This window comes from Microbispora siamensis (assembly GCF_016863095.1).
In the GTDB taxonomy this organism is placed as follows: Bacteria; Actinomycetota; Actinomycetes; order Streptosporangiales; family Streptosporangiaceae; genus Microbispora; species Microbispora siamensis.
In genome coordinates this window covers 1-230686 of sequence record NZ_BOOF01000005.1, presented here as the reverse complement: position 1 = coordinate 230686, position 230686 = coordinate 1, and the positions used below count along the sequence as shown (strand labels likewise).

At 72.0% G+C, this 230686-nt stretch carries 200 protein-coding genes, 2 pseudogenes and 1 riboswitch; of the genes and pseudogenes, 110 read left to right on the top strand and 92 right to left on the bottom strand.

The genetic code is table 11. The features are described 5' to 3' along the window. Positions 1-218 precede the first annotated feature (218 nt). The 5 genes from Msi02_RS07535 (at position 219) to Msi02_RS07515 (ending at position 5359) form a co-directional block, all read left to right on the top strand. Complete coding sequence (locus Msi02_RS07535; protein ID WP_079319347.1) at positions 219-872, top strand: response regulator transcription factor; 654 nt, start codon at positions 219-221, stop codon at positions 870-872. A gap of 36 nt (positions 873-908) precedes the next feature. After that, positions 909-2363, top strand: coding sequence for a sensor histidine kinase (locus Msi02_RS07530; RefSeq protein WP_239108203.1), 1455 nt, complete (start codon positions 909-911; stop codon positions 2361-2363). 259 nt (positions 2364-2622) lie between these two features. Further along, on the top strand, positions 2623-2922 hold the full coding sequence (locus Msi02_RS07525; RefSeq protein WP_030454398.1) for a DUF4193 domain-containing protein: 300 nt from the start codon (positions 2623-2625) through the stop codon (positions 2920-2922). A 19-nt stretch (positions 2923-2941) separates the two neighbouring features. Continuing rightward, positions 2942-3694: a hypothetical protein gene (locus Msi02_RS07520; protein WP_239108202.1), complete on the top strand. Its 753-nt coding sequence runs from the start codon at positions 2942-2944 to the stop codon at positions 3692-3694. Positions 3695-3961: 267 nt separating this feature from the next. Continuing rightward, positions 3962-5359 carry an alpha,alpha-trehalose-phosphate synthase (UDP-forming) gene (locus Msi02_RS07515; RefSeq protein WP_204047667.1) on the top strand — a complete coding sequence of 466 codons (1398 nt, stop codon included), beginning with the start codon at positions 3962-3964 and terminating at the stop codon, positions 5357-5359. Here Msi02_RS07515 and Msi02_RS07510 read toward each other — a convergent pair. Then, the gene (locus tag Msi02_RS07510; protein ID WP_079319350.1) at positions 5349-5666 is read right to left on the bottom strand and encodes a DUF4235 domain-containing protein; all 318 of its coding nucleotides are present in this window, start codon (positions 5664-5666) and stop codon (positions 5349-5351) included. The two genes, Msi02_RS07515 and Msi02_RS07510, sit on opposite strands and share 11 nt — an antisense overlap. Before the next feature lie 69 nt (positions 5667-5735). Here Msi02_RS07510 and valS point away from each other — a divergent pair, with 69 nt between their 5' ends. From valS to Msi02_RS07480, 6 genes are all read left to right on the top strand, one after another. Further along, the gene (valS, locus tag Msi02_RS07505) at positions 5736-8267 is read left to right on the top strand and encodes a valine--tRNA ligase (RefSeq protein ID WP_204047666.1); all 2532 of its coding nucleotides are present in this window, start codon (positions 5736-5738) and stop codon (positions 8265-8267) included. 398 nt (positions 8268-8665) lie between these two features. Continuing rightward, a complete protein-coding gene (locus Msi02_RS07500) occupies positions 8666-9913 on the top strand; it encodes an AI-2E family transporter (RefSeq protein ID WP_204047665.1) in 1248 nt (415 codons plus the stop codon). Positions 9914-9962: 49 nt separating this feature from the next. Then, positions 9963-10400 (top strand): dUTP diphosphatase, encoded by a 438-nt coding sequence (gene dut, locus Msi02_RS07495; protein WP_204047664.1) that lies wholly within the window; start codon positions 9963-9965, stop codon positions 10398-10400. A gap of 48 nt (positions 10401-10448) precedes the next feature. Then, positions 10449-11129 carry a DUF3710 domain-containing protein gene (locus Msi02_RS07490; RefSeq protein ID WP_204047663.1) on the top strand — a complete coding sequence of 227 codons (681 nt, stop codon included), beginning with the start codon at positions 10449-10451 and terminating at the stop codon, positions 11127-11129. A 177-nt stretch (positions 11130-11306) separates the two neighbouring features. Next, on the top strand, positions 11307-11699 hold the full coding sequence (locus tag Msi02_RS07485; RefSeq protein ID WP_030505482.1) for an OB-fold nucleic acid binding domain-containing protein: 393 nt from the start codon (positions 11307-11309) through the stop codon (positions 11697-11699). Between the two features lie 16 nt (positions 11700-11715). Further along, the gene (locus Msi02_RS07480; RefSeq protein WP_204047662.1) at positions 11716-12396 is read left to right on the top strand and encodes a DUF3159 domain-containing protein; all 681 of its coding nucleotides are present in this window, start codon (positions 11716-11718) and stop codon (positions 12394-12396) included. Between the two features lie 61 nt (positions 12397-12457). On the opposite strand, the gene Msi02_RS07475 is transcribed toward Msi02_RS07480, so the two are convergent. Next, positions 12458-13126, bottom strand: coding sequence for a potassium channel family protein (locus Msi02_RS07475; RefSeq protein WP_079319352.1), 669 nt, complete (start codon positions 13124-13126; stop codon positions 12458-12460). Further along, on the bottom strand, positions 13126-13794 hold the full coding sequence (locus tag Msi02_RS07470) for a potassium channel family protein (RefSeq protein WP_079319353.1): 669 nt from the start codon (positions 13792-13794) through the stop codon (positions 13126-13128). Before Msi02_RS07470 ends, Msi02_RS07475 begins: the two co-directional genes overlap by 1 nt. A 106-nt stretch (positions 13795-13900) precedes the next feature. Between Msi02_RS07470 and Msi02_RS07465 the strand changes: the two genes are divergently transcribed. Then, on the top strand, positions 13901-15943 hold the full coding sequence (locus tag Msi02_RS07465) for an APC family permease (RefSeq protein ID WP_079319354.1): 2043 nt from the start codon (positions 13901-13903) through the stop codon (positions 15941-15943). Continuing rightward, positions 15940-17208 carry a class I SAM-dependent RNA methyltransferase gene (locus tag Msi02_RS07460; RefSeq protein WP_239108201.1) on the top strand — a complete coding sequence of 423 codons (1269 nt, stop codon included), beginning with the start codon at positions 15940-15942 and terminating at the stop codon, positions 17206-17208. The genes Msi02_RS07465 and Msi02_RS07460 overlap by 4 nt, the downstream gene beginning before the upstream one ends. Before the next feature lie 12 nt (positions 17209-17220). On the opposite strand, the gene Msi02_RS07455 is transcribed toward Msi02_RS07460, so the two are convergent. Next, entirely contained in the window at positions 17221-17787 is a 567-nt protein-coding gene (locus tag Msi02_RS07455; protein WP_204047661.1) for a TetR/AcrR family transcriptional regulator, read from the bottom strand. 120 nt (positions 17788-17907) lie between these two features. Here Msi02_RS07455 and Msi02_RS07450 point away from each other — a divergent pair, with 120 nt between their 5' ends. Next, positions 17908-18858: an NADP-dependent oxidoreductase gene (locus Msi02_RS07450; protein ID WP_239108200.1), complete on the top strand. Its 951-nt coding sequence runs from the start codon at positions 17908-17910 to the stop codon at positions 18856-18858. Between the two features lie 41 nt (positions 18859-18899). Here Msi02_RS07450 and Msi02_RS07445 read toward each other — a convergent pair whose 3' ends face one another. Beyond that, entirely contained in the window at positions 18900-20120 is a 1221-nt protein-coding gene (locus Msi02_RS07445; protein ID WP_204047660.1) for a glycoside hydrolase family 18 protein, read from the bottom strand. Positions 20121-20212: 92 nt separating this feature from the next. Here Msi02_RS07445 and Msi02_RS07440 point away from each other — a divergent pair, with 92 nt between their 5' ends. From Msi02_RS07440 to Msi02_RS07430, 3 genes are all read left to right on the top strand, one after another. Then, positions 20213-21130 carry an LLM class F420-dependent oxidoreductase gene (locus Msi02_RS07440; protein ID WP_204047659.1) on the top strand — a complete coding sequence of 306 codons (918 nt, stop codon included), beginning with the start codon at positions 20213-20215 and terminating at the stop codon, positions 21128-21130. Positions 21131-21210: 80 nt separating this feature from the next. Then, on the top strand, positions 21211-22704 hold the full coding sequence (locus tag Msi02_RS07435) for a 3' terminal RNA ribose 2'-O-methyltransferase Hen1 (RefSeq protein ID WP_204047658.1): 1494 nt from the start codon (positions 21211-21213) through the stop codon (positions 22702-22704). Further along, positions 22701-25199: a polynucleotide kinase-phosphatase gene (locus Msi02_RS07430; protein ID WP_204047657.1), complete on the top strand. Its 2499-nt coding sequence runs from the start codon at positions 22701-22703 to the stop codon at positions 25197-25199. The genes Msi02_RS07435 and Msi02_RS07430 overlap by 4 nt, the downstream gene beginning before the upstream one ends. Positions 25200-25290: 91 nt before the next feature. Here the strand turns inward: Msi02_RS07430 and Msi02_RS07425 are convergent, their stop codons facing one another. Beyond that, complete coding sequence (locus tag Msi02_RS07425) at positions 25291-26784, bottom strand: MDR family MFS transporter (protein WP_143737930.1); 1494 nt, start codon at positions 26782-26784, stop codon at positions 25291-25293. A 198-nt stretch (positions 26785-26982) separates the two neighbouring features. Here Msi02_RS07425 and Msi02_RS07420 point away from each other — a divergent pair, with 198 nt between their 5' ends. Then, positions 26983-27579 (top strand): TetR/AcrR family transcriptional regulator, encoded by a 597-nt coding sequence (locus Msi02_RS07420; RefSeq protein ID WP_204047656.1) that lies wholly within the window; start codon positions 26983-26985, stop codon positions 27577-27579. A 60-nt stretch (positions 27580-27639) separates the two neighbouring features. Here Msi02_RS07420 and Msi02_RS07415 read toward each other — a convergent pair whose 3' ends face one another. Next, positions 27640-28212, bottom strand: a complete 573-nt coding sequence (locus Msi02_RS07415; RefSeq protein WP_204047655.1) for a TetR/AcrR family transcriptional regulator — start codon at positions 28210-28212, stop codon at positions 27640-27642. Between the two features lie 88 nt (positions 28213-28300). Here Msi02_RS07415 and Msi02_RS07410 point away from each other — a divergent pair, with 88 nt between their 5' ends. Next, complete coding sequence (locus tag Msi02_RS07410; protein ID WP_030505467.1) at positions 28301-28672, top strand: DUF4267 domain-containing protein; 372 nt, start codon at positions 28301-28303, stop codon at positions 28670-28672. A gap of 91 nt (positions 28673-28763) precedes the next feature. Beyond that, a complete protein-coding gene (gene mug / locus Msi02_RS07405) occupies positions 28764-29303 on the top strand; it encodes a G/U mismatch-specific DNA glycosylase (RefSeq protein WP_204047654.1) in 540 nt (179 codons plus the stop codon). 18 nt (positions 29304-29321) lie between these two features. Here mug and Msi02_RS07400 read toward each other — a convergent pair whose 3' ends face one another. Further along, positions 29322-30284, bottom strand: a complete 963-nt coding sequence (locus Msi02_RS07400; RefSeq protein WP_239108199.1) for an alpha/beta hydrolase — start codon at positions 30282-30284, stop codon at positions 29322-29324. Positions 30285-30353: 69 nt separating this feature from the next. On the opposite strand from Msi02_RS07400, the gene Msi02_RS07395 reads away from it, so the two are divergent. Next, a complete protein-coding gene (locus Msi02_RS07395; RefSeq protein WP_204047653.1) occupies positions 30354-30803 on the top strand; it encodes a MarR family winged helix-turn-helix transcriptional regulator in 450 nt (149 codons plus the stop codon). 29 nt (positions 30804-30832) lie between these two features. On the opposite strand, the gene Msi02_RS07390 is transcribed toward Msi02_RS07395, so the two are convergent. The 8 genes from Msi02_RS07390 to Msi02_RS07365 all read right to left on the bottom strand — a co-directional run bounded on the left by Msi02_RS07390 (position 30833) and on the right by Msi02_RS07365 (position 36828). Continuing rightward, the gene (locus Msi02_RS07390) at positions 30833-31462 is read right to left on the bottom strand and encodes a DUF6879 family protein (protein WP_079320693.1); all 630 of its coding nucleotides are present in this window, start codon (positions 31460-31462) and stop codon (positions 30833-30835) included. Positions 31463-31566: 104 nt separating this feature from the next. Next, positions 31567-31695: a hypothetical protein gene (locus Msi02_RS43870; RefSeq protein WP_256863344.1), complete on the bottom strand. Its 129-nt coding sequence runs from the start codon at positions 31693-31695 to the stop codon at positions 31567-31569. A gap of 80 nt (positions 31696-31775) precedes the next feature. Beyond that, positions 31776-32414 carry a DUF6879 family protein gene (locus tag Msi02_RS07385; RefSeq protein WP_204047652.1) on the bottom strand — a complete coding sequence of 213 codons (639 nt, stop codon included), beginning with the start codon at positions 32412-32414 and terminating at the stop codon, positions 31776-31778. Further along, entirely contained in the window at positions 32389-33603 is a 1215-nt protein-coding gene (locus Msi02_RS07380; RefSeq protein ID WP_204047651.1) for a hypothetical protein, read from the bottom strand. The genes Msi02_RS07385 and Msi02_RS07380 overlap by 26 nt, the downstream gene beginning before the upstream one ends. Before the next feature lie 368 nt (positions 33604-33971). Further along, positions 33972-34097, bottom strand: coding sequence for a hypothetical protein (locus tag Msi02_RS43865; RefSeq protein ID WP_275414092.1), 126 nt, complete (start codon positions 34095-34097; stop codon positions 33972-33974). A gap of 88 nt (positions 34098-34185) precedes the next feature. Then, the gene (locus Msi02_RS07375; protein WP_204047650.1) at positions 34186-35289 is read right to left on the bottom strand and encodes a HesA/MoeB/ThiF family protein; all 1104 of its coding nucleotides are present in this window, start codon (positions 35287-35289) and stop codon (positions 34186-34188) included. A gap of 52 nt (positions 35290-35341) precedes the next feature. After that, positions 35342-36079: a DUF1707 SHOCT-like domain-containing protein gene (locus Msi02_RS07370; RefSeq protein ID WP_239108198.1), complete on the bottom strand. Its 738-nt coding sequence runs from the start codon at positions 36077-36079 to the stop codon at positions 35342-35344. Positions 36080-36081: 2 nt separating this feature from the next. Beyond that, positions 36082-36828: a PadR family transcriptional regulator gene (locus Msi02_RS07365; protein WP_079316448.1), complete on the bottom strand. Its 747-nt coding sequence runs from the start codon at positions 36826-36828 to the stop codon at positions 36082-36084. Positions 36829-37212: 384 nt separating this feature from the next. Between Msi02_RS07365 and Msi02_RS07360 the strand changes: the two genes are divergently transcribed. Then, the gene (locus Msi02_RS07360) at positions 37213-37935 is read left to right on the top strand and encodes a metal-dependent hydrolase (protein ID WP_204047649.1); all 723 of its coding nucleotides are present in this window, start codon (positions 37213-37215) and stop codon (positions 37933-37935) included. A gap of 256 nt (positions 37936-38191) precedes the next feature. Continuing rightward, a complete protein-coding gene (locus tag Msi02_RS07355) occupies positions 38192-40966 on the top strand; it encodes an aconitate hydratase (protein WP_204047648.1) in 2775 nt (924 codons plus the stop codon). A 63-nt stretch (positions 40967-41029) separates the two neighbouring features. Here Msi02_RS07355 and Msi02_RS07350 read toward each other — a convergent pair whose 3' ends face one another. After that, positions 41030-41362 (bottom strand): type II toxin-antitoxin system PemK/MazF family toxin, encoded by a 333-nt coding sequence (locus Msi02_RS07350; protein ID WP_204047647.1) that lies wholly within the window; start codon positions 41360-41362, stop codon positions 41030-41032. Beyond that, complete coding sequence (locus Msi02_RS07345) at positions 41352-41678, bottom strand: type II toxin-antitoxin system TacA family antitoxin (protein WP_204047646.1); 327 nt, start codon at positions 41676-41678, stop codon at positions 41352-41354. The genes Msi02_RS07350 and Msi02_RS07345 overlap by 11 nt, the downstream gene beginning before the upstream one ends. Before the next feature lie 176 nt (positions 41679-41854). On the opposite strand from Msi02_RS07345, the gene Msi02_RS07340 reads away from it, so the two are divergent. Then, positions 41855-42580 carry a sulfite exporter TauE/SafE family protein gene (locus tag Msi02_RS07340; protein ID WP_204047645.1) on the top strand — a complete coding sequence of 242 codons (726 nt, stop codon included), beginning with the start codon at positions 41855-41857 and terminating at the stop codon, positions 42578-42580. Positions 42581-42677: 97 nt separating this feature from the next. On the opposite strand, the gene Msi02_RS07335 is transcribed toward Msi02_RS07340, so the two are convergent. From Msi02_RS07335 to Msi02_RS07325, 3 genes are read right to left on the bottom strand one after another with little or no spacing between them, the layout of a single operon-like run. After that, a complete protein-coding gene (locus tag Msi02_RS07335) occupies positions 42678-45683 on the bottom strand; it encodes an FtsX-like permease family protein (RefSeq protein WP_204047644.1) in 3006 nt (1001 codons plus the stop codon). Then, the gene (locus Msi02_RS07330; RefSeq protein WP_239108197.1) at positions 45680-46498 is read right to left on the bottom strand and encodes an ABC transporter ATP-binding protein; all 819 of its coding nucleotides are present in this window, start codon (positions 46496-46498) and stop codon (positions 45680-45682) included. Before Msi02_RS07330 ends, Msi02_RS07335 begins: the two co-directional genes overlap by 4 nt. Then, on the bottom strand, positions 46495-47130 hold the full coding sequence (locus Msi02_RS07325) for an ABC transporter ATP-binding protein (RefSeq protein ID WP_079316457.1): 636 nt from the start codon (positions 47128-47130) through the stop codon (positions 46495-46497). The genes Msi02_RS07330 and Msi02_RS07325 overlap by 4 nt, the downstream gene beginning before the upstream one ends. A 380-nt stretch (positions 47131-47510) precedes the next feature. On the opposite strand from Msi02_RS07325, the gene Msi02_RS07320 reads away from it, so the two are divergent. The 4 genes from Msi02_RS07320 (at position 47511) to Msi02_RS43060 (ending at position 52150) form a co-directional block, all read left to right on the top strand. Beyond that, positions 47511-48635: a sugar ABC transporter substrate-binding protein gene (locus Msi02_RS07320; protein WP_079316458.1), complete on the top strand. Its 1125-nt coding sequence runs from the start codon at positions 47511-47513 to the stop codon at positions 48633-48635. Positions 48636-48841: 206 nt separating this feature from the next. Beyond that, complete coding sequence (locus tag Msi02_RS07315; protein ID WP_079316459.1) at positions 48842-49618, top strand: ATP-binding cassette domain-containing protein; 777 nt, start codon at positions 48842-48844, stop codon at positions 49616-49618. Next, complete coding sequence (locus tag Msi02_RS07310; RefSeq protein ID WP_079316460.1) at positions 49615-50862, top strand: sugar ABC transporter permease; 1248 nt, start codon at positions 49615-49617, stop codon at positions 50860-50862. Before Msi02_RS07315 ends, Msi02_RS07310 begins: the two co-directional genes overlap by 4 nt. Before the next feature lie 82 nt (positions 50863-50944). Beyond that, entirely contained in the window at positions 50945-52150 is a 1206-nt protein-coding gene (locus Msi02_RS43060) for an ROK family transcriptional regulator (protein WP_079316461.1), read from the top strand. Positions 52151-52165: 15 nt separating this feature from the next. Here Msi02_RS43060 and Msi02_RS43055 read toward each other — a convergent pair whose 3' ends face one another. The 3 genes and pseudogenes from Msi02_RS43055 to Msi02_RS07300 form a co-directional block, all read right to left on the bottom strand. Further along, positions 52166-52642, bottom strand: a complete 477-nt coding sequence (locus Msi02_RS43055) for an SDR family NAD(P)-dependent oxidoreductase (protein ID WP_239108232.1) — start codon at positions 52640-52642, stop codon at positions 52166-52168. Between the two features lie 388 nt (positions 52643-53030). Then, positions 53031-53837, bottom strand: a pseudogene (locus tag Msi02_RS44455) (SDR family oxidoreductase); the annotation flags it as partial. 218 nt (positions 53838-54055) lie between these two features. Then, positions 54056-54844 (bottom strand): neutral zinc metallopeptidase, encoded by a 789-nt coding sequence (locus tag Msi02_RS07300; protein ID WP_179155286.1) that lies wholly within the window; start codon positions 54842-54844, stop codon positions 54056-54058. Between the two features lie 264 nt (positions 54845-55108). Between Msi02_RS07300 and dxs the strand changes: the two genes are divergently transcribed. Both dxs and Msi02_RS07285 read left to right on the top strand, forming a co-directional pair. After that, positions 55109-57025, top strand: a complete 1917-nt coding sequence (gene dxs / locus Msi02_RS07290; protein ID WP_079316464.1) for a 1-deoxy-D-xylulose-5-phosphate synthase — start codon at positions 55109-55111, stop codon at positions 57023-57025. A gap of 63 nt (positions 57026-57088) precedes the next feature. After that, positions 57089-58573, top strand: a complete 1485-nt coding sequence (locus Msi02_RS07285) for an amino acid permease (RefSeq protein WP_275414091.1) — start codon at positions 57089-57091, stop codon at positions 58571-58573. On the opposite strand, the gene Msi02_RS07280 is transcribed toward Msi02_RS07285, so the two are convergent. The 5 genes from Msi02_RS07280 to Msi02_RS07260 form a co-directional block, all read right to left on the bottom strand. Next, entirely contained in the window at positions 58539-59159 is a 621-nt protein-coding gene (locus Msi02_RS07280; RefSeq protein ID WP_204047642.1) for a LysE family translocator, read from the bottom strand. The genes Msi02_RS07285 and Msi02_RS07280 overlap by 35 nt on opposite strands. Before the next feature lie 239 nt (positions 59160-59398). Then, positions 59399-59608, bottom strand: a complete 210-nt coding sequence (locus tag Msi02_RS07275; RefSeq protein ID WP_204047641.1) for an MmcQ/YjbR family DNA-binding protein — start codon at positions 59606-59608, stop codon at positions 59399-59401. A 7-nt stretch (positions 59609-59615) separates the two neighbouring features. Continuing rightward, positions 59616-60533: an NADP-dependent oxidoreductase gene (locus tag Msi02_RS07270; RefSeq protein ID WP_204047640.1), complete on the bottom strand. Its 918-nt coding sequence runs from the start codon at positions 60531-60533 to the stop codon at positions 59616-59618. Between the two features lie 54 nt (positions 60534-60587). Then, the gene (locus Msi02_RS07265) at positions 60588-61235 is read right to left on the bottom strand and encodes a nitroreductase family protein (RefSeq protein ID WP_204047639.1); all 648 of its coding nucleotides are present in this window, start codon (positions 61233-61235) and stop codon (positions 60588-60590) included. 138 nt (positions 61236-61373) lie between these two features. Further along, positions 61374-61586 (bottom strand): carboxymuconolactone decarboxylase family protein, encoded by a 213-nt coding sequence (locus tag Msi02_RS07260; protein WP_204047638.1) that lies wholly within the window; start codon positions 61584-61586, stop codon positions 61374-61376. 129 nt (positions 61587-61715) lie between these two features. On the opposite strand from Msi02_RS07260, the gene Msi02_RS07255 reads away from it, so the two are divergent. From Msi02_RS07255 to Msi02_RS07235, 6 genes are all read left to right on the top strand, one after another. Further along, positions 61716-62369 (top strand): TetR/AcrR family transcriptional regulator, encoded by a 654-nt coding sequence (locus tag Msi02_RS07255; RefSeq protein ID WP_204047637.1) that lies wholly within the window; start codon positions 61716-61718, stop codon positions 62367-62369. Positions 62370-62962: 593 nt separating this feature from the next. Continuing rightward, complete coding sequence (locus Msi02_RS07250; protein WP_204047636.1) at positions 62963-66433, top strand: LamG-like jellyroll fold domain-containing protein; 3471 nt, start codon at positions 62963-62965, stop codon at positions 66431-66433. Positions 66434-66477: 44 nt separating this feature from the next. After that, positions 66478-73488, top strand: a complete 7011-nt coding sequence (locus Msi02_RS07245; RefSeq protein WP_204047635.1) for a polymorphic toxin-type HINT domain-containing protein — start codon at positions 66478-66480, stop codon at positions 73486-73488. Between the two features lie 483 nt (positions 73489-73971). Beyond that, a complete protein-coding gene (locus Msi02_RS07240; protein ID WP_204047634.1) occupies positions 73972-76830 on the top strand; it encodes an AfsR/SARP family transcriptional regulator in 2859 nt (952 codons plus the stop codon). A 143-nt stretch (positions 76831-76973) separates the two neighbouring features. After that, positions 76974-77102, top strand: coding sequence for a hypothetical protein (locus tag Msi02_RS43860; RefSeq protein ID WP_275414090.1), 129 nt, complete (start codon positions 76974-76976; stop codon positions 77100-77102). Between the two features lie 251 nt (positions 77103-77353). Beyond that, positions 77354-79534, top strand: a complete 2181-nt coding sequence (locus Msi02_RS07235) for an alpha/beta hydrolase-fold protein (RefSeq protein ID WP_204047633.1) — start codon at positions 77354-77356, stop codon at positions 79532-79534. Between the two features lie 97 nt (positions 79535-79631). Here Msi02_RS07235 and Msi02_RS07230 read toward each other — a convergent pair whose 3' ends face one another. Continuing rightward, entirely contained in the window at positions 79632-80000 is a 369-nt protein-coding gene (locus tag Msi02_RS07230) for a MerR family transcriptional regulator (RefSeq protein ID WP_204047632.1), read from the bottom strand. 127 nt (positions 80001-80127) lie between these two features. Between Msi02_RS07230 and Msi02_RS07225 the strand changes: the two genes are divergently transcribed. Both Msi02_RS07225 and Msi02_RS07220 read left to right on the top strand, forming a co-directional pair. Then, a complete protein-coding gene (locus Msi02_RS07225) occupies positions 80128-81201 on the top strand; it encodes an alkene reductase (RefSeq protein WP_204047631.1) in 1074 nt (357 codons plus the stop codon). A gap of 552 nt (positions 81202-81753) precedes the next feature. Then, positions 81754-82386: a permease-like cell division protein FtsX gene (locus Msi02_RS07220; RefSeq protein ID WP_204047630.1), complete on the top strand. Its 633-nt coding sequence runs from the start codon at positions 81754-81756 to the stop codon at positions 82384-82386. 61 nt (positions 82387-82447) lie between these two features. On the opposite strand, the gene Msi02_RS07215 is transcribed toward Msi02_RS07220, so the two are convergent. After that, positions 82448-82666 (bottom strand): DUF6247 family protein, encoded by a 219-nt coding sequence (locus tag Msi02_RS07215; protein WP_239108195.1) that lies wholly within the window; start codon positions 82664-82666, stop codon positions 82448-82450. A 294-nt stretch (positions 82667-82960) separates the two neighbouring features. Beyond that, positions 82961-85066 carry a 3-hydroxyacyl-CoA dehydrogenase NAD-binding domain-containing protein gene (locus Msi02_RS07210; protein WP_204047629.1) on the bottom strand — a complete coding sequence of 702 codons (2106 nt, stop codon included), beginning with the start codon at positions 85064-85066 and terminating at the stop codon, positions 82961-82963. 146 nt (positions 85067-85212) lie between these two features. Between Msi02_RS07210 and Msi02_RS07205 the strand changes: the two are divergent. Then, positions 85213-86462, top strand: a pseudogene (locus tag Msi02_RS07205) (RNA-guided endonuclease InsQ/TnpB family protein). On the opposite strand, the gene Msi02_RS07200 reads toward Msi02_RS07205, so the two are convergent. Then, entirely contained in the window at positions 86440-87624 is a 1185-nt protein-coding gene (locus tag Msi02_RS07200) for a thiolase family protein (RefSeq protein WP_204047627.1), read from the bottom strand. The pseudogene Msi02_RS07205 and the gene Msi02_RS07200 overlap by 23 nt on opposite strands. A gap of 238 nt (positions 87625-87862) precedes the next feature. Between Msi02_RS07200 and Msi02_RS07195 the strand changes: the two genes are divergently transcribed. Next, on the top strand, positions 87863-90277 hold the full coding sequence (locus tag Msi02_RS07195) for an alpha/beta hydrolase (RefSeq protein ID WP_204047626.1): 2415 nt from the start codon (positions 87863-87865) through the stop codon (positions 90275-90277). 54 nt (positions 90278-90331) lie between these two features. On the opposite strand, the gene Msi02_RS07190 is transcribed toward Msi02_RS07195, so the two are convergent. From Msi02_RS07190 to Msi02_RS07180, 3 genes are read right to left on the bottom strand one after another with little or no spacing between them, the layout of a single operon-like run. Beyond that, positions 90332-90724, bottom strand: coding sequence for a VOC family protein (locus Msi02_RS07190; RefSeq protein ID WP_204047625.1), 393 nt, complete (start codon positions 90722-90724; stop codon positions 90332-90334). Between the two features lies 1 nt (position 90725). Further along, entirely contained in the window at positions 90726-91949 is a 1224-nt protein-coding gene (locus Msi02_RS07185) for a ribonuclease D (protein ID WP_079316486.1), read from the bottom strand. A gap of 3 nt (positions 91950-91952) precedes the next feature. Further along, on the bottom strand, positions 91953-92549 hold the full coding sequence (locus tag Msi02_RS07180; RefSeq protein ID WP_142563873.1) for a DUF3000 domain-containing protein: 597 nt from the start codon (positions 92547-92549) through the stop codon (positions 91953-91955). 567 nt (positions 92550-93116) lie between these two features. On the opposite strand from Msi02_RS07180, the gene hemE reads away from it, so the two are divergent. Then, positions 93117-94154 carry a uroporphyrinogen decarboxylase gene (hemE, locus tag Msi02_RS07175; protein WP_204047624.1) on the top strand — a complete coding sequence of 346 codons (1038 nt, stop codon included), beginning with the start codon at positions 93117-93119 and terminating at the stop codon, positions 94152-94154. A gap of 2 nt (positions 94155-94156) precedes the next feature. Here the strand turns inward: hemE and Msi02_RS43855 are convergent, their stop codons facing one another. The 3 genes from Msi02_RS43855 to Msi02_RS07160 all read right to left on the bottom strand — a co-directional run bounded on the left by Msi02_RS43855 (position 94157) and on the right by Msi02_RS07160 (position 100040). After that, positions 94157-95296 (bottom strand): DUF4349 domain-containing protein, encoded by a 1140-nt coding sequence (locus tag Msi02_RS43855; protein WP_204047623.1) that lies wholly within the window; start codon positions 95294-95296, stop codon positions 94157-94159. Positions 95297-95453: 157 nt separating this feature from the next. Then, a complete protein-coding gene (locus tag Msi02_RS07165) occupies positions 95454-98765 on the bottom strand; it encodes a PQQ-dependent sugar dehydrogenase (RefSeq protein ID WP_204047622.1) in 3312 nt (1103 codons plus the stop codon). A 132-nt stretch (positions 98766-98897) separates the two neighbouring features. Next, positions 98898-100040, bottom strand: coding sequence for a sugar phosphate isomerase/epimerase family protein (locus Msi02_RS07160; RefSeq protein ID WP_204047621.1), 1143 nt, complete (start codon positions 100038-100040; stop codon positions 98898-98900). A 499-nt stretch (positions 100041-100539) separates the two neighbouring features. Here Msi02_RS07160 and Msi02_RS07155 point away from each other — a divergent pair, with 499 nt between their 5' ends. Genes Msi02_RS07155 through Msi02_RS07125 form a run of 7 tightly spaced genes read left to right on the top strand, consistent with a single transcriptional unit; the run spans position 100540 to position 107129 of the window. Beyond that, the gene (locus Msi02_RS07155; protein WP_204047620.1) at positions 100540-101682 is read left to right on the top strand and encodes an inositol-3-phosphate synthase; all 1143 of its coding nucleotides are present in this window, start codon (positions 100540-100542) and stop codon (positions 101680-101682) included. Beyond that, positions 101679-102524: an SCO3242 family prenyltransferase gene (locus Msi02_RS07150; protein WP_204047619.1), complete on the top strand. Its 846-nt coding sequence runs from the start codon at positions 101679-101681 to the stop codon at positions 102522-102524. The genes Msi02_RS07155 and Msi02_RS07150 overlap by 4 nt, the downstream gene beginning before the upstream one ends. Then, positions 102521-103372, top strand: coding sequence for a sugar phosphate isomerase/epimerase family protein (locus tag Msi02_RS07145; protein ID WP_239108194.1), 852 nt, complete (start codon positions 102521-102523; stop codon positions 103370-103372). Before Msi02_RS07150 ends, Msi02_RS07145 begins: the two co-directional genes overlap by 4 nt. Continuing rightward, the gene (locus Msi02_RS07140; RefSeq protein WP_204047618.1) at positions 103338-103841 is read left to right on the top strand and encodes an EboA domain-containing protein; all 504 of its coding nucleotides are present in this window, start codon (positions 103338-103340) and stop codon (positions 103839-103841) included. The genes Msi02_RS07145 and Msi02_RS07140 overlap by 35 nt, the downstream gene beginning before the upstream one ends. A gap of 5 nt (positions 103842-103846) precedes the next feature. Further along, positions 103847-104689, top strand: a complete 843-nt coding sequence (locus tag Msi02_RS07135; protein WP_204047617.1) for a TatD family hydrolase — start codon at positions 103847-103849, stop codon at positions 104687-104689. Between the two features lie 2 nt (positions 104690-104691). Beyond that, the gene (eboE, locus tag Msi02_RS07130) at positions 104692-105804 is read left to right on the top strand and encodes a metabolite traffic protein EboE (RefSeq protein ID WP_204047616.1); all 1113 of its coding nucleotides are present in this window, start codon (positions 104692-104694) and stop codon (positions 105802-105804) included. Next, positions 105804-107129, top strand: coding sequence for an alkaline phosphatase family protein (locus Msi02_RS07125; RefSeq protein WP_204047615.1), 1326 nt, complete (start codon positions 105804-105806; stop codon positions 107127-107129). Before eboE ends, Msi02_RS07125 begins: the two co-directional genes overlap by 1 nt. Before the next feature lie 82 nt (positions 107130-107211). On the opposite strand, the gene Msi02_RS07120 is transcribed toward Msi02_RS07125, so the two are convergent. After that, positions 107212-108390, bottom strand: a complete 1179-nt coding sequence (locus tag Msi02_RS07120) for an ROK family transcriptional regulator (protein WP_204047818.1) — start codon at positions 108388-108390, stop codon at positions 107212-107214. Between the two features lie 276 nt (positions 108391-108666). On the opposite strand from Msi02_RS07120, the gene hemG reads away from it, so the two are divergent. Together hemG and hemQ are read left to right on the top strand one after the other, a co-directional pair. Further along, entirely contained in the window at positions 108667-110097 is a 1431-nt protein-coding gene (gene hemG, locus Msi02_RS07115) for a protoporphyrinogen oxidase (RefSeq protein WP_204047614.1), read from the top strand. 86 nt (positions 110098-110183) lie between these two features. After that, positions 110184-110885, top strand: a complete 702-nt coding sequence (gene hemQ / locus Msi02_RS07110) for a hydrogen peroxide-dependent heme synthase (protein ID WP_204047613.1) — start codon at positions 110184-110186, stop codon at positions 110883-110885. Here the strand turns inward: hemQ and Msi02_RS07105 are convergent. The 3 genes from Msi02_RS07105 to Msi02_RS07095 all read right to left on the bottom strand — a co-directional run bounded on the left by Msi02_RS07105 (position 110857) and on the right by Msi02_RS07095 (position 113263). Continuing rightward, positions 110857-111474 (bottom strand): hypothetical protein, encoded by a 618-nt coding sequence (locus Msi02_RS07105; RefSeq protein WP_204047612.1) that lies wholly within the window; start codon positions 111472-111474, stop codon positions 110857-110859. The two genes, hemQ and Msi02_RS07105, sit on opposite strands and share 29 nt — an antisense overlap. Positions 111475-111602: 128 nt before the next feature. Continuing rightward, positions 111603-112256, bottom strand: coding sequence for a response regulator (locus Msi02_RS07100; protein ID WP_204047611.1), 654 nt, complete (start codon positions 112254-112256; stop codon positions 111603-111605). After that, entirely contained in the window at positions 112241-113263 is a 1023-nt protein-coding gene (locus Msi02_RS07095) for a sensor histidine kinase (RefSeq protein WP_204047610.1), read from the bottom strand. The genes Msi02_RS07100 and Msi02_RS07095 overlap by 16 nt, the downstream gene beginning before the upstream one ends. 280 nt (positions 113264-113543) lie before the next feature. Here Msi02_RS07095 and Msi02_RS07090 point away from each other — a divergent pair, with 280 nt between their 5' ends. Next, positions 113544-114071: a hypothetical protein gene (locus Msi02_RS07090; RefSeq protein WP_204047609.1), complete on the top strand. Its 528-nt coding sequence runs from the start codon at positions 113544-113546 to the stop codon at positions 114069-114071. A 3-nt stretch (positions 114072-114074) separates the two neighbouring features. Here the strand turns inward: Msi02_RS07090 and msrB are convergent, their stop codons facing one another. Continuing rightward, on the bottom strand, positions 114075-114476 hold the full coding sequence (gene msrB / locus Msi02_RS07085; RefSeq protein WP_204047608.1) for a peptide-methionine (R)-S-oxide reductase MsrB: 402 nt from the start codon (positions 114474-114476) through the stop codon (positions 114075-114077). A 412-nt stretch (positions 114477-114888) separates the two neighbouring features. Here msrB and ligD point away from each other — a divergent pair, with 412 nt between their 5' ends. The 3 genes from ligD (at position 114889) to Msi02_RS07070 (ending at position 116660) form a co-directional block, all read left to right on the top strand. Beyond that, on the top strand, positions 114889-115884 hold the full coding sequence (ligD, locus tag Msi02_RS07080; RefSeq protein ID WP_204047607.1) for a non-homologous end-joining DNA ligase: 996 nt from the start codon (positions 114889-114891) through the stop codon (positions 115882-115884). Positions 115885-116132: 248 nt separating this feature from the next. Then, positions 116133-116300 carry a hypothetical protein gene (locus tag Msi02_RS07075; RefSeq protein WP_179155052.1) on the top strand — a complete coding sequence of 56 codons (168 nt, stop codon included), beginning with the start codon at positions 116133-116135 and terminating at the stop codon, positions 116298-116300. Between the two features lie 72 nt (positions 116301-116372). Beyond that, positions 116373-116660: a hypothetical protein gene (locus tag Msi02_RS07070; RefSeq protein WP_204047606.1), complete on the top strand. Its 288-nt coding sequence runs from the start codon at positions 116373-116375 to the stop codon at positions 116658-116660. A 159-nt stretch (positions 116661-116819) separates the two neighbouring features. On the opposite strand, the gene Msi02_RS07065 is transcribed toward Msi02_RS07070, so the two are convergent. Continuing rightward, positions 116820-117656 (bottom strand): class II glutamine amidotransferase, encoded by an 837-nt coding sequence (locus tag Msi02_RS07065; protein ID WP_204047605.1) that lies wholly within the window; start codon positions 117654-117656, stop codon positions 116820-116822. A gap of 132 nt (positions 117657-117788) precedes the next feature. After that, positions 117789-118685 carry a tyrosinase family protein gene (locus Msi02_RS07060; protein ID WP_204047604.1) on the bottom strand — a complete coding sequence of 299 codons (897 nt, stop codon included), beginning with the start codon at positions 118683-118685 and terminating at the stop codon, positions 117789-117791. Positions 118686-118971: 286 nt separating this feature from the next. Here Msi02_RS07060 and Msi02_RS07055 point away from each other — a divergent pair, with 286 nt between their 5' ends. After that, positions 118972-119709, top strand: a complete 738-nt coding sequence (locus Msi02_RS07055) for a pyrimidine reductase family protein (protein WP_204047603.1) — start codon at positions 118972-118974, stop codon at positions 119707-119709. Next, the gene (locus tag Msi02_RS07050) at positions 119693-120802 is read left to right on the top strand and encodes an ATP-dependent DNA ligase (RefSeq protein WP_239108193.1); all 1110 of its coding nucleotides are present in this window, start codon (positions 119693-119695) and stop codon (positions 120800-120802) included. The genes Msi02_RS07055 and Msi02_RS07050 overlap by 17 nt, the downstream gene beginning before the upstream one ends. A gap of 28 nt (positions 120803-120830) precedes the next feature. Here Msi02_RS07050 and Msi02_RS07045 read toward each other — a convergent pair whose 3' ends face one another. The 6 genes from Msi02_RS07045 to Msi02_RS07020 form a co-directional block, all read right to left on the bottom strand. Continuing rightward, on the bottom strand, positions 120831-121139 hold the full coding sequence (locus Msi02_RS07045) for an AzlD domain-containing protein (protein ID WP_204047816.1): 309 nt from the start codon (positions 121137-121139) through the stop codon (positions 120831-120833). Then, positions 121136-121897, bottom strand: coding sequence for an AzlC family ABC transporter permease (locus tag Msi02_RS44255; protein ID WP_308441784.1), 762 nt, complete (start codon positions 121895-121897; stop codon positions 121136-121138). The genes Msi02_RS07045 and Msi02_RS44255 overlap by 4 nt, the downstream gene beginning before the upstream one ends. A gap of 314 nt (positions 121898-122211) precedes the next feature. Next, the gene (glgX, locus tag Msi02_RS07035) at positions 122212-124332 is read right to left on the bottom strand and encodes a glycogen debranching protein GlgX (protein ID WP_204047602.1); all 2121 of its coding nucleotides are present in this window, start codon (positions 124330-124332) and stop codon (positions 122212-122214) included. 113 nt (positions 124333-124445) lie between these two features. Then, on the bottom strand, positions 124446-124874 hold the full coding sequence (locus tag Msi02_RS07030) for an OsmC family protein (protein WP_079314144.1): 429 nt from the start codon (positions 124872-124874) through the stop codon (positions 124446-124448). A gap of 92 nt (positions 124875-124966) precedes the next feature. Further along, on the bottom strand, positions 124967-126613 hold the full coding sequence (locus tag Msi02_RS07025) for an isovaleryl-CoA dehydrogenase (RefSeq protein ID WP_204047601.1): 1647 nt from the start codon (positions 126611-126613) through the stop codon (positions 124967-124969). A gap of 75 nt (positions 126614-126688) precedes the next feature. After that, positions 126689-128212: an ankyrin repeat domain-containing protein gene (locus Msi02_RS07020; RefSeq protein WP_239108192.1), complete on the bottom strand. Its 1524-nt coding sequence runs from the start codon at positions 128210-128212 to the stop codon at positions 126689-126691. Positions 128213-128333: 121 nt separating this feature from the next. Here Msi02_RS07020 and Msi02_RS07015 point away from each other — a divergent pair, with 121 nt between their 5' ends. The 3 genes from Msi02_RS07015 (at position 128334) to Msi02_RS07005 (ending at position 130440) form a co-directional block, all read left to right on the top strand. Continuing rightward, positions 128334-129023 (top strand): DUF1707 SHOCT-like domain-containing protein, encoded by a 690-nt coding sequence (locus Msi02_RS07015; protein ID WP_204047600.1) that lies wholly within the window; start codon positions 128334-128336, stop codon positions 129021-129023. 135 nt (positions 129024-129158) lie between these two features. Beyond that, positions 129159-129656 (top strand): SigE family RNA polymerase sigma factor, encoded by a 498-nt coding sequence (locus Msi02_RS07010; RefSeq protein WP_204047599.1) that lies wholly within the window; start codon positions 129159-129161, stop codon positions 129654-129656. 1 nt (position 129657) lies between these two features. Next, entirely contained in the window at positions 129658-130440 is a 783-nt protein-coding gene (locus Msi02_RS07005; protein ID WP_204047598.1) for a hypothetical protein, read from the top strand. 1 nt (position 130441) lies between these two features. Here the strand turns inward: Msi02_RS07005 and Msi02_RS07000 are convergent, their stop codons facing one another. The 5 genes from Msi02_RS07000 to Msi02_RS44445 form a co-directional block, all read right to left on the bottom strand. Further along, positions 130442-131188, bottom strand: coding sequence for a sirohydrochlorin chelatase (locus Msi02_RS07000; RefSeq protein ID WP_204047597.1), 747 nt, complete (start codon positions 131186-131188; stop codon positions 130442-130444). Next, positions 131185-131913: a phosphoadenylyl-sulfate reductase gene (locus Msi02_RS06995; protein ID WP_204047596.1), complete on the bottom strand. Its 729-nt coding sequence runs from the start codon at positions 131911-131913 to the stop codon at positions 131185-131187. Before Msi02_RS06995 ends, Msi02_RS07000 begins: the two co-directional genes overlap by 4 nt. A gap of 61 nt (positions 131914-131974) precedes the next feature. Further along, complete coding sequence (locus tag Msi02_RS06990; protein WP_142563833.1) at positions 131975-132130, bottom strand: Insertion element protein; 156 nt, start codon at positions 132128-132130, stop codon at positions 131975-131977. A 115-nt stretch (positions 132131-132245) separates the two neighbouring features. After that, positions 132246-133928, bottom strand: coding sequence for a nitrite/sulfite reductase (locus Msi02_RS06985; protein WP_204047595.1), 1683 nt, complete (start codon positions 133926-133928; stop codon positions 132246-132248). Between the two features lie 147 nt (positions 133929-134075). After that, positions 134076-134159, bottom strand: a complete 84-nt coding sequence (locus Msi02_RS44445) for a putative leader peptide (RefSeq protein WP_357054749.1) — start codon at positions 134157-134159, stop codon at positions 134076-134078. Positions 134160-134561: 402 nt separating this feature from the next. Here Msi02_RS44445 and Msi02_RS06980 point away from each other — a divergent pair, with 402 nt between their 5' ends. From Msi02_RS06980 to Msi02_RS06960, 5 genes are all read left to right on the top strand, one after another. Next, positions 134562-135530 carry a YihY/virulence factor BrkB family protein gene (locus tag Msi02_RS06980; RefSeq protein WP_239108191.1) on the top strand — a complete coding sequence of 323 codons (969 nt, stop codon included), beginning with the start codon at positions 134562-134564 and terminating at the stop codon, positions 135528-135530. Between the two features lie 32 nt (positions 135531-135562). Beyond that, on the top strand, positions 135563-137020 hold the full coding sequence (locus tag Msi02_RS06975) for a serine/threonine-protein kinase (protein ID WP_204047594.1): 1458 nt from the start codon (positions 135563-135565) through the stop codon (positions 137018-137020). Between the two features lie 24 nt (positions 137021-137044). Further along, a riboswitch (ZMP/ZTP riboswitch) is annotated at positions 137045-137146 on the top strand. Between the two features lie 9 nt (positions 137147-137155). After that, positions 137156-138433, top strand: a complete 1278-nt coding sequence (gene glyA / locus Msi02_RS06970; protein ID WP_444543483.1) for a serine hydroxymethyltransferase — start codon at positions 137156-137158, stop codon at positions 138431-138433. A 283-nt stretch (positions 138434-138716) separates the two neighbouring features. Beyond that, entirely contained in the window at positions 138717-139817 is a 1101-nt protein-coding gene (rsgA, locus tag Msi02_RS06965) for a ribosome small subunit-dependent GTPase A (RefSeq protein WP_204047592.1), read from the top strand. 48 nt (positions 139818-139865) lie between these two features. Further along, complete coding sequence (locus tag Msi02_RS06960; RefSeq protein WP_239108231.1) at positions 139866-140537, top strand: phosphoribosyltransferase; 672 nt, start codon at positions 139866-139868, stop codon at positions 140535-140537. Between the two features lie 87 nt (positions 140538-140624). On the opposite strand, the gene Msi02_RS06955 is transcribed toward Msi02_RS06960, so the two are convergent. The 3 genes from Msi02_RS06955 to Msi02_RS06945 form a co-directional block, all read right to left on the bottom strand. After that, positions 140625-140939, bottom strand: coding sequence for a WhiB family transcriptional regulator (locus Msi02_RS06955; RefSeq protein ID WP_076434697.1), 315 nt, complete (start codon positions 140937-140939; stop codon positions 140625-140627). A gap of 116 nt (positions 140940-141055) precedes the next feature. Then, entirely contained in the window at positions 141056-141979 is a 924-nt protein-coding gene (locus Msi02_RS06950; protein ID WP_239108190.1) for a ferredoxin family protein, read from the bottom strand. Between the two features lie 153 nt (positions 141980-142132). Continuing rightward, a complete protein-coding gene (locus Msi02_RS06945) occupies positions 142133-143659 on the bottom strand; it encodes a glycerol-3-phosphate dehydrogenase/oxidase (RefSeq protein WP_204047591.1) in 1527 nt (508 codons plus the stop codon). Between the two features lie 57 nt (positions 143660-143716). Here Msi02_RS06945 and Msi02_RS06940 point away from each other — a divergent pair, with 57 nt between their 5' ends. Genes Msi02_RS06940 through Msi02_RS06930 form a run of 3 tightly spaced genes read left to right on the top strand, consistent with a single transcriptional unit; the run spans position 143717 to position 148527 of the window. After that, positions 143717-145330 (top strand): FAD-binding oxidoreductase, encoded by a 1614-nt coding sequence (locus tag Msi02_RS06940; RefSeq protein WP_239108189.1) that lies wholly within the window; start codon positions 143717-143719, stop codon positions 145328-145330. A 19-nt stretch (positions 145331-145349) separates the two neighbouring features. Then, the gene (locus Msi02_RS06935) at positions 145350-146849 is read left to right on the top strand and encodes a metallophosphoesterase family protein (RefSeq protein ID WP_204047590.1); all 1500 of its coding nucleotides are present in this window, start codon (positions 145350-145352) and stop codon (positions 146847-146849) included. Between the two features lie 52 nt (positions 146850-146901). Further along, complete coding sequence (locus Msi02_RS06930; protein WP_204047589.1) at positions 146902-148527, top strand: bifunctional 3'-5' exonuclease/DNA polymerase; 1626 nt, start codon at positions 146902-146904, stop codon at positions 148525-148527. A gap of 23 nt (positions 148528-148550) precedes the next feature. Here Msi02_RS06930 and Msi02_RS06925 read toward each other — a convergent pair whose 3' ends face one another. The 4 genes from Msi02_RS06925 to Msi02_RS06910 form a co-directional block, all read right to left on the bottom strand. Then, positions 148551-150698 (bottom strand): serine/threonine-protein kinase, encoded by a 2148-nt coding sequence (locus Msi02_RS06925; RefSeq protein ID WP_204047588.1) that lies wholly within the window; start codon positions 150696-150698, stop codon positions 148551-148553. A gap of 152 nt (positions 150699-150850) precedes the next feature. Next, positions 150851-152236 carry a YlbE family protein gene (locus Msi02_RS06920; RefSeq protein WP_204047587.1) on the bottom strand — a complete coding sequence of 462 codons (1386 nt, stop codon included), beginning with the start codon at positions 152234-152236 and terminating at the stop codon, positions 150851-150853. Between the two features lie 34 nt (positions 152237-152270). Next, positions 152271-153644 (bottom strand): AllF/FdrA family protein, encoded by a 1374-nt coding sequence (locus Msi02_RS06915; protein WP_239108188.1) that lies wholly within the window; start codon positions 153642-153644, stop codon positions 152271-152273. Beyond that, positions 153641-154546, bottom strand: a complete 906-nt coding sequence (locus tag Msi02_RS06910) for an oxamate carbamoyltransferase subunit AllH family protein (protein WP_204047586.1) — start codon at positions 154544-154546, stop codon at positions 153641-153643. Before Msi02_RS06910 ends, Msi02_RS06915 begins: the two co-directional genes overlap by 4 nt. Before the next feature lie 246 nt (positions 154547-154792). Here Msi02_RS06910 and Msi02_RS06905 point away from each other — a divergent pair, with 246 nt between their 5' ends. The 6 genes from Msi02_RS06905 to cutA all read left to right on the top strand — a co-directional run bounded on the left by Msi02_RS06905 (position 154793) and on the right by cutA (position 161910). Then, positions 154793-156370: a PucR family transcriptional regulator gene (locus Msi02_RS06905; protein WP_204047810.1), complete on the top strand. Its 1578-nt coding sequence runs from the start codon at positions 154793-154795 to the stop codon at positions 156368-156370. A 9-nt stretch (positions 156371-156379) separates the two neighbouring features. Beyond that, positions 156380-156607, top strand: a complete 228-nt coding sequence (locus tag Msi02_RS06900; RefSeq protein WP_239108187.1) for an RNA-binding S4 domain-containing protein — start codon at positions 156380-156382, stop codon at positions 156605-156607. A gap of 148 nt (positions 156608-156755) precedes the next feature. Next, positions 156756-158141 carry a uracil-xanthine permease family protein gene (locus Msi02_RS06895; RefSeq protein ID WP_204047585.1) on the top strand — a complete coding sequence of 462 codons (1386 nt, stop codon included), beginning with the start codon at positions 156756-156758 and terminating at the stop codon, positions 158139-158141. A 27-nt stretch (positions 158142-158168) separates the two neighbouring features. After that, complete coding sequence (locus Msi02_RS06890) at positions 158169-159044, top strand: FAD binding domain-containing protein (RefSeq protein ID WP_204047584.1); 876 nt, start codon at positions 158169-158171, stop codon at positions 159042-159044. Further along, a complete protein-coding gene (locus tag Msi02_RS06885) occupies positions 159041-159529 on the top strand; it encodes a (2Fe-2S)-binding protein (protein ID WP_204047583.1) in 489 nt (162 codons plus the stop codon). Before Msi02_RS06890 ends, Msi02_RS06885 begins: the two co-directional genes overlap by 4 nt. After that, a complete protein-coding gene (gene cutA / locus Msi02_RS06880; RefSeq protein ID WP_204047582.1) occupies positions 159526-161910 on the top strand; it encodes an aerobic carbon-monoxide dehydrogenase large subunit in 2385 nt (794 codons plus the stop codon). The genes Msi02_RS06885 and cutA overlap by 4 nt, the downstream gene beginning before the upstream one ends. A 6-nt stretch (positions 161911-161916) precedes the next feature. On the opposite strand, the gene Msi02_RS06875 is transcribed toward cutA, so the two are convergent. The 5 genes from Msi02_RS06875 to Msi02_RS06855 form a co-directional block, all read right to left on the bottom strand. Next, positions 161917-162309, bottom strand: a complete 393-nt coding sequence (locus tag Msi02_RS06875) for a type II toxin-antitoxin system VapC family toxin (protein ID WP_079314128.1) — start codon at positions 162307-162309, stop codon at positions 161917-161919. Then, entirely contained in the window at positions 162306-162566 is a 261-nt protein-coding gene (locus tag Msi02_RS06870; protein ID WP_204047581.1) for a type II toxin-antitoxin system VapB family antitoxin, read from the bottom strand. The genes Msi02_RS06875 and Msi02_RS06870 overlap by 4 nt, the downstream gene beginning before the upstream one ends. A gap of 57 nt (positions 162567-162623) precedes the next feature. Then, on the bottom strand, positions 162624-163535 hold the full coding sequence (gene cydB / locus Msi02_RS06865; protein WP_204047580.1) for a cytochrome d ubiquinol oxidase subunit II: 912 nt from the start codon (positions 163533-163535) through the stop codon (positions 162624-162626). 11 nt (positions 163536-163546) lie between these two features. Next, on the bottom strand, positions 163547-165016 hold the full coding sequence (locus Msi02_RS06860) for a cytochrome ubiquinol oxidase subunit I (RefSeq protein ID WP_204047579.1): 1470 nt from the start codon (positions 165014-165016) through the stop codon (positions 163547-163549). A gap of 354 nt (positions 165017-165370) precedes the next feature. Beyond that, complete coding sequence (locus Msi02_RS06855) at positions 165371-166321, bottom strand: oxidoreductase (protein ID WP_204047578.1); 951 nt, start codon at positions 166319-166321, stop codon at positions 165371-165373. A gap of 128 nt (positions 166322-166449) precedes the next feature. Between Msi02_RS06855 and Msi02_RS06850 the strand changes: the two genes are divergently transcribed. After that, entirely contained in the window at positions 166450-167148 is a 699-nt protein-coding gene (locus Msi02_RS06850) for an SRPBCC family protein (protein ID WP_204047577.1), read from the top strand. A gap of 117 nt (positions 167149-167265) precedes the next feature. Here the strand turns inward: Msi02_RS06850 and Msi02_RS06845 are convergent, their stop codons facing one another. Further along, entirely contained in the window at positions 167266-168279 is a 1014-nt protein-coding gene (locus tag Msi02_RS06845) for an AraC family transcriptional regulator (protein WP_204047576.1), read from the bottom strand. A gap of 130 nt (positions 168280-168409) precedes the next feature. Here Msi02_RS06845 and Msi02_RS06840 point away from each other — a divergent pair, with 130 nt between their 5' ends. Continuing rightward, positions 168410-169321 carry an MBL fold metallo-hydrolase gene (locus Msi02_RS06840; RefSeq protein ID WP_239108184.1) on the top strand — a complete coding sequence of 304 codons (912 nt, stop codon included), beginning with the start codon at positions 168410-168412 and terminating at the stop codon, positions 169319-169321. A 181-nt stretch (positions 169322-169502) separates the two neighbouring features. Beyond that, positions 169503-171068 (top strand): MFS transporter, encoded by a 1566-nt coding sequence (locus Msi02_RS06835; RefSeq protein ID WP_204047574.1) that lies wholly within the window; start codon positions 169503-169505, stop codon positions 171066-171068. Here the strand turns inward: Msi02_RS06835 and Msi02_RS06830 are convergent. After that, entirely contained in the window at positions 170989-172167 is a 1179-nt protein-coding gene (locus tag Msi02_RS06830; protein WP_204047573.1) for an FAD-dependent oxidoreductase, read from the bottom strand. The genes Msi02_RS06835 and Msi02_RS06830 overlap by 80 nt on opposite strands. A gap of 138 nt (positions 172168-172305) precedes the next feature. Then, positions 172306-172953, bottom strand: coding sequence for a PadR family transcriptional regulator (locus tag Msi02_RS06825; RefSeq protein ID WP_204047572.1), 648 nt, complete (start codon positions 172951-172953; stop codon positions 172306-172308). 113 nt (positions 172954-173066) lie between these two features. Here Msi02_RS06825 and Msi02_RS06820 point away from each other — a divergent pair, with 113 nt between their 5' ends. The 3 genes from Msi02_RS06820 to Msi02_RS06810 all read left to right on the top strand — a co-directional run bounded on the left by Msi02_RS06820 (position 173067) and on the right by Msi02_RS06810 (position 177691). After that, positions 173067-173729 (top strand): DsbA family oxidoreductase, encoded by a 663-nt coding sequence (locus Msi02_RS06820; RefSeq protein WP_204047571.1) that lies wholly within the window; start codon positions 173067-173069, stop codon positions 173727-173729. 94 nt (positions 173730-173823) lie between these two features. Continuing rightward, on the top strand, positions 173824-175869 hold the full coding sequence (locus Msi02_RS06815) for a hydantoinase/oxoprolinase family protein (protein WP_204047570.1): 2046 nt from the start codon (positions 173824-173826) through the stop codon (positions 175867-175869). Beyond that, complete coding sequence (locus Msi02_RS06810; protein ID WP_204047569.1) at positions 175859-177691, top strand: hydantoinase B/oxoprolinase family protein; 1833 nt, start codon at positions 175859-175861, stop codon at positions 177689-177691. Before Msi02_RS06815 ends, Msi02_RS06810 begins: the two co-directional genes overlap by 11 nt. Positions 177692-177794: 103 nt before the next feature. Here the strand turns inward: Msi02_RS06810 and Msi02_RS06805 are convergent, their stop codons facing one another. Then, positions 177795-178130, bottom strand: coding sequence for a hypothetical protein (locus Msi02_RS06805; RefSeq protein WP_204047568.1), 336 nt, complete (start codon positions 178128-178130; stop codon positions 177795-177797). A 385-nt stretch (positions 178131-178515) separates the two neighbouring features. Between Msi02_RS06805 and Msi02_RS06800 the strand changes: the two genes are divergently transcribed. The 3 genes from Msi02_RS06800 to Msi02_RS06790 all read left to right on the top strand — a co-directional run bounded on the left by Msi02_RS06800 (position 178516) and on the right by Msi02_RS06790 (position 181531). Then, on the top strand, positions 178516-178671 hold the full coding sequence (locus tag Msi02_RS06800; RefSeq protein ID WP_204047567.1) for a hypothetical protein: 156 nt from the start codon (positions 178516-178518) through the stop codon (positions 178669-178671). A 182-nt stretch (positions 178672-178853) separates the two neighbouring features. After that, positions 178854-180020, top strand: coding sequence for a CaiB/BaiF CoA transferase family protein (locus Msi02_RS06795; protein WP_079314112.1), 1167 nt, complete (start codon positions 178854-178856; stop codon positions 180018-180020). Then, the gene (locus Msi02_RS06790; RefSeq protein ID WP_204047566.1) at positions 180017-181531 is read left to right on the top strand and encodes a carboxyl transferase domain-containing protein; all 1515 of its coding nucleotides are present in this window, start codon (positions 180017-180019) and stop codon (positions 181529-181531) included. Before Msi02_RS06795 ends, Msi02_RS06790 begins: the two co-directional genes overlap by 4 nt. Before the next feature lie 61 nt (positions 181532-181592). Here the strand turns inward: Msi02_RS06790 and Msi02_RS06785 are convergent, their stop codons facing one another. The 5 genes from Msi02_RS06785 to Msi02_RS06765 all read right to left on the bottom strand — a co-directional run bounded on the left by Msi02_RS06785 (position 181593) and on the right by Msi02_RS06765 (position 186597). Then, a complete protein-coding gene (locus tag Msi02_RS06785) occupies positions 181593-182039 on the bottom strand; it encodes a hypothetical protein (protein WP_079314110.1) in 447 nt (148 codons plus the stop codon). Then, a complete protein-coding gene (locus Msi02_RS06780; protein WP_226872717.1) occupies positions 182036-182494 on the bottom strand; it encodes a hypothetical protein in 459 nt (152 codons plus the stop codon). The genes Msi02_RS06785 and Msi02_RS06780 overlap by 4 nt, the downstream gene beginning before the upstream one ends. Before the next feature lie 10 nt (positions 182495-182504). Further along, a complete protein-coding gene (locus Msi02_RS06775; protein WP_239108183.1) occupies positions 182505-183233 on the bottom strand; it encodes a carbon-nitrogen hydrolase family protein in 729 nt (242 codons plus the stop codon). Continuing rightward, positions 183226-184287: a DUF418 domain-containing protein gene (locus Msi02_RS06770; RefSeq protein ID WP_204047564.1), complete on the bottom strand. Its 1062-nt coding sequence runs from the start codon at positions 184285-184287 to the stop codon at positions 183226-183228. Before Msi02_RS06770 ends, Msi02_RS06775 begins: the two co-directional genes overlap by 8 nt. 135 nt (positions 184288-184422) lie before the next feature. Further along, positions 184423-186597 carry an FxsB family cyclophane-forming radical SAM/SPASM peptide maturase gene (locus Msi02_RS06765; RefSeq protein WP_239108182.1) on the bottom strand — a complete coding sequence of 725 codons (2175 nt, stop codon included), beginning with the start codon at positions 186595-186597 and terminating at the stop codon, positions 184423-184425. Positions 186598-187044: 447 nt separating this feature from the next. On the opposite strand from Msi02_RS06765, the gene Msi02_RS06760 reads away from it, so the two are divergent. Both Msi02_RS06760 and Msi02_RS06755 read left to right on the top strand, forming a co-directional pair. Next, entirely contained in the window at positions 187045-188208 is a 1164-nt protein-coding gene (locus tag Msi02_RS06760) for a pyridoxal phosphate-dependent aminotransferase (RefSeq protein ID WP_204047562.1), read from the top strand. 115 nt (positions 188209-188323) lie between these two features. Further along, a complete protein-coding gene (locus Msi02_RS06755) occupies positions 188324-188626 on the top strand; it encodes a hypothetical protein (RefSeq protein ID WP_204047561.1) in 303 nt (100 codons plus the stop codon). Here Msi02_RS06755 and Msi02_RS06750 read toward each other — a convergent pair. Continuing rightward, positions 188610-189251, bottom strand: a complete 642-nt coding sequence (locus tag Msi02_RS06750) for a TMEM175 family protein (RefSeq protein ID WP_204047560.1) — start codon at positions 189249-189251, stop codon at positions 188610-188612. The two genes, Msi02_RS06755 and Msi02_RS06750, sit on opposite strands and share 17 nt — an antisense overlap. Positions 189252-189465: 214 nt before the next feature. On the opposite strand from Msi02_RS06750, the gene Msi02_RS06745 reads away from it, so the two are divergent. The 9 genes from Msi02_RS06745 to Msi02_RS06705 all read left to right on the top strand — a co-directional run bounded on the left by Msi02_RS06745 (position 189466) and on the right by Msi02_RS06705 (position 197122). After that, positions 189466-190401: a carbamate kinase gene (locus Msi02_RS06745; protein WP_239108181.1), complete on the top strand. Its 936-nt coding sequence runs from the start codon at positions 189466-189468 to the stop codon at positions 190399-190401. Next, positions 190401-191507, top strand: coding sequence for a barbiturase (bar, locus tag Msi02_RS06740; protein WP_079314102.1), 1107 nt, complete (start codon positions 190401-190403; stop codon positions 191505-191507). The genes Msi02_RS06745 and bar overlap by 1 nt, the downstream gene beginning before the upstream one ends. Before the next feature lie 101 nt (positions 191508-191608). Beyond that, positions 191609-192178, top strand: a complete 570-nt coding sequence (locus tag Msi02_RS06735) for an SseB family protein (protein ID WP_079314101.1) — start codon at positions 191609-191611, stop codon at positions 192176-192178. A gap of 133 nt (positions 192179-192311) precedes the next feature. After that, complete coding sequence (locus Msi02_RS06730) at positions 192312-193010, top strand: prepilin peptidase (RefSeq protein ID WP_204047559.1); 699 nt, start codon at positions 192312-192314, stop codon at positions 193008-193010. 93 nt (positions 193011-193103) lie between these two features. After that, entirely contained in the window at positions 193104-194282 is a 1179-nt protein-coding gene (aroC, locus tag Msi02_RS06725; protein ID WP_204047558.1) for a chorismate synthase, read from the top strand. A gap of 14 nt (positions 194283-194296) precedes the next feature. Next, complete coding sequence (locus tag Msi02_RS06720) at positions 194297-194809, top strand: shikimate kinase (protein WP_204047557.1); 513 nt, start codon at positions 194297-194299, stop codon at positions 194807-194809. Further along, complete coding sequence (gene aroB, locus Msi02_RS06715) at positions 194806-195882, top strand: 3-dehydroquinate synthase (protein WP_204047556.1); 1077 nt, start codon at positions 194806-194808, stop codon at positions 195880-195882. The genes Msi02_RS06720 and aroB overlap by 4 nt, the downstream gene beginning before the upstream one ends. Next, positions 195879-196313 carry a type II 3-dehydroquinate dehydratase gene (aroQ, locus tag Msi02_RS06710; RefSeq protein ID WP_079314096.1) on the top strand — a complete coding sequence of 145 codons (435 nt, stop codon included), beginning with the start codon at positions 195879-195881 and terminating at the stop codon, positions 196311-196313. The genes aroB and aroQ overlap by 4 nt, the downstream gene beginning before the upstream one ends. A gap of 14 nt (positions 196314-196327) precedes the next feature. Next, positions 196328-197122, top strand: coding sequence for an SGNH/GDSL hydrolase family protein (locus tag Msi02_RS06705; RefSeq protein WP_079314095.1), 795 nt, complete (start codon positions 196328-196330; stop codon positions 197120-197122). On the opposite strand, the gene Msi02_RS06700 is transcribed toward Msi02_RS06705, so the two are convergent. Further along, a complete protein-coding gene (locus Msi02_RS06700; RefSeq protein ID WP_204047555.1) occupies positions 197119-197421 on the bottom strand; it encodes an NUDIX hydrolase in 303 nt (100 codons plus the stop codon). The two genes, Msi02_RS06705 and Msi02_RS06700, sit on opposite strands and share 4 nt — an antisense overlap. Before the next feature lie 207 nt (positions 197422-197628). Between Msi02_RS06700 and Msi02_RS06695 the strand changes: the two genes are divergently transcribed. Further along, a complete protein-coding gene (locus tag Msi02_RS06695; RefSeq protein ID WP_204047554.1) occupies positions 197629-198366 on the top strand; it encodes a hypothetical protein in 738 nt (245 codons plus the stop codon). A gap of 159 nt (positions 198367-198525) precedes the next feature. Next, positions 198526-199347 (top strand): MOSC domain-containing protein, encoded by an 822-nt coding sequence (locus tag Msi02_RS06690; protein ID WP_204047553.1) that lies wholly within the window; start codon positions 198526-198528, stop codon positions 199345-199347. 22 nt (positions 199348-199369) lie between these two features. Here the strand turns inward: Msi02_RS06690 and Msi02_RS06685 are convergent, their stop codons facing one another. Continuing rightward, positions 199370-201457, bottom strand: a complete 2088-nt coding sequence (locus Msi02_RS06685) for an ATP-dependent DNA helicase (protein ID WP_204047552.1) — start codon at positions 201455-201457, stop codon at positions 199370-199372. A gap of 224 nt (positions 201458-201681) precedes the next feature. Between Msi02_RS06685 and Msi02_RS06680 the strand changes: the two genes are divergently transcribed. After that, positions 201682-202935 carry a hypothetical protein gene (locus tag Msi02_RS06680; RefSeq protein WP_204047551.1) on the top strand — a complete coding sequence of 418 codons (1254 nt, stop codon included), beginning with the start codon at positions 201682-201684 and terminating at the stop codon, positions 202933-202935. Between the two features lie 47 nt (positions 202936-202982). After that, positions 202983-204572, top strand: coding sequence for a Na+/H+ antiporter (locus Msi02_RS06675; RefSeq protein WP_204047550.1), 1590 nt, complete (start codon positions 202983-202985; stop codon positions 204570-204572). Positions 204573-204592: 20 nt separating this feature from the next. Here the strand turns inward: Msi02_RS06675 and Msi02_RS06670 are convergent, their stop codons facing one another. Continuing rightward, complete coding sequence (locus Msi02_RS06670; RefSeq protein WP_079314090.1) at positions 204593-204850, bottom strand: ubiquitin carboxyl-terminal hydrolase 14; 258 nt, start codon at positions 204848-204850, stop codon at positions 204593-204595. Between the two features lie 122 nt (positions 204851-204972). Between Msi02_RS06670 and Msi02_RS06665 the strand changes: the two genes are divergently transcribed. Together Msi02_RS06665 and Msi02_RS06660 are read left to right on the top strand one after the other, a co-directional pair. Then, positions 204973-205692, top strand: a complete 720-nt coding sequence (locus Msi02_RS06665) for a ferritin-like domain-containing protein (RefSeq protein WP_204047549.1) — start codon at positions 204973-204975, stop codon at positions 205690-205692. An 88-nt stretch (positions 205693-205780) separates the two neighbouring features. Next, positions 205781-206146 (top strand): DUF8711 family protein, encoded by a 366-nt coding sequence (locus Msi02_RS06660; protein ID WP_204047548.1) that lies wholly within the window; start codon positions 205781-205783, stop codon positions 206144-206146. A 36-nt stretch (positions 206147-206182) separates the two neighbouring features. On the opposite strand, the gene Msi02_RS06655 is transcribed toward Msi02_RS06660, so the two are convergent. Beyond that, positions 206183-207583: an MFS transporter gene (locus Msi02_RS06655; RefSeq protein WP_204047547.1), complete on the bottom strand. Its 1401-nt coding sequence runs from the start codon at positions 207581-207583 to the stop codon at positions 206183-206185. Positions 207584-207662: 79 nt separating this feature from the next. On the opposite strand from Msi02_RS06655, the gene Msi02_RS06650 reads away from it, so the two are divergent. Genes Msi02_RS06650 through Msi02_RS06640 form a run of 3 tightly spaced genes read left to right on the top strand, consistent with a single transcriptional unit; the run spans position 207663 to position 209259 of the window. Then, complete coding sequence (locus tag Msi02_RS06650) at positions 207663-208547, top strand: helix-turn-helix domain-containing protein (protein ID WP_204047546.1); 885 nt, start codon at positions 207663-207665, stop codon at positions 208545-208547. A gap of 29 nt (positions 208548-208576) precedes the next feature. Continuing rightward, the gene (locus tag Msi02_RS06645) at positions 208577-208912 is read left to right on the top strand and encodes a YidH family protein (protein ID WP_204047545.1); all 336 of its coding nucleotides are present in this window, start codon (positions 208577-208579) and stop codon (positions 208910-208912) included. Between the two features lie 8 nt (positions 208913-208920). Then, on the top strand, positions 208921-209259 hold the full coding sequence (locus Msi02_RS06640) for a DUF202 domain-containing protein (protein WP_204047544.1): 339 nt from the start codon (positions 208921-208923) through the stop codon (positions 209257-209259). A 65-nt stretch (positions 209260-209324) separates the two neighbouring features. Here Msi02_RS06640 and Msi02_RS06635 read toward each other — a convergent pair whose 3' ends face one another. After that, a complete protein-coding gene (locus Msi02_RS06635; protein ID WP_204047543.1) occupies positions 209325-210437 on the bottom strand; it encodes a ferritin-like domain-containing protein in 1113 nt (370 codons plus the stop codon). A 106-nt stretch (positions 210438-210543) separates the two neighbouring features. On the opposite strand from Msi02_RS06635, the gene Msi02_RS06630 reads away from it, so the two are divergent. Beyond that, positions 210544-211224, top strand: coding sequence for a TetR/AcrR family transcriptional regulator (locus Msi02_RS06630; protein ID WP_204047542.1), 681 nt, complete (start codon positions 210544-210546; stop codon positions 211222-211224). Positions 211225-211247: 23 nt separating this feature from the next. Here Msi02_RS06630 and Msi02_RS06625 read toward each other — a convergent pair whose 3' ends face one another. Continuing rightward, positions 211248-211751, bottom strand: coding sequence for an aggregation-promoting factor C-terminal-like domain-containing protein (locus Msi02_RS06625; protein WP_204047541.1), 504 nt, complete (start codon positions 211749-211751; stop codon positions 211248-211250). A gap of 319 nt (positions 211752-212070) precedes the next feature. Here Msi02_RS06625 and Msi02_RS06620 point away from each other — a divergent pair, with 319 nt between their 5' ends. After that, positions 212071-212559 carry a glutathione peroxidase gene (locus Msi02_RS06620; RefSeq protein ID WP_204047540.1) on the top strand — a complete coding sequence of 163 codons (489 nt, stop codon included), beginning with the start codon at positions 212071-212073 and terminating at the stop codon, positions 212557-212559. Here the strand turns inward: Msi02_RS06620 and Msi02_RS06615 are convergent. Then, positions 212549-213553: a LacI family DNA-binding transcriptional regulator gene (locus Msi02_RS06615; RefSeq protein ID WP_204047539.1), complete on the bottom strand. Its 1005-nt coding sequence runs from the start codon at positions 213551-213553 to the stop codon at positions 212549-212551. The genes Msi02_RS06620 and Msi02_RS06615 overlap by 11 nt on opposite strands. A gap of 123 nt (positions 213554-213676) precedes the next feature. Between Msi02_RS06615 and Msi02_RS06610 the strand changes: the two genes are divergently transcribed. Further along, the gene (locus tag Msi02_RS06610) at positions 213677-214897 is read left to right on the top strand and encodes an ABC transporter ATP-binding protein (protein WP_193203297.1); all 1221 of its coding nucleotides are present in this window, start codon (positions 213677-213679) and stop codon (positions 214895-214897) included. Positions 214898-214903: 6 nt separating this feature from the next. On the opposite strand, the gene Msi02_RS06605 is transcribed toward Msi02_RS06610, so the two are convergent. Together Msi02_RS06605 and Msi02_RS06600 are read right to left on the bottom strand one after the other, a co-directional pair. Next, positions 214904-216070 (bottom strand): MraY family glycosyltransferase, encoded by a 1167-nt coding sequence (locus tag Msi02_RS06605; RefSeq protein ID WP_204047538.1) that lies wholly within the window; start codon positions 216068-216070, stop codon positions 214904-214906. After that, positions 216067-217236 carry a glycosyltransferase gene (locus Msi02_RS06600; RefSeq protein WP_204047537.1) on the bottom strand — a complete coding sequence of 390 codons (1170 nt, stop codon included), beginning with the start codon at positions 217234-217236 and terminating at the stop codon, positions 216067-216069. Before Msi02_RS06600 ends, Msi02_RS06605 begins: the two co-directional genes overlap by 4 nt. Before the next feature lie 167 nt (positions 217237-217403). On the opposite strand from Msi02_RS06600, the gene Msi02_RS06595 reads away from it, so the two are divergent. After that, complete coding sequence (locus Msi02_RS06595; RefSeq protein WP_204047536.1) at positions 217404-218627, top strand: nucleotide sugar dehydrogenase; 1224 nt, start codon at positions 217404-217406, stop codon at positions 218625-218627. A gap of 1 nt (position 218628) precedes the next feature. On the opposite strand, the gene Msi02_RS06590 is transcribed toward Msi02_RS06595, so the two are convergent. Then, entirely contained in the window at positions 218629-219378 is a 750-nt protein-coding gene (locus tag Msi02_RS06590) for an SDR family NAD(P)-dependent oxidoreductase (protein ID WP_204047535.1), read from the bottom strand. 52 nt (positions 219379-219430) lie between these two features. Further along, a complete protein-coding gene (locus Msi02_RS06585) occupies positions 219431-219757 on the bottom strand; it encodes a carboxymuconolactone decarboxylase family protein (RefSeq protein WP_226872807.1) in 327 nt (108 codons plus the stop codon). Positions 219758-220133: 376 nt separating this feature from the next. Between Msi02_RS06585 and Msi02_RS06580 the strand changes: the two genes are divergently transcribed. The 4 genes from Msi02_RS06580 (at position 220134) to Msi02_RS06565 (ending at position 225641) form a co-directional block, all read left to right on the top strand. Next, on the top strand, positions 220134-220805 hold the full coding sequence (locus tag Msi02_RS06580; protein ID WP_204047533.1) for a hypothetical protein: 672 nt from the start codon (positions 220134-220136) through the stop codon (positions 220803-220805). A gap of 13 nt (positions 220806-220818) precedes the next feature. Continuing rightward, a complete protein-coding gene (locus Msi02_RS06575) occupies positions 220819-223788 on the top strand; it encodes an AAA family ATPase (RefSeq protein ID WP_204047532.1) in 2970 nt (989 codons plus the stop codon). 105 nt (positions 223789-223893) lie between these two features. Continuing rightward, positions 223894-224388 carry a MarR family winged helix-turn-helix transcriptional regulator gene (locus tag Msi02_RS06570; RefSeq protein WP_239108179.1) on the top strand — a complete coding sequence of 165 codons (495 nt, stop codon included), beginning with the start codon at positions 223894-223896 and terminating at the stop codon, positions 224386-224388. A gap of 2 nt (positions 224389-224390) precedes the next feature. Next, the gene (locus Msi02_RS06565; protein WP_204047531.1) at positions 224391-225641 is read left to right on the top strand and encodes an epoxide hydrolase family protein; all 1251 of its coding nucleotides are present in this window, start codon (positions 224391-224393) and stop codon (positions 225639-225641) included. A gap of 75 nt (positions 225642-225716) precedes the next feature. On the opposite strand, the gene Msi02_RS06560 is transcribed toward Msi02_RS06565, so the two are convergent. Next, positions 225717-227222, bottom strand: coding sequence for an aldehyde dehydrogenase family protein (locus Msi02_RS06560; RefSeq protein ID WP_204047530.1), 1506 nt, complete (start codon positions 227220-227222; stop codon positions 225717-225719). Positions 227223-227260: 38 nt separating this feature from the next. After that, positions 227261-230239, bottom strand: a complete 2979-nt coding sequence (locus Msi02_RS43850) for a helix-turn-helix transcriptional regulator (RefSeq protein WP_275414089.1) — start codon at positions 230237-230239, stop codon at positions 227261-227263. Between the last annotated feature and the right edge of the window lie 447 nt (positions 230240-230686).

Genomic DNA, 230686 nt, shown 5'->3' with positions numbered 1-230686 from the left:
AAACGTGTCACGGGGGCTCCGGCACGGATCCTGCGGAGAGGCGCGCCCTTCCCCGGCACACGACAATGGAGGGTGTCCGGGGCCTTACCCATGTCCGGACCGACCGCAAACCTGTGAATTTCTGTGCTCTACGTCACGTAGAGCGCCGGAACCGCTTACCGGCGGCTTACGTCGAATATGGCCACAATGAGGGGCGTCGTACCAGCTAGGAGGACTTGATGCGCGTGCTTGTGGTGGAGGACGAGCGGGTGCTCGCGGACGCGATCGCCACCGGACTCCGCCGGGAGGCGATGGCCGTGGACGTCGCCTACGACGGCGCCGCCGCCTTGGAGAAGACCGGTTACATCGACTACGACGTGATCGTGCTCGACCGCGACCTGCCCAAGGTGCACGGCGACGAGGTGGCCCGCCGCCTGGTCGCCCAGCGGTCGGCCTCGCGGATCATCATGCTCACGGCCGCGGGCGACGTGGACGACAAGGTCGAGGGCCTGGAGCTGGGCGCCGACGACTACCTGGCCAAGCCGTTCGTGTTCATGGAACTCGTGGCCCGGGTGCGCGCGCTCGGCCGCAGGTCCGCGCCGCCGCTGCCGCCCGTGCTCGAACGCGCCGGCGTCCGGCTCGACCCCGGCAGGCGCCAGGTGACGAGGGACGGGGTCGAGGTCCACCTCACCAAGAAGGAGTTCGCGGTGCTGGAGGAGCTGATGCGGGCCGAGGGCGCCGTCGTCAGCCAGGAGGACCTGCTCGACAAGGCGTGGGACGAGAACATCGACCCGTTCACCAACGTGGTCAGGGTGACCATGATGACCTTGCGCAAGAAGCTGGGCGATCCGCCGGTCATCGAGACCGTGCCCGGTGTCGGGTACCGGCTGTGACGATCCGCGCCGCCACGTCCCGGGGGAGGGGGCCCTGTGACCGAACCGCGTGACGTCTCCGAGGGGGGGACGCCCCGGATCCTCCCGCCGCCCGGCGGATCGGACGCCGCCACGACCTCGCCGGACGTGGCGGCTCCGACCGGCGGCCAGGCTCCGGCGGCTCCCACCCGCCGGATGTCGAACCCGATGGGCACCGGTCCCTACCGCAGCCAGGTGCCGCCGCCGCCCAGCGGGCCGCCCGCCTGGGACGGCCCGCCGCCCCTGGTCGCCCACCCCGTGCAGCGGGGCAACCTGCTCAACGAGATCAGGTCGCTGCAGAACCGCGTCAGCATCCGCTGGCGCCTGACCCTCACGTATGCCGCGTTGGTCTTCGTCGCCGGCGCGCTGCTGGTGATGGTCATGTACGTGCTGATCGGCCAGGCGATCGACATCGGCTGGCAGAGCGCGCCGCAGATCATCTTCCCGCGCGGGAGCGTGCCGCAGGAGTGGATCGACGAGGTCAACCACCAGTTCGCCCAGTCGCAGGCGGAGGTCACCGCGGTGGCGCGGGCCGAGCTGTTGAAGCGGGCGCTGCTGGCGCTGGCGGGCGTCGGGATCCTGGCGCTGATGCTGGGATACGTCGTGGCGGACCGAGCGCTGCGGCCCGTGATCAAGATGACGGCGACCGCGCGGAAGCTGTCGGAGACCTCGCTCGCCCACGAGCGCATCGACCTCCAGGGCCCGGCCGACGAGCTGAAGGAGCTGGCCGACACCTTCGACGCGATGCTCACCCGGCTCAACACCGCCTTCGACGCGCAGCGGAGGTTCGTGGACAACGCCTCCCACGAGCTGCGGACGCCGCTGGCGATCAACCGCACGGTGCTGGAGGTGGCCCTGTCCGATCCCGAGGCGTCGGACGACCTCAAGGTGCTCGGGCGCACGCTCCTGGGCACCACCGCACGCAACGAGCGGCTGATCGAGGGCCTGCTGCTGCTCGCCCGCAGCGAGCGCGAGCTGTCGGTGCGCAAGCCCGTGGACGTCCAGGAGGTCGCCAGGACGGCCGTGGAGCAACTGGCCCCCTTCGCCGAGGAAGAGGGTGTCACCGTCGAGCACGACCTCCACCCGGCGGCCACGACGGGCGACCCCGTGCTCATAGAACGCTGTGTCTCCAACCTCGTCGAGAACGGCATCAAGCACAATCTCGGCGAGTCCGGAAAAGTATGGGTCCGGACGGGAATTGTGGACGGGGGTGCGGTTGTTCAGGTCGCGAACACGGGACCGCACGTTCCCGCGTACGAGGTGGAGAGCCTGTTCGAGCCGTTCCGGCGCCTGAATGCCGACCGGGTCCAGTCCGCCAAGGGCGCGGGTCTCGGCCTGTCCATCGTGCGCGCGATCGTCCGCGCGCACGGCGGAACGGTCGCCGCCGTCCCCCGCGACGGGGGCGGTCTCGTGGTGACGGTGCGTCTGTCCGGAGCCGGGGCATCTCCGGGGACGCCGCAGTCGGCGCGCTGATGGAGCGTGCGCGCCGCACATGTGGTTGGATGTGCCGTCGAACGCGGTGGGGGATACCGCCGATACTGTGGTTTTCGCCATATTTGGCTAACCGCAGCCCCCGGCGGGACGCCCCTCGCGTGTCGGAAGGTTCAGTGTTCGTTCAAGCGGGTACCGAATGCACAATTTACCGGCCCCCGCGGGCACAACACCGGCCTTCCGAGCGTTATCCACGCGCGACACAGGCGCAGGCAGATAGATGAGGGGGATGGAGTAGCAGATGGCTACCGACTACGACAGCCCGCGTAAGACCGACGACGACCTCAGCGAGGACAGCCTTCAGGAACTCCAGGCGCGTAGGAGTGACAAGTCGTCGGGCAGCATCGACATCGACGAGACCGATCTGGCCGAGTCGCTGGAGTTGCCGGGGGCGGATCTGTCGAACGAGGAGCTCTCGCTGCGGGTGATTCCTCGGCAGGCCGACGAATTCACCTGCTCGCGGTGCTTCCTGGTGCACCACCGCAGCCAGCTGGCCTCGGAGAAGAACGGCCAGCAGGTCTGCCGCGAGTGCGCCGCCTAGGAGACCCTTGGGAGGGTCCGTGACTTCAGCAGCGGATGAATCAAACAACGAGGTGGCCGACCTTGTCGGCAAACTCGTCGCCCCTGAGGAGACGGACGGGGCCGAGCGGCGTCGGCTGCTCGGCCGCCTCAGCGGGGCCTTGGCAAGGTCCGCCAGGAAGGCACGAGAACGGGGAGTCGGCCGGGGGCGATGGCTGGCCGACGTCTTCATGAACATCGCCCCGCGGTTACCGATCAGGGACTACGAGACGCTGCGGGAACACCACTACGGGCTCACCGGCGAGCAGCTCGCCGACGATCTCGTCCGCACCGCCGCGAAGGCGACGATGGCGGTCGGCGCGGTCGGCGGAGCGCTCGCCGCGGCCGAGTTCGCCGCTCCGCCGCTCCTGCTGTCCGCACCCGCCCAGATCGTGGCCGAGACGCTGGTCGTCGCGGCCATCGAAGTGAAGCTCCTCGCCGAACTGCACGAGGTGTACGGCGTGGAGGTCCCCGGCACCGGCGCCCAGAGGGCGACCGCGTTCGCGCTCGCCTGGTCGAAGCAGCGGGGCGTCAACCCCCTCGCCCCCGGTTCGGCCACGATCGCACTCGGGACCGCCGCCAAGACCGCGCTGCGCAACCGCCTGATGCGCACGCTCGGCCGCCACCTCACCACGCTCGGCCCGTTCCTCACCGGCGCCGTGGCCGGCGGTGCGCTGAACCGGGCCGCCACCAGGAAACTCGCCGCCGCCGTACGCGCGGATCTGCGCCGTCAGCGCGCACTGCCCCCCGGCTGACGCCCCTGCCCCCCGGCTGATCCCCCGTCTCGGTCCCCGGGTGAAGCGCCGCGATCCTGGCGCCCGTCCCAATCGGCACTCTCCGGCCGTCCTGATCTTCCAGATAGGGAAGTGTCACCGATTGGTCTAAACCTCTTGCCGACCCCGTATGAGCTGCATGAGATCATTCTCACAGCCTTAGGCGTGGATTGTGCACGTTCTTACGGGTATGGGGGTCACTGGTGACTTTCCGTATGGTGGTCACAGGCGACCACCTGGAGGGGATTCATGCGTGGCACCAGCTCTTTTCTGATCGTCGCGAACCGGCTGCCGGTCGATCGCGTGGGCGAGAACGAATGGCGGCGCAGCCCGGGCGGGCTCGTGACCGCCATCGCGCCCGTCATGCAACGCCGTGACGGGGCCTGGCTCGGCTGGACCGGGGCGGCGGGAGAGGAGCTGAAGCCCTTCGACCACGACGGGATGCACCTGATCCCCATCCCGCTGTCCCAGCTCGAGGTCGAGCTGTACTACGAGGGCTTCTCCAACGCCACCCTGTGGCCGCTCTATCACGACGTGGTCGCCACGCCCGTCTACTCCCGCGTGCTCTGGGACGCGTACCGGGCGGTCAACGACCGCTTCGCCCGCGCGGCCGCGGACGCCGCCGCGCCCGGCGCGGTCGTCTGGGTGCAGGACTACCAGCTCCAGCTCGTGCCCGCGATGCTGCGCAAGCTGCGGCCCGACCTGAAGATCGGGTTCTTCCTGCACATCCCGTTCCCGCCGGGCGAGCTGTTCTACCAGCTGCCCTGGCGCAACGAGATCCTCGAAGGGCTGCTCGGGGCCGATCTCGTCGGCTTCCAGCGGCCGGGCGGCGCCGCCAACTTCCTGCGCCTGTGCCGCCGCCTGCTCGGCGTGCAGTACCTCCGCAACGAGATCCAGCTCGAAGACAGGACGGTCCGCGCCGAGTCGTTCCCGATCTCCGTCGACGTCGGCGAGCTGGACCAGCTCGTCCGCGAGCCGCGCGTCCAGCAGCGGGCCAAGGAGATCCGCGCCGAGCTGGGCGACCCCGAGCACGTGCTGCTCGGCGTCGACCGCCTCGACTACACCAAGGGCATCGGCCAGCGGCTCAAGGCGTTCGGCGAGCTGCTCGACGACGGCGCGATCAAGCCGGACGAGGCGGTCTTCGTGCAGGTCGCCACGCCCACCCGCGAGCGGGTCGCCGAGTACATCCGGCTGCGCAACGACATCGAGCTGCGGGTGGGCCGCATCAACGGCGAGCACGGCGTGCTCGGCCGCATGCCGATCTCCTACCTCCACCAGTCGTACAACAAGGAGGAGCTGGCGGCGCTCTACTGCGCGGCCGACGTCATGGTCGTCACGCCGCTGCGCGACGGCATGAACCTCGTCGCCAAGGAGTACGTCGCCTGCCGCCACGACCTGCGCGGGGCGCTCGTGCTGAGCGAGTTCGCCGGGGCGGCCGACGAGCTGCGCCAGGCCTACATGGTCAACCCGTACGACATCGACGGCATGAAGCGGACGATGCTGGCGGCGATGCGGGCGACCCCGCACGAGCTGGCGCGCCGGATGCGCTCGCTCAGGCGCAGGGTCGCGACGTACGACGTGGACAGGTGGGCCAGCGACTTCCTCACGGCCCTGGAGTCCGGGGAACCCGTCGCTCCTACGGAGTAAGGTCCCGGGCGGCGTCCTTCCAGGAGCGCCACTTCTTCGCCGCCGACCGCGTGATCACGATCCGCGTGATCTCCATGCCCAGGCCCATCACCACGGCGTACGCGATCGCCTCGCCGAGCCCGATGTCGGGGGAGTCGGCGCTCGCCGGCGGCTTCTTGCCGGTCGCCTTCTCCCACGCGAACGACAGCACCTTGCGCGAGCAGAAGCCCACCGCCAGGCCGAGCAGGCCGCCGACGATCCGCCACTGCATGTCGGGCTTGTCCGTCGCGCCGAGTTCGCGCTTGGCCTCCCGAGCCATGTCCGCCATGATTCCTCCTCGATAACGACCTTAGTGTCTCCCCGCGGGGTGACGGTCCACGCCATACCATGTGGTGGCATGACCGAACAGCGACTCCCCGCAGCCATGCCCGAGAAACCCACACTCGACGGCTTGGAGGCGGTATGGGTAGCGCGCTGGGAGGCCGAGGGCACCTATCGGTTCGACCGGTCCCGGGGGAGGGACGAGGTCTACTCCATCGACACCCCGCCGCCCACCGTGTCCGGGTCCCTTCACGTGGGGCACGTCTTCTCCTACACGCACACGGACACGATCGCCCGCTACCAGCGGATGCGGGGGCGCGAGGTCTTCTACCCGATGGGGTGGGACGATAACGGCCTGCCCACCGAGCGCCGCGTGCAGAACCACTTCGGCGTGCGCTGCGACCCCTCCATGCCGTACGACCCGGCTTTCACGCCGCCGGAGAAGCCGGACGCCAAGCGGCAGGTGCCGATCTCGCGCCGCAACTTCATCGAGCTGTGCGAACGGCTGACCGCCGAGGACGAGAAGGCGTTCGAGGAGCTGTGGCGGCGCCTCGGCCTGTCGGTGGACTGGTCGATGACCTACGCGACCATCGACGCCAATGCCCGGGCGGCATCCCAGCGCGCGTTCCTGCGCAACCTCGCGCGCGGCGAGGCGTACGTCGCCGAGGCCCCGACCCTGTGGGACGTGACGTTCCGCACCGCCGTGGCCCAGGCCGAGCTGGAGGACCGGGAGTGGCCCGGCGCCTTCCACCGCATCGGCTTCGAGCGTGCGCCGGACGACGGCATGGTGTGGATCGAGACGACCCGGCCCGAGCTGATCCCGGCCTGCGTGGCGCTGGTCGCCCACCCCGACGACGAGCGTTACCGGCCGTTGTTCGGCACCACCGTCCGCACCCCGGTCTTCGGGGTCGAGGTGCCGGTCGTGGCCCACCACCTCGCCGAGCCCGACAAGGGCTCCGGCATCGCGATGATCTGCACCTTCGGCGACGTCACCGACGTCACCTGGTGGCGCGAGCTCGACCTGCCCACCCGGCCGGTGATCGGCTGGGACGGCCGCCTGCTCCCCGAGCCGCCCCACGGCGTGCCCGCCGAGCCGTACGCCGAGCTGGCCGGGAAGACGGTGCACAGCGCGCGCGAGCGCATCGTGGAGATGCTGCGCGAGTCCGGCCGCCTGGACGGCGAGCCGCGCAAGATCCAGCGGCCGGTCAAGTTCTACGAGAAGGGCGACCGGCCCCTCGAGATCGTCACCACCCGGCAGTGGTACATCCGCAACGGCGGCAGGGACGCCGCGCTGCGCGCCGAGCTGCTGGAGCGCGGCCGGGAGCTGGAATGGCACCCGCCGCACATGCGGGTCAGGTACGACAACTGGGTGGAGGGCCTGGCGGGCGACTGGCTGATCTCCCGCCAGCGGTTCTTCGGCGTGCCGATCCCGGTCTGGTATCCCCTCGACGCCGACGGCGAGCCGATCTACGAGGCGCCGATCGTCCCGCCGGAGTCGGCGCTGCCGGTCGACCCGTCCAGCGACGTGCCGCCCGGCTTCTCCGAGGACCAGCGGGGCAAGCCGCTCGGCTTCACCGCCGACCCCGACGTCATGGACACCTGGGCGACCTCCTCGCTGAGCCCGCAGATCGCCGCCGGGTGGGAGCGCGACGACGACCTGTTCCGCCGCGTGTTCCCGATGGACCTGCGGCCCCAGGCCCACGAGATCATCCGTACGTGGCTGTTCTCCACGGTCGTGCGGGCACACCTGGAGCACGGCGGGCTGCCCTGGCGGCACGCGGCGATCTCCGGGTGGATCCTCGACCCCGACCGCAAGAAGATGTCGAAGTCCAAGGGCAACGTGGTCACGCCCATGGGCCTGCTGGAGGAGTACGGCTCCGACGCGGTCCGCTACTGGGCGGCGAGCGGGCGTCCCGGCACCGACACGGCGTTCGACACCGGGCAGATCAAGATCGGCCGCCGGCTGGCCATCAAGATCCTCAACGCGTCGAAGTTCGTGCTCGGCTTCCGGTCCGAGGGCGGCGGCGAGGTCACAGAACCAGTCGACCTGTCCATGCTGGCCGCGCTGGGGGCGGTCGTCGCCGAGGCCACCGAGGCGTTCGAGGCGTACGACTACACCCGGGCGCTGGAACGGACCGAACGCTTCTTCTGGTCGTTCTGCGACGACTACGTGGAGCTGGTCAAGGCCCGCGCGTACGACGGGGACGCCTCGGCCGTCGCCGCGCTGCGGCGGGCGCTCGACGTGCTGCTGCGGCTGTTCGCGCCGTTCCTGCCGTTCGTTGCCGAAGAGGTCTGGTCGTGGTGGCGGGAGGGCTCGGTGCACCGTGCCGCCTGGCCGTCCCCCGACGAGCTGCCCGAGGCGCGGCGCGGCGACCCCGCGGTGCTGGACGCCGTGGCGGAGGTGCTCCGCCGGGTGCGGCGGGCCAAGTCCGAGGCGCGGCTGTCGATGCGGGCCGAGGTCGCCCGGCTGACCGTGTCGGGGGACCGGGCGGATCTCGTCCGGCCGGCCCAGGACGACCTGTGCGCGGCCGGCAACGTCGAGGAGTTCGTCCTCGAACCCGGTGACGGCCCGCTCGACGCGGTCGCGGAACTAGGTCGTGTCCCGTGACCTTTCTCGCCTACTGCGGTCGCCCAGATGGCGCCTCACTGCGTTCTCGTCGTCGCCCATAGCTCCGCTATGGGCTCCTCCTCGGCCTTGTGATGCATCCATCTGGCCGATCCTCGCTACGGCAAAAGATCACGGGACGCTCCCTGACCGCGTGAGGCCATTGCCGGCCACCGCCGCGCCTGCGTGGTGACGACGGTGGCCGGCGACGGCTTGGGACGTTCCATGGCATTTCGGCACGGCGACGCTCTGCGGAGGGGGACCTGCGGCGGGGGCGCGGCGAGACGACCACCACACCCGGGTAAAACGACTGCGCGTCCCGCCCGCCGACATGCCAGGCTGGATCCGTGATCCCGTCTAACCGCAGTACCACGGAAAGGGTTCCGCCGACGCTGGCCACGATGGCCGCGTGGAGCTGGCGGCTGTTGCTGCTCGGCGGGATGATCTACGTCCTGTGGCTGATCATCCAAAGGATCAGCTTCGTCGTCATGCCGGTGGTGGTCGCGCTGCTGCTCGCGGCCCTGCTCCACCCGCTGACCCGGCGGCTGCGCTCCGCCGGGCTCCGGCCGATCTACGCGACGTGGATCACGATGCTGCTCGGCCTCGCGCTGATCGTCGGCATCGGCTTCCTTATCGGCGTGCGGGCGAACGAGGAGTTCCCCCGGCTGGTCCTGCAGATCCAGGTGACCGTGCGCAACGTCCAGGACTGGCTGCTGCACGGCCCCCTCCATCTGAAGGAGGCGCAGATCGCCGACTTCGTGGACCAGCTCAGCAGCCAGGTGACCCAATACCGCAGCCAGATCACCAGCACGCTGCTGAGCGGCGCCACCGCGGTCGTCGAGGTGCTCACCTCCATCGTGCTGATCCTCTTCGTGACCTTCTTCCTCCTGAAGGACGGCGACCGGATCTGGGCCTGGTTCCTGCGGGCCTTCGGCGGCGCCGCGACGCGCGTCGACAACGCGGGCCGCGCCGCCTGGGCGACGATCTCCCACTACGTGCACGGCACGGTGGCGGTCGCCGCCATCCACGGGCTCGTGATCGGAGTGGTGCTCGCGGGGATGCAGGTGCCGCTGTGGGCGCCCCTCGCGGTGCTGGTCTTCGTGGCCAGCTTCATCCCGATCGTCGGCATCCTGTTCGCGGGCACCATCGCGACGCTGGTGACCTTCGGCTCACGCGGCTGGTTCCTGGCGCTGATCTTCGTTGGCATCCTCGTGGTCGAGCAGCAGTTGGAAAACCACGTGCTCCAGCCGCTCATCGTGGGCCGGGCCCTGGAGTTCCACCCTCTGGCGATCATCCTCGTCCTCGCGGTGGGCGGCGTGCTCGGCGGCATCGCGGGCGCCGTGGTGGCCGTGCCGCTCACGGCGGTCATCTACCGCGCGCTGCCCGAGCTGCGCCGCGGCCGGCCGGCCATCGAGCCACCGGCCGAAGGCGGCCCGCCCGGCGCCGCGGAGCCCGGAGCCGGGGACGGGGACGCGCCCGCGCACCCGGAACCCGGCGCCGCGGAGCCCGAGCCCTCTCACGCGTCCCAGCCCGCCGCCTCAGCGCACAGCGAGCAGAGTGAGCAGAGCGGACAGGGCGGGCAGGAGCCGGAGACGGCGCGCCCGTCCTCCGGAGCGGGAGAGGCGGTGTCCCCCCAGCGCAACGGGTAGGGTCTTGCCTCATGAGCGACCGAATCAGGGAACACGTCGAGGCCGCCCGATGAGCGTCGAGATCCTGATCCACCGGCTCGACCCGGACCTTCCGCTCCCGTCGTACGCCCATCCGGGCGACGCCGGGGCCGACCTGTACGCGGCGGAGGACGTGGAGTTGCTGCCCGGCGAGCGGGCGGTCGTGCGGACCGGTGTCGCCGTCGCGCTGCCGGACGGGTACGCCGCCTTCGTCCATCCGCGTTCGGGCCTGGCGGCCCGGCACGGTGTCACGCTGGTCAACGCGCCGGGAACGATCGACGCCGGCTACCGGGGCGAGATCAAGGTGACGATGATCAACACGGACGCCAAGGACGCGGTGCGGTTCCGGCGCGGCGACCGGATCGCCCAGCTCGTCGTCCAGCGGGTGGAACGGGCGGCGTTCTACGAGGTCGACCGGTTGCCAGGCTCCGTACGGGGCACGAACGGGTTCGGCTCGACGGGGAGCTGACACCGCGGGGCCCGGGTACCGGGCCACAATGCGAGGAGAGTGAGAGAAGTGTTGCGACGCCGGCGACGCGCGGAGGAGGAGACCGCACCAGCCGTCGTGCGGGAGGAGAGCCCCGCCCCGGCGCGGACGGCGGGCCCCTGGGACGCCGATGACGACTATCCGGAGGCCGAGCGGGTGGACCTGGGAGGCCTGCGCCTGCCCGTCGGTCCCGGATTCGAGATCCAGCTCAGCATGGCGGGCGACCAGGTCGACGGTGTGATCGTCCTGGTCGAGGAGAGCGCCCTGCAGGTGAACGCCTTCGCCGCGCCCAAGCGCAGCGGGATCTGGGACGAGGTGCGGACCGAGCTCGCCCGTGAGGTGGTGGCCGCCGGAGGCTCGGCCGAGGACCGCGACGGGCCGTTCGGCCCCGAGATCGCGGCAGAGGTGCCCGTGCAGGGCCAGACGCAGGCGCGGCAGCCGGTGCGCTACCTCGGCGTCGACGGGCCGCGCTGGTTCCTCCGCGCCGTGATCAGCGGCAGGGCGGCGGTCGACCCGGAGGCGGCGCGGATCCTGGAGGACGTCGTGCGCGGCATCGTCGTCGTGCGCGGCGACGAGCCGATGCCGCCCAGGGAGGCGATCCAGCTCCGGCTGCCCGCCGAGGCCCGGCAGGCCGTGGAGGAGCAGCAGGGACCCCGGCGGGAGGAGCTCCGGCCCTTCGAACGCGGTCCGGAGATCAGCGAGATCCGCTGACGCCCGTCCGGTGCGCGCCGGGTTGACCGAATCGGGAGGCAAGCCCTGCCCTGACCGTCCTTCTGGCCCGTGGGCGGCTCACGTATGCTGCGGTGGGAAACGACCGGCCTAGGCTGGAGCCAGGACGACGAATCCCCTCGAAGGGGATCGCGAGCGAGGAAGCTGGGTGAGTGACCGATGGGCACGCCGGAGCCTGCCAGACGCGGCGGACTGCGGGGCTTCTTCCGAAGGCTGACCACCAGCCAGGCCGAGCTGGAGGCCGCCGAGCTCCAGGAGGACCTGGAGCAGCAGGGGGCCACTCCCATCGCCCGGTGCGGTGAGCGTCAGCGTACGTGCGTGGCGGGCACGCTGCGCACCGTGACCCTCCGCCCGCGCGGCGGCGCCCCCGCCCTCGAGGCGGAGCTGTACGACGGGTCGGACGTGATCGACCTGGTCTGGCTCGGCCGCCGGAAGATCGCCGGCATCGAGCCGGGCCGGGTGGTGCGGGCCGAAGGGCTGGTCAGCGTCCAGGACGGCCGCAAGGTGATGTTCAACCCGCGCTACGAGCTACGCCCGGCCGGTGGCCCTTGATCTCTCAGGAGACCGTATGAGCACAGCGGACATGACGGCCCCCGGGGCACACGCCACCGTCGAGGCGGCGGTTCGCGCCCAGATGAGCAAGGCGCTGGGCGGCAGGCGCGGGATCGTCGAGGCGGCGGTGCCCACACTCGCCTTCACCGGCACGTGGATGGGCACCAACGAGCTGAAGACCTCGCTGATCGTCGGCATCGCCTCGGCGGTGGTGCTCCTGCTGGTGCGGCTCGCGCAGCGCACGACGCCGCAGTTCGTGCTCAACAGTCTCGTCGGCATCGGGATCGGCGCGTTCTTCGCGGCCCGCACCGGCGACGCCAAGGACGTGTTCCTGCCGGGAATCCTCTACAACGCGGCCTACGCCGCCGGCATGCTGCTGTCGATCGTGGTCCGCTGGCCGATCGTGGGCTTCCTGATCGGCTCGGTGACCGGCGACCCGACGGCCTGGCACAACGACTCCGCGCTGGTCCGGCTGTGCTCGCGGCTCACGTGGCTGCTCATGCTGCCCTGCCTGCTGCGGGTGGTGGTCCAGCTGCCGCTCTACTGGGCGGACCAGGTGACCGCCCTCGGCGTGGCCAAGATCGGCCTGGGCTGGCCGTTGCAGGTCGCGGGGCTGGCCGCGATGGTGTGGGTGCTCGCCCGGGGCCGCACCCCGATCGAGCCCGGTGTCCAGCCGCCCGCGCAGCCGTCCGTCTGACGATCACGTGAGAACGACTCAGGCCCCGAGCCGCGTGCCCGGGGCCTGAGTCGTGTGCGGGTCAGGGACGTTCGTGGGCCGACAGCAGTTCGGTGAGCTCGTGCTCGACCTCCTGGCTGGCCACGAACAGCAGCTCGTCGCCGGCCTCCAGCGGGTCGTCGGCCGAGGGGACCAGCACCCGGCCCTCGCGCAGGATCGCCACGAGGGCGGCGTCCACCGGCCACGGCACCGAGCCCGCCCGCTGGCCGACCACCGGGGCGTCCTCGGCCAGCGTGAGCTCCACCAGGTTGGCCTGGCCCTGCCGGAAGGTCATCAGCCGCACCAGGTCGCCGACGCTGACCGCCTCCTCGACCAGGGCCGACAGCAGGCGCGGGGTGGAGACGGCGACGTCCACGCCCCACGACTCGTTGAACAGCCACTCGTTCTTGGGGTGGTTGACCCGGGCGACCACCCGCGGCACGCCGTACTCGGTCTTGGCGAGCAGCGAGACCACGAGGTTGACCTTGTCGTCGCCGGAGGCGGCGATCACGACCTGGCAGCTGTTCAGCCCGGCCTCGTCCAGCGAGGAGATCTCGCAGGCGTCGGCCAGCAGCCACTCGGCGCGCGGCACGCTGTCGATCTTTATCGCGCGGGGGTCGATGTCGATGAGCAGGACCTCGTGGCCGTTCTCCAGGAGCTCCGCCGCGATGGAGCGGCCGACGGCTCCGGCGCCGGCGATGGTGACGCGCATCAGTGCTCCTCGTCGGACGGCGGGGCGGACAGCACCTTGTTGATGCGGTCCATGTCGTTCTCGGCGGCGACCAGGTGGAGGAGGTCGCCCTCCTGGAGGACGGTCGCGTCCTTCGGCACGAGCGCCTCGCCCATGCGGTTGACGAAGGCCACGCGCGCGCCCGTGACGTCCTCGATCACCCTGGCCCGGGTGCCGATCCAGCCCTGGTGGAAGGCCACCTCGGCGAGGACGACCGTACCGGTCGGGTCCCGCCAGAGGGGTTCGGCGCCCTCGGGCAGCACCCGGCGCAGGATCTGGTCGGCGGTCCAGCGGACCGTCGCCACGGTGGGGATGCCGAGCCGCTGGTAGACCTCGGCCCGGCGGGGGTCGTAGATGCGGGCGACCACGTTGTCCACGCCGAACATCTCCCGCGCGACCCTGGCGGAGATGATGTTGGAGTTGTCTCCGCTGCTCACGGCGACGAAGGCGGCGGCCGAGGCGATGCCGGCCTCTTCGAGCACGTCGCGGTCGAAGCCGATGCCGGTGACCCTGCGGCCCCGGAAGCCGGCCCGCAGCCGCCGGAAGGCCTGCGGGTCACGGTCGATCACGGCGACCGAGTGCCCGTTGTCCTCAAGGATGTGCGCCAGGGTCGAGCCGACCCGTCCGCATCCCATGATCACAATATGCATGCTCCCCCGCCGTGGGTTGTGGCGGTCTCCTAATGCAGACAGTATGTCGCCAGTGCCGGACACCGCATGACCCGGGCACGGCGCCGGGGGACTAGGCTCAACAGACGTGTCGAAGGTGCCAGATCTTGTCAAGCGGCTCCTCGTGGGGCGGGCTCTGCGGAGCACCCAGCTCCACCACCAGCTGCTGCCCAAGCGCGTGGCACTGCCGGTCTTCGCCAGTGACGCGCTGTCCTCGGTGGCGTACGCGCCGCAGGAGATCCTGGTCATCCTGTCTATCGGCGGGGTCGCCCTCTACAGCGTCAGCCCGTGGGTCGCGGCGGGGGTCGTCCTCGTCATGCTCACGGTGGTCGCCTCATATCGGCAGAACGTGCACGCCTATCCCAGCGGCGGCGGCGACTACGAGGTGGCCACGACAAACCTGGGACCGACCGCGGGACTGACCGTCGCGAGCGCCCTGCTGGTCGACTACGTGCTGACCGTGGCGGTGTCGGTCGCCAACGGCGCCGACTACGTGGGCGCGACGATTCCCTTCGTCGCCGAACACCGTCCCCTGGTGGCGATAGCCATCGTCGTACTCTTGACGATCATGAACCTGCGTGGCATCCGGGAATCGGGTGTCGCGTTCGCCGTTCCCACCTACGCCTTCATGATCGCGGTCATCGGCATGGTCGCGTGGGGCCTGTTCCGGCTGATCGTGCTCGGCGACGACCTGCGCGCCCCGACCGCCGACTACCGGATCATCGGGGAGCAGGCCAATCTCGCCGGGTTCGCGATGGCGTTCCTGGTGCTGCGCGCCTTCTCCTCCGGCTGCGCGGCGCTCACCGGCGTCGAGGCGATCAGCAACGGCGTGCCGGCCTTCCGCAAGCCCAAGAGCAAGAACGCCGCGACCACGCTGCTGATGATGGGCCTCATCGCGGTCACCATGTTCAGCGGGATCATCTTCCTCGGCCTCAAGTCCGGGGTGAAGCTGACCGACCCGGCGATCGTGGCCAGCAACGTCATCATCGACGGGCACCCGGCCGGGCCCGGCTACTACCAGCAGCCGATCATCGCGCAGGTCGCCTCGGCCGTCTTCGGCCACGGCTCGTTCCTGTTCGTCGTGATCGCCGCGGTGACCGCCCTCATCCTGTTCCTGGCCGCCAACACCGCGTTCAACGGCTTCCCGGTCCTCGGCTCGATCCTCGCCCAGGACCGCTACCTGCCGCGTCAGCTCCACACCCGGGGCGACCGCCTCGCGTTCAGCAACGGCATCGTCATCCTCGCGGCCGGTGCCTGCCTGCTGATCTGGGCGTTCAACGCGGACGTGAGCAAGCTGCTCAACCTCTACATCGTCGGCGTGTTCGTCTCGTTCACCCTCAGCCAGATCGGCATGGTCCGGCACTGGACCCGTCACCTGAGGACCGAGACCGACGCGAGGGCGCGCTTCCGCATGATGCGCGCGCGGGTGATCAACGGCTTCGGCGCGGTCATGACCGGGCTCGTGCTCGTCGTCGTCCTGGCGACCAAGTTCACCCACGGCGCGTACATCGTCTGCATCGCGATGCCGGTGCTCTTCCTCATGATGAAGGGCATCAGGCGGCACTACGACCGGGTCGCCGAGGAGCTCGCCGCGCCGGAGGGGCACGAGGTCGACGAGTCGCTGCTGCCCGCCCGCAACCACGCGATCGTGCTCGTCTCGAAGATCCACAAGCCCACGCTCCGCGCGCTCGCGTACGCCAGGGCCACCCGCCCGTCGAGCCTGGAGGCCGTGACCGTCAGCGTGGACGCCGACGAGGCGAACAGGCTCAGGGAGGAGTGGGACCGGCGCGGCATCGAGGTGCCGCTGAAGATCCTCGACTCGCCGTACCGGGAGATCACCGGCCCGGTGCTCGACTACGTGAAGTCGTTGCGGCGGCGCTCGCCGCGCGACGTGGTGACGGTCTACATCCCCGAGTACGTGGTCGGCCGCTGGTGGGAGCACCTCCTGCACAACCAGAGCGCGCTGCGGCTCAAGGGCCGGCTGCTGTTCAAGCCCGGGGTCATGGTCACGAGCGTGCCGTTCCAGCTCGCCTCCTCCGACCGTCTCAAGGGCCGCAGGGAGCCGGCCGCTCCCGGCGCCTCCCGCCGCTCCTACCAGCCCCCATCGAAGGACACGCAGGTCAAGGCATGACCGACACGAAAGAGGCCGACATGGGCGGCGCACGGCTTGAACTGACGGTTGACGCCGTCGCCAACGGCGGCTGGTGCGTCGCCAGGCACGAGGGCCGGGTGGTCTTCGTCCGGCACGCCCTGCCCGGCGAGCGGGTCGTCGCCGAGGTCACCGAGGAGACCGCGCGGTTCCTGCGGGCCGACGCGGTCGAGATCCTGGAGCCCTCACCCGACCGGGTCACGCCGCCCTGCCCGTTCGCCGGCCCCGGCCGCTGCGGGGGCTGCGACTGGCAGCACGCGACGCTGGAGGCGCAGCGCCGGCTCAAGGCCGACGTGGTCGCCGAGCAGTTCCGGCGCCTGGCGGGCCTCGACCGCAAGGTCGTGGTCGAGGAGGTTCCGGGGGCGGAGGACGGCCTCGGGTGGCGCACCCGCGTGCGGTTCGCCGTGGAGCGGGACGGCACGACGGGGCTGCGCAAGCACCGGTCGCACGAGATCGAGCACGTCACCGAGTGCCTCATCGCGCACCCCGGCGTCGAGGAGATCGGCGCGGAACGCCTCACCTGGCCGGGGGCCGCCTCGGTCGAGGTGGTGGCGGCCTCTGGCGGCGACCGCGCCGTGATCGTCGAACCCGTCCCGCGCCGCCGGGCGGCCATCCCGGACGTGGACGCCGCGGTCCTGCTCGACGAGGGCAGGCGGGGCACGCGCGCGCTGCGCGGCCGGGCCTCCCTGACCGAGCGGGTGGGCGAGCGGGACTTCCGGGTCACCGCGAGCGGTTTCTGGCAGGTCCACCCGGGCGCGGCGGCCACGCTGCTCGCCGCGGTGCTCGACTTCGGCCGGCCGGAGCCGGGGGAGTGGGCGCTCGACCTCTACTGCGGCGCCGGCCTGTTCGCCGCCGGGCTCGCCGAGGCCGTCGGCCCCGAGGGCGCCGTGCTCGGCATCGAGTCCGAGCCGCAGGCGGCGCAGGACGCCCGGTTCAACCTGCGTGACCTGCCGCAGGCGCGGATCGAGCGGGGCAGGGTCGAGGAGGCGCTCGACCGGCTGCGGATCGAACGGGCCGACCTGGTGGTGGCCGACCCGCCCCGCGCGGGTCTCGGCCGCCCGGTGGTCGAGCGCGTCGCCGGCCTGGAGGCCTCGCGCGTGGTGTACGTCTCCTGCGACCCGGCCACGCTGGCCAGGGACGTCGCCTGGTTCGGCGAGCACGGCTACCGGCTGGAGGACCTGCGGGCCTTCGACCAGTATCCGATGACCCACCACGTGGAGTGCGTGGCGCTCCTCGTCAGGGACTGAGCCCGAGCCACTTCACGGGTGGGGGCGGGACATCCCCGCCACCAGGAGGTCCGCCAGCCTCCGGACCGCAACGGCCGCGCTCTCGGGCGAACCGGCGCGGAAGGAGGCGATGGCCCTCAGGCCGATCCTCACGTCCTCGACCGTCAGCTCGGGACGGACACCGCCCGCGCTCCTGGCGCGCTCGACGAGCCGCTCGAGCCCTCGGGCCTGCGCGCGGCGCTGTCCGGCGAACGCGGCGCCGGCCGGGTGGGAACCGAGCAGCGCCGCGTTCAGCCCGCGGTGCCGCACCTGGTGTTCGGCGAACCTGTGGACGGTTCCGTGCAGCGCGCGCCAGGGGTCGGGGTCGTCCAGGGCGGCACGCATCTGCTCGCGGCACACGGTCACCTGCTCGGCGAGCACGGCCCCGACGAGGTCCTGTCGCGACGGGAAGTGCCGGTAGACGGTCGCGACGCCCAGGCCGGCACGCCGGGCGATCTCGTGCACGGGCAGGTCCAGCCCGTCCGCGGCGAACGCGGCACGGGCGACCGCGACGATGTGCCGCCTGTTGTGCTCCGCGTCCGTCCGGGGTTTCCGAGTCAATGTCGTCCGCGCCCCTCTCACTTCCCGCGATCCGAGCCGGCCGCTCCGTTGTGTCCGCCTAGCGTGGTCGACGGCCAGTCGGAAACAGCCGGATAGGTGAATATGTTCCCGGATGCGGAAATGTTTGCAGTACAGTTCGACCGGTTCGGTCCCCCCGAGGTCCTCATGGTCGGGGGGTTCCCCGAACCTCACGCGGGTCCCGGCGAGGTGCGTGTCAGAGTCAGGGCCGCCGGGGTCGCCCCGGTCGACCTCGCGCTGCGCTCCGGCACCTCGCCGTCGAGCGGACGGCTCCCCCTGCCGCACATCCCCGGCGTCGACGCCGCCGGGGTGATCGACGAGGTCGGCGCGGACGTCACCGGGTTCGCCACCGGGGACGAGGTCTTCGGCGCCGTCGACGTCTCGCGGCTGGGCGGCGCCGCCGCCGAGTTCGCCGTGCTGGCGTTCTGGGCCGCCAAGCCGCCCTCGATGTCGTGGGAGGAGGCCGGCGCCGCAGGCACGAGCGTCGAGACAGCCACCCGGGCGCTCGACAGGCTCGGCGTACGCGTGGGAACGACGCTCCTGGTCGACGGCGCCTCCGGTGGCGTCGGCAGCGTCGCCGTCCAACTGGCGGCAGCCCGCGGCGCGCGGGTGATCGGCACGGGCCGCCCCGAGAATCACGCGTTCATCGCCCGGCTCGGCGCGGTCCCGGTCTCGTACGGGCCCGGGCTGGCCGAGCGCGTCCGCGCTCTCGTGGCCGGAGGCATCGACCTCGCGCTGGACATCGCCGGGGCCGGCTCGCTTCGCGAACTGATCGCGATCACCGGCACGCCGGCGTCGGTCCTCACCATCGCGGACTTCACCGGCCCCGAACTCGGGGTCGGCATCTCCCTCGGTGAGCTCGGCGGCGAGCCGGACGGGCGGCACGGTCTCGCCCTCGCGGCCGCGCTGTCGGAGGAAGGGCGCTTCCGCGTTCCCGTGCGGGCGGTGTTCCCTATGGCCCGGGCGGCCGAGGCGCACGCGGCCGCCGCGCGAGGGCCACGGCAGGGCAAGGTCGTCCTCGCGGCTCCGCCCGCTGACGGCGGGCGCGACTGAGGCGTCCCCGCTCGCGCGGGCCGGAAGCGACGGGGCGCCGGTCAGGGGGTGGGGTAGCCGTCCGGCGTGGGATGTGATCTCGTGACGGGTGGGGCCGCTGAGGACGGCCCCGCGAGGATCCGCAGGACCTGCTCCGAGGGACGGGCGCCCCGCACGGACAGCCAGGCCAGGCCGTTGCGGGCCCGGAACGCCGCCAGCCGCGCCGCCTCGCCCGGCCCCAGGTCGCGGGAGCCGGCGAGGACGGGCGCCAGGCCCATGCGCCGCCACGTCGCGTCCGGCGTGACGCCCAGCGCCGCCGCGATCTGCGGGCGCGCCGCCCGGGCGGCCACGGCCAGGCCGTGGAGCGCGGTGGGGCCGGACCCCATCGGCACGAGCAGGCCGACCGACTCGATCTCCACGCCCGCCTCGCGGGTGATCCGCAGCGCCTCCCGGTCGGCGAACCTCAGGCCGTCCCGGGAGGCGGGAAGCGTGAACGTCACCCGGAGCGAGCCCGCCCCGCCGGTCGGTCCTTCCCGGGTCCGCGCCTCGCGCTGCAGGCGGGCGAGTACGGCGGCGCGGCGGCGGGCGACCGTCTCCCAGGCCGTGCCGGTCGCTGCGGCCGGGCCCGTCTCCGTGGCCGGGGCCGCAGGCTCCGTGGGCTCGATGTCGACGCCGGGCGGGTCGAGCGCCGTCACGACGTGGCGGTAGGCCGCGAGCAGCCGGGCCGGGTTCTCGCAGGTGACCGACAGCTCCTGCCCGTACGGCCCGCCGAACGCCGGCCACACCTCGCCGCCGTCGGCCCGCAGCCGTCCGATCCGCGCGGCGACCGGCTCCCCGCCCCGTGGGACCGCACCGGCCCAGCGGGGACTGCAGCCGCCGGGGCCTGCCACGACATGGCCGATCGCGAACGAGCGAACCCCCGCCCGCAGCAGTTCCGGACGAGGCTCCCCTGCGGCGTCGAGGAAGCCCCGGTAACGGGTCACGGGCTCTCCGGCGAGGGGAGCGGCGGCGGGCGGGGTCGGCGCGGCGACCGTCTGACGCGCGGCGACCAGCGTCTCCGGCGTCGAGGGGGCCGGGGTCCGCTCACCGGTGGGCGTGGCACCCGGCTCGACCCCGGGCTTGACACCGGGCTCGACACCGCGAGTCGCGTCCCAGCCGCCGGGAGGGGCGGCGGGCAGCGCCCACAGTGCCGCGCCGGTGCCCGCGACGAGAGCGGCCGAGGCCAGGAGGACGAGGGAGCGCGGGGGGCGGCCCGCTTCGCGGGAATGACGTGCGGAGTCCACGCTCACCACCCTGAGTTGCGATGCGAACACGTTGCGCACAGGCGGCTCGCACTCTAGCAAGCCGCGAGCGCGGGGGCGGGGATAATGGACGGATGAAATTGAGGATCTTCACCGAACCCCAGCAGGGGGCGAGCTACGACGATCTGCTCAGGGTGGCGCAGGCGGCCGAGCGGCTCGGGTTCGACGCGTTCTTCCGGTCCGACCACTACCTGCGGATGGGCGACGGCGACCCCAGCCCGGGCCCGACCGACGCGTGGATCACCCTGGCCGGTCTCGCCCGGGAGACCTCGCGCATCCGGCTGGGCACGCTGGTGAGCGCCGCGACGTTCCGGTTGCCCGGCCCGCTGGCGATCAGCGTCGCCCAGGTGGACCAGATGAGCGGCGGCCGTGTGGAGCTCGGTCTCGGCACCGGGTGGTTCGAGGAGGAGCACACGGCGTACGGGATCCCGTTCCCCTCCCTCGGCGAGCGGTTCGAGCGCCTGGAGGAGCAGCTCGAGATCGTGACCGGGCTGTGGGCGGCGGCCAAGCCGTTCTCCTTCGAGGGCGCGCACTACCGGCTGACCGACTCCCCGGGACTGCCCAAGCCGGCGCAGCGGCCCCGGCCGCCCGTCATCATCGGCGGCGGGGGCGCCAAGCGGACGCCGCGGCTGGTCGCGCGGTTCGCCGACGAGTACAACGTGCCGTTCCACCTCCCCGAGGACACCGCCGCGGCGTTCGACCGGGTCAGGCAGGCGTGCGACGCCGCGGGGCGGGAGACCGTCCTGCTGTCGGCGGCGCAGGTCGTCTGCGCCGGGCGGGACGAGGCGGAGATCGCCCGGCGGGCCGCCAACATCGGCCGCAAGGTCGACGAGCTGCGCGTCAACGGGCTGGCGGGCACCCCGCAGGAGATCATGGACAAGATCGGCCGGTTCGCCGAGATGGGCGCCGAGCGTCTCTACCTCCAGGTCCTCGACCTGGACGACCTGGAGCACCTGGAGCTGATCGCGGCCGAAGTGTTGCCGCACGTGTGAAATGAGCGCTACCGCACATCTGAGCCACAGGTCGGAAAAGCCATAGCCGGTCGAAGGGGGCATCCGGCACACTTTGCCGGGTGCTCCTCACGATCTCGACGACTCTGCGGCCCGCCACGGACCTCGGCTTCCTCCTGCACAAGCATCCCGATCGGGTGCAGGAGTTCGAGCAGTCGTTCGGCACCGCGCGGGTCTTCTACCCGGAGGCGGGCGAGGACCGGTGCACCGCGGCGCTGCTGCTGGAGGTCGACCCCGTGCGGCTGGCCCGTTCGCGGGGCTCGTCCTCGCCCGACTTCTCCCTCGGGCAATACGTCAACGACCGGCCGTACGCCGCGTCCTCCCTGCTCGCGTCGGCGCTCGCCGACGTGTTCCGCACGGCGCGGACCGGGCGGTGCGCCTCCCGGCAGGACCTCGCGGACGGGCCGATCCCGCTGGAGATCGGCCTGCCCGCGCTGCCGTGCCGGGGAGGGGCCGATCTCGCGCACCGGCTGTTCGGGCCGCTGGGCTGGGAGGTCGGCGCCGAGGCCGTGCCGCTGGACCCCGGGTTCCCCGAATGGGGCGAGTCCCGGTACGTACGGCTCGCGCTGCGCGGCGACGTGCGCCTGGCCGACGCGCTCAACCACCTGTACGTCCTGCTCCCCGTGCTGGACGACGCCAAGCACTACTGGCTGGCGGGCGACGAGGTCGACAAGCTCGTCCGCGCGGGGGAGGGCTGGCTGGCGGGCCATCCGGACAAGGGGCTGATCACCCGCCGCTATCTCGGCCGGAGGTGGGCGCTGACTCGCGCAGCCTTCGCCCGTCTCGCCGAGCTCGGCGACGACGTGGAGGAGAGCCTGGACCCGCCGGTGGAGGAGGAGCCGGGCGTCGAGGCCCCCGCTCTCGCCGCACCGGCCGACGAAGCCGGGCAGGAGGAGTCCGGCGCCGCCGAGCCCACCCCGGGTGACGGGTCCGGCGAGGAGCGGGTGCCGCTGAACACGCTGCGCCGGGAGGCCGTCGTGGCGGCGCTCGAGGAGGTCGGCGCGCGCACCGTGCTCGACCTCGGCTGCGGCTCGGGGCAGCTGCTGTCGGCGCTGCTGGCCAGGCCGGCCTTCGCCAAGGTGGCCGGCATGGACGTGTCGGCCCGCGCGCTCGCGCTGGCCAAGCGCCGCCTGCGCGCCGACCGGCTGCCGGACGCCAAGCGGGCCAGGCTGGAGCTTTTCCAGGGCTCGCTGACGTACACCGACGCGCGCCTGGCCGGATACGACGCCGCAGTGCTGATGGAGGTCGTCGAGCACGTGGACCCGCCGCGGCTGCCCGCGCTCGAACGCGTGGTCTTCGGCACGGCGCGGCCCGCAAATGTGATCGTCACCACGCCCAACGTGGAGCACAACGTCAGGTACGAGCTGCTCGCGGGGGCCCGCCGTCACCCCGACCACCGGTTCGAGTGGAGCCGGGCGGAGTTCGCCCGGTGGGTGCAGGGCGTGTGCGAGACGTACGGCTACGCCGCCGATCTGCGGCCGGTCGGCGAGGACGACCCCGAGGTCGGCCCGCCCACCCAGATGGCGGTCTTCAGCAGGAGGGAGGAGCGGCCGTGACCGAGATCAGCGTGCCGGAGCTGTCGCTGGTGGTGCTCGTCGGCATCTCCGGGAGCGGCAAGTCGACGTTCGCGGCCCGGCACTTCGCGCCCACACAGGTCGTCTCGTCCGACTTCTGCCGCGGCCTGGTCGCCGACGACGAGAACGACCAGACGGCCACGCCCGAGGCGTTCGACCTGCTCCACCACATCGTGGGCATCCGCCTGCGGCGCGGGCTGCTCACGGTGGTGGACGCGACCAACGTGCAGTGGGAGGCCCGCAAGAAGCTCATCGAGCTGGCCAGATCGCACGACGTGCTGGCCGACGCGATCGTGCTCGACGTGCCGGAGGAGGTGGCGCGCGCCCGCAACGCGGCCCGCCCCGACCGGGCCTTCGGCCCCCACGTGATCACCCGGCAGCGTAAGGAGCTGCGCCGGTCGCTCGGCAAGATCGCCAGGGACGGCTTCCGCCGGGTCCACGTGCTGCGCGGCGACGAGATGGACGACGTCACCATCACGTACGAGAAGGCGTGGACCGACAAGACCCACCTCACCGGGCCGTTCGACATCATCGGCGACGTGCACGGCTGCCGGGCCGAGCTGGAGTCCCTGCTGGTGAAGCTCGGCTGGGAGGTCGGGCCGGACGGCGCCGTCCACCCCGAGGGGCGTACGGCCGTCTTCGTCGGCGACCTGGTCGACCGCGGCCCGGACACGCCGGGCGTGCTGCGGCTGGTCATGAGCATGGTCGAGGCCGGAACCGCGCTGTGCGTGTGCGGCAACCACGAGCAGAAGCTGGTGCGGGCCCTCGACGGCCGCAAGGTGCGGGTCGCCCACGGCCTGGAGCGGTCGCTGGAGCAGCTCGACGCCGAGCCGGAGGAGTTCCGCGCGGCGGCCAGGACGTTCATGGACGGTCTCATCAGCCACTACCGCCTCGACGGCGGCAGGCTGGTGGTCGCGCACGCCGGGCTCAAGGAGGCCTACCACGGGCGGGCCTCCGGGCGGGTGCGGGCGTTCGCCCTGTACGGCGACACGACAGGGGAGACCGACGAGTACGGCCTGCCGGTGCGCTACCCCTGGGCGAACGACTACCGGGGGCGGGCCATGGTCGTCTACGGCCACACCCCGGTGCCCGAGCCGGAGTGGGTCAACAACACGATCTGCCTCGACACCGGCGTGGTCTTCGGCGGGCGGCTGACCGCCCTCCGCTACCCCGAGCGCGAGCTCGTCTCGGTCCCGGCGGAGAAGGTCTGGTACGAGCCGGTGCGGCCGCTGGCCGCGGCCGCCCCCGCCCGCGACCCCGGCGTCTTGGACATCGGCGACGTGGACGGCACCCGCTTCGTGGAGACGCGGTTCGGCGGCCGGATCAGGATCGCGGAGGAGAACTCCCGCGCCGCGCTGGAGATCATGAGCCGGTTCGCCGTGGACCCCCGCTGGCTGGTCTACCTGCCGCCGACCATGGCCCCGCCGGAGACCTCCGCGCTGGAGGGCTACCTGGAGCACCCGGCCGAGGCGTTCGACGAGTTCGCCCGGGCGGGGGTGACCCGGGTGGTGTGCGAGGAGAAGCACATGGGCTCGCGGGCGATCGCCGTGCTGGCGCGGACGCCGGAGGCCGCGGCCCGCCGCTTCGGCGTCGCCGACGGCACGACGGGCAGCGTCTACACCCGCACCGGGCGGCCTTTCTTCGACGAGCGCGTGCCGGAGCTGGTGGACCGGCTGCGCGAGGCGGCCGCGCCGCTGTGGGAGGCGCTGGAGACCGACTGGGTGGTGCTCGACTGCGAGCTGCTGCCGTGGTCGGCCAAGGCGGAGGGACTGATCCGCGACCAGTACGCCTCGGTGGGTGCGGCCGCCCGGGTGGCGCTGCCCGAGGCGGTCGCGGCGCTGGAGTCGGCGGCGGGACGTGGCCTGGATGTAGGCGCTCTGCTCGACCGCACCCGCCGCCGTGCCCACAACGCTGCCCGGTTCCGCGACGCCTATGCCCGTTACTGCTGGCCGGTCTCGGGTCTCGACGGCGTACGGCTCGCGCCGTTCCAGGTCCTCGCCTGCGAGGGCAGGGCGACGGCGGTGGAGGAGCCGCACGAGTGGCACCTGAAGACGCTCGGCCTGATGGACTCGCCGCTCGTCACGCCGACCCGCCACGTCTTCGTCTCCCTCGACTCGCCGGAGGAGCGGGAGGCGGCGGTCGGGTGGTGGACGGCGCTGACCGAGGCCGGGGGCGAGGGCATGGTGGTCAAACCTGCCGCGCACCCGTCCGGCCACGGGGAGGGACGGGTGCAGCCGGGCGTGAAGGTGCGCGGCAGGGAGTACCTGCGGATCATCTACGGCCCCGACTACACCGAGTCGCTCGACGTTCTGCGGCGCAGGTTCACCGGCAGGAAGCGGTCCCTCGCGCTGCGGGAGCACGCGCTCGGCCTGGAGGCGCTGACGCGCCTGGCCGAGGGTGAGCCGCTGTGGCGGATCCACGAGGCGGTCTTCGCCGTCCTCGCGCTGGAGTCCGAGCCGGTCGATCCCCGCCTGTGAGACCGGACGGCCCCCGGGCACGGCCTCCCGCTCACGCACGGGAGCCGTACCCGGGGACCGGGCTCAGGGGGCAGGCCTCAGGGGGCAGGGCTCAGCGGGACTCGGCCGCGGCGGGCGCGTCCGCTCCGGCGGGGGCCGGCTCGGCCAGGTCCACGCTGTCGCGCAGCCGCACCTGCGGGAGGAACAGCACGGCGAGGATGCCGACGACCGCGATGCAGGCCGAGATCAGGAAGATGTGGCCGGTGGCGTCGCCGTAGGCGGCGCGCACGATCGTGCGGATCGGCTCGGGCAGCGCCCCCATGTTGAGGCTGCCGCCGCCGCTGCTCTGGGACGCGGGCACCCGGATGCCGGCCTTGGCCATGCCGGTGGCGATGTTCTCGGTGACCTGGTTGGCCAGCACCGCCCCCAGGACCGAGACGCCGATCGTGCCGCCCAGCGAACGGAAGAACGTGATGGCGCCGCTGGCCGCGCCCAGCTCGCGCAGCGGGACGGTGTTCTGCACGGCCAGGACGAGGTTCTGCATGGACATGCCGACGCCGGCGCCGACCACCAGCATCCCGGCTCCGACGATGACCAGCGAGGTGTCGTGGTCGATGGTGGACAGGGCCAGGAAGCCGAGCGTGAGCACGATCGAGCCGACGAGGATGTACGGCTTGACCCGCCCGCTGCGGGACACCATCCGCCCCGAGACCGTGGACGACACGAGGACGCCGAGCATCATCGGGATCGTGAGCAGGCCCGCCTCGGTGGGGGAGTAGCCGCGGCCGATCTGGAAGTACTGGCCGAGGAAGACCGCGCCGCCGAACATGGCCATGCCGACGGCCAGGCTGGCCAGGATCGCGAGGGCCGGGGTGCGCCGCCGGATGACGTGCAGCGGGACGACCGGCTCGCGGACCACGGACTCCACCCAGACGGCGATGCCCAGCAGCACGACCGAGGCGCCGACCATGGCGAAGGTCTGCCAGGAGATCCAGTCGAAGGAGTTGCGGACGAAGGTGACCCAGACGAGCAGGATGCTCACGCCGGCGGCGATGAGGAGCGCGCCGGGGTAGTCGACCGACGTGCCCGGACGGCGGACCGAGGCGATGTCGAGCGTACGGTGTAGGACGATCAGCGCGAGCGCGGTGAACGGGATCGGCAGGAAGAAGCACCACCGCCAGCCCAGCCAGGACGTGTCGGTGATCAGGCCGCCCAGCAGCGGTCCGCCGACCGTGGCCACGGCCATGACCGCGCCGAGGTAGCCGTTGTACTTGCCGCGCTCCTTCGGGCTGATCATGGCGGCGATGATCACCTGCACCAGGATCTGCAGCGCGCCCATGCCCAGGCCCTGGACCGCGCGGAAGGCGATCAGCATCGGCGTGTTCTGGGCGAAGCCGCAGGCCAGCGAGGCGACCAGGAAGATGCCGATGGCGATCTCGAGCAGCAGCTTCTTGCTGAACAGGTCGGCGAGCTTGCCCCAGATCGGGGTCGAGGCGGTCGTGGTGAGCAGGGCCGCGGTGACCACCCAGGTGTACTGCGACTGGGTGCCGTTGAGCGAGCCGATGATCTGGGGCAGCGAGACGGACACGACCGTGCTGCTGATCATCGCGAGGAACAGGACGAGGAGCAGGCCGCTCAGCGCTTCGAGTATCTGCCGGTGGCTCTTGGCCCCCGTCTCCGGCAGCGTGGGTGCGCTCACGCGCAGCCTCCAATCGGATGGGTGAGGACAACTGCCCTCAGATTACATGCCCACTGAGCAACTTTGCGCGGTGGGCAATGTTTCAGCGGCTAAGCTGAGCCCACCATGGAGACGACGGCGGGATTGCGCGAGCGTAAGAAGGCCGAGACGCGGCAGGCCATCCACAAGGCCACGCTGCGGCTCGCCGTGGAACGCGGGCTGGACCACGTCACCGTCGACGACATCGTGGAGGCCGCCAACATCTCGCGCCGGACCTTCTCCAACTACTTCGGCAGCAAGGAGGACGCCCTCCTGTACGGCGAGGAGGAGCGCGTACGGTCCCTGGTGCGGGCGATCCGCGAACGGCCGGCGGAGGAGTCGGGCTGGCAGGCGCTGCGCGGCGCCGTCCGCGACGAGCTGGAGGACGTGGGCGAGCCCGATCGGGAGTGGGCGGTGCGCACTTCGCTCACCAAGCGCCACCCGTCCCTGCTCGCCCGGCAGCTCGCCAACCACGCCGCACTCGAACGGGAACTGGTCCAGGCGATCTCCGACCGCGACGGGGCGGGAGAGCCGGGCGCCGAACTGAAGTGCCGGATCATGGCCGCCGCCTTCCTCGTCGCGTTGCGCATCGCGACGCACGTCTGGATCGAGGAGCAGGAGGCCCGCCCGCTCTCCCAGATCATGCAGCAGGCCCTCGACGAGATGGCGCGGCCCTTCCACTGAGCCTCCGGCCTCTCCGCCGGGGCTCCGGTCCGGGCTCCCGGCGCTCGTCCGGGGCCGGGCTCAGCCCGTGAAACGGGCCAGGAGCAGCGCGAGCCTGTGGTCGTGGTGCTCGCGCGGGAGCCGGCCGCCGCGCATGAGGGTCGCCAGGCCGTGCAGGGCGGCCCAGAAGGTCTCGGTCAGCGCGCCCAGATCGTCGCCGCCCGCGTGCGGCCGAACGGCCTCGGCCAGCTCGCCGAAGGCCGCCTGCAGGGCGGGCGGGGCCTCGGGGGTGGCGAACGGCAGGGGGACGGCCAGGCTGAAGATCACGTCGTAGAGGGCCGGGTGCCGGTCGGCGAAGGCCACGTAGGCCGCGCTGACGGCGGCGATGGCGCGGCGGGCGTCCGGCGCCGCGGTCCGGGCCGCACGCAGCTCCTCGGCCAGGTCGGCGCAGCCCTCCACGGCGACGGCCGCCATGATCGCGTCCTTGCCCTTGAAGTGGCTGTAGAGCACCGGCTGGCTGTACTCGACCCGCTCGGCCAGCCGCCGGGTCGTGACCGCTTCCCAGCCTTCGGCCTCGGCCAGCTCGCGGGCCGCCGTGATGATCAGCTTCTCCCGCTCGGCGCGCTCGCGTTCCCTGCGTGACTGGATCGACATGCTTGGGACTCTAGCAGCGCTAGCGTTTATCGCAACGCTCTGCTAGCGTCATTCTCGTTCCTAGCGCTGCTAGTTCTCGGAGAGAGACATGCTCACCCCCATCGCGTACGGCCTCGCCGTCGTCCTCAACCTGTTCGTCCTGTTCATCGGAGCCCGTTTCCTGCTCGTGCCCCACGCGGCGGCCGCCGGCTACGGCGTGCCGGCGAAGAAGGACGGCGACGTCGCCTATCTCACGATCAAGGGCCTGCGTGACGGGGGCTACGGCCTGCTGGGCCTGGCCCTGCTGGCCTTCGCCGGCGCCCGCGCCGAGGCCTGGTACATGCTGATCGTCGCCCTGCTGCCCCTGGGCGACACCCTGATCGTGCTGCGCAACGGCGGCACCCGGGCGGTCGCGTTCGGCATCCACTTCGCGACCGCCGTGATCGTCCTGATCAGCGCCGCCCTGCTCTTCGCCGTCTGATCCCCGACCGACGCACCTTCCGGTTGACCCACCTGTGCACCGGCGCCGTCCGGAATGCTGCCAGGAGCGGGAGGGGCACTAGCATCGCGGCATGGCCCCCACCAAGGCCGACCTCGAGGCGGCCAGGAACGCGACGATCGAGGACGTGCTCGGCCCCGGGCTCGACGTGCTGTTCTGCGGGATCAACCCCAGCCTCTACTCGGCCGCGACCGGCCACCACTTCGCGCGGCCGGGCAACCGGTTCTGGCCCGCCCTGCACCTGTCCGGTCTCGTGCCGCGCAGGCTCACGCCGTCCGAGCAGCACCTGCTCCCGTCGTACGGGCTGGGCATCACCAACATCGTGGCCCGGGCGACCGCCCGGGCCGACGAGCTGGCCCCGGAGGAGCTCCGCGAGGGCGGCGCGCGGCTCGCGCGGCTGGTGGCGGAGTTCCGTCCCCGGGTCCTGGCGATAGCGGGGGTGTCGGCCTACCGCGTCGCCTTCGCCCGCCCCGCCGCCCGGATCGGCCCGCAGGAGGAGACGATCGGCGGCACGGGGTTGTGGGTGCTGCCCAACCCCAGCGGGCTGAACGCCCACTGGAGGCTGGAGGCCATCGCGGCCGAGATGGCCCGCCTGCGCCCGCCGCGTGCCTGACGGGACCGGCCGCGGCGGTCAGGGACGGTCCGCTTCCGGATCCTGAACCTCCTGCCCGGCCCGCACCCGGGTGGCCAGGAAGCGGGCGGCCTCGTCGAGCGCCTCGTCGGCCTCGTCGAGGTGGCCGAAGTGGTTCTGGAAGACGTGCGGCACCTGCGGCCAGACCCGCAGCGTGACCTCAACCTCGTCCGCGGCCGCGCGCCCGGCGAGCCGGACGGCGTCGTCCAGCAGGAGTTCGTTCGAGCCGGCCTGCACCAGCAGCGGGGGCAGGCCCCGCAGGTCGGCGAACACGGGGCTCGCCAGCGGCTGGGCGGGATCCTGGCCGGCCAGGTAGGGGGTGGCGAACGCCTGGATCGCCTCGCGGGTGAAGATCGGGTCGGCGTCCTTCTTGGTGCGCATGCTCTGCCCGCCGAGTGTCAGGTCGACCCACGGAGAGAAGACGACGGCGCCCGCCGGCTGCGGCAGGCCGGCGTCGCGGGCCGCGACCAGGGTGGCGACGGCCAGCCCGCCGCCCGCGGAGTCCCCGGCGAGCACCAGTTCCTCCGGTCGCACCCCCTCGTCGAGCAGCGCCCGGTAGGCGGCGAGGCCGTCGTCCACCGCGGCGGGGAAAGGATGCTCGGGGGCCAGCCGGTAGTCCAGGGACGTCGCCCGCAGCCGGGCACGGCGCGCCAGCTGGGCGGTGAATCCCGCGTGCGTGCCGGGCGACCCCAGGACGTAGCCGCCACCGTGGAAATGGAGCAGCCGCGCACGGCCGGTGGCGGTGGCCGGGGTCAGGTCGAGCGCGGGACGGCCGGCGAGCACCGTCTCGTGCACGGCGACGTCGTCGGGCAGGGGCCGGGAGAGTGCGCCGGCGAATCCGGCGCGTTGCTCCGCCAGGGTCGGGTTCGGGTGGACGGGGGCGTTGCGGTGCAGGGCGTCGACGGCCTCGCGCTGCCGGCGGGTCATCCGGACCTCCATGATGTCGAGGGTGAGAGGATGCATTCCGTGGAATGCACATGTGATCCTCAACCCGATTCCACGGAAGATGATTCCTTGGAATCGAATCCGCCCATGAATGTGACCGACATCACTCGCCTGTTCACCGATCTCGTCCGCGTCGAGACCCGGCTGTACAACGCGGTGAGCGACCGGCTGCGCGCCGAGCACGGCATCGGCCTGGGTACGTTCGAGTTCCTGGAGATCATCGGCGGGCGTCCCGGGTGCCGGGTGCTCGACATCGTGCGGGAGGTGGGCATCACCGTCGGAGCCGTGAGCAAGGCCGTCGACCGGCTCGAGAACGCGGGCTTGTGCGTGCGCGCGGCGCATCCGGAGGACCGGCGGTCCTCCATCCTCAGCCTCACGCCGGAGGGCGCCCGGCTTCTGGCCGCGGCCCGCCCGGCCCTTGAGGACGAGCTGGCCGCCCGCACCGCCGCCGTTCCGGCCGCCGACCTCGCCCGGACCGCCGCGACGCTCGCCACCCTGCGCGGAGTGCTTGAGGAGCACGGGCGGGACGGGGCCTGAGCCCTGTCCCGCCGGCCGGGGGGCGCGTCTCAGGGATGACCGGGGCGGGACAGGATCCGCCGGGCGACCGGCGGCGGCAGGTGCGCCACCTCGCGGTCGTGGAAGGCCACCATGTCCTCGGCGTCGGCGTACAGCTCGGCGACGGCTCGGGCGCAGCCCTCGACGACCCGGGTGTCGGTGATCCGCCGCCCGCCGACGTGGGCGCCGATCTCGTCGTAGAGGACCTCGTACATGAGGTCCGGGTTGAGGATCAGCAGCTCGGGCAGCGGCGCGCGGCTCTCCAGGTGGCGTACGGACCGGGCGTGCAGCGCCCGTGCCCGCTCGCCCGCCCGCGTGCGCGCCGCGAGCAGGACGATCTCCCACTGCAGGTACGGCGTCGGCGGCATCTCGACGATCCGCAGCCGGCGCAGCTCCGCCCGGGGCGGCAGGTCGTCGGCGAAGCGCATCTCGTCCATCAGCGCGAGCGACCGGTCCCAGTCTCCGCTCATCATGGCGACCCAGCTCGGGGTGTCGGGCTCGTGGAAGTGCTGGGCGCGTTCCAGCTTCCATACCACGCCCTCGATCCGGCTCAGGTGGTCGTAGAGCTCGGTCCGGTACTCCGCTGCGGGAAGGATCTCTCCCGCGGCCTGTCTGACGTGCTCGAACGCTTCTCCGGGCATGGAGCCTCCTTCGGCCGAAGCCGAATCGCTGGTCGGAGCGCGCCCGGCTCCGGCCCGGATCTGGAAGCGTGGCGCGCGTGGGTCTTCCGCGGACGTCTGGTGAGTCAGTTCCCCGTCGAGTTGCTGCACACGGCCGTCTCCGTCGCGTCCAGCAACCTGATCACGATCTGCCTCGTCCGCGCCGTTCCTTCGGTCTCCTGCACCACCTCGGGTTCTGGCTCGGCCGGCTTCATCTCACCCTCCGTTCGTCGGCGTGGCCGCAGACTCTCCCCCGAGGGCGACATGTCGATCGTTGGCCGCTCCCGATCTCGGGTCAAGGCCCAATTCGGGCAGGCTTCTCCGACAGGCTGGGCGGAGGCGGCAGCGGGGCCACCTCGCGTTCGAAGAAGGGCAGCAGGTCCTCGCCCTCGCCGTACAGGGAGACCAGGGCGGACAGGCAGGGGGAGACGACGCCGGGATCGGTGATCCGGCGGGCGCCGACGGCGGCCCCGATCTCGTCGTAGCGGACCTCGTACAGCAGGTCCGGGCCGAAGATCACCAGTTCGGGCAGCGGCGCCCGGGTCTCCAGCGGCGCCACCGCCGAAGCCGCGAGCACCCTGATCTCCTCGCCCGCCGCCACCCGTACGGCGAAGATCTGTGACTCCCACTGAAGGTACGGGGTCGGGGGCAGCTCGACGACGCGCAGCCGCCGGAACGGGGCCCGCTCGCGGTACATCGCGGTCAGCGGGGCCCGCATCTCCTCGATGAGCTCGACGGCCCGCGCCCAGTCGCCCGCGTCGGCGGCCCGCCAGCTCGGCACGGCGGGCTCGTGGAAGTGCTGGGCGCGCTCCAGCTTCCACACCACCTCCGTCGCGTCGCGGTAGACCTCCTCGAACTCGGCCTGGTAGGCGTCCAACCCCAGGAACTCGCCGGCCGCGGCCCTGACGTCATCGAACACATCGCTCGGGATCACGGTTCCTCCTCAGCAGTCCGGCGGCACGGCGCGCCCTCGGACCGTGCCTGAGCCACCACGTCCTGGCCCAGAGGACGTGGAACCCGGTGACGACCAGCACCGTGACCACGCCGTCCGCCGCGGCGACCCAGCCGGGCGGGTCGAGCAACGCGCGCACGGAACCGGCGAGCAGGCCCACGGTCGCGGGAACCGTCACTGCGGCGGCGAGGCAGAGGCACAGCGCGGTCCCGGCGACGAGCAGCGCGGTGTAGGCCCGGACCCACCGGCCCTCGGTCCGCGGCAGCCGGGCGAGCGGATCGGCCGACGGGCGCAGCAAGGCCCGCCGGCACAGGTGCGCGGCGTACGCGGTGGAGTCGCCGTACAGGTTCCGGCAGCGCGTCACGTCCTGCAGGACGAAGTAGAGATCGGTGCGCATGAACACCAGGAACTGGGTCGACAGCATGATCAGCGCCGTCATCGCGACGACGGACAGGGCCGGATGCGGACCGGCCGGCACGGTCAGCAGGAGGCAGACCGCGCACACGGCGGCGTCCAGCGCCATGCCGGACAGGTAGACCGTCAGCCGGACCCGGCGCTCGGCCAGCCAGATGCCCGACACCTCGGTCTGGGCCGTGAGGAACTGCAGCCGGGTGCCGAACCTGACGCGCCCCGGCACGCCGGCGGCGCGGGCCGTGCAGAGATGGGCCAGCTCGTGCAGGAGGATCAGCAGCCATCCGGCCGCCGACTGCGCGAGCAGGACCAGCGTCCCGCGGTCGCTCCAGAGCAGGTCCCGCCAGCCGGGTACGGCGCCGGGCCGCAGCAGTGCCACCGCCGCCCCGGCCAGGATCACGGTCGCCAGGGCGGCGTGCAGCAGCGGGTTGAGCGTCCACCGCACGTGGCGGGGCAGCAGCCGGGGAAGGGTGGGCGGCGGGGGAGCGGCCGTGGGAACCGGGCATCCGTCCACCGCCGCCACCAATCCCGCACGGAGCAGGCCCTCGACGAATCCGCCCACGTTCACCCGGGTCCCGGTCTCCGCGCCGAGCCGCCGCTCCACCTCGGGAACCGTCGCCCCCTCCTGCAGCAGGCGGATGACCCGCATGCCCTGCGTGGGCACGGCGATGACGTCGCCGGTCTCCACCCGCCCGACGATCCACTCCTCGCGGTCCCGGCGTACGCCGAGATCGTGCAGGGTGACCCTGGTCGGTGTCATGACGGACGTTCCACGGGGTGTACCGGGGCGGGCGACAGGCCCGCCCCGGTCCCCGTGCCCGACAGGTCACGCCCTGCCGCGCGTGGCCCGGGCGGCGCCTCGTCGCGCTTCACCACGGAGAACTCCTCGCAGAATCGGGATTTCCGCGGCGCCGGAAATCGCCGCCCCACTCGCGGGAATTCCTCGCGGGCCCGGAATCGCCACACGGATTGGGACCCCACCCACGGAAATTCCTCGCAGGCTCGGAACTTCCGCGGGGCCCGGAATCGTCGCCCATAGCTCCGCTATGGCCTCCTCCGCCTTGCGATGTGTCCACCTGGGTTCCCGCCCGTGACGGGCGGTATTCGTCAGGCACTCCCGGACCGGCCTCAGGTCGAGTTCCCCTGGCTGAAGGCCGTCGTCTCGATCTTGTCCAGTCTGCGGATCGTGATCTCGGCCGCGGCCGGCTCGGCCGCTTCCTCCGGCTGGGTCTGGTTTTGCTCTTGAGGGGTCATCGAACACCTTCTGTTAAGGATTTGTTGGTGCCGACCTCGCGCGAGAAAACATCTAAATGTTCGGATGCCAGACATGATCGGTCAAGTCTCATTTTGTGACCCGGTCGATTTCCGCATCGCTGCCGCAGACCGGGCATTCCGGGCGGGGCGGATGCCGGACCCAGACGTGCTGGTCCGGTGCGATGAGGTTCAGTCCGATGACCGTTCCGGTGGTGGGCTCGGGCACCCCGGTGAGGAGCGAGATCACCGAGTGGGCGACCAGGTGGCCCGAGACGCCTGCCGAGGCGGCGACCACGCCCGGTCCTCCGAGGTCCACCGGAAGACCCGGCCTGCGGCGGCGCGCCTCGCCCGCGGCCAGGCACTCGTAGCAGGCGCCGCGCCCGGGGGCGAAGGCGCCCACGGTCACGAGGGGGCCGTTGTAGCCGCCGCCGACCCACGGCACGCCGGCCCGCGCGCAGATCCGGTTGGCCCAGATCCGGATGCCGGGCTCCCTCGGCTCGTCGGCGCACAGCGCGAGGACGTCGGCGCCCGTCACGACGGACAGCAGGTCCGCCTCGCTACCGATCGCCCGCCGCTCGCCGGTGACCTCGATGTCGGAGTTCAGCCTGCGCAACCTGCCGACGGCCGCGTCCACCTTGGCGCGGCCGAGGTCGTCCTCCGTGTAGAGGACCTGCCGGTTCAGGTTCGACAGCTCCACAACGTCGGCGTCGACGCAGTGCAGGCGACCCACGCCGGAGGCGGCGAGTGCCCACGCGGCGTGGCTCCCCGTGCCGCCGAGGCCCAGCACCACGACGCGGGCGGCCCGAAGCCGCACCTGCGCGTCCCACCCCTGCCGTCCCGGCGCGAGGTCGACCTGATGGAAGAACGCCTGGCTCCTGTTGTACCGCTCGCGCTCCCGTTCGCTGAGCTCTCCCGGTATCGGAGCCGAGGCGTCCTCCACATGTCCCGACGCGATGAGGGCGGCGACGATCCGCGACGCCTGGAGCGCGGAAACACCGGGCAGCCGCCGGCACACGGCCTCGGCGACGTCCGCCGGAGACCGGGTGCCGTCCATGAGGGTGAGCGCGGCCCACGCCCCACCCGTCGGATCGCTGATCTCGGTGGCCAGCCCGTAGATCTCGCCTCCGATGCGCACCGTTCCGTCATCGAAGCGGTGCGGTTCGTGCTTCCGCTTGACCCGTGGCAACAGCACGTGTCCCGGCTCCTCCCCGGCAGACGGCTGACGCGGTCCTACCGAGAAGTCATCACGTGGAGTTCCGTTTCGCAAGACCCGGATGCCAGTGCCGGTGGTGACGCCGGTGGTGGGCCAGGCCGAGCACCGCCTTCACCACCAGGGCGACGAGCAGGAACTTCAGCACCAGGAACGGGGGCCACATCGGACCGGCCGCCAGGACGACGATCGCGGCCACCGGGATGAGGAACAGAGCCGGATGCGGACGGTGGCCGCGCCGCCGCGGGACCATGCCGTATCCCCAATTGCCATATGCCCAGTTGCCGTATGCCCAGTGCGGGCCGCCGGGCCGGTGGGGCCCGTACGGGCCGTACGAGCCGGGGCGCATGGCTACGGGGGAGCCCGGGAACCCGGGCATGCCGGCGGGCGGGAAGCCCGGGCGCCAGGGGCCACCGGTGCGCGCGTCGCCGGCCCGGCGGCCGCCGTCCGAGGCGTCGTCCGGCCACCCGCCGGGCAGGTCGGCGGTCACCCGCCGCAGGTCCTCGGCCGTGCGCGCCGAGAGCGTCGCGTCGAGGCGCTCGTCGAGTTCCTCGCGGGTGATGCGGCCCTGCGCGAACGCGTCGTGCAGGAGCCGCGTCACCTCGTCGCGCTCCCGGTCGCCGATCCGCAGCCCGCCGTGCGCGGACGCGCCGTACGCCGGGCCGCTCGGCCGGGCGTGGCCCGCGGCTCCGGCGCCCGGCGCGCCGCCGCCGCGGGGGTGGTGTGCGCCGCCGCCGGCGGCGGGCTCGGCGGGCTCGTCAGGGGAGACCATCGTCATTCCTCCACAGGGTCGCCGTCGGCGAGGATCTGGTACAGCCGCCGCCTGGTCTCGGTCAGGACCTGCCTGGCCTGCCTGACCTGGCCCTCGGTGCCCGAGTGGGCGATCTGGAACAGCGCGGACGCCGCCTGCCTGGACAGGTCGAACAGCTCGTGGACGTTGTCCCCGATGTCCGGCGTCATCTCCTCCCAGGGCGCCCGGACCTCGTCCCCGTGCTCCTCGACGTAGGCGCGGCCGGCCTCGGTGAGCTGGAACGTCTTGCGCCCGTCGGTCTCCTCCGCGCGCACCAGGCCCTCGTCGGTGAGCTGCTGCAGCGCCGGGTAGACCGCGCCGGGGCTGGGCTTCCATCCGCCCTGGCTGCGCTCGGCGATCTCCTGGATGATCTGGTAGCCGTTGCGCGGCTCCTCGGCGAGCAGGGCGAGGATCGCCGCCCGTACGTCACCGCGCTTGGCCTTCCTGGGCCGTCCGAAGCCCCGGGGGCCGAACGGGAAGTTGCCGCCCGCCCACGGCGGCCCGAACGGGCCCGGCCCGAAGCCGCCCCATGGGCCGCGCCCCCGCATGCCGCCCCTGTGCCGGTGCTCGTGAGGGCCCCCGCCCTCGTGACTTTCCTGGTGCCACATGGTCGCCCCCTTCATCAACGCCTCGTGCATCGCGCGCCGCATGTGGCGGCGCATCTCGTGTCTGAGCCGGTGGCCGAACTCCGGGTGCGCCCAGGGTCCGCCGACCGTGTGTGCCGAACTCATCGCAGTGCCCCCTTCTGGTTCACGATTCGTTCTCGATGGCTCAACGATATATCGCGAGCGTTCCGGCGACAATCCACGGGTAAGAGTGACATAGCTCACGAGGAAGTTTTTTCGAGTAGGGGGAACAGGCCCCGAGACCGTAGCGTTATCTCTCACGAAGACGGGATCGTTCTGCTCTGAGAGGGCTGGGGGGTGCTCTTGGAGCGGGACGATCCCGTCTTTGTCGTTCCGGCCGCCGCCCCGCGCGGCACGCTCGGGCCGCTGAAGCTCCGTGGCACGTTCCCGCCGCCGCCGTACGACGGAGGGCGACACGGGCCCGGGCGGGTGGGTGCTTCGCGGAATTTGTCGGTGCTTTGCCGTACAGTCTCAAAGCGTGATCTTGTCATGATGGGGCACTCGCACGCCCTCAGCGGGGCGGCGGTGTGGCTGGCGGTCGCGCCGGCCCTGGTGGCGCTGCCGGGAGCGCTGGGGCATCCGGAGCTGGCGACGATGACGGGGCCGATCCTGACCCCGCCCGAGCTCGTCGCGGGCGCCGTGGTGTGCGCGGGCGCGGCCATGCTGCCCGATCTCGACCACCCCAGCGCCACGATCGCCCAGACGTTCGGACCGGTGACCTGGCTGCTCAGCAAGGGTGTGAACTTCGTGAGCGGCGGGCACCGCCACGCCACCCACTCGCTGCTGTTCAGCGTCCTGATGGGAGTGGGCGCGCACCTGCTCGGCGAGCGCTACGCCATCGGGCGAGACATCCTGGTCGTGCTGATGATCGGCCTGGCGATCCGCGCCGTGGGCATCGGCGTGCCCGGCAAGACGCTCACCTCCGCGATCGTGAACGTGGGACTCACCGCGGGGCTGTTCCTGACCTTCATGACGCTCGGGGTCACCTACTCCTGGCTGGGGCTGGCCATCGGGATCGGCTGCCTGGTGCACGTGATCGGCGACTGCCTGACCGAGCGCGGCTGTCCCGTCTTATGGCCGATCAAGGGGCGCTGGCTCCTGCCGTGGGACATCGGCATCAAGACCGGCAAGGCGTTCGAGAAGCAGTTCCTCGGTCCCGCCCTGTCGATCGTGGTGATCGCGCTGTTCTGCCTGCGGCTCATGCCCGCATGAGCGGGGACGCGCCCGAAGCATCTGCAGGAACTTCCCGAAAGCCGAAAAATTCGGCTGTTTGCCGACGTCAGCCCTGTGGCCGTCGGCCTACCCATTAGTAACTTGATGTCGAGATATCTTGAGGGATATCTTGACGTCGAGACATCCGCCGAGCCGCACAGGTTAGGGCAACCTAATTGTCGGGAGTGTCCCGTGCGTGCGGGAGGATGCACACGAAAACCTGTGACAAGCCCGGAACCCTGGGGAGGCGAACTTCGTGTCCGCGAACAGCTTCGGCAGCCGTGACACGCTGCGCGTCGGTGACGCGTCATACGAGATCTACCGGCTGGACGCCGTCGAGGGGTCGGCGCGCCTCCCGTACAGCCTCAAGATCCTGCTGGAGAACCTGCTCCGCACCGAGGACGGCGCGAACATCACCGCCGACCACATCCGCGCCATCGCGGGCTGGGACCCGAACGCCCAGCCGAGCGTGGAGATCCAGTTCACCCCCGCCCGGGTGATCATGCAGGACTTCACCGGCGTGCCCTGCGTCGTCGACCTCGCCACCATGCGCGAGGCCGTACGCGACCTGGGCGGCGACCCCGCGAAGATCAACCCGCTCGCGCCGGCCGAGATGGTCATCGACCACTCGGTCATCGTCGACTTCTTCGGCCACCCCGACTCCTTCGTCCGCAACGTCGAGCGGGAGTACGAGCGCAACCGCGAGCGCTACCAGTTCCTGCGCTGGGGTCAGACGGCGTTCGACGAGTTCAAGGTCGTCCCGCCGGGCACCGGCATCGTCCACCAGGTCAACATCGAGCACCTGGCCCGCGTGGTCATGACCCGCGACGGCAAGGCGTACCCGGACACCTGCGTGGGCACCGACTCCCACACCACGATGGAGAACGGCATCGGCGTCCTCGGCTGGGGCGTCGGCGGCATCGAGGCCGAGGCCGCGATGCTCGGCCAGCCGATCTCGATGCTGATCCCGCGGGTGGTCGGCTTCAAGCTGACCGGCAAGCTGCCGGCCGGCGCCACCGCGACCGACCTCGTGCTCACCATCACCGAGATGCTGCGCAAGCACGGCGTGGTCGGCAAGTTCGTGGAGTTCTACGGCGAGGGCGTCTCCAGCGTGCCGCTGGCCAACCGCGCCACGATCGGCAACATGAGCCCCGAGTTCGGCTCCACCTGCGCCATCTTCCCGATCGACGGCCAGACCATCGACTACCTCAAGCTCACCGGCCGCTCGCCGGAGCAGGTCGCGCTGGTCGAGGCGTACGCCAAGGAGCAGGGCCTGTGGCTCGACCCCTCGGCGCCCGAGCCCGTCTTCAGCGAGTACATCGAGCTCGACCTGTCGACCGTCGTCCCGTCGATCGCCGGGCCCAAGCGCCCGCAGGACCGCATCCCGCTGGCGGACGCCAAGTCGGCCTGGCGCGCGGCGGTCCGCACGTACGTCACGGACGAGTGCATCGAGGGCCCCGCCGACGAGGCGTCGGCCGAGTCGTTCCCGGCGTCGGACTCTCCGGCGATCTCCCACAGCGGGGCGGGCGACGTGCCGCACGCCGTGCGGCGCAACGGCGAGCGGCCGCACCGGCCGACCCCGGTCACGCTGTCGGACGGCACCTCGTTCGAGATCGACCACGGTGTCGTCACGATCGCCGCGATCACGTCCTGCACGAACACCTCCAACCCGTACGTCATGCTCGGCGCGGCCCTGCTGGCGAAGAACGCGGTGGACAAGGGCCTGTCGCGCAAGCCGTGGGTGAAGACCTCGCTCGCCCCGGGCAGCCAGGTCGTCACCGGTTACTTCGAGCGGTCCGGCCTCCAGCCCTACCTGGACAAGCTGGGCTTCAACCTCGTCGGCTACGGCTGCACCACCTGCATCGGCAACTCCGGTCCGCTGGAGCCGGAGATCTCAGCGGCGATCCAGGAGAACGACCTCGCGGTCACCGCCGTGCTGTCGGGCAACCGCAACTTCGAGGGCCGGATCAACCCGGACGTCAAGATGAACTACCTGGCCTCGCCGCCGCTCGTGGTGGCGTACGCGCTGGCCGGGACCATGGACATCGACCTGAACAACGAGCCGCTCGGCGTCGGCTCCGACGGGCAGCCGGTCTTCCTCAAGGACATCTGGCCCGCGCCCGAGGAGGTCGCGGCGGTGGTGTCGGAGTCGATCAGCCAGGACATGTTCCAGCGCGACTACGCGGACGTGTTCAAGGGCGACGAGCACTGGCAGTCGCTGCCGATCCCGACCGGCGACACCTTCGAGTGGGACCCCGAGTCGACGTACGTCCGCAAGGCGCCGTACTTCGACGGCATGCCCGCCAAGCCTGAGCCGGTGACGGACATCAGGGGCGCCCGGGTCCTGGCCAAGCTGGGCGACTCGGTCACCACCGACCACATCTCGCCCGCGGGCTCGATCAAGGCCGACACGCCGGCGGGCCGCTACCTGCGCGAGCACGGCGTCGAGGTCAGGGACTTCAACTCGTACGGCTCCCGCCGCGGCAACCACGAGGTGATGATCCGCGGCACGTTCGCCAACATCCGGCTGCGCAACCTGCTGCTCGACGGCGTGGAGGGCGGCTACACCCGCGACTTCACCAAGGGCGGGGAGCAGGCGTTCATCTACGACGCGTCGCAGAACTACCAGGCCGCCGGCATCCCGCTGGTCGTCCTGGCCGGCAAGGAGTACGGCTCGGGGTCGTCGCGTGACTGGGCGGCCAAGGGCACCGCGCTGCTCGGCGTGCGCGCCGTGATCGCCGAGTCGTACGAGCGCATCCACCGGTCGAACCTGATCGGCATGGGCGTGCTGCCGCTGCAGTTCCCGGAGGGCGAGAGCGCCGAGTCGCTGGGCCTGACCGGCGAGGAGACCTTCGACATCGTCGGCGTCGAGGAGCTCAACACCGGTTCGACCCCCGCCACCGTCACCGTGCGGGCCGGGGACGTCGAGTTCCAGGCCGTCGTGCGCATCGACACGCCCGGTGAGGCGGACTACTACCGCCACGGCGGCATCATGCAGTACGTCCTGCGCTCCCTGCTCGCCAAGAGCTGAACCGCATCGACATGACGCTGTCCTGGGCGGGATCTCGGTCCCGTCCAGGACGACGCCGCTGTCCTACAGCATGTCGACGACCCAGTCGGCGATCTCCGACAGTATGTCGGGCGGAACGACTCCGATTCTTGTGCCGAATCGTTCAGGTGAGAGCGCGCGTAGCTGTTCGACCATCGCCCAGCTCGTCTTCGGCAGCCCCGTTTCCTCGGGCGCTATCTCGATGTGCGTGTCCCAGCCCCGGAATCGTGTCGTCAACGGGACGGCGAGCACGGGGTCGCGTACGAGCCTGTTGAAGATGTCGTTGCTGACGACGACGGCGGGCCGGCCGTACCCTTGCTCGCGGCCGATCGGGTCACCGAGGTTGGCCCACCAGATGTCGCCTTGCCTAACCCTCATCCCTCTCCTTGGGTTCGTCGGGGAGATCCTCGGGCGCATCGATCAGCCCCTCCCACTCGGGGGCGATGCGGTTTGACGGAGGGCCGAGCCACAGGTCGCGCTCTGCGACGTACTCCGCCCAGCCTTCCGGGTCTTCCTTTCGCGTCCGCTCCATCTGCTCTGCGACACGCTGCCAGCGGAGCTTCTTCCTGTGCTCCCTCACGGCGTCCTCGACCAGTGCGGTCATGCTCTTGCCTTCCTGCTCCGAGAGTTGCGCTATCAGGTCTCTGATCTCGACGCTGACCCGGATCGTCGTGTGGCGTTGCTCGCTCCCCATACCGCGAGGCTACGATCCTGTCTACAAAAAGCGCTATGGCGATGTCGCCACGTGGGAGTCTACGAAGGCTCTGATTACTCTCGCAACATATTTCAATTACTGACGGTGATTGTCCGAGTTCCTGGGCCTGGATAACCGGTTGCCGGGGCGGCGGGGGGCGCCGCTAGGGTCCGCGCATGGATCACGACGTGGCGCTGCTGCTCATCGCGGGCGTGGCCGTCTTCATCGGGGCGGTCGTGCAGGGCGGGGTGGGGTTCGGGCTGGGCCTCGTGGCCTCCCCGCTGATCACCCTGCTCGACCCGACGGTCATGCCCGGCGCGGTCCAGGTCGTCAACATGGCGATGCCGCTGTTCACCCTGGCCAGGGAGTGGCGCAGGGCCGAGTGGCGGGGGGCGGGCTGGGCCCTGCTGGGCCGGCTCCCGGGCAGCGCGATCGGCGCCCTCGTGGTCGTCTACGTGAGCACGGCGACGCTCGGCGTGCTGGTCGGCGTGATGGTGCTGGTCGCCGTCGTGCTGACCGCCCGCGCCGTCGCCGTGCCGCGCAACGGCGCGACGCTGACGGCCGCCGGGTTCCTGTCGGGGATCACCGGCACGGCCACCGGGATCGGCGGCCCGCCGATCGCCCTGGTCTACCAGAGCGCCCGCGGCCCGCAGATCAGGGCGACGCTCGCGATGTTCTTCTGCGTGAGCGCCGCCCAGTCGCTCGTCATCCTCGCCCTCCTCGGCAAGCTGCCGCCGCGCGCGCTGGCCGCCGGAGCGGCGCTGGTGCCGTTCGTCCTGCTCGGTTTCGCGGTCTCGGGGCCGCTGCGCCGCTACCTCGACGGCGGGCGGGTCCGTACGGCCGTCCTGACGGTGGCCGCCGTCTCGGCCTGCGCGCTGCTCGGGCAGAGCCTCGCCCACTGAACGGGCTCACTGAACGCGCTCATTCAACTGGGTCCAGGGGCCGCCCCCGGGCCACGGCGGGTAGCCGACCGTACGGCCGGGAGGTCCGCGGATCGAGTCAGGCCGGCGCCTCGCGCAGACGCTCGACCCGGACGCCGCGCAGGAGCAGTTCGGCGGTCGCCGCGGCGGCGACCAGGCAGGCGGCCAGGGCGGCGGCCGCCACGAGGACGACCGGGCCGGGGACGATCGTGTACGCGAGCGCCGGCGTCAGCGGCGGCTCGGCGAACTCGGGCACCCGGGGCAGCGCCACGCGGGCGGCCGTCACGCCGGCGAGCACGCCGGTGAGACCGGCCCACGTCAGCGTCACGGCCTGCTCGATCAGCAGGGAGCGCCGCAGCGGGCCGGCGCGGGCCCCCGCCGCCTCCAGGGCGGCCAGTTCCAGGGTGCGCCGCCGCGCGGCCGCGTACAGTGCCAGGACGGCGCGGCCGAGGGCGAGCAGGGCGGCGGCGCCGGCCGCCACGACGAGGAGGATCAGCGCGAGACCCGGCCCCTCGCTCGCGTAACCGGTCCGCAGGCCCGCGGTGGTGCGGGTGGCCAGGACCGGCACCCCGGCGGCGCGCAGGCCCGCGAGGACCGCCCCCGCGCGGCTCGGCGCCGCCCAGATCTCGAACTCGGCCTTGTCCGAGTATCCGTACGCGGCCCGATCGGCCAGTTCGATGTCGACCACTCCGCCAGCGGCATCGAGGCCGGGCACGGCGGCGGCGGGCACGGCCGGGACGTACCCGGAGGCGAAGGCGTCGTCGAGGCCGGGCAGCTTCCGGTTGCCCGGCGTCCCGCTGGTCAGGGCGGGCAGCGGATCGGGGAACGTGGCGGGCACGGCCGCGCCCGCACCCCCGGCCGCCCCGGCCCAGGGGGACATCGACAGGACGAGCCCGGCCTGGCCGGCCACGGCGGGCCGCCACCTCGCCCGGTCGGTGAGGCCCGCGTCGAGGGCGGCCCAGCGGCCGTCCCGCCGCACGTCCAGCCCGACGACGCCCAGGTCGCCGGGCGGATGCTCGAAGTCGCTGGTGCCGGTGGGCGTGGACTGGACGCGCAGCCCGCGCAGCTCGCAGGTCCCCGTACGGCAGGCCGGGGGCAACCCCCACTCGTAGACCATCCGCCCGTGCTCGGGCCGGGCGAGGGGGAGCACCGAGGGCCGGTCCTGCCCCGGCACCCGCACGCTCGCGAACAGGACGATCGTCCAGCCGTGAGGGATGTCGCCCACGGCGAGGCGGGCCCGGATCCGGTCGCCGATGAGCGGCACGCGGGGAGCCACGGGGGCCGTCAGGCGCGGCGTCAGGTCCTCCAGCGCCCGGCCTCCCGCGTACGACGGACGCCAGAGCGCGACGGCGGCGAACCTGGCGGGGTCGGTCGCCAGCATGACGGGCGGCCCGGGCATGCGGACGACCGGCGCGCTGCCGGGGATGCCGGCCGACACCCGCCGTAGCGTCGCGGCGTCCCCGGCCCGGACCACGAACACGGTCTCCGCGCCGTTGTGGACGCGGGCCACCTCGGCGAAGTTGCGCGAGGTCACCGACCACGCCGCGACGGCGAAGACCGCAAGGCCCAGCCCCGCGCCGAGCACGATCACCGTGCTGCCGGTGGCGCTCCCACGGGCGATCTGGCGTACGGCGAGGAAGGGCGCGATCCCGCCGTGCGAGCGGGTGAGCCGGAACAGCGCGGCGCACGCGAGCGGCAGCAGCCGCCGCGCGAGCAGCGCGAACGCCACCGCGAGCAGACCGGGCGCGAGCAGGGCTCCCGTGTTCTGTCCGGCGGAGCCGCTGATCGGGCCGCCGGCGAGCAGTTCGACGAGACCGACGCCGGTGAGGGCGAGCACCACGGCCTCGGGGATCCAGGTGCGGCGCCGGGCGCGCGGGGTGCGCCGCCACTGCTCGACCACGGGACGCGTGATCGCGCTCCACGCCGCCGCGGCGGCGGCGAGCAGCCCGCCCGCGACGGCGGCCGGGCCGTACAGCGCGGTCGGCCCGTCCAGCGTGACGGGCACGTCCGCGCGCAGGAACTCGCCGGCCAGCCGCGCGGCCACCGCCCACGCGGCGGCCAGGCCGAGCGGCAGTGCCGCCAGCAGCAGCACCACGGGTTCCGACAGGCCGAACGCCCACACCCGCGCGGTGCTCAGGCCGCGCAGCCGGGCCAGGGCGGTCTCCGGGGCGCGGGCGGCGACGAGGTCGCGCACGGTGAGGAACAGCAGCAGCCAGCCCAGCGCCACGAGCTGCAGGGTCACGAGGGTCACCGGCACCGACAGCGAGTCGGTCTGGCGGCGGATCCGCGTGAGCGTGTCGTCCATGTGGGTGAATACCGTGACGGCGTCCCCGCTCCGCCCCATGCCCGCCAGCCGGGCGTGCGCCGACTCCAGCCCGGCCAGGTCACCCCCGCCGATCACCCGCGGGTCGGTGTAGACGATCGCGTAGCCGGTCCAGGCGTTCCCGGCGGCGGCGTCGGCGGCGCTCGCGCCGGTCGGCAGGCCCGACCGCGCCTGCGTCTCGGGGACCGTGAGGAGCGGGTCGCCGTTCCCCTCGCTCACCCCGGCCGTCTGGGGGAACAGGTTGCGGCCGAACCAGAAGGGGTCGCCGGGGTCGGCCCGGTAGATACCCACCACCCGCAGCGGCACGAGGCGCTCCTCGCCGTCCTCCCTGGTCGTGATGGAGGTGAGCTTCACGTCCGCCCCGACCCGGAACCCGGACGCGCGGGTCACCATGATCTCCATGGCCGAGCGCGGGCAGCGGCCCCTGAGCAGCGTCACGTGGCCGCACTGGCCTTCCTGCCACATCAGCGGGTAGGTCTTCTTGCCCCGCGGGTCAGGGCTGAGCAGCTCGGCGCCGGGAACGGGCGGCCGCAGGTACGGCGCGGACACCCGGCGGGCGAGATCGGCGGCGTCACCCCGCACCGACGTGACACGCCAGCCCCGGTGGTCGGGAGGGGCGGTGTCCAGGGCGTCGCGGAGCACGGCGGCGCGCGCCGCCTGGGCGTAGAGGGGGCCGAGGGACGCGGCGGCCACCGTGACGGCGGCCACGACGAGAAGCGCGAGCGACAGCCACCGGCGCCGCCACAGGCCGCGGAGCGTCATTCGCCGGCCCTCCGCAGGATCACGCCGTCGCGCAACGGCTCGACCCGGGCCATCGACCCCGGCGGCAGTAGTTCGTGATACTCGGGCGGAAGCTGGACCGCACCCTCGCGCCCGATCACCACGAAGTCCTCCCCGTCCCTGCCCTCGGCGCCGATCCGCCCGTCCCTGATGGTGACCGTACGGCTCATGGCCTCGCTGACCCGGGGATCGTGGGTGACCACCACGGACGTCGGGCCCATCTCCTTGATCAGCTCGACCACGGCCCGGCCCGACTCCGCGTCGAGCTGGCTGGTGGGCTCGTCGGCGAGCAGCAGGCGGGGCCGGTTGGCCAGCGCGATCGCGACGGCGAGGCGCTGCTGCTCGCCGCCCGACAGCAGCCCGGCCGGGCGGTCCCGCACGGAAGTGAGGCCGACCCGCTCCAGCAGTTCGCCCGCCGGCCGCCGGGCCCGCCGCCGTACGGCCCGCTGGGCGAAGGCGACGTTCTGCGCCGCGGAGGCGTACGGGATGAGGTTGCGGGCCGGATTCTGCATGACGACGCCGATCTGGGCGGCCCGCAGCCGGTCGAGCGCGCGCGGGCCGAGCCTGCCGACCTCGGCGCCGCCCAGCCACAGCCGTCCTGCGCTCGGCCGCAGCAGCCCCGCGAGCAGCCACAACAGGGTGGACTTGCCCGCTCCAGAAGGCCCGAGCAGTGCGACGCTCTCGCCGTCCTCGACGACCAGGTCGATGTCGCGCAGCGCGACGACCTCGATCTCCCTGGTCTTGTAGATCTGCACGACGCCGTCGCAGCGCACGGCCGCGTTCGCAGGAGCGGTCACCGCCGGCTCACCGCCGCCCGCAACTCGACCACGCGGTCGCACCGTCCGGCCACCTCCGGATCGTGGGTGGCCACGACCAGGGCGGCGGGCGACGCGAGCAGCGCCTCCAGCACCAGCGCCCGGTTGACCTTGTCCTGCTCGGCCGTCGGTTCGTCGGCGAGCAGCACCCGCGGCCGGAGCGCGAGGGCCCGGGCGACCGCTACCCGCTGCTGCTGGCCGCCGGACAGCTCCTCGACCAGGTGCTCGGCATAGGCCGTGAGCCGCATGCGCGCCAGCGCCTCGGCCGCCTCGGTCCGTGCCTCCCCGGCCGTACGGCCCGCGGCGCGCAGGGCGACCTCCACGTTCTCCGCGGCGGTCAGCAGCGACAGCAGGCCGTAGGACTGGAAGACCAGCGCGGTCTCCCGGCGCAGGTCCGGGCGCTCGCCGAGCGGTACTCCGCCGACCAGCACACGGCCGGAGGCGGGCGCCAGCAGGCCGCCGAGCGTGGTCAGCAGGGTGGTCTTCCCCGAGCCCGAGGGGCCGACGAGGGCGACGCGCTCGCCCGGCGCGACGTCCAGCGACAGGTCGCGCACGACCTCACGGCCGCCGGCGCGGCAGCTCAGCGACTGGCAGGACAGGACAGGCTGGGGCATCACCGGCCTCCGCATCGCCGGCCCCGCCGCCACACGCGGGGGGCGTCCCCGCCGACAGTAGGAGCCCCTTGGTCACGAACGTGTCACGATCACCTGTCGAACCGGGCCGGGGCGGAACGCCGTCCGATGTTGATCGTGCGTTTCTTCATTGTTACCGCAGACAACAAACGTTACCGTCCTGTGTCTTTCACCACCTGGGCTTTGGGCTTACGTTGTCTCAAACAACATTCCCTGGAGCGGTGAACGCCGTGACCCGGCCCCTGCCGTACCGGGTGGCCAAGGTGCCTACAGCCCACAAGATCTGCCCAGACGACGGGACGGGGCACCGGCTCGGCCGCACCCCCTCATAGACCCCCAGTCAAAGAAAGGACCCACGCATCATGCGCAAGGGGATCCTCAGCATCGGCGCCGCGGCCGCGGCGCTCACCCTCGGTCTCACCGCCTGCGGGGGCGAGAGCGGTGACACCTCCGCGCAGTCCAGCGGCGCCCCCTCGTCGGCCGCCGCCGGTGACGCCAAGCCCGGCAAGATCGGCGTCATCCTGCCGGACAGCAAGTCCTCCGCCCGGTGGGAGACCGCCGACCGCAAGTACCTCGAAGAGGCGTTCAAGGCGGCGGGCGTCCAGTACGACATCCAGAACGCCCAGGGCGACAAGACCGCGTTCCAGACGATCGCGGACCAGATGATCACCAACGGCGCGACCGTCCTGATGATCGTCAACCTCGACAGCGGCACCGGCAAGGCCGTGCTGGACAAGGCGAAGTCCCAGGGCGTCGCGACGATCGACTACGACCGCCTCACGCTCGGCGGCAGCGCCTCCTACTACGTGTCGTTCGACAACACGGCGGTCGGCAAGCTGCAGGGCGAGGGCCTGGTCAAGTGCCTGACCGACAAGAAGGCCGACAAGCCGATCATCGCCGAGCTCAACGGCTCGCCGACCGACAACAACGCCACCCTCTTCAAGCAGGGCTACGACAGCGTGCTGCAGCCGAAGTACGACTCCGGCGACTACAAGAAGGGCCCGGACCAGTCGGTTCCGGACTGGGACAACACCCAGGCCGGCACGATCTTCGAGCAGATGCTGACCCAGGAGCCGAAGATCGCCGGCGTCCTCGCCGCCAACGACGGCCTCGGCAACGCCGCGATCTCGGTGCTGAAGAAGCAGAAGCTGAACGGCAAGGTCCCGGTCACCGGCCAGGACGCCACCGTGCAGGGCCTGCAGAACATCCTCGCCGGCGACCAGTGCATGACGGTCTACAAGGCCATCAAGAAGGAGGCCGACGCCGCCGCGCAGCTCGCCGTCTCGCTGGCCAAGGGCGAGAAGCCGCAGGCGAGCGGCACGGTCAAGGACACCGAGGGCAACCGTGACGTCCCCTCCGTGCTGCTGGAGCCCCAGGCCATCTACTTCGACAACGTCAAGGACGTCGTGGCCGACGGCTTCGTGAGCAAGGACGAGCTGTGCACCGGCGACTTCGCCGACAAGTGCACCAAGGCCGGCATCAGCTAAGCACATCCATCCACCGGGTGCGTACGGCGACGCGGACCCCCTGAGCGGGTGACGTGCTGAGCCGCGACGAGCACCGTGCGGGGCGCCCCCTCCTGACCTGGCACCGTTCTGACCAGGCACAGGGCGCCCCGCACCGCCCGGAGCGACGAGAGGCGGCCCGGAGAACGGCGCCGTACCGGCCCCATCGATCTACGGAGTAGCCCATCGTGTCCCAGGGACCGATCCTGGAACTGCGCGGCATCAACAAGAGCTTCGGCCCCGTGCAGGTCCTTCACGACGTCGCCTTCTCGGCCTATCCGGGCGAGGTGACAGCACTCGTCGGCGACAACGGCGCCGGCAAGTCGACGCTGGTCAAGTGCATCGGCGGCATCCACCCGATCGACTCGGGCGAGTACTTCTTCGAGGGCGAGCGGGTCCACGTGAGCGGGCCCAGGGACGCGGCGGCGCTGGGCGTCGAGATCGTCTACCAGGACCTCGCCCTCTGCGACAACCTCGACATCGTCCAGAACATGTTCCTCGGCCGCGAACGCCGCAGCGGTCTGGTCCTGGACGAGGACACGATGGAGGAGATGGCGGCCAAGACCCTGGCCGGCCTGTCGGTCCGCACCGTCAAGTCGCTGCGCCAGCACGTCTCCAGCCTGTCCGGCGGTCAGCGGCAGACCGTGGCGATCGCCAAGGCCGTGCTGTGGAACAGCAAGGTCGTCATCCTCGACGAGCCGACCGCGGCCCTCGGCGTCGCGCAGACCGCCCAGGTGCTCGAACTGGTCCGCCGCCTGGCCGACAAGGGACTCGCGGTGGTGCTCATCTCCCACAACATGAACGACGTCTTCGCCGTGTCCGACCGGATCGCGGCGCTGTACCTGGGACGGATGGCGGCCCAGGTCAAGGCATCCGAAGTGACGCACGCACAGATCGTGGAACTGATCACCTCCGGGCGCAGCGGGGAGCTCGGGCTCAAGAACGGCAACGGAGCGGCATCATGACAACCGAAACGCTCCCCAAGCAGGAGAATGCCGAGTCCGCACTCGGCGTGCACGTCAAGGGCTACCTCGAGCGGGTCAAGGGCGGTGAGCTGGGGGCGCTGCCCGCGGTCTTCGGCCTCGTCATCCTCTGCGTGGTCTTCTCGGTCCTGCGCCCGGCCTTCCTGTCGGCGGTCAACTTCGCCAACCTGTTCACCCAGGGCGCGGCGGTCGCCGTCATCGCCATGGGCCTGATCTTCGTGCTCCTCCTCGGCGAGATCGACCTGTCCGCCGGTTTCGCGAGCGGCGTCTGCGCGGCGGTGCTCGCCGTGCTGCTGACCCTGCAGGGCTGGCCCTGGTATCTCGCCGTCCTGGCCGCGATGGTCACCGGCGCGCTCATCGGCCTGGTGCTCGGGTCGCTGGTGGCCAAACTCGGCATCCCGTCCTTCGTGGTCACGCTGGCGGCGTTCCTGGCCTTCCAGGGCGTCGTGCTGCTGCTGGTGAAGGACGGCACCAACATCTCGATCCGGGACGAGACGATCCTCGCGATCGCGAACAAGAACGTCCCGCCGGTCGCCGGCTGGGTGGCGCTGGTCGTGGGCGTCGCCGCGTACGCCGCCATCCAGTTCCTGCAGGCGCGCCGCCGCGCGGCCCGCGGCCTGGTCGCCACTCCCATCGCGGTCATCGCCGCCCGGGTCGTGACGCTCGCCGTGGTCGCGGGCGTCGCGGTCTACGTGCTCAACCTGGAGCGCAGCCGCAACGCGGCGATCGTGTCGCTCAAGGGTGTGCCGATCGTCGTCCCGCTGATCGTGATCCTGCTGATCGTCTGGACCTTCGTACTGCGGCGCACGGCGTACGGCCGGCACATCTACGCGGTCGGCGGCAACGCCGAGGCCGCCCGCCGGGCCGGCATCAACGTGGACCGCATCCGCATCTCCGCCTTCGTCATCTGCTCCTTCATGGCCTCGATCGGTGGCATCATCGCGGCGTCGCGGGCCAACTCGGTCGACCCCAACACCGGCGGCAGCAACGTGCTGCTGTTCGCGGTGGGCGCGGCCGTCATCGGCGGCACCAGCCTCTTCGGCGGCAAGGGCCGGGCGCTCGACGCGCTGCTCGGCGGCGCCGTGGTCGCGGTCATCGAGAACGGCATGGGCCTCATGGGCTACAGCGCCGGCGTCAAGTTCGTCGTGACCGGCTCGGTGCTCCTGCTCGCCGCGGGCGTGGACGCGCTGTCGAGGAAGCGCGCGGCGGCGACCGGCAGAAGATGACGTGATCGGGCCCGATAAGGTGATCTCCGACCCCTGACCTGCTCAGGTTCCCCCCGACCCCACGGAATCCGAGGCTGCCCCGATGATGCGCGCCGGTCCCTCACAGGAGGAGATCCGCAAGCACAACCTCGGGACACTGCTGCGGCACGTCCATCTCGGGGGGCCGACCTCGCGGGCCGAGCTGACCTCGCTGATGGGGCTGAACCGGAGCACCATCATGGCGCTCACGGCGGACCTGACGGCGGCCGGCCTCGTCAGGGAGGAGTTGCCCAAGGACACCGGCCGGGCGGGACGGCCGTCGCTGGTCGTCCGCCCGGAGACGGCGCGCGTCTACGTGCTCGCCTTCGAGGTCGGGGTCGACCGGCTGGCCGCCGCGCGCATCGGCCTCGGCGGCGTGATCCTCGACCGCCGCGAGGTCGTACGGGCGCGCGGGCCGTTCGACATGGCGCAGGTCGTGGGGACGCTGGCGGGCTTCGCCCGGCAGATGCGGCGCAAGACGCGCGAGGACACGATCTGCGTCGGCGCGGCGGCGGCGGTCTCCGGAGTGGTCCGCGCCTCCGACGGCGTGGTCAGGATCGGGCCCAACATCGGCGCGTTCGAGGTGCCGCTGGGGGAGGAGCTGACGAAGCGGCTCGCGCTCGGGCTGCCGGTGGCGGTGGGCAACGAGGCCAACCTCGGCGCGCTCGCCGAGCACACCCGCGGGATCGGCGCCGGCTGCCGCGACCTGGTCTACCTGCACGGGGACGTGGGCATCGGCGGCGGCATCATCGTGAACGGCCAGCTCCTCGGGGGGTACGGCGGGTACGGCGGCGAGGTGGGCCACATGGTGGTCAACCCCGACGGCCGCCCGTGCGCCTGCGGCTCGCGCGGCTGCCTGGAGGCCGAGGTGGGGGAGCCGGCCCTGATGGAGCACGCCGGCCGGTACGGCGAGATGATCGGCAGGGACGCGGTCCGCGCCGTCGTCGACGCCGCCGACCGGGGCGACGTGATGGCCCAGGAGGCCCTCGCCCACGTGGGCAACTGGCTCGGGCTCGGCGTCGCCAGCCTGGTGAACATCTTCAACCCCGAGATGGTCGTCTTCGGCGGCATCCTTCGGGAGATCTACCTGGGCTCGGCCGCCCAGGTGCGCAGCCGGATCGCCACCGGCACCCTGCGCGCGACGCGGGAGCAGGTCCGGCTGCGCACCTCGGCCCTGGGCGACGACGCGACGCTGATGGGGGCCGCCGAGCTGGCCTTCGCCCAGGTGCTCGCCGACCCCCTCGAAGCACTGTCCCGGGTCGCCCCCTGAGTGACGGCGAAGACGCTACGCGGCGGCGACGAACGCCCTGAACTGCCGCTCCAGCGTCTTGGCCGCACCGCCACGCCAGCTCTCGGCGATGGCCTCGGACACGGGGTCGGGGAAGATGTCCTCCTCGTCCTTCTCCACCCCGTCGAAAACGGCTCGTGCGACGGACTCCGGAGACGCCTTCGGTATGTCGAGGTTTCGGGACATGCCGGTGTCGATGGGTCCGGCCAGGACGGCATGGACGCCGACGCCCCGCCCGGCCAGAAGAGCACGCAGCGCCTGCGTCATGGAGAATGCGGCCGCCTTCGAGATCGCGTACGCCGGCTGGACCGGCACGGCCGCGATGGCCGACAGGGACGAGATGGTGACGATGGCGCCCCGGGAGCGAGTCAGCAGCGGCAGGAAGCCCTGGGTGACGTCGTAGGTACCGAAGAGGTTGACGGCGAGGAGTTGCTCGAGAGCGGAACGGTCGCCGAGGTCGGCGTAGAGCGCCAGGCCGGCGTTGTTGACGAGGACGTCCTTGTGCGATGGTGCAGGCCGGGCTTCGGTACGCTTCGTACCGGCCGCCGTCCACGCGCTGGTAGACGACGAGGGCGGGCTGGCCGTTGGCCTGGGTGGGCTCCATCCGCCACAGGTCCGGGACCAGTACGTGATCGGTCAGGAACCCGACGACGGCCTGCCGTCCGGTGAACCAGGTCGGGATCGGCGGCATCTCCAGCTCGACGTCGGCCCGGGTGAACGCCTCGACATAGTCGTCGAGGAGGATCCGCCGGGTCTCCTCGTCCGGCTCGGCCAGGTCGTCCTCGACCGGTCCGGCCGCGGCCAGGCGGGACCGGGCGCGGCGCAGCGCGCTGTCGACGGCGGCGGCCGTCGTGTCCAGCATCTCGGCGACCTCCGCCGTGCGGAAGGCCAGCACGTCGCGCAACGTCAGCACGGCCCGCTGCCTGGCGGGCAGGAGCTGGAGCGGCCCGGAGGCGGTGATCCGGTATTCCGCTGCGCTCCCCGGGTCGTGGGCGAGGTCCACGACGGCCCTGGCGACCTGTTCGGCGGTGAGGATGGGCTGCATTCCCTCGGCGAGGGTGCCCGGGGCCACGCCCTGGCGGGCGGCGTATGCGGCGACCGCGGCCGAGCCGAGGGCGGTGGCCGGAGTCAGCTGCGGGTACAGCGCGACCAGCCGGATGCCCAGCCCGGCCCGCCTCGACTCCTCGGCCGCGTACCGGCTGATGTAGCCGATGGCGGCCTTGGCGCCGGCGTATCCGCCGCTGAGGGGGGACCCGGCCTGGACGGCCCCGCTGGACATCGTGACGATCACGCTGCCGGGAGGCAGCGGCTCGCGCAGCCCCGCCCGGATCCAGGTGAAGACGTGCCGGGTGTCGGCGTGCCAGTTGCGGCCGAAGGTCTCCCAGGTCTGCTCGTGCAGGGGCGCCAGGTGCGGCGCCGCACCGGCGTTGAGGACGATCAGGCCGGGACGGTGCTCGCGGATCACCTCGTGCGCGAGCGTCTCGTCGGTGGCGTCGGCGGGCAGGGGGGTGAAGGCCCTGCCGAGGCCGTGGCGCACGGCACCCAGCTCTTGCTCGTCGCGCGCGACGCCGACCACACGGGTGCCGGAGGCGACGAGCGCGGCGGCGATCGCGCGCCCGAAGCCCCGGCTCGCGCCGGTGACGACGGCGGTCTGGAAGGGGTTCGACATCGAAGGCTCCGTAGGGTGGAGGAACTCGTTCGATATCAAGACCCGTCACCGGAGGAGAATCCGGCGTCGCACGCGAAAACCGGGGGAGTGATCTGCGTCACAGCCCGGATGCCTCCGCTCGTACGGCGCGTCGAGCGCCTCTTCCACGGGCGGCGGCGCCCCGCAGGCGGCGCGGTCCGACTGCGCCGCGGCGAGGAGTGAAGCGGGAGATCGAGAGCCTAGGCGGTCCTGGCGGCGGGGGCGGAGAAGGTGTTGCACACCTTGGGACCGTTGCCGTACCAGCCGCGCTTGAGCCAGTAGCGGATGTTGCCCGCCTTACCGTGCCACTTGTCGCCCACGATCCACTTGAGCTGCTCGTCCCAGTCGAGCTGGTCGCGGCCGAGCGAACGCCAGACGCTGCCGATGAAGGCACCGGAGAAGCACTCGGCCTGCAGTTCGATGCGGCGGTTGAGGTCGTACATCCGCTTCTTGCTCAGCTTGGGGTACTGCCGGGCGAACTCGTACAGGATGCCGGCGCGGTCCTGGGCGTAGTGGCCGTACTCGTGGGCGATGACCGTGAAAAGGTTGAACTCCGTGGGGTCGGACAGCTGCCCCTTGGACAGCAGGATCCACATGGTGTGGTTCCTGGGGCAGTACAGGCCCGCCGCGTAGCCGGCCGGGTATTTCCCGCAGCCCGTCCCCACGCTCTTGGTGATGTAACGCACCCTGGGCGGGGAGAACGGCAGTCCGGCCTGCGTGAACTCCTCGGTCCAGGTCCGGTTGAGGCAGTCGAGCAGGTTGTCCAGATAGATCCGATAGGTGTCGATGTCGCCGGGCCGGCGGCTCAGCTCGGCGCATTCGAAGAACTCGAACTCACCCGTCGTGTAGAGCGGGTTCCTCGTCAGTGCTCCCGGGCCCATGGGCACGGGCCGCGCCGACGACGCGGCCGGTGCCGCCGTCGTGCCGGACGCGCCCGCCGTGCCGGTGAGGGACAGGACTGCGGCCACCGCCGTGGCTGCGACGGCCACCGCGCGGAGGCTTATGCGAATCATCAGTGGGCATCCCAAGCGGACAGAGAGATAGTCAGGAATGTGGTGAAACGTCCGAATGCCCGGTAATGCGGACTTTTCCTTCGGAGGATCATGAGGGTAGGGCAGGAGGCGGCGACGGGTAAAGCGGGATCGACGCCGGCACCGGGAAGGTCTTGTGGAGGTTCGGTGCAACCCCTGATACTCCCGCACCTTCCTCGAACTAGACTCGATCCGTTCGATGGCGAGCGGGAAGGATGAGCGGTGGGGATTCTGGAGACGATCAAGGACCCGCTCGACGTGAAGCGCCTTGAGGCCGGGGAACTGCCCGTGCTGGCCGAGGAGATCCGCGACCTGCTGGTCTCCTCCGTCGCGAAGACCGGCGGTCACCTCGGGCCCAATCTCGGCGTCGTCGAGCTGACCATCGCCCTCCACAGGGTCTTCGACTCACCGCGCGACCCGATCCTGTTCGACACCGGCCACCAGGCGTACGTGCACAAGATGCTGACCGGGCGGGCCGGGCAGTTCGGCACGCTGCGCCAGGAGGGCGGCCTGTCGGGGTATCCCAGCCAGGCCGAGTCCGAGCACGACGTCATCGAGAACTCGCACGCCTCCACCGCCCTGTCGTACGCCGACGGGCTGGCCAAGGCGATCACGCTGCGCGGGGAGACCGGCCGCACGGTGGTGGCCGTGATCGGCGACGGCGCGCTGACCGGCGGCATGGCCTGGGAGGCGCTGAACAACATCGCCGGGCGCAAGGACCTGCCGCTGATCATCGTGGTCAACGACAACGGCCGCTCCTACTCGCCGACGATCGGCGGTCTCGCCTCCCACCTGTCGTCCCTTCGGATGACCCAGGGCTACGAGCACGTGCTCGAACTGGTGAAGAACAACCTCGGCCGGGTGCCCGTGGTCGGCGCGCCGCTGTACGACACGCTGCACGGCATCAAGAAGGGCCTGAAGGACATCCTGACCCCCCAGGTCATGTTCGAGGACCTCGGGCTGAAGTACGTCGGCCCGATCGACGGCCACGACGAGGGGGCGGTGGAGGCCGCGCTGCGCCGCGCCAGGGGTTTCCGCGGGCCCGTCATCGTCCACGTGCTCACCCGCAAGGGCAACGGCTACTCGCACGCGGAGAACCACGACGAGGACTGCTTCCACGGCCCGGGCCCGTTCGACCCGCTGACCGGCGAGGAGCGGCCCAAGCCGCACAGCTGGACCAACGTGTTCAGCGAGGAGATCGTGAAGATCGGCGGCGAGCGGGACGACGTGGTCGCGATCACCGCGGCGATGCTCCACCCGGTCGGCTTGGCGGCGTTCGCCGAGGCGTACCCGGACCGCATCTACGACGTGGGCATCGCGGAGCAGCACGCCCTGACCAGCGCCGCCGGGCTCGCGATCGGCGGCCTCCACCCGGTCGTGGCCCTCTACGCGACGTTCCTCAACCGGGCCTTCGACCAGCTCCTGATGGACGTGGCGCTGCATCGCCTGCCCGTCACCGTCGTGCTCGACCGCTCGGGTGTGACGGGGGACGACGGCCCCAGCCACAACGGCATGTGGGACCTGTCGATCCTGCAGGTGATCCCCGGGCTGTCGATCGCCGTCCCGCGCGACGGCGCGCGGCTGCGCGAGCTGCTGGCCGAGGCGGTCGGGATCGGCGACGGCCCGTCGGTGGTCCGCTACCCCAAGGGCGGCCTGCCCAAGGAGGTGGAGGCCGTCGGCAAGCTCGGCGAGATGGACGTGCTCCGCGCCGGGGACGCCGACGTGCTGCTGGTCGCGGTCGGCCCGATGGCCGAGGTCTGCATGGAGGCCGCGAACCTCCTCGACGCGCAGGGCATCTCGGCCACCGTGGTGGACCCCCGCTGGGTGAAGCCGCTGGACCAGGCCCTGGTGCTGGCCGCCGCCGCGCACAAGCTGGTCGTCGTGGTGGAGGACAACGGCCGGGTCGGCGGCGTGGGCGACGCCGTGGCGCGCCTGCTGCGCGACGCCGACGTGGACGTGCCGGTGCGGACCTACGGCATCCCCCAGCGCTTCCTCGACCACGCCAAGCGGCCCAAGATCCTCTCCGAGATCGGCCTGACCGGGCAGGACCTCGCCCGTCAGATCACCGAAGCCGTGGCGCGCCGGTCGCAGGTGATGGAGAGCCATCCGGCGCGGCTGGCGCAGCCCACAGACCGATAACTATGAGTAATACCGGTGTGACCGGGAAGTCTGCAGGTCATCGACGTGATGAGGAGCCTGCGGATGAGTCTTTTCCGGACGAAGCCGGTAGAACAGTCGATTGAGGATGCCGAAGGCGGCGAACATCGGCTCAGGCGCAGCCTGAGCGCTCTCGATCTCACCGTCTTCGGCATCGGCGTGATCGTGGGCACCGGCATCTTCGTGCTGACCGGAGTGGCGGCGCGCAACACGGCCGGGCCGGCCGTCGCGATCTCCTTCGTGATCGCCGGGATCGTCTGCGCGCTCGCGGCCCTGTGCTACGCCGAGTTCGCCGCCACGGTCCCGGTGGCCGGCTCGGCCTACACCTACGCGTACGCCACGATCGGCGAGTTCCCGGCCTGGATCATCGGCTGGGACCTGATGCTGGAGCTGGCACTGGGCGCGGCGGTGGTCGCCTCGGGCTGGTCGGGCTACTTCGCCTCGCTGCTGAAGAACTTCGGGATCTACCTGCCGTCGTCCATCGCCGGCGACGAGGCCGTCTTCAACGTCCCGGCGGCGCTGATCGTGATCCTGCTGACCGGGGTGCTGGTGGCCGGGATCAAGATGTCGGCCCGGTTCAACGGCGCCATGGTGGCGGTCAAGCTGGCCGTGGTGCTGCTGGTGATCGTCGCCGGGCTGTTCTTCGTCAAGGGGGCCAACTACCGGCCGTTCATCCCGCCGTCGCACCAGATGGCCGCCGGGGAGGGCATGAAGACCCCGCTCATCCAGGTGCTGTTCGGCGTGCAGCCGGTCGCGTACGGCGTCTTCGGCGTCTTCACGGCCGCCGCCCTGGTGTTCTTCGCCTACATCGGCTTCGACGTCGTGGCGACCGCGGCCGAGGAGACCCGCCGCCCGCAGCGCGACCTGCCGATCGGGATCATCGCCTCGCTGGTCGTCTGCACGATCCTCTACGTGGCGGTCTCGCTCGTGGTCGTCGGGATGCAGCACTACTCGGAGCTCAGCGCGTCCGCCCCGCTCGCCGACGCGTTCCGGTCGGTGGGCCAGCCCTGGATGGCGACGCTGATCAGCATCGGAGCCATCGCCGGGCTCACCACGGTCGTGATGATCCTCATGCTGGGCCAGAGCCGGGTGCTGTTCGCGATGTGCCGCGACAGCCTGCTGCCCCGCTCCCTCGCCAAGGTCCACCCGACGTTCCGCACGCCGTACCGGATCACGATCGTCATCGGCGCGGTCACCGCGCTGCTCGCGGCGCTGATCCCGCTGAGCGCCATCGCCGAGCTGGTGAACATCGGCACGCTGTTCGCGTTCGTGATCGTCGCGGTGGCGGTGATGGTCCTGCGGAGGACCCGCCCCGACCTGCCCCGCTCCTTCCGCACGCCGTTCGTGCCGGTGGTGCCGATCCTTTCGGTGCTGGCCTCGGCCTACCTGATGCTCAACCTGCCCGTGGAGACCTGGTTCCGGTTCTTCGTCTGGATGTGGGTGGGCACGGTCGTCTACTTCCTGTACGGCTACCGCCGCAGCAGGGTGGCGACCGCTAGTACACCGGGAAAAGCAGTCCTCGGACAATGAGCACGGCGCCGACGGCGGCCAGCAGCACGCCGCTCGCGCCCAGCAGCAATCGGTAGCCGCGGGGGGTCAGCCGATGCCGGCCGGCCCCCACGGCTCCCGCGAGCGCCACCTTGGAACCCACCAGGACCAGGTAGAACCCGCCCACGAAGGCCAGCGCGTACGCCGGGGCCCGGTCCCACGCCGAGACGAAGATCGGTGAACCCACCGCGATCCAGAACAGCCAGGGGTGGGGGTTGAGCAGGTTCACCACCACGCCGCGCAGGACCTCCCGGGCCGAGGAGGGCGCGTCCTCGCCGGGGCGGGGCGGCAGGGCCGTACGGGCCTCGCGCAGCGTCTCCACGCCGAGGTACACGACGTAGAGCCCGCCGCCGACCGACAGCACGCGCAGGAGCACCTGCGGCAGCGCCCCGACGGCCGTCACGGCGAGCAGCACCACGGGCAGGTCGGACAGCAGCGGCACGCAGGCCAGGCGCACCCCCGAGCGGAACCCGCCGCGCAGGCTGGCCGTGATGACGAGCGTCAGCAACGCACCGGGCGTGACGCCCGCGCCCAGGCCGAGGCTGAGCCCCATCAGCAGTTCCGTCACGCGGGCGACCTCCCGTTTCGTCCGCACGTGAGGCTATCGCCGGTGGAGCAGCGGGGGAGCACGCGACGGAAGAGATCACCCCGGGCAGCGTGCCGGCACCCCGGCCGGCGTGTTCGCCTGGGCGCCCCGCCTCGTCCAGATGCCCGATGAACGGGCGCCCGTGGCTGACCCCGGGCAGCGCCAGTGCCGTCTCGCGCACTCTGTCCTGGAGCTTCTCGCCGCTCATGGGCATGACGAAGTCAGGCGCGGCGGCCGTAGGTGCGCGGATCCACGGGCTGCTCGGACGTGGGAAGCCCGCCGACCACGAGACGGTAGGAGTCGATCACGAGCTCCTTCACCAGCTTCTCGTCGATGGGGTGCCCTGACCGCCCGGCCAAGGACCAAGGTGGCGTCTTCCGCATGGCCGCCACGAACGGCGGCCCATGACCCGCCAGCCGGACTGCGGCCATCCGCTCCCTACGGGCGTACGCGGATGACCGTCTTCCCGCTGCGTCGCGTGGTCGGGGTGAGGGCAGTGATGGCATCATCGAAGCTCGCGACGTCACCGATGTTCGTCCGCAGCCGTCCGTCCCGCACCCGCTGCACGATCTCACCCAGTTCGGCACGATCGGCCTCGACGACGAAGTCCACCGCCAGGCCGTCAGCGGGCCGCGCCTCGGCCGGGCCGACGATGGACACCAGCGTTCCTCCGGCCTTGATCAGGGCAGCGGATCGCGTCTGAACGTCGCCGCCGATGACGTCGAAGACCAGATCGACGCCCCCGACGTCTTCCAGCGTGTCGTTCTCGAGGTCGACGAACTCATGCGCGCCGAAGTCGAGTGCCTTCTCACGGTCGGCGGCGCGTCCGGTGCCGATGACGTAAGCGCCGGCCTCACGTGCGAGCTGGGTCACCATCGTCCCGACCGCCCCGGCTGCGCCATGGGCGAGGACGGTCTGGCCGGGCTGAAGGCGGCCGTGCTGGAACAGCCCCTGCCACGCGGTCAGACCTGAGATCGGCAGGGACGCGCCTACTGTGAAGTCGACGTCGCCGGGCAGCGGTGCGAGGTTGCGTGCTTCGATCGCCACGTACTCCGCAAGGGTGCCGTCGCGGTACCAGTCGGCAAGGCCGAACACCCGCTGCCCGACCGACAGCCCCGTCGTGCCGTAGCCGAGGGCGGTGACCACTCCGGCCAGCTCGTGGCCGGGGATCGACGGTGTCCTGTCACGGCCGGCGCGATCGGTCCAGGTCGATGGCCACTCCATCTCAGTCGGGACGAAGCCCGATGCATGAATCTGAACGACGACGTCGTTGATCGCTGCGGGCGGCTCCGGCCGCTCCGTCAGCGTCATCCCGGCCGTTCCCGCGGCCTGGTCGGTTACCACAATGGCTTTCATTGCGATTGTCCCCTTCCTCGTTTGTGTTGTGGGTTTTGGTCTCCGGGTGGGTGTTCAGATGAAGGTGAACAGCTGGTCGGCGTCGAATCGCGAGATCGGGCTGGTGTACACCCTCGCCGGGTCGGGGTAGCCGAGGGCCAGCAGCACCGTCGTGCTGTGTCCGGTCTCGCGGATCTTGAACGCCTTGTCGACACTGGCCGGGTCGAACCCTTCCAGCGGCGTGGCCTCGACGCCGAGCTCAGCGGCCGCCATCATGGTCAGGCCCACCGCCATGTAGGTCTGCTTCTCCATCCAGTGGTTCAGGTCCTTGTAGCCGTAGCTGCGCAGGTTGAGGAAGTCTCGGGTCATTGACTCCCACAGCTCCTGCTTTGACGGGTCAGGGAACCGGCCGTCGGCCCTCTCCTTCGCGAACACCGCCTCGAGGTGGCTGTCAGGCAGATCTGCCCGGGTGGTGAGGATGATGGTGTGCGACGCGTTCAGGATCTTCTCGCCGTTGTCCTGGAATCGTTCGCCCAGGTTGTTGGCGAGCCGCTCCTTGCCCTCGCGCGTGGCGAGGACGTAGAAGTGGTTGGGCTGTACGTTCACCGATGACGGCGTGGAGCGCAGGAACCTCAGCAGCTGCTGAAGGGTTTCCTCCGGAATGGTCTTGCTGGGGTCGAAATACCTGGTGAGGTGCTTGCTCATGAGCTTGTCGAGATTCATGGCACTCTGCCGTTTCTTGCGATGAGCGGGTGAGGAGCAGTGGTGTCGCTGATGCGCTCGAAGTCGATCCCTGAATGATCGGTGGAGCCGGTGACGGATTGACGGCTCGGTACGCCGCCTCGACGAGGACGCCGGCGCTCATCCCGGCGTACCGACCGAGCTGACCGCGGCTCTCCACCAGCTGCTGAGCGAAACGAGAGCAGTGTCATGACGGACGTCGAGGACGGTCGGGTTCGACGCGAGAGTCGCGAACATGTTCGGAACGAAGCCGAACTGTGCGCCGACGTTGTCGAGGATGCCCTCCACCCCGTCGGGGACGTCGTCAGGAGAGGGAACGTTCAGTCGTGACACGGCGAATCAGCCTCCGGTGAGTGGTCAGCCCGGGTCGCATTCGAGATTTTTTGGGCTGATCAGCCCACTTCTTGAGTCAACACGGTTCGGGACTGGGCTGTCAAGCCCAATCCAGGTATCGTCTGAAGCATGAAACCGACCACAGGAGCTCGGGAGCCCCACAAGCTCACCGAGAAGGGACAGGCAACGCGGGCCCGCATCCTGGAGCACGCCGCGGAGCTCATCTACACCAAGGGGGTCCACGCGACGAACAACGAACAGCTACGCCGCGCCGCCGGCGTCAGCGGATCGCAGCTCAACCACTACTTCCCGACCAAGGAGAGTCTCGTCCTGGCCGTGATCGCCTGGCAGGCCGAGCGCGTTCTCACGTTCCACCGCGGCGAGCAATTCGCCTGCTTCGACAACCTCGACGCGTTTCGGGCGTGGGCGGATTTCTACGTCCGCTACGAGCGCGCCTACCAGGAAGGCTGCAGCCTCGGCTCCCTGGCGAGCGAGATCATCAAGACGGACCTTGACGTCCACGACGAGCTCGCGAATGCGTTCGACCAGTGGAGGGGCATCTTCCGCGAGGGAATCGAGCGCATGCAGCAACTCGGCCGCATCAGCGCTGAGGCGGATCCCACACAGCTGGCCAATCTGCTCCTTGCCGCCTTCCAGGGTGGCATGCTCCTCGCCCAGGTCGCGCGGGACATCGCTCCACTGAAGGAGGCGTTGCAGGCAGCCATCGACCACGTGCAGACCTTCGCGACGTCTCTCGACGCCGGCGTACTCCAAGCTCGGTAGCCGCTTCCAGGTGTATGGGCCAGCGGAGCTTGGCCTCATGTGACGCTGCGCAGTACTCCGCCCGCAAACGATCGCGCCCCGACCCGAGCGCCAGACCCCTCTTCGGTGGTGACCGGACCGCGGATGGCGCCGGGCCCCCACAACTCCTCACTTCGGTTCCTCCTCAGCACGACTCCTCCGGGGCGTACGTCCTGCCCCCCGGACGGGCGCTACAACTCCCCGATCGGCGCCAGCCGCAGCCGGTTCATCGACGCGACCTCGGGCGGGCCATTCGGCGGGGACTGCGACGTTCCCCAGCGGGCGACAACGCGTTCCCGGCCCTGGCGTTCGCCGATGACGGGCGGCCGATGGCCTTGGGCGACGACATCGGGAGGATCGAGCTCTGGAGCGGCCCGCGGCCCGACGCTCCGGGCGCCGGTCCTGCACGGCGCCCTGAGCCGGTCGAGGCCATGTCCTGCGTAGGGCGTCCGAGACGCCGGATCAACCAGGTTCGACCCGGTTCATTCCGGGTGAACCGGCCGTGGACCGGGTCCTGATCTCCTGGTTCGGAACCATTGCGGTTCTGCGCGTACCCCCCGCCTGTTGGAGACCCGATGCGCCTTCGCCCGCGCGGCATCGCCCTGGCCGCCTGCGCCTTGCTCACGGCCGGTGCCGTACACGCCGGCCCCGCCCTGCCCGCGGCGGCGGACAGCACCCCCGGCCCGTCGCCGTCACCGGCCGTCGCCTCGACCGAGAGGGAGGCGGTGGAACTGGCGCGGACGTCGCGGGAGCGGGTGGAGGTGCTGCCACTGCGCACCGAGACGCGCCAGGTGTTCGCCAACGCCGACGGCAGCCTCACCTCCGAGACGTCGGCGCTGCCCGAGCGGGTGCGACGCGGCACGGACTGGGCCGACGTCGACACCACCCTGCGCTTCGCCGACGACGGCACCGTGCGGCCGGTCGCGGCGCCGCTGGACCTGTCCTTCTCCGGGGGCGGGACGGCGCCGCTGGCGACCATCGGCGACGGCGGGCGCTCGGTCGCGATGACCTGGCCGGGGACGCTGCCGAAGCCCGACCTGGACGGGAACACCGCGACGTACGCGTCGGTGCTGCCCGGGGTCGACCTCAAGGTGACCGCCTCGGTGCTCGGATACTCCGAGGTCCTGGTGGTGAAGAGCCGGGAGGCCGCGGCCAACCCGGCGCTGGCCGGGCTCGCCTTCGGCATGCGGGCGAACGGGCTGACCGTGCGCAAGACGCCAGCCGGAGCCCTGAGCGCCGTGACCGACACGGGCACCGAGGTCTTCCACGCGCCGCAGCCCCGCATGTGGGACTCCTCGGGCAAGGACCTCGGACCCGCGGTCGCCGGGCCGCGGCAGCAGGCCAAGCAGGCGCTGATGGGCGTCGACGTCGCCGGCGACCGGGTGGCCCTCACACCCGACAGTTCGGTGCTGACCGGCCCGGACACGGTCTACCCCGTCTACATCGATCCCCAGTGGTCGGGGTCGAAGCTGGCCTGGACGTACGTCGACAAGGCGTACCCCTCGCAGTCGTACTGGAACTCCGACCACACGCCGGAGATCGGCTACTACGGCAGCGGGGTCAAGCGGTCGTTCTTCCGGATGGACTCCGACAACGTCAACGGCAAGCACATCCTCAAGGCGACGTTCCGGATCACCCAGACCAAGTCGTGGGGGTGCAGGTCGGACCCGCAGGTCGCGCAGATCTGGCTGACCGGCGGCATCTCCACGTCCACGACCTGGAGCCACCAGCCGTCCTGGGCCGACCATCTCGACAGCGTGGCGTCCGACGCCGGATACAGCTCCTCCTGCCCGGACAAGGGCATCGAGTTCGACGTCACCGGCGCGATCGTCAAGGCCGCCGAGAACGGCTGGTCGAACACGACGTTCGGACTGAACGACTACGACGACGGCGCGGGCAGCGTGTGGGGCTGGAAGGGCTTCAGCGGCTCGCCCAAGCTCGTGGTCGACTACAACACCCCGCCCGCCACGCCGTCCGGGGTGGGCACCTATCCCGGCACGCCGTGCGTGACGGGGGCGAACCGCCCGTGGATCAACGCGGGTGACGCCGCGAACCCGATCAGGCTCAAGGCGAAGATCTACGACCCGGACAAGGCGAACGACGGCGTACGCGCGGAGTTCGTCATGAACCACTACAACACGACCACCGGTGCGTGGGAGAGCATCACCTCTTCACTGCCCGGCGGCGGCAAGACGGCGTACAAGTACACCACCACCGCGACCGACCACGAGATCAAGCTGCCCGGACTGGTCAGCGGCGAGAGCTACTCCTACAAGGTGCGGGCCTACGACGGCACCGACGCCAGCGCGTGGAGTCCCTGGTGCGAGTTCACCGTCGACACGGTCGACCCGGCGACGCTGCCGAAGGTGGCCTCGGGGGACTACCCCGCCGACACTCCCGACGACTGGAAGGGCGGCGTCGGCTCCGAGGGAGCGTTCACCCTCAGCCCGGGGGACGGCGAGAGCGACGTGACGAGCTTCCGGTACGCCCTGGACGATGCCGCTCTCGCCACGCCGGCGACCCAGGTGACCATTCCCTCGGGGCAGACGTCGGTGACCGTGAAGGTCGCGCCGCGGCACGACTGGATCAACACGCTGTACGTCTTCCCGGTCGACAAGGCGGGCAACGTGGGCAAGACGCCCGCCGCGTACAGCTTCTACGTGAAGGCCGGCGCCGGCCCCGCCGGTGAGTGGCATCTCGACGAGACGTCGGGTGTCAGCGCCGCGGACTCCGGCGCCGCCCCGCATCCGGTGACGCTGTCCGGCACCACCGGCTGGACCGGAGGCCGGGTGAACGGAGCCGTCCACCTCGACGGCTCCACCGCCTACGGCACCACCTCCGGGCCCGTCGTGCACACCGACAGAGGCATGACCGTCTCGGCGTGGGTGCGCCTGACCGACAACAGCAGGAACTCCACGGTGGTGAGCCAGGCCGGCAACAGGGGCGTCGGCTTCCAGCTCTACTACTCCTCGTCCTACAAGCGGTGGATCTTCAACAAGTACGACGCCGACAAGGACAACCCCGTGATCGTCCGGGTCGTGAGCGACACGGAGCCGCAGGTCGGGGTGTGGACCCACCTGGCCGGCGTCTACGACGCCCCGGCCGGGCAACTCCGCCTGTACGTGAACGGCGTACGGCAGTCCGTCCCGGCCGCGTACACCTACACGCCCTGGGACGCCACCGGGCCGCTGCAGCTCGGGCGGGTGAAGTACAACGGGACCTTCCAGGAGAACTTCGCCGGTGACATCGACGAGGTGCGGGTCTGGGACCGGATCCTGTCCGACGACCCCCGAACCGTGAACGACCCGGCGCTCGGCAACGAGATCGCCGTCATGGCCAAGCAGCCTCCGGCCCTGTCCGGCCGGTGGGCGTTCGACGAGGGAACGGGCACGTCCGGCGCCGACTCCTCCGGCTACGGCAGGACCGCGACCCTCAAGGGGAGCGCCGCCTGGTCCGACGACGGTGTCGACGGCGCCGGCGTGCTCAGTCTCGACGGCGCCACGGCGTACGCCACCACCGCCTCGGCCCCCGTGCGTACCGACCACAGCTACACCGTGTCGGCCTGGGTGCGCCTGGCCGGCGACGACACCTGCGTGCTGCCGGACCGCGTGATGACCGCCGTCGGCCAGGACGGCAGCAGGAACAGCGGCTTCTACCTCGGCTACCGCGTCTACACGGAGAACGGCGTCAAGGTGTCCCGCTGGGGCTTCTCCACCGCCAGTGACGACACCGACACCGAGAAGATGACGGTCGCCAAGTCCGCCGAGCCGATCGACTGCTCAGCGATCAACTCCTGGACCCACCTCGTGGGCGTGTACGACGAGGTCGCCAAGGAGATCCGGCTGTACGTCAACGGACAGATCTCCGACGTACGGCCGTCGTCGGGCTGGCACGCGAGCGGCGGCCTCGAGATCGGCCGGGTCAAGTACCGGGGCGGCTACGTCGACTACTTCGCCGGCGACGTGGACGACGTCCGCGTGTTCGCCGGGACACTCACCGATCGCCAGATCGTCAACCTCACCCTGGGACTTCCCCTGGACGGCTGACCGCCGCCTCGTCCCCCTTCATCGACGTTCAACCGGAGGTAGTCGTGCTCGCTTCATGGCGGGGCTGGGCCGGGGTCGCCGCGATGCTGGCGGTCGTGGTGCCGGCGACGCTGGCCGTCCCGGTGCCCGTGGCCCAGGCCGCGGGCGACCCGGCCTGGCACAAGGCGCAGGACCAGCGTCCCGTGCCCGGCCACGAGAGCCGGGCGCGGGCCGCCGCGCCCGACCCGGGGGCCCGGTTCGACCTCAAGGGCGCCCCCGCGGTGACCTGGCCGCAGCCCGGCACGGCGGTGGTCGCCCTCGGCTCTCCCGCCGGGGACGCGGCGGCCGCGAAGGCGTCCCCGGGCAAGGGCGCGGGGCCGGGAATGGCGCGGGCCGGCCTGCTCCCGGTGTGGATCGGCCCGGCGGGCGCGGCGAAAGGCGGCACCCCGGCACCGTCCTCCGACACCGCGGCGAAACCCGGCACCTCGGCGCCGTCCTCGGACACCGCGGCGAAATCCTCGGCGCCGTCCTCCGGGGCCTCGGCGGCGGTGCAGGTGCGGGTGCTCGACGCGCCCACGGCCAAGCGGTCGGGCGTCACGGGGCTGGGCCTCCAGCTGACCCCGCAGGCGGGAGGAGTGGCACGGCGGGTCGCGGTCGCGGTCGACTATTCGGGCTTCCGGTACGCCTACGGCGGCGACTGGGCGTCCCGGCTGCGCCTCGTCCGGCTGCCCGGGTGCGCCGCCAGTACGCCCGACCTGCCGCAATGCCAGACCCGTACCCCGCTGCCCACGAGCAACGACGTCACCGCGGGCCGGTTGACCGCGGACGTCGACCTCGCCGCCGCCGGCGCGACCACGCTGGCGGCCGAGGCGGCGCCGTCGGGACCGGCGGGCACCTACGAGGCCACCTCGCTGTCCCCGTCGGCCACCTGGAGCGTGAGCAACCAGAGCGGGGCGTTCTCCTGGTCCTACCCCCTGCGCCTGCCGCCGGTCCCCGGAGGTCCGACCCCCAACGTCGGGCTCGCCTACTCATCCGGCAGCGTCGACGGCCGCACGGTCGCCACCAACAACCAGGCCTCCTGGATCGGCGAGGGCTTCGACTACTGGCCCGGGTTCATCGAGCGCAGGTACAAGGCATGCGCCGACGACGGCGTCACGCCCAAGCGCAACGACCAGTGCTGGGGCAACTCGAACGCGACGATGTCGCTGAACGGGCAGGCCACCGAACTGGTGCTGGACGACGCGACGGGCACCTGGCAGCCGAAGGACGACGACGGTTCCAAGGTCGAGAAGCTCTCCGGCGCCGACAACGGCGACGACGACGGCGAGTACTGGCGGGTCACCACCCCGGACGGCACCCAGTACTACTTCGGCCGCAACCACCTGCCCGGCTGGGCGGACGGCAAGGCGGAGACGAACGCCACCTGGACCGTGCCGGTCTTCGGCGACGACGACGGCGAGCCGTGCCACAAGAGCGCCTTCTCCGACTCCTGGTGCCGGCAGGCCTGGCGGTGGAACCTCGACTACGTCGTCGACCCGCACGGCACGGTCAGCACGTTCTGGTACGGCAAGGAGACCAACTACTACCGCCGCGACGTCACCACGCTGACCGACGGCGTGCCCAACGGCACCCCGACCGCGTACGACCGGGGCGGCTACCTCAAGCGCATCGACTACGGACAGCGCTCGGACGCGATCTTCACCTCGTCCGCTCCGGCGCGGGTCTCCTTCGACGTGAAGGAGCGGTGCATCCCGACGTCGGGCTTCGACTGCGCGGCGGACAAGTTCACCAAGGACAACGCCAAGTACTGGCCCGACGTCCCCTACGACCAGAACTGCGACTCCGGCGAGAAGTGCATCGACAAGTACTCGCCGACGTTCTGGACGCGCAAGCGGCTGGCCGCCGTCACCACCCAGGTGTTGTCGGGCAGCGCGTACAAGGACGTCGACACCTGGACGCTCGACCAGGAGATGCGCGCCCCCGGCGACGGGACGGCGGCCACGCTGTGGCTGGCCGGGATCACCCACACCGGCAAGGTCGGCGGCGGCACGGCCTCGCTGCCGTCGGTGAGGTTCGCGGGCGTGCAGAAGCCCAACCGCGTCGACGCCCTCGAAGGACGCCCGCCGCTGACCAAGTGGCGGATCTCGGCGATCGACAACGAGACCGGCGGCTCGCTGTCCGTCGCCTACTCCGACGAGGACTGCACGGCCGGCGACAAGCCGGACATCGGTACCAACACCCGGCGGTGCTACCCGCAGTACTGGTCGCCGGAGGGCGCGACCTCGCCCAAGCTCGACTGGTTCCACAAGTACGTCGTCACCCAGGTGCGGGAGATCGACCGTACGGGAGGCGCGCCCGACGAGGTGACGAGCTACGAGTACCTCGGCGGCGGCGCCTGGCACCACGATGACGACGACGGGCTGACCAAGGAGAAGTACAAGACCTGGTCGCAGTGGCGCGGCTACGGCAAGGTCCGGATCAGCCACGGCGAGGCGCCCGAGCAGCGCTCCCAGTCGGAGTACCTCTACTTCCGCGGCATGGACGGCGACGAGCTGCCCGGCGGGGGCACGCGGAACGTGAAGGTCACCGACTCCACGGGCACCGCCGTGGACGACGCCGACGCCCTGCAGGGACGGGTCCGCGAGGAGATCCACTACGACGGCCCCGGCGGTCCCGCCCTGAGCGGCACCGTCACCGGCTACTGGACGAGGCAGACCGCCAAGCGGGTGCGCTCCTGGGGCACCACGACCGCGCACCTGGTCCAGGCCGACACGGTGCGCACCCGCACCGCGCTGGCGTCCGGCGGCTGGCGGTACACGAAGACCGAGACCGACTACGACAACGACGGCCTGCCCACGCAGGTGAACGACCTCGGCGACGAGTCCACCGCGAGCGACGACCAGTGCACCCGCACCACCTACGCCCGGGACGACGCCAAGTGGATGATCTCCTACGCCTCGCGCGTGGAGACCGTGACCAAGGCGTGCGGCGTCACCCCGGACCGGCCGGGCGACGTGGCCTCCGACGTGCGCAGGTACTACGACGGCAAGGCGTTCGGCGCCGCGCCCGACAAGGGGAACGTCACGAAGACCGAGAAGCTCGGCTCGTGGAACGGCGGCCCGCAGTACGTCACCACCGGCACCACCACGTTCGACGTGTACGGCAGGCCGCTGGTGGTCACCGACGCCTCGGGCGGCAAGACGACCACGGCGTACACCCCTGCGACCGGCCTGGTTACCGGCACCACGGTGACCAACGCGCTCGGGCACGTGAGCAAGACGGAGGTCGAACCGGCCTGGGGACTCCCCACCGCCACGATCGACGTCAACGGCAAGCGCACCGACATGGCCTACGACCCGTTGGGCCGGCTGACCGGCGTGTGGCTGCCGGGGCACGCCAAGGCGACGTACGCCTCGGCGCCGAACATGAAGTTCGGCTACCAGATCCGGGCCGACGGGCCGACGACGGTGACCACCTCGACGCTCCGCAACGACGGGGCGAATTACACCATCGGTTACGCCCTGTACGACGGCCTGCTGCGCGCCCGCCAGACCCAGCAACCCGCCCCCGGCGGCGGCCGGGTCGTGAACGACACGCTGTACGACAGCCGCGGCCTGGTCTACAAGACCAACGACGACTACTACGTCGAGGGGGCGCCCGGCGCCACGCTGTGGACCCCGGCGAGCGACGACGACGTCCCCGGTCAGAACGTCACGGTCTACAACGGCATGGAGTGGGCCACCGCGCAGATCTTCCGCAAGCGCGGCAGCGAGCAGTGGCGCACCACCGTGACGTATGGCGGCGACCGCGTCAGCGTCGATCCTCCCGAGGGATCGACGCCGACCACGAGGATCACCGACGCCCGCGGCGAGATCGTCGAGTTCCGGGAGTACAAGGGCGACGGCCCTAGCGGCGACTACGACGCCACCACCTACACCTACACGCCGACCGGGCAGCCCGCGACCGTCAAGGACGCCGACGGCAACGCGTGGACCTACCACTACGACCTGCGCGGCCGCCTCGTCCAGCTCGACGACCCCGACAAGGGCACCGCGAAGCTGACGTACGACGACACGACCGACCGCCTGCTGACCACCACCGACGCCCGCGGCAAGAGCGTCTTCTTCACCTACGACGCGCTCGGCCGCAAGACCGCCGAGTACGAGGGCACCTCGGCGAGCGGAACCAAGCTCGCCGAGTGGACGTACGACGCCCTGCCCGACGGCACCGTCGTCAAGGGCCAGCCGACCGCCTCGACCCGGTACGTCAAGAACGCCACGACCGGCGCCATGGACGCCTACACGACGGCCGTCACCGGTTTCGACGACGCCTACCGCACCCTCGGCACCGAGACCGTCATCCCGGCCTCCGAGGGCGCGCTCGCCGGCACCTACAAGACCAGCACCGACTACAACCCCGACGGCACCGTCCGCCGCACGGTGCTGCCCGCGGCCGGCGGGCTGCTCGGCGAGACGATGCTCTACGGCTACGACGAGCTCGGCAACCCCACCACCACGCGCGGCCTGACCGACTACGTCACCTCCACCACGTACTCCAAGCTCGGCCAGGTGCTCGACATGACGATGAGCACCGGCCTGAAGCGGGTGAAGGAGACCAACTTCTACGAGGAGGGCACCAACCGGCTCACCCGTTCCCTGTACGAGCGAGAGACGGCGCCGATCTCCGTCGCGGACACCAACTACACCTACGACGATTCCGGAAATATCACCAAAATCACGGACAAGCCGTCCGGTCAGACGCCCGACGTGCAGTGCTTCCGGCAGGACTACCTGCAGCGCCTGACCGAGGCGTGGACGGCCACCGACGACTGCGCGGCCGACCCCTCGCAGGCTATCATCGGAGGACCGGCGCCGTACTGGCAGTCCTTCGCCTACGACAAGGTCGGCAACCGCACCAAGGAGATCGACCACCAGGCGAGCGGCGACGTCACCAAGACCTACACGTACGCGGGGGCCGGCAAGCCGCAGCCGCACACGCTGACCTCGGTCGAGTACAAGGGCGGCGACCGCGACGGGCAGATCGACAGCTACACCTACGACGCCGCAGGCAACACCACCGAGCGCGGCTCGGGCCGGGCGCTGGAATGGGACGTCGAAGGACACCTCGCCAAGTCCACCGACCCCTCCGGCGTCAGCACCTTCGTCTACGACGCCAACGGCGAGCGCCTGATCCGCCGCGACCCCACCTCCACCACCCTGTACGTCGCCGGGATGGAGATCCGGGTCGACAAGGCCACCGGCGCCAAGACGGCCACTCGCTACTACACGCACGGCGGCCAGGTCGTCGCGGCCCGGACCAACAAGGGCGTGACCTGGTTAGGCGCCGACAACCACGGCACCACTGACATATCGGTCACCGACGACGCGGCCCAGACGCCCACTCGCCGCCGCTTCACCCCGTTCGGGCAGCAGCGCGGCACCCCACCGTCGTTCTGGCCCGGACAGAGAGGCTTCGTGGGTGGCGTCATCGACGACGCCACGGCGCTCACCCACCTCGGCGCCCGCGAGTACGACGCCGAGACCGGCCGCTTCATCTCCGTCGATCCCGTCTTCGACGCGGCCGACCCCCAGAGCTGGAACGGCTACGCCTACGCCGACAACAACCCGGTCACCAAGTCCGACCCGAGCGGCCTGATGCTGCCCCGCGACAATGGAGGCGGCGCGCACGCTCCTTACAACACCGGTAGCGACAGCAACAAAGGGAGCAGCGGGAACGCGCCTTCCTATCCTCCTCCGCCCCCGCCGGTCAGCCGGCCGCACTGCGGCACCTGGGACTTCGGCTGCAAGGCCAAGAACTTCTGGAACCAGCACAAGGCCACGATTGTCAACGTCGCCGTTTCGGTGACCGTGACCATCGGCTGTGAGGTGGCCACGGGCGGCGCCGGCAGCGTCGGCTGCGCCGCGGTCGGCGGAGCCGCGGGCAATCTCGCCGGCTACATGGTCTCCACTCCGCGTGACCAGTGGAGCCTGGGCGGCGCATTCCACGCGGCGGCGGTGGGAGCCGTGGCCGGCGCGGCCGGGGGCGTGCTCGGCAAGGCAGCCTCGGCCGTGCTCGGCAAGGTGGCCAGCACGGCGGCGGGCAAGGCCGTCACCGGGGCGGTCGGCAAGGCCGCGAGCAAGGCGCGGGCCGCTCTGGGCAAGGCGGGCGCCGCCGCCGAGGACGCGGCCGAAGCGGGCGAAGGCGCGGCCGCACGATCGGCCGGAAGGGGCGCCGCACGCGAGAGGGCGCACGCCTCGTCCGGATCTCGCGGGACCTGCGACAGCTTCGTCGCCGGCACCCTGGTCAAGCTCGCCGACGGCACCACCAGGGCGATCGAGAAGATCAAGCCCGGCGACAAGGTCCTCGCCACCGACCCGTCGACCGGTGAGACGGCCCCGAAGCTCGTGGTCGCCGCCTTCTCGGGCGTCGGCTACGTCAGCCTCGTCCAGATCACCGTCGACACCGACGGCAAGAAGGGCCACGACACCGGGGTCATCCTCGCCACGGAACACCACCTGTTCTGGGACACGGTCGATCGCACCTGGGTCCGCGCCGACCATCTGGCCCCGGCCGACCGCCTCCGCACCCCGTCCGGCGCCACCGTCCAGGTCGTCGGCACCACGGTGGTGCCGTCCCACCCCGCCGTCTACGACCTCACCGTCGCCGGCACCCACACCTTCTACGTCCAAGCCGGACCCGCCCCCGTCCTCGTCCACAACTGCGGAGACAAGCCCTTCCGTGATCGACACGGGAACCTCACCGACGGTAGATATACCGTGAACGATGCTGCGATGGCTCCGCATACGAGTGGATCGTTTGCAGGAAAGATGCTCCCGGACGGAAGCTTCTTGCCTGCGGGCAAGAGCCAGTTCCTGTTCCAGGTGGACGCGGCCGGAGAGGCCCTCAGAGCGGCGCGATTTGCAGACGCGAACGATCTCTGGATCGGCAACAAGGCGAAGGTTTTCGTTGAGAATGGCCCTATCGGTGTTATCGGCAGGACGGGTGAACTCACGAATTGGATGACGGTAACGCGTTCTGGACGGACAATCCATGCCTGGCCATCGGGGGCGCCATGATGGCAGCTATACGAATAGATGACCATCTGAGCAGCATCGTGGATTCTTCTTGGGACGAGTCGACCACTTTGCGCTTCACCTCATCGGTGATCTCACGGTTTCCCGAAGCAGTCATTGCGTGGGACGAAGGCGATGAGGACTGGATACAGGTTCTGTGTCCAGAGACGATGTGTTATGTCCACATTAATAGGCCGTTTGTCATGGCCATACGCTGGGCGGCGGACGACCTGTCAGAGCTTGCTGGGAAGGATGTGGTGGTACTGCGTGTGGATTCCTGGGATGCAAGGTGCTTCTCTGCAGACGTGAATCTTCTACGTAGGGCTTTTCCGGGTTACATCCTTCCGGATGCCCTGCCTACTCGTACCGCGGAGGAATTTTCGGCTGAGGATCTGTGGTTTGCCACGGATTGATGCTGCCTGATCTTGCCCTGAGTCAGGTGGGTGCCTAGGATCTAGGCGTCTTGTGACTCGGGGTGGAGGCGGCGTGGAATACCGGCTCCTGGGTTCGGTTCGCGTCCGCGACGCGGACGGCCGGGAGGTCCCCCTCGTTCGCCCGAAGCACCGTCAGCTCCTCGTCACCCTGCTCGTGAGCGCCAACAGGGCCGTCCCGGCCGATCACCTCGTGGAGCATCTCTGGGACGGCGCGGCGCCCCGCTCGGCCCGGGGCAACCTCAAGACCTACGTCTCGGCGCTGCGCCGGCTGCTGTCGCCGGAGGACCCGGCGGCCGCGCCGATCGAGACGGTGGGAGACGGCTACCGCCTCGTCGTACGACCCGGCGAGCTCGACCTCCTGACGTTCCGGGACCTCGTACGGCAGGGCCGTGGCGCGCTGAAGGCGGGTGACGTACGGCAGGGGGAGGCCAGGCTCCGGCGGGCCCTTCTGCTGTGGCGTGACGAACCCTTGCAGGGCGTGCCGCTCACCCTCCTGATGAACGAGATCGCCGCGGGGCTGCGGGAGGAGCGGCTGGGGGTCTTCGAAGACTGGGCCGACGCCCGGCTCGATCTCGGCCTGCACGCGGAGGCGATCGGCCCGCTCCGGCAGTGCGTACGCGACCACCCCTTGCGTGAACGCCCGTGGGGCCAGCTGATGCTGGCCCTCGTGCGTGACGGCCGGCGGGCGGACGCGCTCGCCGCCTTCCACGAACTGAGAACCCGCCTGGTCGAGGAACTGGGCGTGGAGCCGGGGCAACCCGTTCAGCGGCTCCACCAGCGGATCCTCGCCGGGGACGCCGGCCTCTTCCTCTATGCTGCCCGGGCCGCCCCGGGCGGGACCCACGACGGCGGGGGACCGGCACCTCCGGTGGCGCTCTCGGCGGTGCCGAGGCAGCTTCCCTCCGGCGCGCCGCATTTCGTCGGCCGGGAGCGGGAGCTGAGCCGCCTGGAGGCCTGGCTGAACCCTCCGGACGGGTCGCCGCCGACGCCGGTGGTGGCGATCTGCGGCCCGCCGGGTGCGGGCAAGTCCGCCCTGGCGCTCCACGCGGCGCACCGGGCCGCGGCCCGTTTCCCCGACGGCCAGGTGTACGTCAACCTGCGCGGCGCGATGCCCGGCGTGCGACGACTGGACACGGGTGAGCTGATCGGCCGGCTTCTGCGGACGTTCGGCACGCCGGGGTCGGAGGTTCCCCCCGACGTGGACGAGGCCGCCTCGGCCCTGCGTACGATCCTCCACGGCAGGCGGGTGCTGCTCCTCCTCGACGACGCCTCCTCGATCGCGCAGGTCGGCCCCCTGCTGCCGATGACCTCCGGCTCGACCGTCCTGCTGACGTCCCGCGAGAACCTGGCGCCGGCCGCTCCCGCCTCACACGTCGATCTCGGCCCCATGCCGCGGGACGAGGCCGTCGCCATGCTGGTGCGCCGGTTCCGGTCCGGCGGCGTCGGCTTCTCCCAGAAGGCCGTCGAACGGCTCGCCGACCTCTGTGACGGGTTTCCTCTGGCTCTGCACGTCGCCGGCGCCCGGCTCGCGAGCCGCTCCGGCTGGTCGGCCGACATGCTCATCGAACGCCTGGAGGACGAGAGCAGCCGGCTGGACGAGCTGCGCACCGGGGAGGTCGGCGTGCGCAGCAGCATCGCGGTCAGCTACACGGCCCTGGCCGGCAGCGGGCAGACTCTCGACCGTGAGGCCGCACGGGCGTTCCGCCTGATCGGCCTGCTGCGCGTACCGGACCTGAGCCTGGAGGCGGTGGCCGCGCTGCTCGACGTGCCGCCACGGACGGCCGAACGAGTCGTCGAAAGGCTCTTCGACGCGCGGCTGGTCGAAACCCCGACTCCCGGCCGCTACACGTTGCACGACCTGATCAGGCTGTACGCGCAGGAGCGCGGGCTGGACACCGAACCGCCGGAGCGGCGGGAGGCCGCGCTCCGCCGCGTGCTCGGCTTCTTCCTCGCCACCACGGGCGCGGCCGTACGGATGATCGACCCGCATCGCCTGCACGCCGGCGTGCCGGAGGTGCCGCAGACGCCCAAGGCGCTGCACGACCGGGAAGAGGCGACCCGCTGGCTGGAACGGGAGCGGCCGAGTCTGCTGACGATTCTCGGCCAGGCGTGGGACGGCGACGCGGCGACCGCTCACCTCGCGATTGCCCTCGCCCTCAACCTGCAGTGGCATCTGGCCGCGCAGGGGTACCGTCACGAGATGCTCTGGCTCGGCACGAGGTCGCTGGAGACCGCGCGCCGGCTCGCGGACCGTGAGAGCGAGGCACAGGCGCTGGCCATGGTGGCGATGGCGCACCGCCTGCTCAACCACGACGAGGCAGAACTCACGTGCCTCCATGAGCTGCTGGACCTGTGCAGGGAGCTCGGCGACCCTCTCGGAGAACTGCGCGCGCTCGGCAACCTCGCCAGTGCCTGCCTGTCGCTGGAGCGCCCGGAGGAGGCGCTGCGATATGCCGAGCGGCAGCTTGTGATCAGCCGGCAGGTCGAATCCCCCGTGGGCGAGCGGTACGCGCTGATGATGGTCGGCGAAGCCCATCTGCTGCTCGGATCACACGACGAGGCCGTCGCGACGCTGCGGCAGGCGCTGCGGCGCGCCCGGGAGGCGGGCGACGCGATGCACGAAGCGATGACGCTCCGGCGTCTCGGCGAGGCGCACCTCGAGGCCGGGGACGTCGTCGCCGCCCGCGCGCAACTCCTGGACGCGCTGGCGAGCTTCGACGCCTTCGCGCAGGGGCCGCAGGAGCGTTCGCAGGCCCTGGTCGCGCTGGCCCGGTCCTCCCGGATGCTCGGCGATCTCGACGAGGCGTCGAGGCATGTGGTTGAGGCGCTGCGGATCGCCAGGGAGAGCGGCGACCGGCACGACGAACGACGTGCCCTCCGGGAGCAGGCCGAGATCCACGGCCACGGCTGACCGTTTCCGGTCCACCTGCCCGCACGCCCGAAACCGTCGTCGGCGCCCCCATTGAATCTTCAATGAGTGCGAACTTTCTCGTCCCGATCCGCATCGAAGTCCCCGAAGGTCGCTACATAACGGGGAGAAAGATGAAAGAGCACATGAAACACCTCCTGATTGCCGCATTGATCGGCGCGGGACTGGTCGCGGGGGCCAGCGTCGTCGTTCCGGACCACCACGTCCAGGCGATCGCCGACCTGTTCCCCGACCCGGTGGGCAGCTGCTGCTGACCGTCGCGAGTGACACGCTGTACGCCGAGCCGCCGCGCCGATCGGGCGCGGCGGCTCGGGGCCGAGTCCGGAGGCGGGCCGGCGAACCTCCCTGTCCTGGCCGCATGCCGAGAGCCTGAAACAGGCTTGTGTTCCCAAAAGGTATCAATTACCTTGACTTGGTGGAATCGCGACTGTTAGCGCTCACTTCGAAAAGAGACTGAATGCAGCGTGACGGCGGAAGTCCAGGCACGCAATCCAGGAGTTTCGGTATGGCGTTATTCCATCACGGCGGCATGCGCCCCACGGGCGTGCGCCGGCTCTCGGCGGTGATCGCCGCCGGGGTCATGATGGTCGCGGCGGTCCTGACCGCGCCGCGGCCGGCGGCAGCGGACACACCGTGGCTGAGTGTTTCGGACGACGGCTACGTGTCGATCAGCATCCCGGCGGCCTCCATCGAGGCGAACGTGGGCCAGGTGTCGGAGGTGATGGTCGAGGGGAACTTCGGCCCCTCCTTCGCGTGGGCGGAGTACGGCCTGACCCGCCGGGGCGACGTCTGGTGGGGAGCCCTCGGCCCACTCAAGCCGGGGCTGTACTCCTATCAGGTCACGGGCGACGACACCAAGGTCCTCAAGGATCCGACGAACGCCACCAGCGTGGCGTCCAAGCCCCTGTGGAGCACCTTCATCGTCCCGGGTGACTCGGTGCGCCTGCTGGCGGATGCGCCTCAGGGACAGGGCGGGAAGGTCGAGACCCTGACCTACCGGACCAAGAAGAAGGAGCGGTCGGCGCTGGTATGGACGCCGCCGCGGTACTCGGCCAAGGGTGCCAAGGCCTACCCGGTGCTGTTCCTGCGGTCCGGCGAGGGGCAGAGCGCAACCGACTGGCTCGATCTCGGCCGGGCCAAGCAAATCCTCGACAACCTGTCGATCCAGGGTGCCATGGAGCCGATGGTGGTCGTGATCAGCGACGGTGACGGGCCGGACGACGAGAAGGAGCTGAAGGACCTCCGGAAGGCGGCCGAGGACAAGTACCGCGTCCTCCGCGACCCGGCGCACCAGGCCATCGCCGGTGTCTCCGAGGGCGGGACGCGGGCGCTGCGTGCCGCTTTGACCAACCCGGGTCAGTTCGCCTACGTCGGCTCGTTCTCGGGTCTTCTGACGGACGGCGTGGATCGGGCGAACGCCAAGGCCGTCAACCGCACCGTCACGCTGGTGCGTCTGTACACCGGGAACGTGACCGATCCCGCGTACAACGCGACCGTCCGCCTCACGAGGGCGCTGGACCGCGCCGGGGTCAGGTACGAGTTCGACGGGGTCAACCCCGACGCGGGGGCGAACTGGAACGCCTGGCAGGAGAACCTGATCGATTTCGTGCCGCGGCTGTTCCGCACGGTGCCGGATCACGGTCCGAGCGCAGGGCACGGGCGGTTGAAGGGCGAGTTCACCCCGCCCGCAGCCGGCACCACCCCGACGCCGTTCCTGACCGAGGACGGCTTCGTCACCTTCGAGACCACGACGGACTTCACGGACGCCAAGCACGTCACGGTATGGGCGAACGACGCTCCCGGCGGGAGCTGGCTGCGCATCCCGATGTCCCGTGAAGGCGACCGGTGGCGGGCGACCGTCGGTCCGCTGGACCCGTGGTTCTACTACTACAAGTTCATCGTCGACCGGGTCTCGGTCAAGGACACGTCGAACCCGACGAAGGTGACCACCGAGCCGACCTGGAGCACCTTCTTCATCCCGGGCGAGAGGTCGCGCCTGCTCTCGGACGTTCCCGCCGGTCAGGGCGGAAAGGTCGAGAGCCTGACGTACCGGAGCACCGTGGCGAACCAGGACCGGACCGCGTTGGTGTGGACCCCGCCCGGGTACGACGCCGGCCGCGCGGAGCCGTATCCCGTCCTCTACCTCCAGCACGGCAGCGGTCAGAGCTACACGGACTGGGTGGAGATGGGCCGCGCCAAGCAGATCCTCGACCACGAGTTCCTGGACGGGAAGCTGGTGCCGATGGTGGTCGTGATGGGCAACGGCAACGTGTCCGACTTCACCAAGGAGCTGCTGGACAACATCGTTCCGGCGGCCCGCGCCCACTACAACGTCTCCGGCGACCCGTCGCGGCAGGCCCTCGCCGGCCTCTCGATGGGCGGTGTGCAGACGCTCGGGGTGCTCAAGGCGCACCCGGGCCGGTTCGCCTACGTCGCGGCGTTCTCGGCCTGGTTCGGCGACGGCACCGGCGTCGACGTGGAGGCGGTCAACAAGGGGACCAAGATGCTGCGCCTGTATGTCGGCGACCAGACCGACTTCGTGCAGCCGTTCTTCATGGGGTCGCTGACCACGTTGAACGATCTCGGTATCCACTATGAGTTCGACGGGGTCACCCCCGGGCCGCACGGCTGGGACGTGTGGCAGAAGAACCTCATCGACCTGGCTCCGCGTCTGTTCAGGCGCTGACCCGCGGCTTTTCGCGGCGCGGTCGCCCGACGCCACGGGCGACCGCGTCGCGCCGTAGCGCCTTATTGGCAGCGCGCCGTCCCCGTCATGCCCGAGATCAGCGAGGCGTCAGCTGGGCGCGGTGGGCACGGTTGACGTCGATGAGCCGGTCGAGGGCGTCGCGGGCCTGCAGGAGCTCGTCGATGTGCCGGCTGATGCGTTCTCGCTCCTGGAGCAGCCGCTCGAACGCCTCGTCGGAGTTCCGCTCGCTCGGCGAGTCGACGCACGGCAGCACTTCGACGATCGTCCGGCTGGAGAGCCCGGCGGCGTACAGACACTGGATGAGCCGTACGCGCTCGACCTCGTCGTCGGTGTAGTGGCGCTGGCCGCTGGGGCTGCGCGTGCTGGTGAGCAGGCCCTGCTCCTCGTAGTAGCGCAGTGAACGGACGCTCACCCCGGCCTGCGACGCCAACTCCCCGATGCGCATCGCGCCTCCTGTCGAAAAATCTGCGCTCGAACGCTTGCATCTGACGTCAGTGTCAGGTCTTAGCGTAGTCGCCGTGTCCAGCCGGCGGACGCGTCCTTCCGCAGGAACCCCTGAAAGGCGCTCAGGAATGACGACCCTTTTCGACCGCTACCAGCTCGGCGCGCTGACCCTGCCCAACCGTGTGGTGATGGCCCCGATGACCCGGGTCCGCGCGGCCGCGGGCGGCCTGGCGACACCGTCGATGGCGACCTACTACGCCCAGCGCGCCACCGCCGGGCTCATCGTGACCGAAGGGGTGCAGCCGAGCCTCGTCGGCCAGTCCAACCCGGGCACCCCGGGGCTGTACACCGACGAGCAGGTCGCGTCGTGGCGGCCGGTCACCGACGCGGTCCACACCAACGGCGGCCGCATCTTCGCCCAGATCATGCACGGGGGCCGTGTCTCCCACCCCGACACCACGGGGATGCAGCCGGTCGGCCCCTCGGCCGTCGCCGCCCCCGGGGAGGTGTTCACTCCGGCGGGGCCCAAGCCCGCGCCCGTGCCGAGGGCGCTGGACACCGCCGAGGTGCCCGAGCACGCCCTGTCCTACGCGCAGGCCGCGCTCCGGGCCGTCGACGCCGGTTTCGACGGTGTCGAGCTGCACGGCGCGAACGGCTACCTCATCGCGCAGTTCCTGTCCAGCTCCGCCAACCTGCGCACCGACGCGTACGGCGGATCGATCGCCAACCGGATCCGCTTCGCCGTGGAGGCGGTGTCGGCGACCGTCGAGGCGGTGGGAGGCGACCGGACCGGCATCCGGCTCTCGCCGGGCGCGGGCATCTGGGGCGCGGAGGAGACCGACGTCCCCGAACTGTACGGCGCGCTGCTCGCCGAGCTGGCCCCCCTGAATCTGGCGTACGTCCACCTGGAGGCCACCACCGACGAGGACGTGCTGGTCGAGCTGCGCAAGGCCTGGCCCGGCACGCTCATCGTCAACCCGGTCTTCCCGATGGGCCCGCGGCAGACGGACAAGGCGGCCGCCGACCACTGGCTGGGGCTCGGCGCCGACCTGATCAGCTTCGGCCGGGCCTTCATCGCCAATCCCGACCTCGTGGAGCGGCTGCGCCAGGGGCTCCCCATCGCGCCGCATGACGAGTCCACCTGGTATCAGGGCGGCGACACCGGCTACATCACCTATCCCGCCTACCGCCACGCGGCCTGACCGCGTGCGGAATGACGGCGAGCCGCCGCGCCGGGGTGGCGCGGCGGCTCAGCCTCGGCGCCCGGTGTCCTGGTTTGGAGCTTCTGGGGGCGGGTCACCCCACCCCCAGAAGCGGTAGAGCGCGTTCTCCCGCAGCGATGCGGACGACAGGCGGTCACCTCGTCGGCCGAGGCCGCCCGGGACCATGTCATGCACAGCTCGCCGATATCAAGGGAGCGCTCGATGAGGTCCGCATAGTGAGCCTCGATCTCCGTGAGCAAGTCCCAGCCCTTCCCGTTGATGTTCTGTCTCGCGCGGTGATCTCGCGCCGAGCGGATCGGAGGCCGTCACCGATGCTGCTTGACCGCGCGAGGACCAGTGGGCATATTCGCCGACATGTCTGATGGGACCGAGTCGAGATCCTCACGGTCACGACTGTTGTGGATCGCGGGTCCGCTCGTCGTCGCCGTACTGGCTGCCGGAGCGTGCGGGCTGCCCCGGCTGCTGGCCGGGCGGCCCCAAGGACCTCTCCCGCCGCCACCCGGCCCCTGGCCCACGACCGGGACGTTCGAGGTGAGCGTCGGCTCGGCGACCGAGGCCGAGAAGAAGGCCGTCCTCGCCGCGCTTGAGGCCCGCCCCGACGTACGCGAGGTCGAATATCAATCAGCCGAGCAGGAGTGGAAGGAGTACCAGGAGCACAGGAAGCTCACCTGGAGCACAAGCGACGACCCGCTCCACGAGTGGCAACGCGAAGACATGACCGACTCCATCGTCGGCGTCCTGCTCGACCGGTCGAAATCCCGTGAGTTCTCCCGCACCATCCGTGCGCTACCTGGTGTGGACGGTGTCTATCCCCAGGGCGACGGATTCTGGTACGGCAAGGCCCACGTGTCGCTGCGCCTGTGTCTGCCCGAGCCCGGAGAGGGGGTCGGGTGCCGTGAACCTCTGACGAAGGCGCAGCAGGACGCGGTCGTCGAAGCGATCCGCGGCACACCGGAGGTCGAGGCGTTCTACTTCGAGGATCCCGAGCACGCCACCAAGGACCTGCGGTCTCGCACCAGCAGCGATTTCACAGCCGAGGTGTCCTACTACCACCTGAAGCTCAAGGATCCCGACGACGTCCCCACCGTCATCGACCGCTTCCGAGGCATGGAAGGCCTCTGGCAGGCCCGGCCGGTCGAGCGCTGTCTGCTGGCTGAATGCTGACCGCGCCGGGCGCCGCGTTTCCTCAGGCGGCGCGGATTTGATTTCCGGCTGTCGGGATCACCTACCTATCGGTCCAGCGAGCGGCGAGAATCTCGCGCCACGGCTTCCCCTCGGAACGGGGTCCGCCGGCGAGGACATGTTCGGCCCGCTCGTGCATCTGCCGGCGGCCTTCGGGATCGAGTACAGAGTCGCAGGCGGAGATCCACCACCGGTGTACGAACGCGTTGAGCGCACCCAGGTCCAGACTGACCCTGACCTCGTCGAGCACTGCCGCTGTCATGGCCTGCTCCCTTCCTGCTCATAGAGACTACAGAGGAGGGATGACATCCTCGGCGGCATTCCAGGGTTTCAGAGCCCACCCAGGTCGCAGCTTCGGTAATGCGGAGCCGCCGCGCCGGGGTGGCGCGGCGGCTCGGGTCGGGGCCCTGTGGTGCGGGGCCCCGTGTTCCGCGCGGCCCTGTGGTGAAGGGCCTGGTGGGTCCGCGGTCTCGTGGTTCGCGGGTCCATGGCGGAAGGCTCGGGCGGGCCGCCCCGGCGCGGGCCGTGTCAGCCTGGGCCGGGGCGACCGCATGCGTCAGGCCGGTACGGAGGCGACGCCGGGCTCCAGGAAGCGGGAGCCGGTGACCTCCTCGGAGATGCGCGTACGGTCGAGGTAGGGCGTGATGCCGCCGGTGTGGAACGGCCAGCCCGCGCCGAGGATCATGCACAGGTCGATGTCCTGCGGCGCCGCGACCACGCCCTCGTCGAGCATGAGCCTGATCTCCTGGGCGAGGGCCCGCAGCGCGCGCAGCCGCACCTCCTCGCCCGTTGACGGGGACGAGCCGCCCTCGAACAGCGTCCGCACCTCCGGGTCGATCTGGAAGTCCGGGCCGTACAGGCCCGGCTTGCCCGCGGCGACCAGCTTGGCGAGGTTCTCCGAGACGCCGAAGCGGTCCGGGAACGCCGCGTGCATGGTCTCGGCGACGTGCAGCGCGACGGCCGGGCCGACGAGCTGGAGCAGCGCGAACGGCGTCATCGGCAGGCCGAGCGAGTCGAGCGCGTGGTCGGCGACCTCCAGCGGGGTGCCCTCGTCGGCCGCAGCCGTGACCTCGCCCATGAACCGCGTCAGCAGCCGGTTGACGACGAACGCGGGCGCGTCCTTGACCAGCACGCACGACTTCTTCAGCGTCTTGCCGACCGCGAACGCCGTGGCCAGCGTCGCGTCGTCGGTGGCGGCGCCCCGGACGATCTCCAGCAGCGGCAGCACCGCGACCGGGTTGAAGAAGTGGAAGCCCACCACCCGCTCCGGGTGCCGCAGGCCGGCCGCCATGTCGGTGATCGACAGCGACGAGGTGTTGGTGGCGAGCACGCAGGTCTCGGAGACGACCTCCTCCACCTCGGCGAAGACCTTCTGCTTCACGCCGAGGTCCTCGAACACCGCCTCGATCACGAAGTCGGCGTCGGCGAAGGCGTCCTTGGTCAGCGAGCCCGTCACCAGGCCCTTCAGCCGGTTGGCCAGGTCGGCGGAGACGCGGCCCTTGACCAGCAGCTTGTCGACCTCGGCGTGGACGTAGCCGACGCCCTTGTCCAGCCGGGCCTGGTCGAGGTCGGTCAGCACGACCGGGACCTCCAGGCGGCGGGCGAACAGCAGCGCGAGCTGTGAGGCCATCAGCCCGGCGCCCACCACGCCGACCTTGGTGACCGGGCGGGCCAGTGACCTGTCCGGTGCGCCGGCCGGCCGCTTGGCCCGGCGCTGCACCAGGTCGAAGGCGTACAGCCCGGCCCGCAGCTCGTCGCTCATGAGCAGGTCGGCCAGTGCCTCGTCCTCGGCGGCGAAGCCCTCGTCGCGCGACGCCGTACGGGCCAGGGCCATGAGGTCGAGCGCCCGGTACGGCGCGGGGGAGGCCCCGCGCAGCTTGAGGTCGACGAGGGTCCTGGCCTGGTCGATCACCGGGGTCCAGTCGTCGGCGGTGTGGTCGGCCCGCTCGACGGTCACCTCGCCGCGCAGCACCTGAGCGGCCCACCGCAGCGACTCCTCGACGAAGTCGGCGGGCTCGAACATCGCGTCGGCGATCCCGAGCGCGTACGCGTCCCGGCCCTTGATCATGCGGTTCTGCGACAGCGGGTTCTCGATGATCAGCTTCAGCGCCTTCTCCGGCCCGATCAGGCGGGGGAGGAGCTGGGTGCCGCCCCATCCGGGAACCAGGCCGAGGAAGCACTCCGGCAGCGCGATCGCCGGGACGCCGGACGACACGGTGCGATAGGTGCAGTGCAGCGCGATCTCCAGCCCGCCGCCCATCGCCGCGCCGTTGACGAACGCGAACGACGGCACGTCCAGCTCGCCGAGGCGGCGGAACACGTGGTGACCGAGCTGCCCGATGGCCAGCGCCTCCTCGCGGGAGGACACCGCCGCCGCGCCCTTGAGGTCGGCTCCCACGGCGAAGATGAACGGCTTGCCCACGACGCCGACGGCCGCGAGGTCGGAGCGCGCGGCGATCGCGTCGAGCGCGTCGTTCAGCGCGAGAAGGCCGTGCGGGCCGAAGGTGTTCGGCTTGGTGTGGTCGAGGCCGTTGTCGAGCGTGATCAGGGCCATCGTGCCCGCGCCGTACGGAAGCTCGACGTCGCGCACGAGCGCCTTGGTGACCACCTCGTCGGCGTTCTTGCCCTCCAGGAGGGCCTTCCAGGTCTCGATCGTGCTCATCAGTTACCTCCGAGGAGACCGCCGCCATCGGGCGGGAAGGAACCGGGCCCTGCGAGCAGGGCAGAGATACGCGATTCGCCGCGAGACGAACCATCATCTACAGCAATTGGCCAGTGCGTAACTGATCCATTGCATAAAGTAAAGGCGTGGTGCAGATCGTGAAGCGGGCCTACAAGTACCGCTTCTACCCGAGCGCTCAGCAGGCCGGAGAGCTTGCCCGGACCTTCGGCTGTGTGCGCCTGGTTTACAACAAGGCATTGGAGGAGCGAACCCGCGCCTACACGACGGAGAACCGCCGCGTCTCCTACACAGAGTCCTCGGCTGCACTCACCGTATGGAAGAAGACCCCCGAGCTTGGGTTCCTCACCGAAGTGTCCTCGGTGCCGTTGCAGCAGGCGCTGCGTCACCTGCAAGCAGCCTTTGCGAACTTCTTCGCCAAGAGGGCCAGGTATCCGACGTTCAAGTCCCGCAAGCGATCCCGCGCATCGGCGGAGTACACTCGGTCGGCCTTCCGCTGGCGCGACGGGCAGTTGACGCTGGCGAAGATGAACGAACCTCTGGACATCGTGTGGTCGCGTCCACTCCCGGAGGGCGCGCGGCCGTCCACGGTGACGGTGTCCAGGGACGCGGCGGGGCGGTGGTTCGTGTCGATCCTGGTTGAGGAGACGATCCGCCCGCTCGACCCGGCGGAGAGCGCAGTCGGTGTGGACGCGGGGATCACCGCCTTGGTAACGCTGTCCACGGGGGAGAAGGTCACCAACCCTAGGCACGAGCGGCGAGATCGCCGCAGGCTGGCCCGGGCGCAGCGGGCGCTCGCTCGCAGGGTCAAGGGGTCGGCGAACCGTGCCAAGGCCCGGACCTGGGTGGCCCGCGTCTATGCCCGGATCGCCGACCGGCGCCGGGACCATCTGCACAAGTTGACCACTCGGCTCGTCCGTGAGAACCAAGCGGTCGTGATCGAGGACCTCCGTGTTGGCAGCCTGGTGAAAAACAGACGGCTCGCTCGCGCCATCGCTGATGCATCGTGGCGGGAAATGCGGGCGATGCTGGAGTACAAGGCGGCCTGGTACGGGCGGGAACTGCTGGTCGTGGACCGGTGGTTTCCCTCCTCCAAGCTGTGTTCGGCGTGCGGCACACTCCATCAGTCCGTGCCGCTGCACGTCAGGGAGTGGCGATGCGCTTGTGGTGTGGTCCACGACCGGGACGTGAACGCCGCCAAGAACATCCTCGCCGCCGGGCTGGCGGAGAGGCGAAACGCCTGTGGAGCTGGTGTAAGACCTCAACGAGAGTCCTCTCGAGCGGGCCACCGGCTGTGAAGCAGGAAGCCCAACCGGCGACGGTTGGACTCCCCTCCTTTCAGGGAGGGGAGGATGTCAAGCGAGGTTCTCCCAGATGACGGTGCCGCCCATGCCCATGCCGACGCACATCGTGGTGATCCCGTAGCGGACGTCGGGCCGCTCGGCGAACTCGCGCGAGAGCTGGGTCATCAGCCGCACGCCCGACGAGGCGAGCGGGTGGCCGAACGCGATCGCGCCGCCGTACGGGTTGACCCGGGGGTCGTCGTCGGCGATGCCGAAGTGCTCCAGGAAGGCGAGCACCTGCACGGCGAACGCCTCGTTGATCTCGAACAGGCCGATGTCGTCGATGGACAGCCCGGCCAGGCGCAGCGCGCGCTCGGTGGAGGGGATCGGGCCGATCCCCATGACCTCGGGGTCCACCCCGGCGAAGGCGTAGGAGACCAGCCGCATGCGTGGGGTCAGGCCCAACTCCCTGGCCACGTCCTCGGCGGCCACGATGCAGCCGGTCGCGCCGTCGTTGATGCCGGAGGCGTTGCCGGCCGTCACCCGCCCGTGCGCGCGGAACGGCGTCTTGAGCGTGCGCAGGCCCTCCAGCGTCGTGCCGGGGCGCGGCGCCTCGTCCACGGTGGCCAGGCCCCAGCCCTCGGCGGCCTTGCGGGCGGCCATCGGCACCAGGTCGCGCTGGATCTTGCCGTCGGCGTACGCCTTGGCGACCTTCTCCTGCGAGGCCACGGCGAAGGCGTCGGCGCGCTCCTTCGTGATGGACGGGTAGCGGTCGTGCAGGTTCTCCGCGGTCATGCCCATGACCAGTGCCGAGCCGTCCACGAGCTGCTCGGACAGGAACCGGGGGTTGGGGTCCACCCCCTCGCCCATGGGGTGGCGGCCCATGTGCTCGACGCCGCCGGCGATGGCCACGTCGTACGCGCCGAAGGAGATGCCGCCCGCCACCGTGGTGACGGCGGTCATCGCGCCGGCGCACATGCGGTCGATGGCGTAACCGGGGACCGACTTCGGCAGGCCGGCGAGCACCGCCGCGGACCTGCCGATGGTCAGGCCCTGGTCGCCGATCTGGGTGGTGGCCGCGATGGCCACCTCGTCCACCCGCTCCGGGGGGAGGACGGGGTTGCGCCGCATCAGCTCGCGGATGACGCGGACTACCAGGTCGTCGGCACGCGTCTCGGCGTACAGGCCCTTCGGGCCCGACTTGCCGAAAGGCGTCCGAACGCCGTCGACGAAGACGACTTCACGGGACGCAGGCACGGGTTCGCTCCTACTTGTCGGTAGCTTCCGGCTCCCTATGCTACTGGCCAGTAACCGGTCCTGGGATCGGTGGGGCCGCCGTGCCTGTGAATGATCGTTTACCGGCCGGAAACCGGACGGAATCAGCACATGTCGCCGGTGACGATCTCATTCGGGATGCAACCCCTCAAACCTCAAGAATCCCCCCTCTAACTCTCCTGAGCGGCTTTCTTGGGGCATTGCACTCGAAAAGGAACCAATGCGCTCTCCTGTTCGCGCCTGGACCAAGGCGCTCGCCACGGCCGTCACGGCCGCGACCCTGTCCACCCCCCTCCTCGCGGGACCCGCGCACGCCGCGCCGCCCGGCTCGGCCGGCGGGGACGGCACCTGGACCGTCGAACCCGTCGGCGGCGGCCACCGGGTCACGCTCCACCTGAACACGCCGCTGCCGGTCCGCGACGCCGTCCCCGAACTCGCCGCGGACGGCCGGTCGCTCGGCCCGGCCGAGGAGTCGCCCGACGGCATGACGCTGACCGTCGTCACCCCCGACCCCGCCGTGGCCACGGCGGGGTCGGTCGACGTGGCCTGGAACGGCGAGGTGCCCGAGGCCACGGCGGCGGCCGCCGGCAAGGCCGCGCCAACGCCCCCCGAGTCGCCCGCCAAGACTCACGGCAAACCGGCTCCCGCGCCCGTCGATCCCGCCGCGCCCGGTCCGTACGCCGTGACCCACGACGAGTACGACCTGGGCGACACCGCCATCACGCTGGAGGGCCTCGGCGGCCGTCAGGCCGAGATCCGGGCGAAGGTCTACCTGCCGGACGGTGCCCGCGGCAGGCGCCCCTTGGTCGTCTTCCTGCACGGCCGCCACTCGGCCTGCTACAACCCGGCGGCGTGGACGACGTCCAACACCCAGTGGCCCTGTCCGGCGGGGCAGCAGCCCATCGCCAGCTACCAGGGCTACGACGGCCCCGCCGACGTGCTCGCCAGCCACGGGTACGCCGTCGTGTCGGTCAGCGCCAACGGCGTCAACGCCGCCGACAACCCCTACAGCGAGGACCGGGGCGCACTGGCCCGGGGCGAGGTCGTCATGCGGCACCTCGACCTGCTCGCCGACGCCGACAGGGGCGTGGGCGACGCGAAGCTGGTGAGCCTGTTCAAGGGCCGCCTCGACATGTCCGACGTCGGCCTGATGGGTCACTCGCGCGGCGGCGAGGGCGTCGTCAAGGCCGCCCTGATGAACGCGGGCCGGGCCAGGCCGTACGGGATCAGGGCGGTGCTGCCGCTCGCGCCGACGGACTTCGCGCGGGCGACCCTGCCCGGCACGCCGATGGCCGTCATCCTGCCGTACTGCGACGGGGACGTCTCCAACCAGCAGGGCCAGCACTTCTACGACGACTCCCGGTACGCCGCGGACGGCGACCCGGCCTTCCGCTCCTCGCTGCTGGTCATGGGCGCCGACCACAACTTCTTCAACACCGAGTGGACCCCCGGCGTCGCGCACGCGCCCGCGTCCGACGACTGGTCGAACCGCAACGACCCGGTCTGCGGCGGCACCGCGCCGTCGCGACTGACCGCCGGCGAGCAGTACGCCGTCGGCACCGCGTACATCGCCGGGTTCTTCCGCCTGGTCCAGGGCGGCGAGCAGGGCCTGCTGCCGCTGTTCGACGGCAGCGGCGGCACCACCGCTTCCGCCGGGCGGGCCGTCGTGCACGCCGTCGCCCAGGCGCCCGCGGGCAGGCGCCTCGACGTGGCCTCCTTCACGTCGCTCGCGCCGTCCACGCGGGTCTCCGGCGCGGCCACCGCGGTCGTCTGCGCCGGGATGCTCGGCCGCTCGCCGCAGAGCGGCCTGCCGTCCTGCGCCTCCACGCTGACCACCGCGCAGGCGCCGTCCTGGACGCCCGCGACGTACGCGAACAACGTCGCCTCGACCCCGGTGCTGCGGTTCTCCTGGAGCGACCCCACGGGCACGGTGACGGTGCCGCTGGACAAGCAGGTCCAGAACGTCTCCCGCTACGACGCGCTCACCTTCCGTACGGCGAGGGACGAGACGGCGACCGGCGACGTGGACCTCGCGGTCGAGGTCGTCGACAAGCGGGGCGCCTCCCAGACGATCAGGGTGTCCGAGGTGAGCGACGCGCTCACGGCGTTCCCCGGCACGGCCTCGCCGCTGCCCAAGACCTGGCTGCGCACGGTCCGCGTCCCGCTGAGCGCGCTCACCGGCGTCAAGCCACAGCAGATCAGCGAGATCCGGATCTCGGGCGCGAGCCGGCAGGGCGCGGTCTACCTCGCCGATCTCGCGTTCACCACGATGGCCGCGGGTGAGGCCCGCACCGACACGCTGCCGCAGGTGTCGGTGGAGGGCGCCACGGTGGACGAGGGCGACGGGCCGGGCACGGCCACGATGACCGTGCGGCTGTCGGGCAGGAGCGCCACGCCGGTGACGGTCCAGATCCAGACGATCGCGACCGGGGCCGCCCCGGTGGTCGCCTCGGCGGCGCAGGAGGTCGTCGTCCCGGCCGGGGCCCTGGAGGCGTCCTTCCGGGTGCCGGTCAACGGCGACACCGCGGTGGCGTCCGCGCCGCAGTCCTACCAGGTGGTCGCCTCCGTGCCGGTCGGCGCGACGATCGGCGGCGGCTTCACCCGGCTCGTCGTGACCGACGACGACGCGGTCTGATCACGGGCGGCTCCCGGGGGCGCGCCGACCACGCCTCCGGGAGCCTCCGCGTGCTCACACCGGTTCGAGGAACTCCAGGCGGTTGCCGACGTTGTCGTGGGCGTAGAAGCGGCGGTGACCGGGGAAGTGCGGATCCCACGCGACCTCGACGCCGGCGGCCTCCAGGCGCGCGGCGAGGTCGTCGAGGCCGGTCACCAGGATGCCCGGGTGCGCCTTGCGCGCGGGGCGGAAGTCCTCCTCCACGCCGAGGTGGATCTCCAGGGCGCCGGCCCGCACCCACAGGCCCCCGCGCGCGGCGAGCACGGGAGGCTTGCCGATCTCGGTCATCCCGAGCAGGCCCACGTAGAAGGCGCGGCAGTCGTCCTCCGCACCGGGCGGGACGGCGAGCTGGACGTGGTGCAGGCGGTAGCCGAAGGGGGACTCCACGTCCGCGCCATGGCCCCGCATGTCACACCTCTCCTTTGATCTCCAGCCGTTCGAGCGCCTTGGCCAGCGGGTGGACGGTCAGGCCGATCTGCCACTCCCGCGCGCCCAGTGCGCGCAGCCGCGCCGCCACGGTCTCCTCGCTGATCGGCGCGGGCGGCTCCCAGGTCAGCCTGCGTACGGCGTCGGGCTGGAGGAGGTTCTCCGTCGGCATGCGGTGCTCGTCGGCGAGCGCGGCGACGACGGCCCGCGCCGCCACGAGCCGCTTGGCGGCGGCCGGGTCCCGGTCGGCCCACCGGTTGGCCGGGGGAGGGCCGTCCCCGGGCCCCACGGGCTGCGGCAGCGCCGCCTCCGGCATCGTGCGGGCCCGGTTCACCGCCGCCAGCCAGTCGTTGAGGTGGCGGCGGGCGCTGCGGCCGACGAACGGCGTGATCTCGGTGAGGGACTTGGTCGTGCGCGGCTGGTCGAGGGCGGCCTGCACGATCGCCGAGTCGGGCAGCACGCGGCCCGGCGCGAGGTCGGCCTCCCGCGCGATCTCGTCGCGCAGCGTCCACAGCTCCCGCACCACGGCGAGCCCGCGCAGCGTGCGCACCCGGTGGATGCCCGAGGTGCGCCGCCACGGGTCGGTACGCGGGGGATGGGCGGGAGCGGCCAGGATCGACGCGAACTCCTCCAGCGCCCACTCCAGCTTGCCGGTGGCGGCCAGCTCGTCGTGCAGGACGTCGCGCAGCTCGACCAGCACCTCCACGTCGAGCGCCGCGTAGCGCAGCCAGTCCTCCGGCAGCGGGCGGGCCGACCAGTCGGCCGCGGAGTGCCCCTTCTCCAGCCGCAGGCCGAGGACGAGCTCGACCATGGTCCCCAGGCCGACCCGCTCGTAGCCGAGCAGCCGCCCGGCCAGCTCGGTGTCGAACAGCCGCCGCGGGCGGAAGCCGAGCTCGGCCAGGCACGGCAGGTCCTGGTTCGCGGCGTGCAGGACGACCTCGGCGTCGCGTACGGCCTCGTCCAGCGCGGACAGGTCGGGACACTTGATCGGGTCGATCAGCGCGGTGCCCGCGCCGGCCCGGCGCAGCTGCACCAGGTAGGCGCGGCCGCTGTAGCGATATCCGGAGGCGCGCTCGGCGTCGACGGCCACCGGCCCGGTTCCACGGGCGAAGGCGTCCACGGCGACCGCGAGCGCGGCGGAGTCCTCGATGACGGGCGGGATTCCCTCGCGCGGCTCCAACAGTGGCTGGACTACGGGTTCTGTCACGGGCTAAGGAACTTTCGGATCATCACGGCGGGCGGGGCGCGGATGCAGCGTGGCGACGTCGGGCGGGAGCGGGGGGATGCCCGCGGCCAGGCACATGAGATCGCACCAGGCGGCCGCGTGCGGCGACAGGTCCTCGTCGAGCGGCGACCACGAGGCCCGCAGCTCGATCTCGGTGGTGACGGGGTCGTCCGCCTTGCCGCCGAACCCCTCCGAGACGGCGCGGGTGACCGTGCCGCCCACCGCGGCGTACCTCGCGCCGTGGGCGTCGAGCGCCTCGGTCAGCCAGCTCCAGGCCACCGGCCCCAGCAGTGGGTCGGTGGTCATCTCCGGCTCCATGTCGGCGCGTACGTAGGCGACGAGGCGGAACGGTCCCTCCCAGCCGCGCTGGCCCTCGGGGTCGAACAGCATGATCAGGCGGCCGACGGCGAGTTCGTCGTCGTCACGGTACACGGACGCCCCGACCGCACCGGAGTACGGCGCGAGCCGCTGAGGCGCCGGGATGTCCTCCAGCTCGATCTCCGGCCGTACCTCGGCGGGGCGCAGCGTCTCCAGCGCGCGCCGGAAGGCGGCGGGAGGCGCGGGCGGTTCACCGAGGGTCATGACGGAAGAGTAGGTCGGATTCGGGAGAGCGCGAAGCAGGGGGGTGGCTGTGGGGGGCATCGGAAGTCGTCAAACCGTCGCCGCCAGTCGAGCCGTCACCCGGCCGGCCGTCCGTGCCGGGGCCCGTCCGCGCGTGCGCTCCCGGCGGTCGCCGCGGCCGTCCGCGCGGTCTCGCCGCCCCGTCGCGCGCGCCGCGCTGCTGGGGCGGGCGGGGCGCGCGGCGTCGCTGCCGGCACAGTGCTCAGTGCGGCGTTCGGGGGAACTCCACATCGAAGTCATCGCTCCGGGGCCTCTCGTCGGATCCACGGTCGTGGCGGTCGCTCGGGACTGATCCGACGTTGGCACGTCCCGGCGACATTTCCCCGCATCGCACTCGGCGTGTCTCGAAAGTGGTATTGGAATCGATGCCGGATGGCCGATTGGCGAACACATTGCCGAGCTGTGAGATGACTCACAGGAGGGGATGGGGTTCACCTTACGCGATCAGCGGCCTTGCTCGCGTCGTTCTGGAGCCCCAGGTCATGGGTCCGGGCGCCGGGCGGCGCCGGGACATGGCAGGCTGGTGCCGTGAAACCCCAGCTCGCCGATTCCGTTTTCATTCGCGCGTGCCGGCGCGAGCCCGTTCCGCACACGCCGGTCTGGTACATGCGCCAGGCCGGGCGGTCGCTGCCCGAGTACCGCAGGGTGCGCGAGGGCGTCGAGATGCTCACCGCCTGCGCCACGCCCGACCTCGTGGTCGAGATCACCATGCAGCCGGTCCGCAGGTACGGCACGGACGCGGCGATCTTCTTCAGCGACATCGTGGTCCCGCTCAAGGCCATCGGCGTCGACCTGGACATCAAGCCGGGCGTCGGCCCGGTCGTCGGGACCCCCATCCGCGACAAGGCGGGCATGGAGGTCCTGCGGCCCCTGGAGCCGGACGACGTCCCGTACGTGACGGAGGCGGTCGGCGCGCTCACCGGAGAGCTGGGCGGGACCCCGCTGATCGGCTTCGCCGGAGGGCCCTTCACGCTCGCGTCCTACCTGATCGAGGGCGGCCCCTCCAAGAACCACGACCGCACCAAGGCCATGATGTACGGCGAGCCGGAGCTGTGGCACGAGCTGATGGAGCGGCTCGGCGCGATCACGCTGGCCTTCCTGCGCGTCCAGGTGGCGGCGGGGGCCTCGGCCGTCCAGCTCTTCGACTCCTGGGTGGGCGCGGTCGCGCCGCAGGACTACCGCACCTACGTGCTGCCGCACACCAGCAAGATCTTCGCGGGCCTGGCGGACCTCGGCGTGCCGCGCATCCACTTCGGCGTCGGCACGGGCGAACTGCTCGGCCTCATGGGCGAGGCCGGCGCCGACGTGGTGGGCGTCGACTGGCGGGTGCCGCTCGACGAGGCCGCGCTGCGCGTGGGCGCGGGCAAGGCCCTGCAGGGCAACCTCGACCCGGCGATCCTGCTCGCGCCCTGGGAGGTCGTCGAGAGGCGGGCCAGGGACGTGCTCGAACGCGGCCGGGTGGCCGAGGGGCACGTGTTCAACCTCGGCCACGGCGTGCTTCCCTCGACCGACCCCGACCAGCTCGCCAGGCTCACCGGCTTCGTCCACGAGTCGTCGGCCCGCTGACGCTACCCCGGCGTGCGCTCGGATTCCCGGCCCTGGTCCTGGCTCTCGTCCCGGTTCTCGTTGTCCCGGTCCTCGTCCCGGTCCTCGCGGGGCGCCGGCTCCGGTGAGCCGAAGCGCGGCTGCCCGGCGGGGCCGTCCGTGGGCGCGGGACCCGCGGGGAAGCCGGGCCCGTGCCCGGGAGGAACCGGAGGAACGGAGCCGGGGGGAACGGCACCGGGAGGCACGGGACCGGCCGGCGGGGCGGCACGGCGGCGCATCCTGCGCATGACGACCCGGACGGCCAGCCACACCACCCCGGCCACGACGATCCAGGGCAGCAGCGCGCCCAGCACGGTCAGCGCCATCACGGTGGAGGCGGTCAGGGTGTCCCACCCGGCGCGCAGCCCGGCGAGGAAGCCAGTCCCCTCCTCCTTCTTCGCGGCGCGGGCCGAGTGCTCCGGCGGGGGCACGAGGGTGAGCGTCACGGTGGCCATGCCGGTCTGCGCCTCCAGGGCCTTCTGCCTGGCCTGCAGCGACTCCAGATCGGCCTCGCGGCTGGAGATCTCCCGCTCGATCTCGAGGATCTCGCCGATCTTGTTCGCCTTCGACAGCAGCGTGCGGAACTGCCCGAGCGCGGCCTCGGCCGACTTCACCCGGCTGGCGACGTCGGCGACCTCCTCGGTGACGTCCTGCGCGTTCTGCCGGACAAACGTGCGTTTCCCGAGGTCGCGTCCGAGCTGGGCCAGCACGTCGGCGTAGCGCGCCGGGGGCACCTTGAACGCGATCATCGACTGGACGCCGCGCGAGACGGACTCGCTGCGTTCCTCGGCGACGTACCCGCCCGCGCCCGTCACGATCGCCTTCGCGCGGTCGGCCGCCGCGGTGACGTCCTTGGCCTCGACGGTGAGCTCGGCCTGGTAGATGATCGCGCGGCCGGCCGGTTCGATCCTGGCCTTCTCCTGCCCGCCGCTCGCGCCGCCCGTGGAGGGCGCCCGCTCCTCGCCCTGATCCATGGCCCCGGCGGTGGCGGCCTCCCCGGCCGGCGCCACGGGCGCGGCCGCGCTGCCGGCCGTGTCGCTGCTGGATTCGCCCGAGCCGCCGCACCCCGTCAACAGAAAGGCGACGGCCACCAGGGCCGCCGCGCCGTACCGGATTCGCCTCATGTCCTTTACATCGGTTCACCGATAGGGACAGTTCGGCGCCGGCGATCACGATGGCATCACGATGCCGCCGTGGTCGCCGGCGCCTCTGCAGAGCGTTTGGGGGGTGTGGGGCCCCGCGGGCCCGGCCGGGCCGGGCCGGACCCACGGGACGTCTTGGCTAGCCGCGCAGCTGCTCGATCAGCGCCTTGGCGTCGCGGATCAGCGCGTCGCTCGCGGCCTTGTCGGTCACCCGCTTGGCGTCGCCGGCGAAGCCGGTGAACCGCTCGAGGGCCTTGATCGCGTCGTCCTTCTTGCCCTTGCCGGCCTCCTTGGCCGCCTGGTCGAGCTGCGCGATCAGGACGTCGCCGTCCTCGGTCACCGTGCCGGCGCCGCGGAAGGAGGTGAGGAGGGCCTTCACGTCCTCGAAGGAGGTCGTGACGGTGAAGGTCGCCGTCTTCTTGGTGGTGTGCCCGGCCTTGTCCTTGGCGGTCACGACCAGCTCGTTCTCACCGAGCGGCAGCTTCCACAGGGGGAGCGCCTCGCCCGACTTGACCTGCAGGTCGCCGATGGCCGCCGTCACGCTCGCCACCCCGGACGTGGCGTCCGTGGCGGAGAAGACGGGCGTGATCGAGGTCGAGTCGCCGTGGTCGCCGGACTCGACGCCGCTCACGGTCAGCGCGGGCGCGGTCTTGTCGATCTTCACGGTGAGGGTGCCCTGCCCGACGTTGCCGCCGCTGTCGGTCGCGCGGTAGCGGACCTCCGTGGCGCCCTCGGTGCTGAACGTCACCGCGTTGTTGGCGCTCAGCCAGGTGGCGCCGCCGTTGGTCGAGTACTGCCGGCTCGACACCGTGCCGTTGTCGGTCGCGGTGACCGTCATCGTCACGTTGCCGGTGTACCAGCCGTTCTCACCGTTCGGCTGGGCCGGGTTGAGGGTGGCCGTCACGGTCGGCGGGGTCTTGTCGGCCACGCCGTCGCCCACGAAGGTGAACGCGTCCACGTCCACTCCGCCCGTCGAGGTGACGTACAGCTTGCCGCTGCCCTTGGGGGCGTTCGGCAGCGCGGTGGTCACCGTCTGCCAGCCGGAGCCGGCCGGGATCGCGACGGTCGCGAACGGGGCCGCGGTCGGCGAGTTCCAGCGCAGCGACAGGGTGCCCGCGCCGGTGGCCACGGTCTTCACCGAGGTGATGCCGGAGAAGTTCACCGGGTCGTAGCCGATGTAGTCGCCCGCGTCGAACGAGGTGACCTTGTTGAGGCCGGACGCCGTCTCGTCCTGGGTCTTGGTGACGCCCTTGCTGTCGTCCCCGTGCTCGGCCTGCATGAGCTTCGGGTTGAGGATCAGCGTGGCGTCGCTGCTCGCGCCGGGGATGCCGTTGGCGCCGTTGTCGCGGTAGCTGACCACGACCACGCCGAAGATGTTCTCGGTCACGCCGTGCTCGGGCGCGTCGGCCGGGGTCGCCCAGGTGACGGTGCAGCCGGTGCCCGTGGTGATCGGGTGGGCGTGCGTGTCGTGGCCGAGGCCGAAGGTCCACTGGACGCGGCTGCAGGTCGGGCTGTCGCCGTCCTCCTGGTCGCTCACCGCGACCTTGAACGGAACCGCGTTGCCCCAGTCGATGAAGCCGCCGTCGCCGGGGGTCTCGATGCTGACCTTGGGCGCGGTGTTGCCGACGGTGATCTCGATCGTGGCGAGGCCGAACCTGCCGCCCGCGTCGGTGACGCGGAGCCGGGCGGTGTACTGCCCGAGCTTGTCGTAGGTGTGGGTCGCCGTCACGCCCTTGGCGTCGAAGGAGCCGTTGCCGTCGAAGTCCCACTCGTAGGTGAGGTCGCCCGCCTCGGAGTCGGAGGACTTGGCGCCGCTGAACTGGACGGTGAGCGGCGCGCTGCTGCCCGACGTCCTGTCAACGGTGATCTTCGCCTGCGGGGCCTTGTTGCCGGGCGAGTAGTCGATGCGGTACAGGCCCGCGTCGGGGTTGGCCCGGAAGAAGCCGTCGCCGTACTCGAGCACGTACAGCGCCCCGTCGGGGCCGAACTCGAGGTCCATCGGGTTGTCCGTGATGGGCATCGCCATCTTGGTCAGCTCGGCGTTCGGCAGGAAGTGCTCGATCTTGGTGACCGGGCCGTCGGAGCCGGACACCGTGAACGCCGCCAGGTAGTCCTGGGAGAACTCGCCGAAGAAGAACTTGTTGTCCCAGTACGCGGGGAACTTCGTCGTCGAGGGGTTGTCCGCGTCGTAGTGGTAGACCGGGCCGCCCATCGGGGCCTGGCCGTTCTGCACCGGGTCGAACTCGGTCAGCCCGGACCACTCCGCCGGCTGGTCGCTCGCGCGGTCGCCGTAGTACAGGTCGGCCGGGGTCGCGGGCGGCAGCTTCTCCAGGCCGGTGTTCCACCGCGAGGTGTTGGTCGGGCCGCCGGCGCAGTCGAACCACTCACGCGGCTTGGAGTTCGCGTAGTCCCAGTTGTTGTAGTTGAAGTTGTCGCCGGTGCAGTACGGCCAGCCGCCGTTCATCGGCTTGTTCAGCGGGGTGACGTTCCACTCGACGTACCCCATCGGGCCGCGGTTGGGGTCGGCGGCGCCGGCGTCCGGTCCGTAGTCGCCCCACGACAGCGTCCCGGTCTTGGAGTCGACGTCCATACGGAACGGGTTCCGCACGCCCATCACGAAGATCTCGGGCTTGGTCTTGGCGGTGCCCTTCGGGAACAGGTTCCCGTCGGGAACGGTGTAGGAGCCGTCCTCCGCCACCTTGATCCGCAGGATCTTGCCGCGCAGGTCGTTGGTGTTGCCCGCGCCGCGGCGGTCGTCGAAGCCTGGGTTCATGCCGGGGGCGTCGTTGTTGGGCGCGAAGCCGTTGGCGCCGGGCGCGCTGGCCGGGGTGTTGTCGCCGGTGGCCAGGTAGAGGTTGCCCTCGTCGTCCCAGTCGAAGTCACCCGCGACGTGGCAGCACTGCCCGCGGTTGGTCTCGATCTTGATGATGACCTGCTCGGTCGACAGGTCGAGCTTGTCGCCGTCCCACTTGAACCGGGAGAGCTGGTTGTAGCCCTTCCACTGGTTCCAGTAGGACTCGTCCGCGCCGGCGGGCAGGGAGTTGGGCGCCGAGCCGGCCGGAGTCGTCTCCGGGTACGGCCCGGTCATCTTCCTGGGCGCGTAGTAGACGTAGACCCACTTGTTGTGTGCGAAGTCGGGGTCGAGCCCGATCGTCTGCAGGCCGTCTTCCGAGTTGTTGTAGACGTCGATCGTGTTGATGACCTTGGTGACGCCGGTGGCGGGGTCGGTCATCCGGATGTCGCCGTTGCGGGCCGTGTGCAGGACCCTGCTGTCCGGCAGGATCGCCATGTCGATCGGCTCGCCGACGTCCTTGGTGAGGGTGACCTTCTCGTAGTTCTCCCAGTGCAGCGCGTCGTCGTGCGCCTGGGCCGGTGCGGCGGTGAGCGCCGCCGTGAACGGGAGCGTCAACGCGGCGGCGAGACCGCCGACCAGAATGCGAGTACGCTTCAAATCTGCTGCGCCTCTTCTTTTCAGGGGGGTGGCAGGGTAAGGCGGGCCGCCGCGTGCCGGTGGAACGGGTCGAACGCGTGGCGGTCCGCCATAGTCAGATGACTGGCCGAGATGCTCGGGTGGGCCTCGGCCTCAGCCGCGGAGCTTGGCGATGTTGTTGTAGCTCAGTTCCGCGTACTGCAGCGACTGCGCCGGGTTGGCCGTGCCGCCGGGGGCGTTGTCCTGCTCGTACATCGGGTTGTGGTAGCCCTTGGCGCCCATCTGGGAGAAGAAGCTCTTGTAGTCGATGTCGCCGGTGCCGAACGGAACCATGTCGTAGCCGTTGGAGGTGCCGGTGTTGATCTTGCCGTCCTTGGCGTGGAACAGCGGGAACCGCATCGTCTGGGCCTGCACGACGCCGAGCGGGTTGAAGACCTGCGTCTGGGTGGAGCCGTCGGGCGCGGTGTAGGTCTTGTACTTGTACTGGGCCACGTGCGCCCAGAAGATGTCCATCTCCAGCCAGACGTTGTTCGGGTCGGTCTGCGAGAGGAAGTACTCGAGGCGGCGGATGCCGGAGGAGCGGGTGGGCCGGCCCTGCGCGTCGAGCGGGCCGCTGTCGAGCAGGAAGCTGTAGGCCACGTCGTGGTTGTGGGTGTACAGCTTGAGGCCCGCGGCGGTGGCGAGCTCGCCGAGCGTGTTCCACTTCTCGGCGGCCACGTCCCAGTCGGCCTTGTACGCGCTGCCGGTCGGGTCGCTGCCGGTGCCGACGTGGCCCATGCCGAGGATGTTGGCGATCTCCAGGTGGAGCTTGAAGCGGTCGAGGTCGGCCTGGCTCAGCGGCCAGGAGCCGGGGATGAAGCCGTGGTTGCCCTCGGCCTCCAGGCCGTTGTCGTCCAGCCAGGTGCGCAGCAGGCGGGCGCCCTCGACGCTCTCCAGGCTGGCGCCGCCCTCGGCGTTGCGGTGCTGGGCGTAGCCCGCGAACTCCACCTGCTTGTAGCCGATGCGGCTGAGCTCCTGCAGCACGGCGCGGAAGCCGGAAGGGAGGTTGCTGGACAGCGGGTCGCGGGTGATGGCGTCGCGGACCGTGTACAGGATGATGCCCCGCTTGCCGGGCGGCACGAGCACGCCGTTGCCGCCGGCCGTCGCCGCCCGCGCGGCCGACTTGAGCGGACCGGCCGCGGCCACGGCGGCGACCGCCGCCATGCCGGTCGTGGCCGCGAGGAACTGGCGGCGGTTGAGCCCCAGCCTGCGTCCGAGGTTGCCGGCCGTCTCCATCTCTTCTTCGTACGCACTCATCGTCTTGCTAACTCCATCTGCGTGAAGAACCTTGATCCCCCGGATGACGCGGCCGAGCGCCGCTGGTGACTCCTCAGGAGCGGACGGGACGGTCAGGTGTGACGGCCGTCGCCGTGGCGGAGAACCACTGGATGTCCTGCCATGGGTACCGCCGTTCGTCTCACTCCGACCCCTCATGACTGTGCGGAGCACTTGGCGAGCAAGTTACGCCACTTTTACCTAACGTGGAAGAAGTTTTTTCATGATCTTTTGAACTTTCTCCTTCGAGAGGACAAAGTTCGAGGATCCGCGAGCGCTCGGAGGGGCGGGGGCGGCTGCGAGCGTCCGCGCCTATCGGGTCGACGGGCCGGCAGCCGGGAGCGCGCAAAGTGTTCCCGTGCAGGTGGGTGAACTTTCTGTAGCTCACAGGAAACTTTTGCTTGTCAGTGACGAAAGATCCCTCTTACTATCCGAATGTTCCGGGGTCATCCTTCATACCCGAGTTGACGGGAGAGTTACAGTGCCCATCGGTGTCTGGCTGGTCGGCGCTCGGGGGTCCGTCGCGACCACGGCGGTGGTCGGAGCGGCGGCGGTTCGCGCGGGTGCGGCCCCGCCCACCGGCTGCGTCATCGAGGCCGCGGGCTTCCCGGGGGACTTCACCCCCCTGGGCGACCTGGTGTTCGGCGGTCACGACGTGGTCGCGACCCCGCTGCGCAAGAGAGCCGAGCTGCTCGCCCAGGCGGGCGTGCTCCCTCCCGTCCTGACGACCCTGCTCGCCGCGGATCTCGACGCCGCCGAGGCCGAGATCAGGCACGGCTACGTCCCCGGCGAGGAGAGCCAGGCGGAGGCCGCGCGGCGGCTCGCCGGCGACATCGCGGACTTCCGGGAGCGGCACGGCCTGTCCCGCGTCGTCGTGGTGGACGTGTCGTCGACCGAGCCTCCCGCCGAGGTGCCGTACGCCACGCTCGCCGACCTCGAGGAGGCGCTGGCGTCAGGGCAGGACGTGCTGCCCCCGAGCTCCCTGTACGCCTACGCGGCCTTCACGGCCGGCTGCGGCTACGTCGCGTTCACCCCCTCCGCCGGCCCGACGCCGCCCGCCCTGGACGAGCTGGCGCGGCGCGGCGGCCTGCCGTACGCGGGACGCGACGGCAAGACCGGGGAGACGCTGGTCAAGAGCGCGCTCGCGCCGATGTTCGCCGGCCGCGCGCTGCGGGTCCGCTCGTGGTCGGGGCTCAACCTCCTCGGCGGCGGCGACGGCGCCACGCTGGCCGACCCCGCCGCACGGGAGAGCAAGTCGGCGAGCAAGGCGCGGGCCGTGCCCGCGATCGTGGGCGAGGACGTCGAGGGCCTGACGCACATCGACTACGTGGCCGACCTCGGCGAGTGGAAGACCGCCTGGGACCACATCACGTTCGAGGGGTTCCTCGGCGTCCGGATGACCATGCAGTTCACCTGGCAGGGCTGCGACTCGGCGCTGGCCGCCCCGCTCGTCCTCGACCTCGTGCGGCTCGTCGCGCGGGCGCACGAGGCCGGGCACAGCGGCGTGCTCCCCGAGCTCGGCTATTTCTTCAAGGACCCGCTGGGCGGCGCCGGGCACGACCTGCCCACCCAGTACGCCCGGCTGGTGGCGTTCGCGCAGGCCCTGTCGGAGGAGCGGCCGTGAGGGCCTGGCTGGAGCTGGTCCGCGCGCCCGCCGCGCTGTCGGTTCCCGGGGACACGCTCGCCGGTGCTGCGGCGGCCGGGCGATCGGCCCGGCCCGGCCTCGCCGCCGCGTCGGTGCTGCTCTACTGGGCCGGAATGGCGCTCAACGACTGGTCCGACCGGAAGATCGACGCGAAGGAGCGGCCGGAACGGCCCATCCCCTCCGGCCGGATCAGCCCGGAAGGCGCCCTCGGCCTCGCCGCCGCGCTGACCGGCGCCGGGGTGGCCACCGCCGCGGTCTTCGGCGGACGGCGCGGATTCGCGCTCGCGGGCCTGCTCGCCGGCGCCGCCTGGGCCTACGACCTGCGTCTCAAGCACACGGCGGCGGGCCCGGCCGCGATGGCGGCCTGCCGCGTGCTCGACGTCCTGCTCGGGGCGGGCCCGCACACGCGGGCGGCCGCCCCCATGGCGCTGGCCGTCGGCGCCCACACCTACGGGATCACCCTGCTCGGCCGCGCCGAGGTGGACGGCGCCACCCCCGCGACCGTCACCCAGGCGCTGGCCGCGACCGGCGCGTCCGCGGCGCTTGCCGCCTTCGCCTGCCGGAGCGGTGAGACCACCGGGAGGCTGGGCGCCGCCGCGATGATCGCCGGCTACCTCGCCACCGCTGGAAGGGCCCAGGCGGCGCTGCGCACCGACCCCGACCCCGAGCAGGTGCGGCAGGCGGTGCGGATGAGCATCCTCGGCCTGATCCCGCTGCAGGCGGCCGCGGTGGCCGGGCGGGGCAGGCTCGCCCAGGCGGCGGCGCTGCTGGCCGCGCTGCCGGCCGGGCGCTGGCTGTCGGCGAAGGTGGCCACGTCGTGAGCGTGCTCATGAACTGGGCCTACTGCACCAACGGCTTCCGCGACCATCCGCTCGACCAGACGCTGGAGGTGCTCGCCGACCTGGGCTACACCGGCGCGGCGGTCAGCCTCGACCACGGGCACCTCATGCCCGGCGCCTCCCCGGCGGAGGTCGGGCGGATCGCGGCGCTGGCGGGGCGGCTCGGCCTGGCCCTCGCCGTGGAGACGGGCGGCCGTTTCACCCTCGACCCCCGGCGCAAGCACTTCCCGACCCTGCTGCACGACGAGGCCGAGGCGCGCGTGCGCTTCCTGTGCCGGGCCATGCGGGTGGCGGCCGACCTCGGCGCCCCCGTGGTGCACCTGTGGAGCGGCATCCGGCCGCCCGAGGTGCCCGAGGACGAGGCGTGGGACCGGCTCGTACGGCAGTGCGAGCGCCTGCTCGAAGAGGCCGACAGCGTGGGCGTCACGCTCGGGTTCGAGCCCGAGCCGGGCATGCTCGTGGCGGACCTCGCCGGTTACGAACGGCTGCGCGCCCTGCTCGGAGGGCACCCGAGGTTCGGCCTCACCCTCGACATCGGGCACTGCCGCTGCCTGGAGCCGTACGACGTGCCCGAGTGCGTCGAGCGGGCGCTGCCGCACCTGGTGCACGTGCAGATCGAGGACATGCGGCGGGGCGTCCACGAGCATCTCGAGTTCGGCGAGGGCGAGATCGACTTCCCGCCCGTGCTCGCCGCCCTCGACGGCTACGGCGGCCTGGTCGCCGTCGAGCTGGCCAGGCACAGCCACGCGGCGCCCGACGTGGCGCGAAGGTCGATCGAATTCCTGAGGAGGGCACATGACCTGGCTGGCGCGGGCCGTAGCCGACGTTGAGCGCGACCCCGAGACCGTCTACGCGCTGTTCCCGCGGGCCGCGCGGGAGGGCGGTCCCGGCGCCCGCGCCGAGCTGCTGAGGGCGCTGGGGAAGGCGCTGCCGGACCCGGCGGCGGCCGTCATGAAGCTCTACTGGCAGGGCGACGCGGGGGAGCGGCTGGAGATCCTGGAGTCGCTTCCGCAGCTCGACCTCGGTCCGGCCGCTCTCCCGCTCGTCCACGACGCCCTGCGGACCAACGACACCCGGCTGGTCGCCGCCGCGCTCGGCCCGTACGGCTCGGCCTGGCTGGACGACCACGCCTTCCGGCAGGGCGTGCTCAAGTGCGTCTTCATGTCCGTCCCGCTCGCGTCGGTCGAGGGCCTCGGCCGCCGGTTCGACGAGGAGCTGCGGCGCATGCTCGCCGACTTCGCCGCCGAGCGCCGCGCGGCCGGGCGTCCCGTTCCCCCCGACGTTCTCGAGAGGCTCTGATTCCGATGAGGATCTTCGACCCCCACGTCCACATGACGTCCCGCACGACGGACGACTACGAGCGCATGTACGCCGCCGGGGTCCGCGCCGTCGTGGAGCCCGCCTTCTGGCTCGGCCAGCCGCGCACGAACGTCGGCAGCTTCCTCGACTACTTCGACGCGCTGCTGGGCTGGGAGCCCTACCGCGCCGCGCAGTACGGCATCCGCCACCACTGCACGCTCGCGCTCAACCCCAAGGAGGCCAACGACCCGCGCTGCGCGGGCGTGCTCGACGAGCTGCCCCGCTACCTGCTGAAGGACTCGGTGGTCGCGGTCGGCGAGGTGGGCTACGACTCGATGACCCCGGAGGAGGACCGCGTCTTCGAGGCCCAGCTCGCGCTCGCCGAGGAGCACGGCCTGCCGGTGCTCGTGCACACGCCGCACCGCGACAAGGCGGCGGGCGCCCGGCGCACCCTCGATGTGGTCAAGGGCATGGACCCCGGCATGGTGCTGGTCGACCACCTCAACGAGCTGACCGTCGGCATGGTCCACGAGGCCGGGTGCTGGATGGGCTTCTCGATCTACCCCGACACCAAGATGGACCCCCAGCGGATGGTGGCGATCCTCAAGGAGTACGGCACCGAGCGGATGATCGTGAACTCCGCCGCGGACTGGGGGCGCAGCGACGTGCTCAAGACCCGCGAGGTCGGCGAGGCCATGCTGGCCGCCGGGTTCACCGACGAGGACGTGGACCGGGTGCTGTGGCAGAACCCGGTGGCGTTCTACGGGCAGAGCGGGCGCCTGACGCTGGACGACGTCGAGTCGGGCGGCGACTACGAGGGCAACACGATCCTGCGCGGGACGCGCTGACCATGCGCCTGCTCCATCCCTCCGGGTCCGTCGTCCACCTGGCCTACTGCACCAACGTCCACCCCGCCGAGGACCTCGCCGGGATCCACGGGCAGCTGTCCGGCGTCGCCGCCCGGGTGCGGGCGCTGACCGGCGCGCCGGTGCTCGGCCTCGGGCTGTGGCTGTCGTCGGGCGCGGCGCGGGCGCTGCGGGCCGACCCCGGCGAACTGGCGCGGCTCCGTGACCGTCTCGACGAGCTGGGGCTGGAGGTCGTCACCCTCAACGGCTTCCCCTACCAGGGCTTCCACGACCAGGTCGTGAAGCTCCGGGTGTACCGGCCCGACTGGGCGGAGCCGCAGCGGCTCGCCTACACCCTCGACCTGGCCGAGATCCTCACCGCGCTGCTGCCCGACGACGTGACCGAGGGCTCGATCTCGACGCTGCCGCTCGCCTGGCGCACCGGCTGGACGCCGGACAAGGCCGCGGCCGTCGCCGCCAACCTCGACGCGCTCACCGGGGGCCTGCGGGCGCTGGCGGAGCGCACCGGCAAGACGATCCGCGTCGGCTTCGAGCCCGAGCCCGGCTGCATCGTGGAGACCACCCCGCAGGCGGTCGAGCTGCTGGGCGGCACCGACCCCGCGTACCTCGGCGTCTGCCTGGACGCCTGCCACCTGGCCGTCGGCCTCGAGGAGGCCGCCGACGCGGCCGGCCTGGGGCTGCCGATCGTCAAGCTCCAGGTCTCGTCGGCCGTCGAGGCGCCGCCGGGCGGCCAGCGGGCGCTGGCGGCGTACGAGGAGGAGCGGTATCTCCACCAGACGCGCTGCGCGGCCGGGTACGCCGACGACCTGCCGGAGGCGCTGGCCGGCGGGCTCCCGGTGGACCTGCCGTGGCGCACGCACTTCCACATGCCGCTGCACGCCGCGCCCCCGCCGCCGCTCACCACGACCACTCCGTACCTGGAGGACCTGCTGGAACGCCTCATGGCTGCCCCGGGCGCGCCGCTCACCCGGCACCTCGAGGTGGAGACCTACACCTGGAGCGTGCTGCCCGGCCCGGTGGACGTCGCCGAGGGCATCGCCGCCGAGCTGGACTGGACCCGGCGGCGGCTCGCCGCCCTCGGACTTAAGGAGATCTGATGGCGCCCGTCGTCGTCGTGAACGTCGTCGGCCTGACCCCGCGCCTGCTGGCGCACATGCCGAACGTGTCCAAGGTCGGCGCCGCCGCGTCGCTGCGGCCCGTGCTGCCCGCCGTGACCTGCTCGGTGCAGGCCACCCTGCTGACCGGTACGATGCCGCGCGACCACGGCATCGTCGGCAACGGCTGGTACTTCCGCGACCTGGGCGAGGTCTTCCTGTGGCGGCAGCACAACCGGCTGATCCAGGGCGAGCAGCTGTGGGACGCGGTGCCCGGGATCCGCACGGCCAACGTCTGCTGGTGGTACGCCATGGGCGGCTCCAGCGACTTCATCGTCACCCCGCGCCCGATCTACTACGCCGACGGGCGCAAGGAGCCCGACTGCTACACCAGGCCGCCGTCGCTGCACGACGACCTGGTGGCCGAGCTGGGCGAGTTCCCGCTGTTCACCTACTGGGGACCGACGGCGAGCATCACCTCGTCCAAGTGGATCATCGCGGCCGCCCGCCGGATCCTCGCGAAGGAGCGGCCCGACCTGCTCATGGTCTACGTCCCGCACCTCGACTACGACCTGCAGCGCTTCGGGCCCGACGCGCCGCAGGCCGTCGCGGCGGCCCGTGAGGTCGACGCCGCGCTCGCGCCGCTGCTGCGGGAGGACGCCACCGTGGTCGTGCTGTCGGAGTACGGCATCACCAACGCGTCCCGCCCGGTCGACGTCAACCGGGCGCTGCGGCGGGCCGGGCTGCTGGAGGTCTACACCCAGGACGGCATGGAGTATCTCGACCCCTGGGCCTCGCGGGCCTTCGCGGTCGCCGACCACCAGGTCGCCCACGTCTACGTGCGCGACCCCGCCGACCTGCCCCGCGTACGGGACATCGTGGCCGAACTGCCGGGCGTGGACGAGGTCCTCAACCAGGAGGGCAAGGCGAAGTACGGCCTCGACCACGAGCGGGCCGGTGACCTCGTCGCCGTGGCGGAGCCGGACGCGTGGTTCACCTACTACTACTGGCTGTCCGACGACCGGGCGCCCGACTTCGCGAAGCTCGTGGAGATCCACCGCAAGCCCGGATACGACCCGGCGGAGCTGTTCATGGATCCCAACGACCCGCTCGTGAAGCTGCGCGCCGGCACGGCGCTGGCCCGCAAGAAGCTGGGCATGCGCTACATGATGTCGGTCGTGCCGCTCGACCCCGAGCCGGTGCGCGGCAGCCACGGCCGCCTGCCCGACGCGGCGGCGGACGGGCCGGTGCTGCTCGGCCCCTTCGACAGGGACGCCTACGCCGCGACCGAGGTCAAGGGTCTGCTCACGCAGCTGCTGAAGGGCTGAGCCTGTGATGTGAAGACGGCCGCCGTCCCCCTCGGGGGCGGCGGCCGTCCGGCGTTCTGAAGGGGGCCGCGGGGCCGCGTGCTCACTCGACCGAGAAGACGTGGTCGCTGATCAGGCGGGTCGCCCCGATGATCCCGGCCGTGTCGCCGAGCTCGGACAAGACGATGGGCAGGTTGCCGGTCGCCAGCGGCAGCGAGCGCTGGTAGACGACGCTGCGGATCTCCGCGAGCAGCGCGTGGCCCAGACCGGCCACCCCGCCTCCGATGATCACCAGGCCGGGGTTGAAGAAGCTCACCAGCGAGGCCAGCACGATGCCCACGTGCCGTCCGCCCTCGCGGATCATCCGTACGGCGGCGGCGTCACCCGAGGCCGCCGCCGCGGCGACGTCCTCCGCGGTCAGCGTGCCCTCATGGGCGAGCCGGTCCGCGAGGAAGGGGGAGTCGCCCGACTCCGCCGCGGCCCGGGCGTCACGCGCCAGCGCCGCGCCGCCGAAGTACGCCTCGAGGCAGCCGGTGTTGCCGCACGTGCACAGCGGGCCGTCGTCGGACACCCGGATGTGGCCGATGTCGCCGGCGCTGCCGGTCACCCCGCGGTAGATCTCGCCGTCGACCACGATGCCGCAGCCGACGCCGGTGCCGATCTTCACGAGCAGGAAGTCGCCGACGGCCCTGGCGAGGCCCGCGTGCAGCTCGCCGAGTGCCATGATGTTCACGTCGTTGTCCACGAGCACCGGGCAGCCGAACTCGCGGCTCAGTGTCTCCCGCACCGGGAAGCGGTCCCAGCCCGGCATGATCGGGGGCGAGACCGGGGTCCTGTCGAGGAAGCTCACCGGGCCGGGGACGCCGATCCCGACGCCGTGGATCTCGGTCGTCTCGCCGGTCCGCAGCTTGCCGACGAGCTCGAGGGCCTGCTCCAGCACCGCCTCGGGGCCGTCCCGCACGTCCGCGGGCTTCGACAGGTGGCCGAGCACCTCCAGCTCGCCGTTGGTGACCCCCACGTCGATGGACGTGGCGCCGATGTCGATGCCGACGAAACGCAGGTGTGAGGCGATCCGTACGATGCCCGACCGCCGGCCGCCCCGCGAGGCCGCGAGCCCGCCCGATTCGAGGAGGTTCAGCTTGGTGAGCCGGTCGAGCTCGAGCGCGAGCTTCGACGGTGACAGACGGGCCACCTCGCCGAGTTCGGCACGCGAGCGCGCGCCGTCCTGACGCAGGAGGCGCAGGATCCGCGCCTGGTGCGGGTTCTCGGGGCGAGCCGTCATTCGCTTCACGCCGCTCTTCTGGTCGGGGAATCGGGTGCGTGCCAGAAGTGACTGTACTTCTGCTCTGACTACAACAACTTTATTACAGCGAACCCTTACTTTTTGCCCTACAGGTGAAAAGTTTCTGAGAATCTTGCGTTCCTGACGGCTTTGTTGAGCAGTGTTCCGATGCGTGACGATCCGTGCTCCCTCGGTGGCGGCGAGGTTCCCCGCTTCGCGGCGGACACGCCCCGCGCCGGTGCGGGACCCGGGCGTACGGGCCGGTAGCTTTTCCCCATGGACGGGATTGCGGGTCGTCATGTGGTCGTCGTCGGCGGGGGCATCGCGGGTCTGGCCGCGGCGCTGTACCTGAACCGGGCCGACGCCGGCCTGCGGATCACAGTGCTGGAGGCGGCGTCGAGAGTCGGCGGCAAGCTGTACGCCTCGCAGGTGGCGGGAGTGGAGGTCGACGCGGGCGCCGAGTCGATGCTTGCGCGGCGGCCGGAGGGCAAGGAACTGGCCCGGCTGGCCGGCCTCGGAGACGACCTGGTGGACCCCGGCACGACCCGGGCCGCCGTCCTGTCGCGCGGGTCGCTGCGCCCGCTGCCCCGGCAGCAGGTCATGGGCGTCCCCTCGGACGTGGTCGCCCTCGCGCGCTCGGGCATCCTGTCGCCGGGCGGCCTCGCCCGGGTGCCGCTCGACCAGTTCCTGCCGCCTACGCTCGTGACCGGCGACGTCTCCGTCGCGGCGTACATCCGGGCCCGGATGGGGAGCGAGGTCGTCGATCGGCTGGTCGAGCCGCTGCTCGGCGGCGTGTACGCGGGCCGGGCCGACATGCTGTCGCTGGACGCCACCATGCCGCGGATCGCCGCCGTCGCCCGCACCGAGCGGTCGCTGCTGCAGGCGGCCAGGAGCATCACCGCGGAGGCCCCCGCGGACGCCGGGCCGGTCTTCACCACGCTCAGGACCGGCCTGGGCGCGCTGCCCGAGGCGGTGGCGAAGGAATCCGGCGCGCAGATCCGCACCGGCGTCACCGTGCGCGACCTGATCCGCACGTCGGACGGCTGGCGGCTGGTCACCGGTCCCACCAGGGACGAGGAGACGATCGACGCCGACGCCGTCGTCCTGGCGGTCCCCGCGCGGCCCGCCTCCCGCCTGCTCGGGCGCGAGGTGCCCAGGGCGGCGGCCGAACTGGCCGGGATCGAGTACGCCAGCATGGCGATCGTCACCCTCGCCTACCCCAGGACGGCCTTCCCCGAGCCGCCGGAGGGCAGCGGCTACCTCGTGCCGCCGGTCGAGGGCAGGCCGGTCAAGGCCGCGACGTTCAGCAGCGTCAAGTGGCCCCACCTGGCCGAGGCCGACCGCAACGTCGTGATCGTGCGGTGCTCGCTCGGCCGCCTGGGCGAGGAACTCGTGCTCCAGCGCGACGACGCCGAGCTGACCGCCCTGGCCATGAACGAGATGGCCGAGATCATGGGCGTGCGGGGCCTGCCGCTCGACACCCGGGTGACCCGCTGGGGCGGTTCGCTCCCGCAGTACGACGTGGGCCACCTCGACCGGATCGCCCGCGTGCGCGCCGCGATCGCCGGGCAGCCCGGCCTCGCCGTCTGCGGCGCCGCGTACGAGGGAGTCGGCATCCCGGCCTGCGTCGCGACCGCCCGCACCGCCGCCAAGCTCGTCATCGAGCACCTGCGGGACGCCCACGGCGCGCCGGCCTCCGAAGCCTGACCGGCCGCGTGGGCGCCGGCCGCCGGTGCGCCTGATCGGCGGCACCCGGCGGCCGGACCACCGCCTCCTACCGGCAGAATGGAGGCATGACGGAGCCTGCCCCGCGGCCCAAGGCACGCGATCTCAACCTGGTCATCCGATACACCATGTGGTCGGTCTTCCGGCTGCGCGACCAGCTTCCCGCCGCCCGCGAGGGCGTGGCCGACGAGGTCGAGGAACTGCTCGCGCAGGTGGCCGGCAAGGACGTGACGACCCGAGGCTGCTACGACGTCGCCGGGTTCCGCGCCGACGCCGACTTCATGTTCTGGTGGCACGCCCCCTCGCCCGAGGACCTGCAGGAGACCTACACCCGCTTTCGCCGCACCGCCCTCGGGCGCGCGAGCGAGCCGGTCTGGTCGGCCATGGCCCTGCACCGCCCGGCCGAGTTCAACAAGTCCCACATCCCGGCCTTTCTCGCCGAGGAGGAGCCCAGGGGCTTCGTCTGCGTCTACCCCTTCGTACGGTCCCTGGAGTGGTACCTGCTGGAGGACTCCGAGCGGCGCAGGATGCTCGCCGAGCACGGCAAGATGGCCCGCGACTACCCCGACGTGCGGTCGAACACGGTCGCCTGCTTCGCGCTCAACGACTACGAGTGGATGCTGGCCTTCGAAGCCGACGAGCTGCACCGCATCGTCGACCTGATGCGCCACCTGCGCGGAGCCGAGGCGCGGCGGCACACCAGGATCGAGATCCCCTTCTACACCGGCACCCGCAAGCCGGTCAGCGAGCTCGTCGCCGCGCTGCCCTGACGACCGACCACCCCAGGACCGCCCAGGTCAGGGCCTCGACCAGGGGGCCCGCCGCGCCGAGCGCCATCGTCAGCGGCAGCGTCGCGGGGAGGGCGACGGCGACGGGGCGGGGAACCACAGCGGAGCGGAAGGCCGCGATCGCCAGCGGGACCAGGCCGGCCAGCCACAGCACGATCCCCGGCGCGTACAGCGCGCCGAGCGGGTCCGGCGGGTTCGTGGCGAGGACGAAGGTGGCGGTCACCGGGATCGCGACGACCGCGTGGCCGAGGCCGTACAGCAGGGCCCCGGCGTCGCCGATCCGTCCCCAGCCCGGGGCGTGACCGTGGACCCGGCGCAGGGTCAGGACGGCCGCGACCGCCGCCGTCAGATAGAGGGCGTACGCGCCCTCGCAGACGTAGTCGCCCACGGAGGCGAACGGCACCGTCTGCGTGTGCAGGATCTGCGCCACGCCGAGCGTCAGCGCCGCCGCCGCGGCGACGGGCCGGGCGCCCGTGCCCGTGGCCCGATCGTCAGGGGTACGGCCGGCGACGGAACGATCGTCCGGCGCGGTGGGGGTGGTGGAAGCGCGGGGCGACGCGGTGGCGTCCATGACTGTTCTCCTCGGGAGGGCGCTGTCGTTGCCCGTCCAGATTCGGGCCGCGACGATCCCGGCAGGAGGAGCCGATGTTCCCGCGGGCCCGGGAACGCCTCCCAGACCCTCGGGACGCCCGGACGGGCTCAGCCCGCGGCGAGTCCCGCCGCGCGGGCGGCGGCGACCGCCTCCGCCCGGTCGCGTACGCCGAGCTTGACGAGGACGCCGGAGACGGCGTTGGCCACGGTCTTCGGGCTGACGCCCAGGCGGGCCGCGATCGCCTGGTTGCCGAGGCCCGACGCGACGAGTTCGAGGATCTCGTACTCCCGGTCGGTGAGCGCGGGGAACGGCCGCGGGGAGACGCGGGGCGGCGCGTGCAGCAGCTTGATCACGGCCTCGGCCGCGCCGGTCCCGAAGACGGCCTGCCCCCGGGCCGCCGCGCGCACCGCGGCGACCACGTCGTCCTGGGCCGCGTTCTTCAGCAGGTAGCCCCTGGCCCCCGCGCGGACGGCCGCCAGCAGCGACAGGTCGTCGTCCGACATCGTGAGCATGACCACGCTCGGCGGCCGGGGTCCCGCCGACAGCCGGCGGGTCGCCTCGACGCCGTCCATGTTCGGCATCGAGATGTCCATCAGCACGACGTCGGGGGAGTGCTCGCGGACGGCCGCGAGCGCCCGCAGGCCGTCCTCGGCCACCGCGACGACCTCGATGCCCTCCACGGTCGACATCAGCGCCCCGAGACCGTCGCGCACCACCGGGTGATCGTCGACGACGAGCAGCCTGATCACAGGGGAATCCATGCGGTCACCACCGTTCCGCCGCCGAAAGCGGCGTCGATCGTCAGCTTTCCGTCCAGTTCCTCCACCCGCTCCCGCATCGAGGTCAGCCCAACTCCCGGGACGGCCTCCGGCCCGAGCCCCCGCCCGTCGTCGCTCACGCTCAGCTCGAACCCGCCCGCGACCCGGCCCAGCCGTACGGCGCAGCGGCGGGGGCCGCCGTGGCACACCGCGTTCGTCAGCGCCTCGCGGGCCACCAGGTAGGCCGTGACCTCCACGGCGGCCGGCAGGCCGCTCACGTCCGCGGCCGTGATCTCGATCTCGACCCCGCCGTCGCCCAACGTCGCGGCGGTGTGCTCGACGGCCCCGGCCAGGCCGAGCTGGGCCAGCTCGGGCGGCCGCAGTCCCCGCACCAGGCGGCGTACGCCCGCCCCCGCCTCGGCCACCTGGGCCGTGATCTGGGTCAGCAGGCTGCGCGCCCGTTCCGGGTCGGCCTTCAGCGCGTTGCCCGCGGCGTCCACCGTGAAGCCGATGCCCGCGAGGAAGGCGCCCAGCCCGTCGTGCAGGTCCCTGCTGATCCGCCGCCGCTCCTCCTCCCTCGCCGTGACCAGCAGCGTCCGCGAGCGCTGCAGCGCTGCGGCGCGGTGGGCGGCGGCGAGCGCGGCCCCGGCGTGCGACGCGAGCGGGGTGAGCACCCGAGCGTCGCCTCCCGACGACCCGAGGGCGCCGAGGACCTCGTCCTGGAAGCGCAGCGGCACCGACACGGCGAGCGGGGCGGGTGTTCCCCGCTCGACGACCCTCAGCGGCTCGCCGGGCGCGCCCAGCTCGGCCCGTACGTAGGGGGCCCGGGTCGCCTCGGCCACGGCGTCGGCGACGGCGGCGGCGGCGAGGATCTCCCCGGGCTCCGAGGTCGCGGCCAGGCGGGCGCCCAGCCGGGCGTGGACGGCCTCGGGGTCGGCTCCGCCGCCGTACAGGATGCGACCGGAGGCCCGGCGCAGCCAGCGGTGCAGCGGCTCGACCACGACCGCCACGCCCCGTACAGGTCGTGGCGGAGCATCGCCACGCCGACGCAGGCCGGCAGGGCCAGGATGAACGGCACGCCGGCACCGGGCAGCAGGCGAGGGACAGGAGCCGTTCAGAAGGGACATTGTGGCGGATCTTGCGCGAAGCGTCGGAAACGGTCTTGGCGCCTCGAAGTCTTTGCCATACTGTGACGAAGGATCGACGTTGATGTGAGGCAGAGTGGCAAGCGGGCTGGCACGTTCCAGGGGGCGCCGCCGTAAGAGGCGGGCCCGTTCGCACGTCGTCGAGGTGTCCATCGGGGTGGCCGCCTTCGCCGTCGGAGCCGTCGCGATCGCCTGGCCGCTGTCGCGTTCCGACGCGGCCCCCGGCCACGTGGTCGCCGCGCCCGCGCCGCAGGCCTCCCCGGCCGGCGAGCTGACCGTCGCCAGCGTCGACACCGACAAGAAGGCGACCAAGAAGCGGGACAAGAAGTCGGCCGAGAAGAAGGCGTCGGGACCGTCGAAGTACACCGACATCACGGCGGAGGCCTACTTCCGCAGCAGGTGGAACGACAAGACCGCCAAGCGGGTCAAGGACATCCGCACCACCGGCCGCTACCTGCGCATCTACACGAACCTCCCCGAGAACGCCGACAACTCCAAGGCCGCGATCACGCTGTGCAAGCGCGGCCTGGAGTACCTGGCCGAGCGGGGGGAGGCCAACCCCGTGGTGTTCGTCCAGTCCAGGTTCGGCGAGAACGGCAACCCCGTCCTCGCCAACGTCCTCGGCCCGGACGACGACGACTGCCGGGTCACCTACCCCAAGCCGAAGAAGTAGGCGTCACCCGGCCGGCCGCAGGGTCAGGCAGACGGAGTTGATGCAGTACCGGTCGTCGGTCGGCGTGGGGTAGCCCTCGCCGTGGAACACGTGCCCGAGGTGCGAGTCGCAGCGCGCGCAGCGGACCTCCACCCGGCGCATGCCGAGTGAGTCGTCCTCGTGCAGCGTCACGGCGTCGGACTCGGACGGCTCGTAGAACGACGGCCAGCCGCAGTGCGACTCGAACTTGGTTTCCGACCGGAACAGCTCCGCCCCGCAGGCGCGGCAGGAGTAGACCCCGACGGTCTTGGTGTCCACGTACTCGCCGCTGAACGGGCGCTCGGTCCCCGCCTGCCGGAGGACCCGGTACTCCTCGGGGGAAAGCTGCTCGCGCCACTCGGCGTCGCTCTTGATGACCTTCTCCATGGCTCACCACCCTGCCTTCGGCGGCCCCTCGCGGGGATTACGAAGTGAGGAACTCCACGGACGCCCGGGATCTTCCCTGCACGTGTTCGCGGGTCGAGGCATCCTTTCCCGGGTCCGCCTGCGTCTTCACAGACGAGGGGGTTGATCGCCGTCACCCGCGCGGGGGCGGTCACCCGCACCGCCGTCAGGGCGGCGAAGCACCCGACCCGTGCTGGACGCCGCCGGACGGTGAGAGGAGGCCGCCCGCGGGCGGCCGTGTGGTCCGTCCCGTCGCGTGCGGCGCCGTCCGAACGCGAGCGCGCCGTACGCGACCACGAGCCTGCGCCGGAAGAGCGCGGCCGTGGGAGCGCCCGGTCCGGCCGCCGTCGGCAGCCCGGGACGGACCCCCTCCTCCCTGGGTAGGGTCACGTGCATGGCTTCGCCGTACATCGAGATAGAGGTGGGTGGCCGCACGGTCAAGGTCACCAATCCAGACAAGGTCTACTTCCTGGAGATCGGCGCCACCAAGCGCGATCTGGTGGAGTACTACGTGAGCGTGGGGGACGGCGTGCTGCGCGCCCTGCGGGAGCGGCCGACCTACCTCAAGCGGCACCCCGACGGCGTCGGCACCGAGGCGATCTACCAGAAGCGGATGCCCCGGCATCCCGACTGGATCGAGACCGTCACCGTGCGCTTCCCCAGCGGGCGCACCGCCGACGCGTTCTGCCCGACCGAGGTGGCCGCCATCGCGTGGTGCGCCAACCTCGGCACGATCGACTTCCACCCGTGGCACGCCCGCCGCGCCGACCTGGACCATCCCGACGAGCTGCGCATCGACATCGACCCGCAGCCCGGCACCTCCTTCGAACAGGCCCGTACGGTGGCCTTCACGGCCAAGGAGATCCTCGGCGAGCTGGGCATGACGGGCTTCCCCAAGACCTCGGGCAGCCGCGGCATCCACGTGAACGTGCGCATCGAGCCCCGCTGGACCTTCACCGAGGTGCGCTACGCCGCGATCGCCTTCGCTCGCGAGGTCGAGCGGCGCTCGGACCTCGCGACGAGCGCCTGGTGGAAGGAGGAGCGGGGGGAGAAGGTCTTCATCGACTACAACCAGAACGCCCGCGACCGCACGGTGGTGGCCGCCTACTCGGTCCGGGCGCGGCCCGACGCCCGGGTCTCCGCCCCCGTGACGTGGGAGGAGCTGGCCGACTGCGACCCGCGCGACTTCGACATCAGGACGATGCCGGAGCGGTTCGCCAAGCTGGGCGACGTGCAGCGGGCGATCGACGACCGGGCCCACGACATCGGCACGCTGCTGGAGTGGTACGACGCCGACGACCGGGGCGACATGCCGTACCCGCCGAACTACCCGAAGATGCCCGGAGAGCCGAGGCGCGTGCAGCCGAGCAAGGCGAGGCCGTCCAGCTGATCGTGACCCGGCGGGTGACGTTTTTGTCCGCCTGTCTCTGCTCTTGATCGGCTCTTGCATTCCCGCCCGGTGTCCCTGGAGACGGGTGCGGGGATGGTCCTGGCGAGCGCTCGCCGACGGGGGAGCGGGCGCTCGTCCCCGGGCAAGACCGCATACGGACGAACCTGGAACACCCGAAAGCCTCGCCCTCGCACCGCTGCCGAGGGCGGGGCCGTTTTGCACAAGACCGAGCGGGGGGAGACACCCGGATGTGCCTGAGCTGCGGCTGCGGCGAGCCTGACGACGACCACGGGAATCCCGACCACATCACCTGGACGGATCTGCGGAAGGCCTCCAGGGCCGCGGACATCAGCCCGGAGCAGGCCGCCGACAACATCAGGTCCGGGATGGAAGCCCTCGGCACGCCACCTTCCTGACGCCGGGCCGTTTTCCCCCGACCGGAACAGGTGGAAGCCGCCGCCAGACCGATATGTATGGAGAGTGACCAAGTGACAACACCGGTCAAGAGGATCACGATGTCCAAGCCGTTCTGCGCCCTCGCGGGCGTCGGCCCGTACGCCCTGGCCAAGGCCAACGAGGTGTACGAGGACATGGCCGTCCGCGGCCGCAGGATCGTGAGCAGGATGAGCCGTGAGGCCGCCCAGGAGTTCGAGGAGACCGCGCACGAGCTGGAGGACATCTCCAGGACCGCTCGCCAGCAGGAGAAGCAGGAGCGGGAGAGGGAGACCGTCGGCCAGACGACCGGCCGGGCCCGCGCCACGACGTCCCGGGCCTGACGCGCGTCGCGTTCGTCTCGCCACGAGCGAGGCACGCGCCTCCGGTCACGCCGCCGGGCACCCCGGAAACCGATCGGAACGCGGAGCGGCCCCGCCTGTCTCGATTGCGGGAGAAGCGGGGCCGCTATGGCGCGGCCGCTCTCCTCTCCGTCGCCTGTCTCATTCAGGCGCCGCCGGGCTGAAGGCATGCATCTCGAAGACGCCGGGTTCGACGACCGTGTACGTTGACTCCGGAACCTCCAGCCACAGGCCGGGCAGGTCGCGCAGGGGTTCCGACACGACGATCCCGGCGTCGTCGGAGAGCTCCACGGACTCGAAGACCTCCGGATGCAGATGCCGGAGAGTCTGGGTGTTCCCGCTGTGGAACAGCGACCGCGAACGACGGTCGCTGGAGTAGCGGAAGGACCGCAGCCGCTCGCCGTTCGACGTGGCCAGCGACATCTGGAGCGGGTGCTCCACGTCGTGTCTCCGCCCTGTCCGCTCCACGAGGCCGGCCATCCGCTCCACCGCCCCCGGCGGGTCCTCCGGCAGCCCCAACGTGAGCGCCAGGTAGAACATGACCTCGGAGTCCGTGGACCCCTCGATCGCCGGGAACAGATCCGGGGCGATGGCCATGACGAGGTCCCGTTTGACGCGGCCGAACTCCGAGATCGCGCCGTTGTGCATCCACAGCCATGGGCCGTACCTGAACGGATGGCAGTTCGTCTGTTGTATCGCCGTTCCGGAAGACGCGCGCACGTGCGCCATGAACAGCGGCGACCGGACATGGCGGGCGAGTTCGCGGAGGTTGCGGTCGCCCCACGCGGGCTTGGTGTCCTTGAACACCGCGGGCGGCAGGCCGCCGTCGCCGTAGTAGCCGACGCCGAACCCGTCGCCGTTCACCGTCTCCTTGCCGTACCTGGCGTGGAGACTCTGGTCGATCAGCGAGTGCTCCGGCTCGTAGAGCAGTTTCTCCAGAGCGATCGGAGAGCCGCAGTAGGCCAGCCAGCGGCACATGTGTCCTGACCCCCGTCACACAAGCTCGTCCGGCGTCCCGTACGGGTGGGCCGCGACGGCCTCGATGGATGCCGTTCCCCCGCGGGCAGGTCCGTACGCGTGGCGAGGCGCATTCCGGGGATGTACCCGGCGTCAGCGCGACCGCGGCCACATGTCGTCGTAGCGGTAGCCCAGCTTCTCGATGTCGAGGACGGCCGTGACCGTGTCGCCGTACCGGGGCAGGCGGCTCTCCTCTGTGACGTTCCCGTACGCCGACCGCACCGGGGCCTTCGGATGGCGGGAGCGCCACATGTGCCACAGCAGGTCGCCGAAGCAGGCGACGACCCAGTACAGGGGGTCGTTCGGGGCGACGGGCTGGGCCAGGTCGCCCCCGATGCCCATCAGCACCGCGCCGATATGGATCTCCAGTTGCATGTTGAACACCTGGAAATCCGGATTTTTCAGCATGTTCGCAATGAGATCGGGCGAGGCCCATGGGGGAATCTTCCCGCCGTCGGCGTAGGAACGGCGGAGCGGATGAACCCGCGGGACTTTGGCGGTCCACCCGGCGAACGCGCCGTCGAGCACGGCCTGATCGCGCTTTGCACTGCCGTTTCCGCCGAAATACGCCGTGGACAGCACCGCCGAGCGCTCCGGCGCCCGGCCGTCGAGGGGCCAGTCCCAGTACGGCACGCATACGGCCGGATCGACACGCCGGAGCGCCCGCTCGAATTCCAGAAGGTATCTGCGCTGCCAGGGCAGGAAGAAGCCGTTGGCGTGGGTGACGGTGAAGTCGTCCGCGTAGGCCTTGACCAGCGCGTCGTAGGTCCCCCGCGCCTTAAGCGCGCGCACCGCCCCGACGAACGCCTCCCACTGCTCGGTACTCATGTCGCCGACCCGTCGGCGGGTGCTCATGCCGTCGGCCCGCCCGCTGGTGGTCGTGTCCCCGGCCCGCCGGCGGGCCGGCGGCGGGGCCGGGTCCGCGTGCGCCGCCGTCCCGCGCACCCCCAATGCGATCGCCGCCGTGCCCCACACCGCCGATGCCAGCATCTCCCGCCTGCTCGGCCCACGCATTTCCGCCCCCCGAATATCACCGGATTCCGTGGCCTGTTCCGATCGGCGGAAAGATTAGAACGACGAGGCCGCCGGACCGCCGCATTTGGCGCCGTGTCGGCCGTGGTCGTGACGGCGGTGGGCACGGGGCGTCGCGGCGGCGTTGTCGGTGCGGTGTTCCGTGACTCGTTCACCAGCTCCTCGTTCGCTTTGCGAGCGGCTCGTTCCTCACCGCTCACTCCGCTCACTGCGTCGGGTTCTCTCGTGTGCCACTGTAGGAAGCGTGCGCCGCATCCACCCCTTCACCGAGGACGAGCCGGACATCCCCGCCGCCTACGCCTACCCGCGCGACCACTGGCTGCGCCTCAACATGGTGGCCAGCGCCGACGGCGCGGCCTGGGTCGAGGGCCACTCGGAGGGCCTGTCCGGCCGGGCCGACAAGCGGATCTTCGGACTGCTGCGCGGCCTGGCCGATGTGGTGCTGGCCGGGGCGGCCACCGTCCGCACGGAGAGATACCGCCCGGCCCGCCCGCGCGAGTCGTGGCGGGCGCTGCGGGAGGGCAGGCCCCCGGCGCCGCCCATCGCCGTCGTCACCCGCCGCCTCGACCTCGACCTCGGCAGCCCGCTGTTCACCGAGGCGGAGCCGTACGCCCGGACGATCGTGATCACTACAGAGTCGGCGCCGAAGGACCGCCGCGAGGAGGCGGCAGGGAGGGCCGACCTGATCGTCGCGGGCGACGAGCGGGTCGATCTCGCGACGGCCGTGAGCGAGCTGCGCGACCGGGGGCTCGGCCGCGTCCTGTGCGAGGGCGGCCCCCGGGTGAACGCGCAGCTCGCCGCCGCCGGCCTGGTCGACGAGCTGGCGCTGACCGTGAGCCCGCTGCTGGTCGGCGGCGACGCGGCGCGCATACTGGACGGCGTCGCGTCGCACACGCCGCTGACCCTCGCCCAGGTGCTCGAGGAGGACGGCTTCCTCTTCTGCCGATACATCAGGGAGGCGCAGGATGAAGCTTCCGGTTGAGCCGGAGATCCCCGACCTGGATCTGCCGGTCGTGCCGCCGATCGCGCCGATGCTCGCCAAGGCCGTCAAGGGGCTGCCGAAGCAGGACGGCACGCTCTACTACGAGCCGAAATGGGACGGCTTCCGCTGCATCGTCTTCCGGGACGGCGACGAGGTCTTCCTGGGCAGCAGGAACGAGCGGCCCTTCACACGCTACTTCCCCGAGCTGGTCGAGGCCGTCAGGCGGGAGCTGCCGCCCAAGTGCGTCGTGGACGGCGAGATCGTGCTGATCAGGGGACAGTCGCTCGACTTCGACGCGCTGCAGCAGCGCATCCACCCCGCGCAGTCCCGGGTGCGGCTGCTGGCCGAGAACACGCCCGCGTCCTTCGTCGCCTTCGACCTGCTCGCCACCGCGACGGAGGACCTCATGGAGGCGCCGTTCTCGGAGCGCAGGGCCCGGCTGGAGGAGATGCTGGCGGGCGCGGGCCGGTCCGTACGGCTCACGCCGGTCACCCAGGACGAGGGCCGGGCCGCCGAGTGGTTCGACGCGTTCGAGGGCGCCGGTCTGGACGGCATCGTCGTCAAGCCGGGCGACCAGCCGTACGTGCCGGACAAGCGCGTGATGTTCAAGGTCAAGCACGAGCGGACGGCCGACTGCGTGGTGGCGGGCTATCGCGAGCACAAGTCGGGGCCGGTCGTCGGCTCGCTGCTGCTCGGGCTCTACTCGCCGGACGGCCGACTGCACCACGTCGGCGTCGCGGCGTCGTTCCCGATGAAGCGGCGGGAGGAACTGGTCGAGGAGCTCGCGCCCTACCGGCTGGAGGACCTGAGCGAGCACCCGTGGGGCCACTGGGCCGAGGCCGCGGCGGGCGGCGCCGAGGGCCAGCGCCTGCCCGGCGCCGTGTCACGGTGGAACGCCAAGAAGGATCTGTCGTTCATCCCGCTGCGGCCGGAACGGGTGGTCGAGGTGGCCTACGACCACATGGAGGGCGACCGGTTCCGGCACACCGCCCAGTTCCGCCGCTGGCGGCCCGACCGCACCCCCGCGTCCTGCACCTACGAACAGCTCGAACGCCCGGTGAGCTACGACCTCGACAAGATCCTCGCCCGCTGACCTGCCAGGCCGTCGGCCGGCCTGACCGTCAGCCGGTCAGGGCGCGGACGGCGGCGGTGACGACGACGGCGACCGCGACGATCACCAGGAACGGCGCGCGCAGCAGCAGCGCGACGGCCGCTGCCGCGAGCCCGGCGGCCCGGGCGTCGACGACGAGCGTGCGGCCGTCGGCGAAGGTCTGCAGGGCGATCAGCGCCGCCAGCGCCGCGATCGGCACCAGCGCGGCCAGCCTGCGGACGAGCGGCCGCTCCAGCACCGCCGCCGGCACCGACAGACCGAGCAGCTTCACGGCGTAGCACCCGGCCGCCGTGACGACGATCGCGACCCAGACCATCAGCGTCCTCCTCCGGGCGAGCGGCGGGCGAGGAGCCGGGATACGGCCAGCATGGCGGGCGCGGCGAGCACGGCCACCAGCACCGGCACGCCCGCGGGCACGAACGGCACGCAGGCGAGGGCGAGCACGACGGCCAGCGCCGCCACCGCCGCCTCCTCACGCCGGAAGATCGCCCGGACGAGCGGGGCCCGGCCCGCCGAAGTGGCGGGCGGCGCGGCGTGCGTGCGTGCCTTGTCACCGGCCGGCCCGGGAGAAGCAGCGGGAGAAGCGGCAGCGGGAGCGGCGGGAGGAGCGGCAGCGGGAGCGGCGGGAGGATCGGCAGGGGGAGTGGCGGCGGGTGTGGAGGAGGAGCGGGCCCGGAGCATGGGCAGGAGCAGGGCGAGGAAGACGGCCGGGCCGGCGGCGTCGAGCCCCCAGGCCGCCGGATCGCCGAGCGCGGAGGCGCCCAGCGCGCCCAGGAACGTGGTGACGTTCCATCCGGCGTACAGGCTGACCCCGGTGACCGTGAACCCGAGCCGCGCGAGGCGCCGGTCGGGCTGGGCCAGGGCCACGGCGGAGGTCTCGTCGATCACCCACTGCGCGGCGAGCGGGCGGACCGCGACGGGGAGCCCGAGCAACTGCGACAGCCGCAGCCCGTAGAAGGCGTTCCGGACGCCGAGCAGCAGCGCCCCGGCCGCGGCGGCGAGCGGGTTCCCGCCGCCGCCGAGCGCGCCCACCAGAGCGAACTGGGACGCCCCGGTGAACACGAACAGCGACAGCACGCAGGTCTGGACGACGCTCCCTCATCCCCGCACCCGCCGAGGTGACGCCGAACGCGAAGCCCGACAGGCCGACGGCCGTGCCGACTCCGAGGGCGTCCCGCACGACCGCCGCCCGGGGCTTCGGCGGCAGGCCGGCCTGCACTGGTGTCGTGGTCACCCGCCCGAGGGTAACGAAGTGTGCAGGAATGTCCCCTATGGGGGTAAGTCGGCCGAGTTCTCGCCGCCGACCCGCACGGCACGCAGGTCCGCCTGATGCGTGCCCGGCCGCGCCCCGGCCTTCCGGCGGGCCCAGGGCGGCAGCGGGACGGCTTGGCTCAGTCGCCGGCGCAGACCAGGACCCGCATGGACCGGTCGGCGAGGCAGACCTTGGCCCCGGCGGGCAGGATCTCCTCGGCGTACGGGTCGTCGCGGACGTCCTCCTCGGCGGTGTCGAGGACGGGACGCCAGGCGGCCCCCAGCTCCGGCCCGGGGAGGGCGAACGTCAGGTTCTCGTGGTGGGCGTTGATCAGCAGCAGGAACGTCTCGTCCCTGATCCGCTCGCCGCGCGGGCCGGGCTCGCTGATCGCGTCGCCGTTGACGTACACCGCCAGCGACTTCGCGTAGCCCGTGTGCCAGTCGCCGTCGGTCATCTCCGTGCCGGACGGCGTGAGCCAGATGACGTCCCTGCTGCCGTCCCCGACCGTGCGGCCCTGGAAGAACCGGCGCCGCCGGAAGACGGGATGCGCCCGCCGTAACGCGGCCAGGCGGCGGACGAACTCGAGCAGGTCGCCCTCCTGCCGGATCAGCGACCAGTCGATCCAGGAGATGTCGTTGTCCTGGCAGTAGGCGTTGTTGTTGCCGTGCTGGGTGCGGCCGAACTCGTCGCCGGCCAGCAGCATCGGCACGCCCTGGGACACGAACAGCGTGGTGAGGAGGTTGCGCCGCTGCCGACGGCGCAGCCGTACGATGCCGGGATCCTCCACCGGGCCCTCGGCGCCGCAGTTCCAGGAGCGGTTGTCGTCCGTGCCGTCACGGTTGCCCTCGCCGTTGGCCTCGTTGTGCTTGTGGTCGTACGACACGAGATCGGTGAGGGTGAAGCCGTCGTGGGCGGTCACGAAGTTGATCGAGGCGACCGGACGGCGGCCGCTGCTGGCATACAGGTCGCTCGACCCGGCCAGGCGCGAGGCGAACTCGGGCAGTGTCTGGGAGGCCCCGCGCCAGAAGTCCCGCACGGAGTCGCGGTATTTGCCGTTCCACTCGGTCCACAACGGCGGGAAGTTCCCGACCTGGTAGCCGCCCGGGCCGACGTCCCACGGCTCGGCGATGAGCTTGACCTGCGAGATCACCGGGTCCTGCTGGATGAGGTCGAAGAACGCGCTCAGCCGGTCGACGTCGTGCAGTTCCCGCGCCAGCGCGGCCGCGAGGTCGAAGCGGAAGCCGTCCACGTGCATGTCGAGCACCCAGTAGCGCAGCGAATCCATGATCAGCTGAAGCGCGTGGGGCGAGCGAACGTTGAGCGAGTTGCCGCACCCGGTGTAGTCGAGGTAGTAGCGGCGGTCCTCCTCGCGCAGGCGATAGTAGGCGACGTTGTCGATGCCCCGGAAGCCCAGCGTGGGACCCATGTGGTCGCCCTCGGCCGTGTGGTTGTAGACGACGTCGAGGATCACCTCGATGCCCGCCTCGTGCAGGGTGCGCACCATCGCCTTGAACTCCTGGACCTGCTCGCCGCGCTGCCCGGAACTGGCGTACGCGTTGTGCGGCGCCATGTAGGCGATCGTGTTGTAGCCCCAGTAGTTGGTCAGCCCCCGGGCGACCAGGAAGTGCTCCGGCACGAACTGGTGGACGGGCATGAGTTCGACCGCCGTCACGCCGATCGACTGGAGGTGGTCGATCACGGCCGGGTGGGCGAGCCCCGCGTAGGTGCCCCGCTGCTCCTCGGGGACGGCGGGATGGCGCATGGTCAGGCCGCGTACGTGCGCCTCGTAGATCACCGTCTCGTGGTACGGCGTGCGGGGCGGCCGGTCGTTGCCCCACTCGAAGAACGGGTTCACGACCACGTTCTTCGGCATGTACGGCGCGGAGTCGTCCGTGTTGAGCCGGGCGGGGTCGGCGAAGTGGTAGGAGAACAGCGACTCGTTCCACCGCACCGAGCCCTCGATCGCCTTGGCGTACGGATCGAGCAGCAGCTTGGACGGATTGCACCGGTGCCCGTGGTCGGGCCGGTAGGGCCCGTGCACGCGAAAGCCGTATCGCTGACCGGGCATGATCCCCGGCACGTAGCCGTGCCAGACGAACCCGTCGACCTCAGGCAGGTCGACGCGGGTCTCCCCGCCTCTGTCGTCGTACAGGCACAGCTCGACCCGCTCGGCCACCTCCGAGAACACCGAGAAGTTGGTGCCCACACCATCCCAGGTGGCGCCGAGCGGGTAGGGCTCTCCAGGCCAAACCTCGCGCATGTAACCTCATTCTCCACTGCCCGGGCGAATCGTGCACCCGCGAGGACCCCTACTCTCGTACGGGAACGCGGGAGCCCCCGCCGGATCGGTCCGGCGGGGGCTCCCGCTGGTGCTCAGCCGACGAGTTCGGCGTTGAGGGTGATCGTCGTGCCGGCGAGCGCCTTGCTCACCGGGCAGTTCGCCTTGGCCGTCTCGGCGGCCTGCTGGAAGTCCTCGGCCGAGATGCCGGGCACCTGTCCGCGGACGGAGATCACGATGCCGGTGATGCCCTCACCCGGCTGGAACGTCACGTCCGCCCGGGTCTCCAGCGACTGCGGCGGCGTGCCGGCCTTGGCGAGGCCGTTGGACAGGGCCATCGAGAAGCACGAGGAGTGGGCGGCGGCGATCAGCTCCTCCGGGCTCGTCTTGCCGTTGGCCTCCTCCGCCCGCGAGGGCCAGGAGACGTCGAAGGTGCCGACCCCGGAGGAGTCGAGCGAAACGGTGCCCGAACCGTCGAGCAGCGCGCCCTTCCACTGCGTCGTCGCGGTACGAGTGGTCGCCATGGCGACTTCCCTTCACTAGCGAGTCTTAATCCGTCAGCAGCGACCTTAACGCCGCCGCCGACGCGATGGGCTCACCGGCATGGCCGGTCGGCTCACGCCGGCGCCGCGCGGTCCAGGATCGCCTCCAGGTCGAGTCCGGAGGGCAGCGTGCCGAAGGCGCGCCCCCAGTCGCCGGACAGGCGCGACGCGCAGAACGCGTCGGCCACCGCGGCGGGGGCGTGCCGTACGAGCAGGGACGCCTGGAGAACCAGCGTCATCTCCTCGGCCACCCGGCGCGCGTCGGCCTCTCCCGCCGAGGCGAGCCTCTTCAGCACCCGCTCGGCCGCGTCGGCGACCCTCGTGTCCTGGGCCAGCGCCACCTCGGCGAAGAACGCCTCGACCGCCTCGGGCTCCCTGGCCATGACGCGCATCAGGTCGAGGGCGGCCACGTTGCCCGAGCCCTCCCAGATGCCGTTCAGCGGCGACTCCCGGAACAGCCGGGGCATCTGCGACTCCTCGACGTACCCGTTGCCGCCGAGGCACTCCAGCGCCTCGGCCGCGTGGACCGGCGCCCGCTTGCACACCCAGTACTTGCCGGCGGCGAGGGCGGCCCGGCGGAACAGGCCCTCGGCCGCGTCGCCCCCGACGGCCCGGTCGGTCGCCCCGGCCAGGCGCATCATGAGCGTGGTCGCCGCCTCGGACTCCAGCGCCAGGTCGGCGAGCACCGAGCGCATCAGCGGCTGCTCGGCCAGCGTCCGGCCGAACGCCCTGCGGTGGCGGGCGTGGTGGAGCGCCTGCGTCAGGCCGTACCGCATGCCGGCGGCCGAGCCGATCACGCAGTCGAGCCTGGTCATGTTCACCATCTCGATGATCGTCCGGACGCCCCGGCCCTCCTCGCCGACGAGGTAGGCGACCGCGCCCTCGTACTCGACCTCGGCCGAGGCGTTCGACCGGTTGCCGAGCTTGTCCTTCAGCCGCATCAGGCGCACCGCGTTGCGGGTGCCGTCGGGCAGCACGCGGGGGAGCAGGAAGCACGACAGCCCGCCCGGGGCCTGGGCCAGCACCAGGAACACGTCGCACATCGGGGCGGAGTTGAACCACTTGTGGCCGGTCAGGGCGAAGCTCCCGTCGCCCAGCGGCTCCGCCCTGGTGGTGTTGGCCCGCACGTCGGAGCCGCCCTGCTTCTCGGTCATGGCCATCCCGGCCAGCACGCCGCGCTTGTCCTGCGGCGGGCGCAGCCCGAAGTCGTACGTGCGGGAGGCCAGCAGCGGCTCCCACTCCGCCCGCAGCGACGGCGAGTGCCGCAGCGCGGCCACGGCGGCGTACGTCATGGAGATCGGGCAGCCGTGCCCGGCCTCGACCTGCGACCAGGTGAAGAACTTGGCGGCCCTGGCGACGTGCGCGCCCGGCCGGGCCGACGTCCAGGGCGCGGCGTGCGCGCCGCTCTCGACCGCGACCGTCATGAGCTCGTGCCAGGCCGGGTGGAACTCGACCTCGTCGATCCTGTTGCCGTACCGGTCGTGGGTGCGCAGGACGGGCGGGTGCTCGTTGGCCAGCCGCCCCCACTCCTGCGCCTTCGCCGAACCGGCCAGCAGGCCGAGCTGGCGCAGCTCCCCGGTCGCCCAGTCCGCCCCCTCCCTGGCGAGCCCCTCCAGCAGCGCCGGGTCGGCCGAGACGTCGTGGCCGGTCAACGGGGGCACCTGGTTGGTCACGTCGTGGGTCACTGGGTCCTCCTGTGGTCGATGCCGGGACTCGTCCATACCGGGACGTCCACGATGCCGGGACTCCATCTCAACATTTCCGGCGGCCGGGACAAACACCGGGCGGAGATCCGGTCAGGCGCCCGAGATCTCCAGGCCGAGCTCCTGGGCCGCCTCCAGGGCGAGGTCGCGGGCGTAGTCCTGGTCGGCGCGCGCCTCGCACAGCACCCGGTGGACGCCCTCGATCGCGCGCCGGTCCCCGCGCCCGGCCAGGCCCCGCGCGGCCTCGGCCACCGTGGTCAGATCGCGGTCCGTGAGCCGGGTGACCAGGGCGTCCCTGATGGAGGGGGTGTCGGCGGGCAGCCCGGCGATGCCCATCGTGGCCCAGTCGCGCACCTCGTCGTCGGCGCACTGGCTCAGCCGGATCAGCGTGCTCAGCCCGTCCTCGTCGTCCGGGGGCAGGACCGCGGCGAGCGCGATGGGATCGTGGACCGTCGGCTCCCGGCCCGGGCTGTTGACGATCTTCAGCACCTCGGGGAGCGCCCGTTCGTCGGCCTGGTGGCCGAAGGCGTGCAGGAGCGCCTCGACGACCGCGGGCTCGGTCTCGTGCCGGGCCATGTCGCGCAGGATCTCCAGGACGCGGTCCCGGTAGGGCGCGTGCCCCGCGGCCAGGGACACGGCGCCCTGGCCGGCCCCCGCCTCCTTGCCGAGCCCCGCCTCCTGGCCGAACTGCGCGAGCACGTCGACGCCGAACTCCCGCTCCACCGGGTCGTCGCTCTCGCACAGCCGGGCCAGCGCCAGGAACGTCTCCTCGTCGTGGCGCGACTGGAGCGCGTGCACGGCCGCCCACCACGTCTCGTCGTCCTCGTCCAGGTCGCGGTAGGGCAGCACGCGCCTGAGCAGCACGTCCGCGGGTGGCCGCAGGCCGAGAGCCGCCTCCAGGACCGTCGCGATCGCGGCGTGCCCCTGCTGGCGGGTGATCGAGTAGTCGCCGTCGGCACCGCGCGCCTCGACCGTGACCCGTCGGGTGCCGTCCGCGGCGGAGGCGTGGACCACCAGCACCGTGTGCTCGCCCTCCACCCTCGTCGCGACCTCCTCGCGCAACAGGGCTTCGAGATCCACCGCCGCCAGCCGTGCCGCGATCTCCAGCGGGGTCGCGCCGTCCCAGCCCGGCGCGGACGGGTCGGCGCCGTGCTCCAGCAGGGACCAGACGATCCCGTACGCCCCGAAGATCGTGGCCAGCGTCAGCGGGGTGTCGCCGTCGTCGTCGGCCCGGCCGGGATCGGCCCCGGCGTCGAGCAGGATGTCGGCCGACTCCAGGTTGCCGTTGGCCGCGGCCCACAGCAGGGCCGTCCAGCCGCCCTCCTCCGCCGCGTCGGGGTCGGCGCCGCCGTCGAGCAGCGCCTGCACGGTCTCGGCGTGGTCCCAGCACGCCGCCGCGCAGAGCGGAAGGCCCTCCTCGTGCCCCCCGCTCGGCTGGTCCGGGTCGGCGCCGTACTCCAGGAGCAGCCTGACGATGTCGTGGTGACCGGCGACGGCCGCCCGGTAGAGCGGCGTCGTCCCCTGAGCGGGGTTCACGGCGGTGTCCGGGTGCAGCATCGCCGCCACCCGCGCGACGTCCCCTCCCGCTATCGCCTCCAGCAGTCTGCTGCGGGTCACGATTCCATGCTCACACAACCCTGTTCCGGCCTCGTCCGCAGGGATCGTCTCGCAGGATCGTTCCCCAGGATCGTTCCCAGGGAGGAGGGAGAGCGGGGCCGGCCGGGATACGGTGAAGGGCGTGAACGATCCGGGTGGTATGCGGGCATCCGACGCCGAACGCGAGTCCGTGGTGGAACGGCTGCGCGTGGCGTCCGCGGAGGGGCGGCTGACCCTCGCGGAACTGACCGAGCGGACCGAGGCGGCCTATCTGGCGCAGACCCACGGCGAGCTCGCCCAGATCACCGCCGACCTGCCGGGTGCCGCGCCCGCTCCCTCCTCCGCTCCCGCCGTGCCGGCCGCCCCGCAGGGCAGGATGCGCAAGTGGATCGTGGCGGTGATGGGCGACGCCAAGAGGACCGGCACGTGGCGGATCGACGACGGCATCGGCGCGGTCTGCGTCATGGGCGACGTGGTCCTCGACCTGCGCCAGGCGGAGGTGCGCGGGCGTGAGGTGGACATCGTCGCCACGTGCGTGATGGGCGACGTGAAGATCATCGTGCCGGACGGCGTCGACGTCGAGCTCTCCGGTATCACGATCATGGGGGACAAGAAGGTCCAGGTGGTCGAGGCCCCCCGCGGCCAGTCCGCCCCCGTCGTCAAGATCACGGCGTACGTGCTGATGGGCGACGTGAAGATCATCGGCGACTCCCGGGCCGAGCCGATCAAGCGCGGCTGGTTCGCCTGGAGCGAGTGGTGGCAGGAGCGCCGCCGGCGGCCGGGCTACGGCGGATACGAGGTCCCGGACCGCCGCCACCACGGCCTGCACTGATCCCAGCCGTACCGATCCGGCCCGCACCACCCTTTCGTGAACGGGATGGCCGTGCGAGGCAACGGAGGGACGCTCCCAGGGCGTAGTCATCGGTGACCGTTCACCGAGGGATCACCGAGAACCTGGGGGCCGCACATGCGCGACCGGGCCGACTTCGAGCGCTACGTGGAGCAGCGCTCGGACCGACTGCTGCGGACGGCCTACCTGCTCTGCCGCGACTGGGCCACCGCCGAGGACCTGCTCCAGACGGCGCTGGCCAAGGCGTGGCTGGCCTGGCGCAGGGTCGGCGAGAACCCCGACCCGTACGTCTACCGCATCCTGGCCAATACCCACGCCTCCTGGTGGCGCAGGCGCTGGCGGGGTGAGCAGCCGACCGACGTGCTGCCGGAACCGGCCGTCGGCGACTCCGCCGACCTGCTCGGCTCCCGCGAGGCCGTACGGCAGGCCCTCACCTGCCTGCCGCCGAAGCAGCGTGCCGTGATCGTGCTGCGGTACTTCGCCGACCTGGGTGACGCCCAGATCGCGGAGATCCTCGGCTGCTCGGTCGCCACCGTGCGGAGCCAGGTGAGCAGGGCTCTGGCCAGGCTGCGCGTCGATTCCGCCGCCCGCTCCGCGATGAGCCTGGAGGGCTGACATGACGATGACCGACGACGATCTGCGTGACCTGCTCGCCCGGGACGCCTCCGTAGTGAACGGCGCGGGCGTCACCCTGGCCGACGTCGACCGGCGGGTGCGGCGCATCCGGCGCCGTCGCGGCGCCGCGGGGGCGGTGCTGGCCGCCGGCGTGGCCGCCGCGGTGATGGTGGCGACCGCGCCGCGTACGGTCACGATCGCACCCGACGACGGCCCGGGGACCGCAGCCGCCATGGCCGGCCCTTCGCTGACCCCGGGGGTGTCGTACCTCGCGGGGCAGCGGGTGTTCCTCCAGAAGGAGATCGAGACGGGCGGGCGCGTCCTGCGGTTTCCCTACACGAGCATCAGCGAGTCGGTGAACGTGCAGGTCGACTGCCGCGAGCCGTCGTACGCGTTCGTCTGGCTGAACGGCCGGCTGGAGACGCAGGGCGTCTGCGGCGTCCAGAGCGACCAGGTCGATCACCTGATCTCGTGGATCGACGAGTCCGGCAGGGATCTGAAGGGACCCAACGAGGTGGACGTCGCGCTGGTGCCGGTCCAGCGGGTGGCGGCGGACCGCGACCCGGGTGCGCCGATTCCCGCGCTCGGCGAGCAGGAGGCCGAGCGGGTCGTCGGCGAGACCGGCGAGTATCGCACCCGCGCCAGGGTGACGATCCGGGAGGCGTGGCTGCTGGCCGTGGCGCCGACGCCCATCAACTGTGACAGGGACATCGTGATCCGCAGGCCGAACGGGCAGGAGATCCTTTCGTCGGCCTGCGACCGGCCGTCGTCTCCCGCCGAGTAGGTCAGGCGGCCGCGGAGGCGGCGCGTACGGCCTGGGCGTGGCGTTCGAGCAGGAGAGCGGCCAGTTCGGGGGCTGGGCCGAGGACGCCTGCCACGGCGTGCGCCCCGGCCTCCAGGGTGTCGCGCTCCACGGCGTCGGCGAAGTAGCCGGGGGCCAGCAGGTAAGGCGCCACCACGACCTTCGGGGCGCCCGCGCGCGTCAGCCGTACGACCTCGTCCCGGGGCGTGGGCGCGGCGGCCGAGGCGTAGGCGGCGGTGACCGACCACCAGGGGCGGGTGCGTGTCCACTCGCGGGCGACGGCGGCGATCGTCGCGTTCGCCCGGCGGTCGCTGGACCCGGCCGAGACGAGCACCACGGCCGTATCCGGGTCGCCGATCTCCACACCGGCCTCGGCGAGGCGGCGTTCGAGGGCCCGGACGAGCAGCGGGTGCGGGCCGAGCGTGGGGCCGCAGACGGCCCGCAGCAGCGGCGTGCGGCCGGCCGCCTCCCGCAGCGCCGCCGGGATGTCCACCCGGCTGTGGTAGGCGGCGGTGAGCAGCAGGGGGAGCACGACGGCCTCGTCCAGCCCCGACAGCGCCTGCGGCAGCGACGGCGTGGCGTGGTCGAGATAGGCGGCGCGGACGTCCAGGCCGGGCCGTGCCCGCCGTACGCCGTCGAGCAGCGCCTCCACGGTCGCGGCGGCGCGCGGGTCGCGGGACCCGTGCGCCACCGCGATCAGCGGCGCGCCTGCGTGCGGGACGGTCGTCACAGGTGGATGCCGCACTCGATCTTGCCGAGGCCGGACCAGCGGCCGCTGCGCGGGTCCTCGCCCGGCGCCACCCGGCGGGTGCAGGGAGCGCAGCCGATCGAGGGGTAGTCGTCGTAGTGCAGCGGGTTGATCAGGACGCCGTTGTCGGCGATGTAGTTGTCGACGTCCTCCTGGGTCCACCGGGCGATGGGGTTGATCTTCACCATCTGCCGCTTGGCGTCCCACTCCACGACCTTGGTGTTCGCCCTGGTGGGCGACTCGTCGCGGCGGATGCCCGACACCCAGGCGAGGTACGGCTCGAGCGCCCGGTTCAGCGGCTCGACCTTGCGCAGGTAGCAGCACAGGTCGGGGTTGCGCCCGTACAGGCGCGGCCCCAGGTCGCGGTCCTGCTCCTCGACGGTCCTTGACGGCTTCACGTTGATCACGTTGACCTGGTAGACCGCCTCGACCGCGTCCCGCGTGCCGATGGTCTCGGCGAAGTGGTAGCCGGTGTCGATGAACAGCACGTCGACGCCGGGCTTGACCCTGCTGACCAGGTCGATCAGCAGGGCGTCGCTCATCGACGAGGTGAGACAGAGACGGTCGCCGAAGGTGGCCGCGGCCCACCGGATGATCTCCCGGGCGGGCGCGTCCTCAAGGAAGCGCGCCGCGGACTCCACAATGCCCTGAAGGTCCAGCGTCACCCGCTGTCGCTCCAGCCCTGCCTCTATCTCCGCCACCGACATCGCTACTCCTCACACGTCGTTCATTGGTTCATCGGATGATTGGATGAAAAGCCTTCGGGGATCACGAACGCACGCCGAGGCCGAGGAATTTCACCCGGAAGGCACGGGCACAGGACCTGCAGTACCATCCGTGGCTCTCCTCCTCGGTCACGTAGGGCTCCAGGTCCTCCTCGCCGCAGTACGGGCAGTAGAACGGCGCGGCCCTCTCGGTACTCATTCGCTCGCTCCGCTCGCTGGCCTCGGGCGCTTTTGCGGTGGCGCTTCCCTCGTCGCGCTCTGGTCGCTTCGCTCCCGCGCGCTCCTCAGTCCAGACGCCACCGCGCCCTCGGTGCTCATTTCAGGTCGGCCTCGTCGGCGCGCTGGACCCACTCGGCGAAGGTCTCGCCGTCGTTCTTCTGCTTCTCGAAGTTGCGCACGACCCGCTCCACGTAGTCGGGCAGCTCCTCGGCTGTGGCCTTGAGCCCGCGGACCTTCCGGCCGAAGCTCGGGTTGAGCCCGACCGAGCCGCCCAGGTGGACCTGGTAGCCCTCGACCTGCTCGCCCTTGTCGTTGACCACGAGCTGGCCCTTCAGGCCGATGTCGGCGACCTGGATGCGGGCGCAGGAGTTGGGGCAGCCGTTGACGTTGATGGTCAGCGGCTCGGCGAAGTCCGGCAGGCGCCGCTCCAGCTCGTCGATCAGTGCCGACGCGGTCGCCTTGGTCTCGACGATCGCGAGCTTGCAGTACTCGATGCCGGTGCAGGCCATCGTCTGACGGCGGAAGGTGGACGGGTTGACCCGCAGGTCGGCCGCCTCAAGCTCCGACACGATCGACTCCACCTTGTCCGGGGCGACGTCGAGGATGACCATCTTCTGCTCGACCGTCGTGTGGACCCGGGCGGACCCGTGCCGCTCGGCGATGTCGGCGATGCGGTACAGGGTGTCGCCGTCCAGCCGGCCCACCCGGGGGGCGAAGCCGACGTAGAAGTTGCCGTCCCGCTGCGGGTGGACGCCCACGTGGTCGCGTCGGCCGCTGCGCGGCGTCTGCGGGGCCGGGCCGTCCGGCAGGGCGTACTTGAGGTACTCGGTCTCGAGGACCTGGCGGAACTTCTCCGCGCCCCAGTCGTTGACAAGGAACTTGATCCGCGCCCGGTGCCGCAGGCGGCGGTAGCCGTAGTCGCGGAAGATCCCCGCCACCCCGGCCCACACCTCGTGGACCTGCTCGGGCCGGACGAACGCGCCGAGCCGCTTGGCGAACATCGGGTTGGTCGACAGGCCGCCGCCCACCCAGACGTCGAAGCCGCGCTCGCCCTGCTCGTTCACCACGCCGACGAACGCGACGTCGTTGATCTCATGGACCGTGCAGTGGGCCGGGCAGCCGCTGACCGCGGTCTTGAACTTGCGCGGCAGGTTCGAGAACGCCTTGTCCCCGATGTACCGGTCGTAGATCTCGCGGATCTGTTCCGTGCCGTCGATCACCTCGTCGGCGTCGATCCCGGCCAGAGGGCAGCCGAGAATGACACGAGGGGTGTCGCCGCACGCCTCGGTGGTCGACAGGCCGACCGCCTCCAGCCGCCGCCAGATGTCCGGGACGGACTCGATCGCGATCCAGTGGAGCTGGATGTTCTGGCGGTCGGTGACGTCGGCGGTGCCCCTGGCGTACTCGTTGGAGATGTCGGCGATCACCCGGAGCTGCTCAAGGCTGAGCCGGCCGCCGTCGATGCGGACGCGCAGCATGAAGTAGCGGTCGTCCAGCTCCTCGGGCTCCAGGATCGCGGTCTTGCCGCCGTCAATGCCGGGCTTGCGCTGGGTGTACAGGCCGAACCAGCGGAAACGGCCGCGCAGGTCGGCGGGGTCGATCGAGTCGAAGCCGCGCTTGGAGTAGATGTCGATGATCCGCTGGCGGACGTTCAGCCCGTCGTCGGCCTTCTTGTTCTCCTCGTTCTTGTTCAGCGGCTCACGGTAACCGAGAGCCCACTGACCTTCGCCGCGCGGGCGCTTGTGGTGGCGGTTCGCCGGGCGGGCCGGGGTGCTCATGGGCACACGTCCTTCTCCGAGGCTCGGTCTGAGATCGGGTTTCGGCGGACGTCGGCGCAGGCGGCCTCTCACCTCGCCGTCGAGTGTGAGGGCATACGAAAAAGACGCCTGGCCGAACGCCCGGGATGGATCAGCGGAGGGCGACGGTCAGCCGGCGTCGATACAGATCGCGCTACGGACACGCAGGAGATCGACGTGGCGTCGCACGACGAGCAACGGGTCCGCTGGCATGTCCCAAACGATACCTCTGAGATCCTGGATGTCCAAGTTCGTGTCCAGGATGCGGGATTGTGACGGCAATGTGACGCGGGGTCGTCAGCCCTTGCGGACCCAGTTCTCCGGCGGCTCGGCCTCGTGCTCCCTCTCGGACGGATCCTGATGCTGGCAGTCGCACCAGGATCCGCCGCGGCACTCCTCGTGCCTGTGCTCCCTGCACGCTGGGCAGATCATGCCTCCATTGTTAACCCTCTGTCACGGACAGATGACACGGGTACACGTGCAACGGATCGTGAGGGGTTCTCGCGAGCAGGACGCCGGGACCCCTATCCTTGGCGGCGAACAATCCGCCCGCAGGTCACGTACTAACCGCCGCGGCAGCGGGTAGAGCGCAGTTCTCATGACCGGTTGGGTGCCATGACCTCCACGGACGCGCCGTCGCGCAGGCCGCGGCGCCTCACGCGCAAGGGTATGGCGCTGGCCCGCGCGCGCGTCACCTGGCTGCGCGAGACGAACGTCTGGGCCCTGGTCAAGGCGACCACGATGGCGGGCGTCAACTACCGGGTGACCGGCCTCGCGGGCGAGGCGGCGTTCTTCGCGCTGCTGTCGCTGCCGCCGTTCGTGCTCGGGCTGCTCGGCGTCATGGGCCACCTGAGCGGGCTGCTCGGCCCGGCCGCCATCGGCGAGATCAGGCGCTGGGTCGTGAACCAGTCCGAGTTGCTGTTCACCGACAACACCGTCCAGCGGGTCGTCAAGCCGCTGCTCGCCGACGTGCTGAGCGGCGGCCAGGTCTCGCTGATCTCCGTCGGCTTCCTGCTGTCGCTGTGGTCGGGCTCGCGGGCCCTGTTCGTCTACGTGGACCTGATATCCATCGCGTACGGCCTGGGGGAGACCCGGGGGATCATCCGCACCCGGGTCCTGTCGTTCGGCCTGTACCTCGCCGCGCTGCTGATCGGGCTGGTCGTCATGCCGATCCTGGTCATCGGGCCCACCCTGATGTCCACCGCCCTGCCCAGGTACGCCGTGCTCGTGACGATCCTCTACTGGCCCGTGCTCGTGATCGGCTCGGTGCTGATGCTCACGCTGCTCTACCACGTGAGCGTGCCGCATCGCACGCGCTGGTGGCGCGAGGTTCCGGGGGCCGTGCTGGCGCTGGTGATCTGGATCGTGTGCGCCGCGTTCCTGCGCGAGGTGCTGGCGGCCTGGTTCACCCCGCTGTCGATCTACGGCTCGCTCGCGGCGCCGATCGCCGTGCTGCTGTGGCTCTACATCACCGCGCTGGCCGTGCTCATCGGGGCGACGCTGAACGCGGAGGTGGACCGGCTGTGGCCGCTGGGCGGCGCCACCCGGCACGAGCACCATCACCGCAAGTCCGGTAAGGACTGATCCATCCTGATAGCGGTGGAAGGATGGCGTCGATGGACGCACAGCCTTCCACCGGTGACCCCACCACGACCCACCGGCGCACGATCGGTCCCTACGTCCCCGTACGCCGCCTGGGGGAGGGCGGGATGGGCATCGTCTATCTTGCCCGCGATCCGGCCGGCCGCCAGGTGGCGCTCAAGGTCATGCGGCCGGAGCTGGCCGCCCAGGAGGAGTTCCGGGCCCGGTTCCGCAAGGAGGCGGAGGCCGCCAAGCGCGTCGCCAGGTTCTGCACCGCGCCGCTCCTCGACGCCGGGCGGGACGGCGACCGGCACTATCTCGTCACCGAGTACGTCGACGGTCCCGACCTGTCGTCGGTGATCGACGCGCAGGGCCCGCTGTCCGGCTCGAACCTCGACGCGCTCGCCGTCGGCGTCGCGACGGCCCTCGCGGCCATCCACGAGGCGGGGATCGTGCACCGCGACCTCAAGCCGTCCAACATCCTGCTCTCGCCCCTCGGCCCTCGAGTGATCGACTTCGGCGTGGCCCACCTCGCCGACACGCTCGCGGAGCGGACCGGCACCGTGATCGGGACGCCCAGTTACATGTCGCCCGAGCAGGCGCGGGGGGAGCCGGTGACCTCCGCGGCCGACGTCTTCGCCTGGGGCTGCGTGGTCGCGTACGCCGCCACCGGCAGGCCGCCGTTCGGCAGTGGCCCGGCCCCGGAGGTCCTCTACCGGGTCGCCCACCACGTGCCGTACCTGACGGGGATGGACGAGCGCCTGCGGGCCCTGGTCGAGCAGGCGCTGGACAAGGACCCGGCCCGGCGGCCGAGCGCCCAGCGGCTCCTCGACCGGCTGCTCGGCCGGGAGGAGGTGGCGGTCGAGGCCGCCACGAGGATCGTCAGCGACATCTGGGCGACCTCCGCCGAGCCGACCCGCCGCGCGGGCACGGCGCCGGACGGCGCGGACGGATCGGGCGGGGCGGCACCGGACGAGGCCGGGGCGGGCCGAACGGGCGGGCGCCGTGGCCGCCGGTGGGTGCCGGTCGCGGCGGCGGGTGGGGCGCTCGTAGTGGCCGCCGCGGTCCTGGTCCTGGCGCTGCGCCCCTTTGGCGGGTCGACACCGCAGAAGGGCCCGCTGGCGACCCGGGACGTCACGTTCAACGGTTCCTCGCTCCACGTGGCCATCGACGCGGTGCGGCGGCGGGGGACCTCCGTGAGCGTGCAGCTGACGGTCACCCTTAAGGATGGGAACCGGTGGTGGCCGAGGGATCTGTTCGGCGCTGAGATGTCGGGCGCCGCCCTCGTGGATCCGCCGAGCGGATCCAAGTTCATGCCCGCGAGCAAGGACGGCGGCTGCCTGTGCAGCGCGCTCCCCACCCAGTTCTTCCACCCGGGTGACGTGCTTCCTCTCTACGCGACGTACACGAATGTGCCGGAGGGCCTGGAGGAGATCGGTTTCGACGCTCCCGGGTTCGGGCTCTTCGCCGGGCTGCCCGTCTCGCCGGAATGAGGGGGTCGTCCCGCTCCGATAAAGTGGGGACGTCGCGACTGGCGCTGACGTGCTCCTGTGGCGCGTCACTAGGTGGGGCACCACCGGGGAGCGAATTCGCGGAGGCCGTGCGCCTGGGTCGCCGCCGCCGTCGACGTGGAGAAGGAAGGCGCCATGGCTGAGAACTCGCTGAACGCCGTCGATCCCGAGATCGCCGAACTGATCAGGGCGGAGGAGCGGCGGCAGGCCGACACCGTCAAGCTGATCGCGTCCGAGAACTACGTGTCCAGGGCCGTCCTGGAGGCGACCGGGACCGTTCTCACCAACAAGTACTCCGAGGGCTACCCGGGCAAGCGCTACTACGAGGGCCAGCAGGTCATCGACAAGATCGAGACGCTGGCGATCGAGCGGGCCAAGTCGGTCTTCGGCGTGAGCCACGCCAACGTCCAGCCCTACTCCGGCTCGCCCGCCAACCTTGCGATCTACCTGGCGTTCCTGAACCCCGGCGACACCGTGCTCGGCATGGGCCTGCCGTTCGGCGGCCACCTCACCCACGGCTGGTCGGTGTCCGCCACCGGCAAGTGGTTCAACTCGGTCCGGTACGGCGTGCGCCGCGACACCGGCCGCATCGACATGGACGAGGTGCGCACGCTGGCGTTGGAGCACCGGCCCAAGCTGATCTTCTGCGGCGGCACCGCGATCCCGCGCACGATCGACTTCCCGGCCTTCGCCGAGATCGCCAGGGAGGTCGGCGCGGTGCTGGCGGCCGACATCGCCCACATCGCGGGCCTCGTCGCCGGTGGCGCCCACCCCTCGCCGGTCGGGCACGCGGACGTGATCTCCACGACCACCCACAAGACCCTGCGCGGCCCGCGCGGCGCGATGCTCATGGCGAACTCCGAAGAGGTCGGCAAGGCGCTCGACAAGGCCGTGTTCCCCGGACTGCAGGGCGGCCCGCACAACCACACCACCGCCGCCATCGCCGTCGCCCTGCACGAGGCCGCCCAGCCGGAGTTCAGGACCTACGCCGCGCAGATCGTGAAGAACGCCCAGGCGCTCGCCGACGAGCTGCTCGCCCGCGGGTTCGACCTGGTCTCCGGCGGCACCGACAACCACCTGATCCTGATGGACCTCACGTCCAAGGGCGTCGGGGGCAAGCCGGCGGCGCAGGCCCTCGACCGGGCGGGCCTGGAGACCAACTACAACACCGTGCCCTTCGACCCGCGCAAGCCGTTCGACCCGTCGGGCATCCGCATCGGCACGCCGTCGGTCACCTCGCGCGGGATGGGCGAGGCCGAGATGCGCCAGATCGCCGCGTGGATGGACGAGGTCGTCACCGCCGTGGCCAAGGGCGACGCGGAGGACGTGATCACCCGGGTGCACGGCGAGGTCACCGAGTTGACGAGCCGGTTCCCCGCGCCCGGCCTGTCCTGATTCCGGAAGCGACGAGCGACGGCTCCCCGCGGCCTCACGAGTCGCGGGGAGCCGTCGTCGTGTCACCTGTGATTCCGCACGGCGTGGACGAGGGTGGATTTATTCGGTTGCGCGGGGCCGCGGGGGTGCTGCTAGCGTTCTCCCGTCGCCGCCACCGGGCGGCCAGGACAGGGAGGTGAGGACTATGCGGGTCTTTCTGACGACCATGCCGTCCGTCAACTCCCGGGTGTCCGCCTAGTCTCTCTCGCTGGGACACCCGGTTTCCGAAGGGTGTTCACCAGCAGTGTTCAACGATCTTTCTCTTCTCGGCTGGCACGACGGGCTCGCGGAGCAGCTCCCCGACCTGCCCGACGGCGCCGTTCCCGCGCGTGTGGCGCGGGTCGACCGGGGCGCCGCCGAGGTCATCGCCGCCGACGGAACCCACCAGGCGCGGTTCGGCGCCCGCGTACGCAGGGCCGCGGCGGCCGACCCGCTCGCGCTTCCGTGCGTGGGCGACTGGGTCGCGCTCACCCGGCTCAGTGAGGGCCGCTACGAGCTGGCCGAGGTGCTGCCCCGCCGTACGGCCTTCGTCCGGGGCGGGGTGAGCCGCGACTCGCGCGGAGGGCTGTCGGGCGACGGCCAGGGCCAGGTCCTGGCCGCCAACGTCGACGTGGTCTTCGTGGCCGAGCCGTCCATGCACGCCACGGATTTCGCCGATCTCGGCAGGATCGAGCGCCTCGTGGCGCTCGCCTGGGAGAGCGGCGCCCGGCCGGTCGTGCTCGTCACCAAGGCCGACCTCTTCGATCAGGGGCTGGACGATCTCCTCGCCGACGTCGCGGCGGCGGCGCCGGGCGTCGACGTCCACCCGGTCTGCTCGCTCACCGGCGACGGCGTCGACCTGGTGCGCGCCCATCTCGGCCCCTCCGGGACCGCGGTGGTCCTCGGCCCGTCGGGCGCGGGCAAGTCCACGCTCGTCAACGCCCTCGCCGGCGCGGAGGTCATGGAGACCCAGCAGGTCAGGGCCGCCGACGGGCGGGGCAGGCACACCACCGTCCACCGGCAGCTCATCCCGCTGCCCGGTGGCGGGCTCGTCATCGACACTCCCGGCATCCGCCGGGTGGGCCTGTACGAGATGAGCGAGGGCGTGGACCTGGTCTTCTCCGACATCGAGGAGCTGGCCGGGAGCTGCCGGTTCTCCGACTGCCGGCACCGGGAGGAGCCGGGCTGCGCGGTGCTGGCGGCGGTCGAGTCGGGCGAGCTGCCGGAGCGGCGGCTGGAGAGCTGGAACAGGCTCCAGCGCGAGGCCGCCTGGATGGCCCGCCGCACCGACGCCAGGCTGCGTGCCGAGGAGACCCGCAAGTGGAAGACGATCCACAAGCAGATGAGGGGCATGAGCCGCCCGTAGCGCCGGGTGCCTCCCGTCCCGGGCGGGTATGACCGGGGCGTGAAGACGATGCGGGTGCGGCTGCCGTACGCCGACCGCGCCGAGGCGGGGGCGCTGCTCGCCGAGGTCCTGTGGGACATGAGCCCGCGGGATCCGGTGGTGCTCGCCCTGCCGCGCGGCGGCGTGGCGGTGGCCGCGCCGATCGCGGAGCGGCTGCGCGCCCCGCTCGACGTGCTGGTGACCCGGAAGATCGGGCATCCGGCCCGGCCCGAGCTCGGGGTCGGCGCGATCGCGGAGGGCGGGCGGCCCGTGTTCGACTCCGAGATGCTCGACCGGCTCGGCCTGGAGCCGGAGGACGTGGCGGAGGTGACCGGCAGCGAGCGGCGTGAGCTGGCCAGGCGGGTGCGGGTCTACCGGGGGGATCGGCCGCTGCCGGAGCTGCGCGGCCGCGACGTGATCGTGGTGGACGACGGCCTGGCGACCGGAGGGACGGCGCGCGCGGCGCTGCGGGCCGTACGGACGATCCAGGCGGGACGGGGCCGGGTGACGCTGGCGGTGCCGGTCGCCGCTCCGGAGACGGTGGAGGCGATGCGGGGCGAGGCGGACGAGGTCGTGGTGCCGGCCACGCCGGAGAACTTCCGCGCGGTGGGCCAGTGGTATCGGCGGTTCGACCAGCTCACCGATGACGACGTGCTGGGCCTGCTGGCCGGGGCGGGATGTGGAGGGACGGATGACACCTGAAGGGCGCTCCGCGTGCGCCGTCGCCCGGATCGGGGGACGGGACGCGAAGCGCCCAGCGGTGACGCGTGTCGGGGAAGGGGGAAACGCTCAGGCGACGGCGCTGATGCCGGCGCTGGCGGCGCGGCGCATGCGACGGCGACGCTCGGACGCGCGCTCGTCCTCGTTGAGGCCGCCCCACGTGCCGTACTTCTCCGGACGGGAGAGCGCGTAGTCGAGGCACTCCGCTCGCACAGGACACTGAGCGCAGATGGCCTTGGCCTTGCGCTCCCGGATGTCGCGCTCGGGCTGACGCTCGCCGTCAGGACCGAAGAACAGCACCAGGTCCTCTCCCCGGCACGCGGCATCATCCTGCCAACCCCAGCTGGGGCGCGGGCGGGCGAGCTGCCGACGTACCTGAGACATGAGAAACCACCTTTGGTGAGAGGTATTTCAGTGTTTGTGCCGCATTGGACGCTTGTGGCGTCCCTTGTGCCAACGCCGGGATAGGCCGTGGTGTTCCCGGCTCCGGGGAGGAGCCCTCAGGTCAATACCGGCGTGAGCTCGCTCAGCTCGGCCAACCTGTAGGTCGGGATTCCGTCGGCGCAGGTCATCCCGCACGGTGCCGTGAACACCGTGGGTTCGACCACGACCCGAAACCGCGACGTCCCACGCTCCGTCGTGCGCCGCACGACGCAGATCGTGGTGTCGTCAACCGACCGGGAGGATTCCACGGCCACCCCGCCGACCGAGAGCTCGCCGGTATGCGCCCGGACGAAGTGCTCGGCGGCCTGCAGTGGCTCAGGGATACCCGCGCGTCCCCGGAAACGGTCGAGGACGACCTCGCCGTGCCGGTACGCGTTTGCCGCCGCGATCGCAGCAGCCTGAGACATGCTGCCGTAGTAAAGCCCGTGTGGCAAGCATACGAGGTTGGCGGCGTATCGATCGCCGCCGACATGTGTGGTTTCCCACACTTCGCCGGGCAGGTTCTCGTCGAGGGACCGCGCCAGCGGGAGTCCCAGACGCGCACAGCACGCGTTGTGCCTGCCGTGCGTGCAGACCAGGTACATCGGCTCGCTCACCAGTATGCAGGACTCCGGAACCACTCCGTGCACGAGAGCGCCCAGGTCAAGATCGTCGGGGCGCTCCACGAAGCCCTCGGCGAGCCACGGATCCTCCACCGCGGACGCGGCCACGTAGACGTGCAGGGGGCCCGTGAGGGCCTCGCGGCGGCCGGGCCGGCGGATCAGTTGCGGCCGGATGTCAAGAGCCCTGGCGCGGGAGATCAGCCGGTGGACGTCGTCGGGCAGCCGGCACTCCTCCAGCTCCGCGGCCCAGGGCCCCGCGTGCTCGATGAGCAGCCAGAAGCGGCCCTTCTTGGTCGCGCTCGCCAGGATCGGCGCCTCGCCCGTGTGGCAGGCGGCGGGGTGCTCGCACCCGTTGGCCATCCGGTCCCCGTCCTTCACTCGTGTTTCTTAGGTAAGACTAACCTTATCCAATTGAGTCAGAGGTCGCGGGGGCGGGGCCGTAAATCGACGTTAAATCCGCAAATTTCCGCATACTGCCCGTGAATGCGTTCCGGGCGAGGGCGGGCGGGATCCGGAAGAGGGCGGGCGGGGTCAGGAGTAGGCCAGGGCGGCCTCGGCGGCGGGGAGGGCCGCCGCCCGGTCCTCGGGCACCAGGCCGATCCTGGTCCGCCGGTCCAGCAGGTCGCCGGCGTCCAGGGCGCCCTCGTGGCGCACGGCCCACACCAGTTCGGCCCGGGTGATCCCCAGCGCCACCGGTTCGGCCAGGGCCGGATCCCGGCGCATCAGGTCGCGCACCGCCCAGGACTCCGAGCCGTACCTGCGGGCCAGCCGCCCGGGCGTGCCCGGCCGCACCGGCCCGGCCCCGACCAGGGGCAGCCGCGCCGTACGGCTCGGGCGGGCGTGGGGGCAGGCGGCGTCGACGGCGTCCTCGGCCATCCGCCGATACGTGGTGAGCTTCCCGCCCACGACCGTCACGACGCCGTCCGGCGAGCGCAGCACGGCGTGGCGGCGGGACAGGTCGGCCGTCCGGCCGTCGGGGGAGGCCGGTGCGCCGACCGTGCCGACCGCGTCCGCCGTGCCGACCAGGGGCCGCAGCCCGGCGAAGGCGCCGGCGACGTCCGCGCGGGACAGCGGCCGCTCCAGCACCGTCCCGACGAGTTCGAGCAGGAACGCGACGTCGCTCTCGGGAGCCTCGGGGACGTCCGGGACCGGGCCGTCGAGCGGCTCGTCGGTCAGCCCGGCGTAGACCCGCCCGTCGGCCTGGGGGAGCACCAGCGCGAAGCGGGCGCGCTCGCCGGGGATCGGCACGTGCAGCCCCGCGCGCAGCGCGCCGAGGGCGCCGGGGCGCAGGACGAGGTGCGTGCCCCGCGAGGGACGCAGCGCCACCGACGGCGTCAGCTCTCCCGCCCACACGCCGGTCGCGTTGATCACCGCACGGGCCCGGATGTCGAACTCGTCGCCGGTCAGCTCGTCGCGCACCCGGGCGCCGTCCCCGGCGAGCGCCAGCGCCCGGCACCGGGTGAGGATCCGGGCGCCGTGGGCGGCGGCCGTACGCGCCAGCGCCACGACCAGGCGGGCGTCGTCCACCACCCGGCCGTCCCACGACAGCAGCGCCCCGCGCAGGCCGTCCGCGCGCAGCGACGGGGCGAGCGCGAGCGCCCGGTCCGCCGCGAGCCGGGAGGGGCCGGGCAGCAGGCGCCGCGGCGTGCCCGCGGCGGCCCGCAGCGCGTCGCCCAGGCGGTAGCCGGTCATGAGGGTCGCGGCCTGCCCCCGGGGGACGTCCGGCGTCAGCGGCAGCAGGTACGGATGGGCGGCGACGAGATGGGGCGCCGTGAAGCGCAGCAGGGCGTCGCGCTCCACCGCGCTCTCCCACGCCACGCCGACCTGCCCGCTCGCGAGGTAGCGCAGCCCGCCGTGGATCAGCTTGGAGCTCCACCGGGAGGTGCCGAACGCCAGGTCGTGGGCGTCCACGGCGGCCACCGACAGCCCGCGTGAGGCGGCGTCGAGCGCGGCTCCGGCCCCCGTCGCCCCCAGGCCGACCACGAGCACGTCCACGACGTCCGTACGCGCCTCGTCGAGGTCCCACCGGCGCCTGGCCGCGTTCAGTGAGGAGTTCATGTCCCCTCCACTACTTCCGCATTACTCTTGAGTAACCTACCTGGAGGCGCGACGGCTATGGAAACCCCTCTCACTCCGGCGGAACCCATGCTCTGGTCGGGCTGGGGCGATCCCGCCAAGGCCGCCGAGCTGCCCGCGCCGGTGCGCGACCTGCTGGCGGAACTCCTCGGCGTCCGGGCGCCCGCCACACCGGCGGCGACGTTCGGCGAGGTGCGGCTGCCCCCGGTGGTGCTGCCGCCGCCCGTCCTGGCCGAGCTGGCCGCGATCGTGGGGGACGAGCACGTGCGGGCCGACGACGACGCCCGCATCCGCCACACCCGGGGCAAGTCCACCCCCGACCTGCTGCTCATGCGCGCGGGGGACGCCTCGGACGCGCCCGACGCCGTCGTGCTCCCCGGCTCGCACGACGAGGTGGCCGCCGTGCTGCGCCTGTGCGCGGAGCGGCGGGTGGCCGTGGTGCCGTTCGGCGGGGGCACCTCGGTGGTCGGCGGCCTCGTGGCGGCGCGGTGTGGCTCCGAGGGGGGCTTCACGGGCGTGGTCGCGCTCGACCTGGCCCGGCTCAACCGGCTCGTCTCCGTCGACCCCGTGTCCATGGTCGCCGAGCTGGAGCCGGGCCTGCGCGCGCCGCAGGCCGAGCAGCTCCTCGCCGCGCACGGTCTGACGCTCGGGCACTTCCCCCAGTCGTACGAGTACGCGACGCTGGGCGGGTTCGCGGCGGCCCGGTCCAGCGGACAGGCCTCGGCCGGGTACGGCAGGTTCGACGACATGGTCGCCGGCATGACCGTGGCGACGCCCCGGGGCACCTTGGAGATCGGCCGTGCGCCCAGGTCGGCCGCCGGGCCCGACCTGCGCCAGGTGTTCCTGGGCTCGGAGGGCGCCTTCGGGGTGATCACCTCGCTGCGGCTGCGCGTCCGCCGGGCCCCGGCCGTCAGGACGTATGAGGGCTGGCGGTTCGCCACCTTCGCCGAGGGCACGGCCGCCCTGCGGCGGCTCGCGCAGCAAGAGGGCCCGCCGCCCACGGTGCTGAGGCTGTCGGACGAGACCGAGACCATGGTCGGCCTCGCGAAGCCCACCGACCTCGGCGCGGCCGGGCGCGACTCCGGCTGCCTGCTGGTGGCGGGCTTCGAGGGCTCCCCGGGCGACGTGGCCCACCGGCGGGACCTGGCCGCCGCCGTGCTGGTCGAGGCGGGCGGCGTGCACCTCGGGCCGGAGCCGGGCGAGAAGTGGGCGCAGGGCCGGTTCTCCGCCCCCTACCTGCGCGACTCCCTGCTGGCCGCCGGGGCGACGGTGGAGACGCTGGAGACCGCGTGCTTCTGGTCGAACCTGCCGCGCCTGTACGACGCCGTACGGCTGGCCCTGCTCGGCGCGCTCGGTTCACCGCTGGTCATGTGCCACATCTCCCACGTGTACGCCACGGGGGCCTCGCTGTACTTCACCGTGGTGACCGCGCAGACCGGCGACCCGCTCGGGCAGTGGGCGGCGGCCAAGCGCGCGGCGAACGAGGCGATCGTGCGGGCGGGTGGCACGATCTCGCACCACCACGGCGTCGGCCGCGACCACCGCGAGGCGTACGCCGCGGAGATCGGCGACCTGGGCGGCGAGATCCTGCGGGGGATCAAGGAACGGCTCGATCCCGCCGGGATCCTCAACCCGGGTGTGCTGATCCCGTAGAAACGCCAAGATTGTTCCCATGGTCGATGTGGGCGCGGCCGCCGCGCGGGGGAAGCAGGTCTCGTCACGGGTCTCGCAGGCCGGAGCGGGCTGGGACTGCCCGCAGATCGGCACGTTCGACGCGCTGCGGCCCAACCGGAACTCCTTCACCTGGCTGAACCCCGCGACCCTGTGGCGGTCCCGCAACGAGGTCCTCGCCCAGTTGTTCGGCGACCCCTCGCCGCAGGTGCGCCGCCGCTGGGTGGCGGCCCAGCGCGACCGCGGCGCCGACCCGGACTTCCGCGTCAGGCTCGACCTGGGGGAGGAGTTCTCGTTCCTCGTGCTCGGCGACACCGGCGAGGGCGACGCCTCGCAGTACGCGGTGGTGCCCGGGCTGCTCAAGCTCGGCGCGGACACCGCGTTCGCCGTCATCGCGAGCGACGTGATCTACCCGACCGGGTCGGGCAACGAGTACGGCGACAAGTTCTTCCGGCCCTACAAGGACTACCCGGCCCCGATCTTCGCCGTGCCCGGCAACCACGACTGGTACGACGGGCTCGGCGGCTTCATGCGGGTCTTCTGCGACGCCCACCCCCTGTCGGCGGAACAGCGTGGTTTCCGGCTGTCGCCCGACGGGCTGCGCGGGCTGCTGTGGAAGAAGCCGGAGACGATCGACGAGGACGCCCTCGCCGAGGCCAGGAAGATGCGGCCCAACCCGGGCCCGGCGCTGCCGGGGCCGTACTGGGTGATCGACACCGGCCGCCTGCTGCTCGTCGGCATCGACACCGGGATCAAGGGCACCCTCGACCGCGAGCAGGGGGAGTGGCTGCGCCGGGTCTCCGCCGGCCCCCGGCCCAAGATCCTGATCACCGGCAAGCCGATCTACGTCAACAACGCCTACCACCCGTGCGAGATCGAGGGCGGTGGCACGGTGGACGACGTGGTCCGCGACCCCGCGCACAACTACGTCGCGGCCATCGGCGGCGACGTGCACAACTACCAGCGCTACCCGGTCCGGGCGGAGGGGCGGCTCATCCAGTACGTCGTGTCCGGAGGCGGCGGGGCGTTCATGCACGCCACGCACACCATCCCCCGGGTGGACGCCGGCGGCGTCCACGAGGACGACTTCAAGTGCTATCCGCTGCGCGGCGACTCGCTGTCGTTCTACAGCCTGCTCTACAGCAGGAGGCTGCGGCTGCGCGGCCTCTACATCACCCCTGAGGAGGGGCTGGCCCTGATGTCGCGGCAGATCGGCAACACCCCGCCCCGGCCCACGCCGGGGGCGCCGATCGGAATGCGGGTGAAGTGGGCGGCCCGGCTGCTCGGCGGCTGGCCGATGCCGTTCCGCCTTCCCGTTGGGCGGGTCTTCCACCGGTACATCTCCGAACTGTCCGACTGGGACACCCCGCCCTTCTTCAAGAGCTTCCTCCACCTGTCGGTCACCGGGGACACGCTCCGGCTGCGCTGCTTCGCCGCGACGGGCTGCCTCCCCCAGGAGGAGGAGCCGCCACTGGAGGACGAGGTCGAGATCCCGCTCTGACCGGCCGGGGCGCGGTTGGGGAAATGTCGGCGCCGCCTGGCACGCTGGTGGGGTGCACGTTGTGGTGGCGGCCGACGCCGAGGGAGGCGGCACCGTCAAGCCCCTCGGCGGGCCGGCGAGCCGGGTCTCCGATCTCGCGGCGGCCGTGCGCGCGCTGGAGGCCGCCGAGCGGCCCCGCTGGGTGTGGGCCGACGCGCGCCGCGTCTACCCGGCGCTCCTGTCCGCAGGCGTACGGCTGTCGCGCTGCCACGACGTCGCGCTCACCGAGAACCTGCTGCTGGCGTCGGACGGGCGCTACGGGGAGCCCAGACAGGTCCAGGCGGCCTACGCGCGCCTGCACGGCCTCCCGGTGCCCGCCGATCCCCATGAGGCCTCTGACGCGCATCAGGCGGGCGGCACGCAGGCGAGCCTGTTCGACCCCGCGCCGCCGGGGCACGGCGTGCCCGAGGCCGACATGGTCGCCGAGGTGTTCGAGGACCAGCGCCGCCGGGTCGCGCGCACGCCCGATCCCGGACGGTTCCGCCTGCTCGTCGCCGCCGAGTCGGCCGGTGCGCTCATCGCCGCGGAGATGGCCCACGACGGCATGCCGTGGCGCGAGGACGTCCACGACGCGCTGCTGACCGACCTGCTCGGGCCCCGCCCCGCCCACGGCATGCGGCCCGCGAAGCTCCAGGCCCTTGCCGACGAGGTGTCGGCCGCCTTCGGCCACCTGGTCAATCCCGACTCCCCGCAGCAGATCGTCCGGGCGTTCAAGACCGCGGGGATCGAGATCCCGTCCACCCGCTCCCACGTGCTGAAGACGGTCGACCATCCGGCCGTCGCGCCGCTGCTGGCGTACAAGGAACTGGCCCGTCTGTACAGCTTCCACGGCTGGACCTGGGCCGCGCAGTGGGTCAGCGGCGACCGATTCCGGCCCGAGTACGTCGTGGGCGGGGTGGTGAGCGGCCGGTGGGCCACCAGCGGCGGCGGCGCGCTGCAGATCCCCAAGGTCATGCGCAGGGTCGTGATGGCCGACGACGGCTGGACGCTCGTGGTCGCCGACGCCGCGCAGCTCGAACCCCGGGTGCTGGCCGCGCTGTCCGGTGACCGGGGGCTCGCGCGGGCGGCCGGGGAGATCGACCTGTACGCCGCGCTGGCCCAGGCGTTCGGCGGGGTCCGCGAGTCGGCCAAGATCGCCATGCTGTCCGCCATGTACGGCGGGACCAGCGGCGACGCCTCCAAGCTGCTGGCCGTGATGCGGCAGCGGTTCCCAAAGGCGTACGCGTTCGTGGAGGACGCGGCCCGCGCGGGGGAGGAGGGGCGGCTGGTCCGCTCGTGGCTGGGCCGCACGTGCCCGCCCCCGTCGGAGCGGTGGCGGCGCTTGGTGGCCGGTCCCGAGGGCGCCAGGGCGGCCAGGGACCGGGGGAGGTTCACCCGCAACTTCGTCGTGCAGGCCACGGCGGCCGAGTGGGCGCTGACGCTCCTCGCGGTGCTGCGCGGGCTGCTGCCCGGCCCCGCCCGGCTGGTGTTCTTCCAGCACGACGAGGTGATGGTGCACTGCCCGCTCGACGTGGCGGGCGAGGTCCGCGAGGCCGTCGGCCGCGCCGCGGAGGAGGCGACCCGGCTGCTGTTCGGCGACACCACGGTCCGCTTCCCGATGGAGGCGGTGGCCGTCACCTGCTACGCCGACGCCAAGTGACCCGGCAGGCCCGCCCGCGGGCGTCAGGCGGGGCGGAAGGTGCTCCAGAGGGCCTGCCGTACCGGTGCGGCGGACTCGTTCCAGTCGAAGTCGGGCGAGGCGAACATGATCGCGTAGGCGCGCCCGCCCGTGTCCAGGTAGCGGATGACCGCGTGGACGGTGACCTCGCTGGTGTTGGTGTAGGTGTACTCCCAGTCGGCCGCGGGGTAGCGGTAGTCCACCTGGCGAAGCTGGACCTGCGTGTAGTCGGTGAAGTCCTTGATGTCCAGGTTCTGCTCGGCGGACCGCAGCGCCGCGAGGCTGCCGTCGGGAATCCTCTTGATCGTGATGCTCTGCCCGCTGTCCTTCGGGCCCGTGAGCCTGACGACCCCGCCGTCGGCCGCGGCGGTCCAGTCCTTCGGCACCGCCAAGGACACCCCGCCCTCGGTCAGCAGGCGGTAGCCCTCGGGCACGCGTACGGCCGACAGCGGGCGCGCGGTCGGCCTGGCGGCGCCGGTGGGCGTGAGGGTGGCGGCCGACGCGCCGTCCTGCCGGGAGACCACGGCCTCGTCGTCCGGGCCGCTCGGCAGCAGCACCAGCACAATCGCGACGATCACCGCGACCACGGCCACGGCGGCGACGGCGAGCAGGATCTTCGACCGGCCCTCGCCGTCGGGGGCCGTGTCGGCCCGTTCCTTGCGCCTGCGCCCCACCCCGGGCCGGTGCGGGCCCGTGGCGTCCTCGACCGGGCCGGAGTCACCGGCCTGCGGTGAGACGGTCTGCGGGGACATGGTCTGCGGCGGCACGGTCTGCGCGGTGGCCCCCATGGCGGCGGCCTGCAGGGGCGCCGCGTGCTGTGGTCCCGTCTGCTGGGGTGCCGCGTGCTGCCCGGGCCGGTACGGCGGCTGCGGCGTCCCGCCCAGGTCGCCGGGCATGTCGCCCGGCGTGGGCGTCGGCCACATGGCCTCCTTCGGTCGCTCCGGCGCGTGCGTCGACCCCGAGGGAGACGACAGCGGGTCGAAGCCCGTGTCGAAGGAAGGGGTCTGCCCGAAGGCGTTCACCGGCCCGAACGCGCCCGGAGGCTCGTACGCCGGGTCGCCGGCCCGGGGCTCCGCGGGACGGGGAGCGGCGGCGCCGGGCGGGGTCGCGCCCGCGGGCAGGCTCTCCGCCGTGAGCGGCACGCGGACCGGACCCGAGGGCGTCTCGATGATGCGCGAGGGCAGCGGCCCCGAGGGGATGTCGAGCGGCGGCAGCAGCCCCGCGGGCGTGGAGTCCTGCGGGGTCGGCACCGATGTCGGCGTCCCGGCGCGGCCCGGCAGCCCCGCGCCGTGGCTGTGCAGCACCCGCTCCAGCATCTCCGCGACCTGCGCGGCCGGGAGGCGGTCGGCCGGGTTCTTGCGGAGCAGGCCCTCGATGACCGGCAGCAGCGCGCCCGCCCGGCGCGGCCGGTTGGGCTCCTGTGTCAGCACCGCGCCGAGCACGGCGACCGCGTCGGGGCCCTCGTACGGCGGGCGGCCCTCCACGGCGGCGTAGAGCGTCGCGCCGAAGGACCACAGGTCGGCGGCGTGGGTGATCGGGCGGCCCTGCAGGCGCTCCGGCGGGATGTAGGCGGGCGAGCCCATGAGCAGCCCGGTCTGGGTGATCGTGACGTCGCCCTCGATGGCGGCGATGCCGAAGTCGGTGAGCACCACGCGGTCGGCGGTGAGCAGCACGTTGCCGGGCTTCACGTCCCGGTGGAGGATGCCGGCGGCGTGGGCGTGCCGCAGCGCGTCGAGCACCCGGATGCCGATCTCGGCGGCCTGCACGACCGGCAGCGGCCCGCTCTGCCGTACGGCCTGCTCGAGAGACCAGGCGCGGACGAGCTCCATGACGATCCACGGCCGCCCGTCCTCCTCGACGACGTCGTGGACGGTGACGATGCCGGGGTGGCTGAGCCGCGCGGCCGAGCGCGCCTCGCGCAGCATGCGCCGGTGGGCGGTCTGCGCGCCGGCGTTGTCGAGCCCGAACGGCAGGAGCAGTTCCTTGACCGCGACGTCCCGGTCAAGCAGCACGTCGTGGGCGTGCCAGACCATCCCCATGCCGCCACGGCCCACCGGGGACAGCAGCCGGTAGCGCCGGCCGACGAGACGTCCCTGCCCTTCGGGGGCGCCTCCCGCGGGGACGCGGCCCACAGGTCCCTGACCCTCTGGCATAGGGGGGACCATACCGAGCAGGCGATCGGTCGTCATAGATAAGGTCCCCAATTCACGCTCGCTCCGCAAGATCCCCCGAACGGACCGTGCGAATTGCATCGGATATCTGAGGTTGACGACGATATTACGGTCTGATGACGGTCAAAGGGAATTCATCCGTCGGCGAGCGCGTCGAGGGCGGCCGTGAAGGCCCCGGCCGGCGGGCTGACCAGACCCGCTCCCACCTGCCCGGTTCCGGCCATCCTGCCCGCGATTCCGGTGTTCACGACGGGCAGCAGACCGGTCCTGGCCACGAGCGCGACGTCGATGCCCGCCGGCGTGCCGCGGAAGCCCAGCCCCGGGATCTGGTACGCCGGGTGCTCGGCCATGGTGATCTCGTACATCGAGGTCGTGGCCGCCACCGCGTCGGACACCTCGCCGCCGACGAACCGGACGATCGCGGGGGCCGCCGCCATGGCGAAGCCGCCGAGGCCCGCCGTCTCCGTGATCGTGGAGTCGCCGATGTCGGGGTTGGCGTCGTCCGGGCCGTACCCGCCGAGGTACAGGCCGTCGGGCACGCCGGCGGGGCCGGTGAACCACCGGTCGCCGAGGCCCGACACCTGTATTCCGAAATCGGTTCCATTGCGCGCCATCGCCACGACCAGGCTCGATCCGGGCACCCCGCGCGCCGCGTCGGCGCTGACTTTCGCCGCCGCCATTCCCGCGTTCAGGAAAAAATGATCATTTCCATTGATGAATCGCAGCACCTCGGCCGCGTGGTCCGGGGCCGCCTCTACGACCGCGGGCGCGATCTCGCGCACCAGCAGGGACGTCGCGGCGCGGTTGCGGTTGTGCAGCTCGTCGCCCATCTGCAGCGCCTGGGCGATGAGCGTGCGCAGGTCGAGGGGGCCGCACCGCTCCAGCGCCGCGGCCAGCGCCGGCCCGAGCACCTCGCCCATCCAGCGCAGCCGCTCGATCACCTCGGGCCCGTACGCGCCGTAGCGCAGCACCTTGCCCAGCCCCTCGTTGAGCGAGCAGTAGGCCGTGCCGCCGTGCTCGGCGTCGGCGACCTCCAGCATCCACATGGACGGGCTGACCACCCCCGCCATCGGGCCGACCGTGCGGTGGTGGTGGCAGGAGTCGAGCGTGATCCCCGCGCCGGAGGCCAGGCGGTCCTCCGCCTCCTCGGGGGTGGCCGCCAGGCCCTCGAACAGCATCGCCCCGACGAGCGCCCCCCGCATCGGGCCGGAGGCCCGCTCCCAGGTGATGGGCGGACCGGCGTGGAAGAACTCCCCGGCTTTCAGGCCGAGGACCTCGCGCGCCGGACGTACGCCGGTCAGCATGGGCCGGGCCGACAGCATCCTCCCGACGGCGGTCGCGTTGGCGCTCTCGCGCCGGGGGTCGGCCAGCACCCGCGCGAGGGCCCCGGAGGCGCCCGGCAGCGGCGGCCGCCAGTCGACCTCCCGCCGCGGCACGGCCTGCCGGTCCAGCGCCTCGCCCAGCACCTGCGCGCCCACGGTGATGACGCGCGGCTCGCCGTACAGCATGGAGAGGGTCATCGGGCTCCGATCGGGGTCGGCGCGGCCACGCCCGTCACCCGCCCGCCAGGAGGCGGGCGTGCCGGGCGGCCGCGGCGTTGGAGGTGAAGACCGCCGCCCCGGCCTCGTTCAGCCGGGCGGCCTGGGCGCGCAGCCCCTGCGGGTCGCCGTCGGTGCCGACGACGGCCACGACCACGTGGACGCCCCTGTCCACCGCGTCGCAGATCGCGGGCGCGAGCCAGGAGGACGGGTCGGGGTCGGCGCCGTGCCCGAGCACGACGTCCATCAGCACGACGCCTGAGGCGACGCCACGCAGCGCCTCCAGGCGCAGCGCCGGGTCGATCATGGGATGGGCGCGGCCCCGGGTGTAGGAGTCGTCGCCGAAGTCGGTGAAGTCGCCGGCGCCCGCGAGCAGGGCCGCCTCCGCGCACAGCGTGCCGCCGGCGTAGAGCCCCCGCAGGGCACCCGCCGTGTTCGGCCGACTCGCGGGGGCGGGCCAGGACGGCCACTCGGGCACGTCGCGGCCGAGGGCCCGCAGCACCTTCTCCGCGGCGGTGGTCAGGTCGTCCTGCCCCGGACCGAGCAGCGCGGCGACGACCGGCGTCGCCAGGTCGAGGTCCCGTACGGCACGGGCCACCTCGGGGGCGGGGGGCTTGGAGACCAGCACGATCAGCTCGGTGGCGGGGTCCTCGTCGAGCGCGCGCAGCGCCTGCACGGCCGAGCGCCCGCCCACCTCCGCGGACAGGTCCCTGCCGCCCACGCCGAGCACGTGGGACACGCCGACGCCGGCGAGGTCGAGCAGGCTCGTCACCTGCTGGGCGCCGGTCCCCGAGGCGGCTACGACGCCGACGGGCCCGGGGCGCAGCACGTTGGCGAAGCCCAGGCCGGCCCCGCCCACGACCGCGGTGCCGCAGTCGGGCCCCATCACGAGCACGCCCTTGGCCCGCGCCCGGTCCTTGAGCAGGATCTCCTGCTCCACCGGCATGTTGTCACTGAAGATCATCACCGAGAGCCCGGCCTCCACGGCGTCGAGCGCCTCGGCGAAGGCGTGCTCGCCCGGCACGCTCACCAGCGCCAGGCTCGCCTCGAAGGCCCGCGCCGCCGACCGGGTCGTGCGCGGCGGCGCCTCGCCCCGCGTCCCGCTCGCCGGCGCCCGTGCGGCGAGCTGACGCTCCAGTTCTGCGGCTGCGTCCTCGAGCTCCGCCGGCGAGGCGGCCCGGACCGCCACCAGCAGGTCGCCGGGCGTCGCGGGCGGAACCGCGAAGCCGAGATCGCGGGCGAGGCCCAGGTTGAGCTCGGTGGCCATCGCGACGACGGCGACGGCCACCCCGGGGCGGTCGGTCAGCGCCCGGCTCACCCGCATCAGCGTCACGGAGTCGCGGTAGACCCCGGGCCGCACCTCGACCAGGTCGTTCACAGGGTCGTTCACTGGCCCTCCCGATGGGCGAGGACGGCGGACAGGCCGATCTGCACCCCCCAGGCCAGGTCGGCGCCCGAGGTGTGGCCGAGGCGGAGCAGGCGGTGCACGGCGGGCTCCAGCGGCTGGTGCCCGGCCACGCCGCGCAGCACCCCGGTGACCTCCGGGCTCGCCTCGCCCCTGGCGGCGCAGTGCAGCAGGGTGGCCGAGATGGGCGTGGTCCGGGTGCGGGCGTCGTAGGTGACCGCAGCGGCGAGCCAGTCGGCCAGCCAGACGGCGCGCGGCACCCCCGCCGCCGCGCCGAGGTGCCGCAGCGCGACCAGCAGGCCGGCGAGCATGTCGTCGCCGCTCGGCGTCAGCCCCGGGCCGAGGCCGATCAGCCGCTCGGCCGCGGTGATGCTCTCCACCAGCGAACCGGCCCGGCAGCCGCGTTCGAGCAGCGCGGGGGCGCCGTCCGGGTCCAGTCCCGGCCGCCGGGGCGAGGCCGCGCGGGCACGGCCGAGCAGGCCGAGGGCGGGCGCGAGCCGTGCGGGGTCGGCGGGGCCGAGCGGGGGAGCGGGGTCCCACCAGCGGCGCACGCAGATCGACACGCCGCCGACCTCGACGGTGCCCTCGCCGACCCAGGCGTCGTCGCCCGCGGACACTCCGCCGAGGCGTTCGGGGAGAACCACGGCGTTGGGCAGGCGGGTGGCCTCGCCCGTCACCACGGCGACGACGTGCGGTTCGGCCTCGCTCCTGATCTCCAGGTAGAGCGCGAGGGGAAAGACCGCGAGCACCCTGGCCGGGCGGCGGGGCGCCTCGAGCGCGGGCCGTACGGCCACGCTCGCGGCGCCGCTCACGTAGGTGGGGGCCGCCGGGGGGCGGGACGCGGGCGTCGTCGCCCGCCGCCCTCTCGGGCGCGTGCCAACACTCACCGGACCTCCCGAAGCCAGTCGTTGCCGACGCTAAGGCCCGGTCTCCCCCCCTCCGTACGGAGAAAGATGCCAACAGTCGGCCGAATGCTTGGCTCTTCCTGACAGGACCGCGGTCGTGCACAATCGGCCTGAGACGTCCCGGGAGCGAACCCGACGCAGTGAGCGACGATGAATCCGAGGACGTCGCGACCCCCGGTGACGGCATTCTCGGAGACGGCCTTGCAGAACGACCCGGCCCCGCCCGCCATGCGCCTTGCGAGCACGGGAACGATCCTCCACGGCGTGTCGGTGGGCGAGCTGCTCGGGGTCTCGACGCTGGCGGACGCCCGCCTGATCGCCGGACGGAGCGGCCTCGACCGCATCGTGCAGCGCCTCAACGTGATGGAGGTGCCCGACATCCTCGCCTGGGTGAAGCCGCACGAGCTGCTGCTCACCACGGGCTACCCGCTGCGCAACACGCCGCAGTCGCTCGACCGGCTCGTGGCCGACCTGGACGAGCGCGGCCTCGCCGCCCTGGCGATCAAGCTCGGCCGCTACCTGGACGAGCTCCCGGGGGAGATGGTCGAGCAGGCCGACCGGCTGGGCTTCCCGCTGATCCTGCTGCCCAACGACGTGGGCTTCGACGACATCCTCAACCAGGTGCTCACCGACATCCTCAACCGGCAGGCGGCGATCCTCGCCCGTACGGAGGAGGCGCACCGGGCGCTCGTGCAGATCGTGCTGGCCGGGGGCGGGATGCGGGAGGTCACGGCGGAGGTGGCCGGGCTGCTGCAGGTGGCGGTGGGGGCGACCGACGCCGCCGGTCATCTCCTCGCGGCCGCCGGGGAGTCCGCGCAGGTGGCGCGGCTGCGGGAGATCAACGCGGCCCTCGCGCGGACGCCGGCGGCGACGCCCGCGGCCGGCGACGGGCACTACGCGGCGGTGCCGATCGTCGCGGGCGGGCACCACCACGGGAGGATCGCCGCCTACAGCGCCAACGGCACGCTGACCCCCAGCGACATCGGCATCCTGGAGCGCGCCGCGACCGTCGCCGCGCTGGTGATCACCAAGCAGGAGGCGGTCACCGCCGTCGAGAGCAAATACCGCGCCGACTTCCTGCGCGACGTGCTCACCGGCAGGGGCGGGCTGCGGGTGGCCGAGCGCGCCCAGGCGTTCGGCTGGGACCTGGAGCGCCCGGTGAGCGTGCTGGTCGCCGAGATCGACCCGGACGCCGAGGAACGACCGGTCCAGGACCGCATGCTGGCGGCGTGGCAGGCGTCGGTGCGCAAGCACGACCCGCGCGGCGCGGTCGCCGGCTTCTCCCACGAGGTCGTGGCGATCGTCGGGGCGGCGGCCGACCCGGCCAAGGTGGCCAGGGACGCGCTCGCCGCCGTCTCCGACGGCACGTTCTCCACCGGCCTCAGCCGGGTCGCCTCCGGCGTGGACGCCCTGCCCGGCGCGTACGGCCAGGCGCTGAAGGCCGCCCGGGTGGGCCGCCAGCTCCACGGGGCGGGAGCGGTCGCCCACTTCGACGAGCTGGGGGTCTACCGGCTGCTTTCGCTGGTGAACGACACCGACGAGCTGCACGCCTTCGTCCGCGAGACCCTGGGCCCGCTGGCCGGGGACGACGACGCGGAGAACGCCGACCTGCGCCGGACCCTGCAGGCGCTGCTGGAGACCAACCTCAACGTCGCCGAGACCGCGCGCCGGCTGCACTTCCACTACAACACCCTGCGCTACCGGATCGGGAAGCTGGAGCGCATGCTGGGCAACTTCACCGAGGACGCGCACCTGCGGCTCAACCTCACCCTCGCTCTGCACGTCCTGCGCATGAGGGGCATCTAGGCTGGCGGCGTGAACGACGCGAAGGCCCCAGCGATCACCTTCGAGCTGGACGGCGACTACATCCCGCTCTGCGATCTCCTCAAGTTCTGCCAGATCACCGACAGCGGCGGCGCGGCCAAGCACCTCATCGCGGAGGGCCGGGTGCGCGTCGACGGACGCGTGGAGTTGCGCAAGGCCTGCAAAATCCGGGCGGGCCAGGTCGTCACCGGCGAGGGGTACACGATCCGTGTGGTATGACGCCCAGGAGCTCGCCGGTTTGGCAGATCATGCCCATGTCTGTCGCGCACGCCAGTCCTAAAGTGCCCCAAACGGTCCAGAAGCGCCGCGGAGGGACGCCTGCGGGGTGGCCGACCGGCCCACGGCCCAGTGAGCAAGAGGGGCGTACATGGCTTTCAGATGGACGATGCACGGCGACGGGAGAGGGCTGGCCCCCGGGGAGGTCGTCAAACCGAACGAGAGGCTGAGCTGGCCGCGCACCATCGGCATCGGCGCCCAGCACGTGATCGCCATGTTCGGCGCGACCTTCGTGTTCCCGCTCGTGATGGGCCTGGATCCGAACATCGCCGTGATGATGTCGGGCGTCGCGACGATCCTGTTCCTACTGATCACCCAGGGGAAGGTGCCCAGCTACCTCGGCACCTCCGCGTCGTTCGTCGGCGGCGTGGTCGCCGTGCGGGCCGCGTTCGGCGGCGACACCCCGGCGGCCGACAAGGTCGTCACCGGTGCGATCCTCGTCGCCGGCCTGGTGCTCGCCCTGTGCGGCGTGGCGATCCACGTGCTCGGCGTGCAGATCATCCACCGGATCTTCCCGCCGGTCGTGACCGGCGCGGTGGTCATGCTGATCGGTTTCGGCCTCGCATATGTGGTGGCGGACGTCTACTGGCCGCAGGACCCGTGGATCGCGCTGATCACCATGATCGCGACGTTCGTCTTCATCGTGCTGTTCCGCGGCTTCCTCGGCCGGATCGGCGTCCTGCTGGGACTGATCTTCGGGTTCGTCGTCTCCTGGCTCGCCGACAAGGTGTTCGGGAACATCACCGCCTACAACGCGGGCACCGGGAAGATCGACACCCATCCCCGGGTGAGCTTCCAGGCCGTCGCCGACGCCGACTTGTTCGGCCTGCCCCACTTCAACATGCCCCCGTCGTTCCATGTCTCGGCGGTGCTGGTGGTGCTGCCCGCCGTGATCGCCCTGATCGCGGAGAACGTCGGCCATGTCAAGGCCGTGGGCCAGATGACCGGCGCCGACGTCGACCCCCAAATGGGCAAGGCGATCATCGCCGACGGCGTCGGCACCGCGGTCGCGACCGCCGTCGGCGGCTCGCCCACCACGACGTACGCCGAGAACATCGGCGTCATGGCGGCCACCCGGGTCTATTCGACGGCCGCCTACTACGTCGCCGCGGTCATCGCGATCCTGTTCGGCCTGTCCCCCAAGTTCGGCGCGCTGGTCGCCGCCACGCCTGGCGGCGTGCTCGGCGGCGTCACGGTCATCCTCTACGGCATGATCGGTCTGCTCGGCGCGAAGATCTGGGTGGAGAACCGGGTGGACTTCGCCGACCCGGTCAACATGGTTCCGATCGGCGCGGGGATCATCCTCGCGATCGGGCCGGTCACCCACCAGATCACCGGCGACTTCTCGCTCGCCGGGATCGCGCTCGGCACGATCGTGGTGCTCGCCGGCTATCACCTGCTCCGCGCGATCGCGGGCAGACGAGCGAAGGAGGTCACGGGTGGGGAGATCGGGCTCGAACGCGACCCGGCCGTCTGAACGGCCCGCGTCGCGGGTGCGAACGCGGTGAAGCCGCCCCCGTTCGGCTACCACGGCCCGGCCACCCTCGGCGAGGCGCTCGACGTCCTCGCCGAGACCGGGCCCGGCGGGAAGGTGCTGGCCGGCGGCCAGAGCCTGATCCCGCTGCTCAACATGCGGCTGGCCGCGCCCGCCCACATCATTGACGTGAACCGCGTGCCCGGCCTGGACGGGATCGAGGCCAGGCCGTCCGGCGTACGCGTCGGAGCCCTGGCCCGCCACGCCGCCGTGGAGCGCTCGCCGGAGGCCGCCGCCGCGCAGCCGCTGCTGCGGCAGGCGCTGCGGCTGGTCGCCCACCCCGTGATCCGCAACCGCGGCACGGTGGTGGGCAGCCTCGTCCACGCCGACCCCGCCGCCGAGATGCCCGCCGTGCTCGCCCTGCTCGGCGGGTCCGTACGGCTGGCGAGCCGGGGCGGGGAGCGGGAGGTGCCGGCCGCGGAGTTCTTCACCGGCCCGATGGAGTCGGCGCTGCGGCCCGGCGAACTGGCCGTGTCGGCGTTCTTCCCGGCGCTGCCCGGGCGGTCGGGCACGGCCTTCCACGAGGTGGCGCGGCGGCACGGCGACTACGCGGTGGCCGGGGTGGCCGCCGCCGTCACGCTGGACGAGGACTTCCGGATCGCCGCCGCCCGCGTGGCCTGCGTGAGCGTGGGACCGGTCCCGGTGGTCGTGGACGTGACCGCCGCGTGCGGCCCGCGCCCGGCCGCCTCGGCCGACTGGGCGGCCGTGGCGGGAGCCGTACGGGACCGGATCGAGCCGGAGGGCGACATCCACGCCACGGCGGACTACCGGCGGCACCTCACCGGGGTGCTCGCCGCTCGGGCGCTGCGGGACGCCGCCTCCGCGGCCCGCGGGGAGGAATCGTGAACGAGACACGCCATCACGTGACGCTGACGGTCAACGGGGTCGTGCGGGAGGCGACGGTGCCCGGGCGGCGGCTGCTGTCCGACTGCCTGCGCCACGACCTCGGCCTCACCGGCACCCACGTGGGCTGCGAGCACGGCGTCTGCGGCGCCTGCACGGTGCTGCTGGACGGCGAGCCGGTGCGGTCGTGCCTGACGCTCGCCGTCACGGTGGACGGCCACGAGATCACGACGGTGGAGGGGCTGGCGCGCGACGGCGAGCTGTCGCCGGTCCAGCGGGCCTTCACCGAGTGCCACGCCCTGCAGTGCGGGTTCTGCACGCCGGGGTTCCTGTGCACGGTCACCGCGTTCCTGCGGGACAACCCCGCGCCGACCGAGGAGGAGGCGCTGGAGGCCGTCGCGGGCAACCTGTGCCGGTGCACCGGCTACCAGAACATCCTCAAGGCCGTCCACCGGGCGGCGGAGCTTCAGGCGGAGGAGGACCGGTGACGACCAAGCTGTTCGGCGAGCCGGTCCGGCGGCGCGAGGACGCCCGGCTCATCACCGGGCAGGGGCGCTACCTCGACGACCTGGGCGCGGGTGCGCTGGCCGCCGCCTTCGTCAGGTCGCCGCACGCCCACGCGCGGATCCTCGACATCGACGTGTCGGCCGCCCTCGACGTGGAGGGCCTGGTCGCGATCTACACGTGGGAGGACCTGCCGGGCGCGCTGGCCGAGCCGCTGCCGCTGCTGATCCCGCACCCCGCGCTCACGCACGGCCGTACGGCGTACCCGCTGGCCCGGGAGATCGTCCGGCACGTCGGTGAGCCGGTCGTGATGGTCGTCGCCCGTGACCGCTACCTCGCCGAGGACGCCTGCGCCCTGATCCGGGTCGACTACGAGATCCTCAAGCCCGTCGTGGGCATCGAGGAGGCCGTGCGCGGCGTGCATCTGGTGCACGAGGACGTGCCGGGCAACGTCGGCGCGCACCTCGTGCAGGAGGTGCCGGGACCGGGCGGCCTGACCGCGCGGGAGGCGATCGAGGCCGCCCCGCACACGCTGGAGTTCCGCCTCGACGTCGAGCGCAGCGCGTGCACGCCCCTGGAGGGCAAGGGCGTGTACGCCCGCTGGGACGCCGACGACGGGTCGCTGCGCGTCTACTCCTCCACACAGACGTCCACGAGCGTGCGGATGGCGATCGCGGCCAAGCTCGGGCTGCCGCTGCCCAAGGTGGAGGTCATCGCCCCGGACGTCGGCGGCGGGTTCGGAGTCAAGATCGTCCACCCGTGGCCGGAGGAGATCCTGGTGCCGTGGGCGGCCCGGCTGCTGAACCGCGAGGTGAAGTGGACCGAGGACCGGCGCGAGCACTTCGTCTCGTCGTCACACGAGCGCGGCCAGGTCCAGCACGTGCGGGTCGGGTTCGACGACGACGGGCGCGTCCTCGGCCTGGAGGTCGAGATCCTGCACGACCACGGCGCCTACACGCCGTACGGGATCATCGTGCCGATCATCACCTCGACGCAGCTGCTCGGGCCGTACAAGGTGGGGGCCTACCGGGTCGAGTTCTCCTCGATCTACACCAACACGGTGCAGGTCACGCCCTATCGGGGCGCGGGCCGCCCGCAGGGCGTGTTCTGCATGGAGCGGACGATGGACCGCATCGCCGCCCACCTCGGCAGGGACCGTACGGAGGTCCGCGCGGCCAACTTCATCCAGCCGGACGAGTTCCCGTACGACCAGGGCATGACGTTCCAGGACGGGCGCCCGCTGATCTACGACAGCGGCGACTACCCCGAGGCGCTGCGCATGCTCAAGGAGCTGATCGGCTGGGACTCCTTCCCCGAGATCAAGGCCCGCGCGGCGGCCGAAGGACGCAGGGTCGGCATCGGCGTCGGCTGTTACGTCGAGGGCACCGGCGTCGGCCCGTACGAGGGCGGGCACGTGCAGGTCACCTCCGACGGGCGGGTGCACGTCTCGACCGGCCTGACCTCCCAGGGGCAGGGACACGAGACCGTGTTCGCGCAGATCGCGGCCACCGAGCTCGGCGTGCCGATCGAGAAGGTGTCGGTCGTCACCGGCGACACCCGGCGCTTCGGGTACGCCGTGGGCACCTTCGCCTCACGGGCGGCGGTGATGAGCGGCAACGCGATCGCGCTCGCCTGCCGGAAGGTCAGGGAGAAAGCGCTGCGGATCGCGGCGGAGGCGCTGGAGGCCGACCCACGCGATCTGGAGATCACCGACGGGATGGTCCACGTGGCCGGCGTGCCGTCGGCGTCGATCCCGCTGGCGACCGTCGCCGTGCTGTCCAACCCGCTGCGGTACGCCTTCGACGAGGAGGCCAAGCGGGCCACGCAGTTCGCCGGGCCCGCCTCCGACGACCGGCCGCCGGTGGCCGAGGGGGAGGAGCCGGGCCTGGAGGGCCGGGACTACTACTCGCCGGTCAGGTCCACCTTCGCGGCCGGCATGCACGCGGCGATCGTGGAGACCGACCCGGACACCGCGGAGATCAGGATCCTGCGTTACGCCGTCGTCCACGACTGCGGCAGGCTGATCAATCCGATGATCGTCGAGGGCCAGATCCACGGCGGGGTCGCCCAGGGCGTCGGCGGGGCGCTGTACGAGAAGATGGTCTACGACGAGCACGGCCAGTTGCTGAACGCCTCGTTCATGGACTTCCTGATGCCGTACGCCACGGAGGTGCCGCGCATCGAGACGGCCCACCTGGAGACGCCCTCGCCGCTGAACCCGCTCGGGATCAAGGGCGCGGGGGAGGCCGGGGTCATCCCCGTCTCGGCCGTCATCGCCTCCGCGGTCGAGGACGCCGAGGGCATCACGATCGCCCGGATGCCCATCTCCCCCTCCGACCTCCACCACCTGCGCCTGGAACGGTGAGCACGGTCAGAGCGCCGGAGTCACGTCCGTGTGAATGAAGTCGTCACCCTTGAACAGGAGTGGTTCCTGGCACTCTCTCGCGAGCGCGTAGGAGAAGCAGTCGCCGAAGTTCAGTCCTGCTTTGTGGCCGCTGCCCCTGCCGTAGTCCCAGTAGGCCCGGCGCGCGGTCCGAGCCTGCTCAGGTGTGACCGGCATGATCTGCACCCTCATCCGGGCGAGAAGGTCGTCCAGGAGCCGTGACGCGGCGGGGTCACGGGCACGCTCGACCACCGCGGCCAACTCGACGTAGGTCCCCGCCGAGATCCGTCGCGTCGGCGCATCCCTGATGGCTCTGGCCAGGTCGATGGCGTCCGGCTCTCCGTTGAGGATCGCGACGATCGCGCTGGTGTCGATGATCACGACGGAAGTCCGGTCTCAGGGTCGTAGAGGAAGTCGCTGGACAGCTCCAGCTCACCTACTCGCGAGCGAATCTTCGCGGCAAGCGCGAGGATGTCCTCTGCCATTGAGGCGTCCTCGGTCTGCTGGAGCTTCGCGAGCAGCCGCTCGTGCCGCTCCCGTAGGGCGGAAACAACGGCGGCGGTCTTGCTCTCACCAGTCAGCGCCCCGATCTCGGCCGCCAGCCGCTCGGCTTCGGGATTCTTGATGTTCAAGCTCACGGCCACCCCTTTCTGCCCTATCTACCTTCGGACTCTACCCCTTCTGCCTTTCTTGAGTCAGTGGACTCCGGCGGTGAGGCGCTTGCGGAAGACCCAGTAGGTCCAGGCCTGGTAGGCGATGACGCCCGGCAGGGCGATCAGGCCGATCCAGGTGAGGACGGTCAGCGTGTACGGCGCCGAGGCCGCCTCGGCCAGCGTGAGACCGGGCAGGGGAGCGGTCCACAGCACGCCGAAGACGGTGGCGGTCGTCGCGGCGATCGCGGTCGCGGTCGCGGTGAAGGCCCAGCCCTCGCGGCGGCCCCAGACCAGCGTCACCCCGGCCGCCAGCGCCGCGGCGGCGAGCAGGGCCGTGCCCAGCGTCCACATGGGCCCCTTGCCGGGCACGGACGGCAGCGTGGCGAGCGCGACCGGCACCGCGCCGACGGCCGCGAGCAGCGCGGCGCGGCGGGCGCGGGCCCGGACCCCGCCGGTCGTCTTGAGCGCCACGAACACCGCGCCGTGCAGCACGGCCACCGACAGCGACAGGGCCCCGCCGAGCACGGTCGCCAGCGCCGTGCCGAACAGCAGGTTGCCGAAGATCGCGCCCCACAGGAACGCGGGCAGCACGCTGCCGGTGACGATCCCGGCGTCGCAGAGCGCGACCTCGCGCCGGGAGTGGACCTTGCCCCGCCACTCCAGGCCCACCCCGCGTACGACCAGGCCGGCGATGACGAGGAAGACCGCCAGGTAGAAGCCGCTCAGCAGGCCGGAGTACCAGGCCGGGAAGGCGGCGAACATCGCCCCGATCGCGGTGATCAGCCACACCTCGTTGCCGTCCCAGACCGGCCCGATGGTGCCAAGCACCTGCTTGCGGTCGGCCTCCGACCGCGACAGCAGCGGCAGCAGTGCGCCCACCCCGAAGTCGAACCCCTCAAGGACGAAGTAACCCGTCCAGAGGAACGCGATCACGATGAACCAGAAGGTCGTCATCTCGTGGCTCCTCAGTACATGAGCGTCGGCGTGAGCCGCGCCTCGTCGGGGCGGGCGGGAACGGCGCCGGCGGGCGCGCTCTCGACCGGCGGCAGCTCCGGGCCCGCCTTGACGTGCCGCACCAGCAGCACGCCCTCGGCCACCGCGAGCAGGCCGTACAGGACCGTGAAGATCGCCAGGGTGATCGCCACCTCGCCGAGCGAGACGCCGGGCGACACGCTGGCGGCGGTCATGAGCTCGCCCTGGACGGTCCACGGCTGGCGGCCGATCTCGCTGAGCAGCCAGCCGGAGATGATCGCGATGGCGGGCAGCGGGAGCGCCAGCACGCACAGGCGGGCGAACCAGTCGGGCACCGGCTTCGCCATGCCGCCGTGCCGCCGCCTGGGCCGCCGGGTCAGCCACAGGCCGAGCACGGACAGGCCCACCGTGGCCATGCCGAAGCCGATCATCACGCGGAACGACCAGAAGACGACCGGCAGGTTCGGGGTGTAGTCGGCCGGCCCGAAGGTCTTCTCGTACCGCGCCTGGATGTCGTCGACGCCCTGGACCGTCGCGCCGGGGTCGTGCGCGGCGAGCAGGCTGAGCAGGCCGGGCACCTCGACGCCGGGCGCGATCGAGAACGGCGCCCCGGCGGTGTCGTGGCGCAGGCCCTCAGCCGCGGCGAGCTTCATCGGCTGCTGCTCGCGCAGCAACTGGCCGGACAGGTCACCGCTGCCGGCGACGACGGCCCCCGCGATCGCCGTCATGACGAGCGCGGCGCGCAGGCTGGTCCGCCACATGTCCGGGAGGCGGCGCATCGGCGTGGTGGCGTCCCCGGCGGCCGTACGGGCCGGGCGGCCCGGCCGCAGGCCGAGGCCACGCTCGCGCAGGATGCGGTAGCCCGCGACGGCGATGACGAACCCGCCCGCCACGACGAACGAGGCGGCGACGACGTGCGGCACCTGGGCGAGGGCCGTCGAGTTCGTCAGCACCGCCCACAGGTCGGTCATCCTGGCCCTGCCGTCCACGACCTCGTAGCCGACCGGGTGCTTCATCCAGGCGTTGGCCGCGAGGATGAAGTACGCGGACAGGTTGGAGCCGATGACGGCCGCCCATAGGCAGGCGAGGTGGACCCGCTTGGGCAGCCGGTCCCAGCCGAAGATCCACAGGCCGAGGAACGTCGACTCCAGGAAGAACGCGAGCAGCGCCTCCAGCGCCAGCGGCGCGCCGAACACGTCGCCGACGAAGGTCGAGTACTCGCTCCAGTTCATCCCGAACTGGAACTCCTGGACGATGCCGGTGACCACGCCCATGGCGAAGTTGATCAGGAAGAGCTTGCCGAAGAACTTCGTGAGCCTGAGGTAGTGCTCCTTGCCCGTCAGGTGCCAGGCGGTCTGGAGCCCGGCGACGTAGACGCCCAGCCCGATCGTCAGGGGTACGAAGAGAAAGTGGTACACGGTGGTCACCCCGAACTGCCACCGTGCCAGGTCAAGCGCGTCCATGTCTCCCTCACGCCCGGAGCTCTACAGCTCGTAGTTCTATTTCCAGTAGTACTACAAGCTGTAGAGCATTAGGGCTCCGCGAGGTGCGATCTTCGTCACAGCCGGGCGGTGCGCCGCCCGGACCCCGGTTCGCGGTGCCGGATCCCGTTGCTTGCAGTACCGACGATTGCGGTCGGACCGTCCCGGTCGCCAGGGACAGGGGTCCTGTCCTGCCGGGAGCGCCTCCTGGGAGAGGCACGGGATCAAGAATGGACGAACGATGACAAGTGCCGCGTCCGCCGCGCGGCTGATTCGCCCGTACGCCGCGCGGTTGACGGCGCGAAGGCCGGGCCGATGGGTGGGTGTACGGCGCCCCTACGCGGCGGCCGGGTGGAGTGCCAGCGTGGGGTAGTCGGTGTAGCCGCGGTGGTCGCCGCCGAACGCGGTGCTCAGGTCGGCCTCGTTCAGCGGCGCGCCGACGCGCAGGCGCAGCGGCAGGTCGGGGTTGGCCAGGAAGGCCCTGCCCAGTGCGACCAGGTCGGCGCCCCAGTCGAGCAGTCTCTCCGCGGCGGAGGCGGGGTCGGTCGCAACCGGGTCGTTGACGATCAGCGCGTTCGGCCACAGGTCGCGGATCCGCGCGTTGAGCTCGTCGCCGCCGGTCGCCACAAGGTGCAGGTAGACCAGGTCGAGGTCGGCGAGCGCGGACACCAGCGCGGGGTAGAGCTCGTGCGCGTCCTCCTCGACCAGTCCCTGGGCGCCGTTGAGAGGGGACAGCCGGATGCCGACCCGGTCGGGGCCGATCTCCTCCGCGACGGCCCTGGCGGTCTCCACGGCGAACCGGATCCGGCCGGCCACCGATCCGCCGTACCGGTCGTCGCGCAGGTTGGCGTTCTGGGACAGGAACTGGTGGATGAGGTAGCCGTTGGCCCCGTGCAGTTCGACCCCGTCGAACCCGGCCTCCACGGCGCGGCGCGCGGCGGTGGCGAAGTCGCGGACCGTCGCCTCCACCTCGGCGGTGGACAGCTCCACGGCGACCGGCGTGTCCTGGGGGCCCGTCGGCGTGAAGATCTGCTCACCGACCCGTACGGCCGAGGGGGCGACCGGCAGCCTGCCGGTGTTGTCGGGGTGGCCGACCCCTCCGGCGTGCATGATCTGGGCCACGATCCTGCCGCCCGCGGCGTGGACGGCGCCGGTCACCTCACGCCACCCCGCCACCTGTTCGTCCGTGTGCAGCCCCGGCGTGTTCATGTAGCCCTGCCCCGCGGCGCAAGCGGGCGTACGGCCTGCGAGGGGTGGAGTACGGCGGGCGGCGAGGCGCCATGGCATGGCCGTCGATAGGGCGCCCTACGCCGGGGCATGTGAACTCTGCACGACCGCGGCGCCGTGCCGGGGCAGATCTTGCCGTTCTCGGCGTACGGGTGATTCTCTAGGGTGCTCGGCATCGGAGGTGGCCCATGAAGGTCTCAGGCAGCGCGCTGGTCGCGGCGGAGCGCAAGCGGGTCTGGGACGCCCTCCAGGACCCCGGCGTCCTGGTGCGGACGATTCCCGGCTGCGAGCGCCTGGAGACGATCGGCGAGAACGTGTACGCGATGACGGTGACCGCCGGCGTCGCCTCGATCAAGGGCGTCTACCAGGGCGAGGTGGCGCTGCGCGACCAGGAGGAGCCGGACCGGTTCACGCTCGGCGCGCGCGGTCAGGGCGCCCCCGGCACGGTCGAGGCGACCGTGGCCGTACGGCTCAGCGACGCCGGGGGCGGCACCCGGATCGACTACGACGCCGAGGCCGTCGTCGGCGGCATGATCGGCGGCGTGGGGCAGCGGATGCTCGCCTCGGTCGCCAAGAAGACCGCGGGGGAGTTCTTCTCCGCCGTCGAGCGGCACCTGCTGTCCGTCTCCGCCGTCCCCGCCGGATCCCCGGAGGCCGCCGTCTCCGAGGCCGCGACGGCGGCGGCGGGCGACGCGGCGGCCCGTGCGGCGATGGCGGCCGTGACCGGGGAGACCGCGCCGCGAGTGTTCACCCGCGAGGCCCCGGCCGCGCCCCGCCAGGGCGTGCCCGCCTGGACGATGCTCGCGGCGTTCGGCGCGGGCGCAGGGGTGGCGCTCGGCAGCGCCGTCATCGGCTGGCTCCTCGGCCGCCAAGGCCGCCGCAGGTAGAAGCCGCCACAGCCGCCACTGGGCAGGACGGAATACGGCAGGAACGGGCCGCGCTCTTGATCGTCGGTCCTTGGGTCGTCGGGGGTTCGCGCTGGTTGATGGAGGTTTCCGGCGTGACTACCGTGTCGTTTCGCGATAACTGTGGAGTCGCTGCCTGACCGACTTTCCGGCGTCGGTTTGTTCTGACGCCGGTTGGGGGCTTGCGGTGGGAGCGGAGCGCTCTGCGGCCTTCGCTCGATATCGCCCCGGTGTAGTGCCGAACTCCCTTTCGAAGGCGTGTGAGAGTGCGTACGGGCTGCTGTAGCCGACTCGGCCGGCGATCGTGGCCAGGGTTTCGGGGGTGTCGCGGAGCAGGGTGGCGGCAAGGATCACGCGCCACCAAGTGAGGTAAGCCATCGGAGGGCGGCCGACCAGGGTGGTGAACCGGCGTGCCAGGGTGGGACGGGAGACGCCCGCCTCCGCGGCCAGGCGGTCGATGCTCCACGGCGCGGCCGGTTTCGAGTGCATCGCCCGCAGGGCGGCGGCCGTCACCGGGTCGCCCAGTGCGGTGGGCCAGGCTCCGCTGGTGGTCTCGGTCATCCAGGAACGAATCATGTAGACGAGGAGGAGATCGAGCAGGCTCGGGAGGGCCACGCAGGAGCCGGGCCGCACCTCGTCCAACTCACCGGCGAGCAGATCGATCGCGGCACGGAGTTCGAGGTGGCTGCCCACTCGGCTGGGGAGGTGGACGACCTCGGGCAACTCTGCCATGAGCGGGTGCATGCGGCTGCAGTCGAGCCAGTACTTGCCGCAGAGCAGCTCCGTCTCGTCACGACCAGATCGGGCTCGCGGCCCTGCCTCCATGAGCCATTGCTCGAACGGCACCGCCTTCTCCTCCGCGACCGCCGCGTCGATGGGGGAATCGGCGATCACATGCCCTGTGCCATGAGGCAGCAGCACCGCGTCACCCACGCCCAGCGTCACCCGTACGCCGCCGTCGGTCAGCAGCCAACTGCTTCCCTTCAAGACGACGTAGAAGCCCGCGCCTTCGTACGGGTCCAGCCGCGCGCACCAGCTCCCACTCGTCCGCACCCGGTGGAACCAGGGGTGCCCGAGGTGCGCGGCAGAGATCGCGTCGCTCACCACATCCACCCGTCCAGGTTATCTCCCGCCTCATGCGTGAGACGGATTCGTATCTTTTTGAGCTCGACGCGCATCGAAAAGATCGTTCGGTGCTCTTAAGGTCGAGCGCATGACGAACGAGAACGAGAGTGTGCAGAGCATGGTGCTGGGGGACGTCGAGGTCATCCGGGTCGTCGAATGGCATGAACCGTTCCTGCCCACCTCGGGCATGTTCCCGGCGGTCGCCGCCGATGTATGGAGGGACAACGAGGACTGGCTGACACCGGACCACTGGGAGCCGGACGGCGACCGTGCGGTGCTTGCTCTGCAGACCTGGGTGCTGCGCAGCGGTGGGCGGACCGTCCTGGTCGACACCGGTGCGGGCAACGGACGCGAGCGACCGGGCATGGGGCCCTTCCACCAGTCTCAGAGTGATCTCCCCGGCCTTCTGGCGGAGGCTGGTGTTCGCCCGCAAGACGTGGACGTCGTCGTCAACACCCATCTCCACGTCGATCACGTCGGCTGGAACACCGTCGACGCGGACGGGCAGTGGGTACCGGCGTTTCCCAACGCCCAATACCTCATTCCCGCCGCGGACGACTTCCATTACGGTCCGGACAACGCGTACGGCAACGGCGCGCAGAAGGTCGACCGCCTGATCTACGAAGACAGCATCGCGCCCATCCACGAGGCCGGACAGGCCGTGCTGTGGGACGGCCTCCATCGCATCGACGAACACCTCACCCTGGAGTCCGCGCCCGGCCACACCCCCGGCTCGTCCGTGCTGCGGCTCGCATCCGGGAGCGACCGGGCGGTTTTCGTCGGAGACCTGCTGCACAGCCCGGTGCAGATCCTCCAGCCCTGCTGCAACAGCAACGCCTGCCTGGCCCCGGAACAAGCGGTGGCCAGCCGCCGCCGGATTCTCGGGCGGGCGGCGGATGAACGGGAACTGCTCGTCCCCGCGCACTTCGGTGGTGCGGGCGCGGTGGAAGTCCGGCGGGAGGGCGATGGATTCGCCCTCGGCGCATGGGCGACGGCGAACCCGAAGAAGACGGCGTCGGTCTCCGAGTGAGCCTTTGGCCCGGCGTCCCCCAGGCCTCGTTCGCGCGGGGACAGACGAAACCAGGATCACCGAGCACCACACCACCGCCGCAGAGGGGCGACGGTCGTCTACACCGATGCGCTGGATCGCCACCCAGCCCAGCCAGCTCCCGCACGGAACCACCCGACCTCCCGGTCTGGAGGCCTTCTTCATGACGCACACGTCGACCGACCAGCCCACAGCAAGAGCGAGCGGGGCCCTCGTCCCGGTGCTCGCCTTCACGGGCGTCGTGGTCTCGGTGATGCAGACCCTGCCGGTCCCGGTGATCAAAGACCTGCCGCAACTGCTGGGCACCGAACCGAGCAACGCGACCTGGGTCATCACCTCGACCCTGCTCTCCGGCGCCGTCGCCACACCGATCATGGGCCGTCTCGGCGACCTCCACGGCAAGCGCGGCATGCTGGTCCTCAGCCTCGCGGTGATGGTCATCGGCGCACTCGTCAGCGCCCTCACCAGCGACCTGCTCACGGTGATCGCAGGCCGGGCCCTCCAGGGCTTCGCGATGAGCGCGATACCCCTCGGCATCGGCCTGATGCGCGACACGCTCCCCCGCGAGAGGCTCGGCTCGGCGATGGCCCTCATGAGCTCCTCCATGGGCGTCGGCGGCAGCCTCGCCCTGCCCGCCGCGGCCCTGGTCGCCCAGCACACCGACTGGCACGCCCTCTTTTACGGCGCCGCCGGCCTCGGCATCCTCTGCATCGCCCTCACCCTCCTCGTCGTCCCCGAATCCCCAATCCGCGCGCAGGGCACCTTCGACGTCCTGGGCGCGATCGGGCTGTCCGCCGGTCTGGTCCTCTTCCTGCTGCCGATCACCAAGGGCAGAGACTGGGGCTGGACCTCCGGGACCACCCTCGGGCTGTTCGCCGCGGCGGCGGTCGTACTCGTCCTGTGGGCCGTGATGGAGCTACGTCTCAAGGCACCGCTGGTGGACCTGCGCACCACGGCCCGCCCCGCGGTTCTCTGCACCAACCTCGCCTCGATCACGGTCGGCATCTCCTTTCTGGCCGCCTCGCTGGTCCTTCCCCAGCTGCTCCAGCTGCCGAAGGCCACCGGCTACGGCCTCGGCCAGTCGATGGTGGTCGCCGGCCTGCTCGTGGCACCGCTCGGCCTGACCATGATGTTCACGGCCCCCCTCTACGCCCGGCTGTCCGCGAAGTACAGCCCCAAGGTCACCCTGATCCTCGGCATGATGATCATCGCGATCGGCTACGGGGCCGGCCTCGGCCTGATGAGCGCCCCCTGGCAGAGCCTCGTCATCACGGTGATCCTGGGCCCGGGCATCGGCCTCGCCTACTCCTCCCTGCCCGCTCTGATCGTCGGCGCTGTCCGCGCCTCGGAGACGGGCGCGGCCAACGGCCTCAACACCCTGATGCGCTCGATCGGCTCCTCGGCCTCCAGCGCCGTCATCGGCATGGTCATCGCCAACACCGCGAACGACGTGAACGGGGTCGCGGTCCCGACCATGCACGGCTTCCGCGTCTCCTTCCTGGTCGCGGCAGGTACGACGGCGATCGGCCTGCTCATAGCCCTCCTCCTGCCCCGAGCCCGTTCGCCTCGTCACATCCGGCAGCGACCGCCTTCCAACCGAAGGCCGGTTCCGCCGCGGCGGAACCGGCCTGTGTGGTTCGGCTCCCGACCTACGCGTGGGTGCCGACGGGCGCGTCCCAGTCGATGCGGTAGCGCTGCTCCGGGCCCACGGTCTTGTCCGGATTCATGAACGTCTTCAACATCAGCGGCATGAGAAGCGGCATCAGCCTCTGCACGACCGGGCCCGGTGTCTTGGCGTGATTGATCTTGGAGGCGCGTGCCGCCACCTTCTCCACCCGGGCACGGCGGAGCCGCTCGTACGTGGCGAACGCCTGCGGTACGTCCTCGATGTCCCGCAGGCAACGGGCGAGCTCGACGGCGCTCTCGATGGAGAGCGACGCGCCCTGTCCCGAGCTGTTCGACGGCGCGTGGGCGGCGTCGCCGACCAGGACCATCCGGTCGCGGTGCCAGTGCGGGACGCTGGGCATGATGTAGAGCGCGCCCGTCACCTGCATCGACGTGACCGGGGTGTGCCGGAGCAGGTCACCGCCGGGCACGTCCTCGCCGTACGTCTCGCGCAGGATGCGCATCCACTCCTCGCGCGGCACCTCGCGGGCCTGGGTGAGGGGCAGGGGGCGATGGTAGGGCAGGTTGACGCCCCAGGTGCTGCCGGCCGCCGCGTTGCGCCAGTACAGGTAGAAGCCGCGCCTGCCGAAGGCGAAGACCATCGTCCCCGGATCCTCGGGCACCTCGTATGAGGACACCCCTTCCAGGCCGAGCATCCCGGTCCACTTCGGCCCGGGCGCGTCCGGATCGATGATCCGGCGCACGGTGGAGTGGACGCCGTCGGCGCCGACCAGGACGTCGAACCGGGCCCGGCTGCCGTCGTCGAAGAGCGCTGTGGTGCCCTCGACCCCGGTGAGCCTTCTGCCGTACTCGACGTCGACGCCCTGCTTCACGGCCTCGTCGTGAAGTGCCCGGTAGAGGTCGGCGCGCCGGACCACGTGCAGCGGTCCGACCTCGGACAGGCTGGGCAACTCCAGGCGCGTGCGATTGGCGAGCGTCATCACCGAGCGCGTGCTGGGCTGCGCGGCCGCCCGCACCGCGTCGGCCACCCCGACGATTTCCAGCGCCGCCATGCCGTTGGGGGCGAGGGCGAGCGATCCGCCGACGCCGTCGGCGCCGGTCGGGTACGCCTCGTAGATGGTGGCGCCGATGCCCGCCTTGCCCAGCGCCAGCGCGGTGACCGGGCCGGCGATGCCGCCGCCGATGATCGCGACGTTCTTCATTTCTCCTCCTGTCGGTTGACGTGCTCGCCGAACCGCCATGGGAGGAGACCCGTTATTCTCGATTCGTTGCATCTTCGGGCCACCGCATGTCGGTTCGAAGGTTCTCCTGGTGGCGGTGTTGCAGCACCGCCACCAGGGCTAATTGTCGGTGATGTTGTTTTCCGCGAGTTCCTTCATCTCGGCTGACAGCCCGCCGCTCTCGTGGAAGGCCCGCCACTCCGGCAGCCCGGGGAAGGTGCCCGTGGTGAGCTCTTCGAGCAGGGCGCGGATCCAGCCCTCTTCCGCCTTGAGAATCGCCAGGTCGTACTCCGTCTCGATGAGGAACAGGCGCGGCACCTGCGCGCTGTCACGTTCGTAGAGCTCCTCCAGCCCGGCGATCCCCTTCCTGATCGCCGCGAGCCGGTCGGTGAGCAGCCCGGCCACGTCGTCCGGGGGGAGCACCGCCATGACCGACAGGCCGGCTCGAAACCACGGGAACTCCGTGTGGGGAACGCTGAGCAGCTCCCGGGTCCAGTCGACCAGCTCCTCCCGGCCCGCTTCGGTGATCTGGTAGACGGTCCGCTCCGGGCGGCGCCCCTGACGGCCGCTCTCCAGTTCCTCGATCAGCCCGTGTTTGGCCAGGTTGCCGACGACCGTGTAGAGAGACCCCCACTTGATCCCCATGTCGTGCTCTTTGTTCCAGCCACGCAGGGCCGCCGCCATCTCGTAGGGATGCATCGGCCGATGCGCGAGCGCGGAGAGCACCGCCAACGCCAGCAGATTCGCCACCTTGCGCCGCTTCGCCATCGCCGATCACCCTCTTGCTTGTTTACTCGTCCACGAATATACGTACGCGAGTTCCTGACCGCAAGACCAGCCGGCCGGGAATCGGCCGCCGGAGGCGCTGGTTGGGACATGTCGTGAAAGTCGAGATCTTCTCCGATGTCGTGTGTCCGTGGTGCTACATCGGTCACCACCGTCTCCGGCAGGCCGTGGGCCTCTACGAGGGGGACGTCGAGGTCACCCATCGTCCGTTCCAGCTCGACCCCGACGGGGTCTCCAGCGGTGAGCCGTTGCTGTCCGCGCTGGAGCGCAAGTTCGGCGGCGCCGCCCGGGTGACGCAGATGACCGGGCACGTCACGGGCGTGGCGGCGCAGGACGGGCTGGACCTCCGCTTCGACCGGGCGGTCGCCGCCAACACCTTCGAGGCGCACCGGCTGATCTGGCTGGCCGGGCGCGCGGGGCGCGACGGCGACATGGCCGACCGGCTCTTCCGGGCGCACTTCACCGACGGCCTCGACGTCGGCGACCCCGCCACGCTGGCGACGCTCGCCGCCGAGACCGGCGTCGAGGACACCGGGGACGGCGCCGAGCAGGTGCGCGCGGAACTGGCCCGGGCTCGAACGCTCGGCGTCCGCGCGGTCCCGCTGTTCCTGTTCGAGGAGAAGTTCGCCGTCTCGGGCGCGCAGCCCGTCGAGACGCTCGTGGCCGCCCTCCGGGAGGTCGAGGCGCGTACGGCCCAGGAGAGGACCGTACGCGTGCCGGGCGGCGAGGACTGCGACGACGGCGCCTGCGCGGTGTAAGCCACCCGTCCGGGCAGGGTCTGACGACAGGACGGCGATTCTTCGGCAGAGTGCGCCGGTTCTTCCGATCGGCGGCGATCGGTAAACACGGAGCATGTCCAGCGTCCGCATCGGGGTCGACACAGGCGGCACCTTCACCGACGTCGTGCTCGTCGACGAGGAGTCCGGCCAGATCGTCACGACCAAGACTCCCTCGACTCCTGCCAACCCGGCCGACGGGTTCATGGCAGGCGTTCACAAGGTGCTCGAGGCCCACGCGGGGTCCCGCGCCCTCGATGCCGTGTCCGCCCTCGTCCATGGCACCACCGTCGCCACCAACCAGTTGCTGGAGGACCGCCCGGACGGCACGTCTCACCTGGGCTTCGTCACCACGGAGGGCTTCGAGTTCGTCCTGGAGATCGCCCGGCAGAGCGTGCCGGACGGGTACGGCAACTCCTACTTCTGGGTCAAGCCGCCGCGTATCGTGCCCGTCCACCGGGTGCGGACCGTCGGGGGACGGCTCGACCACCTCGGCCGGGAGGTCCGGCCGTTCGACGAGGAGCAGGCGGCGGACGTCGCCCGGTGGTTCAGGGAGCGGGGCGTGACCGCCATCGGGGTGTGCTTCCTGCACTCCTACGCCAACCCCGAGCACGAACGGCGGATGCGCGAGGTGCTGCGGCGCGAGCACCCCGAGGCGGTCGTGTCGCTGTCGAGCGACGTGCTGCGGGAGTACCGGGAGTACGAGCGGTCGGTGACCACGCTCGTGGACGCGGCGGTCAAGCCGATCATGCGGCGGTACATCGAGAACCTGTCGGAGCGGCTCGGCCGGCCGTTCTCCGTCATGAAGAGCAACGGCGGCGTGCTGTCGGCGGCCGAGGTGGTGCACCAGCCGATCACGACCGTGCTGTCCGGCCCAGCGGCGGGGGCGCTCGGCGCGGCGCTGATCGCGGGGACCGCCGGGCACCCGAGCGCCATCACCCTCGACGGCGGCGGCACCTCGACCGACGTGGCCGTCGTGGTGGACGGCGAGCCGTCGCTGACGACCGAGGGCAGCATCGGTCGCTACCCGTGCAAGATCCCCATGATCGACATCGTCACGGTCGGGGCGGGCGGCGGGTCCATCGCCTGGATCTCGCCCGAGGGAACGCTGAAGGTCGGCCCGAGGTCGGCGGGCGCGGACCCCGGCCCGATCTGTTACGGCCGGGGCGGCACCGAGGTGACGGTGACCGACGCCCACGTCTTCCTCGGCCGGGTGCCCCCGCATCTGCTCGGCGGCGAGATCCCTCTCGACGTCGCCGCCGCGCGGGCGGGCGTCGAGGCGCTGGCGGGCCGGCTGGGGCTGACCCCGGAGCGCTGCGCCACCGGGATCCTGGAGATCAGCGCGTTCAACCAGTCGAACGCGATCAGGCAGATCACCGTCCAGCGCGGGCTCGACGTGCGGGACTTCCCGATGGTCGCCTTCGGCGGCTCCGGGCCGCTGCTGGCCTGCCGCCTCATCGACATCCTCGGGCTGCGGGCCGCGATCGTCCCGCCCGACCCCGGGAACGTGTCCGCGTTCGGCCTGCTCACGGTCGACGTGAAGAACGACTATGTGCGCACGCACGTCGCCCGCGACCCCTCGCCGGCGGCGGTCGGCGAGATCCTCGCCGACCTGGAGGCCCAGGCGGCGGCCGCGCTCGACCGCGAGGGATTCGCCGAGCACGTCTACGCGCGCAGCGCCGACCTGCGTTACTACGGCCAGGCGTACGAGGTGCGGGTGCCCGCCCCCGACGGCCCGGTGGACGAGGCGTGGCTCGCCGTGGTCGCCGAGCGGTTCCACGCCGAGCACGAGAGGCTCTACGGGTACGGCTACCGCGACGACCCCCGCCACGCCGTCGAGTGGGTCAACCTCCGGGTGTCCGGCATCGGCCCCATCACCCGGCCGAAGATCGCGCCCAGGCCCCGCCAGGAGGACGAGCCGAGCCCGGTCGCGACCCGCGACGTGTACTACGAGCAGTGGGGCCGGACCGTGATCTACCGCCGGGGCGACCTGGGTGCGGGGGCGGTGGTGCGAGGGCCCGCCGTCATCGAGGAGTACGGCTCGACCCTGCCGGTGCATCCCGGCTTCACGGCGACCATGGACGACTACGGCAACCTCGTGGTGGTGAGCGATGACCGATAGGACCGTCGACCCGGTGCTCGTGGAGATCGTGGAGGGCACGCTCGCCTCCGTGGAGATGGAGGTGGAGACCGCCATCGCCCGCACCGCCCGCTCGCCCATGATCCGCGACGCGCACGACTTCCGCGCGGGGATCCACGACGCGCGGCTGCGCAAGCTGACCGGTCGCTCCTACTCGGCGCTGGTGCAGCCGGTCGCCCGCGACTTCCCGATCGGCACCATGCGGCCCGGCGACGTCTTCTTCCACAACGACGTCTACCTGTCGGAGGGCGGCATCGGCCACCTGCCCGACCTGTGCGTGACGGTGCCGGTCTTCCACGAGGGCGAGGTCGTCGCGTTCGTCCAGGCGTTCGGCCACCACGACGACATCGGCGGCGCGGTGCCGGGATCGATGCCTTCGCACGCGCGCAGCGCGTTCGAGGAGGGCCTGATGGTCCCGCCGATCAAGCTGTGGGACCAGGGCGTGCCCAACCGCGCCGCGCTCACCATCATGACGCGCAACTCCCGGATGCCCGACTCCCTGGCCGGGGACCTCGACGCGGAGTGCTCGGCCTGCCTGATGGGCGCGCGGCGGCTCGGCGAGCTGTTCGACCGGTACGGCCGGGAGGCGGTCGAGGCCTGCTTCGACGCCATCATCGGCAAGACGACCGAGACGTTCCGCCGCGAGCTGCTCGCGAAGATCCCCGAGGGGGTGCACGTCTGGGAGGACTACGCCGAGCACGACGGCGTGGACGAGCCGCGCCTGCACACCCAGCGGATCACGCTCACCGTCGACCACTCGGCGGAGACCCCGCTGACCATCGACTTCACCGGCACCTCGCCCCAGGCCAAGGGGCCGATCAACCACGCCGGCGACTACGCCGACGGCGTCTTCCTGAAGAAGTGGCTGGCGCCGATCCTGCGCAACCTCGCCGACACGCCCGAGCGGATGGCCGAGCTCGACGTCAACGAGGGCGTCGTGCCGCTGATCAAGATGGTCTTCCCGGAGAAGGGCACGCTGCTCACGCCGATCTTCCCCGCGCCCACCAACGCCCGTACGTTCGTGATCCTGCGCCTGCTCGGCGTGCTGGCGGGCGTGCTGGCCAAGGCGACCGGCGGCCGCATGCCCGCCGACCAGGAGACCATCCGCTACACCGGCGTGTACGGCGAGTCGGACGACGGGCCCTACCTCATGCGCGAGGTGCTCGGCGGCGGCTCGGGCGGGCGCTGGTACGCCGACGGGGAGGACACCATCCACGTGGTGCCCGACAGCCGCAACATCCCGGTGGAGTTCGCCGAGGCACGCTGGCCGTTCCGGGTCGAGCGGCTGGGGCTGGCCGTGGACAGCGGCGGGCCGGGGGAGTTCCGCGGCGGCCTCGGCTACGACAAGCACATCCGCATGCTGCGGGACGCCTCCTTCATGTCGATCGCCGACCGCTCGATCCTGTCGTGCTGGGGCGTTAACGGCGGCCGGGCGGGCCGTCCCTTCCAGGTCACCGTGGACGGCGTGGAGATGGAGGGCCTGGTCGACGACTTCCCCGTACGCGCCGGGCAGGTCATCCGCATCCGGACGACCGGCGGAGGCGGCTGGGGCTCGCCGTACGACCGGCCGGCGGAGAGGGTGGCGGCCGACGTGCGCGACGGGAAGGTCTCGTTCGAGGGTGCGCGCGAGGACTACGGCGTCGTGCTGTCCGGCACCCCCGACGAGGTCGTGGTGGACGCGGAGGCGACCGAGCGCCTGCGGGAGCGGCTGCGCCAGACGCGTCCCGCCGCCTTCTTCGACCGCGGCCCGGGGTACCCCAAACTGTCCGGCGGCCTCCCGCACGCGGAGGTGGACACCGTCTGACGCGCTACCGAAGCGGCGCCGAGGACCGTCGTCGGCGCCCGACGGTGCGCCGTGCGCCGGGAAGCCGAGGGCCGGGCATGCGGGACTCCGTCCCGCCTCGGCCTCAGCCGCTCATCGCGGCGGAACGGGAGACCTTGGCGGGGGTGGCGCGCAGCTCCGCCTCAAGCTCTGCGATCACCTGCTGAACGGCGCTCCTCATCCGCGCCCGGCGGCCGTTGAGCTCCTCGGCGAAGGCGCGAGCCGCCGGGCCCACCCATACGGGTTCACCGCCGAACTGGGCGCAGGCCCGGTCCAGGGCCGTCTCCAGGACGTGGACGTGCTGCCGGACCGTCTCGAGCGCGGCCCGCAGGTCGTCGTATTTCGGCACCCGCGATTCGACCGGTCCGAACGCGCTGGGCAGCAACTGGTTGGCGTCGCCGAGGTTCGCGCCCTCTGCCATCTCGGTGGCATACGCGCCCGCGATCTCGGCGAGGTGTACGCGCGTGGGCGGGGCGAAACGGAATCCCGACGTCTCGGTGATGACGGTGAACGCGAACCGCGCCGCGGCGCCGCTGTGGGCTCCGTCCCTCTCGTCATAGTCCCTTCGCGGCGAACATCCGCCGGACGGCCTCGGCGCGCTCCCCGATGACCCCGCGGGCGTGCTCCAGCTCCTTGACGAAACGCTCCATCCGATCGCACGTCACGCCCCCAGAGGTCGTGTATCGACGCCGCCCGTCATCCGCGGCTCTCACCGTACCGCCACGTGTGCCGCTGCAGCCGGGGATTGGCGGCGGTGTCCGTGGGTAGCCGTTCAGTAACGGCACAAACGGGATGGTGAGTTACAAATGGCGTCTATCGTCCAGCGCATCAGGGACTATCTGCAGACCCCCAAGGGTCGCGAGAACGTCGAGAAGGCCAAGACCATGGCGCGTGATCCGGAGAACCGGCAGCGGCTGCGCCGGCTGATGGACCAGGTGCGCGGCCATCGCGCGCACCGCTGACGTCCCGGGGGCCGAGCGCCCGCGGCCGGAGGCGGTTCCGGATGCGGACGTGGCCGGGAGGTGCGGGGCCGTACGGGCGGCCGGGAGCGCGGACCGGGCTGTCGTGCCGGAGGGGTGACCTGGCAGGCTTGCCGGTGGAGACCGAAGGACGTTCTCCTTAGCGACCCCCGTGGAGGCTGGCCGTGCAGGGACCTCTCAGCGGCATCGTCGTCCTCGATCTGTCCCGGGCACTCGCCGGGCCGCACTGCGCGCAGATGCTCGGCGACCTGGGTGCTCACGTGATCAAGGTGGAGCACCCGTCGGGGGACGAGTCGCGCGGATGGGGTCCGCCCTTCGTCGGCCCGGACCACGACATATCCACCTACTTCCTCGCGGCCAACCGCAACAAGCGGTCGATCACGGTGGACATGAAGTCCGAGGAGGGCCGCGACCTGGTCGAGCGCCTTGTGCGGCAGAGCGACGTGCTGGTGGAGAACTTCCGCACCGGGGTGCTCGACCGCCTCGGCTTCTCCGTCGAGCGCCTGCACGCGCTCAATCCCCGGCTGGTGATCCTTTCCATCACCGGGTTCGGCCACGACGGTCCCGAGGGCGGCCGGCCGGGCTACGACCAGATCGCCCAGGGAGAGGCCGGGCTGATGTCGCTGACCGGGCCGTCGCCCGACGAGCCGTACCGGGTCGGCGCCTCGATCGCCGACCTGCTCGCGGGCATCCACGGCGCGTACGGCGTGGTCGCGGCGCTGTACGAGCGCGAGCGCACCGGCCGCGGGACGGTGGTCAGGACGTCCCTGCTGGCGTCGGTCGTGGGTGTGCACTCCTACCACGGCACCGCCTGGACCGTCGGCGGCGCGGTGCCGAAAGCCGGCGGCAACCACCACGCCTCCATCGCCCCGTACGGCGCCTTCCGCTGCGCCGACGGCATGATCCAGATCGCGGTGGCCAACGACGGGCAGTGGCGTAAGGTCGCCCAGCTACTGGACATCGATCCCGAAATGCCGAAATATGCGACAAACAGGGATAGGTTCGCCCATCGGGAAGAGCTGATCGCCGAGATGGAGAAGGCGCTGGCGGCGCACGACCGCGAGCACTGGCTCGCGGCGCTGCGGGAGATCGGCGTGCCCGCGGGCGCGATCCGGTCGATCGACGAGGTGTACGCGTGGGACCAGGTGAGGTCGCAGGGCCTGCTCGTCACCGTCGACCATCCCGTGCTCGGCCCGGTCGAACTGCCCGGCCCGCCGCTGCGGTTCGACGGCCGTGCCTCGGACGACGGGCATGTCGCGCCTCCCGGCCTGGGCCAGGACAACGACGCCGTGCTCGACTGGCTGGCCGAACGGGAGCGGCGCTCGCCATGACCGGCGGCGACGCGGGCAGGCCGGACACGCGGACGCTGATCGCGCGGGTGCTCGACCCGCACTCGTGGAAGTCGTGGGACGAGCCCCCGCGGGACCGGGCCGCGCCCGGGTCGGAGTACGCCGCCGAACTCGCCCGCGTCCGGGCCAGGACAGGGTACGACGAGTCGGTCGTCACCGGCGAGGGCACGCTCGACGGACGCCGGGTGGCCGTCGTCGCCTGTGAGTTCTCCTTCCTGGCCGGCTCGATCGGTGTGGCGGCGGCCGAGCGGCTCGTCCGGGCCGTCGAGCGGGCCACCGCCGAGCGCCTGCCGCTGCTCGCCGCCCCCGCCAGCGGTGGCACCCGCATGCAGGAGGGCGCGCTGGCCTTCACCCAGATGGTGAAGATCACCGCGGCGGTCGCCGCCCACCGCGCCGCCGGCCTGCCGTACGTCGTCTACCTGCGCCATCCCACGACGGGCGGGGTGTTCGCGTCGTGGGGCTCGCTCGGGCACGTGACGGCCGCGGAGCCGGGCGCGCTCATCGGCTTCCTCGGGCCGCGGGTGTTCGAGTCGCTGCACGGCTACCCGTTCCCCCGTGGGGTGCAGGTCGCGGAGAACCTCTACGCCCACGGGCTGGTCGACGCCGTGGTCTCGGCGGAGGACGCGCGGGAGATCGCCATCCGGACGCTGGCCGTGCTCTGCGCTCCGCGCGCGGGCCTGGAGCCCGGCCCGGAGCCCGGCCCGGAGCCCGAGGAGGCGGCCGAACCGGTCCCCGCGTGGGAGGCCATCACCCGCTCGCGCCGCGACGACCGCCCAGGCGTGCGCGACCTGCTCAAACACGGCGCACGGGACGTGACCCCGCTGCACGGCACCGGCACGGGGGAGCGTGACCCCGGCCTGCTGCTGGCGCTGGCCAGGTTCGGCGCCGCGCCCGCCGTTGTGCTCGGCCAGGACCGGTGGCGGCAGCGGGCGGGCAGCACGCTCGGCCCGGCCGGGCTGCGGGTGGCCCGGCGCGGCATGCGCCTGGCCGGTGAACTGGGCCTGCCGCTGGTCACGGTCGTCGACACCGGCGGGGCGGAGTTGTCGAAGGCGGCCGAGGAGGGCGGCCTGGCCGCCGAGATCGCCCGCTGCCTGGCCGACCTCGTCATGCTCGACGCGCCGACCGTGTGCCTGCTGCTGGGGGAGGGCGCGGGCGGCGCCGCGCTGGCCCTGCTCCCGGCCGACCGGGTCGTCTGCGCGCAGCACGCCTGGCTGTCGCCGCTCCCGCCGGAGGGCGCGTCGGCGTTGCTGTACCGCACCGTCGACTTCGCCCCGGAGATCGCCGCCGCCCAGGGCGTACGCGCCGCTGACCTGCGGCGGGACGGCATCGTGGACCGGATCGTGCCGGAACGGCCGGACGCGGCGTACGAGCCGGAGGAGTTCTGCCGCAGGGCCGGCCGCACGCTCGAACACGAGATCGCGGGCCTGCTAGACCGTCCGGCGGGGGAGCGGATGGCGGCCCGCTTCGCCCGCTACCGGTCGCTGGGCTGCTGAACCGCCCTCCCCTTCCACCGGCGAACGGCTCCGGAGAACCATGTGCCGGCCCGGAGGTCTCTCAAGAACTCTCCTGACCGTCCGCCCGGTCAGGAGTGAGCGGCACCGGCACGCGCTCCACCCGGATCGCGTGGACCTCGTCGCGGGGCACGACCACCTCGTAAGCGCCGTGGTCCACCAGCCAGTAGCCGAGAGCCTCGGCCTTCAGGCCGTTGTGGCCCGTGTAGGCGATGTGCAGGCCGCCCTCCCCGCCGTCGCCGCCGTCGTCCTCGTCCAGCACGAGGCACGGCTCGCCGCCGAACGCCCCGACCGTCCGCAGCAGGGTCAGCCGCTCCAGCGCGGCCCGGCTCACCCGCAGCCGCCAGTAGCCGCCCGCGGCGGTGAACCCCTCCTGCGGCGTCTCGCTGAACAGCACCACGTCGTCGCCGCCGGGCCCGACCGCGGCGGCGTAGTCCCGGTCGCGGTAGCGGGCGACGAATCCCAGGCCGACCGGCTCGATCTCGCTCATCGGGCCGGCCGCCAGGTCAGGCCGTCGTACGCGGCGAAGGGACGCTCACCGGCCGCGGTGAGGTGGACGATCTCCGCGCCCGCGGGGATCGGCATGGGCATCGTGTGGAACTGCGGCACCACCTGCTCGCGCGAGGCGGTGAAGCCGTTTCCGGTGAAGGGCGGTGCATCGCTCCAATCACCGCCCATGTGGGGGCCGTACGGGACGACGTAGGTGTCGATGTCCCGCGCGTCCCAGCGCATGATGTACAGCTCGGGCACGTCCGGCGTCAGCTCCGATCCGTCGAAGCACAGGTCGAGGGCCTCGACGAGCGCGGCGGGGGCGGTGAGCCGGTCGCAGTCCTGCACGCGGTACACGTAGCCGGAGATGATCGTGCGACGGCCCGACAGGTACGGCACGAGCAGCCGCGGCGGAACCACCTTCTGCATCCGCGTCCTGCGTCCCGGCTCGCTCATGGGGCCAAGTTTACGATCTGCTGACTCCGAGCCGGCGGTGTTCGAGGGAGGGGAGGGTGGCGCGCGCGGTCTCGGTCCACGCCGCGTCGATCTCCGCGACGAGCACGCCCGGGCCCGTGCCCAGGTCATGCCGGGCGACGCCCATCGGATCGACGAGCATGCTGCGGCCCACACCGAACCCGTCCGGTATGGCGGGATTGGGCGCCTGGCCGACCGCGATGGTCCAGGTGGTGTTCTCGATCGCCCTGGCCCTGACGAGGGTCGTCCAGTGGTCCTCCTTCAGCGGTCCCGAGCCCCAGGCGGCGATCACCGCGAACGTGTCCGCGCCCTGGTCGACCAGCGCGCGGGCCAGTTCGGGGAAGCGGACGTCGTAACAGGTGATCAGGCCGATCCTGAGCCCGGCCAGCTCCACGACCTCCGGCACGTCTCCCGGCGCGACCAGCTTCGACTCCTTCGCCCCGAAGGAGTCGAACAGGTGGATCTTCCGGTAGGCCGCGGCGAGCGAGCCGTCCTCCCGCAGGGCGACGGCGGTGTTCCAGACCCTGCCGTCCGCGGCGGGCTCGAAGACGCCGGCGATGACGGCCGTGCCGTGCTCGCGCGCGGCCTCGGCCAGGCCGGTGACGAACGGGCCGTCCAGCGGCTGGGCGGTCTCGACGATCCCCGGGCCGAAGCGGGCGAGCGTCGCCTCGGGGAACACGGCGAGGTCGGCCCCTCGCGCCCGCGCGAGGGCGTCACGCACGGTCGAGAGGTTGGTCTCCGGGTCGTGGTCTACGGGGATCTGGCACAGCGCTACGCGGGTCACGGATCACAGTCTGCCCGGTCGCCGGCTCGCCCCACCAGGTGAGCGTGCGCCAGATCCACTCCAGCGGGCCGTGCCGGTGCCGGGCGAGCCACCACCTGCAGAAGACCGCCTGCGCGGCGACGGTGACGACGGCGAGCACCACGACGGCGGCCCCCGTGCCGTCGGCCTCCAGAAGCGGCATCGCCACCACGATCACCGTCGTGCCCGTCACGTAGTTGGTCAGCGTCATCCGCCCCAGCGCCTCGAACACCGCCGTATGACCGGCGAGCAGCAGGAACGCCGCCGCGTAGGCCACCCCGCCGCACAGCGCCGCCGCCTGGTAGACCCCGCCGCCGGGCGGCGCGTGGTTCCACCACCAGGTCAGCCCGGCCGCGAGCAGGGCCGCCGCGGCGCACACGACGCCGAGGAACGGCCCGCCGCCCAGGCCGTCCGCTCCGCCGAGGCGCCCGGCCCCCCTTCTCGCCTCCGCCTCGGGGGCGGCGGCCAGGCCGAGCAGGAACAGCGCGGTGATCAGCACGTACGGATGGGGGTCGAGCACGGCGGCGACCAGGACGCCGCAGCCCGCCAGCAGCACGGCTCCCCGGGGCAGGAGGCTCGCCGGAAGCAGGACGACCACCCCCAGCAGCGCGTACGGCAGCAGCACCTCGCCGGGGTCGATCAGGATGTGCGCCGCGCCCAGCGCGGCGAGCACGACCAGGCGCCGCAGCATGACGACGCGCGGGCGTCTCGTACGCAGCCGCGCCGAGCGCAGGAACAGCGCGAAGGACAACCCGAACAGGAACGCGAACATCGGGTAGAAGCGGCTCTGGAACAGGTTCACCATCGCCCAGTCCAGCGAGGTCGGCCCGTGCCGCACCCTCTGCTGCCAGGCGTTGACCAGCATGATCCCGCACACGGCGAACCCGCGCAGCGCGTCGACCCGCCGGATCCTGCCCGCCGCCACGTTCACCCGCCAGTCCCTTCGTGAGCCGGGCGGCCAGAGCACCAGCACCCGCATCTCCCGCTCGCGGGCGTGACGACTGGCGACCGGGTCCCGCAGTCACCGCTCGTGCCCCATCATGGCAAGTCGTTCGATCCCGGTTCCAGCGCCATGCCCGAGGACGGACAGACGGGGCCCGGCAGCGCGTCACCTCCGCCGGGAGTGCCCGGGCAGGGGAAGGCGGGCGGCGGCCTCGGCGAGCCCCTCGGCGAACCGGCGTCCCACGGCCGGGAGCGCCCCGTCGGTGATCCGGCCGATCGCCGCCGTCAGCCGCGCGAGTTCCTCGTCCCCGAGGAGCCCGGCGACGGAAAGCAGTCCGTACACGTCGCACAGCAGCCGCTCGCGGCTCGGGTCGCCGCCGGTGAGATCGAGCAGGTCGAGCAGCGCCCCGAGCTGGGCCCGGTGGAAGTGCTCGATGAGCAGCCGGGCCGTCGTCTCCGGGCCGGCGCCGAGCGGGAGGGCGACCGCGCCGTACGCGGTGCGGCCGGCCGCCCCGGGCGTACCGGCCTTCAGCGGCGTCAGCACCCGCAGGCCGGCGCGCATGGCGGCCCGCTGGTCTTCGGTCAGGGAGGCGAGCGCCGAGCGGACCACCTCGCCCCATTCGGCGGCCGTCTCGCCGGTGAGCCGGTCCTCGACGGGCAGGCCGTGGCAATCGCGGTACGGGTCGACGTCGTCGAGCAGCAGGCGGAGCCCGGCGGCCTCGATCGTGCGGACCGGCTCCCAGAGGAGGCTGTCCTCCGACAGCCACCGGCCGTCCACCCGTACGGCGAACGACCCGTCGTGGGCGTCCACCTCGGCGTGGTCCTGGCCGTCCGCGCGCATCCGCCCGAGTCCCGGCAGGTGGACGAAGGTCCCGGTGACCGGCACCGTGACCTTCACCGCCAGGCCGGTCCGTACGGCGGCGACCGCGGCGACGGCCGCGAGGTGACCGGCGTCGGCGGCGGTGAGCCGGGCGGGACCGGCGGCCGCGCAGCGCGCCGCCCAGGCGTGGACGTAGGGATGGCTCAGCAGGTCGTCCACCGCGTCGCGGTCCGCCCGCTCGGCGTCCACCAGGACGGACCAGGACTCCTGGCCGGCGACGACCGCCGCCGCGCGGCCCGCCGCCAGGCGGGCTCCGCTGAGCTGCGGGGCGCGCAGTCGTGCGACGTCGTCCGCCCCGGCGCTCCCCGACGCCAGGGCGTCCAGCGTCGCCACCGGCAGCCGGTGGACGGGGGCGGTCGGGTTCCGCCGCTCCTTGTCGATCAGATGGGAGATCAGCCGGAACAGGTCCGCGCAGTAGACCGAGGGGTTGGCGAAGCCCGAGCCCGTCCGATAGCGGTGCGCGTACAGGCCGCCGCCGCAACTGGTGACGAGCGGGCAACGGCGGCATTCGTCGGCCAGCGAGTCCAGTCCGCCCTGGCGTGCGGCGAAGCCGGGATGCCGCGCGGCCTCGTTCAGCGAGTGACGGAAGACGTCGAATCCGGTCGCGGGCGCGCCGTCGTAGGCGGTCTTCAGCGAGTCGGCCTGCTCGTAGGAGCCGTCGGTCTCGATGACGACGAGGTCGGACGGCCGCAGGCCGAGCGACTCGGTCTGGCTGTCCCCGCCCGAGGCGGTCAGGGTGATCGAGTCGAACATCCTGACCGGGACCGGCCTGCCGTCCGCGCGCCACCGGTCGTGCACCGCGGTGAGCCAGTCGGCGTACGCGGTCCGCCGCCCGCCGGGCCGCAGCGGCGGGCTGTCCCACGTGGCGTGGGGCAGCAGGAAGTCGACGCGCGGAGGGCGCAGCGCGACGAGCGCCTCGTAGACCGCGACGGGATCGTTGCGGACGTCGATGGTGCACAGCAGCCCGGCGTAGAGATGCGGGTAATCATCGCGCAGCAGGGTGATCGCCCGGACGACCTGGTCGTAGCTGCTCCGGCCGTTGGCGTACCGGCGGTGGAGGTCGTTGGCCGCCCGGTCGCCGTCGATCGACACGCCGACCTTGACGCCCTCGTCCGCGAACATGTCACAGAAGGCGCGCGACAGGAGCACGCCGTTGGTGTGGATGCGCAGGTCGAGGTCGCAGACACCCTCGACCGCCCGGCGGAGCGTACGCGAGAATCGCCGGAGGCGATCGATTCCGGCGAGGAGGGGCTCGCCTCCGTGGAAGACGACGTGCGTCGTCTGGATCCGATGCTCGGCGGCGTGCTCCGCGATCCGATCCGCCACCCGGGCGGCGGTCTCGTCGGACATGACCATCGGCCGTCCCCGCCAGCTCGTGTCGGCGTGTTCGTACACGTAGCAGTGATCACAGGCCAGATCACATCTGCTGGCCACCTTCAGCACGAATTGCCGGAACGGCACGATGGGCGGATGCATTACGAGCGGGCGAAATCAGATGGACGAATCGAACGACGAGCCCGGAGTCCTCGTGTGACGGCCGCCCGGCGGCGTGGACGGCGAGGAAGCGGTGACGCCGGTGACGTGTGTCCTGATCGCTGCGTCGTCGTGCATGGCGGCACCTGGTTTCTGGGCATGAGAGCAGTCGACGTCGAAACCCTGTGGCGCGGGGAACGCCTGCGGTATTTCCGCAGGTGAACGCGTCCACTCCGTCGGGATTCGAACCAGGGGAGCGTACCAAGGCGAGCATGACGCCGGCGCTCCGTATTGTATTCGCACAACGATAAATTGCCGATGCATGTATCGGATTGTCCGTAGGAATAGGCATAAGTACTCTTTCGGTGCCTTTGTGGTGATCGGGAGGTCTGCCGGCGCGTGCCATCCTCCGTGGTCCCGGATAGGGTGAGCGCCGTGAAGGAGCCGCTGGTGCGGCGGATGCGGGAGTTCGGCACGACCGTGTTCGCCACGATGACGAAGCTGGCCGTGGAGACGGGCTCGATCAACCTGGGCCAGGGTTTCCCCGACACCGACGGGCCGGAGCGCATGCTGGAGCGCGCGGTCGAGGCCGTGCGGAGCGGCCTCAACCAGTACCCGCCCGGACCGGGCCTCCCGGAGCTGAGGCAGGCGGTCGCCGAGCACCGCAAGCAGTGGTACGGCCTCGCCTACGACCCCGACGGGGAGGTGCTCGTCACCGTCGGGGCCACCGAGGCCATCGCCGCGGCGATCCTCGCGCTCTGCGAACCGGGCGACGAGGTGGTCGTCTTCGAGCCCTACTACGACTCCTACGCCGCGGCCGTCGCGCTCGCGGGAGCCGTCCGCAGGGCGGTCACGCTGCGTGTCGACGCGGGGCGGTTCACCTTCGACCCGGCCGAGCTGGAGGCCGCGATCACTCCTCGCACCCGGGCAATCCTGGTGAACTCGCCGCACAACCCGACCGGGACCGTGTTCACCCGCGAGGAGCTGGAGTGCGTCGCCCGGATCTGCCTGGAGCACGATCTGATCGCGGTGACCGACGAGGTCTACGAGCACCTCACCTTCGACGGCGTCGAGCACGTTCCGCTCGCCACGCTGCCCGGCATGCGCGAGCGCACGGTCATGATCTCCTCCGCGGGCAAGACCTTCAGCGTCACCGGCTGGAAGACCGGCTGGGTGTGCGCTCCGGCGCCGCTCGCGGGCGCCGTGCAGGCGGTCAAGCAGTTCCTCACCTTCACCGCGAACGCCCCCTGGCAGGCCGCGGTCGCGTACGCCCTGCGCGAGGAGATGGAGTGGGTCGCGGCCCAGCGGGCGGCCCTCCAGAGCAAGCGGGACCGCCTCGTGACGGGCCTGACGGAGGCCGGCTTCGACGTGCTCCGTCCCGCCGGCACCTATTTCGTGCAGACCGACATACGGCCGCTCGGCTTCGAGGACGGGCTGGAGCTGGCCCGGCGGCTGCCCGAGCTCGCAGGGGTGGTGGCCATCCCGACCCAGGTCTTCTACGACCACCCCGCACGGGGCCGGCACTTCCTGCGGTTCGCCTTCTGCAAGCGCGACGAGGTCATCGACGAGGCCGTGACCCGCCTGCGCCGCCTGTCCTGAGCGAAGCCGCCTGGATGCCGCGGCTGAAAAAGTCGTTATCGCCTACCGTCACGTGCTGTGTACTGTCGGTGATAGCGCCAACCGTGACGCGCCGCCGGATGGTGGAGACATGAGCATGATGCTTCGCCTCGATGAGGCGCAGAGCGAGGCCCTGCGGCGGTGCGCAGAGAAGGAAGGCCGCAGCATGCAGGAGGTCGTCGCCGCGGCGGTGAAGGAGTACCTCCTGCGCGCCGCCGATGAGGAGACCGAGCAGCTGGCGATCGAGGCGGTGCGCCGCTGGAAGCCACTCCTCGACCGGCTCGCCCAGGACTCCGCCGACGATGCCGCCCCTGCGAGTTGTGATCGCAGTGGCCTCGGTAAAGCTCACGAGGCCGACGAGATCGCGGACGTGTTGCGCGGGTTCACCGCCTCATCCTGAGCACACGGACCGTGCCGGCGGCGACGAGCGGGGTCGCCAGCCACAGGAAGGGCACCGCGGTGACCGCCCACGCGCTCGCCACGGCGGTCAGCAGCCAGTAGACCCCGATCGCCCAGTAGATCCAGGCGTTGCCGCGCAGGCGTCGCAGGTCAGCGTCCGGCCGGTGCAGGCGCTGCGCCAGCACCAGAGTGAACAGCGCGCCCTGGCAGAGCAGCAGGACGGCCTCGTTGCCGGCGAACAGGCCGGTCGCCACGGCCCTGCCGTCCGCCTCGGCCGGCAGATGGCCGGCGTTGGTCTCGCCGAAGATCGACGTCGTGTACGGCAGGACGGCCACGAAGAACAGCAGCGGGATGTGCAGCAGGAGCATCGGCTGGGACACCCGCTCGATCTGGTCGAACAGTGTGTGATGGGCCCGCCAGGCGAACCAGAGCATGAGAAAGGCGATGGCGAAGGCCATGAAGGAGCCGGAGTGGTCGCCGAAGAAAGCGCCCAGCCGCTGGAAGTCCTCGCCCTCCGGGCGGGGGAGTTCCAGGGCGAGCAGCGTGATGGCGATCGCGAAGATCGCGTCGGCGAAGACGCCGACGCGTTCGTGTGTGAGCCCGGGACGCACCTGAGGCGTGGCCATGCGGATCTCCAGGAAAGGGGGGCAGTGGCGAGCATTCTGGCAGAAGCCGCCTCGGACGGAAGCCGGGCGGCGACGGGACGGCCACGACCCCGTGAGAACCCCCTGCGCGCTGACGAGCGTGAATGCCGAGCTTGGTGAAATCTGCCCATGGTTGCGGCAGGGGTGGGCGAGACTCGCCAATGAAGGCCCGGATGGGGCTGGATAGTTTCCGGGTGTGGGCGGACGCGTACTGATCGCACTGGGCGGCAACGCCATGACGGCTCCCGACGGGAGCGCGTCCCCGGCCGACCAGCAGCGGGCGATCGGCGAGGCCATGGCCCACGTGGCGGCGCTCAGCAGGGCCGGGCACGAGGTGGTGCTCACGCACGGCAACGGCCCCCAGGTCGGCAACCTCCTGTTGAAGAACCAGCTCGCCGCCCACGTCGTGCCGCCCGTCCCGCTCGACTGGTGCGTGGCCCAGACGCAGGGCACGATCGGCACGCTCATCATGAACGCCCTGCAGCGCGAGCTGGGACACGCCCGGGTGGCGGCGATCGTCACCCGCACGCTCGTCGACCCGGCCGACCCGGCGTTCCAGGAACCCGTCAAGCCGATCGGGCGCTACTTCGGGGAGGACGAGGCGCGCCGATTCGAGGGGCACGGCCAGGTTTGGCGGCGGTTCGACCGCGGGTGGCGGCGGGTGGTCGCCTCGCCGCGGCCCGTGGAGATCCTGGACGCCCCCGCCGCCGTCGCGCTCATCGACGCGGGGTTCATCGTCGTCGCCGCGGGAGGCGGGGGAGTGCCGGTCGTGCGCGGGGAGGACGGCACGTTGACCGGAATCGAGGCCGTGGTCGACAAGGACCTCGCCGCCGCCGTGCTGGCCGCCGCCGTCGGCGCGACCGAGCTCGTGATCGCGACGGACGTGCCGTACGCCGCCGTGGACTTCGGCACGCCCCGCGCCCGCCCGATCGGGGAGATCGACGTGGCCGCCCTGCGCGAGTTGCAGGCGGCCGGTCACTTCGCCGGAGGCAGCATGGGACCCAAGGTCGAGGCCGCCCTGCGCTTCGCCGAGGAGACCGGGGGACGGGCCGTGATCACCTCGCTGCACCACATCGGTGCCGCGCTGTCAGGAAATATCGGTACGAGGGTGTACAGAGGGGTGGAGAGATAGTGCCGGATCCGATCGAGGTACGGAAGGTCCCCATCGAGAGCGTCACCGACGCCTCCGGGCTGGCGAGGCTGATCGACGACGGCGTGATCGAGGCCGACCGCGTGCTGGCCGTGATCGGCAAGACCGAGGGCAACGGCGGCGTGAACGACTACACGCGGATCCTGGCCGACCGGGCCTTCCGCGAGGTGCTCGTGGCCAAGGGCACGCGCACCGCAGACGAGGTCGCGCAGGTGCCCCTGGTGTGGTCCGGCGGCACCGACGGCGTGCTCAGCCCGCACGCGACGATCTTCGCGACCGTCGATCCGGCCACGGCCGTACGGACCGACGAGCCGCGGGTGAGCGTCGGCGTGGCGATGAGCGAGGTGATCCTCCCCGAGGACATCGGCAGGCCCGCCATGGTCGAGAAGGTGGCCGCCGGGGTGCGCGAGGCGATGAAGATCGCCGGCATCGACGACCCGGCCGACGTCCACTACGTGCAGACCAAGACGCCGCTGCTCACGCTGTCCACGATCACCGACGCCAAGGAGCGCGGCCAGACGGTCGTCACCGAGGACACGCTGAAGTCGATGGACATCTCCAACTCCACCACGGCGCTCGGCATCGCGGTCGCGCTGGGGGAGATCGAGACGCCCTCGGCCGAGCAGATCCACAAGGACCTGTCGCTCTACTCGTCGGTCGCCTCGTGCTCCAGCGGCGTGGAGCTCGACCGGGCCCAGATCGTCGTGGTGGGCAACGTACGCGGGATCGGCGGGCGGTACCGCGCCGGCCACTCGGTCATGAAGGACGCCCTGGACACCGACGGGATCTGGGAGGCCATCCGGAGCGCCGGAATCGACCTGCCCGAGCGCCCGCACCCGGACGACCTCGGCGACCGGCTGGTCAACCTGTTCATCAAATGCGAGGCCGACCCGTCGGGCCGCGTACGCGGGCGGCGCAACATCATGCTCGACGACTCCGACGTCCACTGGCACCGCCAGATCAAGGCGACCGTCGGCGGGGTGGCGGCGAGCGTGACCGGCGATCCGGCCGTGTTCGTCTCCGTGGCGGCAGTCCACCAGGGCCCGTCCGGCGGAGGCCCTGTGATCGCCATCGCGGATCTGGGCTGATCGGGCTTTCCGAGCTGGGCTGATCGGGCTTGCGGACCTGGGCTGATCGGCGGAACGGAGCGCGTACGGCACCGCCCGGGGCGGGCGGTAGGGTCGCAGACATGCCGGCCATTCCGCAGCCCCTGCGCCCCGACGACGACGGCGGCACCGACGCGCCCGTCGCGGCGGCGCTGTCGGCGTTCCAGGCCGGCACGGCGACCGCGGCCGACGTCCTGGCGGCGCTCGCCGGGACCAGGCTGCTGGTGCCCGTGGTCGCGCTGCTCACCGAGTCGGAAGTGGGGGAGCACGGCCTGCGCCAGGAGAAGGAGAGCGAGATGGCCCTCCCGAAACTGGTCGGCAAGGACGGTCGTGAGGCCGTGCTCGCCTTCACCGGGACCGAGCCGATGCGCAGGTGGCGCCCGGACGCCCGGCCGGTGCAGGCCACCACTCCGCAGGTCTGCCAGGCGGCGCGGCACGAGAGCGCCGCCGCCGTGGTGGTGGACGTGGCGGGGCCGGTCCCGTTCGTGATCGAGGGTGGCATGCTGCAGGCCCTCGCCACGGTGGAGGAGGCCAAGAGGGACACCTCCGCCGTGGACCGTCTCGCCCGCGAGGTGCCGGGCGCCACGGTGGCCCGTCTGGGGACGGTGGAGGAGAAGCGCCGCGGCCGCTGGTGGAGCCGCCGCCGCGCCTGAGCGGCCTCGACCGCCTCCTGGCCTGCGGCGGCCATGTCGTTCCCAGGAACGCTGTCGTCCACAGGACCGCGGTCGTCCACAGGGGAGTCCGCACCCCGGGCCACGGCGGCGCGCGGGCGTTAGTGTCTGCCCCGTGCCCCTCGTCGTCCTCGCAGCCGCCGTCCTCGGCCTGATCGCCGGTGCGTACGCCAGGGAGGTCGCCGCCGGATTCGGCGCGGAGCCGGACGACCAGGGCAGGAGCCGCCGCGGGGAGGCCCGGGGGGCCTTCGCCGCCGCGGCCCGCGCCGTGCCGCTGCCCCGTCCGCCGTACATGACCGAGGGCGTGACCGCGCTGGCCGCGGCGCTGGTGGCCTGGCGCGTTCACGACGGCTGGGTGCTCGCCGCCTGGCTGTACGCCGTGGCCGCGGGGGCCGCGCTCGCGGAGATCGACCGGAGAACCTGGCGGCTGCCCGACGCGATCACGCTGCCGTCGTACCCGATCCTGCTGGCCCTGCTCGCGCCGTCGGGCCGCCTGCTGCCCGCGATGGCGTCGGGCTGCGCGCTCGGCGCGGTCTACGCGGTGCTGTGGTTCGCCCGCCCCACGGGCCTCGGGCTCGGCGACGTGAAGCTGGCCGGGCTGATCGGCCTGCTCACCGGCGCGCTCGGCGTGCAGGCCACGGTCGTCGCCGGGATGGCGGGCCAGGTCCTCGGCGCGCTGTACGCCGTGGGGCTGCTCCTGGCCCGCAGGGCCACCCGCACGACCGAGTTCCCGTTCGGCCCGTTCATGCTCGCGGGGGCGCTCGTCGCAGTGGCCTTTCCCGGTGCTTTTCCCGGGGCTTCCCCCGGTGGGTAGCACCCGCGGTTTTCCGGTCTGGGGGGATCCGCGTACGGTCATGGGGGTGTCAGGGGGACGTCGCAGTCGGGCGCACATGGAAGACTTGTCACCATGCTGCGCTGGTTGACCGCCGGGGAGTCACACGGCCCCGAGCTTCTCGCGATCCTGGAAGGCCTGCCCGCCGGGGTGGAGGTGACCACCGCGGACCTCGCCGAGGCGCTGCGCCGCCGCCGTCTCGGCTACGGCCGCGGGGCGCGGATGAAGTTCGAGCAGGACGAGGTGACGATCTCCGGAGGCGTACGGCACGGCCGCACGCTCGGCTCGCCCGTCGCGATCCGCATCGGCAACACCGAATGGCCGAAGTGGGAGACCGTGATGGCCGCCGACCCGGTGGACCCGGAGGTGCTTGAGGGCCAGGCGCGCAACGCGCCGCGGTCGCGGCCCCGCCCCGGCCACGCGGACCTCGCCGGCATGCAGAAGTACGGCTTCGACGACGCGCGGCCGGTGCTCGACCGGGCCAGCGCCCGGGAGACCGCCGCCCGGGTGGCGCTCGGCCAGGTCGCCCGCTCCTTCCTCAAGCAGGCCCTCGGCGTCGACATCGTCAGCCACGTGGTCTCGATCGGCGAGGCCGTCGCGCCCCGCGACGTGCTCCCGGGCCCCGGCGACATGGAGGCGGTGGACGCCGACCCGGTGCGCTGCGTCGACCCGGCCGCGAGCGCGGCGATGGTCGCCGAGATCGACAAGGCGCACAAGGACGGCGACACCCTCGGCGGCGTGGTCGAGGTGGTCGCCTACGGCCTGCCGCCGGGCCTCGGCAGCTACACCCACTGGGACAGGCGTCTCGACGCCCGCCTCGCCGGGGCGCTCATGGGCATCCAGGCGATCAAGGGGGTCGCGGTCGGCGACGGCTTCGAGACGGCCCGCCGCCCCGGCTCCCGGGCCCACGACGAGATCGAGAACACCCCCGAGGGCGTGCGCCGGATGACCAACCGGGCCGGCGGCGTCGAGGGCGGCATGACCAACGGCGAGCCGCTGCGGGTCAGCGCCGCGATGAAGCCGATCTCCACCGTGCCCCGCGCGCTCGCCACGGTCGACGTGCTGACCGGCGAGCCCGCCAAGGCGCACCACGAGCGCTCGGACGTCTGCGCGGTCCCGGCCGCCGCGATCGTCGCCGAGGCGATGGTGGCGCTGGTGCTCGCGGACGCGGCCGTCGAGAAGTTCGGCGGCGACTCCGTCGAAGAGGTCGCGCGCAACCTGTCGGGCTACCTGTCGTCCCTGGTCATCAAGTAATAAGGTTTGTGATCATGCAATCGGCGTCCCAAGGCCCCGCCGCGGTCCTCATCGGCCCGCCCGGCTCGGGCAAGTCCACGGTCGGGCGGCTCCTCGCGGACCGGCTCGGCCTGCCGTTCCGCGACACCGACGCCGACGTCGAGGCCGTCGCCGGCAAGACCGTCGGCGACGTGTTCGTTGAGGACGGCGAGGAGAGGTTCCGCGAGCTGGAGGCGCAGGCCGTGCGCGACGCGCTGGAGACGCACCCCGGCGTGCTCGCGCTCGGCGGCGGCGCGATCCTGCACGAGCACACCCAGAAGCTGCTGTCCGGCCACCGGGTCGTGTACCTCCAGGTCGGGCTCGACCAGGCGGTCAAGCGGGTCGGCCTCGCCTCGGCCCGGCCGCTGCTGGTGCTGAACCCGCGCAGCCGGCTGAGGCAGCTGATGGAGCAGCGCCGCCCGATCTACGAGGGCCTCGCCGTGATCACCGTCGCCACGGACGGCCGCGAGCCCGAGGACGTGGCGATCGAGATCGAGGCGGCGCTGTGACCGCGACGCGCATCACCGTGCGGGGCGAAAGCCCGTACGACGTCGTCGTCGGCACCGATGTGCTGCCGGAGCTGCCGGGCCTGCTGGACGCGAAGGTGCGCACGGTCGCCGTCATCCACCCCGCCGGGCTGCCCGAGATCGCCAGGCCGGTGCGCGAGACCCTGGAGGGCGCCGGATTCGAGGTCGTCGCCCTGCCCGTGCCGGACGGCGAGGAGGCCAAGTCCGTCCACGTCGCGGCCGAGCTGTGGTCGGCGTTCGGGCGGTACGGCATCACGCGTTCCGACGCGGTCGTCGGCGTCGGCGGCGGGGCGACCACCGACCTGGCCGGGTTCGTGGCCGCGACGTGGCTGCGCGGCGTCCAGGTCGTGCAGGTGCCGACCACGCTGCTTGCCATGGTGGACGCGGCGGTCGGCGGCAAGACCGGCATCAACACACCCGAGGGCAAGAACCTGGTCGGGTCCTTCCACCCGCCCAAGGGCGTGCTGTGCGACCTGGCCACGCTGGCGAGCGTGCCGCGTGAGGACTACGTCGCGGGCCTCGCCGAGATCATCAAGGGCGGGTTCATCGCCGACCCCACGATCCTCATGTTGATCGAGGACGACCCCGCCGCCGCCCGCACCCCCGAAGGCGAGCACACCCGCGAGCTGGTCGAGCGCAAGATCCGGGTGAAGGCCGACGTCGTCGGGGCGGACCTGCGCGAAAGCGGCCTGCGGGAGATCCTCAACTACGGCCACACCCTCGCCCACGCCATCGAGCGGGTCGAGGACTACCACATCAGGCACGGCGAGGCCGTGGCCATCGGGCTGGTCTACGCCGCCGAGCTGTCCCGGCTCGACGGCCGCGTCGGCCGCGACGTCGTGGACCGCACGCGCTCGATCCTGGAGTCGGTCGGGCTGCCCACCTCCTACCGCGCCGACGCCTGGCCCCGGCTGCGCCAGCACATGCGCGTGGACAAGAAGGCCAGGGGAGCGGTGCTGCGGTTCGTCGTGCTCGACGACGTCGGCAGGCCCGCCCGCCTGGAGAACCCCTCGGAGGAACTGCTCGAAGCCGCGTACCGGGAGGTCGCCCGATGAGGCAGGTGCTCGTCCTGAACGGGCCCAACCTGGGCCGCCTCGGCAGCCGGGAGCCCGACGTCTACGGCGCGCAGACCTTCGACGACCTGGCGGCGCTGTGCCGCGAGACCGGCCGCGAGCTGGGCCTGTCGGTGGAGGTCAGGCAGACCGACGACGAGGCCGAGCTGGTGAGCTGGATCCACGAGGCGGCCGACAGCAGGACCCCCGTGGTCCTCAACCCCGCCGCCTTCACCCACTATTCGTACGCGTTGCGCGACGCGATCGCGCAGCGTACGGCTCCGCTGGTCGAGGTGCACATCTCCAACCCGAACGCGCGGGAGGAGTTCCGCCACACCTCGGTCGTGGCGGCGGTGGCCACCGGGACGATCGCGGGGTTCGGCATGCGGTCGTACGAGCTCGCGCTTCGCGCGATCGCGGACATGGGCGAGTGACGAAAGAAGGGATCATGGGCTACCGGTCGTACGTGGCGGTCGGAGACAGCTTCACCGAGGGGCTCAACGACCCCCTCCCGGACGCGCCCCCTCCGGCGCCGGGGGAGGTGGTCCGCTACCGGGGCTGGGCCGACCGGGTCGCCGAGCGGCTCGCCTTACTCGAACCGGACTTCCGCTACGCCAACCTCGCGGTGCGGGGGAAGCTGATCGACCAGATCGTCGCCGACCAGGTGCCCGTGGCCGTCGGACTGAAGCCCGACCTCATCAGTTTCTGCGCGGGCGGCAACGACCTCATCCGCCCCGGCGCCGACCCGGACCAGATGGCGAAGAAGCTGGCCGCCGCCGTACGCGACCTGCGGGCCACCGGCGCCGACGTCGTGCTGTTCACCGGGACCGATCCCCGGGACACCCCGATCATGCGGCAGCTGCGCGGCAAGTTCGCGATCTTCTTCATGCACGTCCGCTCGATCGCCGACCTGTACGGCTGCCACCTGGTGGACATGTGGTCGATGCAGGGGCTGCGGGACTGGCGGGCCTGGAGCGGCGACCGGCTGCACATGAACGCCGAGGGCCACCGCCTCGTCGCGGCCCGGGTCCTGCACGTGCTGGGCGTGCCGGGCGAGGACGACTGGCGCAAGACCTGGCCGCCCCGGGAGCGGGTGGACCCGAGGGCCAAGCGCCGCGAGGACGTGCAGTGGCTCAGGGAGCACTTCGGCCCGTGGATCGGGCGGCGCCTTCGCGGCACGTCCTCCGGCGACGGCCTCGCCCCCAAGCGGCCCGAGCTCAGCCCCCTGCCCCCTGCTCACTAACCCCTGCTCACTAACCCCTGCTCACTGACCCCTCCCCTCTCGGTGCTGATCTGAGCCGTCGCGCGGCGCAGGCTTCGCGATATCCAGGGCGGGCAGTGCGGATCGCCTTCGGCCTCGCCGTCGGCCTCGACCTTGCCGCCCACGCCGGCGAGCATGCCGGGCGCGTGAGCCTCCTTCGCGCCGCGCCGGATGAGCAGCCACCGGCCGTCTCGCTCCAGGAAAACCTCGACGTTCACGACGAAGGCCGGTCGGCCGCCCCGGGTGAGGCACACCGGCGTGACGGGGGCGTCAGCGCTCATGACGCGCACTCTACGCATGGTTCCGGGCCTCACGCCCCCGTCCGAGGCTCGGATGGAGCCGTCCGGCCTGCGCACCGGCGCCACCGGCAGCCCGGACGGCGCGAACGCCGCCTCAGACCGGACAAGGTCCTACCCCGGTCCGATTCGCGACGGGCGGACATCGCGCCAAGCTCCTGCTTCACCACTTTCGAGAAAGGGGAGTGACCGATGGCGTGGAAGCGATGGCGCGCGCCCCGGCGCGGGCGGATGTGGCCGCTCGCCGTGCTCGCGGCCCTGCCGATCGCGGCGGCCGCCGTCGTGGCGGTGGCCTTTCCTCCGGTCGCGGCCACGGCCTGCCCCGGCTGTTACGGGCTGGAGCGGCTGGCGCCGGACGTGTACGCGGAGTCGGGCCTGCCGCCGTTCCGGAGGCGGCAGGTGGTCGCCACCGTGGAGGAGGCGGAGCGGCGCGTCCGCGCCTTCTACGGCGGCCGGCAGGCCTCTCCCCGGATCCTCGCCTGCCTCAGCGACCGCTGTTACCGCCGGATCGGCGGCGGCGGGGAGCGGGGCGTCGCGGTGCTGAACCGCGCGGTGATGCTGGCACCGAACGGCGTGGATCCCGTCATCGCCTCCCACGAGATGTCGCACGTCGAACTGCACGACCGCCTGGTCACGAATGATGCGGTGCCGCAGTGGTTCGACGAGGGCCTGGCCGTTCTCGTCTCCGGCGACCCGCGCTACCTCGCGCCGGATACGGCGGCCGACCGCTGCCTGGCGACCACGGACGCCGCGCTGCCGGTGACGCTGGACGCCTGGTTGCGGGCGGCCGGCGCCGACCAGCGCACCTACGCGAAGGCGGCGTGCCGGGTGAGCCGATGGGTCACCGCGAACGGCGGGCCGCACGCCGTGCTCGACCTCGTACGGCGCCTGAACGCGGGGGAGACGTTCGGCGCGGTCACCAAGATGTGACCCGGAGACGGCGCGGCCGGGCCGCCCGCATGAGGTGGGACGCCGGGGCGACTGCCGGGTCCGGCCCGGTCGAGGCGCGCGTGATGCGGGAGCACGAGCCCCTGAGGTGGTGTGGCCGACCCTCTCGTGAAAGCGGTTTCCGATGCGTACGCTGTGATCATGCGGCTATGCGATCTGCGGATATATCCCCTCAAATCGGCTGCCGGCTTGTCTCAGGAGAGCGGTTTCGTCGAGCGGTGGGGCCTGGAGGGTGACCGCCGCTGGGCGGTGATCGGCGAGGACGGGGACAACCTCTGGCTCGGCGAGTTTCCTCGCATGATCACCGTGACCGCCCGCAACCTCGACGGAGGCGGACTCGCGCTGTCGGCGCCCGGCATGCCCGATCTGACCGTTCCTCCGGCGACCGGGCCGAGCGTGCCGGTCGGGTTCAGCGGACTGGACCGGGCGGTGGCCGCCGATCCGCGGGCCGACGAGTGGTTCACCCGCCTGCTCGGCCGGCCGGCGCGGCTGGTGTGGCTGGACGACCCGCGCCGCCGGTCCATCGACCCGGCGCACGGCGGGCTGCCGGGCGAGGTCGTGAGCTTCGCCTGGGACGCGCCGCTGCTGCTGACCTCCCTGTCGTCGCTGCGCCTGCTTGACGAGTGGATCGCGAAGGAGGCCGCCGAGCGGGGAGAGGAGCCTCCGGGGCCGCTCGCGATGGCCCGCTTCCGGCCGAACGCCGTCTTCGACGGCGCGGAGCCGTACGCGGAGGACGGCTGGCGGGAGGTCCGCATCGGGGAGGTCGAGTTCCGGGTGTCCGAGCTGTGCGACAGGTGCGCGGTCACCACGATCGACCCCGCCGACGCGGTCAAGGGCAAGGAGCCGCTCCGCACGCTCGCCCGCCACCGGAAGTGGGACGGCAAGACCTGGTTCGGCATCCGCATCGTCCCCCGCAACACCGGCACGATCCGCGTCGGGGACCCCGTCGTGCCCCTGGCCTGACCTCCGCCCGGCCGATCCGGGCTCAGGAGCCGGCGGTCAGGCGGCGCAGGGCGTCGCGGACCTTCGCGGGGTCGGTGGTGCGCCAGAAGGGCGGCAGCGAGTTGAGCAGGAACCCGCTGTAACGGGCGGTCGCGAGCCTCGGATCGAGCACGGCGACGACGCCCCGGTCGTCCATCGACCGCAGCAGCCGGCCCGCGCCCTGCGCCAGCAGCAGCGCCGCGTGGGTGGCCGCCACCGCCATGAAGCCGTTGCCCCCCGTGGCCGCCACGTGCCGCTGCCGGGCCGAGGCGAGCGGGTCGTCGGGACGCGGGAACGGGATCCTGTCGATGATCACCAGGGTCAGCGAGGGGCCCGGCACGTCGACGCCCTGCCACAGGGACAGCGTGCCGAACAGGCAGGTGGCGGGGTCGCCCGCGAACTGCTTGACGAGCTGCGAGGTCGAGTCGTCGCCCTGGCAGAGCAGTGGCACGTCGAGCCGCTCGCGCAGCGCCTCCGTGGCGGCCTTCGCGGCCCGCATGGAGGAGAACAGGCCGAGCGTCCGGCCGCCGGCCGCCTCGATGAGCTCGGCGATCTCGTCGACGTACGCCTCGGGCAGGCCGTCGCGGCCGGGCTGGGGGAGATGCGTGGCGACGTAGAGGATGCCCCGGCGCGGATGGTCGAACGGCGAGCCGACGTCGAGGCCGGTCCACTCCCCGGGCCGCAGGCCCCACTGCCGGGACAGGCTGTCGAACGTGCCGCCGAGCGCGAGCGTGGCGCTGGTGAGGACGACGGTGCGGTCGCCGAAGAGCTTGTCGCGCAGCATGCCGCCGACCGACAGCGGCGCCACCCGCAGGGTGGGGGGAACGCGCCCGCGCCCCTCCTCCAGCCACACGACCTCCGCCCGGTGGACCTCCTCGGACCGGGCGTCCGTGCCCCCGCCGCCCGCTGAGCCCGCAGCGCCCCCGGAGCCCGCAGCGCCCCGGGAGTCCCCGGCGTCCTCCGCGTCGTCTCCGGTCTCGTCGCCGCGGCCCGCCGGGCCGAAGGCGTCGAGCATCCGCTGGGCGGTGTCGTGCACCTCGTCCAGCGCGGTGAAGGCGGCCTTGCGCAGCCCGGCGTTCTCCGGGTCGTCCTTGTCCTTGTTGCGCGGCCCGAGGGCCGTGATGCAGGCGAAGGCGGCGTCGCGCACCAGCGCGAGCGTCATCCCGAGCGAATTCGGCAGCGTGTCGACGCGGCCGGGCGGGGCGACGGCCAGCAGGGCGCGCAGGTCCTCGCCCGCCTCCTGGAGCCGGTCGGCCACCCCCTGCTCGATCAGCCGTCCGGCCCGGCGCACCGCGAGGCTCACCGTGCTCTCCGACAGCTCCCCGGTGACCACCGACGTCACCCGGTCGACGAGCTCGTGCGCCTCGTCCACCACGACCACGTCGTGCTCGGGCAGGACCGCGAAGTCCTCCATGGCGTCGATCGCCAGCAGGGCGTGGTTGGTCACCACGACGTCGGCCTGGCCCGCGCGCTCCCGCGCGAGCTCGGCGAAGCAGTCGGCGCCGCTGGGGCAGCGCTGGGCCCCCAGGCACTCCCGGGCCGTCACGGAGAACTGCCGCCAGGCCTGGTCGCTCACGCCGGGCACGATCTCGTCGCGGTCGCCGGTCTCGGTCTCGTTGGCCCACTCCTGGATGCGCTGCACCATCCGGCCGGTGGCGCTGACCTCACGCGGGTCGAAGAGCTGGTCGTCCTCGTCCTCGGGCATCCCGGCGGCCATCTTGTGGCGGCACAGGTAGTTGCGCCGGCCCTTCAGGATCGCGAACTCGGGGCGGTGCGGCAGCAGGCTCTCCAGCGCGTCGGCCAGCCGGGGAAGGTCGCGGTCGACCAGCTGGCGTTGCAGGGCGATCGTGGCGGTGGACACCACCACGGCGTCGCCGCTCTCGGCCGCGTGCCTGATCGCGGGCACGAGGTAGGCCAGCGACTTGCCGGTGCCGGTGCCGGCCTGCACCGCGAGATGCTCCTCGCTCTCGATGGCGTCGCGCACCGCCTGTGCCATCTTGACCTGCCCCGGGCGCTCGACACCCCCCAGTGCGGTCACCGCGGCGGTGAGGAGTTCTTCGACGGGCGGAAGCTCGGGACGGTCCTTGGGCACGGAAGAACGCTACCCGGTGCCACCGACATCCGGTGCGTGTCCGCCTCACCACATCCTGGCGTTCCAGGAACTCCCTCCCGGCGCGCATGGCACACTGAGATGTCAGTGCTCTCAGGTCAACGGCGATCTACCCAGTGAGGTCGAAAAGGGACGAAACGGAAGTTTCGCGAGGGTTCCCGAGATCGAGTGGACGGAAAAGGGCAGGTAAAGGCACTATGTCTGCCATGTCGGAAGTTGTCCCACTGCCATCGTTCGGCGAGGTGTTCTTCGACGCGCGAGGCCAGGACCGTGTGCTCCGGGTCACGTGGCACGACGGCACGCTGGTGCTGAGCCTGTGGCGGGGCGAGATGTGCACGGCCAGTTTCCGCATGCCCATGAACGACGTGGGACGGCTGATCGACACCCTGGACGAGGGTTTCGCCGAGGCGGGCGGCGAGGAGCAGGACGCCGGGACGGGACCGTTCCCGCAGCAGGGGATGCCGGGCCAGGAGGGGTACGCCCCCCAGGAGGCGTACCCCGCGCACCCGCAGGACCAGGCGCAGGACGCCTACGCGACCCAGGTCCACGACCCCTACGCCACGCAGGTCCACGACCCGTACGCGGCCGAGTCCCCGGACGCGTACGCGACGCGGGTCCAGGACGCCTACGCCGTTCCCGACGCGTACGCGGGGCAGCCCGGCGACGGATACGCGGCGCAAGACCCCTACGGCGCGCCGCAGAACGCGCCCCAGAACCCGTACGCCCAGGGATACGCCGTCGACGAGGGCCACGTAACGGCGCCGGACGGCTACGGCCAGGCCCCGGACGGGTACGGCAGGGCCCGCGACGGCTACGCGCGGGGCGAGAACGGGTACGCGCAGGGCGAGAACGGCTACGCCGCCCGGGACCGTCGTGGGACGCGCGACGCCGGGTTCCCCGAGCAGCCCGTCCAGTCCGACTACGAATACCGGGACTATCCCGGCCCCGATTATCCCGGCACAGGGCAGTACGCCCGCCCGCCGGTGCCGCCGCCCGCCCCGGCCCCCGAGGCCTACCCGGCGCCCGCCGCACTCGGCCCCAACGACGTGCTCGTCGCCCGGGGCACGCCGACCCAGGACCGCCTGGTCGCGTCCTCGGCCCAGACCGGCCCGCAGCCGGCCTACTCTGCGGCCTCGCAACCCCCGGCCTCGCAACCCCCGGCTCCGCAGCCGGCGGGGCAACAGCCCGGGGCGGTCGACCCCAACGACCCCCTCGGCCTCGGCGCGGTCCGGCCGTACATGAACGATCAGTACGCGAACGAGCAGTACGCGAACGAGCCGCCGCTCTACACCACGGGCGAGCGCCTGCGGCCGGACCAGTGGCCGGCCGGCGAGGGCCCGGACCAGCACGCCGAGCACGAGCGCCGCAGGGGGCGGCGCGCCGGGCAGCCCGCAACGGACTCCCCGATCCCGTGGTCGGACGACGACGGGGAGGGCTGGGAGACCTCGCGGGGATGGTGAGGGCCCCGGTCAGCGGGAGTCCCAGCTGTAAGTAACCTCGTCGTCTGATGGACACATCAACGGCACTGCAGTTCCTCCTGCTCCCGGCCGGCGCCCTCGGCGTCGCCGCCCTGGCCAGATGGCGAGACTGGTCGGCCCCACTGCTCCTGGTGGTGGCCGGCCTGGCCGCCTCCTACGTGCCCGGGGTTCCCGACTATCGTCTCGACCCCCACATCGTCCTGCTGGTCTTCCTGCCGCCGATGCTCTACTCGGCGGCGCTGGACAGCTCATATTTGCGGCTGCGCGACGCCGCCAGGCCCGTCGGCCTCCTGGCCGTCGGGCTCGTCCTGGCGACCACCCTCGTGGTCGGCTTCGTGGCGCACGCGATCGTCCCCCAGCTCCCGCTCGCGGCGGCCTTCGCGCTCGGCGCGATCGTCGCCCCTCCCGACGCGGTGTCGGCGGTCGCCATCGGGCGCAGGCTCGGCCTGCCGCGACGGGCGCTGACCATCCTCGTGGGCGAGAGCCTGTTCAACGACGCCACGGCGCTGACCGCCTACCGGGTCGCGGTCGGCGCGATGACCGGCGCCGCCGCCGACCTGCTCGACATCGGCGGGCAGTTCCTCCTGGCCGCCGGCCTCGGCGTGGCGATCGGCCTCGCCATCGCCTACCTCGCGGGGTACGTGCTGCGGCGGCTCGACGACGCGCTGATCGCCAACGGGGTCTCGCTGCTCGTGCCGTACGCCGCCTACCTCGCGGCAGAGGCCGTGCACGCCTCCGGCGTGATCGCCGTCGTGATCGTCGGCATCTACCTGGGTCACGAGCTCAGCCGGACGACGTACGGCACGCGCCTGCTGTCGGGCGCGGTGTGGAAGGTCGCCGACCTGGTGCTGGAGTCGATCGTGTTCGCCCTGATCGGCCTGCAGCTGCGCCCGATCATCGCCGGGCTGGACGGCGAGCGGCCGGGGGAACTGGCGACGTACGCGATCGTGCTGTTCCTGGTGGTCGTCCTCGTGCGGATCGCGTGGGTGCCGCCGAGCACCTACCTGCCCCGGATGCTGTCGAAACGGGTGCGCGCCCGGGAGCCCAAGACGCCGTCCTGGCAGAACGTGATGCTGACGAGCTGGGCGGGCATGCGCGGGGTGGTGTCGCTGGCCGCGGCCTTCGCCCTGCCCGAGCACTTCCCCCAGCGCAACCTGCTGCTGTTCCTGACGTTCGCGATAGTCGTGGGCACGCTGATCGTCCACGGGCTCTCGTTCCCCTGGCTGATCAGGCGGCTGGGCGTCTCCACCGCCCGGGAGCGGTACGCCGACGACCTCGCGGAGGCGGGCGCTCAGCAGGCCGCCGCCGCCGCGGCCCTCGCGCGGCTGGAGGAGCTCACCTCCGACGGCGTGCTGGACGTCCACGAAGAGGTGGTCGAGCAGTTGCGCAGCCGCTCCGAGCGCCGGGCCCTGCACGCCTGGGAGCGGCTCGGCGGTGGCACGGGCCCCGAGGGCGAGGAGACGCCCGCCTCGCTCTACCGGCGGCTGCGCCGGGAGATGCTCGCCGCGGAACGCGAGGTGTTCGTGCGGCTGCGCGACGAGCGGCGCATCGATGACGAGGTCCTCCACCGGGTCATGCAGGAGCTGGACTTCGAGGAGGCGACGCTCGAACGCGGCTGAGCGGGCTCAGGACCGGCCTGCTAGCCCAGGCGCTGGTCCACGAAGCACCACCGCCAGTCCTCGCCGGGCTCGAACGAGCGGATCACCGGGTGGCCGGTCTCCTTGTAGTGGGCGGTGGCGTGCTTGCCGGGAGAGGAGTCGCAGCAGCCGATGCGGCCGCACTCCAGGCACTTGCGCAGGTGGACCCAGCGCATGCCGAGCTCCAGGCAATCCTGGCAGCCCTCGGGCGTGAGCGGCTCAGGGTCGGCCGTCACGAGCAGGTGTTCGCAGTTCCCCATGTCGCAGATGCTACGGCGCGCGAGCGGGTGCCCGCGGCGCCCGCCCGCGCCCGCGGGCCGTACGCCGAACCTCTACAAACTCCCCCTCGGGATCTGCACACCGCTTCCGTAGCTTCGTGGCCATGACGACGACGGTCGAAGACACGGGCGACTTCACCGCCTGGTTACGCGACTTCGAGGGCGCGGCGCTGCTGCGAAGCACGTGGGGCGACCCCGACTGGAACGCGGGGGCACGGCTGGAGCCCGCCCTCGTACGGAGCCTCCAGCGGTTCCAGGTGGGGGAGGACGGCGACGGCGCCCGCCTCATGGACAAGGTTCGCCGGGCGGGCGACCCCGTGTACGCGGAGGCGGTCCGCCTGTTCGTGGCGGAGGAGCGCGAGCACGCCCGCCTGCTGCGCCGGCTCCTGGAGGCGGCGGGCGCGGCGACGATCTCCGGCCACTGGACCGACACGGCCTTCGTCCGGCTGCGGCGGCTCCTCGGGCTGCGCACGGAGCTGATGGTCCTGATGCTCGCCGAGGTGGTCGCGCTCGGCTACTACCGGGCCGTGCGCGACGGCGTCCGGGACCTGCTCGCCTCGGAGGTCGCGGGTCGGATCCTCGCCGATGAGCTGCGCCACGTGCCCTTCCACTGTGACCGGCTGCGGCGGTCGTTCCGGAGTTCCTCCCGGCTCTCGCGGGCGATCGCCTCGGCCCTGTGGTGGTCGCTGCTGGCGGGCGCGCTGGCCGTGGTCACCCTCGACCACGGCGACGCCCTGCGCGGGGCCGGAGTGTCCAGGACCGCCTTCGCCCGCGAGGTCGTGGGGTATTTCCGCGGGGTCGTCGCCGAGGTCATGACCCGGTGATGACGCGGTGAGGGTGGAGGGCCCCCGAAAGGGCGGCCCCGGCGTCGTCTCCGCGGCGGGCGGGCCGCGGTTGGGTAGGGTGATCGGCATGCGACTCCTCCCGTTCGCCGCCGCCTGCGCGGCCGCCGTCCTGCTCGCCTCCGGTTGCGCGAGCGCGGACAAGGCGCAGACGTGCGCCGAGGCGACGCAGGTGATCAGCCGGACCATCAGCGAGATCGGCAAGGCCGTGGACGACCCGGCCGCCATGCGCAAGAAGATCGAGGACGGCGCCGCCGACCTGGAGGACATGGCGAACAAGGCCGCCGACACCACGCTCAGGGACGCCCTCCAGGGGCTCGCCGACAGTCTCCAGAAGCTCAACGTCGACGACGCCAACGCGGCGGTGGACGCGGCGCAGAAGGTCGCCACCGACGGCGCGAACTACCTGCGCGAGGTCAGCAAGGCCTGCCTCTGATCCGGCCCCCGGCGCCGCTCCGCCCGCCTCGTCCGCTCAGGCGTGGTCCACGAGGGTGGCCTGATCCCTTCCGGCAGGACGGAGCGCCGTCGTGACGGCCATACCGGCCACGGAGACCACGGCCGCGACCAGGAGTGCGGAGCGCAGACCGCCGGCGGTGGCGGCGCGCAGCGCCTCCCCGGTCAGGCCGGTGGTCTCGCGGCCGGCCACGGCCACCAGGACGGCCAGGCCCGCGGCGCTGCCCGCCTGCAGGAGGGTGGAGGACAGGCCGGAGACCACGCCCTGCTCCCGCGGGGCGACGCCGGTCGAGGCGAGGATGAACATCGTGGAGAACCACAGGCCCGCGCCCAGCCCGAACCCGACGACGCCGGCCAGCAGACCGAGGTAGGACCCGTCGGCCGACAGGCGCCACGCCAGCACCGCCGTACCCGTCGCCCCCACGGCGATGCCGAGGATCAGTGTGCCGCGCAGCCCCAGGCGCGGGATGAGCCGTTCGGCGGCCAGGTTGCCCGCCGTGATCGCGAGGGTGGGCCCGAGGAAGGCCAGGCCCGACCGGAGGGCGTCGTAGCCGAGCACGTCCTGGAAGTGCAGCGTGAGGAAGTACGGCACGCACTGCAACGTCAGGCCGTAGACCAGGATGACCCCGGCCCCTGCGGCCGTGTGCCGGTTGGCGAGCAGCCGTGGCGGCAGCAACGGGTCGCGGCCCCGCGCCTCCATCACGAGGAAGACGGCGAGCAGCCCCGCCGCCGCGGCGGCGGACGCCAGGACGCCGGGGGAGGTCCAGCCCCACTGCGGGCCCTGGGCGACGGCGAACACGAGTCCCGTGACGCCCGCGGTGCCGGTGAGGGCCCCCGGCAGGTCGAATCCGCCGGCCCGCCGCCCCCCGTCCGGTGTCAGCACGGCGAGCGCCGCGACGGCGCCCACTCCGGTCAGCGGCACGTTCACGAAGAAGACCGCCTCCCAGCCGAGCGCGCCGGTCAGGATGCCGCCGAGCAGCGCGCCGAGACTCAGCCCGGCGGCGCCGCACACCGCCCACACGGTCATCGCCCGGTTGCGCGCGGGCCCCTCCGCGAACATGGTGACGACCAGGGAGAGGGTCGCGGGCATCAGCACCGCGCCGCCGAGCCCCTGCAGCGCCCTGGCGCAGATCAGCGGTGCGGGGGAGGAGGCCAGCCCGCCGAGCAGCGAGGCGACGCCGTACAGCAGCATGCCGGCGACGAACATGCGCCGCCTGCCCAGCAGGTCGGACAGGCGGCCCCCGAGCAGCAGGAAGCCGCCGAAGGGCACCGCGTAGCCGCTGACCACCCACTGCAGCGCGTACGGGGAGAACCCCGCCTCGCGGGCGATCTGCGGCAGCGCGACGTAGACGATGGTGAAGTCCAGGGCGGTGATCGAGCTGCCCAGGCCGAGAAGTACGAGAGGGATCACGGATCGCATGCAGGCAGCCTGATCGCGGTCCCGAGTCCCAGCCAGCACCGAGTTCTGACTACTCAAAAGTTGCCTAGGCTGGACGATCGTGGATCGAGGGGTCGAGCTGAGCGAGTTCCTCAAGTCCCGCAGAGCGCGGGTGCGGCCGGAGGACGTCGGCCTGCCGTACACGGGCAACGGGACGCGGCGCGTGCGCGGCCTGCGCCGTGAGGAGCTGGCGCTGGCGGCGGGGGTCAGTGTCAGTCACTACACGCGCCTGGAACAGGGCAACAGCAGGAACGTCTCGGCCGAGGTGCTGGACGCGATCGCCGACGTGCTGCGGCTCACCGGGGACGAGCGGGGCTACCTGCACGCGCTGGCCCGTCCGGCGCATCGGTGCGACGACGTCGCGCAGGCCCCGATCAGACCGGGGCTGCAGCGTGTCCTGGACTCGCTGGTGCTCACCCCGGCGCTCGTGCTCGGACGGCACGCCAACGTGGTGGCCTGGAACAGGCCGGCGGCCGCCGTCTTCGCCGACTTCGCCGCGATCCCGGAGGAGCGCAGGACGATCGCCCACCTGATCTTCCTGGACGAGGAGATCAGGCGCATGCACGGGGAGGAGTGGCCGCGGCTCGCCAGGGAGCACGTGGCCCAGCTCCGGGTCCTGGCCGCGCGCTATCCGATGAACCCGCAGATCATGCGGCACGTCGACACCATCTGCGGGCAGAGCCCCGAGTTCCGGAGGCTGTGGCACGAGCACCACGTCGCCGCCGCGACGCACCGCGACTACGTCCTCGACCACCCGGTCGTGGGCGAGCTGCGGCTGTCCGCCGAGCTCGTCGGCCTGCCCGGCGACCCAGAACTGCAGGGGATGGACCTGTTCGCCGCCGAGCCCGGTTCGGAGTCGGAGGACCGGCTGCGGCACCTGGCCGCCACGACCACGCGTGTGGCGTCGTCCTACCTTCCAGCAGAAGTGGCAACCCGGCAAATCTAGGGGAAAAGGGGCAGAAATAGCGTTCTCGTATGGAAGAGAACGAACCCGACCCCCGCTTCGTCCTCGCCAACGAGCGCACGTTCCTCACATGGATCAGCACCTCCCTCGCGCTCAGCGCGGGCGGCATCGCCATCGCGGTCGTGCCCGAGGGCGTCTTCGTGCCGTGGGTGCGCACGCTGCTCGCCGTCGTGCTCGTGCTGCTGTCCGCCGTGGCGGCCGGCTCGGCCTATCCCCGCTGGCGGCACATCGACCGGGCGCTCCGGCAGGACCGCGCGCTCCCGCCGCCCGCCCTGGCCCCGATGTTCGGGTACGGCGTGGCCGCGGTGGCCGTCCTGGCCCTGCTCCTCATCCTCCTGGCGCGGTGAGCCGGCCGGTGAGTGAGAAGCCGGGCGGCGAGCCGAGGCCGGGCCTGCACAGCGAGCGGACCCGGCTGGCCTGGGTCCGCACCGCCGTGACGATGTCGGGCTCGGCCGTCGGGGCGGCGGGGATGATGGTCCGTCACGACCTGCCCGGCCTCGCCGTCCCCTTCGCGGCGGCGGCGCTGGCCGGGGCGGTCCTGCTGCTGCGCACCGGGAGACGGCACCGCGCCCTGGAGCGGACGCTCCGGCACGGGCGCCCGCTCGACCACCGGCCGGACGCCCTCGTCGCCTGGGCCGGCGCGCTGGCCGTCGCCGCCGCGGCGCTGGTCGCGGTCGTCGCGATCACGACGTGAGCCGGGGGCCCCGGTGGCCGTCCCGCGGATCCTCGTGAAGGCCCCGCGCGTGGTGTGAGCCGCGGTCAGTCGCCCGCGGCGGCGATGGTCTCGGCGACCTCCTCCGCCCGTTCCTCCTCCTCGCTGGCGAAGCGCTCCGCGTCGAGCCGCTCGGCGATCTCCTCGTCCTGCCGCATCAGCGCGTCGAGGCTCTGGCCGGCCATCTCGAGCACGCCCATGTCGGCGTACGCCTTCTGGAGGCGGGGGCTCCACAGGCCGATGTCCTTCACGCACGGGACGATCCGGCTGAACAGCAGCGAACGGAACAGCCGCAGGTACTCCGACCGGTCCACGCACTCCATGGCCTCGGCGGACTCCTGCCGCGACAGGCCGACGGTCTCCCAGATCTCCTCGCCGCGCAGCCGGTCGCGCATGAGGTAGCACCCCTCGATCACGAAGTCCTCGCGCTCGCGCAACTCGGCATCGGACAGGTTCCGGTAATAGTCGCGCAGTGCCATCCGGCCGAACGCCACGTGCCTGGCCTCGTCCTGCATCACGTACGCGAGGATCTGCTTGGGCAGCGGCTTGGTGGTGATGTCGCGCATCACCCCGAACGCGGCCAGGGCCAGGCCCTCGATCAGCACCTGCATGCCGAGGTAGGGCATGTCCCACCGCGAGTCGTTCAGCGTGCTGTCGAGCAGCGCCTTGAGGTGCTGGTTGATGGGGTAGGCGAGCCCGACCTTCTCCTGGAGGAACCGCGCGTACGTCTCGGCGTGCCGCGCCTCGTCCATCGTCTGGGTGGCGGCATAGAACTTCGAGTCGAGGTCGGGCACCGACTCGACGATGCGGGCCGAGCAGATCATGGCGCCCTGCTCGCCGTGCAGGAACTGGGAGAACTGCCAGGCGGCGTTGTGCCTGCGCACCTCGTCGCGCTGCCGCCGGTCCATCCGTTCCCACAGCGGGGAGCCATAGATGGCGAGCGTGGTGTCGGGGATGCCGAGCACGTCGTAGGGGTCGACGTCGAGGTCCCAGTCGATCCGCTTGACCGAGTCCCACTGCTTGTCCTTGCCCTTCTGGTAGAGGGCGAGCATGCGGTCCCGGCCGTCGTCGTACTCCCAGGTGAACCGGGCCGCTCCGGTCATCTCCACGTTCCACGTGGCCAGCTCGGCGGGGATGGTGTAGAGCTCGTGGGTCGACACGGGGGACCTCCCTTGACGTACACCGTACGTATCCCTGCGAGCGTGTCACGTACGCTGTACGTACGTCAATGGACGGAGAACGGGCGCGGCGAGAGAGGATTCGGTCATGCTCAACCGGAACCGCATCGTGACCGCCGCCGTGGAGCTCATCGAGAGGGAGGGCGCCGACGCCGTCTCGATGCGCAGGATCGCCGCAGAACTGGGCGTCGGCGTCATGTCGCTGTACAACCACGTGCCCAGCAAGGCCGCGCTGCTCGACGCCGTCGCCGAGGACGTGCTGTCGCGGATCGGCTTCACCGACGACCCGTCCGCCCACTGGACCGAACGGGTGCGCATCCAGGCGCGGGCCTTCCGGCGCATCGCCCATCACTATCCCCGTTCCACGATGGTCGTGGTGAGCAGGCAGCTGAGCTCGACCGCGGGCCTCCTCCCGGTGGAGCGCGCCCTGGCGACCCTGCGCGAGGCGGGCTTCGACGGCCGGGAGGCCGTCCGGATGCTGCGCATGTTCATCGCGTACGTCGTCGGCTCGCTGCTGCGCGAGGTGGGGGTGACCCCCACGTTCGCCCCCGTACGAGCCGACGGGGTGATCGCCGAGGTGGACCCGGCGCTGTTCCCCGTGGTGAGCGAGTTGCGGCCGCATCTGGACTCCTGCGACCACGACGAGGAGTTCGAGTTCGGCCTGGAACTGCTGGTCCAGGCGATGGCCGTACGGGCCGCCGCGCGGGCGGACGCGCGGGCCGAGTGCGAGCCCGGCGAGCGGGCCGGTCGTGGAGGCGCCCGGCAGTAGGCCGCCGGGCGCCTCCGCCCGGGTCAGTACCAGTTGTGGGACCGGAAGTGGCCCCAGGCGCCGCACGGCGAGCCGTAGCGGCCCTTGATGTACCGCAGCCCCCACCTGATCTGGGTCTGCGGGTTGAACCGCCAGTCTTCGGCGACGTAGCCCATCTTCCGCCCGGGCAGCGCCTGCGGGATGCCGTAGGCGCCCGAGCCCTGGTTGTACGCCCGGTGGTCCCAGTTGCTCTCCCTGGTCCACAGGCTGTCCAGGCATTGGAATTGCTCGCCCGACCAGGTGCGGCGGGTGACGAGCCGGAAGGCGTACGCCTTGCTGCGGACCTTCGCCGGCGCCCGGCCGAACCGGGGCGGCTGCGCCGCCGCCCGCGTGGTCCACACTCCGACGTGGGTGACGGGCCGCACGCTGTTCCCGGTCCGCTCCGCGGCGGCCCACTCGTCGGCCCACGCCACTCCGCTGCCGCCACCGGCCACGGTGGCCGCGATGACGGCGGCGACTGTGTTGCGTAGAACGCTGTTGCTGTCCAAATCGGTCCTTGTCGTCGGGTCGCGTGCGGAAGGCGGGCGCGCGTGGCGCCCGCCGTGCGGCCGCGCGCCCATGGCGTGGGCGCCGCCGTCCGCTCGGCCCGTACCGGATCACCAAGAGCTTCCGGCGGGCACCGCGACGGGTCCTCACGCGGATTGAAATACGGCCGCCCGCCTCCCCGGCGGCATCCGCGGCACGCCGCGGACGGTTCTTTGCCGATCCGCCCCCCAACGCCGACCCTTCCCGGGGGCGGGGGTTACCGTACGCGGCGCGGCGCGCCCTGCGGCGAGACCGGACGGGACGCTCGTTTAGGGTGCGGACATGAGCGTTCTCGAGATTCCGGTGACCACGATCGACGGCGAGAGCACGACCCTCGGCGACCTGCTGGGCGGCGGGGCCGCCCTGGTGGTCAACGTGGCGTCCAGGTGCGGGCTGACCCCGCAGTACGAGGGCCTGGTCGCCCTCCAGCGGGCGTACGCCGGCCGGGGGTTCACCGTCGTCGGCGTGCCGTGCAACCAGTTCATGGGCCAGGAGCCCGGCTCCGCGGAGGAGATCAAGGAGTTCTGCTCCACGACCTACGGCGTGGACTTCCCGCTGCTGGAGAAGACCGAGGTCAACGGCCCGGGGCGGCACCCTCTCTACGCCGAGCTGACCGCGGTCCCCGACGCGGAGGGCGAGGCGGGCGACATCCAGTGGAACTTCGAGAAGTTCCTGGTCGCCGCCGACGGCCAGGTGGTGGGCCGGTTCCGCCCCCGCGTCGTCCCCGAGGCCCCGGAGATCACCGAGGCCATCGAGAAGGTCATCTCCTAGGGAGTGAGACCTTGGGCCCGCAGCTCGCCCGTACGACGAGCTTGGTGGGCAGCGTGACGGTCGGAGGGCGCCTGCCCTGCCGCAGCACGAGTTCGGCCGCGCGATAGCCGATGTCCTGGGCCGGCTGGGCGATCACCGTCAGCGGCGGGGAGCACAGCTCGGCCCAGGGCACGTCGTCGAACATGATGAGCGACACGTCCCTGGGGATGCGCACGTCCAGCTCGCGGGCGGCCAGCACGGCCGCCTCGCCGAGCACGTTGCCGCCCGCGATCACCGCGGTGACGTCCGGCCGGTGCTGCAGCAGGCCCGCGGCGGCGGCGTAGGCGGAGTCGCGGCTCGACCGGGCGTGCACGACCAGGTCCCGGTCGGCGGGCAGGCCCAGCGAGGCGATCGCGGCGGTGAACGCGGCCACCCGCTGCGACTGCCCGTGCCGGCCGAGGTAGGCGATCTTCCGGTGGCCCAGCCCGGCCAGGTACTCCACGGCCGTCAGCACCCCCGCCCGGTCGTCGGGCACCACGCTGGGGACGTCGGCACGCACCCGCCGGTCGGCGAACACCACGTTCAGCCCCGCGCGCAGCGCCGGGGCCCACATCTCGCCGTCCCCGGACGGCACCGAGATCAGCCGGTCCATGCTCTGCTCGATGAGCGTGCCGATCAGCTCGGCCTCCCGCTCGGGGTCGTCGCCGGTGACCCCCACCGTGACGGGCTCGCCGTACGAGCGGGCGCACGAGAGCACGCCGTCGGTCAGCCGGGCGTAGAAGCTGTCGGTGATGTCGGGGACCAGCAGGCCGATGCCGCCCGTCCGCTGGCGCCTCAGGTTGCGTCCCAGCGCGCTCGGCCGGTAGTCGAGCCGCGCCGCCGCGGCGAGCACCTTCTCGCGGGTCTCCGCGCTCGCCGAGCCGCCCGACAGGACCCGGGACACCGTGGCCACCCCGACCCCGGCCGCCTCCGCCACTTCCTTGATGGTTATCCGCCGCTGCACTGGACCACTCATGGAAACGATTCCACCATGGTTCCACGGGTTGTGTAACCGAAATCTTGACAATAGGCGGTATTTCACGGGACAGTCTTGAAAACGTATCCACTTCCTCTTGTCTCGGAAGCGCGAAGGACTGGCATGGCTTCTATCGTTCTGAACAACGTCGACAAGATCTATGCGGGTGGGGTGAAGGCCGTGAACGGCCTGAACCTGGAGATCAAGGACGGCGAGTTCATGGTGCTGGTCGGCCCGTCGGGATGTGGCAAGTCCACCGCCCTGCGGATGATCGCCGGCCTGGAGGACATCAGCGGCGGCGAGATCGTCATCGGCGACCGTGTCGTGAACCACCTTCCCCCGAAGGACCGCGACATCGCGATGGTCTTCCAGAACTACGCGCTGTACCCGCACATGACGGTCGAGGAGAACCTCGCCTTCGGTCTCAAGCTGCGCAAGATGTCGAAGCCCGAGATCCAGAAGCGGGTCAACGAGGCCGCCCGCATGCTCGGCCTGGAGCAGTACCTCAAGCGCAAGCCGGCCGCCCTGTCCGGTGGTCAGCGCCAGCGTGTCGCGATGGGCCGCGCCATCGTCCGCGAGCCGCAGGCCTTCCTCATGGACGAGCCGCTGTCCAACCTGGACGCCAAGCTCCGCGTCTCCATGCGCGCCTCGCTCAACCAGCTCCACGAGAACCTCGGCGTCACCACGGTCTACGTCACCCACGACCAGGTCGAGGCCATGACCCTGGGCGACCGCGTCTGCGTCCTGCGCGACGGCGTGCTCCAGCAGGTGGACACCCCGCAGAACCTGTTCGACGACCCGGTCAACCTGTTCGTCGCCGGCTTCATGGGCTCCCCGTCCATGAACTTCAGCTACGCCGAGCTGATCCGCGACAACGGCGGCGCGGCCGTGGCCTTCGCCGGCTACCGTCTCCCCGTCCCCGACTCGACCTTCGCCGAGAAGCCGGGCCTCGACCGCTACATCGGCCGAAAGATCATCCTCGGCATCCGGCCCTCCGACTTCGAGGACGCCGGCTCGGCCAGCGGCAACAGCGCCGGGTGGGTGCGCATCCCCGTCCGCGCCAACGTCACCGAGGAGCTGGGCTCGGAGATCAACGTCCTGTTCACGATCGACGCCCCGCCGGTCGAGCACAAGGACACCGTGGCCGCCGCCCACGACGGCGACGACGAGGAGACGACGCTGCCGCTGACCGGCGACAAGTCGCTGTGGACCGCGCGTGTCAACGCCCGCAGCCACGTCCGTCCCGGCCAGGAGATCGAGCTGGTCGTCGACACGCACAACCTGCACTTCTTCGACGTCGACTCGGGCCTGTCCATCGGCCACGAGGCCAACATCGGCCGCTGACCCCGGTCACCCCCGCCGTACTACGGGCGGCGGGGGATTTCCGGCGGAGCGCGGGTGCGGCACGCGCCCGCGCGGCCGATCGTCGCCGGCCGGCGTCCACAAGGACGTCCACGCCCGCCTCGGGCGCGCCCGGACATCCGCATCGACGAGGTCGTGCCGGAGGCGCGCATCAATCGGGTCGTGCCGGAGGCGCGCATCAATCGGGTCGTGCCGGAGGCGCGCGGAAGTCAGGTCGTGCCGGAGGCGCGCGCGGACAAGGTCGCGCCGGAGACGCGCGTAGACGAGCAGCGCGGCGACGGTCGCGGCGGTGGCGGCGGTGACCGCGGCCGTGGCTCCCGCGGGCATCCAGCCGAGCGCGACCGCGAGCCCGGCCGTCCCGGTGCCGGCCGAGACGACGCACAGGGCGGGCGCCGCCTTCCGCGCCGGCCCCGCCGGCCACCTCGCGCCGCGCCGCGGCCGGTGGACGGCGTACGCCCCGGCGCCCACGATGGCCGCCAGCGCCGGCAGCAGCAGCCCGGACGCGACCACGGCCGAGCCGCGTCCGGCCGTCAGCCCGGCTGCCGTGCAGGTCAGGACGAACCCGGCGAACAGCGAGCCGGACGGCCCGAGCCGCACCCTGCCCCGCGCCCTGCCGTACGGGAGGGCGCCGAGGCACGCCCCGGCCAGGGCGGCGGCGAGCACCGCCAGGAGCGGGTCGCCCAGCACGAGCGCCGTTACGGCGAGGAACGCGCCGGTGACGGCGGCGACCGCGGCCAGCGCGCCGCCGAGCCGGTCGAGCAGCCCATACGCGTTGGTCAGCGCGACGATCCACATCACGCTGACCGGGCCGTCCAGCCAGTCGCCCGTCAGCGTCACCTGCACGCCGCACATCACGACCCCGCCCGCCGCCACCGACTCCACGATGAGCCGCGTGACGAGCGGCAGCGCGCCCACGTCCGCGATCAGTCCGAGCAGCGCCACCGCTGCGGCGGCCAGCAGGACCGCGCTCACCCTCCGGTCCGGCGAGCCCAGGGCCGTCATCGTGCCCGCCGCCGCGGCGCCCGTCGTGGCCGCCGCCAGCGTCACCCCGCCCAGGTAGGGGATCGTACGGCGCACCGGGCGCAGGCCCGCGGTGGCGAGCAGGCAGGCGGCCGCTCCCGCGAGCGCGGGGGCCAGCGCCGGAAGGGGCGTCATCGGCTGCCCACCTCCGACCGCGTCGCGCCGCGCAGCGCCCGGTAGAGGGCCTCGGTGTCGGCCACCAGCCGGTCCACGCAGAACGCCCGCCCGGTCCACGCGCGGGCCGACTCGCCCATCCGCCGGGCCAGGCCGGGGTCCACCAGCAGCCGTACGACGTGGTCGGCCATCTCGTCGGCGTCCGGCTCGGTCAGGAACCCGGTGCGGTGGTCCATGACGACCTCGGGGACGCTGCCGACCCGCGTGGCCACCACCGGCAGGCCCGCCATGCCGGCCTCCACGAGCGCCAGCGGCGTGCCCTCGCTGTCGGAGGTGAGCAGCACCACGTCGGCCGCGGCGTACACGGTCTCGACGTCGCGCCGCCAGCCGAGCAGCCGGAAGGAGTCCCACATCGGCATGACGGCCCGCTCCACCTCCTCCTTCAGCTCGCCGCTGCCGCAGACGAGGAACCGGGCGCCGGGCAGCCGGGCGAGGACCGCCCTGGCGACCTCCGCGAGCCGGTCGGGCCGCTTGGCCTTCTTCAGCCGGCCGACGTAGGCCACGACCGGCGCGTCGAGCGGGACGCCCAGCGCGGCGCGGGCCCGGGCGCGCTCGGGCAGCGGGGCGAGCCCAACGCCGGGCGGGATGACGACGTACTGCTCGGGCCGGCCGATCCCGGCCGCGAGGAGGTCGTCGCGCACCCGGGCGCCGACCGTGACGAGGCGGTCGGTCATCCTCGCCAGCCGGCGCTCGGTGCGGACGTAGACGGCCCGCCGCAGGCGGGAGAGCTGTCCGTCGAGGAGGTGGCCGTGGTAGCTGTGCACCCGGGCCGCCCCGACGCCCGACAGCCGCACCGCGAGGCGGCCGAGCGCGCCCGCCTTGGTGGTCCTTGTGTGCACGATGTGCGGCCTGAACTCGCGCATCGCGTTCGCCAGCCGGAACAGGGCCCGGTAGTCGTCGGCGGGTTTGATCGCGCGGCCGAGGCCCGGCACCCGGTGGACCGGAATCGTCACGTCGCGAAGCTGCAGGTGGTCGCCTTCGCCGCCGTCGACGTACCCGGTGTACAGGCGGTGGTCGAACTCCACCGGGCTGAGCCGCTCGCACAACCCCGTGACCTGGGTGGCGGGACCGCTCACGTTCATCCGGGCGATTATCTCCATGACACGAATCCGGTCGTCCGGTTTCATGCTGGCTCCTCCCTGATCATGTCGGAGAAGCTAGTCCGCGGTCCCACCGCCGACGGGTCGCCCGGACGCCGCCGGAAGAGACTTTTCCCTATCCGTACCCAAGCCTTACAGCCGTCCCGTCCGCCAATCCCGGGGGCGGCGGCGGGGTCGCTCCTACAGTTCGTAGCGTGGCGGAGAAGCTGGTGGTCGTGGGCCAGGGCCCGGCCGGGCTGCCCCTGGCGATGCGGGCCGTGGAGGCCGGGTTCCGCGTCGTCGGCCTCGACGAGGACGAGTGGCGGGTCAAGCGGCTGAACGCGGGGGAGCCGTGTGCCGAGGGCGTCGGAGCGGGCGCGCTGGCCGCCGCGCACGCCTCCGGCCGGTACGCCGCCAGCGCCGACACGGCCGACGCCTCCGGGTTCGACGTCTGCGTGCTCACCTCGCCCGTGCGGATGCGGAACGGCGCGCCCGACCTCGGCCCGCTCGGCTCGGCCGCCGGCCGGATCGCCCCGTTCCTGCGTCCGGGGGCGACCGTGGTGCTGGAGGGCACCGCCTATCCCGGCACCACGGAGGAGTTCGTACGGCCGCTGCTCGAACGGGGATCGGGACTGCGCGCCGGGGACGACTTCCACCTCGGCCACAGCCCGCACCGGGCCGAGCCGGGCAACCCGCGCTGGCGGCTCGGCAACACGCCCAAGGTCGTCTCGGGCGTCGGCCCGGCCTCGCTGCGGGCGGTGACGGACTTCTACGGCAGGCTCGTACGGGAGACCGTCCCGGTCTCCTCGCCCCGGGTGTCGGAGCTGTGCGCGCTGCTGGAGAGCGCCCGCGCGCACGTCGGCGCGGCCCTGGCGAACGAGCTGTCGATCTTCGCCGCGCACCTCGGCGTCGACGCGTGGGAGGCGGTCGAGGCCGCCGCCACCACGCCCTTCCAGCATGCCGCCGTGGCACCCTGCCCCGGGCTCGAGGACTCCTGCCTGCCGCTCGACGTGGCGTACCTGCCGTGGGGGATCCGGCGCGGCGTCGGGCGGGGATTCCGGCTGGTCGAGGCGGCCAACGACGTCAACGCGCACATGCCCGCCCATGTCGTGGACCGGCTCTGCCTCGCGCTCAACCGGAGGTGCCGCTCGATCAGGGGCAGCAGGATCCTGCTGCTCGGACTGTCGCCGGTCGAGGTCGCCAAGACGCTGTGCCGGCTCGGCGCGCGGGTGCGGGCCGCCGACCCCATGGCGGAGGACCTCGTCGTACCGGCCGGGGTCGAGATCGTCGAGCCGGACGCCGCCGAGCTGGCCAGGGCCGACGCGGTCGTCGTGCTCGGCGGGCAGGACTGCTACGACTACGACCTGGTCCAGCGGGCCGGCCGGTTCGTCTTCGACACCCGGGGCCGCTGCCGCGGCCCCAACGTCGAACGGCTGTGACTCAGCGGTAGCGCAGCCGCGCCACGCGGCCGACCAGGTTGAGCGGCAGGAGCCTGACGAGCGCCGCGACCGCCTTGTAGCGGGCCGACGGGACGCTCACCCAGGCCCCGCGGGCCAGGTCGCGCATCGCGTCGGCGGCAACGCGGTCGGCCGACAGCCACGCGAAGGGCGGCAGGCCGGACATGTCGAGCTTGGCCCGGTCGTGGAACTCGGTGCGCACGAACCCCGGGCACAGCGCCATCACCCGCACGCCGTGCCGGTTGACCATGTTGGCGGCCGAGGCGCTGTAGTTCACCACCCACGACTTCGTGGCGCTGTAGGTGCCGCCGGGGAGGAACGCCGCGACCGAGGCCACGTTGATCACCCCGCCCCGCCTCTTGGAGATCATGTACGGCAGGGCCGCCCGGGTCAGCCGCAGCACGGCTTCGCAGTGCAGCCGCAGCATCCGGACCTCGTCCTCCACGGGGGTGTCCAGGAAGCCGCCGTGGTGCCCGAACCCGGCGTTGTTGACCAGCAGGTCGATGCCGGAGCGCAGCCGCTCCTCGGCCGCCGCCATCCCCTCCTCCGTGGCCAGGTCGGCGCACAGCGGCTCGACCGGCACGCCGTACCGCTTGTGCAGGGCTTCGGCGGAGGCGGCGAGCCGCTCCTCGTCGCGGGCCACCAGGACCAGGGAGAATCCGTCGGCGGCCAGGCGGCGCGCGAAGGCGGCGCCGATCCCGGCGGTCGCGCCGGTGATGAGTGCGGTGGGCATGACGGCAGCGTACCCACCGCACGGGTCCACTCGTCCGGCCCCGTGGCGGCGGTCACATCTCGGCGGTTCTGCTGATGAGCTCCTCCACCTTCGCGCTGAGCCGGGCGGCGCGGGGCCACCCGGCGTACAGGGTGAGGAACACGACCGTCTCGCGCAGTTCGGCCGGGGTCAGCTCGCCCGAGCGCAGGGCGGTGTCGAGGTGCAGTTCGAGCATGTCGTCCATGTCCTGGCCGACGAGCAGGCCGAGCAGCAGCAACCGCCGTTCCCTGACCGTGAGGACCTGCCGGGACCACACCTCGGAGAACATGCGCTCCGCCGTCACTCCGAAGAAGCCGTCCGGCCCCTCGCCGGTGCCGTCTTCTTCGTAGACCTGCTTCATGTGCGCCAGCCTTCCCACGGTGATTCCTGACGGCATGCATCAAGTTGTCGTGTTCGAGGCAGTCAGGTGTTACATCATCTGCTCATCCGACAGCCGTCGATCTCACCGCGTGGGTCTTCCCCTGCTTTCGCCGGTCGTCCATTGGGTATCGCCTTCAGGAGGGCCACCGGGGGCGGGTGCCGATGCCGGCCGGACGACGCGAGCAGCCTCCGTATAACAGGAAGAGCCAAGATCCGAGAAAGATTCGGTCTAGTTTTCCGGCCCATCGCAGATTTACCGTTGAGAGGGATAGTTGGAAAACGGGCACTACTACCTCGTAGACCCGCAAAGCGGAGGTTGGGCCCTGGTGGAAAGACCGCGGGTAAGGACCGGGGTGGTGGGAACGGTCGTGGGGGCGGCGGTGGCCGCCTCCTTGCTGTCCGGCTGTGCCGGCCCCGAATACACCTACGTACGCGACGATTCTGGCGACACCTACTTCAAGGTCCCCGCGTCATGGCGGCAGATCGACCAGAAGACCCTCGACAAGGAGATCTTCGGCGACGCCGAGTCGGCCAAAGCCCAGCTCGCGAAGCAGGCGCTGTGGACGGCGGCGTTCGACGCTTATGACGAGCCATCCCTCGTGCACCTGCTTCAGGGTTCGGCCGGCGCCGAGGACAAGCCGTTCGTGTTCGCGAAGGTGCAGAAGCTCAGCGAGGACGACCAGAACGCGGTGTCGCTCGACGCCCTGCGCCTGTCCCCGCCGATTCCGGTGCCCGTGACGGAGGAGCAGCGGCAGGCGATCGAGGCGAGCGGCTTTTCGGGCTTCGAGTTGCTGTCCGACGAGGTGCTGCCCATCGAGGACGGCGTCCGGGGCGTCCACAGCGTCTACAACTACCGGGTGGGAAGCGGGCCGGTGCAGACGTTCGACAAGACCGCCTACCTGTCTGCCGACGGGACGACGGTCTCCACTCTTCTGATCCGCTGCACGCCCGCGTGCTACAAGAAGCGCGCCGCGGAGATCGCCACCGTCGTCAAGTCCTTCAAGGTCAAGCACCTCATCAACCCGTGAAGGAGCCCCTCATATGAGCACGGCCCTCCCACCGAAGCACCACGAGGGGCTTCGCGAGCCGGGGTCGGGTCCGGTGGACCGCGACCCCGTCACCAGGAAACGTCTGCCGCTGTGGGACCGCACCAAGTTCCTGATCCTGCTCGCCGTCGCGTTCGGCGTGCTGTTCTGGAACGAGATCGCGACGTTCCCGGGGATCATCTCGCTGCACGACGCCGCGGCCCGTACGGTGATGAACGCCTCCTGGGTGCTGTGGCTCGCGGGCATCGAGGTGGTCCGGCAGATCCACTTCCTCATCAGCGAGCGCTCGGCCGGCTACCACCGGTTCTGGACGAAGAAGGTCTTCGGCGGCTGGAACCGCTGGACGCACCGCAGGTTCAACGACTGGAACCGCTACCGCATCGCCCGCGCGATCAAGTGGGTCGTCTGGATCGCGGTCATCGCGCTGGTGCTGGGCAAGGTGCAGCAGGTCTCGCCGCTCGAGGCGCTGTACAGCGTGCCGGCCACCGTGTGGGGCTTCCTCCCCATGGTCCTGCAGCTCGTGCTGATCATGGTGGTCGCCGTCGGGCAGTTCGTGGCGATCTTCTGGTTCCTGTCGCGGGGCGGCGTCGACGTCTACTACCCCGACGACATCAAGACGCGCTTCTCGGATGTCTGGGGCCAGGACCACGTCGTCGAGCGGGTCAAGGAGAACATCGTCTTCCTGGAGAAGCCGGACGAGATCGAGGCCAGGGGCGGTTACGTGCCCAGCGGCATCCTGCTGTGGGGCCCTCCCGGCACCGGCAAGACGCTGATGGCCGAGGCCGTCGCCGGCTCCACCGGCAAGCCGTACGTGTTCGTCGACCCGGGTGCGTTCATCAACATGTTCTTCGGCGTCGGCGTCCTGAAGGTCAAGTCGCTGTTCCGCAAGCTGCGCAAGCTGGCCCTGCGGTACGGCGGCGTCATCGTGTTCTTCGACGAGGCCGACTCGCTCGGCAACCGCGGCGCCCTCGCGCAGGGCGGGCCCGGCGGCTGGGGCAGGTCGGTGCCTGCGCCGTTCGAGGACTCCGGCTGCAACGGCTTCGCCTACCTCGACCCGCACACGCGTACCGTGCTCGGCCGTCACGCCGCCGGCCCGGCCGCCGAGGCCGCGCCTCCGCGGATGCCGCGCACCGGCGCCTTCGTCAACCGCATCGTGTACGGCGCGGGCATGGGCGGCGGCGGTGGCGGCATGGGCACGCTGGAGGCGCTGCTCACCGAGATCTCCGGACTGAAGAAGCCGCGCGGCTTCGTCAACCGCTACGTGCGCAGGCTGCTCGGCATGCGGCCCAAGCCGCCGCCGAAGTACCGCATCCTCATCATGATGGCCACCAACCTGCCCGAGGCCCTGGACGAGGCGCTGCTGCGGCCCGGCCGCATCGACCGCATCTACAAGGTCGGCTACCCCTCCAAGGCGGGCCGGATCCGCACGTACAAGGGCTACTTCGACAAGGTCAGCCACCAGCTCACCGACGAGCAGATCGACAAGCTCGCCACGATCACGCCGTACGCCACCGGCGCGACGATCAAGGACCTGGTCAACGAGTCGCTGATCACCGCGATCCGGGACGGCCGGGAGACCATCACCTGGTCGGACGTCATGCGGGCCAAGCGGCTCAAGCAGCTCGGGCCGCCGGAGGACGTCGAGTACATCGAGCGTGAGCGGCACGCGGTCGCGGTGCACGAGGCGTGCCACGCGGTCGCCGCCTACCGCACCCGCCACCACCTGGAGATCGACCTGGCGACGATCGAGAAGGGCGCCGACTACCTCGGCATGGTGGCCAGCATCAAGCCGGAGGACCAGTTCACCCGGTGGAAGTCGGAGTACGAGGCCGACATCATGGTGTCCCTCGCCTCGCTGGCGGGGGAGCGGATGTTCTTCGGCGAGGACAACTCCTCCGGCGTCTCCGGCGACCTGCAGAGCGCGACCGCGATCACCGGACTGATGGAGGCCCACTGGGGGATGGGCATCGGGGTGGCCTCGCTGCCCGCCCTGCAGGAGCTCGGCCTGCGCGAGGGCAAGGCGGCCCAGCCGCAGCCCGGGGGCGGCGGCATCGGCTTCACCGGCACTCCAGCGGGCCGGCGCGACGAGATGGTGCCCGACATGCTCCCCGAGCGGATCGAGTTCAATCTCAGCCGGCTGCTGGAGAAGACGGCCGAGCTGCTGCGCGAGAACCGCCGCGAGGTGCTGTCGGTCGCGCACGCGCTGGAACAGCACAAGACGCTCAACGGCGACGACGTGGTCGCGGTCATCGAGGGCAGGATGGGCCCGCTGATCGACGGCACCGTCTACACCTCCGACGAGTTCTACGAGGAGATCGAGGCCTACCACACGGCCGCGGTGGCGGCCCACAAGGCGCACAGCGAGGTCCCGGTCGAGCTTCCGCTGCCCCGGGCGCGGGTGATCGAGGCGTCGGTCGTGGCGGCGTCCTCGGGCGGTGGCGCGCCGGTGCTGGTCGCCCCGCCGCCGAACGGCCTGGCCGGCGGGAACGGGCACGCCCCGGTGGCGCAGCCGGGGGTGACGCAGCCGGACTTCGTGCCGTGGAACGGCACACAGCCACCGCTCTCCCCGGCCCCGCTGCCCGGGATGTCGCCCGCCGCGCCGCCTCGCACGTCGTACGGCGCGCTGTGGGCGGTCGTCGGCGTCGTCGTGGCGGTGGTGCTGCTCACGCTGCTGGGGGTGTTGCTGTTCGCCTCGCCGCGGGGGGTGGCCGGCGCCGGGGGCGCCGCCGCGGTCGGGGGCGTGCCCGCCGGCACGGCCGTCCTGCTCGCCGTCGCGCTGGTCGCGGTGATCGGCGGCATCGCGGTCGCGGTCCTGCTGGTCCGCTCCCACCAGGCGGGGCGGCGGCGGGCCGAGGAGGCCAGAGACCGGGCGGCCGAACGAGCGCAGTTGCTCGCGGCGGCCATGGACCCCGAGGTCGCGATGCGGCTGCTCGGCTACGACGGCAGGCGAGGCCCGGAGGCCTGAGACACCTGTGATCCGATCCCCGGTGGGCCGTGCCCGCCGGGGATCGGCGTTTCCAGGGATCATTCGCTTCAGTAACTTAATTAAGTTTCTGATACAGTTTCCCGCGTGCCCGAGAACGCCGCGCTGAGCATCGCCCGCCTGACCCGCGTGCTCGAAGACTTCACCCGGATGCACATCCGGTTGCCCGCGGAGCGGCGGCTGAGCTTCACGACCCTGTCCGTGCTGCACACGCTGGCGGGCGACGGCCCCAAGCGGCTCACCGAACTCGCCGGCAGCGAACAGGTCACCCAGTCGGCGATCACCCAGATGGTGACCAAGCTGGAGCGCGAGGGCCTGGTGGAGCGCCACCCGGATCCGTCGGACGGCCGGGCGGTCCTCGTCCACGTCACGGCCGCGGGCGCCGCGATCGTGGACGGACGGCGCGCCGAGCGCATGGCCCGGCTCTCCGAGCTCGCCGACCTGCTCACCGAGGCGGAGCGGGCGGCCATCGCCGCGGCGCTGCCCGCGCTGGCCCGCATGGTCGACCTGCACAGCGTCCCCGGTACCGCCCCCGGCACGGACCCCGGCGCGGACACGCCGCGCGACAGTGCGAGGAGATGACGATGAGCCCCACGACCACCCCGTCCGCCGCGACCCGGCCGTTCCCCCTGGAGCCCGCGCCGATCCACGTGCCGGACGACGTGCTCGCCGACCTGCGGCGGCGCCTGGAGCTGACCCGCCTGCCCGACGACGCGGGCAACGACGACTGGCGCTACGGCGTGAGCGCCGCCTACCTGCGGGAGCTCGTCGACTACTGGCGCGACGGGTACGACTGGCGGGCGGCCGAGGCCGCCATCAACGCCTACGAGCACTACCGGGTCGAGGTCGAGGGTGTCCCGGTCCACTTCATGCGCAGGCCCGGCGCCGGTCCCGACCCCACGCCGCTGATCCTCACCCACGGCTGGCCCTGGACGTTCTGGCACTGGTCCAAGGTCGTCGATCCGCTGGCCGACCCCGGCGCGTACGGTGGCGACCCGGCCGAGGCGTTCGACGTGATCGTGCCCTCGTTCCCCGGCTTCGGGTTCTCCACCCCGCTGCCGAACCGCCCGGACATGAACTTCTGGAAGGTCGCCGACCTCTGGCACACGCTGATGACCCGGATCCTCGGCTACGAGAGGTACGGCGCGGCGGGGTGCGACGTCGGAGCCCTGGTGACCGGACAGCTCGGCCACAAGTACGCCGGTGAGCTGCACGCCATTCACATCGGGTCGGGCCAGAAGCTCACGTTTTTCAACGGCGACCGGGCCTGGGACTTCAGCGGAGGCAGGCCCATCCCCGACGGCCTGCCCGCCGACGTCCACGCCCAGGTCGTCGCGCTGGACAGGCGGTTCGCCGTCCACCTCGCCGCGCACATGCTCGCCCCGAGCACCCTCGCCCACGGACTGTCCGACTCACCCGCCGGAATGCTCGCCTGGATGCTGGAGCGCTGGACGAACTGGAGCGACAACGGCGGCGACGTCGAAACCGTCTTCACCAAGGACGACCTGCTCACCCACGCCATGATCTTCTGGGTGACCAACTCGATCGGCACCTCGATCAGGACCTACGCCAACAACAACCGCTATCCGTGGACTCCGTCCCACGACCGGCAGCCGGCCGTCGAGGCCCCCACCGGCCTCACGTTCGTCGCTCACGAAAACCCGCCCGGCGTGAGCACGGACCAGCGTGTGCGGCATTACCTCGACGGCGACCGGGCCGGCTGGTACAACCTCGTCAACCTCAACGCCCACGACCGCGGCGGCCACTTCATCCCCTGGGAGATCCCGGGCGAATGGGTGGACGACCTGCGGCGCACCTTCCGGGGCCGGCGCTGACCGGGAGCACCTGCCGGGCGTCGTGCCCGCGCGTGTCAGGACCGCGGGTCGCCGGGCGGCACGCGGTCCTCCGGGTCAGATCCGGAAGCCCAGATCGGGCGTGATCTCCGCCACGTCCATCTGGGCCTTCTGCAGGCGGCCCGAGTAGTCCCAGTTCATCGCCTGCCAGCGGGTGAACTGGTCGAGCACCCACATGCCGCTCTGCCTGCTGCCGTTGCCCGACTTGCCGTTCCCGCCGAACGGCAGGTGGGCCTCCGCGCCTGAGGTGGAGTTGTTGACGCTGACCATGCCGGCCGAGACGCCCTCGCGGAACCGGAACACCGCCTTCGGGTCGGTGGTGTAGATGGACGACGACAGGCCGTACCCCGGCCGGTTGGCCAGGTCGATCGCCTCGTCGAGGGTGGAGAACGTCGTCACGCCCACGATCGGGCCGAACGTCTCCTCCAGGAACAGCCGGTCGTCGGGACGGACGCCGTCCACCACCACGGGGTGGTAGTAGAGGCCCTCGCCCTCCATCCGGCCGACCGGGCCCGGCAGCACGGTGTGGTGCGGCTGGATCCAGCCCAGGTACTCCTCGTATCGCTCGGCGAACTTGTGGTCGAGCAGCGGGCCGTACAGCACGTCGCCGTTCGGGTCGCCGATCTTCGCGTCGCGCACGGCGGCGGTGAACCGGCGCAGGAACTCGTCGTGGACGTCCTCGTGGACGATGACCGTGCCGAGGGACGTGCACCGTTGCCCGGCGGTGCCGAAGCCCGAGAACAGGGCGCCCTCGGCGGCGAGGTCGAGGTCGGCGTCCGGCATGACGACCATCGGATTCTTGCCGCCGAGTTCCAGGCAGGGCGACTGCAGGTGCCGCCCGCACAGCTCGCCGACGGCCCGGCCGACCGCGCTCGACCCGGTGAAGCCGACCTTCTGCACGGTGCCCTCGCCGAGCGCGCGGTCGAGACCCTCGTACGTCTGGCCGCCGTCGGCGAAGACGATGTTGAGCACGCCGTCGGGCAGCCCGGCCGCCGCGAACAGCCGGTAGAGCGCGTGCGCGGAGGCCGCGGCGTACTCCGCGGGTTTCCACACCACCGCGTTGCCGCACAGCAGCGCCGGAACCAGATACCACGAGGGCACGGCCACCGGGAAGTTGCCCGCCGTCACGACCGCCGCCACGCCGACCGGGACGCGGAAGGTGAACAGGCTCTTGTCGGGCATCTCCGACGGCACGGTCTGCCCGTAGAGGCGGCGGCCCTCGCCCAGGAAGAAGTCGCAGGTGTCCACGATCTCGCGGACCTCGCCCAGCGCCTCGGCGTACGGCTTGCCGATCTCCTCGGTGACCAGCCGGGCCAGCGCCTCGGTGTTGGCCTCGACCAGGCGGCCGACCGAGGCGATCACCCGTCCCCGCACCGGCGCGGGGACGCGCGCCCACTCCCGCTGGGCGGCCGCTGCGGCACGGCAGGCGCCGGCGAAGTCGTCCGCGCCGGCGAGCAGGACGGTCGCCACGGTCTCCGCGGGCCGCGCCGGGTTGACCGACTCGTACGGCGTGCCAGAGGAGAGCTTCTCACCCGCGACGACGGAAACGATCTGCCGAGCCACCGCTGACCTCCGGAATTGTTGCTGGTGCCGAGCCTCGATTACACAGTATTTCCGTCCGCGGCGCTCGGCGACAGCCCCTCCTGGAGGGCGACCGCGGCGGCCTGCGTGCGACTGGTCACGCCGAGCTTGGCCAGGATGTTCGAGACGTGCACGCTCACCGTCTTCTGCGAGATGAACAGCCGCTCGCCGATCTCCCGGTTGGCCAGGCCGCCCGCGACATGGGCCAGCACCTCCCGCTCGCGCGCGGTGAGCACGGCCAGCCGCTCCGATTCCCGCGCGGCCCCCGACGGCTCACGGGCGGCCGTCTCCCGCGCGCCGCCGTCGCGGGTGGCGGGGGAGACCGTGGAGGTGGTCGTAGGGGTGGTCGCCGTCGGATCGGGGAACCCGGCCCGCGCCCCGACCGCCCTGAGCGTCTCCAGGAAGGGCCGGGCTTCCAGCTCGGCGGCGACGCGCACCGCGCGCTCCCACTCGGCGCGGGCCGCCGCGCGATCGCCCGCCCGCAGCAGGCTCTCGGCCAGGCGCCACCGCGACCGCGCCTCCTCGTAGACGAAACCGAAGCCGAAGGCCTCGGTGGCGCGCCGCCAGACCTCCGGGCCGGCCGTGCCGTGGGCGCGGTGCCATTCGGCCTCCGCACGGGCCAGCCAGGCGAGCCCTTCCGGACCCAGCCGGGCGCGCGGGCCGTTCGGCCCGTTCTCCGCCGCCCACCGCGCCCGCCGCAGCAGGTCGTCGCAGGGCTCGCCGGTCCTGCCGAGATCGGCCAGCGCCCACAGACCGGTGGCCGCGATGCGGATCACACTGGGATCGAACGGCTCGAGCGCCGCGACGATCGCATCGACGTGGTCGAGCGCGGTGTGCGGGTCGCCGCGCCACAGCGCCTGCTCGGCCGCCATGCCGCGTGCCATGTAAGCGACCAGCACGTCGGGCCAGAAGCGGGACAGCCACCGCAGTCTCTCGTCGGCGCCCGCACGTCCCCGGCCCACCTCGACGAAGAGGGCGAACGACGACAGCTGGGCCTCGGCCCGGGTGCCGACCCGGACGCCGAACCCTCCCGCCAGCCGTTCCGCGGTGTCCCAGTCGCCGTCCGCGTAGTGCACCAGGTAGTGCAGGAAGCGCAGGTCGGTGCCGAACGTGCTCCAGGTGAGCCCGGTCTCCCCGGCCAGCCGTACGCCGTCCTCGGTGATGCGGGCGGCCACGGCGAGGGCGCCGTTCTCGTAATGGATGCGGGCGAGGTTGAAGCGCGCCCGCAGGTCGATGGACAGGTCGCCCGAGGGGCGGCGGGTGGCGCGAGTGAGCAGGTCGACGGCCTGCTCGAGGCTGCTCCCGAACTCCTCCTCGATCAGGGCGAGCGAGACGAGGGCGCTGGCCTCGGCGTCGCGGGCGCCGGTCGCCTGAGCCACCTCCAGCGCCCTGGACGCGGTCGCCGCCCCCTCCTCGAAGCGGTACTGCCGGGACAGGGCGCGGGCGTAGGTGGCCAGGGCCCGGGCCAGCAGCGGGCTGTGCGGCGCGAGGTCCACCGCCTCCCGGGCGGCCTCGATCGCCTCGGCCTCGTCGCCGCCCGCGTCCGCCAGATAGTACGAGAGCCGCTCGCCGGTCTCGGCGACGAGGACAGGGTCGCTCGCCTCGCGGCGCAGCCGCCGCACCTGCTCCGCCGCCCGGTGGTAGTCGCCGCCCGCGGCCGCCGCCGCGGCGCTGGCCAGCGCGATCCTCGCCCGGCTCTCCCCGGCGAGCCGTTCGGCCTCCGGCACCTGGTCCCAGACCTCCAGCGCCCGCTCGAAGTGCCGGTGCGCCTCCGCCGGCGCGCCGAGCCCGGCGGCCAGCCGTCCGGCCTCCACCGACGCGCGCAGCGCGCCCGGCAGGTCGTGCCCGGCGAGGTGGTGATGGGCCAGTTCGGCGGGGGCCCCGCCGCGTTCGGCGAGCAGCGCGGCGAACGCGATGTGCAGACGGGTCCGCTCGCCCGGCAGCAGGTCGTCGTAGACGGCCTCCTGGAGGAGCGCGTGCCGGAACGTGTAGCCGTCGCTGCCCGCCGTGAGCAGCCGCCGGGAGACGATCTCGCGCAGCGCGTCCTCCAGCGGCAGGTCGCCGAGCCCGGTCGCGTCGCGCAGCAGGTCATGGCCGACCCGGCGGCCGGCCACCGCGGCGACCCGCAGCACCTGGCGGGCGGTGTCCGACAGGGTCTCCACCCGGGCGAGCAGCAGGTCGGCCAGCGTTCCCGGCAGCCGCGCCCGTTCCGCGCCGGCCGCCAGGAGTTCCTCGGCGAAGAACGGGTTGCCCCCGGCACGCTCGATCACGGTCGTCAGGCCGCGTCCCGCCACCGGTCCCGCGGGGCCCTCGCCGTACCGGTCGAGGGTGGCGAGATACTCCGCCATGTCGTCGTCGCCGAGCGGCGGCAGTTCGACGGAGGTGACCAGCGGCAGCCGCCGCAGCTCGGCCAGGACCGGGCGCAGTGGGTGGCGGCGGTGCAGGTCGTCGGTCCGGTAGGTGCCGACGAGGCAGACCCGCTCGCGCTGCAGCATGCGGGTGAGGAAGACCAGCAGGTCGCGGGTCGAGCGGTCGGCCCAGTGCAGGTCCTCGAACACGAACAGGACCGGCTGCCGCCCGGCCACCTCCGACAGCATGTCGAGCACCGACCCGAACAGGCGCTGCTGGGCGAGGCCTCCGGTGGTCTCCTCCGCCGGGCCCGCCTCGTCGCCGGGCAGCAGCCGCCGCAGCGCGGGACGGGCCATGACGGCTGGGCCGACCGGACCGCCGGCATCGGCGGCGCCGCGCAGGGCGTCCGCGAGCGGCAGGTAGGGCAGGGCGTCGCCGAGCTCGGCGCACTGGCCGGTGAGTGTCACGAACCCCCGCCGCTGCGCGAGGTCGCACAGCTCGGTGACGATCCGCGTCTTGCCGATCCCCGCGTCGCCGCCCACCAGGGCGACCCCCGCGAGCCCGGCCGCGGCGGCGTCGAGCACGCCCACAAGCCGATCGAGCTCGGCGGAACGCCCGATCAGCACTCTTTGCGGCGTACGCGCAACCACGCAGGCGAGTATGTCACGCGGCCCCGACAGAACCGGTCCCGTGCCTCCGCCCGCCCCGCATCGCATGCCGCCGCATCTGGCCCGGAAGTGTAATCCGAAAGGCTTCTGAACTTTTCAGCGTCCGCAGAACCGACCGCCGGGCGGTTCGATCGCAGCCCTATACCTATCCAGCAGGCCGAATGCTTTCCCTCGTGCAATGCCGAGCGGAGAGTAATTTTCCGCGACATTTCGGGTGACGTTGACGGCTCACTCCGGCGGTCCGATACTTTCGCCAGCTTGCCGATAATTTCGGCATCGCGGCGCCGGTGCGGTGGCGTCACGTTGGCCGCCCCCACCCCGCGGTGCCTGGCCCGCGTCAGCTCTCGAAGGAGGAAGTGCGCATGATGGACGCCCCCGCTCATTGGAAAGGCCGCAGACGCGGCCGCGTCAGGCTGCTCGTCGTCCGGG

Coding starts and splice junctions, on each gene's coding strand:
- Msi02_RS07105 (WP_204047612.1), bottom strand. CDS start 111,474: ATGGACGCCACCGCGTCGCCCCGCGCTTCCACCACCCCCACCGCGCCG.
- Msi02_RS06575 (WP_204047532.1), top strand. CDS start 220,819: ATGAGCACGGCCCTCCCACCGAAGCACCACGAGGGGCTTCGCGAGCCG.
- Msi02_RS06815 (WP_204047570.1), top strand. CDS start 173,824: ATGTCCAGCGTCCGCATCGGGGTCGACACAGGCGGCACCTTCACCGAC.
- Msi02_RS07360 (WP_204047649.1), top strand. CDS start 37,213: ATGATGGGGCACTCGCACGCCCTCAGCGGGGCGGCGGTGTGGCTGGCG.
- Msi02_RS07195 (WP_204047626.1), top strand. CDS start 87,863: ATGCGCTCTCCTGTTCGCGCCTGGACCAAGGCGCTCGCCACGGCCGTC.
- Msi02_RS43870 (WP_256863344.1), bottom strand. CDS start 31,695: ATGAAGCCGGCCGAGCCAGAACCCGAGGTGGTGCAGGAGACCGAAGGA.
- Msi02_RS43855 (WP_204047623.1), bottom strand. CDS start 95,296: ATGAGGCGAATCCGGTACGGCGCGGCGGCCCTGGTGGCCGTCGCCTTT.
- Msi02_RS06780 (WP_226872717.1), bottom strand. CDS start 182,494: ATGAGCGAGCCGGGACGCAGGACGCGGATGCAGAAGGTGGTTCCGCCG.
- Msi02_RS06835 (WP_204047574.1), top strand. CDS start 169,503: ATGACGCACACGTCGACCGACCAGCCCACAGCAAGAGCGAGCGGGGCC.
- Msi02_RS07350 (WP_204047647.1), bottom strand. CDS start 41,362: ATGAGGGTTAGGCAAGGCGACATCTGGTGGGCCAACCTCGGTGACCCG.
- Msi02_RS06860 (WP_204047579.1), bottom strand. CDS start 165,016: ATGGACGCGCTTGACCTGGCACGGTGGCAGTTCGGGGTGACCACCGTG.
- Msi02_RS07475 (WP_079319352.1), bottom strand. CDS start 13,126: ATGCGCGTCACCATCGCCGGCGCCGGAGCCGTCGGCCGCTCCATCGCG.
- Msi02_RS07050 (WP_239108193.1), top strand. CDS start 119,693: ATGAAGCTTCCGGTTGAGCCGGAGATCCCCGACCTGGATCTGCCGGTC.
- Msi02_RS07415 (WP_204047655.1), bottom strand. CDS start 28,212: ATGTCGATCCAGTCACGCAGGGAACGCGAGCGCGCCGAGCGGGAGAAG.
- Msi02_RS07380 (WP_204047651.1), bottom strand. CDS start 33,603: ATGACACCGACCAGGGTCACCCTGCACGATCTCGGCGTACGCCGGGAC.
- Msi02_RS06660 (WP_204047548.1), top strand. CDS start 205,781: ATGCGACTCCTCCCGTTCGCCGCCGCCTGCGCGGCCGCCGTCCTGCTC.
- Msi02_RS06695 (WP_204047554.1), top strand. CDS start 197,629: ATGGCGTGGAAGCGATGGCGCGCGCCCCGGCGCGGGCGGATGTGGCCG.
- Msi02_RS06995 (WP_204047596.1), bottom strand. CDS start 131,913: ATGTCGGTGGCGGAGATAGAGGCAGGGCTGGAGCGACAGCGGGTGACG.
- Msi02_RS06920 (WP_204047587.1), bottom strand. CDS start 152,236: ATGACCCTCTCCATGCTGTACGGCGAGCCGCGCGTCATCACCGTGGGC.
- hemG (WP_204047614.1), top strand. CDS start 108,667: ATGGACGGGATTGCGGGTCGTCATGTGGTCGTCGTCGGCGGGGGCATC.
- ligD (WP_204047607.1), top strand. CDS start 114,889: ATGGCTTCGCCGTACATCGAGATAGAGGTGGGTGGCCGCACGGTCAAG.
- Msi02_RS06690 (WP_204047553.1), top strand. CDS start 198,526: ATGCGGCTATGCGATCTGCGGATATATCCCCTCAAATCGGCTGCCGGC.
- Msi02_RS06985 (WP_204047595.1), bottom strand. CDS start 133,928: ATGAGCACCCCGGCCCGCCCGGCGAACCGCCACCACAAGCGCCCGCGC.
- Msi02_RS06805 (WP_204047568.1), bottom strand. CDS start 178,130: ATGGCAGAGGGCGCGAACCTCGGCGACGCCAACCAGTTGCTGCCCAGC.
- Msi02_RS06790 (WP_204047566.1), top strand. CDS start 180,017: ATGACCGGCGGCGACGCGGGCAGGCCGGACACGCGGACGCTGATCGCG.
- Msi02_RS07320 (WP_079316458.1), top strand. CDS start 47,511: ATGCGCAAGGGGATCCTCAGCATCGGCGCCGCGGCCGCGGCGCTCACC.
- Msi02_RS07010 (WP_204047599.1), top strand. CDS start 129,159: ATGCGCGACCGGGCCGACTTCGAGCGCTACGTGGAGCAGCGCTCGGAC.
- Msi02_RS44445 (WP_357054749.1), bottom strand. CDS start 134,159: ATGCCAGCGGACCCGTTGCTCGTCGTGCGACGCCACGTCGATCTCCTG.
- Msi02_RS06665 (WP_204047549.1), top strand. CDS start 204,973: ATGACGACGACGGTCGAAGACACGGGCGACTTCACCGCCTGGTTACGC.
- Msi02_RS07250 (WP_204047636.1), top strand. CDS start 62,963: ATGCGCCTTCGCCCGCGCGGCATCGCCCTGGCCGCCTGCGCCTTGCTC.
- Msi02_RS07310 (WP_079316460.1), top strand. CDS start 49,615: ATGACAACCGAAACGCTCCCCAAGCAGGAGAATGCCGAGTCCGCACTC.
- Msi02_RS07030 (WP_079314144.1), bottom strand. CDS start 124,874: ATGGCGACCACTCGTACCGCGACGACGCAGTGGAAGGGCGCGCTGCTC.
- Msi02_RS07125 (WP_204047615.1), top strand. CDS start 105,804: ATGGCGCCCGTCGTCGTCGTGAACGTCGTCGGCCTGACCCCGCGCCTG.
- Msi02_RS07140 (WP_204047618.1), top strand. CDS start 103,338: ATGACCTGGCTGGCGCGGGCCGTAGCCGACGTTGAGCGCGACCCCGAG.
- Msi02_RS06980 (WP_239108191.1), top strand. CDS start 134,562: ATGACCTCCACGGACGCGCCGTCGCGCAGGCCGCGGCGCCTCACGCGC.
- dut (WP_204047664.1), top strand. CDS start 9,963: ATGAGCGTCGAGATCCTGATCCACCGGCTCGACCCGGACCTTCCGCTC.
- Msi02_RS07340 (WP_204047645.1), top strand. CDS start 41,855: ATGGATCACGACGTGGCGCTGCTGCTCATCGCGGGCGTGGCCGTCTTC.
- Msi02_RS06975 (WP_204047594.1), top strand. CDS start 135,563: ATGGACGCACAGCCTTCCACCGGTGACCCCACCACGACCCACCGGCGC.
- Msi02_RS07395 (WP_204047653.1), top strand. CDS start 30,354: ATGAATGTGACCGACATCACTCGCCTGTTCACCGATCTCGTCCGCGTC.
- aroQ (WP_079314096.1), top strand. CDS start 195,879: ATGAGGCAGGTGCTCGTCCTGAACGGGCCCAACCTGGGCCGCCTCGGC.
- Msi02_RS07210 (WP_204047629.1), bottom strand. CDS start 85,066: ATGAGCACGATCGAGACCTGGAAGGCCCTCCTGGAGGGCAAGAACGCC.
- Msi02_RS06655 (WP_204047547.1), bottom strand. CDS start 207,583: ATGCGATCCGTGATCCCTCTCGTACTTCTCGGCCTGGGCAGCTCGATC.
- Msi02_RS07065 (WP_204047605.1), bottom strand. CDS start 117,656: ATGTGCCGCTGGCTGGCCTACTGCGGCTCTCCGATCGCTCTGGAGAAA.
- mug (WP_204047654.1), top strand. CDS start 28,764: ATGGCCCCCACCAAGGCCGACCTCGAGGCGGCCAGGAACGCGACGATC.
- Msi02_RS07005 (WP_204047598.1), top strand. CDS start 129,658: ATGACGATGACCGACGACGATCTGCGTGACCTGCTCGCCCGGGACGCC.
- Msi02_RS07370 (WP_239108198.1), bottom strand. CDS start 36,079: ATGGTCTCCCCTGACGAGCCCGCCGAGCCCGCCGCCGGCGGCGGCGCA.
- Msi02_RS07285 (WP_275414091.1), top strand. CDS start 57,089: ATGAGTCTTTTCCGGACGAAGCCGGTAGAACAGTCGATTGAGGATGCC.
- Msi02_RS43860 (WP_275414090.1), top strand. CDS start 76,974: ATGAAACACCTCCTGATTGCCGCATTGATCGGCGCGGGACTGGTCGCG.
- Msi02_RS06615 (WP_204047539.1), bottom strand. CDS start 213,553: ATGAGTGGTCCAGTGCAGCGGCGGATAACCATCAAGGAAGTGGCGGAG.
- Msi02_RS06735 (WP_079314101.1), top strand. CDS start 191,609: ATGCCGGCCATTCCGCAGCCCCTGCGCCCCGACGACGACGGCGGCACC.
- Msi02_RS06620 (WP_204047540.1), top strand. CDS start 212,071: ATGAGCGTTCTCGAGATTCCGGTGACCACGATCGACGGCGAGAGCACG.
- Msi02_RS07190 (WP_204047625.1), bottom strand. CDS start 90,724: ATGCGGGGCCATGGCGCGGACGTGGAGTCCCCCTTCGGCTACCGCCTG.
- Msi02_RS06675 (WP_204047550.1), top strand. CDS start 202,983: ATGGACACATCAACGGCACTGCAGTTCCTCCTGCTCCCGGCCGGCGCC.
- Msi02_RS43060 (WP_079316461.1), top strand. CDS start 50,945: ATGATGCGCGCCGGTCCCTCACAGGAGGAGATCCGCAAGCACAACCTC.
- Msi02_RS06755 (WP_204047561.1), top strand. CDS start 188,324: ATGATGCTTCGCCTCGATGAGGCGCAGAGCGAGGCCCTGCGGCGGTGC.
- Msi02_RS07450 (WP_239108200.1), top strand. CDS start 17,908: ATGTTTGCAGTACAGTTCGACCGGTTCGGTCCCCCCGAGGTCCTCATG.
- glgX (WP_204047602.1), bottom strand. CDS start 124,332: ATGCGCGAGGTTTGGCCTGGAGAGCCCTACCCGCTCGGCGCCACCTGG.
- Msi02_RS06720 (WP_204047557.1), top strand. CDS start 194,297: ATGCAATCGGCGTCCCAAGGCCCCGCCGCGGTCCTCATCGGCCCGCCC.
- Msi02_RS07100 (WP_204047611.1), bottom strand. CDS start 112,256: ATGGATTCCCCTGTGATCAGGCTGCTCGTCGTCGACGATCACCCGGTG.
- hemQ (WP_204047613.1), top strand. CDS start 110,184: ATGACGGAGCCTGCCCCGCGGCCCAAGGCACGCGATCTCAACCTGGTC.
- Msi02_RS06800 (WP_204047567.1), top strand. CDS start 178,516: ATGGCGTCTATCGTCCAGCGCATCAGGGACTATCTGCAGACCCCCAAG.
- Msi02_RS06630 (WP_204047542.1), top strand. CDS start 210,544: ATGCTCAACCGGAACCGCATCGTGACCGCCGCCGTGGAGCTCATCGAG.
- Msi02_RS06830 (WP_204047573.1), bottom strand. CDS start 172,167: ATGAAGAACGTCGCGATCATCGGCGGCGGCATCGCCGGCCCGGTCACC.
- Msi02_RS07060 (WP_204047604.1), bottom strand. CDS start 118,685: ATGCTGGCATCGGCGGTGTGGGGCACGGCGGCGATCGCATTGGGGGTG.
- Msi02_RS07535 (WP_079319347.1), top strand. CDS start 219: ATGCGCGTGCTTGTGGTGGAGGACGAGCGGGTGCTCGCGGACGCGATC.
- Msi02_RS07160 (WP_204047621.1), bottom strand. CDS start 100,040: ATGAGTGCGTACGAAGAAGAGATGGAGACGGCCGGCAACCTCGGACGC.
- Msi02_RS07480 (WP_204047662.1), top strand. CDS start 11,716: ATGAGCACAGCGGACATGACGGCCCCCGGGGCACACGCCACCGTCGAG.
- Msi02_RS06925 (WP_204047588.1), bottom strand. CDS start 150,698: ATGCCAGAGGGTCAGGGACCTGTGGGCCGCGTCCCCGCGGGAGGCGCC.
- Msi02_RS06585 (WP_226872807.1), bottom strand. CDS start 219,757: ATGAAGCAGGTCTACGAAGAAGACGGCACCGGCGAGGGGCCGGACGGC.
- Msi02_RS07425 (WP_143737930.1), bottom strand. CDS start 26,784: ATGATCAGCAGCACGGTCGTGTCCGTCTCGCTGCCCCAGATCATCGGC.
- Msi02_RS07485 (WP_030505482.1), top strand. CDS start 11,307: ATGGGCACGCCGGAGCCTGCCAGACGCGGCGGACTGCGGGGCTTCTTC.
- Msi02_RS06670 (WP_079314090.1), bottom strand. CDS start 204,850: ATGGGGAACTGCGAACACCTGCTCGTGACGGCCGACCCTGAGCCGCTC.
- Msi02_RS07420 (WP_204047656.1), top strand. CDS start 26,983: ATGGAGACGACGGCGGGATTGCGCGAGCGTAAGAAGGCCGAGACGCGG.
- eboE (WP_204047616.1), top strand. CDS start 104,692: ATGCGCCTGCTCCATCCCTCCGGGTCCGTCGTCCACCTGGCCTACTGC.
- Msi02_RS07500 (WP_204047665.1), top strand. CDS start 8,666: ATGGCCGCGTGGAGCTGGCGGCTGTTGCTGCTCGGCGGGATGATCTAC.
- Msi02_RS07120 (WP_204047818.1), bottom strand. CDS start 108,390: ATGACGGCTCGCCCCGAGAACCCGCACCAGGCGCGGATCCTGCGCCTC.
- Msi02_RS06680 (WP_204047551.1), top strand. CDS start 201,682: ATGTCGGAAGTTGTCCCACTGCCATCGTTCGGCGAGGTGTTCTTCGAC.
- Msi02_RS06990 (WP_142563833.1), bottom strand. CDS start 132,130: ATGAGTACCGAGAGGGCCGCGCCGTTCTACTGCCCGTACTGCGGCGAG.
- Msi02_RS06960 (WP_239108231.1), top strand. CDS start 139,866: ATGCGGGTGCGGCTGCCGTACGCCGACCGCGCCGAGGCGGGGGCGCTG.
- Msi02_RS07345 (WP_204047646.1), bottom strand. CDS start 41,678: ATGGGGAGCGAGCAACGCCACACGACGATCCGGGTCAGCGTCGAGATC.
- Msi02_RS06565 (WP_204047531.1), top strand. CDS start 224,391: ATGAGCCCCACGACCACCCCGTCCGCCGCGACCCGGCCGTTCCCCCTG.
- Msi02_RS07235 (WP_204047633.1), top strand. CDS start 77,354: ATGGCGTTATTCCATCACGGCGGCATGCGCCCCACGGGCGTGCGCCGG.
- Msi02_RS07230 (WP_204047632.1), bottom strand. CDS start 80,000: ATGCGCATCGGGGAGTTGGCGTCGCAGGCCGGGGTGAGCGTCCGTTCA.
- Msi02_RS06905 (WP_204047810.1), top strand. CDS start 154,793: ATGCGCCTTGCGAGCACGGGAACGATCCTCCACGGCGTGTCGGTGGGC.
- Msi02_RS06935 (WP_204047590.1), top strand. CDS start 145,350: ATGGTCGATGTGGGCGCGGCCGCCGCGCGGGGGAAGCAGGTCTCGTCA.
- Msi02_RS06645 (WP_204047545.1), top strand. CDS start 208,577: ATGGAAGAGAACGAACCCGACCCCCGCTTCGTCCTCGCCAACGAGCGC.
- Msi02_RS07135 (WP_204047617.1), top strand. CDS start 103,847: ATGAGGATCTTCGACCCCCACGTCCACATGACGTCCCGCACGACGGAC.
- Msi02_RS06850 (WP_204047577.1), top strand. CDS start 166,450: ATGAAGGTCTCAGGCAGCGCGCTGGTCGCGGCGGAGCGCAAGCGGGTC.
- Msi02_RS06785 (WP_079314110.1), bottom strand. CDS start 182,039: ATGAGCGAGATCGAGCCGGTCGGCCTGGGATTCGTCGCCCGCTACCGC.
- Msi02_RS07255 (WP_204047637.1), top strand. CDS start 61,716: ATGAAACCGACCACAGGAGCTCGGGAGCCCCACAAGCTCACCGAGAAG.
- Msi02_RS06840 (WP_239108184.1), top strand. CDS start 168,410: ATGGTGCTGGGGGACGTCGAGGTCATCCGGGTCGTCGAATGGCATGAA.
- Msi02_RS07025 (WP_204047601.1), bottom strand. CDS start 126,613: ATGGACGAGTCCCGGCATCGACCACAGGAGGACCCAGTGACCCACGAC.
- valS (WP_204047666.1), top strand. CDS start 5,736: ATGACCGAACAGCGACTCCCCGCAGCCATGCCCGAGAAACCCACACTC.
- Msi02_RS07410 (WP_030505467.1), top strand. CDS start 28,301: ATGCTCACCCCCATCGCGTACGGCCTCGCCGTCGTCCTCAACCTGTTC.
- Msi02_RS07400 (WP_239108199.1), bottom strand. CDS start 30,284: ATGCATCCTCTCACCCTCGACATCATGGAGGTCCGGATGACCCGCCGG.
- Msi02_RS06700 (WP_204047555.1), bottom strand. CDS start 197,421: ATGAGCGCTGACGCCCCCGTCACGCCGGTGTGCCTCACCCGGGGCGGC.
- Msi02_RS07225 (WP_204047631.1), top strand. CDS start 80,128: ATGACGACCCTTTTCGACCGCTACCAGCTCGGCGCGCTGACCCTGCCC.
- Msi02_RS06855 (WP_204047578.1), bottom strand. CDS start 166,321: ATGCCATGGCGCCTCGCCGCCCGCCGTACTCCACCCCTCGCAGGCCGT.
- Msi02_RS07515 (WP_204047667.1), top strand. CDS start 3,962: ATGCGTGGCACCAGCTCTTTTCTGATCGTCGCGAACCGGCTGCCGGTC.
- Msi02_RS06600 (WP_204047537.1), bottom strand. CDS start 217,236: ATGAAACCGGACGACCGGATTCGTGTCATGGAGATAATCGCCCGGATG.
- Msi02_RS07270 (WP_204047640.1), bottom strand. CDS start 60,533: ATGAAAGCCATTGTGGTAACCGACCAGGCCGCGGGAACGGCCGGGATG.
- Msi02_RS06750 (WP_204047560.1), bottom strand. CDS start 189,251: ATGGCCACGCCTCAGGTGCGTCCCGGGCTCACACACGAACGCGTCGGC.
- Msi02_RS07180 (WP_142563873.1), bottom strand. CDS start 92,549: ATGACCCTCGGTGAACCGCCCGCGCCTCCCGCCGCCTTCCGGCGCGCG.
- Msi02_RS07390 (WP_079320693.1), bottom strand. CDS start 31,462: ATGCCCGGAGAAGCGTTCGAGCACGTCAGACAGGCCGCGGGAGAGATC.
- Msi02_RS07440 (WP_204047659.1), top strand. CDS start 20,213: ATGAAATTGAGGATCTTCACCGAACCCCAGCAGGGGGCGAGCTACGAC.
- Msi02_RS07460 (WP_239108201.1), top strand. CDS start 15,940: ATGACCGACACGAAAGAGGCCGACATGGGCGGCGCACGGCTTGAACTG.
- Msi02_RS06590 (WP_204047535.1), bottom strand. CDS start 219,378: ATGCCCACCGCACTCATCACCGGCGCGACCGCCGGGATCGGCGCCGCC.
- Msi02_RS06605 (WP_204047538.1), bottom strand. CDS start 216,070: ATGACGCCCCTTCCGGCGCTGGCCCCCGCGCTCGCGGGAGCGGCCGCC.
- Msi02_RS06955 (WP_076434697.1), bottom strand. CDS start 140,939: ATGTCTCAGGTACGTCGGCAGCTCGCCCGCCCGCGCCCCAGCTGGGGT.
- Msi02_RS06610 (WP_193203297.1), top strand. CDS start 213,677: ATGGCTTCTATCGTTCTGAACAACGTCGACAAGATCTATGCGGGTGGG.
- Msi02_RS07075 (WP_179155052.1), top strand. CDS start 116,133: ATGTGCCTGAGCTGCGGCTGCGGCGAGCCTGACGACGACCACGGGAAT.
- Msi02_RS06825 (WP_204047572.1), bottom strand. CDS start 172,953: ATGGCGAAGCGGCGCAAGGTGGCGAATCTGCTGGCGTTGGCGGTGCTC.
- msrB (WP_204047608.1), bottom strand. CDS start 114,476: ATGGAGAAGGTCATCAAGAGCGACGCCGAGTGGCGCGAGCAGCTTTCC.
- Msi02_RS06810 (WP_204047569.1), top strand. CDS start 175,859: ATGACCGATAGGACCGTCGACCCGGTGCTCGTGGAGATCGTGGAGGGC.
- Msi02_RS07470 (WP_079319353.1), bottom strand. CDS start 13,794: ATGCATATTGTGATCATGGGATGCGGACGGGTCGGCTCGACCCTGGCG.
- Msi02_RS07525 (WP_030454398.1), top strand. CDS start 2,623: ATGGCTACCGACTACGACAGCCCGCGTAAGACCGACGACGACCTCAGC.
- Msi02_RS06940 (WP_239108189.1), top strand. CDS start 143,717: ATGGAAACCCCTCTCACTCCGGCGGAACCCATGCTCTGGTCGGGCTGG.
- Msi02_RS07265 (WP_204047639.1), bottom strand. CDS start 61,235: ATGAATCTCGACAAGCTCATGAGCAAGCACCTCACCAGGTATTTCGAC.
- Msi02_RS43865 (WP_275414092.1), bottom strand. CDS start 34,097: ATGACCCCTCAAGAGCAAAACCAGACCCAGCCGGAGGAAGCGGCCGAG.
- Msi02_RS06945 (WP_204047591.1), bottom strand. CDS start 143,659: ATGAACTCCTCACTGAACGCGGCCAGGCGCCGGTGGGACCTCGACGAG.
- Msi02_RS07215 (WP_239108195.1), bottom strand. CDS start 82,666: ATGACAGCGGCAGTGCTCGACGAGGTCAGGGTCAGTCTGGACCTGGGT.
- cydB (WP_204047580.1), bottom strand. CDS start 163,535: ATGACGACCTTCTGGTTCATCGTGATCGCGTTCCTCTGGACGGGTTAC.
- Msi02_RS06895 (WP_204047585.1), top strand. CDS start 156,756: ATGGCTTTCAGATGGACGATGCACGGCGACGGGAGAGGGCTGGCCCCC.
- Msi02_RS07510 (WP_079319350.1), bottom strand. CDS start 5,666: ATGGCGGACATGGCTCGGGAGGCCAAGCGCGAACTCGGCGCGACGGAC.
- aroC (WP_204047558.1), top strand. CDS start 193,104: ATGCTGCGCTGGTTGACCGCCGGGGAGTCACACGGCCCCGAGCTTCTC.
- Msi02_RS07275 (WP_204047641.1), bottom strand. CDS start 59,608: ATGGCCGCAGTCCGGCTGGCGGGTCATGGGCCGCCGTTCGTGGCGGCC.
- Msi02_RS07365 (WP_079316448.1), bottom strand. CDS start 36,828: ATGAGTTCGGCACACACGGTCGGCGGACCCTGGGCGCACCCGGAGTTC.
- Msi02_RS07335 (WP_204047644.1), bottom strand. CDS start 45,683: ATGACGCTCCGCGGCCTGTGGCGGCGCCGGTGGCTGTCGCTCGCGCTT.
- Msi02_RS07325 (WP_079316457.1), bottom strand. CDS start 47,130: ATGCCCCAGCCTGTCCTGTCCTGCCAGTCGCTGAGCTGCCGCGCCGGC.
- Msi02_RS06705 (WP_079314095.1), top strand. CDS start 196,328: ATGGGCTACCGGTCGTACGTGGCGGTCGGAGACAGCTTCACCGAGGGG.